Here is a 226,437-nt window from a genome sequence, read left to right as displayed (position 1 = left end):
TCGCCCCCGTCGCCTCCAGCACCTTGGAGACGGATTCCGTCGAAGGCCAGCGTTTGCGGCCATCCGGCCCGAAACGTTTCGATTTATTGAACGAGGTGGGATCGAGGCCGGCGCGCTTCGCCAATGCCGAAGGCGTTAGCTGGTGGCGTTCAGCAAGCGTATCGATGGCGCTCCAGATCGTCTCGTGTGACAGCATGATAGAAAGCCCGCAAGTGGAGCCGATAGCGGAAAAGCTCCTGTCGTTTACTGACCGGAATCTAGACCATATCCGGTCAGGAGTAAAGCAAGGAAAGGAATAAAATCCTTTTCTATGCCACCATGGCCGATGTATTTATCTTGGCGAGCTGGATCACCGCCTGGGTGCGGCTGTCGACCTTGAGCTTCAGCAGGATCGCGGAGACATGCGCCTTGATGGTGGCTTCGGAAACATTGAGCTCATAGGCGATCTGCTTGTTCAGCAGCCCTTCGGCCAGCATGCCCAGAACCCGGCTTTGCTGCGGCGTCAGCGTTCTGAGCCTGCCGATGAGATCGGCCACGTCAGGATCCTGTTCCTTGTCGCCCTGATGACCTGCGGGTATCCAGACATCGCCTTCCAGAACCGCGCGGATGCCGTCCCTGATATCGTCGATACCCGAGGATTTGGAAATGAAACCGGAAGCACCGAGTTCGATGGAGCGGCGCACGGTGGTCGCATCGTCCGTTGCCGAAACGATGACGATCGGCAGGCTGGAGAATTCCGCCCGGAGCGCCATCAGGCCTGAAAATCCGCTGACCCCCGGCATGGCGAGATCGAGAAGCATGAGATCGGCGTCGTTGCGCGCTGCGGCTGCACTTCGGGCGGCCTCGAAATCCCCGGCTTCAATAATGCTCTGTTGCCCGTCGAGGCCGGATACGGCCTGTTTCAGGGCGCCACGAAAAAGCGGGTGGTCGTCTGCTATGATAATGACAAGTTCCGACATTCTGGCCCCCTCCCAAGGGCGTTATGCGGCTCTTTTTCTGATACTGGCTCACTCCCATTTGCCGGTGGTCGAAACACGTCCGGCTCCTCCGCGAAAGGTTGCGCCAATCGGTCCCGCATTACAAGGAAAAGCTTGTGGACAGGCGGTCTTTCAGGCTCTCCGCAATAAAAATGCCGTGGAAACTGTGGACAATCTTCGAGCTTTGCGGCAAATCCCGCTGAGTGGAAAGCCTTGGAGAGCCCTATGCAGGAAACGCCCGCGATCATCTATAAAATCGTGCCGGAGACGTTATGGAGCGCGGCAAAGGCGAAGGGCGTCTTCGAAGGTGCGGCCATCGACCTGACCGACGGCTTCATTCATTTTTCAACGGCAAAACAGGCGGCAGAGACCGCCGCGCGGCATTTTTCCGGCCAGGTCGATCTGCTTCTGATCGCGGTCGACGGCGCGGCCCTCGGCGACAAGCTGGTTTATGAACCCTCCAGAGGCGGCGATCTTTTCCCGCATCTTTATGCGCCTCTTCCCTTGACCGCCGTGCTTTGGGAAACGCCGCTTTCGCTCGGTCACGACGGCCAGCACCAGTTCCCGGAGATTTTGTGATGAGCGGATTATTTTCCTCGATCGGCCGCAAGGGCCTGTTTCTGGTCGATCCGGAAAAGGCGCATGGCCTGTCCATTGCGGCGCTGAAAAGCGGCTTCCTGCCCACCTGCATGGTGCCTCACGATCTGCGTCTGCAGCAGACGGTGGCGGGGCTCGTCTTCCCCAATCCGCTCGGCATGGCGGCGGGTTACGACAAGAATGCGGAAGTGCCGGGGCCGCTTCTGAGGCTCGGTTTCGGCTTTACCGAAATCGGCACCGTCACGCCGAAAGCGCAATCCGGCAATCCCAAACCCCGTATCTTCCGTCTGGTTGAGGATGAAGGCGTCATCAATCGCCTCGGCTTCAACAATGAAGGCCATGCCGCCGCGCTGGAACGTCTGAAGCAGGCAAAGCTGCGCGGCATCGTCGGTGTCAATATCGGCGCCAACAAGGATAGCGAAGACCGCATCGCCGATTATGTCCAGGGCATCGAGGCGTTTTATTCGGTTGCATCCTATTTCACCGTCAATATTTCCTCGCCCAACACGCCCGGCCTGCGCGACCTGCAGGCGCGCGAAAGCCTTGCAGCACTTCTCGCCGCCGTGCTGGAGCGCCGCAAGGCGGAAGCCGAACGTTTCGGCAAACGCATCCCGATCTTCCTCAAGATCGCGCCCGATCTGACCGAAGAGGGGCTGGACGACGTTGCCGAGGAGGCGCTCGCCCATGATCTCGATGGCCTGATCGTTTCGAACACCACGCTTTCCCGCGAAGGCCTGAGGCCGGGCCTGCACAAGGGTGAGGCGGGCGGTCTCTCGGGCAAGCCGATCTTCGAGCTTTCCACCACGGTTCTCGCCAAGATGCGCCGCCGCGTCGGCGGCAACCTGCCGATCATCGGCGTCGGCGGTGTGTCATCCGCAGAGACGGCTTTGGAAAAGGTGAGGGCAGGGGCCGATCTCGTGCAGCTCTATTCCTGCATGGTCTATGAAGGCCCCGGCCTGCCCTCGGCCATCGTCAAGGGCTTGTCGAAGCTGGTCGCCCGCGAGGGCGTACAGTCCATTCGCGACCTGCGCGACAGCGCGGTGGACCGCTGGGCGGATCGCAATCTCGGCTGAGAGCGGGCCTGAACGGTTGACAACCCGTCCTCAGGGGCTCTCCTTCCTCATCCCTGTGCTTGTCACAGGGATCCAGCCAGCCCAAGTCCTTGGGCTGAAAGGACTCTCCCCGCCGCGCAGACGCGCGTCGGCTGGATTCCTGTGACAAGCACAGGAATGAGGGAAGAGGGTGGTTCCCGCGCTTAACCTCAGGCGCAGAGCACCATCGCCCAATAGGGCCGGTTGCGGCTGGCCGCGTCATAGGCGACCGCGACGCCGAGGCCGTTATAGGGCCCGAGCATGTTTTCGAGGTGATGTTGTGAGCCGATCCAGGCCTTGACCACCCGCTCGACGCTGTCTTGCCCGGCGGCCACGTTTTCCGCTGCCGGAAGCGGCACATTGCCGTCTTTCATGCGGATCAGGAAACTGTCGGTCAGGCCGATCAGATGCGCCATCTTCTGCGCCTTGACCATGCGGCCGGCCTGATAGGCAGCAGCACCGCTTGCCGCGCCATTGATGGCAAGCGGCGAAAGCCCCTTGGAGCGGCGCAGATCGTTGACCATGGGAAGGGCGGCCGCCGTCTCGTCGCGGGTGCCGGAGGGCATGCCCTTGTTGGTGGGCATGGAAACGCAGGCGGAAAGAACGGAGCCGGCGGAAAGCAGCACGAAGCCGCGCCGTGAAAGCGTTTGAAACGTGGAATGGGTCATGTCAGCGGCGGTAGCTCAGGAGGCGCAGGATGATGAAAACCGGAATGACGATCGTTGCCCCGAGGATCAGATAGTCGCCGATTGCGCCCAGCGCATGGAAACCGCTGCGCCACAGGTCGACCACGAAATCGCGCGCGCCGTAGATGATGTTCCATGGCGTCAATCCGAAGATCGCCATCAGAAAGCCGACGAGCAATGAAACCACCAGCAGCTTCACCACGGTACGGGCCACCGTGTCACCCAGCATTTTGTTGACCTCACCGGCCATCAGCACGTCTCCTGTTTTGTCCTGACATATGAAGCACGACGCTTCGATGCAAGTTTCGCCGCACTATATCGCGTCAAATTCGCCAATTCCACGAGGCCGCCATGAAATAGGACTTGAGTTTTTTTATGGCTTGATAAATGACAGCCGACATCTTCTCAGGAATCTTGAATGGCCCCAAACCAGTTTTCTTCCGGTGACGTCATTGCCGACCGCCGGGCGGACTATGCCCGCATGCTGGCGGAGAGCGGTGACTTTCCCGCTGCCGCCGAACTCATGGAACAGGCGCTGGAGCTTGCGCCGCGGTGGACAGCGGGCTGGTTTCGCTTCGGGGAATATCACGAAAAAGCGGGCGAAACGGAGAAAGCCGTGGCGGCTTACGGGAAAGTCGCCGAGCTGGACACCGAAGGGCTGTTTGCAGCCGAGCTGAAACTCGCGGTTCTCGGCGCCGCCGAAACGCCGGAGCAACCGCCGAGCCGCTATGTGGAAGGGCTCTTCGACGACTACGCTGACCGTTTCGAAACCTCGCTCGTGGAAAAGCTGGATTACAGCGTGCCGCAAAAGCTGGCGGAACTGATCGGCAAGGCGGCGAAAGGCGGCGTCTTCGACACCATTGTCGATATTGGCTGCGGCACCGGTCTCCTTGGCGTTGAAATTCGCGCCTTCGCAAAGCGGCTGGAAGGTTTCGATATTTCCCAGAACATGCTGGTCAAGGCGGAGGAAAAGGGGCTTTACGATCATCTCGACCAAGCCGATCTTTCGCTGGAGCCGGAGGCCTCGGGGCTTTTCACCCCCACGCTCGCGCAGCACCGCGCCGGCCTTGTGGCCGCCGCCGACGTGATGATGTATCTCGGCAGTCTCGAAACCGTCATGCCGCTCGTTTCCGCCCTGCTTGCGCCCTCCGGTTTCTTCGCCTTTTCGGTGGAGGATGCGGGGGAGGAAGACGGTTTCGTGCTTCGGGAATCCCTTCGTTACGCCCACTCGAAGAGCTATGTGAGCGAGCTTCTTGAGCGGACGGGCTTTTCCCTCATCGAAATCCGCAAAACGACCATTCGCAAGGATGCCGGAAAACCCCTTTCCGGCATTCTTTTTCTTGCCCGTGCCAAAGCCTGAACATTCCGTTTCTTGCCATTTTCGCGATAGGTCAGGCTTCCTTACGTATCCATCTTGCTCAGATGTTTTTTGCAGTGCAAAATATGCCTGAAGCTGAGGAAAAAAGCGTGAGCAGAACGAGAAGCGTTTACGGCATGTGGAGTTCCGATCCGGCCAAACATGCGCCGGTGGAAGACGTGCAGGGCATCGTCACCGGTGCCATCGTCTCGGCGCTCGGTTTTTATCTGCTGAACAAGGTCGGTCTTCTGACCGGCGGCACCGCCGGCGTCGCCTTCCTGCTTCATTATGCCTTCGGCATCAGCTTCGGCCTCCTGTTCTTCCTCGTCAATCTGCCGTTTTATTACCTGTCCTTCCGCCGCCTCGGTCTTGCCTTTTCCTTCAAGACCTTCATCGCCATCGGCCTTGTTTCGGTGCTGACGGAGGTGGAAGCGCGCTGGATGGTGATCGACAGCATCAATCCGCTCTGGGCGGCGCTGCTCGGCGGCCTGCTTCTTGGTTACGGCTTGCTGGCGCTCTATCGCCACCGCGCCAGCCTCGGTGGCATCGGCATTCTCGCCATCTATATTCAGGATCGCTTCGGCGTCCGCGCCGGCCTGATCCAGCTCGCCTTCGATGCCTTCGTCATGCTCTGCGCCTTCCTCGTCATCGATCCGGCCACGGTTGTCTATTCGATTGTCGGCGCTTTTGTCCTCAACATGTTTCTCGCCATCAATCACCGCTCGGACAGATATATCGTCGTGCGCTGAGCGACAGCGGTTGAAATCCGTCGCAGTTCAGCGCAATAGAGCATTTCCAGGAAAAGTGGACCCCGGTTTTCCGTCCGGAAATGCGAAAAAACAAAGAGTTAGAGTGTTTTCGCGATTCGAAGAAAGCGAAAAACTCTAACTCGGCAGGGGCCGAAAGACAGGGGAACGGGGCATGGACGATACGACTGCGCGCAGGCGCCTGAACCTTTGGGTCTCCGCGCCGGATCGTCATTCACTGCTGGAAGATGCGCAGGGCATTCTCGCGGGCAGCATGCTGGTCTCGCTCGGCGTCACGCTGTTTTCCGCTGCCGGCCTTTTGACGGGCGGCACGGTCGGTCTGGCATTTCTCGTGCATTACGGCACCGATCTAAGCTTCGGTACGGTCTTCTTTCTCGTCAATCTGCCGTTTTATTATCTCGCCTTCCGTCGCCTCGGCCTTGCCTTCACGGTCAAGACCTTCTGCGCCATCGCCATGACGGCGCTGCTGTCGGAATATATGCCCGGCTTTTTCGCCTTTCAGAGCATCAACCCGGTTGCCGCCGCACTTTTCGGCGGGCTGACGGTTGCGGCCGGCATGCTGGCGCTGTTTCGCCACCGCACCAGCCTCGGCGGTTTCGGCATTCTGGCGCTTTATCTTCAGGATCGTTTCGGCTGGCGCGCGGGCCTCGTGCAGCTCGCCTTTGATGGCATGGTGCTGGCCTGTTCGTTCTTCGTGGCCACACCTTTCGTCATCATCTGCTCCGTCCTCGGCGCGCTGGTCATGAACCTCACGCTTGCCATCAATCACAGGAACGACCGCTACATCGCCATGTAGCGGCCGCCCGTTTCGGGTTTAAGAGGTCACGCCGCCTTTGCAGCCGCATCGACCGGATGCTGCGAGCGGAAACCCACGGCGATGCGGTTCCAGGTGTTGATCGCGCCGATGGCGACGGTGATCTTCACGATATCCTCATCGGAAAAATGCGCCTTCAGCGTCTCGAAGGCGTCATCCGGGGCGCCGGTTTCGGCAATCTTCGTCACGGCGTCCACCCACCCGAGCAGTGCACGTTCCTGCTGGGTATAAACGGGGGATTCCCGCCACACGCTCATCAGGTTGATCCATTGTTCGGAAAGCCCGTCATGGCGGCTCTCCTTCACATGCATGTCCACACAGAAAGCGCAGCCGTTGATGATCGAGGCACGCAGCTTGATGAGGTGAACGAAACGGCGCTCAAGCCCGCTGCTCTGGACATAATTCTCCAGAGCCATGACCGCCTTGAAGGCTTCGGGGGATGCTTTGGCATAGTTGATACGGGTTTTCATGGGTCTCTCCATTGGTTGGGTCTGTTTGAAGTCATGCGTCATCGGTCCGGAAAGCTGTTGGGCTGACCGGCATTGGGTTGGTTAAGGTGTGGCTGTATCAGCGCGTCGCTGTTTTGCGCTCGTTCAGCTCCAGGAAGGCGCAGCCTCGCGCGGCAATCCCGCCATCGTCATTGGCGGCGAGATCGCCCAGAATGTCGGCGATCGTGGTTTTGGCGAGTTCGGCCCGATAGGCCTTCTCCGCTTTCAGCATTGCGGCATTGATACCGCAGGGCTTGGTGAAATAACGCCCCGGCAAGGGGTTCGGTCCGCGCTGGCGGATTTCCGCGCAGCGGAAGGCGGGTTGCGGCCCTTCGACAGCCAGCACGATATCGAGCAGGGTGATCCTGTCGGTCGTTCGGGCCAGACGGTAACCGCCCTTCGGCCCCGGTACGGTGGCGACAATCCCGGCATTAGACAGCGATTGAAGATGCTTGAGAAGATAGCTCGTGGAAACGCCGTGAAATTCCGCCAGCGCCGCCGCCGACAGCACGCCGCCTTCGGAAAGTCCCGCCAGCATGCCCACGCTGTGAATGGCCTGTTCCACGCCGTCGCCGAGTTTCATCCGACTTGTCCCTGTGCGGTTCGTTTCAGTATCGTGGATAAAATTTATCCGCGATTACGCTTTCTGTCAAGCGGTCCCGTTCCGCCCTTCTTTTTTGCAGGTTTTTCACTACCTTGAAGACGTGAAACACACCGAGTCTCCCATTTCCGGCACTCATGTCGGCGCTTTGCCCCTTCCATTCCAGAAATGGTTTGCCGAAAAGGGGTGGTCTCCGCGCGCCCATCAATTGGAGCTGATGGCACGGGCGCGCGGCGGCGAGAACATGCTGCTGATCGCGCCGACGGGGGCGGGCAAAACGCTGGGCGGCTTCATGGCCTCGCTCACCGATCTGGCGGAACGCGGCAAGGTGCCGCCGGGCTCCGGCTTCGTAGGCGTGCACACGCTCTATATCTCGCCGCTCAAGGCGCTGGCGGTGGATATCGAACGCAACCTCACCAGACCCGTCTCCGAAATGGGCCTGCCGATTTCCATCGAGACCCGTACGGGCGATACGCCGCAGGGCAAACGCCAGCGCCAGAAGGTGAAGCCACCGGATATTCTGCTGACGACGCCGGAGCAGGTCTCGCTGCTGCTCGCCAACAAGGAGGCCGAGCGCTTTTTCCGTGACCTGAAATATGTGGTGCTGGACGAGCTGCATTCGCTCGTCACCTCCAAACGCGGCCATCTGCTGGCGCTGGCGCTTGCGAGGGTGCGCCGGCACGCACCCGATGTGCGCTTCATCGGCCTCTCGGCCACGGTTGCGGAGCCGATGGATTTGCGCCGTTATCTCGCGCCGCAGGGGCAGGATGAGCCGCCCGCCGGCCTCATCACCGTCGAAGGTGGGGCAAAGCCGAATATCTCCATCCTGAGCACGGAAGAGCGCATCCCATGGTCCGGCCATTCGGCGCGTTACGCCATGAAGGATCTATATGCCGCGCTGAAAGACCACCAGACGACTCTGATCTTCGTCAACACCCGCTCGCAGGCGGAGCTGATCTTCCAGGAACTCTGGACCATTAATGACGACAATCTGCCGATTGCGCTGCATCACGGTTCGCTGGATGCCGGCCAGCGTCGCAGGGTGGAAGCGGCCATGGCGGAAAACAAATTGCGTGCCGTCGTCGCCACCTCCACGCTCGATCTCGGCATAGACTGGGGCGATGTCGACCTCGTCGTGCATGTCGGTGCGCCGAAGGGCGCAAGCCGCCTTGCCCAGCGCATCGGCCGCGCCAATCACCGCATGGATGAGCCGTCAAAGGCGATCCTCGTTCCCGCCAACCGTTTCGAGGTGATGGAGTGCCGGGCAGCCCTTGATGCCAATTATATCGGCGCGCAGGATACGCCGCCGATTGCCGAGGGCGCGCTCGATGTTCTCGCCCAGCATGTGCTCGGCATGGCCTGCGCCGAGCCCTTCGATGCGGACGATCTCTATCGCGAAGTAACCAGCGCCTCGCCCTATGCCGACCTGCCGCGCACCACCTTCGACCGGGTGGTGGATTTCACCGCCACCGGCGGTTATGCGCTGCGCACCTATGAGCGTTACGCCCGCATCCGCCAGATGAAGGACGGTCGCTGGCGCGTCTCCAATCCGGCGGTCGCACAGCAATATCGCCTCAACCTCGGCACCATCGTCGAGGCGGCGGAACTCAATGTCCGCATGGTCAAGCGCAATGCCAAGGGCACGGTCGGGCGCGGCGGCATGTCGCTCGGCAAGGTTGAGGAATATTTCCTCGAACAGCTGGTGCAGGGCGATACCTTCCTCTTCGCCGGCAAGGTGCTGCGTTTCGAGGGCATCAGGGAGAACGAATGCCTGGTCTCGCAGGCCTTTTCGATGGACCCGAAGATACCCTCCTATGCCGGTGGTAAGTTCCCACTCTCCACCTATCTCGCGGATCAGGTGCGCTCCATGCTGGCAGACCCGACGCGCTGGCATGCCCTGCCGGATCAGGTGCGCGACTGGCTGGCGATCCAGAAGGAAAAGTCGATCATTCCCAAGCGCGACGAGTTGCTGGTCGAGACCTTCCCCTTCCGCAAGCGCTTCTTCATGGTCATGTATCCCTTCGAGGGACGGCTGGCGCACCAGACGCTCGGCATGCTGCTGACGCGACGGCTGGAACGCGCGGGCGCCAAGCCCATGGGCTTTGTCGCCACCGATTATTCGCTCGCCATCTGGGCCATGGAAGATATCGGCAGGCGGCTGAAATCCCGCCGACTTTCGCTTGCAGACCTACTGGACGAGGACATGCTGGGCGACGATCTGGAGGCATGGCTGGATGAATCCTTCATGCTGAAGCGCACCTTCCGCAATTGTGCCGTCATTTCCGGTCTGATCGAACGCCGCCATCCCGGTAAGGAAAAGACCGGCCGGCAGGTCACGGTCTCCGCCGATCTTATTTATGACGTTCTTCGCAGCCATGAGCCGGATCATATCCTGCTGGAAGCGACGCGGCGGGATGCCGCGGCGGGACTTTTGGACATTGGCCGTCTTGGCGATATGCTGAAGCGAATCACGGGCCACACCACCCACCGCGCGCTGGAACATGTCTCGCCGCTTGCCGTTCCGGTTATGCTGGAAATCGGCCGTGAGACGGTGGCGGGTGAGGCGATGGACGATGTGCTGGCCGAGGCCGCCGACGAGCTGATCGCCGAGGCCATGTCCTGAAACTGAGCGGAATGAAGGAACAAAGGCAAAAGTGCTGAGCCGGCTGACATTGAGCGATAGGTTTTCCAATGGCTTCGAATGCCTTGGCAGCGAAACCGCCATCAATGGCGTCGCCGCCTGGTGCGATCCTTTGGGCGGGCTTTACCTGCCGGACCTGTCGCTGCTCGTCGTCTCCGATCTGCATCTGGAAAAGGGCGCGGCTTTTGCAAGGCGCGGACGCATGCTGCCGCCATACGACACCATCGCCACGCTTAAAATCCTCTCCTCCCTCGTCAGCCGTTACGATCCGAAGATCGTGGTCAGCCTTGGCGATAATTTCCACGACCGCGTCGGTTCCGAGCATCTGCCGCTGCCGTTGCGCGAGCTCATCCGCGACATGGCCCGTGGCCGCGAATGGATATGGATCAACGGCAATCACGATCCCGACGGCACGGTCGATCTGCCGGGTTCTTCGGTGGATGAGATGTTCTACGGCACTCTCGTCTTCCGCCACGAACCGAAGCCGGGCGATGCCGCCGGCGAAATCGCCGGGCACCTGCATCCCTCCGCCACGGTCCGCCGCCGCGAAAAGACGGTGAGGCGGCCCTGTTTCGCCACTGACGGTTCGCGTCTGTTGATGCCGGCTTTCGGGGTCATGAGCGGCGGGCTGGATTTGCGGCACAAGGCCATGCGCGGCCTGTTCGATCATGCCGCTCTCGTCGCGCATCTGATGGGGAGGGACCGCATCTATTCGGTGCGGTTTTCAAATCTTCTCGGCTGAGCGTATTTTCCGGACGTAAAGCCGCATACGCAGTTTTACTGGAAATGCTCTATTGCCGGTAGACCAGCACCGGTATCTTCGAATTCTTCAGCACCTTGGCCGTGACGCTGCCGAGCAGCATTTCGACGAAGCTCCGGCGCCGGTGCGAGGCCATGGCGATGAGATCGCAGCCGCTCCTGTTGGCGGCTTCGATGATCGCCTCGTCGGGCCTGCCCGCCCGCGCCAGCAGCGCTTCGCAATCCAGCCCCATGGAAGTGGCCTGCGCCTGCGTATCCCTCAGCAGATGTTCCGCTTCCTCGCAGCGGTGGAATTCTTCTTCGGCAATGGCGGCAATGTCTTCGACATCGCTGGCAATCACGTGAAAGGGTTCCGATACCGTCACGACGGTCACCTTTGCGCCTGCCTCCCTGGCGAGAGCGAACCCTTGCTCGATTGCGATCTGCGCCAGCGGCGAGCCATCGGTGGGAATGAGAATGTGCTTGAACATGACATTTCTCCTTTTCATCCCGGTCACAACCGCACATTCCGCCTTGAGCTGCATGTATGATTGTAACGCCTTGAATTTTACTGCAAACCGATGGCGGAAGCGAATGCTATCTTTGCCGACAGGGGCGGCAGACGCTCTCTTTTGCGGGATGAAAACCGATCAGTCCTTGCGGAAGATGATGCTGGCGCCCCAGCCGGTCACGACGGCAAGCAGAACGCAGAGCGCACCATAGGCAAGCGGCGTCTGATGCGCGGCGTCGGTGATCGCCTGCTCCATGCCGGTCTTGACGACGCGCAGTTTCAGTTCGCGCTGGGCGATGAATTTGCCGCTCTTGAAGAGATAGGCGCGGGCGGTGTGCACACCGTTCGGCACGTTGGCCGGCAGGCGCAGGGTCGCCCAGAACAGGCCGGTGCGCTCCAGCCGCACCCCGGTCGTATCATTGCGATAGATGCCGCTCGAAAGCTTCAGACGCCGATAGGCTTCCTGAAAATCGAAGACATTGTCGGGCACGCCGGAAAAGACCGCGCTTTTCAGTGACAGATGGTCGACGCCAAGCCCCATGGCGCGGAGCGTTCCGGGCGAGGCGACATCGCTGATATTGCGTGTGCTGGCCATGGAATAGGATTCCGGCAGCGGCGTGAAGGTGATGGCGCTGGTATTGATCCAGATGCCCGCCACGCGTTCCTTTTTGCGCACTGTCATGTAATCGCTCGGACCCTCAAGCGTCACGACGATGTCGTATTGCCCGATAGCGAGCAGCAACTGGTCGGTATTGTTCAGCGCGCCGAAAAGCGTGAAATCCGCGCCGCGAAAATCGGAAGCAATTGGAATTTCGGTCGTCGATGCGCCGATTTCGATATTTTCCAGCAGGGATCGCTGCTGCGGGCCGGGCGGCAGGGCAAGCGGCGGCGTCTGGGCCGAAGCGGTTTGCCCGAGGGTGAGGCATGAGGCCAGCGCAAGGGCGGCAAGCAGCAAATGGCGGGTCAATAACCTAACCCCCCGACGGCCACCGAAAACAGGTCTTCCGGGCGCACCACCAGCGATACGGCAAGGCGAAGCGCAACAGCGAGAACGAGAAGCGCAAGCAGGGCGCGCAGCTGTTCGCCGCGCAGTTTCTGGCCGACGCGCACGCCATATTGCGCGCCGATGACGCCCGCCACCATCAGGATGAAGGCCAGAACCACATCGACGGAATAGTTGGTCGCCGCCTGAACCACGGTCGTATAGGCGGTTACGAAAATGATCTGGAACAGCGAGGTGCCGACAACCACGCTGGTGGGGATGCGTAAGAGATAGATCATCGCCGGCACCATGATGAAGCCGCCGCCCACACCCATGATCGAGGTGAGGATGCCGATGCCGAAACCCAGCGTGACGATGGGAATGATGCTGAGATAGATCTTCGATTTCTTGAACCGCATTTTCAGCGGCAGGCGGTGCACCCAGTTGTGGTGGCCCGGCCGGCGCAGCGTCACGGTTTCGTTGCGGGCGGCGCGGCGAAGCGCCGAAATGCTTTCCTTCAGCATCAGGCCACCGACGGTGCCGAGCAGGATGACGTAAAGGAGCGAGACGATGAGATCGAGCTGGCCGATGCTGCGCAGGAAGGAGAATATCCATACGCCGACCGTCGCCCCCACCAGACCGCCCACAAGCAGCACGCTACCGAGCTTGACGTCAAGCGTTCCGCGCCGGAAATGCGTGATCGAGCCTGACACGGAGGAGGCGACCACCTGGTTTGCACCCGTCGCTACGGCCACCACAGGCGGAATATTGTAGAAAATCAGAAGCGGGGTAATCAGAAAACCGCCGCCCACGCCGAACATGCCGGAAAGAAAACCGACGGCCGCGCCCATGCCGAGAATGATGAAAATATTCACCGACAGTTCTGCGATCGGCAGATAGACAGTCACGGCTCGGACCTCGGGCAAATGGTTCCGGGCGGCAGGGCTTGTCCGGGTGAGGGGGCCGCGCCGCGATTTACACTTTCTGTCTGAAAAGACCGGGCATGCCCGGCCTTCATCCGTCATGCCCGCGAGGGCCTGACCTGTCAACATTCAACGGTAAATACGTTGATAATTTGGAAAGATAGCGGCCGTGTGTCGGCAGCCGGCCACATTCCTGCGCCGGGCTGAGCGAAAGCGGCCAGGGGGCCGCTTCGCCGGTTCTCGAATGTTTATTTGTTGCGGGCGAGAAGCGCGGTCACCAGCTCGTTGGTAATGCGGCCGTCCGGCGTCTGGCCCACGGACTTCTGAAAGTCCTTGATGGCCGTCACGGTGTTCTTGCCGAGCTTGCCGTCAGGCTGGCCGGCATCGAAACCGTTCTTGTTCAGGATCGCCTGAATGTTGCGGATCGCCTTTTCCATGTCCACGGAGGCGGTTTTCACGCCTTCCTTGCCGGCCCATTCTTCGGGCGGGTTGACGCTGTTGGCATCTTCCGAAAGCGGCTTGACCTTCCAGGCGTCCACCTTGGCCTTTGCGCTCTGAAGCTGCTGCGGGTTCAAGGCCCCTGCCACTTCGTCGCGTTTCTGGGCGGCATCGGCGTCACCATCCCTGGCTGCGATGGCGAACCACTTGTAGGATTCCTCGATGTCCTGCTTCACGCCGCTGCCGCGCGCATAGAGAATGGCGAGGTTGAACTGGCTGTCACGAACGCCGAGGTCGGAAGCCTTGATGAACCATTGCGCGGCGGCGGCGAAATCCGGCTGACCGGCCGCATCGGAAGCGAGCAGGACGGCCAGATTGTGCATGGCGCCCGCATTGCCCTGTTCCGCGGCCAGCGTGTAATAGCGCTTGGCTTCGGGAAGGTTGCGTTCGACGCCGTTCGCCTTCTCGTAGAGATTGGCGAGACGATATTGCGCGGGTGCAAGGCCACGATCAGCGGCGAGCTTGTACCACTTTGCCGCCTCGGTGCGGTCGGCGGCAACGCCGCGGCCATCGGTGTAGCGGGCTGCGATCTCGAACAGCGCCTGCGTGTCGCCCTTGGCGGCCGCTTCTGCAAGCGATGCCGGCGCGATGCCGGCGGGAACGGTGATGGCGTCCTGGGCGGGAGCAGCCGTGGCGGCGACCTGTGCCGGAGCCGAAGGTTCGTTCTGCGCGACGGTGCCGGAATTCGCCGCATCCACTGCGGGAACGTCGGCAACCGGCGGCTCGTCAGGCAGCGGTGCGCCGCCGACGGTGCGGGGATCGATGGTGTTTTGCGCCGGTGCGGTGTTTTCGATGCTGTCTGCGGATGCGGCCTGTTCCGGATCGATGGCGAGGTCGGACGGAATGGTCACGGTCTTGTCGCCCGCTTCGGGAAGCGCGGAGACCGGGCCATTGTCCTGCTTCTGCTCGATGACCGGCGCCGGGGCTTCCGCGCCGCCAATCAGCGTCTTGACGAGCGGCATGGCCATCATCGCCAGAAGAATGGCGCCGATGCCGAGCAGCAGCGGGCGGCGATAGCGCGAAAGCCCCGATGCCTCGGCCTTGCGGCCCTTCTTGCCGGTATCGGGCTTCTCCGGCGATGTTTCCATGGCGGCGGCCTGTGCCGCACGACGGGCGGCGGCAATGAAATCCGTCCGTCCTTCGGCATCTGCGGCCTTGCCGCTGGCGGCCACCTGGCTGGCGCGCACGCGCTCGAGGATTTTCTTGATATCGGGCGCACCCGAACCCGGCTCCAGAAGTTCGTTCTCCTGACCCGCCGGCAGAACGTCGATCGGATCGAGCGACGGGGCGGGCTCGACCTGCGTGCGGGCGGAGGAGGAGGCCGATACGGGTTCTTCTGCGGTTTTGACGGTCTTTGCAGTACCCGTCTTGAAACGCTTCGTCAGGCCGGCAAGCAGGCTCTTTTTTTCCGCCTTCGCGGGCTTTGCCGCAGCGGGAGGCACGATGGCATCTCCATCTTTCCCGTCGGCGTCGAGAATGGCCTGTTCTTCGGCAATATAACCCTCTTCCGGGAAGATGGCGGCCGGCATGGATATATCTTCCTGCGCAGGGGCCGACACAGGCTTCGCGACGCTGCGGGGCGCGGCCTCTTCGCGGTAGACGGGAGCATTGTCGAGGTTATCCAGCCGGCCGGCGATTTGCACCAACGTCTCATGCAGCGCTTCGAATGTGCGGTGCGTGCGCTCTTCGGTGTTGCGGCTCAAGGCTTCGAGATTGCGCAGATCGGTCGCAAGATCGGTCAACATGGTCATGTCGGCAAGGTTTGCGCCGGCCGAGAGATTGTTACGGGTATAGGCGTCCAGAACGGCCTCGGCCGCCTGCCGGGCTGCTTCGATGATATATTCGTCGTTGGACGCCATGTAGTCTTCGATGGCCGCCATGCGGGCATCGAGTTCAGGCGGCATGCCTGCGGCCTGCATCTGCATCGGCTGGCTGATCAGCGTCGAGAGATGGGCGATCTGGTTTTCGAGGCTTGCCAGCGCGTGGCTGTCGGCAGGCGCGGCATGGGCGGTCTCGTCGAGACGGGCGGCAATATTGCCGAGCCGCTCTTCCAGACGCGAGAAGGCGCTTTCGCTGAGGCCCGATGCCGGCTGCGGCTGGCTGTAACGATAGTCGAGGTCCTCGATCCGACGCGAGAGCAGGTCGAGCCGTTCGGCCAGACCGTCATTGACGGCGCCGTGATCCAGCGCGTCGATCTTGCGGGAAATGTCGCTGAGGAAAGACGTCAGTTCCGCCTGTTGCGAGGGGCGCTGCGAACGCTCCAGAAGCAGGGAAAGCTGGTCCAGCCGCTCATGCAACTGCGCGGCGTCGCGGGCGGTGCTGAGTTCGTCGATCTTGCCGGCCAGCGCTTCAAGGCGGGCGGTCAGGTCCAGCGCCGGTTCAGGTTTTGCGGCGGCAAGGCGATTGATGTCGCCGAGCTGTTCGGCAAGGCCGTTCAGCCGGTTTTCCAGACGCTGCGCCAGCGCATTGTCCGTTGCCTGCGCATTGGCGCGCGTGCCGGTTGCGGCAATGGCGCGGCTTATTTCGTCCAGCCGCTGGTCGAGACCGGAAAACTGTTCGGTAAAGGCCGCTTCGTTCGGCTGCATGTGCTTGCCGAGCTGCTCCACGGCGCTGGCAATGGCGATCAGCTTTTCTTCGAGCACGCGCACGGCCGGATTGTTGCTCATGCCGCCGAGCTGCGTCTTGATGTCGTCGAGACGATAGGCGAGCGAAACGATCTCATCCTGCAACGCGCCGGCGTCGAAACCGCGCAGCGTGTCTTCCACATTGTTCCAGCGGCTTTCGATCCGGTGCACGCTGTCTTCGCGCGCAAGCTGATCGATCGTCAGGCGCAGGTCCTCGAATTCGTTGCGCAGCCCGTACGCATCGGGAGATGCCAGATTGCCGAGCTGGTCGATGCTGCCGGCCAGACGTGCGATATCGTCGCGCAGATCGCCGATGAACTGCTGGTCTTCCGCCACCGCGCGAATATTGCGGATCTCGGCGCGCAGTCCCTGCGCTTCGCGGGCGACGCCCTCGGCAATGTCGTGCTTCAGCTCATGCCGCAGATTGACGAGCGCCTGGGCGATTTCCTGCAGCGCCGCGTCATTGCGCTGCGGTTCCTGATAGGGCGGGATGGAACGCGCGCGCGGTGCGGCGGCGGCCTGCTGTGCGTCCCTCGGCCGGTATTCCGGTGCAAGCGGTCTAGTAATCGTCCGTTCCGGCCGGGCGGCGGGTTCCTGCGGGCGCTGGAAGCTCGCTTCGAGGAGACGCTGGCGCTGGCGGATTTCGTTGACGGGATCGAGCTGCGGCGGCGTGACGGCGGCGCGCGCGGCATACGCCTCGCTTTTCGCTTCGGGCTGAGCGCTCGCGGCCCGGGGGTCGCGCGGGAACTTCTGGCTCATCAGCCCTTCGATACGGGCTTCAAGGCCTTCAATGGTGCGATTGAGCGCATCAAGAGACGATCTGTCGCTTGGCTGTTGGGTTTTCGATCGCAATCCGTTCATCTTTTCGCTCGCTTCGCTTCCGCCCGCCGTGCCCGGTTATCTGTCGCGACGTTGCCTGCCTGGACACGCCGTCGCCGCAACATGCAGCAATCCTAGAGCCGGTATTCGCCCCCGTTGAGGAAAATGCGCCGGAGTACGAAGCAGTTACCTCTGTCGGGAGAATTCACGAAACGTGGTAAAGAAGTGGTTAACTATGGTCGGAATTTTTTAACTTTTGCGGCAGGCGGCAGCCCTGCGCTGGGCAGGACGTCCATTCCGCGAAAAAGGAGAAGGGATATTCCGCTGAAATTTATTTGACGTTTACGCGCACGTCAAATATTGTCATCCCATATCGGCCGGATTATCGCCGGCGCCCACGATGCGGAGGAACATCGGTAATGCCTGTTTACAAGGCCCCAGTTAAAGACACGCTTTTTATCCTGAACGACGTTCTCGGCCTGGAGCGGTATAACAACCTGCCCGGCTTCGAGGATGCAACCCCCGACATGATCGAGGCCATTACCGGCGAAGCCGCAAAGCTTGCCGAAGAACGGCTTTTCCCGCTCAACCTTTCCGGCGATCAACAGGGCTGCAAGCGCGCCGATGACGGTTCGGTCTCCGTGCCGGATGGTTTCAAGGATGCTTATGACGCCTATTGTGAAGGCGGCTGGATTGGTCTTGCCGTTCCGCCGGAATTCGGCGGGCAGGGGCTGCCCTATACGCTTCATGCCGCCATCGGCGAATATATGTCGTCGGCCAACCTGTCGCTGATGATGTATCCCGGCCTGACGCAGGGTGCGATTGCCGCAGTCCTCGTGCATGGTACGCAGGAGCAGAAAGAAACCTATCTGCCGAAGATGGTGGAAGGCACATGGTCCGGCACCATGAACCTCACCGAACCCCATTGCGGCACCGATCTCGGCCTGCTGCGCACCAAGGCGGTGCCGCAGGGCGACGGCACTTACAAGATTTCCGGCCAGAAGATCTTCATCTCCGCCGGCGAACATTCCATGACGGGCAATATCGTCCATCTGGTGATCGCCCGCATCGAAGGTGCGCCTGAAGGCACGAAGGGCATTTCGCTCTTCATCGTGCCGAAATTCCTCGTCAAGGAAGACGGCACGCTTGGCGAGCGCAACGGCGTCACCTGCGGCGCCATCGAACACAAGATGGGCATTCACGGCAACGCCACCTGCGTCATGAACTATGATGATGCGACGGGTTATCTGCTGGGCGCTGAGAACAAGGGCCTTTCGGCCATGTTCGTGATGATGAACGAAGCCCGCCTCGGCGTCGGCCTGCAGGGGCTTTCCGTCGGCGAGATCGCCTATCAGAACGCAGTCGAATATGCCCGTGAGCGCATTCAGGGCCGCTCGCTTTCCGGTGCGAAATTCCCCGACAGGAAGGCCGATCCGATCATCGTGCATCCCGATATCCGCCGCACGCTGATGACCATCAAGGCCTATAACGAGGCCGGCCGCGCCTTCCTGCTCTGGACCGCGCTGCAATCCGACATCGCCCACCGCGCCGCCGACGAAAAGCAGCGGCAGGCGGCAGATGATCTGCTCGGTCTCGTCACCCCGATCCTCAAGGGCGTGTTGACCGACAAGGGCTTCGACCATGCCGTCATGGCGCAGCAGGTCTTCGGCGGTCACGGTTACATCGAGGAACATGGCATGAGCCAATATGTCCGCGATGCGCGCATCACCATGATCTACGAGGGCGCTAACGGCATTCAGGCGCTCGATCTGGTCGGCCGCAAGCTCGGCATGAATGGCGGCCGCGCCGTCATGGCGCTGTTCAAGGAAATCGGCGATTTCTGCGAGGAAAACCGCGCCGATGAAAAGCTCGCCCTTTACACCAAGGGCCTGAAGAAGGGCTTGAACGATCTGCAGGCCGCAACCATGTGGTTCATGCAGAACGCCATGGCCAAGCCCGACAATGCCGGTGCCGGTTCGACCGACTATATGCATCTCTTCGGCATCGTGGTGCTGGGCTACATGCAGGCGCGCATGGCGAAAGCGGCCAGCGAAGCGCTTGCGGCAGGCAGCGCTTCGGACGAGGATTACCTCAAGACCAAGCTTGTCACGGCGAAGTTTTATATGGAGCGCATCATGCCGGAAACGGCGCTGCGCAAGGCCCGCATCGAAACCGGCGCGGACACCATGATGGAACTGGCTGCGGAAGCATTCTGATGAGGCTGGCGTTTCTAACGCCGCAGGGAGAGAAACAATGACCGACGTTTTTATCTACGACCATGTCCGCACCCCGCGCGGACGCGGCAAGAAGGATGGCAGCCTGCATGAAGTGCCCTCCGTTCGCCTTGCCGCCAAGACACTGGAAGCCATCCGCGACCGCAACGGGCTGGACACTTCTGCCGTCGACGACATCATCATGGGCTGCGTCGATCCTGTCATGGATGCCGGTGCGGTGATCCCCAAGGCCGCGGCCTTCGAGGCCGGTTATTCCAACAAAGCCCCGGGTATGCAGATCTCGCGCTTCTGCGCCTCGGGTCTCGATGCCATCAATTTCGCGGCCGGCAAGGTCAAGGCGGGGTCTGACGATATCGTCATCGCCGGCGGCGTCGAAAGCATGTCGCGCGTCGGCATGGGCATGTCTGGCGGCGCCTGGTACATGGACCCGTCGGTCAACTTCCCGGCCTTCTTCATGCCGCAGGGCGTGTCGGCCGATCTCATCGCCACCAAATATGGTTTCTCCCGTGACGATGTCGACGCCTACGCCGTCGAAAGCCAGAAGCGTGCGGCACACGCCTGGGAAAAAGGCTATTTCAACAAGTCGGTCATTCCGGTGAAGGACTCAAACGGTCTGACGATCCTCGACCGCGATGAGCACATGCGCCCCGGCACGGACATGCAGGCGCTGGCTTCGCTCAACCCGTCCTTCCAGATGCCGGGTGAAATGGGCGGCTTCGAAGCCGTCGGCATCATGGCGCATCCGGAAGTGGAGCGCATCAACTACGTCCACCACGCCGGCAACTCGTCCGGCATCGTCGATGGCGCGGCCGCCGTGCTGGTTGGCTCCAAGGCGGGCGGCGAGGCAATGGGCGTGAAACCGCGTGCCCGCATCAAGGCCTTCGCCAATATCGGCTCCGACCCGGCGCTGATGCTGACCGGTCCGGTTGATGTGACCGAAAAGCTCCTGAAAAAGACCGGCATGTCGCTTGCCGATATCGATCTTTTCGAGCTCAACGAAGCCTTCGCCGCCGTGGTCCTGCGCTACATGCAGGCCTTCGACATCGATCATGACCGGATGAACGTCAATGGCGGCGCCATCGCCATGGGCCATCCGCTGGGCGCAACCGGCGCGATGATCCTCGGCACGGTACTGGATGAGCTGGAGCGGCGCGATCTGAACACCGCGCTCGTCACGCTCTGCATCGGCGCAGGCATGGGCACGGCGACGGTTATCGAGCGGGTTTGAGAGGCTGGTCATGAGGCGCGAGGTTTACGAGCGACCCAAGAACGAGATCGAACAGCAGCTGGCTCGGCACAATCTGGAAAAGGACATGGCACAGGATCATAAGGCGTCCATCCGCCCCGTTTCTCCTGTCTACGTCCAGCGGCTCCGGACAGAGCGTTGGGGTTTGGTTGTGTTTCTCGTTCTCGTGGTCGGTTGTATCAGCCTCGTGATCGGACTGTCGTAACCGCACGGAAATTTCAGGGAAGAGGAATCCCAAATGAGCACTTATACCAATTTCACCATCGAGACGGACGCAGACGGTATTGCCCTCGTCACCTGGGACATGCCGGAAAAATCCATGAACGTCTTCACCTCTGAGGTGATGGACGAGCTGAACGCCATTCTTGATGCGACTGTCGCAGATGGCGCCGTCAAGGGCGTCGTCTTCACGTCAGGCAAGAGCAGCTTTTCCGGCGGCGCCGATCTTTCGATGATCAAGTCGATGTTCTCCTTCTACAATGACGAGAAGGCGAAGAACCCGGATGAGGCGGCGGCAAAGCTGTTCGAACTCGTGGGCCGCATGACCGGCCTGTTCCGCAAGCTGGAAACCAACGGCAAGCCATGGGTCTCGGCCATCAACGGCACCTGCATGGGCGGCGCGTTCGAGCTGTCGCTCGCCTGCCACGGCCGTGTGGCATCGAATGCCAAGAGCCTCAAGATCGCCCTGCCGGAAGTCAAGGTCGGCATCTTCCCCGGTGCCGGCGGCACCCAGCGCGTGCCGCGCCTGACGGATGCGCAATCGGCGCTGCAGATGATGACGACGGGCCAGTCGCTGACCGGCGCGCGCGCCAAGGCCATGGGGCTGGTGCATCAGGTGGTCGAGCCGGATCAGCTGGTCGCAACCGCAAAGCAGATGATCAAGGGCGGCCTGAAGCCGGTCGCACCCTGGGATGAAAAGGGCTTCAAGGCCCCCGGCGGCGGCATCTGGACGCCGGCCGCTGCCCAGCTCTGGCCCGCCGCACCGGCCATCCTGCGCCGCGAAAGCGCGGGCAATTATCCGGCCGCCCTCGCCATCCTCAAATGCGTTTATGAGGGTCTGCAATTGCCCTTCGATACGGCGCTGAAGGTGGAGCAGCGTTATTTCACCGAAATCCTTCGCTCGAAGGAAGCCTTCGGTATGATCCGCTCGCTGTTCATTTCCATGCAGGAACTGGGCAAGGGCGCGCGCCGCCCGGCCGGCCAGCCGAAGACCGAGTTCAAGAAGGTTGGCGTCGTCGGCGCAGGTTTCATGGGCGCTGCCGTAGCTTATGTCACGGCTGCCGCCGGCATACCCGTTGTGATGGTGGATCGCGACCAGGAAGCGGCCGACAAGGGCAAGGGCCATTGCGAGGAAAGCGTCAAGGCTGCCATCGGCAAGGGCAGGCTGACGCAGGATGAGGGCAAGGCCCTGCTCGACCTCGTCACCCCGACGGCGGATTACAAGGCGCTCTCCGACGCCGATCTCGTCATCGAGGCCGTCTTCGAAGATCGCGACGTGAAGAAGGCCGTCATCGAGGCCGTGGAAGCCGTGTTGCCCGAAGGCGCAATCTTCGCCTCCAACACCTCCACCTTGCCGATCACGGGTCTTGCGAAGAACTCGAAGCGCCCGACCGATTTCATCGGCATCCACTTCTTCTCGCCGGTCGAGAAGATGATGCTGACGGAAGTCATCCTCGGCAAGGAAACCGGCGACAAGGCGCTCGCCGTCGCGCTGGATTACGTCGCGAAGATCAAGAAGACCCCGATTGTGGTCAACGATACGCGCGGCTTCTTCGTCAATCGCTGCGTGCTGCGTTACATGGCGGAAAGCTACGATATGCTGATCGAAGGCGTACCCGCCGCCATGATCGAGAATGCCGCGAAATTCGCCGGCATGCCTGTCGGCCCGCTGGCGCTGAACGATGAGGTGGCCATCGATCTTTCCTACAAGATCCTGAAAGCCACCGTCGCCGATCTCGGCGAAAAGGCCGTCGATCCGCGCCATATGGAGCTGGTGAAGACGCTGGTGGAAGGCGAAGGCCGTTTTGGCCGCAAGAACGCCAAGGGCTTTTACGATTATCCGGAAAAGCCCGCCAAGAAGTCCCTCTGGCCCGGCCTGAAGGACCTCTATCCGCAGCAGAAGCCTGAAGACGTGGACATGGAGGTGCTGAAACAGCGCTTCCTCGTCACCGTGGCGCTGGAAGCCGCCCGCACGGTGGAAGAAGGCATCGTCACCGATCCGCGTGAGGCGGATGTCGGCTCCATCCTCGGTTTCGGTTTCGCACCCTATACCGGCGGTGCGCTGTCCTATATCGACGGCATGGGCGTGAAGAACTTCGTGGCGCTCGCCGAAAAGCTCAGCGAAACCTATGGCCCGCGCTTCAAGCCGACGCCGCTGCTGAAGGACATGGCCGCGAAGGGCGAAACCTTCTACGGACGGTTCGATCCCTATGCCAGCGCCGCCAAGGCGGCCTGAGGCTTCAAGTGAGACATTGAACAGGCCCTTCGGGGCCTGTTTTATTATGCCTGTCTCCCCGCTTTCCGTGCATCCTTTGCCCGGCTGAGGCGTTGAAAAGGCTGACCGGGCAAAAGCGCCCGCCGCCGCAATTCAGCACGCCTCAGGAGACAGCGATGAAAGCACCACTGCGATCCCACGGTTTCGACAAGCCCTCGGACCTTGACGACCATCTGGCTGAACTGGACGAAGAGGCCGAGGCTGTGGCTGCCGAGGCAAGAGCGGAAAAAACCGCGGCCAAGAGAATGCGTGCCGCCAAAACCATCGATCCGTCGCTGCGAGCCGAATTGGACGAGCTTCGCAGACAGGTCGACAAGATCCGCCGCGATGTCAAACGGCTGGAGGCGGCCCAGCACTCCCGCCACAGGCTCGCACCGCCCCACCATGAGCGCGACCGCGAGAATTCCCGCCTGATGACGGTGGTGCGCTCCGTCGCCGTCACCTCACTCGCCAGCCGTATCTTCGCTTCCTCGCCCGTCATGGCGGCGCTGGTGGCCGTGGTGCCTTTCGTGCTTGGCCTTGCCGTACGGCGCAGCGAAGGGGCATAGCCGCTCTGCACTGCACCCCGCGCGCGGCTACGGCCCTTTCCGAACCCGCCGCCTGCCGCCTGCCGGATGCCGATCAGGCCCGGCGGATGGCGGAGAGCGGTTCTCCCAGCCGCAATCCGGCCTCCGCCGGGCGCTTATTCCAGCCATCCACAGGCGCCGTGAAAAAACTGTCAAAAAACTTCGCGATGGCGCTTGCCATGTCCGAACAAGATGTTATAACCCCGCTCACTTTCGGGGCACCAAGCAGCCCCGCCCGCCAAAAGCGGAGGTTCTTCAAGGACCTGAAGTGCCCGGATAGCTCAGTTGGTAGAGCAGCGGATTGAAAATCCGCGTGTCGGTGGTTCAAATCCGCCTCCGGGCACCATTTATCTCAATTGCATTTTTGATGAATTGCGTGCATGGCGACTTGCCCATTTGCAGGCAAATTTCGATGAGTAGCTACCGCCATCATATGCTTTTGACAGGCCCGGTGTAGCCATGGCCCAACCCTGTTTGTTGCAGGCAGTTGGAGAGCAGCCCGCAAATGGATCGTGTCACAAGCCCACCTCTTTTACCGCCCGGCATTGTCTATTTTGACGGTTTTCTCTCTCCAGAAGAGGAGGCCGCCGTCGCCCACAGGCTGGATGCGGGTGTGTGGAGCACGGAGTTGAAACGCCGCGTGCAGCATTTCGGTTATCGCTACGACTATAAAGCGCGCGCTGTTACCGCGGATGCGTATATCGGGCCGTTGCCGCCATGGCTTGGCGTGTTCGCGGAGCGGTTGGTTACCACAGGTTATTGTCGGGATTTGCCCGATCAGGTTATCGCTAACGAATATCTTCCGGGGCAGGGCATCAGTGCGCACATCGATTGTGTGCCCTGCTTTGACGATACGATCGTTTCGATAAGCCTTTTATCCACATGCGAGATGGTTTTCCGCGAATTGCGTGGACCAGCCGCATGCGGTGTTTTGCTTCAACCCCGGTCAGGCGTCTTGCTGAGAGATTCCGGTCGCTACGGCTGGACCCATGAAATTCCGGCTCGGAAATCGGATATAGCGAATGGGGTCAGGAACGCTCGAGGCAGACGAATTTCCCTCACTTTTCGCAAAGTCATCAAGCTAAAACGGTCTTGACCCGGGCGAACTACAGATGCTCCCGATTATCCGTATTCTGTTCCGCCCGGTCCCGATAGAGCGCAGCCCGTCCCAGCAACATCAGGGAAACCGGGGTCGTCACCGTCATGAAAATGCCGATGAAGATTTCGTGGAAGGCGAAGCGGTCGCCGGAGACGGAGAAATAGATGATCGAGGCCATGACGATGCCGCCGGTGCCCCAGCTGGTGCCGAGTGTGGGTGCGTGCAGGCGCTCATAGAAGCTGTTGAGCCTGGCAAAGCCGATGGTGCCGATCAGCGTCAGCGAGGCGCCGAGCAGCACGAAGAAGGCCACGGCGATGGCGGCCCAGAGGGGAAATTCGTGCGCCTCGCTCATTCGATCACCTCCCCGCGCATCAGGAATTTGGAAAGGGCGACGGTGGAGACGAAGCCGAGGATGGCGATCAGCAGCGATGCCTCGAAATAGATGTCGTTGCCGGTGCGCAGGCCGAAGGTCAGCAGAAGCAGCATGGCGTTGACATAGAGCGTATCCACGCCCAGCACGCGGTCCTGCGCGCGCGGGCCGATGGCGATGCGATAGACCGAGATCGCCATGGCGATGGCCAGCATGAACTGCGCCAGCGAAAAGGACCAGAAAAGGATAATCGAACTCATTCGAATATCTCCATCAGCAGTTTTTCATAACGGTTCTTGATGAGGCTTATCCAGGCCGCCTCATCCACATCGTCGAGAACGTGAAGCAGCAGCGTGCCCTGGCTGGAATTATATTCGAGCCATGCGCTTCCCGGCGTCGAGGTCAGGATCGTCGCCAGCACCGCAAGCGCCATCGGGTCGCGAATATCGAGCGGCACAGCCAGGAAGCCGGATTTGCGGTCCCTCTCGCGCTTAAACAGGATGATCTTCACGACCGAGAGATTGGACCTGATGATATCGTAAAGCACGATCAGGATCAGCTGCACCAGCCTGTGCCAGTTGCGGATGCGCGGCTTGGCGGGCCTGAGCGACGCCATCGCCCAGGAGGCGACAAGCGCAACACCGGTGCCGAGCAGCAGATGCCCCGGCGAAAAGCTGTTGATCGTCATCCAGAAAAAGATCAGCGAGATCGTCAGCAGCGGGTAGGGCAGAATGCGGCTTATCATGGCTCTGCCTCCGGGTTGCTTCCCGCCCTCGGTGCGGAAATGACGCCCTGAATATAGCTCGCCGGCAGGTCGAGAATACGCGCCGTTTCCTGCATGTATCGCATCACCGGCCCTGCCTGCACGGTCATGGCGAGCGTCAGGCCGAGCAGCAGCATGACGGGGGCGATTTCGATGACGAGCACGCGCGGCACGGTGCCTTCGATGGAAGCCCAGAAGGTGCGGATGCCGGCGCGCGTCATCGAGATCAGCGAGGCAAAACCGGCAAAGACGATCAGGAAAACCAGCCACCAGGACAGTGTGGACACGCTGTCATTGGCGCCGAGCCCGGAAGGATTGAGAATGGCGGTCAGCATCGAGAATTTGGCGATGAAGCCCGAAAGCGGCGGCAGGCCGGCCAGAAGAATGCCGCAGGCGGCAAAACAGGCGCCGAGCACCGCCATGGTGGCGGGCATGGTCACGCCGACTTCCTCTTCCTCCTCTTCCTCGTCGCCCTCGCCATAGGCCTCCATGGTCACGGCAAGAACGTTCGCGCCGGCATCCTGCCCGCGTTCGACGAGTTCGATCAGCATGAAGAAGGCGCTGATGGTGAGGGTGGAGCTGACCATGTAATAAAGCGCGCCGGCCGCAACAGTCGGGTTGCCGGTGCCCATGGCGGCAAGCAGCGTTCCCGATGAGACGAGAACTGAAAAGCCGGCAAGCCGTCCGAGCGCCTGCGACGCCAGAACGCCGATGGCCCCGAAGATGATGGTGGCGATGCCGCCGACCAGCAGCGCATCATGGCCGAAACCGGCCGATTCCCCGGCCGTCTGCCCAAAAAGCAGAAAGGACAGGCGGGCGATGACATAAATCCCGACCTTGCTCATGATCGCGAAGAGCCCGCCCACCGGGGCCGACGCCGCGCCATAGGCGGAGGGCAGCCAGAAATTGAGCGGCCACATGCCGGCCTTGACCAGAAAGGCGATGCCGAGGATGGCCGAGCCGGTTTCCAGCAGCATGCGCTGATCGGGGTTGAGCCCCTCGATGCGATGGGCGAGATCGCCCATGTTCAGCGTGCCGGTAACGCCATAGATGAGGCTGACGCCGATCAGGAAGAACAGGGCGGCGACGAGGTTGATGGCGATATAATGCAGTCCGGCCTTGACGCGCTGCTGGCCGGAACCGTGCAGCAACAGGCCGTAAGAAGCGGCCAGCATCACTTCGAAGAAGACGAAGAGGTTGAAGAGGTCGCCGGTCAGGAATGCACCGTTGACGCCCATCAGCATCATCTGGAACAGCGAATGGAAATGCGCGCCCGACCTGTGCCACTTCGCCATCGAATAGATCAAGGACGGAATGGCGAGCAGCGCCGTCAGCAGCACCATCAGGCCCGAAAGACGGTCGGCGACGAGCACGATGCCGAAGGGCGCCGGCCAGTTGCCGAGCAGATAGACACCGCTCGACACCACGGCGGCGATCTCGGTATTGACCGTCGAGTTCACTTCGCGGAACAGCAAGATGGCGACCACCAGCAACAGCACGGTCGAGGTGAGGCTGATGGCGGCTTTCGCCACACGCTGGCGCTCGTCGAAGAACAGCAGAAGGGCCGCGGTCATCAGCGGCAGCAGGATAGGCGCGATGACGATGTGGAAGGGGAACGACATCATTTCGTCTCCCTCCCGTCCACATGGTCGGTGCCGGTGAGGCCGCGGGCGGCGAGCAACACGACGAGGAACAATGCGGTGGTCGCAAAGCCGATGACGATGGCCGTCAGCACCAGCGCCTGCGGCACGGGGTCGGCGAGCGTGGAGCTGTCGACGCCGTTCACCAGCACCGGCGGCGCATTGGTCTTGATGCCGCCGACGCCGAAGATGAAGAGGTTGACGGCGTAAGACAGCAGCGAAAGTCCGACGATGACCTGATAGGTGCGCGGGCGCAGCACCAGCCATACGCCGGAGCCGGTCATGATGCCGATGCCGATTGCAAGAATAAGTTCCATTACACGTCCTCCGCTTTTGCGGCTTCAGGCGTGCGAACGCGGTAGTTACGCAACGATTGGTGTGCCAGTGCTATCAGGATAAGAACAACGGAGCCGACGACCAGCGAGAAGACGCCGAGGTCGAACAGCAAAGCGGATGCCGTCGGCATTTTGCCGATATAGGGTATCTCCGTATACTGGAAATAGGAGGTCAGGAACGGGTAGCCGAAATACCAGGAGCCGATACCCGTCGCCGCCGCCATCAAAAGGCCGAAACCCATCCAGCGCAGCGGCAGGATGCGGATGCGGTCCTCCGCCCAGCGCGCTCCGCCGGCGAGATATTGCAGCAGGAAGCCGATGGCCATGGTGATGCCGGCCGCAAAGCCGCCGCCCGGCAGGTCGTGGCCGCGCATGAACAGGAAGATCGAGAAGGTGATGATAACAGGGAACATCCACTGCATCACGATGGACGGCACATAGAGATAGTCGCGAACCGTATCGCCATTGCTGCGGTCCGGCCGTTCGGCATCGAAGGCGTTCTGCATCTGCTGCTGTTCCGGCACCCCGATGCTTTCATGGGCGGGGCGGAAACGGCGAAGCAGCGCAAAGACGGTTAGTGCCACGATGGCCAGCACCGCGATTTCGCCGAAGGTGTCGAAGCCGCGGAAATCGACCAGAATGACATTGACGACATTGGTGCCGCCACCTTCGGTATAGGCGCGCTCGAGGAAATAGGTCGCAATGGCGTTTGGCACCGGCAGCGTCATCACGGCATAGGCGATGACGGACATGCCGATACCGCTGCCTGCGGCGAGCAGGAAGTCGCGGGCGCGGCGAAGCTGCGCCGGCAGCTCATCGCTGCTATCGACCTTCTCGAAGCGTTTCGGCAACCATCTGAGGCCGAGCAGGATGAGAACCGTGGTGACGATTTCCACCAGCAATTGGGTGATCGCCAGATCCGGCGCGGAAAGCCAGACGAAGGTGAGGCAGGTGACGAGGCCCGAGACGCCCAGCATGACGAGCGCGGCGAGGCGGTGATATTTCGCCTGCCAGGCTGCACCCATGGCCGCGATCATGCCGATCAGCCAAAGGATGGCGAAGATGGGATCGAAGGTCGTGACGCGCGGCAGCGACAGGGAGAACTCCGAAAGGAAGAGAGGCGAGAACCCGGCAAGAAGCGCCACAAGGATAAGAAGCCTTAGCTGCGGCTGCAGACGCCGCGTGCCGAGCGTGCTTTCCAGCCACCGCGCCCATTTCCAGGACACGGTGACGAGAATGCGCTCGAAGATGCGCTGTCCCCGCAAATGCCGGAAGACCGGCGGGCCGTCGTCGCAGCGCGAGAAATAACCGCCGAGCAGGACATAGATCGTAACGCCACCGATCAGCGCCGCGATACTCATGATTAATGGCAGGTTGAAACCGTGCCAGATCGACAGGCTGTAGACCGGCGTTTGCGCACCGAGAACCGAAAGCACGGCCGAATGCAGGAACGGGCCGATGGAGAGGCTCGGAACGATGCCGACGATCAGGCAGGCGAAGACGAGGAATTCGATGGGGAAACGCATCCAGCGCGGCGGCTCGTGCGGATGCGGGTTCGGCAGATCGACGGGCTTGGGGCCGAAGAACACCGTGTGGATGAAGCGCAGCGAATAGGCGACGGCGAACGCGCCCGACAGCGTCGCGACATAGGGCAGCGCCCGGTCCAGCAGCGAGTCGGCATGGGTTTCGACGGCCTCGGCAAAGAACATTTCCTTGGAAAGGAAGCCGTTGAACAACGGTACGCCGGCCATGGCCGCACTCGCCGCCATGGCAAGCGTCGCGGTTGCCGGCATATAGGTATAAAGCCCGCTCAAGCGCCGCATGTCGCGGGTGCCCGTCTCATGGTCGATGATGCCGGCCGCCATGAAGAGCGAGGCCTTGAAGGTGGCGTGGTTGACCATGTGGAAGATGGCCGCCACTGCCGCAAGCGGGCTGCCGAGGCTGAGCAGCGTGGTGATGAGGCCGAGATGGCTTATGGTGGAATAGGCCAGCAACCCCTTCAGATCCTGCTGGAACATGGCGAAATAGGCGCCGAGCAGCAGGGTTATGATGCCGGCCGCGCCCACGAGCCAGAACCATTCCGGCGTGCCCGCCAGCACCGGCCAGAACCGCGCAAGCAGGAAAACCCCGGCCTTCACCATGGTGGCTGAATGCAAATAGGCGGAAACAGGTGTGGGCGCCGCCATGGCGTTGGGCAGCCAGAAATGGAACGGAAACTGCGCGCTCTTGGTCAGCGCGCCGCCCAGAATGAGGATGAGCGCCGGTACATAGAGGGAATGGGCGCGGATGGCTGCACCGGCCTCGATGATCCTGTCGAGGTCATAGCTTCCCGCCATATGGCCGAGGATCAGCAGGCCGGCCAGCAGGCTGAAACCGCCAATGCCGGTCACCGTCAGCGCCATGCGGGCGCCGTCGCGCGCACCGGCGTTCTGATGCCAGTAGCCGATCAGCAGGAACGAAAAGATGCTGGTCATTTCCCAGAAGATCGACAGCAGGATGACGTTGCCGGAGAGCACCACGCCGAGCATCGAGCCCATGAAGGCGAGCAGGAAGGCGAAGAAACGGGGGATCGGGTCTTCGGCCGACATATAATAACGCGCGTAGAGCACCACCAGCAGGCCGATGCCGGTAATGAGCATCGTGAAAATCCAGGCAAATCCGTCCAGCCGCAGCGTAAAGTTCAGGCCGAGCTGGGGCAGCCATTCCACATCATACTTGAGAACCGCGCCGCCGCTGACGCTCGTATAAAGAAAAATGCTGCTGACAAGGCCGAAAAGGGCGACTGCGCCCGCGACGGAGGCGGGACCGGCGGCCGCACCCTCGCGCGGCATGAAGGCCGTCAGAAGCGCGCCAACGAAGGGCAATGCGACAATGAATGGAAGAATGGTTGCAAGTGTCATATGCGGCGGCGGTTTTCTCTCTGGAATGGGAGCCTACGGCGGGTTTCCGACGACTCCGATCCCTCAAGGTTCGCAATGAACCGAATGATGAGGACCGCCGGAATGACTAATACATAATATGCGGAGGCGCGCGTGGAACCACGCTGGCAAAGTCTCGGAAAGCTTGTGGCACGATGGCAACAGCAACGAGCGAGACGTCGGCGCTATCCCTGAGGCTGGGGGCGGGTGAGGCAAACGCGTCCAGGCGAAAGCCCGAGCCCGCATCGCCGGCCCTGCAGCCGAAATCATTGCCGCTATCGCAGTCCTTTTCGCGAAGAGAAACGGAACGGCCCGGATCGACGCTCTGCAATCGTTCGAGACGGCTGGTTTTGGAAAGGGGCTTGACGCCGGCCGGTGCCTGAAAGCCGATCATGACGAGCAGGCTTGCGACCACGAGGCCGATCAACACTTGTGGATGGCGCCTTGAACTGCGGCCTTTCTCCATCCATGGCAAGTTGGCATCTCCTTGATCGTAAAGGTCTCTTTAAAGCATCACCGTTGAGCGAATATCCTGTTGATTTGTTTTAGGGGAAGCCGGACATGCTTGTCCAGCGCGCATGCGGGAAAAACCGCCCGCGGCGTCCGATTCCTTTTCGTTTTTGCCCGTTTGCGGCAAAGTGAGGGCGGCATTGGCTAAAAGCTTTTACAAATTTTACCGTTTGACGCCGACGCCTGTGTTTCTTAACTTTCAAGCAAGGAATTAACCATAAAGATTGATGGTATTTCCACGGCGGAATGGGGTTCTCTCCCCTTCCAGGCATGACGCCGCACTGCCGTACCGGGGCCGATCCGGTATTTTCGTTTCTTGGTTCAAGAAGGTCTGGCAAGCGTCGATGCCGCATCGTCCGCGATGGGTATGTTCGTTCAAAAATCCCCTTAGGGTGCTGGCGTTCTGAACCTTGGCCAATTTGGCCGGGTTTTACCGGCCGTCATGTTGTTGGGGACGTCGGTTGGGGCAGGATTTGCCATCAGATCAAGCGCGCAGATCGGCAGGCGGAAGCCTGGCGGGGCGGTTGCGTTTTGCCGGCCTCGACGAGACGCAATCCGATTTCCTGCGCAGCTATCGCAGCATGCTGGAGCCTTACGTCAAGGCCGGCCTGCGGGACGTGATGACCCGTTTCCAGTCCATGCCGGACTGTTCTCCGTCGTTCGAAAGCGAAAACCAGCTCGACCGCCTGCACGATCTGCAATCCTCGCACTGGAGCGTTCTGACCGACGCGCGTTTCGATGCGCTTTACGCCGAGCGGGTAAAGGTTCTTTCCGACAATGCCAGCCGCATGGGTCTCGATCCGCGCTGGCAGATCGCCAGCCATGCGGTGGTTCTGGAACATCTCGTCGGCGGGCTGGTGGCCGAGCATGCGCCGCGCTCCATCCTGCCCGGCAACCGCAAGAAAACCCGTGAACTGGCGGAAGCCGTCAAGAATGTCGTCCGTCTGGTGATGGTCGATACCGAGATCGCCGTCTCGCTGCGCTTCAACGAATTGCGCCTGCGCCATGGCCGCGAACTGGCGGAACAGCGCGACAGTGACCGCTCCGAAGCGGCGAAGTTGCTGGGCACGGCATTGACGGCTTTTGCCGCAGGCGATTTGCAGGCCCGCATCGGCGGCGAAGTGCCGGAAGCCTATCGCGATGTTGCGGCTTCCTTCAACACGGCTCTGGAAACGATTGGCGCATCGCTGATCGCGGCGCAAAACAGCATCGGCGAGGCCGAGGCGCTCGGCGCGCGCTTTGCCGATATGGGCCGCTCCATGGCCGAGCGCTCCCGCCAGCAGGCTGAAGCCCTTGCCGAAACCTCCCGCGCCATCCAGACGATGATCGGGAACGTTGCTGAAAACGCTGCCCGCATATCGGCTACGGAAACGGCTGTTTCCCGCGCCCGCGAGGCGGCGGTCGAAAGCGGCAAGGCGATCGGCGAGGCGATTGACGCCATGTCGGACATCGAACAATCCGCCGAACAGATCGGCAGGATCATCGGCACGATTGACGAGATTGCTTTTCAAACGAACCTTCTCGCCCTCAATGCCGGCATCGAGGCGGCGCGCGCGGGTGAAAGCGGACGTGGTTTCGCGGTCGTCGCGCAGGAAGTCCGGGCGCTCGCCCAGCGTTCCGCCGACGCTGCAAGGGAAATCAAGAGCCTTGTCGGCACCACCAAGACGCAGGTCGAGGGCGGTGTGCGGATGGTCAACCGCACGCAGGACGCAATCGGTGGCGTCGTCCGGCAGGTCTCGGGCATCAACGACATGATCGCGGAAGTCTCCCGGCATACGGCCGAGCAGGCCGGCGAACTGCAATCGGTTGCCGCCGATATCGGCGAGCAGCAAAGGCAGGCAGGCCGGAACGCCGTCGATATCAGCGCGAGCGCCTCCGAGGCCGACGCGCTTCAAACCGTCATCCTCGAACTCGGCCGCACCATCCGCGAATTCCGCATCGCCCGTCAGGGACAGGCGAGAGCGGCGTCCGGTGCGGACCGGCAGGACACTTCATTTATGGCCCGTGCGGATAATCGCACGGATTACGGCCAGGATTACCAACAATTCAGACGTCAGGGAGTCATGTAATGGCAGCCAGAAAAGCAGCTGAGGCGACGCTGAAACTGTCACCGGTGCTGGATCTCAACGAAGCATCGGCCCTGCACGGCAAGCTGATGACGCTGAGGGGAGCACCTTTGTCGGTAGACGCGTCCGAGGTGGAGCGCATCGGTGCGCTTTGCGCCCAGGTCCTCATGGCCGGCGCGAAATCCTGGGAAGAGGACGGCAAGCGCTTCGGTTTTGCCGGGGTGTCCGATGCATTCGACAAGACGATGAAACTGATAGGCGTCGATATTGACCATTTGCTCCCCAAGGAGATGCAAAAGTGAAGAAAAAAGTTCTTACCGTGGATGATTCCCGGACGATCAGGAACATGCTCCTGGTCACGCTCAACAATGCCGGTTTCGAAACCATTCAGGCTGAAGACGGCATTGAGGGCCTCGAAGTGCTCGAGCAGAGCAACCCCGATGTCATCGTGACGGACATCAACATGCCCCGTCTCGACGGTTTCGGCTTCATCGAGGGTGTACGGCGCAACGAGAAGTATCGGGCTATCCCGATCCTCGTCCTGACGACCGAAAGCGACGCAGAGAAGAAGAACCGCGCCCGTCAGGCCGGTGCGACGGGCTGGATCGTCAAGCCGTTCGACCCTGCGAAACTCATCGATGCCATTGAACGCGTAACCGCCTGATACGGGACATTTCACGATGGATATGAACGAAATCAAGGAAATCTTTTTCCAGGAATGCGAGGAGCAGCTCGCTGAACTGGAATCGGGGCTTCTTAAATTGAATGACGGCGACCGCGATCCGGAAACCGTCAACGCCGTTTTCCGTGCCGTTCATTCCATCAAGGGCGGGGCGGGTGCCTTCGGTCTTGATGATCTCGTGGCCTTCGCCCACGTTTTTGAAACGACCCTCGACTGCGTCCGCTCCAACAAGCTGGAGCCGACACAGGATGTTCTGAAAGTCATGCTGCGCTCCGCCGACGTGCTGGCGGACCTGACCAATGCGGCCAGAGACGGCGGCAGCGTCGATGAAAGCCGCACCCGCGGCCTCGTCAAGGAGCTGGAAGCGCTGGCAAACGGCGAAACCGTGCAGGTTTCCGCGCCGGTGGCAGCGCCGGCCCCCGTCAAGGCGCCGCAAGCCGTCGCGCCCAAGCCGACGGATGAGAGCGGCTTCGAGCCGATCCCGTTCTCCTTCACGGACTTTGCCGACGAAACCACGCCGCTGATGGAAGCGCCATCCTTCCAGATCACCTTCAAGCCGCATGCGTCGCTTTATTCGAAGGGCAACGAGGCAGCACTTCTCCTGCGCGATCTTTCGCGCATCGGCGAAATGAGCATCAATTGCGACATGTCGGAGCTGCCTTCTCTGGACAAGCTCGATCCTGAAGCATCCTATCTTTCCTGGACGGTTTCGATTGCGACCGACAAGGGCGAAGAGGGCATCCGCAGCGTCTTCGAATTTGCCGAATGGGATTGCGATCTCGAAATCGTGCCGGTTGTTTCGGATGCCGCAGACGACGCGGAAGAGCTTCCGATGATCCCGGTGCCGTTCGATCTTTCGGCCCTCGATAGCGGACCGGAAGAGCAGCCCGCTGTTGAAATCGCCCCGGCTGAAGCCTCCTACGTTGCCGCAGCGGTCGAAACGGCCGTTGCGACAACGCAGATCGCCCAGAGCGTCAATGCGGCAATCGAAAAGCGTGAAGCGGCGGCAGCGCCTGCCGCAGCCCAGGCGAATGCCAATGCAGCGGCCAATGCCAGCGCCGGCCAGACCATCCGCGTCGACCTCGACCGTGTCGACCGCCTGATCAACCTCGTCGGCGAACTCGTCATCAATCAGGCGATGCTGTCGCAGAGCGTCATCGAAAACGATGCGAGCGGCACCTCCGCCGTCAATATGGGTCTGGACGAACTACAGCAGCTGACGCGCGAAATTCAGGACAGCGTCATGGCGATCCGCGCCCAGCCGGTGAAGCCCGTCTTCCAGCGCATGTCGCGTATCGTCCGCGAAGTCGCCGACATGATCGGCAAGCAGATCCGCCTCGTCACCGAAGGTGAAAACACGGAAGTCGACAAGACGGTCATCGACAAGCTGGCCGAACCCCTGACGCATATGATCCGCAATGCCGTCGACCACGGCATCGAAACGCCGGAAAAGCGCGAAGCGGCGGGCAAGAACCCGGAAGGCACCATCAAGCTTTCGGCCAAGCACCGTTCGGGCCGCATCCTGATCGAGCTTCAGGACGACGGCGCGGGTATCAACCGCGAGCGCGTTCGCCAGAAGGCAATCGACAACGACCTCATCGCCGCCGACGCGAACCTGACGGATGAAGAGATCGACAATCTGATCTTCGCTCCGGGCTTCTCCACCGCCGACAAGATTTCCGACATTTCCGGCCGCGGCGTCGGCATGGATGTGGTCAAGCGCTCCATTCAGGCGCTTGGCGGTCGCATCAGCATCTCCTCGCGCCCCGGCCATGGCTCGACCTTCACCATGAGCCTGCCGCTGACGCTTGCCGTTCTCGACGGCATGGTGGTGACCGTTGCCGGCCAGACGCTGGTGGTGCCGCTGACGGCAATCGTGGAGACCCTGCAGCCGGAAGCGAAGAACATTCATTCCTTCGGCGCGAACCAGCGGCTGATCTCCATCCGCAACTCCTTCTGCCCGCTGGTCGATGTCGGCCGCGTGCTGAACTTCCGCCCGACCCAGGCCGATCCGGTCGAAGGTGTCGCCCTTCTGGTGGAATCGGAAGGCGGCGGCCAGCGTGCCCTGATGGTCGACGCGATCCAGGGCCAGCGTCAGGTTGTCATCAAGTCGTTGGAAGCCAACTATACCCATGTTCCGGGCATTGCCGCCGCCACTATCCTCGGTGACGGCCGTGTCGCGCTCATCCTGGATGTCGATGCCATCGTCAGCGCCTCGCGCGGACAGCCCCTGAAGCAGGAAATGTCGCTCGCGGCGACAGGTTGAAAGCGGATCATCCATGGCAGCACTTAATTTCAGCGACCAGCGCCAGTCTCCCGACGAGGTTCTTGCCAGCGGCGAATACCCGCTGACGAGACGCGACCTTTCGGAAATCGCGGCGATGATCTATGCCGATGCGGGCATCTATCTCAACGACACCAAGGCGTCGCTGGTCTATTCCCGACTGTCGAAGCATATCCGCAACCTCGGCCTGTCGGGTTTCCGCGAATATTGCGCATTGGTGTCCTCGCCGGATGGCGCGCAGGCGCGGCGCGAAATGCTGTCGCATCTGACGACGAATTTCACCCGTTTCTTCCGCGAGAACCACCATTTCGAACATCTGCGGGACGAGGTCCTGCCGGGCCTTATCGCCCGGGCGAAGAGCGGCGGTCGTGTCCGCATCTGGTCGGCCGCCTGTTCGGATGGGCAGGAGCCCTATTCCATCGCGCTCACCGTGCTCGCCATGTTCCCGAATGCGGCGGATTACGATTTCAAAATCCTGGCGACGGATATCGACCCCAAGATTCTGGCGCAGGCCCGGGCAGGGGTCTATGATGACAATGCGCTCGAAACCGTGTCTCCTGCCATGCGCAAGCAATGGTTCACGGAAGTCGATGCCGGCGGTCGCCGCAAGTTCCGCATCGACGACAAGGTCAAGCGCCTCATCACCTTCAACGAATTGAACCTGATGACGCAATGGCCCTTCAAGGGCAATTTCGACGTGATCTTCTGCCGCAACGTCGTCATCTATTTCGATGAGCCGACGCAGATGCGCATCTGGTCGCGTTTCGCCGGGCTGCTGCCGGAAGGCGGTCATCTTTATATCGGTCATTCCGAACGCGTCTCCGGTGACGCCAAGAACCTGTTCGACAATACGGGCATCACCACCTACCGCTTCACTGGCCACGCTTCGGGGAGGAAGGCATGAGCGCACTCGCACGGGTACTCGTCGTCGATGATTCGCCCACCATGCGCGGCCTGATTTCGGCTGTCCTCAAGGCCGATCCGGAAGTCGAGGTGGTCGGGCAGGCCGGCAACGCCATGGAAGCACGCGCGGCCATCAAGCAGCTCAATCCCGATGTCGTGACGCTCGACATCGAGATGCCGGAAATGAACGGGCTGGAATTTCTCGAAAAGATCATGCGCCTGCGGCCCATGCCGGTCATCATGGTCTCGTCGCTGACCCATCGCGGCGCGGATGCTTCGCTTGCCGCGCTTGAAATCGGCGCCTTCGACTGTGTCGGCAAGCCGGCTCCGGGCGATGCACGCCCCTTCGGCGATCTGGCCGACAAGGTGAAGGCCGCTGCCCGCTCGCAACACGCCGCCTACCGTGCGGCGCGCCCGGAAGCTGCAGCCGCGCCGCAGCCGGTGCCGGTCAGCGAATATCGGGCGGGTCGCAAGGTGGTGGCCATCGGTTCCTCCACCGGCGGTGTCGAAGCGCTGATCGCCGTGCTGCAGAAATTCCCGGCCAATTGCCCGCCGACCGTCATCACCCAGCACATGCCGCCGACCTTCACCAAGAGTTTTGCCGAACGGCTGAACCGCATCTGCGCCCCCGTGGTGGAAGAAGCGACAGACGGTGCGCGTCTGCAAACCGGCAAGATTTATCTCGCGCCGGGCGGCGAGCGCCATTTGCAGATCGCCAACCGGTCCGCGCCCTGCTGCCGGCTTGTCGAACGCGATCCCGTCAACGGCCACCGGCCCTCCGTCGATGTGCTGTTCGATTCGGTGGCCGAGCTTGCCGGCCGCAATGCCGTCGGCGTCATTTTGACCGGCATGGGCCGCGATGGCGCCGCCGGGCTGTTGAAAATGCGTCATGCCGGTGCGCGCACCGTCGGCCAGAACGAAAAAACATGTGTCGTCTACGGCATGCCCCGCGTGGCCTATGAACTTGGCGCCGTGGAACAGCAACTCCCGCTGGCCTCCATCGGCGAAGAAATCCTGAAACTAACCACTGCCCGCAAAGAAGGTGCTGACTAATGTCTCTCGCAGAAAAGATCAAAGTTCTGATCGTCGACGATCAGGTGACCAGCCGGCTGCTCCTCAGCGATGCGCTGACACAGCTCGGCTTCAAGCAGATCACCGCCGCCGGTGACGGCGAGCAGGGAATGAAGATCATGGAGCAGCAGCCCCATCATCTCGTCATTTCCGATTTCAACATGCCGAAGATGGACGGTCTCGGTTTCCTGCACGCCGTCAGGGCCAACCCGACCACCAAGAAGGCCGCCTTCATCATCCTCACCGCGCAGGGTGACCGCGCGCTGGTGCAGAAGGCAGCCCAGCTCGGCGCCAACAACGTGCTGGCCAAGCCCTTCACGATCGACAAAATGCGCGCTGCCATCGAGGCGGTTTTCGGATCGCTGAAATGATTGAAGCTGCGGCCAAGCGCGTACATATCATTCAGGGCGAGTACAAGGTCGTCAGCGATCCCGATGTGGTGCTGACGACGATACTCGGTTCGTGCGTGGCCGCCTGTCTGAGAGACCCCGTTGCCGGCTTAGGGGGCATGAATCACTTCCTGCTGCCGGGAACGGGCAATGTGACCGGCGGAGATGCCACGCGTTACGGCGTGCATCTCATGGAGCTCCTGATCAACGGGCTCCTGAAGCAGGGGGCGCGGCGCGACCGGCTGGAAGCGAAGGTTTTCGGCGGCGCAAAGACGATTGCCAGCTTCTCCAACGTCGGCGAGCAGAATGCCATCTTCGCCATGCAGTTTCTGAAGGATGAAGGTATTCCGGTCTTAAGCTCCTCCACAGGCGGGGACCACGGCCGAAAGATCGAATTCTGGCCGGTCTCCGGGCGCGCGCGTCAGCACCCGCTCAGCGGCGCGGAAACCCAGAAGACGGTTGCCATGGAAACGCGTCCGGTGCCGGCCCCCAAGCCAGTCGCCAACGACATCGAATTTTTCTAGTCACGGAGTTTCCAATGCAGCTTGCAGAGCACACCGCCGCCACTCCGTTCGAAGAAGCCCTGCCGGACGTTCTGATGCGCGTGGTATCGGAACTGCACGACGTCGCCTATCTCATCGAGCGCATCGAGCCGCAATTGCTTGAAGTGACCAGCGGTCAATTGTCCAGTGAAGGCGTCAAGCTGCTGCAGGGCATCGACCTTGCCGTCCAGAAAACCCGCGGCCTTGCGGAATTCATCGATACCATCACCGGTTCCATCCCCGGAGACTGGATCGTGGATGTCTCCACCGCGCTTAGCCTCGTCAAGCTGGCCGAAATGCAGAAGGCGCTGGGCGCTGCCTTCCGCCATGGCCATTCCCAGCCGCTGGACAAGGCTTCCGGCGACTTCGACCTGTTCTAGACCATATTCCCGCCGCGTTCCTTTCCTTGCTGAATGCGGAGAAAGGCAACGCTCGCGCAAGCTTCGCACCCTATTGTCACGACGGGGCCAAAAGGTCTCGGACTCTATGAATGACGGTGCGGAACAGAATGAATCTGTTAAATCAAATCCCTCAGGTCTTGAAGAATGTCGCGGCGCTGGGGCAGACGCGGCTGCTGATGCTGGGCGGCGTGGGCGTTGTGTCCATGGCCATCATCCTCGCTGCAGCTCTTTACGTGAACCGTCCCGCTTACGAGACCCTCTATGTGGGGCTTGAAAAAAGCGACCTTAACAAGATCAGCATTGCGCTTGCCGAATCGGGTCTGGACTTTCAGGTGGGGACCGATGGTTCCAGCCTTCAGGTTCCCGTTGGCCTCACCAGCAAGGCAAGATTGCTTCTGGCTGAGCGCGGCCTGCCCGACAGCGCCAATGCCGGTTATGAGCTTTTCGACAATGTCGGCTCTCTCGGCCTGACCTCCTTCATGCAGGAAGTGACGCGCGTTCGCGCCCTTGAAGGCGAGATCGGCCGCTCCATCCAGCAGATTGACGGCATTGCGGCCGCACGCGTCCATATCGTCATGCCTGACGTCGGCAATTTCCGCCGCGGCGAACAGAAGCCCACCGCATCGGTCATGATTCGCGCCAGTGCTTCGGCCGGCCGCAAGGCGTCCGCCTCCATCCGTCACCTCGTCGCCTCGGCGGTTCCCGGCCTTGAAGTCGACGATGTGACACTGCTTGATTCAACCGGCCAGCTTCTCGCTTCCGGCGACGATGTCACCAATGCAGCCATGAACCGCTCGCTGACGCTGGCGCAGAATGTGCAGCAGGAAATCGAAACCAATATCGACAAGGCGCTGGCGCCTTTCCTCGGCATGGACAATTTCCGCTCCAGCGTTACGGCGCAGCTCAATACCGACAGCCGTCAGATTCAGGAAACCGTCTACGATCCGGAATCGCGCGTCGAGCGCTCCGTGCGCACGGTAAAGGAAGACCAGAAGTCCCAGGAAACGCAGCCGGATACGGCCGCGACCGTGGAACAGAACGTACCGCAGGCCGCGCCCCAGGGCGGCGGCGGCGGTCCGCAGTCCTCCGACCAGTCGGCCAAGAAGGAAGAGCAGACCAATTACGAGATCAATTCCAAGACGGTAGCCACGGTCAAGAACGGCTACACCGTCGAGAAGATTTCGGTCGCGGTCGTCGTCAACAAGGGCCGGATCGCCAAAATGGTCGGCGAGCCCGCCGATCAGGCGAAGATCGACGCCTATCTTGCCGAAATGCAGAAGATCGTCACTTCGGCCGCGGGCATTTCCTCCGACCGTGGCGACATCGTCTCGCTGACGGCGATGGACTTCCTCGAAACGCAATTGCTGGATGAGGCCGCAACCGGACCCGGCATCATGGAAGTGCTGAGCCGCAATTCCGCCGGCATCATCAACTCGCTCGCCTTTGTCGCTGTCGCCTTCCTTGTCGTCTGGCTCGGTGTACGCCCTCTGGTCCGCACCGTGACCGGCAACGGTGCCGCCGCAGGCCAGCTCAGCCAGGAGGCCGCCGGTCTCGAACTGCCGGATTTCTCTCCCGGCATGGATGCGGGCGCAGGCGGTCTCATGGAAGGTTTCGGGGCGGATTTCGGCTTCGACAGCACCGACGACCTTCTGGCGGGCGGCGATGGCGAGGGCACATTCAACCGCCGGGTTCGTGAAGGACCCGAGCGCAGGCTCTCCCGCATGGTGGAAATCAGCGAGGAAAGAGCCGCCAAAATCCTGCGCAAATGGGCGGTGGAAAAAGCTGCATAATATGGAAAAAGGCCGGTTTTACCCGGCCTTTTTTCCGTTTTTGGGCTTTTTGCTATGCTTGGCGGGCGAGCCGTGGCAATCTCGTTTCAGGACAGTGTTTACAAAAAATTCAGCAACGATACAGTTTGCTGGGAATTGGCTGAGAATGCCGTTTATGGATTGAACAGCTTTTCAGTATGTTTTTTTAGCAATAGACGAACAGCGAAATACGTGGAAAGGCTGGTGTCAGGTAATGGCAAATCCCAGTCCGTTCCATAAAATGAAGTGATTCGGTCTCCGGGGGCTTGCCGTCCCATTTTGGTAAGCTTCTCGAATGGAATGATTCCATCCCGAGGTATAATCTCCCACTGGGAGCAAGAGGGCGTAGGCGATTGAAAGTCGATGTTGATATCCGCAGGCTGTCTGCCAAGCCTATGGAGGGCATGGGTAAGCCCTTGCCGCGCGATCAGCTTGCTAAAAACGTCGCAGCCACGGCTGCTGCCGGTAACGTTGCAGGCGCACTGGATCTGCTCGTAACCTACGCTGGCGCCTCGCATTATCTGCTGGCGCGGGATGATCTTCTCGAAGAAACCGGACTGAAATTCATCGTCACCTCCGACTGGCCTTTCGATCTGGTCCGCAGGCTCGGTATCGAGCTGGCCAACAGCCAGAACAGATCGAGCGAAATGGAGAAATGCCTTTCGCTTCTGCAGCCGCGGCTGCTCTTCCTTCCCGACGATGTTTCGGTTCCCTACGGCATAGACCGGCAATATTCGGCGCTGTCTTTCTGTGTGGGACGCATCCGGCTTTCGCTGCTGCTGCTGTTTCCCGAAGAAGCGGTGCCTTCGCCGGAACGGCTGCGCGAAATCGCCCTGCTGACGGGCTATTGCGTCAGCTTCGGCATTGCCAGCGAAGCAAAGACCGTGCGCGATATCGATCTCACGGAGCGCGAACTCGAATGCCTGTTCTGGATCGCGGAAGGCAAGACGAGCGATGAAATTGCGATGATCCTTGGCATTTCGCGCAATACGATCAATAATTACATTACAAGCGTGATGCGTAAAACCGCGACGAAAACCCGCTCGGAGGCAATTGCCTACGCCGTGCGCAACAACCTCGTATAATGGTCGGACGGATGGTACAGACGAAAGACAATGAGGGTTCAGGTCAGACGGGCATGTTTTACCGTAGCCCTGTCGTGACGAGCCGGTCGGATCTTTTTCCGAAGCTCGTCGCTATGCAGAAGCTGGTCGGCGCACGCAATTTCGTGGTGACGAAGGCTGCCGCTTCCGGTTTCCCCAACAAGAAGAAGCTGACCTGCGAGCTGGAAAACTGGGGCATGAATGCCGCAGAGCAGAGCGCGCAGTTCATCCGCGCCGTCGGCGACATTCTTCTCGATCATATCGAGACGTCGCTCCTGCCGGTCATCTGGCGCAACAAGAATGCCGGCGGCTTTGCCGATCTTCCCGATGTGCCCGCACTTCTGCGCCGCATCGAGAACGATACATTGCCCTATGCGGGGCTGGCGCTTCCGGTGCGGCTCGGCACCATCGGCAACGGTTACATCGTTTTCTGCGGCACCAACCTCGTTCTCGACAATGAGGTCGTGATCGAACAGCACATCAAATGCTGCGAGATCATGGTGGACATGCTGGCGCTGGACGAGCGCAAGGCGGCACCTTCCGAGGCGCTGAGCGAGAGGGAAATCGCCTGCCTGCAACTGGCGGGGGACGGCCGTATCAGCGAAGAAATCGCGGTCAAGCTCGGGCTTTCCGTGCACACCGTCAACGCCTATCTCGGTTCAGCGACGATCAAGCTCGATTCCGTCAACCGCATCCAGGCGATCGCCAAGGCCATCCGGCTCGGTTATATCCATTGATGGCGGGCGGGTTTTCCCGCCCCTCCCAAGCCGGCGGCCCGAACCGGCATTTGCGCCTCCCTAAAAGGCGCTATCGACACTTCGCGTTTTTTTAACAGTTGCCTACTAGAACTTTTATAAGTTTGGCTTTGGGGAACTGTTTCATGCACAACCGGCTCTTTAAGTCCGTTGCTGGCAAGGTCGTCGCGTTGACGATCGGCCTGATCACGCTCAGCGTGGCGGCAGTTGGTTTTTCGACCTACATTCGCTTGAAGGACAACATCATCACCACCGCGCTGCGTGATACGCACAGCGCAATGCGCGGCATGGCCATCCTCTATGAGATGAAGGTCGGCGGCGTTGCCCTCGAAATGGTGGATGGCGAGTTGAAGAGCGTCGGTCGCGCCAGCATCGGAACGATGCGTGACAATGATCTCGTCGATCGCACGGCAGCCGGCAACGGCGGTATCTCTACTGTTTTTGAAGCCAAGGCCGGCGAGTTCATTCGCCTGACCACCAATCTGAAGAACGAAAAGGGTGAGAGAGCGGCAGGCACCAAGCTTGCTACCGATCATCCCGCTTTCCCGAAAGTCTCCAAGGGAGAGGCTTATTTTGGCACGGCCACGCTGTTCGGCACCAGCTACATGACCGGTTATATGCCGGTTACGAACAAGACCGGCGCAACCGTCGGCATCCTGTTCGTGGGCGTTCCCATGGATGTCTACGATGCGCAGATATACAGCCTGCGCGATATGATGCTGATCTGCGGCGCGCTCGCCATGCTTGGCGTCGGATTGCTCGCCTATTTCGTCATCAAGCGCACGCTCCAGCCGCTTGGCAAGCTGACCGATGCGGTGAAGTCCCTTTCGGACGGCAATCTCGACACGCCGATCCCCTACGCCACCAATACCAATGAATTTGGCAACATCGCCCGTGCGCTGGTGATTTTCCGCGAGAATGCGATCGAGAAACTGGCGATCGAGGGCAAAAGCGCCGAGGAACGCTCCGCAGCCGAGTCCGAACGTCACCGCAACGACGCCGAGAAACAGGAGCTCGATGGGCAGATCGAATTTGCGGTCAGCGAGATTGCTTCCGGCCTCGGCAGGCTTTCGCGTGGCGATCTGAGCCGCACGATCGAGACGCCTTTCGCCGGTCGTCTCGACCGCCTGCGCACGGATTTCAACGAATCCCTTCTCAATCTGCGCGATGCGCTGGGGCAGATCCGCGAGCGCACGCTGATCATCCAGCATAGCGGTTTTGAAATCGAGCAATCGTCGGTCGATCTGTCGAAGCGCACCGAAAACCAGGCTGCCTCGCTGGAAGAGACCGCCGCCGCGGTGGACGAAATCACCGTCACGGTCAGATCGTCGGCTGAGCGGGCGCGGGAGGCCAATGAGGCCGTGCGCATCACCAAGCAGAGCGCCGACAGTTCCGGTTCGGTCGTCAGCAACGCCGTCGACGCCATGGGCCGCATCGAAGACGCCTCGCGCAAGATCGAGCAGATCATCGAGGTCATCGACGATATTGCCTTCCAGACCAACCTTCTTGCGCTCAATGCCGGCATCGAGGCAGCGCGTGCGGGCGAGGCGGGTAAGGGTTTTGCCGTGGTGGCGCAGGAAGTGCGCGAGCTTGCCCAGCGCTCCGCCGACGCGGCCCGCGAGATCAAGCAGCTCATCAACCAGTCGACGCATGAGGTCAGCTCCGGTTCGAAGCTGGTGCAGGAGGCGGGCACGGTTCTTTCCGCCATCAGCCAGCAGATCGTTACCGTCAGCCAGCATGTCGAAACCATCGCAACTGCGACGCAGGACCAGTCCTCCGCTCTTCACAACGTCAACAGCTCTGTCAACCAGATGGACCAGATGACGCAGCAGAATGCGGCGCTTGCCGAACAGTCGAGCGCGGCCAGCCGGGTGCTTTCCGGCGAGGTGGAAGCGCTGCTCGATCTGGTGCAGCGGTTCCAGATGGAACAGGGTTCGGCGACCGGCAGGGATCGCTACAATCAGGCGGCCTGATAGGTCTGTTTTTTTGAAGGTCAAAGAAGCTCCCGGATCGCAAGGTCCGGGAGTTTTTATTCGGCCGCTGCCCGCACCGTGCTGGATATCTGGTTGATATAGGCCCGCAGCGCCGCCGGTTTGACCGGTTTGTGCTGAACCGAAATCCCGTATTTTTCGGCGTCGCTGCGCACTTCCGGGCTGCGATCGGCCGTCACCAGCAGGGCAGGGATCGTCTTGCCGTAAAATGTCCTGATGAGGCGGATGGCGCTGATGCCGTCGCCATCGTCCAGATGGTAATCGGCGACGATGACGTCGGGGGCTGCGGCCAGAGTGAGGAAGGGTTCCTCCAGCGTCGCCACGGAACCTGCGGGTAAAACCTCACAACCCCATCCCGTCAGGAGCAGCGTCATGCCCTCGAGGATTTTTGGCTCGTTGTCGATGCAGAGCACCCGGACGCCCTGAAGGCGGTCGCTGGCTGCCGGACTGATTGTCCCGTCATCGGCTTTGGCCGGCACGAGGCGATCCGCCTCGCGCGGCAGGTGGATGCGGAAGGTCGTGCCTTTTCCGGGGGTGGAAATCAGCTGGACCGGATGGTGCAGCATGCGCGACAGCCGGTCGACGATGGAAAGACCGAGGCCGAGGCCGGATGCCGTTCTTGCACCCTCGTCCAATCGCGCGAATTCCTTGAAGACGGTGCGAAACTTGGATGAGGGAATGCCGATACCGGAATCCGTCACCTGAATGACCACTTCGCCGCCCCGGCGGCGCGCACCGACGATCACCTTGCCCTTCAGCGTGTATTTGATGGCGTTGGACACCAGATTCTGTATCAGGCGCCGCAGGAGATTGGGGTCGGAGCGGACCGTGAGCGAGGTCGGCATGACCACAAGGTCGAGGTTTTTCTCCTGCGCCATTGGTGCGAAATCGGTTTCGATGCGTTTCAGCAGCTCATTCAGCGGCACGGATGTCATGCGCGCCTTCATCGAGCCGGTGTCGAGACGGGAAATATCGAGAACCGCGCCGAGAATGGTTTCGACCGATTCCAGCGCCGAATCGATATTGTGGACGAGATCACTTTCTCCCGATGCGCCAAGCCGTTCGACCAGCGAGGAAGAATAGAGGCGGGCGGCATTCAGCGGCTGGAGAATATCGTGACCGGCGGCGGCGAAAAACCGTGTCTTGCCGATATTCGCCTCGTCGGCGGATGCTCGCGCTTCCGCCAGTTCCCGGTTGACGCGGGTAAGCTCCACGGTTCGCTCCGCCACGCGCTGCTCCAGCGTCTCGTTTGCTTGTTTCAGCGCCTGATCGCTCGCCACACGCTGGGTGATATCGGTGAAGGTGGCGACGATGCCCTTGTCCGGCATGGTGTTGGAGCGCACTTCGATGATGCGCTCGCCGCCCGCCAGCACCAGTGAGAAGGGCAGGTCCATGGTCAGGAAGCTGGTAATCAGCTCATTCGTGTCGCCATCAGGCATGTCGCCGCGTTCCTGCAGCATCGAAACGATATCCGTGAGCGGTACGCCGACCTGGCCGAATTGCTCGGGCAAATCCAGCAGCGTGCGGAAGCGCCGGTTCCAGATGGTGAGCTGCTGCGAACTGTCAAAAACCGCAATGCCCTGGTCCATCTGGGCGAGCGCGGTCTGCAGCATGTCCTGATTATATTGCAGGGCCTCGCTCGCCTGATCGAGCAGCCATGCCGTGTCCGCGCTGGTGTCTTCCGCCTTCTGAAGGATGATCGAAAGCACCAGACGGGCGGAGGAGGAGCCGATGGCGCTGCCCAGCAACTGTTCGGAGAAATGGATCAGCGCCATGTCCGCCGGCTGGTCGTCATTGAGCTTCCTGCCCGCCGTCTTTTCATAGGTTGCGAGTGACCGCAGCATGCGCTCCTCGCCGAGATAGCGGGCGACCGCGCTTTTGAGGTCGCCGACACTGACACGGGTTTTCCAGCCGCGTGTGGCGAATTGCGATTTCGAGTGGCGCTTGACGAAGATGCCGGACTGGATGCGCTCCACCGGCCTCGGATTGCGCGAAAGCGAGCCGAGCACGAAGGCAAGGCTGTTGACGAGCAGGCTGAGAATGACGGCATTCACGAACGGGTCGGCTTCAGGCCCATTGAACACCGTGCTGCCTGAGAACAGGAAGCCGAGAATGTTCGCCGCGACCTCGGAATTATCCGGCCCACCGAAGCTCGGCAGGAACAGCAGATAGGCCCAGACGAAAAAGCCGGAACTTAAGCCGGCGATTGCGCCTCGCGCATTGGCGCGCCGCCAGAACAGCCCGCCGAACAAGGCCGGCGCCATCTGCGCGATGGCGGCGAATGCCAGAAGGCCGATGGAGGCAAGGCCCGTGGCGCTGTCGGCGGCGCGATAATAGCCATAGCCCAGAAGCAGCACCGCAAAGATTGCCGTTCTGCGGATGTTGAGCAGCGTCTTGGCGAAGTCGTCCCGGTGCGGAGAACGGTTCAGCAGCTTCTGCCGCAGGAAGATCGGCATGACAATGTCGTTGGAAATCATGATCGACAGCGCCACCGAAGCGACGATCACCATCGCGGTCGCCGCCGAAAATCCGCCGATGAAGGTGATCAGCGACACGACCGGCATCTGATGATTGAGCGGCAATTGCAGCACGTAGAGATCGGCATCGCCATTGGCGCCGAGCGTCAGAATGCCGGCCAGCGCAATCGGCAGCACGAAGATGTTGATCGCGATAAGGTAGAGCGGCAGCAGGAACCCCGCCATGCGCAGCTCCTGCGGCGTGCGGTTTTCCACCACGGTGACGTGAAACTGGCGCGGCAGCAGGATGATGGCGAAGCCGGAAAGCAGCGTCATCACGATCCAGCGGCTGACGGGCGTGTGATAGGATATGGCCCGCATGGCCTGTTCGTTGTCGGAGGCGAGCTGCCATAGGTGCACGGGACCGTCGAAGAGCACGAAGAGCACATAAAAGCCGACGGTGCACATGGCGACCAGCTTGACCAGCGATTCCATCGAGATCGCCAGAATGAGCCCGTCCTGATGTTCGGTGGCATCGGTGTGGCGGGTGCCGAACATGACGGCAAACCCCGCCATGACGATGGTGACGACCAGCGGCAGATCGAGGAAGTAGAGATTGCCGCTGCCAATGCCGTAATCGCCGGGATCGACCATCGTCGCCACCGAGCTGGAAACGGCTTTCAGCTGCAGAGCGATATAGGGAATGGCGCCGACGAGCGCGATGATGGCGACGATCATCGCCACGGTGGAGTTCTTGCCGTAACGGGCGGCAATGAAATCCGCAACGGAAGTCAGCTTTTCCGTTTTCGCCAGTTCGACGATGCGGCGGATGATCGGCATGCCGATGGTGAAGGCAAGGATCGGGCCGGTATAGATGCCGAGAAATTCCAGCCCCCTGTCTGCCGCAAGCCCCACACCGCCGAAATAGGTCCAGGAGGTACAATAGATCGCCAGGCTGAGCGCATAGACGAACGGACGCCCCTTGTTCGGAGCGTTTCTTTTGCGGCTCTTCCTGTCCCCATAGCTTGCCACCGCAAACAGCAGCAGGACATAAGCGAAGGCCGAACCGAATATGATCCACCCAGGAAGCACGCATCCTCCCCATGCAAGAATTCCCGAATATCAGCATAGGCGAATTCTCTGCCGTTGAGAATGAGCGCGGTCTGAGCATAAAGTTCAAGGTGAGCGTGCAAAAAAGCTAATAAATGCAATCCCGCGGATTCCAAATGAAGCCCGGACCCTATATGGTTCGACCCGTAGGGACAGTCACATAGCTTCAGCTCGCGAAGCAGGAGAGAGGGACAATCTGAATGCTTAACGAATTTAAAACCTTCATTGCCCGCGGCAATGTCATGGATCTGGCCGTGGGTGTTATTATCGGTGCGGCTTTCAGCAAGATCGTCGACTCCGTCGTCAACGATCTCATCATGCCGATTGTCGGCGCCATCTTCGGCGGGTTCGACTTCTCGAACTACTTCCTGCCGTTGAGTTCCAACGTCAACGCCCCCTCGCTCGCCGCCGCCCGCGAGCAGGGCGCCGTCTTCGCCTACGGCAACTTTCTGACCGTTCTCATCAACTTCCTAATCCTGGCCTGGATCATTTTCCTGATGGTCAAGGGCGTCAACAAGCTTCGTGATTCCGTTGAGCGCAAGAAGGTCGAAGAAAAGCCGGAAGCAGCACCGCCGCCGGAAGACGTCAAGCTCCTCACCGAAATCCGCGATCTGCTGAAGACGCGTTGATTGTCGCCATCGTCCCCGGCCTGATGTGCCGGCCCATGCGGCCGTCGATCTCCTGCCGGGGATGACCCATAAAGAAAATCCATGATCGCCTCACGGAATATCATGCACATGGCTGGTTCGATGCGATAAGAAGGCGCCAAACGGAGTGTCTTTAATGTCCATTTTGAACAGTCTGAGTGCGCGCTCTCTGGCGGCTCCCGAGAGCGGCATTGTTGAAGTCGTGAATTATGCCCGGGGGCGGGACAATCTCCTGCCGCTCTGGGTCGGCGAAGGCGATCTGCCGAGCCCGGACTTCATCAATCAGGCCGCCATCGATGGGCTGAACAACGGCGAAACCTTCTATACCTGGCAGCGCGGCATTCCCGAATTGCGCCAGGCGCTGAGCCGCTATTATCAACGTCATTTCGCGACGTCGCTGCCGCCGGAACATTTTTATGCGACCGGTTCCGGCATGCAGGCCATCGTGCTTGCCGTGCAGGCGCTGACCTCGCCCGGCGACGAAATGGTCTATCTGTCTCCGACATGGCCGAATATCGTCGCCGCCATCGGCGTGGCGGGTGCGAAGGCGGTTCCGGTCGGTATCGATTTCCGCGATGGCCGCTGGAATCTCGACATCAACAGGCTGGAAAGCGCGATCACGGATAAGACGAAGGCGCTTTTCATCAATACGCCCTCCAACCCGACCGGGTGGACGGCGACGCTCGACAATCTCCGCGACGTTCTGATGCTCGCCCGCAAACACGATCTGTGGATCGTCGCCGACGAGATTTATGCGCTTTATCACTATTCCGGCAGCCGTGCGCCGTCCTTCCTCGACGTCATGGAGCCGGACGACAAGATCGTCTTCGCCAACTCCTTCTCGAAGAACTGGTCCATGACCGGCTGGCGCGTCGGCTGGCTTGTCGCCCCGCCGGCCATCGGTCAGGTGATCGAGAATCTCATTCAATATTCCACCTCAGGCGTGGCGCAGTTCATGCAGCGCGGCGCTGTCGCCGCCCTCGATCACGGCGATGGATTCGTCCGCGAGAATTACGAACGCGCTCTGACATCCCGCGACATTCTCTGCGATGCGCTCATCGCGACGAACCGTGTGGAAACCCTGAAGCCGGACGGCGCCCTTTACGCCTTCCTCAAGATTGACGGCGTGACGGACAGCCGGGCGACGGCGCTTGATATCGTCGACAAGACCGGGGTCGGTCTTGCGCCCGGCACGGCCTTCGGCCCGGGAGGGGAACTGTTTCTCCGCGCCTGCTTCCTGCGCAACCCCAGGCAGATAGAAGACGCGGCCGATCGGCTGGCATCCTATATCCTCGGCAGGTAAGCGTCGGCTTTCCGTTCAATGGTTTCCCCTGCGGTGCCGGGATCGCGCTGGGGTAGGGAAATCGACAACAAAATCACAGCGAAGACCTAAAACTGCAACCCCACGGCGCAACCATCGACGTGGGGCATTTTCTGTGATATGCGCTCCTTGTTCCATTTATGAGAACATTTTCACTAATAAATAAAAAGCACTTCATTGCGCTAACCAATCGTAAGCCACCTTTTTAATGGGGCGGTGGATTGGTCGCGTATTCGCTGTGCAAGTAATCAATGATGAAGAATTATTGGCTTTGATGAGCTCAAGAAAAGCAAACAGGGAAGTAGTATCATGGCTGTTCTGGTCACGGGTGGGGCCGGTTATATAGGAAGCCACATGGTGTGGGCTTTGCTCGATGCCGGGGAAGAGGTCGTTGTTGTCGACCGGCTTTCGACGGGGTCGCGCTGGGCTGTTGCGCCGGCGGCGCGTTTTTATCTGGGCGATGCGGCGGACCGCGCCCTGCTGGACCAGATTTTCGAAGAAAACCAGATCGAGACCATCTTCCACTTCGCGGGCTCCGTCAGCGTTCCTGAATCGATCAGCCAGCCGCTCGAATATTACGAAAACAATACGGGCACGACCCGCGCCCTCGTCGCTGCGGCAGTCGCCCATGGCATCCGCAATTTCATCTTCTCCTCGACAGCCGCCGTCTATGGAAACCAGCCCTTTGATGGCCCGGTTCCTGAAACCGCGATCCTCAGCCCGGAAAACCCCTACGGCCTGTCGAAACTCGCCTCCGAAATCATGCTGCGCGATGTCGTGCAGGCGCATGATTTCAACTATGTGGCGCTGCGTTATTTCAACGTCGCTGGAGCCGACCCGCAGGGCCGCGCCGGGCCTTCCCCCACGGGCGTTGCGAACCTCATCAAAGTGGCCTGCGAAGCCGCAACCGGTCGCCGCGATCGGGTGGAAGTTTACGGGACGGATTACCCGACCGCCGATGGCACCGGCGTCCGCGACTATATTCATGTCAGCGATCTGATCGACGCACATATGCTGGCCATGGCGCATCTGCGCGCCGGTGGCGGCACCCGCACGCTCAATTGCGGTTATGGCGTCGGTTATTCGGTTCTGGACGTCCTGCAGGCCGTGCAGCGGGAATCGGGACGCGATTTCCCGATCATCCATTGTCCGCGCCGCGCGGGCGATATTGCCGCCATGGTGGCGGATTCGTCGCGTATCCAGTCGGAACTGGGCTGGCGTCCCCGCTTCAACGATCTGGCGACGATTGTTCGCACCGCGCTTCAGTGGGAGGCCAAACGTCAGGCCCAGCAAAGCGACCGGATTCCGCCCGTGCGGCGCAAGCTGGCTGCAATAGGCTGAACGGCCTTCGCCTCACCGGACACGGTCTTTCTTGACGGAAGCATAGAGCGCCGGCCGATCCGGTGGAGCGGCTGGGCTAAGCCAGCGATCCCGGTCAAAGAAGCTGCGTGTCAGCTTCAACCCCGGCGATTGTTCGTTTGCGAACAAAATCACGTTCAGGCGATGCGGCGCCGTCGGTTCCGGTTTTATGGAAACCGAAATACCGAAATGTTGTGCCTGATAGGGCTGCATCCGGCGTGCCGGCTCCAGCATTTCCGCCAGATCGGCCCAGCGCGTCTGTCCGATGATCATGGCGAGCGCTTCATCGAGCTTCGCCAGAACGGCCGCCCCGTCCGGCGTTTCCGGCGCAACGGCCTTCATCCTGATGGAGCGAATTTCTCCGGAGGCTTCCCCCCTTATTTCAAGAAAGAGCGATGCCCGCTCGGCCGGGTCTGATGCGTTTCCTGCCGCAAGATCGGCCATGCATTCGAAGCTGCGGATGTTGACCGGGCTCGCGTGCCAGCCCTGCGGGTTGGAGAAACCTGCGGCGGTAAAGCGCTCGCAAAGCTCCTTGCCGGAAACAACGAAATCGCGGGCGAAAGATGCTCTGTCGCCCATTTGCTCGAACTTCAGCAGATGCGGCGGCAGAGAGACTTTTTGGGTGGCGAGTTTCTGCCGTTTGACGGGCTTCATCTTCGGTGGCGTGGCGGACTGGATGGCGGGCGCCAGATTGAGATAGGTCAGCAGGCTTTTAAGGTGCTTCTTGTCATTGGCCAGCAGCACCGTCGCGCCTATGGCAAGGCAAACGGCCAGCACCGCAAACAGCAGCGCGCCATGGCTCACTCTCTTCTGCAAGCCTGCGTCCATCGCAAGACCTTAAGGGGCTGGCGGAAAAAGGCGTCAGCCGGTTTTGATATGGTTTTTCGGGCTGTCGGCAACCCGGTGAATATGTGGTGCGAGCGGTTGCTCTGAAAATCTTATGCAATTCACCGCCGAAGTTTCCGGCAGTGCAGGTTCTCATTCGGCGTTATTCTTGCCGCCGTCCTGTCCGCCGGCGCTGCTTTCATCGTCCGCGACCGGAATGGCGTAGGAGCCGTTCAGCCAGCGAGCGAGATCGAGCGAGCGGCAGCGATCCGAACAGAAAGGGTAGTCTTCGCGCGTCGATGGCCGCCCGCATTCCGGGCATGGCTGGGATTTGCGAAGCGGGGTGACGTTTCCAGCGCCTTCAGTGGGGGACTTTGCCATGGCCTATCCTTCGAGCCAGCCCGAAGTCACCTCAAATCCTTCTCCGGAAAGAAGCGACATGGTTTCATAAAGCGGCAGGCCGACGACATTGGTATAGGAGCCGGTCAGTTTCTGCACGAAGGCGCCGGCAATGCCCTGGATGCCATAGGCTCCCGCCTTGCCGCGCCACTGGCCCGACGCGATGTAAGCCTCGATCTCCCGCGTGGAGAGGCGCTTGAAGCGCACCTTGGTCTCCGCCACCTTCTGCCGGATCTTGCCGCCGGGGGTCACGAGGCAGATGCCGGTATAGACCCAATGGCTGCGTCCCGAAAGAAGATGCAGTGCCGCCGAGGCCTCTTCCGTATATTCGGCCTTGCCAACGATGCGGCGACCGACGGCGACCACCGTATCGGATCCCAGGACATAGGCGTCTTTCCACGCCTGCTCGTTCTTCAGCGCCGCCTGCGCGGCTTCCGCCTTCTGCAAGGACAGACGGCGGCAGAGCGTGCGCGGATGCTCGAGCTTGGCCGGCGTCTCGTCTATATCCATCGGCATCAGACGTGCCGGTTCGATACCGATCTGATGCAGCAGCTCCAGACGCCGCGGCGAGCCGGATGCCAGAACGAGCTTTTGTTTTGAATTGGTCATTGCGCTGCCCGGGCGTCCGATGCGGAAGGTGGATTACTTGAAGCGATAGGTGATGCGGCCCTTGGTGAGGTCGTACGGCGTCATTTCGACCAGCACCTTGTCGCCGGCCAGAACGCGGATACGGTTCTTGCGCATGCGGCCCGCCGTGTGGGCGATGATTTCGTGGTCGTTCTCAAGCTTCACGCGGAATGTTGCGTTTGGCAGCAATTCGGTTACGATGCCCGGGAATTCAAGGACTTCTTCTTTTGTCATGTAAGGGTTTTCTTCCTGTTGATAGTGCCGGACATATCGAGTCCGGGAAAATTGCGCGGAAACTACACAATCCCGGCACATTTGTGAACCTCTAAAGCATCGGCTTGAAAATCGCGATTGATTTTAACAGGCCGAGGCAATTTTCAGTCTTTTGAAAGCGTATCCGCCACCGGCTGCTGCCGCCCCGGCAGTCGTTCCGAGATCAGCTTTGCCAGATGGTCCCGCACCTCGCGATAGGCGTCGAGGATTTGCTCGCGCGTGCCCGTGATCACCGTTGGGTCCATGGTCGGCCAGTAGACCACGTCCAGTGAATTCGAGCGCGTCAGTTCCAGTGCGGCGTGATGGGCTTCGGGCGTCAATGTAATGATCAGATCGAAAAAATCATCCTCGATCTCGTCCAGAGTGCGTGGTTTGTGCTTGCCGAGCGAAAAACCCTGTTCTTCCAGCACCGCATCCACGAAGGGATCGCGCTCGCCGGCCCGCACGCCTGCCGACTGGATGTAGATGCCGGGCGCCACCAGCCGTTTGGCGATGACCTCGGCCATGGGGGAACGGATGGAGTTCATGCCGCACATGAAGAGGACCGATTTGGGCGCTCGTCCCTCGTTTGGCGCTGCGGCAGGATCGATCATCTCTAACCCCGCCAATAAAGCACGCAGACAAGGGTGAAGAGACGGCGCGCCGTGTCGAAATCCACCTTTATCTTGCCGGAAAGCCTATCCATCAGCGTCTGCGAGCCGTCATTGTGAATGCCGCGCCGGCCCATGTCGATTGCCTCGATCTGGCTCGGCGTAGAGGAGCGGATCGCCTCGTAATAGCTTTCGCAGATCAGGAAATAATCCTTGATGATGCGGCGGAACGGCGTCAGCGACAGAATATGGGTCGCGACATCCTTCTCGTCTTCGGTGCGGATTGAAAAAACCAGCTTGGCATCGACCAGCGATATATGCAGCCGATAGGGGCCGCCATCGTGGCCAAAGGGTTCGAAGCTGTTTTCTTCGATGAGGTCGAAAATGGCGACGGCGCGTTCATGCTCCACATCGGGCGTGGACCGGCCGATGCTGTCGTCCAGTACCACGTCGCAAAGCCGGAAATCGCCTGAAGCCATCGCTTAACTTTCCGGATTGAGGCGAATGGAGACGGAACGCGCATGCGCGTCCAGTCCCTCGGACCGGGCAAGGGTGATGGCCGCGGGCGCAAGCTGTCGCAACTGCTCCGGTCCAAGCCGCAGGATCGAGGTGCGCTTGACGAAATCCAGCACCGAGAGGCCAGAGGAGAAGCGCGCCGACCGCGCTGTCGGGAGCACGTGGTTGGAGCCGCCGACATAATCGCCGATCACTTCCGGCGTATGGCGTCCGACGAAGATCGCGCCGGCATTGCGGATATGCGCCATCAGGGCATCCGGGTCATCGACGGCAAGTTCCAGATGCTCGGCGGCGATACGGTTGGCGAGCGGAATGGCGTCGGTGAGCTTTTCGACCAGAATGACTGCGCCGAAATCGGCCCAGCTTGCCGCCGCCGTCTCGGAGCGTGACAGGCGCTTCAACTGCCGCTCGATAGCGGCTTCAACGGCCTTGCCGAGCTCGGCATTGTCGGTGATGAGGATGGATTGCGCGCCGCGATCATGCTCCGCCTGCGCCAGAAGATCGGCGGCAAGCCAGTCCGGATCATTGTCGCTGTCGGCAATAACCAGCACTTCGGAGGGACCGGCGATCATGTCGATGCCGACGGTGCCGAAGACCTGACGCTTGGCGGCCGCCACATAGGCATTGCCGGGGCCGACGATCTTGGCGACCGGCGCGATGGTTTGCGTGCCATAGGCAAGTGCGGCGACGGCCTGTGCGCCGCCGATGCGATAGATTTCCTCGACGCCCGCAATACGCGCTGCAGCCAGCACCGCCGGATTGACCGCGCCGCCATTGGCCGGCACGACCATGACTATGCGCTCCACACCGGCGACCCTGGCAGGAACGGCGTTCATCAGCACCGAGCTTGGATAGCTCGCCGTGCCGCCGGGCACATAAAGGCCCACGGCCTCGATGGCGGTCCAGCGCGAGCCGAGGCCCACGCCGATATCGTCCTCGTAAATATCGTCCTTCGGCATCTGCCGCGCATGGTGTTTTTCGATACGCCGGGCGGCGAGTTCTAGCGCCTCGATGACGCTGCTGTCGACGACGGCAAAGGCCGCGTCGATCTCGTCCGCCGTGACACGCATCGAAACCTTGGTGAAATCGATACCGTCGAATTTCTGGGAATAATGGGCAAGGGCCGCATCGCCGCGATGTCGGACATCGTTGATGATGTCGCGAACGGTTGCGTTGACGTCTTCGGAAACTTCTCTCTTGGTTGTCAGGAAGGCCGCGAATTTCTGTTCGAAATCCGCCGACGCCTGCTCCAGCCAGATTGCCACGCCATTACCCTTTCATTGTCCCCGCGGGCGATCCCGCGAGGTGCACGAACTTACCGCAGAAAAATTGCGGTTCTGGTATGTGGCATAAATCGAAACGGTGACGAAAGGCAACCGTTGCAATGGCGCGGTGTGCTTATTCGCTGTCTGGATGATGTGGTTTGGCAGCCGTTTCCCAGGCGCCGCTCACATCGGTCAATTGCGCCTCGATGCATTCGACATCGAGCGCGATGGCGCCGCCGCCCGAAAGCGTCAATTCCACGGCTCCATCAGGTCCTTCGCCGTTCTGCACGAAGCGGATGGCAAGAAGCGACAGCACCTGTTCCCTGTCGGCGCGGTTGATGCCGTGCGAGCGGACGGCGGAGACGCGTTTCAGGAAAACGACGCTGCGGCAGCGTTCCGGCGGCAGGTTCTTTTTGTCGGTGCTTTCCCAGACGAAACGGTTGGCGGAAAGCGTGAACTGGCCGTGCTTCGGCTCGAAGGCAACATCCTTCAGCTTGAAGACACTGTCCTGCATATGCGTCGAGATGACGGAGAGATCTTCAGTATCCAGCGCGAGCAATTTCAGGCCGCTCATCTTTTTCTTCCTTTTTCTGCGGTGCGGACCGCTATTTCCATGACTTACATTGGAAATAGGCAGTCCGGGCCCACTCTGCAACGGGTAGAAAACGGATGAGCGGCGAAGACAGGATCAATCGCTGACGCGTTCGACCAGTGCACCGCAGCGGGTGAGCTTTTCCTCGAGGCGTTCGAAGCCGCGATCGAGGTGGTAGACGCGCGAAACCATGGTCTCGCCTTCCGCCACCAGGCCGGCAATAACCAGCGACACGGAAGCGCGCAGATCGGTGGCCATGACAGGCGCCCCCTTCAGGCGGGAGACGCCCTCGATGCGGGCCATCTGGCCGGAAAGCGAAATCTTCGCACCGAGACGGGCGAGTTCCTGCACATGCATGAAGCGGTTTTCAAAGATGGTTTCGGTGATATGCGACACACCCTGCGAACGGGTCATCAGCGCCATGAACTGCGCCTGCAGATCGGTGGGGAAGCCAGGGAAGGGCTCGGTGACGATATCGACCGGCTGGATGCCGTTGCCGTTGCGCACGACGCGAAGGCCGGTTTCCGTCTCACTGATCGTGGCGCCTGCAAGCCTGAGCGTGTCGAGCGCGTTGTCGAGCAGCGCTGCGCGCGTGCCTTCCAGCACCACATCACCGCCGGTCATTGCCACTGCCATGGCATAGGTGCCGGTTTCGATACGATCCGGCAGAACGCGGTGGCGCGCGCCGGAAAGCGAGGAAACACCTTCGATGGTGATGGTGGAGGTGCCGGCGCCTTGGATCTTCGCACCCATGGCGATCAGGCATTGCGCCAGGTCCACCACTTCCGGCTCGCGGGCGGCGTTGTGGATGACGGTGGTGCCGCGGGCAAGGCTTGCGGCCATCAGCATCACATGCGTCGCGCCGACGGAGACTTTCGGGAAGGTGTAAACCGCACCGATCAGGCCGCCCTTGGGTGCCGTGGCGTTGATGTAGCCGCCGTCGATCTCCATCGTTGCGCCTAGCGCCTCAAGGCCCTCGATGAACAGGTCGACCGGGCGCGTGCCGATGGCGCAGCCGCCGGGCAGGGAAACGCGGGCGCGGCCCTCGCGCGCCAGAAGCGGGCCGATGACCCAGAAGCTTGCGCGCATTTTGGACACCAGCTCGTAAGGTGCGGTGGTATCGACAATGGTGCGGCAGGTGAAGTGCACGGTGCGGGAATAGGCCTCGCCCTGGCTTTCGCGGCGACCGTTGACGGAAATATCGACGCCGTGATTGCCGAGAATGCGGATGAGTTGCTCAACGTCCGCCAGATGCGGCACGTTTTCGAGCGTCAGCGTGTCGCTGGTCAGAAGCGATGCGATCATCAACGGCAGGGCGGCGTTTTTGGCGCCGGAGATGGGAATGATGCCGTTTAGCTTGTTGCCACCCGTAATTCTGATGCGATCCATGCGTCCCTACGGGCCTGTGCCCGCCTTTCTTTATCGTGCCTTGCGGAAAGGCGCGTCCTTAGACGAATTTCCGCAGCGTTTCAATTTATGCTTGGTGAATTCTCTATGAGGATGATTCGTCCGTTTTTGCGGCAGGCAGGCCAATCGTCTCGTCTTCTTCGCCGGCACGGCGCGCACGAACCTGCTGTTTGCGCTTCAAAAGATTTTCACGGAGCTTCTTGGCCGCCCGCGCCTTGCGCTCCGCCTCGCGCTGCCGCGCCTTTTCGCCGGGACCCGCCTGCGGCTTGCCATCGGCCACCGGGGCGGATGCTTCCGCGGAAGCGCCGGCGGAAACCGCTGCCTTTGCCTGTTTGTCATGATGTTCGTTCATAGATTCAGCAATATCTGAAAAATGTATTTTTCAACAGGGGGCACGCTTTTTTGCCCCGCTTGATGAAGAATATCGTTTTGCGACTTGCGCTCGTCAAAAACCTATGGCAATAGGCCGCCACGCTTGATGCTGAAGCAAACGCTTCGGCACCGGATGCTGCTATAGCTCAGGGGTAGAGCACTCCCTTGGTAAGGGAGAGGCCGAGAGTTCAAATCTCTCTAGCAGCACCATTTCTCTCTAAAATTTCAAATGTTTACGTGGTTTTTGAACAGATCGCCTGCGGCGGTTGATGCATGCGCGCGCCGCGCAGTTCGGGGCAAATGGAAAACCGCGCCCCTTGCGAAGCGCGGTTTCCATATCCGAATATTCTGTTGCTGCCAGAGCGGGACGAAACCGCCCGTAGCCATCGGGCGCCGCTTACTGACGGAATAGCGACAGGATATTTTCGGAGCTGGTATTGGCGATGGAAAGCGACTGGATGCCCAGCTGCTGCTGTGTTTGCAATGCCTTGAGGCGTGTTGATTCTTCGTTCATATCCGCATCCACCAGGCGGCCGATGCCACTGTCGATGGAGTCGGTGAGCTTGGAGATGAAATCTTCCTGCAGGCCGATGCGCATCTTGATGGAGCCGAGAGCGGAGGAGGCGCTGCTAAGCGACTGAAACGCGGTTTCGACATCGGTGAGAAGATTGCCGATCGTGTAGGTTGGGGGCGTTGCGCTATCGAAAAGCTTGAGATCGATGTCCCACACGGAAATGCCCGAGGCCGTCCCGACCTGTCCGATGATGCCCTTCGTCGTATCGACCGTTGCAGGTGTGCCGGTCAGGCCGAAAATCACGTTGGCTGTTTCCGTCGCGGTCGTCGTGTCAACAAGGGTATAGTCGGTTTTCGTCACGCTGACCGAACCGCTGCCGTCACGGACAAAGCCGGAAACCACGGTCTTGTCGCCGGTGCCCAGCAACCAGTTTTCGCCGCTGAAAGACGCGCCCTGCGCAATCGATTCCAGCTGCTTTTTCAGCTGGTCGATTTCTTCCTGAATCTTCGTCTTGTCGACACCCTCTTCGGTTGCCGCAACGATTTTCGATTTGATTTCTTTCACCACTTCGACGGCGCTTTCCATTGCGGAATAAGCGACATCGATCTTCGCCGCACCCAGTCCCAGTGCATCCTGAACCGCGGAAAGGGCCATGTTGTCCGAACGCATGGTGGTCGCGATCGACCAGTAAGCGGCGTTGTCGGAAGCCGTTTTAACGCGCAGCCCGGAAGAAACTCTGGATTGTGTGTCTTCGAGCTGGCCGCTGATTGCACGCAGTGTCTGAAGCGCCGACATGGCGGCGGTGTTTGTCAGAATACTTGTCATAATTGCCCCTCTGAGCTGGCTAAATGGGAAGGGACATTCCGGGATCGCCGGAAACGACAACGCGGCGTGATGCCTGTTAACCTCTTTTTCGTCTTGGTTAACGAGTCGTTTCGATGGCTTGATTTAGCGGTGATTTGGTTAATGAAGTCTTAATCGGGAAATTTATGAATTTTGCAGTCAAACGCACAAACAAAAACCGCGCCTTTCGGCGCGGTTGATTTTTTCGCTTTCGGTCTTCGATTAACGGAAGAGCGACAGGATGCTTTCGGAGTTGCTGTTGGCGATCGAGAGAGCCTGAACGCCGAGCTGCTGCTGGGTCTGCAGGGCCTTGAGGCGGGTGGACTCTTCGTTCATGTCGGCGTCCACGAGGCGGCCGATGCCCTGTTCGACGGAGTCGGACAGCTTGGAAGCGAAGTCTTCCTGCAGGCCGATGCGCATGGAGAGCGAGCCGAGCTTGGCTGCGGCGCTCGTCATCGCCTTCAGGGAGTTTTCAACCAGCGTCAGGGCTTCGGCCATGTTGGTGGCGCGGTCTGCGGCTGCATACTGGGTGATGTCCAGCGTAAAGACGGACTGGGCGGCGACGGTCGTGAACGTTCCGGTCGTGCCGAGGATGCCGGAGGTGTCGGGAACGCCTGCAGCGTCGACGGAGCCGAAAAGAACGTTGCCGGTCGCCGTGTTGTCGAGGGCGTATTTCGTGGTCGTGACGCTAACGGCACCGCCGGTGGAGCGAACGAAGCCAGCGACGACCGACTTGTCCGGGTCCGTGCCGGGCGTTGTTGCGCCGAGGGTCGAAGGTCCTACGAGCCAGTTTTCGCCGTAGAAGGATGCGCCCTGTGCGATCGATACGAGCTGGTTCTGCAGCTGATCGATTTCTTCCTGAACCTTGGTGCGGTCGACGCCTTCTTCAGTTGCCGTGACCAGCTTTGCCTTGATTTCCTTAACGACTTCGATTGCCGATTCCATGCCGGCAGAAGCGGTGTCTACCTTGGCGGCGCCGAGGCCGAGAGCGTCGGAAACCGAAGAAAGCGCCATGTTGTCGGAGCGCATGGTGGTCGCGATCGACCAGTAGGCAGCATTGTCAGCAGCTTCGCCAACGCGGAGGCCGGAGGAAACGCGTGCCTGGGTGGATTCCATGTTCTGGCCGATGGTGCGCAGAGTCTGGAGTGCAGACATTGCTGCGACATTGGTAATAATGCTCGTCATAGTAGTGTGCCCCTTGAATGGCTGATTAAAGAAGGGACATTCCGGTTTCACCGGGAACGGCGCACAGCATCATGCCTGCTAACTGGCTGATTTTTAACGTTAGCTCGCCGTTTCGATGAGCTTAGGTAACGCCAGTTTGGTTAATGAATTGATAAGCGTGAAAAGAAAATCAACATTATGAAAATTCAAAATTACAACTCTCGCGCGTGCGCGCGCGTATCCCGAAATATTTAAAAAAAAGATAAGGCCGCATCCTTATTCGGGATGCGGCCTGTCTGGTGCATTCGGTTCGATTCAGCCTATCGAACCTTTATGCTTTCTACCCGGATATGCATTTGGTCAGCCCCCGAATGCATGTGGGAAGAAAATGGGTCCCCCAGCCCCGAAGGGCTATGAGAAGTTCAGCTCTTAGCGGAAGAGCGACAGGATGTTCTGCGAGTCGCTGTTGGCGATCGACAGAGCCTGGATTGCCAGCTGCTGCTGCGTCTGCAGAGCCTTCAGCTTGGTGGACTCTTCGTTCATGTCGGCGTCGACGAGGCGGCCAACACCCTTTTCGATGGAGTCGGACAGCTTGTCAGCGAAGTCGGTCTGCAGGTCGATGCGTGCAGACAGCGAACCGAGCTTGGCGCCGGCGCTGGTCATCTTCGTCAGGGCCGTTTCAACGGAGTAAAGAGCGTTGTCCAGGTCATCGGTGCCGACGTTGAGGTCGAGAACGGAAATCTGGGTGTAGGTCTTGGCGCCGACGGTGGTGGTTGCACCGGTAGCGTTCAGGATACCGGAGTTGGCATCGATCGTGCCCGGCGTCGCTTCGGTGTAGAGCATGGACGATGCATCCAGCGCGTAGTCCGTCGTCTTGACGCTGACATTGCCGTTGTCGTCACGAACGAAGCCGGATACGACCGTCTTGGTGGCGTTGGCGGTGGAAACGAGCCAGTTTTCACCGTTGAACGAAGCGCCCGTGCCGATCGACTTCAGCTGATCGAGAAGCTGGGTAACTTCTTCCTGAATCTTGGTCTTGTCGACGCCTTCTTCCTTTGCGGCAACGACCTTGGCCTTGATCTGGGTGACAACATCGATAGCGGCTTCCATACCGGCAGATGCGGTGTCAACCTTGGCGGCGCCCATGCCCAGTGCGTCAGATACTGCACCGAGAGCCTTGTTGTCGGAACGCATGGTGGTCGCGATCGACCAGTAAGCAGCGTTGTCCGAAGCCGAACCAACCTTCAGGCCGGAAGAAATGCGGTCCTGCGTGGTCGACAGGTCGGAAGCGATGGAACGCAGGGTCGAGAGAGCGGCCATTGCGTTGGTGTTGGTGAGAATGCTTGCCATAATAAATGTGTCCCTTGTTTTTACGAGATACTGGAGTGGGGACATACCGGGTTTGGTATTACCGGTCGCAACGTTTCGGCTTCATGCCACTCGGTTCGGAAATGCTTAGTTTCAGAAACCAAACCCGCTGCGTGTAGAAAGAAACTCGCAGCGAAAAATTGCCCAATTATTAATTTGAGGGCCAAGAAATATTGGAAAATACTTATGGTTACTTTTTGATTTAGTTAAATGGTAATTTTTTTATTTAAAAAGATAGTTACCAAGTCGCCAGAAAAACTGGTAACCAAAGCGTAAAAACGCACAAAACCCGCGTAGCTGGGCACGCGGGGTTAAAAAACAGGGTTAACGGGTGTCAATCAGGCACAAAGGCCGTCAGTTGAACGATCTGACGAGACTGCCGACCAGCAGGTTCCAGCCGTCGATCAGCACGAAGAACAGGATCTTGAACGGCAGGGAAATCGAGGTGGGCGGCAGCATCATCATGCCCATCGCCATGGTGATGGTGGCGACAATCAGATCGATGACCAGAAACGGCAGGATGATGAGAAAACCGATCTCGAAACCGCGCCGGATTTCCGACAGCATGAAGGCCGGAACGAGCACGCGGTAATCGACGACATTGTCGGTCATCACTTCCTGTCCACGCTCGCGGGCGATATCCACGAAGAGCTTCAGATCCTTGTCACGCGTATTGGCGTTCATGAAGGTGCGGAAGGGTTCCGCGATGCGCTGCACGGCCTGCTGTTCGTTGATCTGGTTCTGCAGAAGCGGCTGCACGCCGTCGGTCCAGGCTTTGTCGAAGGTGGGCGACATGACATAGAAGGTCATGAACATCGCCATCGACAGCAGGATCATGTTGGACGGTGTCGAAGCCAGTCCCATGCCGGAGCGCAGGATCGAAAAGGCGATCACGAAGCGCGGAAAGCTCGTGACCATGATCAGGATGCCCGGCGCGACCGACAGAACCGTCAGCAGGCCGAAGGTGCGGATGATCCATGCCGCGACGGAGCCGTCTATCTGCGTGTTGAACAGATCGGACGGGAATTGCTGGGCACTGGCAAGACCCGGCAAGGCAAGGAGGACGGCGATGGTTACAAGAAATCGAATCATTCGATGACAAAGGTCCGGAACATGACCTTGGATACGCGCCCTTGAGAGCGCAGGTCAACTCGTTCCTGAATGTCATCCTTAAGATATTGAAAGCCGCGCGGCCCTTCGAGCTGCTGAAGGGAAACGGTGCGGACATAGGCCATGATGTCCTGGTGGATATCTTCCGCCAGACCCACCTCGACCGGCCCCTTGAACATCAGCGCCACTTCCAGCCGCACCCAGTTCGTCGAGGGGTAGGCGAGGTTGGTGGTGATGGGATCGAGCTGGACGATGCCGTTCGCCTCGGCCGAGATTTTCTCGATACCCTCTTCCTTTTTCTCGCCGTGTCCGCCGGCGGCAGCCGGGGCATGCGCCTCCGCGCCGGCGATCTTCGGCGCGATCATGCCGCCGACCAGCCAGCCGCCGCCCGCGCCGAGCAGCGTGAGGATCGCAACGCCTGCGATGGTCATGACCAGAGGGGAGGATTTTTTCTTGCCCTCAGCCTGTTCGTTTTCCATGGGTCAGTCCCGTTCCCGTATGCCGAGGTCAGAGCGGCGAGAACAGGTCGACGACCTGCTGCCCGACCGGGGGCTGCTGCACTTCCGTCAGACGTCCGCGACCGCCATAGGAGATGCGCGCTTCGGCGATGCGCTCGTACGAGATCATGTTCTGTGCATCCACATCCTGCGGCCTGACGATACCGCCGACATTGAGGATGCGGATTTCGTGGTTCACGCGCACTTCCTGCGAACCGCTGATGATGAGGTTGCCGTTTTCCAGAATGCCGGTCACCACGGCGGCCACCAGCAGCGTCAGCTTTTCAGAACGCTTGGTCTTGCCTTTTGCCTGGGTATCGGTGTCGGAACCGTAATTGATGCTGGAATCCGCATCCGGCGTCCATCCCAGAATCTGAGCTTTGGCCTTCCAGTTCAGCCCGCTGGAATTGGTGCGGTTGCGCTCGGTCTCGTTGTCGAAGTCGGCCTTGTCGTTGATCTGGATGTTGACGGTCAGGATGTCGCCGATGTTGAGCGCGCGCAAATCCTTGAACAGGGCGCCCTGGCTGTCGCTCCACAGCGAATAGCCGCTCGCCATGTGCTTCGGCTGCTTTGGATACATGCCCATTTGCGGCGTCTGGCTGAATTGCAGGCCGCTGCCGATCGGGCTCATCGCGGGTGCGTTGCCGATTTCCTTCAGGGTCTGGTTGTTCTGGCAGCCGGCAAGCAAGGCGAGCGGCAGGAGGAGGGCCGGAAGACGACGCGTGCTCATGAAGGATCCTTCGAAGTGTTTTTATCGGTTGCCTGCGACATGATGCCGGCGACGACAGCGGCTTTCTGCGCATCCATCTCGCTGAGGATGAGGCCCGACTGGCGGGGCGGCAGCTGCATGATGATGGCGGCCGCTATTTCCACATGCATCTTTTCGAGCTGGGGCGCGGCGGCATCGGCCTTCATCGTCTTGTAGATATCGACGAGATTGCTTTTCGCCTGATTGAGGAAGTGTTCGCGGCGGGCCAGCCAGTCCTCATATTCCGCCTTGCGGTCTTCCAGCACGGCAATGCGTTCATTGACGTCGGACTGCAGCTTTTCCAGCTCCTGCTTTTGCAGCAGATAGCGCTGGTCGCGGGCCGCATCGGCGATGTTAGTGCAGAATTTCTGGATTTCATCCTGCGTGCTGAGTTCCGAAACCACATTCTGCTGGCTTTCGGCGCCAGCAGCGGGAAGCAGGAAAAGCAGCGAGGCGACGGCCGCGAAGCGGACAAGGCCATTCGGGAAAGCGTTGTTCTTCCGAGTTTCCATCATTGCAGCACAAGCTCCGCCTGAAGGGCGCCGGCGGATTTGATGCCTTGCAGAATGGCGATGATGCCGTCCGCCTTGAGCCCGATGCTGTTGAGACCGGCAACCAGCGTGCGAAGGTCAGGCCCTTCGACGATGGCGACCTTGCTACCTTCCTGCAATGCCATGATATCCGTCTGCGGCTGCACGGCCGTCTGGCCGCGCGAGAATGGCGCCGGCTGGATGACCTGCGGCGTTTCCGTTACCTGCACGGTCAGCGTTCCGTAGCTGACGGCGACGCGGGAGATGCGCACATCCGCGCCGATGACGATCGTGCCGGTGCGCTCGTTGATGACGACCTTGGCCGGCGTATCCGTTTCCACGGTCAGGTTTTCGATTTCCGCCATCAGCCGGGTGAGATCCGCGACACGGGGCTTCTGCACCGCGATTTCCTGCGAATCGCGCGGTTCGGCGATGGGATCGCCATAACGGGCGCGGGCAAAGGCGTTGACGACATCGGCGACGCGCACCGCCGTCGAAAAATCGGGATTGCGCAGCTGAAGGACCAGATTGACCGAATCCTTGAATTTGGACGGCAGCTCCCGCTCGATGATCGCGCCGTTCGGCACGCGGGCGGAGGTGGTGACGCCCTGCGTCAGCGTCGCGGCATCGCCCTGCGCCGAAAAGCCGTTGACGATCAGCGCGCCCTGGGCGACCGCGTAAATCTGGCCGTCCGCGCCGGAAAGCGAGGTCATGATGAGCGTGCCGCCGCGCAGCGACGAGGCGTCGCCCAGCGAGCTGACCGTCACGTCGACACGGCTGCCGGGGCTGGCGAAGGGCGGCAGATTGGTCGTCACCATTACGGCGGCGATGTTCTTGGCATTCGACTGGCCGCCCTGCGTGGTGATGCCGAGATTTTGCAGCATCGCGCGCATGGATTGCTCAGTAAACGGCGAGGAGCGCAGGCTGTCGCCCGTGCCCTGCAGGCCGACCACGAGACCGTAACCGATCAGCTGGTTGTCACGCCCCGCCTGCAGCGATGCGATATCCTTGATGCGGGATGTATCCGCATGCGCTGCCGGAACGGAAAGAAAAGGCTGGGCCGAAAACAGAATGGCCGCGGCCAGGATACGAAGCACTCTCATTTCGCCATCACCTGAATGGTTCCGTCCTTCATGACCGTGCCGTTGACGATGACGCCGGAATCGATGTTGCGCACCCGCACGATTTCGCCGAGCGAGCCGTCGGTCATCGGCGTTCCCGAAGCCATCAGCGTCATGTTGCCGATGGTGAAGACGAGTTTGACGCTGGTGCCGCGCACCACCAGCGAGGGTTCGCGCAGGGCCGCAACGGGGATCGTGCGTCCGGGAAGCAGGGTCTGCTTGGAGATCATGCCTTCCACTTCGCTGATGTCGCTCGCATAACCCGAGGAAATATTGGGATTGGTTACTTCCACCGGCTTCACCTGTTCGGGCGTGATCGTCTCGCCCGGATAGATCGTGCGGGTGGGAACCAGCGCCATCGGCGCCTGGGCAAGAGCGGGTGCCAGGGCGCCCAGTGAAAAGGCAGACGCAAGGCATATACGGACGAGCGCCGTTCTGCTGCTGCTATGTTTCCGGCCAAACCTCATGTTCGCCTGCCTTTCCGTTCTTACTTCAGGTTCTTGCTGACAATCGAAGCCATTTCGTCAGCGGTGGTGATGACCTTGGAATTCATCTCGTAGGCGCGCTGCGCCGTGATCAGGTCGGTGATCTCCTTGACGGCGTCGACGTTCGAGCCTTCGAGATAGGACTGCTTGATGTAGCCGTAGCTCGGATCGTCAGGCACGCCGATCACCGCGTCGCCGGAAGCCGGCGTCTGGGCGAAGAGGTTGTCGCCGAGCGGCTTCAGGCCGGCTTCGTTCGCAAAGTTGGCGATGGTCAGCTGGCCAAGTTCGGTGAAGTCAGCGGCATTGCCGATACGGGCCGTCACCTGTCCCGTGCGGGTAACGGTGATGTCCTGCGCGTCGGTCGGGATATTGATATTCGGAATGACGTTATAGCCATCGATCGTCACCAGATTGCCATCGGCATTCTTGTTGAAGGCGCCGGCGCGGCTGTAGAGCGTCGAACCGTCCGCCGCCTCGATCTGGAACCAGCCCTGGCCGATGATCGCGACGTCCAGCTTGTTGCCGGTCTCGATCAGGTTGCCCTGGGTGTGGATGTTGCGCACGGCCGAGGTCTGCACGCCGAGGCCGATATTGGCGCCTTCGGGCACGATCGCCTGGTTGGCCCGGTTCGGCACGCCCTGCATGCGCTCGGTCTGGTAAAGAAGATCGGTGAACTCCGCACGCGCGCGCTTGTAGCCGGTGGTGTTGATGTTGGCGATGTTGTTGGCGATGACTTCCAGATTGGTCTGCTGGGCGTCCATACCGGTGGCAGCGATGGCAAGAGCTCTCATGTCAATATTCCTGCTGGGCTAGATCTGCATCTTGGTAATGTCGAGATAGGCCGACACGATCTTGTCTCGGAGCGCGATGGCGGTTTGCAGCGACTGTTCGGCCGAAAGCATGGCATCGACCACTTCACGCGTATTCGCCTTGCCCTGAATGCCTTCGAAGGAAGCAACTTCCGCCTTCTTCAGATTGTTCATCGCATCCACCGACACGTTGCCGAGAACGCTGGCGAAGCTGGCGCCCGTCTGCTGGGCGGGCGTCGTCTGCTCGCTGCCGAAAACGTTTTCCGTCAGCGAGGAAATGCCGCTTGCGCCGCGGGTGAGCGAAAGGGAACTGACTTGCTTGATACCGTCGATCATTGCGATGCCTTCAGAAGGTCGATTGTGGAGGCGACGAGGTCGCGTGTCTGGCGGATGACCTGAAGATTGGCGTCGTAGCTGCGGTTTGCTTCGCGCATGTCCGCCATTTCGATCAGGATGTTGACGTTCGGCATCTTCACCATGCCGTTGCTGTCGGCGGCCGGATTGCCGGGATCGTACTCGTTGACGAAATCGCCACGGTCGACGCCGAGCTTCTTCACCGTCACGCGCTCCACGCCGCTGACGCGGTCGAGCTCGGAACCGAAAGTGATGGTCTTGCGGCGATAGGGGTCGGCGCCGGGGGTGTCGCCGGTCGATCTGGCGTTGGCGATGTTTTCGGAGACGATGCGCAGTCGCGTGGACTGCACTTCCAGGCCGCTGCCGGCAATCTTGCTCGCCGCACTCAAGGGATCCATGGCTTACCTCTTAACCGTCATCAGCATCATGCGATGGAAGGATTTGACGAGATTGGCGTTCAGCTCGTACTGCCGCTTGATCTCGCCGGTCTTGGTCATTTCTTCCGCAAGCGCGACCGAATTGCCCGATTCCTGCATGCCGATCTCGTTATTGACCGGGTTGTCGCGCACCGCGATATTGTCGCTGAGGGTGCTCTCGCCGAAGTGGGCAGGGTTGGTCCTCGCCATGCCGACCTGCTGGCTGGTGGCCTGCATGACCGCTTCGAAAGGGCTGACATCCTTGGCGCGGAACTTGGGGGTGTTGGCGTTGGCGATGTTGGTCGCCACGACTTCCTGCCGCACGCTCAGCCATTCCGCTTGGCGGGATGCCAGATCGAACAGTTGAATCGGTTGCATAGACTTCTCCATCTCGTATGACCCGAACCTACGGGGCTAATCTTGCGTCAGACTTGCGGAGAGGGGAGAAGGCGATGGCAAGGGCAGGAAGGGGAGGAAAAATGGCCTGCCGGAAACCCAGAAAGGGAAGCCTCAATCGACACCGCACCCGAAGCCCCTGCGGTGAACGCTTAAATTCCGAGATCACGCCGGCCCAGGGTGGAAACTCAAAGGCATGGGGCGAGGTGCTTGCTGAAGCAGCTTTATATCTCGCCTTGGAGACAGTCCGGTGCTATCGCTACGGTAGAGGGAAATGGAGGAGAGCAATCATGGATTTGGTAATTCCCAGCGCAGCCAATCTCGGCCTGTTCGTCAGCGCCACGCTGGTGCTGCTTCTTGTGCCGGGCCCGGCAGTCCTTTACATCTTTGCGCGTTCGGTCGAGCAGGGCCGTTCTGCCGGCCTCGTTTCAATCCTTGGCATTCATACCGCCACACTTGTTCACGTCGTCGCCGCCGCTGTTGGGCTCTCGGCGCTTTTGGCATCCTCCGCGCTTGCCTTCAGCGTGGTGAAATATGCGGGCGCGGCCTACCTGATCTGGCTTGGCCTCAAGAAGCTCCTCGGGTCGTCGGACATTCCCGACGTAGAGGGCGGTTTGCCGAAGCGAAGCAGCATGCGCATCTTTCGTGAGGGCTTCATCGTCAATCTCCTCAATCCGAAGACCGCATTGTTCTTTCTGGCTTTCCTGCCGCAGTTCGTTGAGGTCGATCGTGGCCATATGGCAATGCAGATCGCCTTTCTCGGAATTCTCTACACGGTGATTGGTGTTCTGACGGATTGCACCTACGCACTTGCTGCCGGCACGGCCGGCAACTGGCTGAAGCGCAGTCCCGCCTATCTGAAGGCCGAACGCTGGGTTAGCGGCTTCGTTTACATCGGCCTTGGTCTGACGGCCGCTTTTGCGGGCAATCAGAAGAAGTAGATCGCCTGACGTCGTTTGAGACGTTTGCGGCCCCCCGGATCCGGCCCTTGGGGGGCACTTTCGTATGCCGAGTTTTCAGCGAAATTCGATGATGACCTCAGGCCCGAGGTCGATCTGACTACTTTTCCGGATAGTAGGTCTTGCCGGAAGAGGTCTCGATCAGCCATTCGCCATTGCGCTGTTCGATCTTCGTCAGCAACGCATTGTCCGGCAGGGTCGAACCGACCCTCACCATATACATGCCCGAACCGTCCTCGATCAGGGCGCGGCCGTTGGAAACATGCAGCAGACGGAAGGAGGTCTGGCCGGGGAAGGGCTGATCCTCGATCCCGGCTGCCAGATTGTTCTGTTTTTCCTTGCCGCCAGCGTTCACGGTCGCCGTCGTCAGCATGTCGGGCAGATCCGCCGGCGGCGGGGTGTCTTCCTTGTTGCGGTTGGTCATGGCCATCGGCGAGACGCTGAAGACTTCCCGCGGGCCGGTATGGGGCAGATCGCGGGTGCGGTCGCCGCCCGCCACCTTCATGCCGAATTTTTCCTCGTTGAAGAACACGTACCACGGAAAAAATGCTGCTGCAGCGGCAAGCGTGATGCCTGTCCATGCCAGAATACGGTCGGGCGTGAAGAAAATCGGCCTGGGCAGCACGTCTTCATCGTGGCTATCGTTGTTCCGCTTTTTCTTCACGGGTCAGCCTCTCGCTCTTGGGGTTACCTGCGGCTGACCGTTCTGCGCTCCGTTCCGTAAGGCGGTCGCAAGATCAGCATAGGCATCCTGTGCCGCCGGTTCGTCCGGCAGCTGCTTCAATGTCTCGTAGATGATTGGAACCTGCTTCACCGCCATGTCGAGATCGGGGTCGGTGCCGGGCCGATAACCGCCGATGAGGCGAAGATCGCGCGTTTCCTCGAAGCGATGCACCAGCGCCTTGAGGCGCGACACCAGCTTTTCCTGATCCGGCGTCCAGGCCTTCTTGGCTAGACGCGAGATCGAGGCGAGCGGGTTGATCGGCGGGTAACGGCCTTCTTCGGCAAGGCTGCGGTCGAGCACGATATGGCCATCGAGAATACCGCGGGTCGAATCCGCAATCGGGTCGTTGTGATTGTCGCCATCCACCAGAATGGAGACGATGGCGGTGATGGTACCGGTGCCTTCCGCGCCCGGTCCCGCCCGCTCCAGAAGGCGCGGCAGTTCGGTGAAGACCGAGGCCGGATAGCCGCGCGCCACCGGCGGCTCTCCCGAAGCGACCGCCACTTCGCGGATGGCATGGGCAAAGCGCGTCACGCTGTCGATGATAAGAAGGACATTGTCGCCCTGATCGCGAAAATGTTCGGCGATGGTGACGGCGGAAAGCGGCGCCATCTTGCGCAGCATCGGGCTCTCATCGCTTGTCGCAACGACGGCGATGGACTTGCTCATATTCTCGCCCATCGTGTCTTCGATGAATTCGCGCACTTCACGGCCGCGTTCGCCGACAAGCGCAATCACCACCTTGTCGAAGGCGTCTGCCTTGGCGAGCATCGACAGCAGCGTGGATTTGCCCACACCGGAACCGGCGAAAATGCCGAGGCGCTGGCCGAGGCAAAGCGGCGAGAAGATATCGATTGCCCGCACACCCGTCTTGAAAGGCGTTTCCACCCTTTTGCGCGTCATCGAGGGCGGCGCATTGTTGGAAATCGAACGGCGCTCGATGCCGGAGGCCAGCGGACCCTGGCCGTCGATAGGTTCGCCGAGCGCATTGATGGTGCGCCCGCACCAGCTGTCGTCGGGCGAAACGCGGAAGGCGCCCTTGCGGATGACGGTGTCGTGAATGCCGATCGGCTCGCCGGGCTCGATGGGGCAGACATAACAGATATCCGGTTCCACACGCACCACTTCACCGAGATGAATGCCGGTCGCGCTGCGATGGGCGACGAATTCTCCGAGCCGCACATGCCGTGACAGGCCGGACACCGTATAGTGACCGGCGGCGATGGTGCGGACATGGCCTCCATGCGCCACCGAAAATTCCGGATCGGCATAATGCCCGGCAAGGCTGGCGAGCTGTGCAAGCTTCGGTGAAATGGCGTCAGCCGAGAGCATGGATTCCGGCATTGTCATTACTCAGGTCCTCAACGCGCGCCGCCAAGCGTCTTGATGCCTTCGCCGAAGGTCGATTCGGTATCGCGCATCAGCGAGGAGATGCTTTCAAAGGCGCGGTTGACCTGGATGAGCTGCGTCATCTGGGAAATGCCGTTGACGTTGGACTGTTCGAGATAACCCTGAACGACGCCGACTTCATGATTGTTGACCACCGGAACCGGCTGGGCCACCGGCTTCACGCCGCTATTGGGATGACGCAGGAACCCTTGCGAGAAATCCGCCTGGAAGATGCCGAGGGTAGCGACGATGTTTTCGTTCTGCCGGATGGCTCCGTCGAGACCGACGGTGATCGGGCCGCCATTCGGATTGAGCTGGATCGGACCGCCGCCGGCATCGAGAACGGGATAACCGTTCGAGGAGATGAGCGCGCCGTCCGGGCGCATGGTGAAACGGCCGTCGCGGGTCAGAATCTGGCCGTCCGGCGTATCCAGCGAGAACCAGGCGTCGCCCTTGATGGCGAAATCGAAGGAATTGCCGGTTTGTTCGAAAGCGCCCTGACGGGTGGAAAGATAGTCGTTGCCCTGCGAAACGAAGGCCACCCGGGCATTCATGTCATTGTGGTTCTTGGCGACCATTTCGTCGAATTTCACTTCGGAACCGCGGAAGCCGACCGTGTTCACATTCGCCATATTGTCGGAAATGGTGGTGAGACGGCGCTCCAGCGCGATCTGCGAGGACAGGGCGACGTATAGTCCGGATTGCATATCATTTGCCTCCGAGTTTCAGGGAGTTGATGGAAATCAGCAGGTCGGGGGAAATGCCGTAGCCGCTGGAGGAGCCGAAAACGGCGAGAGGGTCATAGGTCGTCGAGGGGTTTTGCATTTCCCACATGATGGTGAAACGCTCGAGCAGCTTGCCGACCTTTTCGGGATCCTGCAGATCCTTGATATCGATGGTTTTTTCGATGAGCGCCGCCTGTTTGTCGACATCGGCGGCGGCAAACTCGTCGGGAAGGTTGTAGGCCGTGCGAAACACCTGCGCGAGCGCATCGTCCGCCAGAAAGTCGAGGCCGGATGTGATGGTTGACGCCTTGCGTTCGAAATAAAGGGCGAGCCGGACGCCGTTATTGTCGTCGCCCGCTTCCTGTTCCAGCGTCTGGCGGGTGTATTTGCCGATGACACCCGATTTGGCGGCGTCGGTGGAGGTTGCCGCAGCCCCCAGGCCGGCAAAATCCAGCGACTTCGCAAAATCCGCATAGCGGCTGTCGGAAAGCTTGTTGGCGAAGGCGTCCTTGTCCGAGGTGCCTTCCGTCAGCACCTTGCGGATGAAAGCCTTCGCATAGGCCATGTCCTCGAGCCCGTGGGCTTTCAGCGCGTAATTATAAAGGCGTGTATCGGCCATGAAGTCGTCGATGGATTTCACATCGCCGATCTTCGCGCGATAATATTCGGTCTCGCGCGCCACGTCGGGCTGCTCCGACACCCGCTCGAGCGATTTGCCGATATCCTGACTGATCAGTCTGTAGCTGGTGTAGGTGGAAGTCACTGAACCGCCGCTCTCGTTTGATCCCGATCTCAAGGCGCACGTCCGCCTTTGCCGGCATAGTGCCGTGGCTTGCTTGTGCGAAACTGGCTGGAGGCGGGAGCGCGGGAGAGGCTTTGCGGACAGGTTCACGCAAGCCACATTTTTTAGACATGGCGGCATGGAACACTGTTCGGGCGTGGTCGATCAATGAATATTGTAATTGGACTTATAATCACCTTCGGCTGCATCATCGGCGGCTATATGGCGATGGGCGGTCATCTGGACGTGCTGATTCAGCCGTTCGAATTGATGATCATCGGCGGCGCCGGTCTCGGCGGCTTCATCATGGCGAACCCCATGAAGGTCGTGAAGGATTCGGGCAAGGCGCTCGGCGAGGCCTTCAAGCATTCGGTCCCGAAGGAGCGAAACTATCTCGACGTGCTCGGCGTGCTTTATTCGCTGATGCGCGATCTGCGCACGAAATCGCGCAACGAGATCGAGGCCCATATCGACAATCCGGAAGAATCCTCGATCTTCCAGAGCGCGCCCTCGGTTCTGAAAAACAAGGAACTGACCTCGTTCATCTGTGACTATGTCCGCCTCATCATCATCGGCAACGCCCGCAGCCACGAAATCGAGGCGCTGATGGATGAGGAAATCGAGACCATCCTGAACGACAAGCTGAAACCTTACCACGCGATCACCACCATGGGCGATTCCTTCCCCGCCATCGGTATCGTCGCGGCGGTTCTCGGCGTCATCAAGGCCATGGGCAAGATCAACGAATCGCCGGAAGTGCTGGGCGGCCTGATCGGCGCCGCACTTGTCGGCACCATGCTCGGCATCATCCTGTCCTATTCGATCTGCAATCCGCTCGCCTCGCAGGTCAAGATCGTCCGCACCAAGCAGCACCGCCTCTACATCATCGTCAAGCAGACGCTGATCGCCTACATGAACGGCTCGGTGCCGCAGGTCGCGCTCGAATACGGCCGCAAGACCATCTCCAACTACGAGCGGCCGTCGATTGACGCCGTCGAACAGGAGATGATGAACCCCGGCGGCGAAAACAAGGCGGCATGACGATGGCAAAAGCTGCAGCGCAACAAGCACCCGCCATCGACACCGCCCTGCTCGCAAAATTGACGGGAGGGTTGTCCGACCGCAAGACGATCGCCAGGATCGGCTCCGATATCGGCCATCTCTACAGCGAATTCCTGCCTGATATCTTCCACAGCGAGACCGGCATCGCGATCGACGTCGAATATGTCGGTTCCGAATCGGGACTGATGACCGATCTCATCGCCAATGTCGGGAAGAATGTCGCGGTTGCCGATTGTTCCCTGCGCAACTGGTGCCCCAATTTCATGATGACGGTCGGCAACGGCTTTGTCATCGCGCTCATGGAGCGCATGCTGGGCGCGTCGCCGGACATGATCGGCGAACCGGACGAACGCAGCCTGTCCCATATCGAGCTCGACCTCGCGGCCATGGTTCTTGGCCGCATCGCCGGGGTTTTACGCTCCGGTGTCAACGCGCCGGGCGGTTTTGAGGCGGCCATCGATCCGCCCTTCAATTCCAACGGTAAAAGCGCCTTCGACGAGATGATCGCCGGCCTTTACGGCGTGACCATCCGCCTGAAGATCGATATCGGCAAGGTGTCGTCGGAATTCTCGCTGATCGTGCCGCAGCGACCCCTGCTCAAGACCTCCATCGTTGCCCCCAAGGCTTCAGCCCAGGCGCTGAAGAAGCAGGAGGAATGGATGGAGATGATTTCGGAGCAGGTGAAGCGATCGCAGGTCACGCTCGAGGCGCGCATCAAGCTCGAAACGCTGACGCTCAGGACAATTTCCAAGCTGGTGGCCGGCGACGTCATTCCGTTCCAGGCTCTGAAGCAGGACGACATCGGCGTCGAGGTCAGCGCCAACGGTTCCAAGCTTTATAATTGCGAATTCGGCAAGTCCGGCGACCGCTACATGGTTCGGGTGAAGAACAATGTCAGCACGGACGACGAGATCTTACGACATTTGATGGGTTAAAATCCTGCCCGGCCTTCGGGGATTTGGGCAGGCTGACGCAAGTTTCAAAGGGAATAATCAGCGCATGGCTACGAAGAAAACACCTGTGACCGATGATGCGGCGCTGCCGTCGTTTGAAGACGGCGGCGACCTCGACCAGGCTATCGGCGATCTGCGTGGCGTCCTCAAGACGGATGCGGAAGGTTCGCTCTCCGATTTCGGCGACTTCGGCGATTTCGGAAGCACGGACGAGGTTTCGACGGATACCGACCTTTCCGCTTTCGGTGGCGGAACGGCCGATTTTGGGATGGATGATTTTGCCGCCGCCCCGCAGGTTGCGGGCGTGAAGGCGCCGCTTGGCAGCGGATTGTCCGAAAACATGGAAATGATCATGGACATCCCGATTGATGTCCAGATCGTTCTCGGCACCAGCAGAATGCTCGTTTCGGGGCTGATGAGCCTTGAAGAAGGAGCGACGATCGCACTCGACCGCAAGATCGGCGAGCCGGTCGAAATCATGGTGAATGGCCGCCGTATTGCGCGCGGTGAAATAACGGTTCTGGAAGACGACGATACGCGCTTCGGCGTAAAATTGATTGAAGTACTGAGTACGCGAAAAGCCTGATCCCTGTGGGGACGGAGAGGAAAGACCATGATGGACTTCGAGGATTTCGGTAACCCCCTGGCAGGGAAACCGTTGTCTCAGGCCGACAAGGCGGCCGCGGTGCTTCTTGCCATGGGCAAGGGCGTCGCCGGCAAGCTGCTGAAGTTTTTCACGCAGCACGAATTGCAGATGATCATTTCCTCGGCCCAGACCCTGCGCGTCATTCCTCCCGATGAGCTTGCCCAGATCGTAGCCGAGTTCGAAGACCTGTTCACCGAAGGAACGGGTCTGATGGACAATGCCAAGGCAATCGAAAGCATTCTCGAAGAGGGCCTGACCCCTGAAGAGGTGGACAGCCTTCTCGGGCGCCGCGCGGCCTTCCAGGCCTATGAAGCATCCATCTGGGACCGCCTGCAGGAAGCCGAGCCGGAATTCGTCGGCAAGTTCCTGCTGCGCGAACATCCGCAGACCATCGCTTATATTCTTTCCATGCTGCCCTCGTCCTTCGGTGCCAAGGTTCTCCTGACCATTCCGGAAGAGCAGCGCGCCGATATCATGAACCGCACTGTCAACATGAAGGAAGTCAGCCCCACGGCTGCCCAGATCATCGAGAAGCGTGTGGTCAACCTCATCAACGAAATCGAAGCCGAGCGTAATGCCGGCGGTTCCACGAAGGTTGCCGATCTGATGAACGAACTGGACAAGCCGCAGGTCGATACGCTGCTCAGCTCGCTCGAGACGCTCAGCAAGGAAGCCGCAAACAAGGTCAAGCCGAAGATCTTCCTCTTCGACGACCTCATGTTCATGCCGCAGCGCAGCCGCGTCCTGCTGCTCAACGATGTTTCGGCGGATGTTCTGACGATGGCGCTGCGCGGCGCCACGATGGAAATCAAGGAATGCGTGCTCTCCAGCATCAGCCCGCGCCAGCGCCGCATGATCGAATCGGACCTTGCGGTGCCGCAGGCCTCGATCAACACCCGCGAAGTGGCGATCGCACGCCGCGCCGTCGCGCAGGAAGCGATCCGGCTCGCCAATTCCGGCCAGATCCAGCTGAAGGAAGCCTCCGCGGAGGACCAACCGGCCGCCGCTTGAGCGGAAGCCGGTTGATAACCCGCCCTTGCGGCGGAAGCGACCATTGCGATGGCCGGTCACGGACGCTAGTTTCGGGAATGACGGCCTGCCGGGATCGGCGGGCCTTTTTTTGATCCCGGGGACGTGCCTTGGCAGACGATCAGGACAAGGACAGTAAAACAGAAGCCCCGACGGAGAAAAAACTCCGCGATGCGGCGGAAAAGGGCAATCTTCCCTTTTCCCGCGAAGTGCCGATCTTTGCCTCGTCGCTTGCCTTTTATTGTTACCTGGTCTTCTTCCTGCCCGATGGCGCCGGTCGTCTTGGCGTCACATTGAAGGACCTGTTCGGCCAGCCCGAACAGTGGGACCTCAGCACCCGGCCGGATGCCCTGTCGCTGTTGTATTTTCTCGGCACCTCGATGGCCTATCTGCTCATGCCGGCGATGATCATGTTCATCGTCTTCGGGCTTGCCTCGTCGTTTTTCCAGAACCTGCCGTCGCCGGTGCTTGAGCGCGTGCGTCCGCAATGGTCGCGCGTCTCGCCGGCGAAGGGCTTCACGCGCATCTACAGCAAGCAGGGTTTCGTGGAATTCGGCAAATCCGTATTCAAGATCATGATCGTTTCGGTCATCATGTTCTTTGCCCTGCGTGGCGATTTTTACGGTCTCATCGATCTGATGTTCTCCGATCCGCAGGTGATTTTCGTCCGGGTGGTCGAGATCGTCAAAAAGATGATGGTCGTGATTCTGCTTTCGACCGCGCTGCTTGCCGCCGTCGACGTTTTGTGGACGCGCCACCACTGGTTCAGCCAGCTGAAAATGACGAAGCATGAGGTGAAGGAAGAATACAAGCAGTCGCAGGGCGACCCCGTGGTCAAATCCCGGCAGCGCTCCATCGCCCGCGACCGTGCCCGCCGCCGCATGATCAACAATGTACCGCGCGCCACACTTGTCATCGCCAATCCGACACACTTTGCGGTGGCGCTGCGTTATGTTCGCGAAGAAGGCGACGCACCTGTTGTCGTCGCCAAGGGTCAGGACCTTATCGCATTGAAAATCCGCGAGATTGCGGAAGAAAACAATATCCCCGTTTTTGAAGACCCGCCGCTTGCACGCTCCATGTTTGCGCAAGTCTCGGTAGATAGTGTGATTCCACCAGTCTTTTACAAGGCTGTGGCTGAGCTCGTTCACCGGGTTTACGCCATGAAGTCATCGAAAATACGGGTTCAATAAAACCAATGAAAAAATCCGCCTATTCCGAACAGCGGGAAATGATCGTCGCAGAGGCGATCAACCCGATCGCCACCGAACTTCGATTGTTAGACCCGGCCGACCTGATTTCGCTGCTCCGATTCGAGTGCTACGGCAGTATCGCCGATCTCGTTTCCTCGGCTGCGGAGCTTTATTATCATCCCGGTACGATCAATTTCGGCGCCGGCGGCGAATACAAGCTCGAATGGGAAGGCGCGCCGGAGATCGTCCTCGATCTCGAACTGAAGCCGAAGGGCGCCACGGTCTATGCGCGATTGACGCTCGCCAACGAACATGCGGCGATCGAGATCAATCACGTCTCGTTTCAGAACCCTTCCGAAAATCCGGACGAAAACACCGAGTTTCTTCGGAAAAGCCTGTCGGCTGCCCGATTCGTGCCCACCCGTCAGGGCGAAGCGGCTTAACCGGATCACCCGCTCCCTATTCCGTCATGTCCGTTGCGCGCGCCGAAATCGCGGGCGCAACGGCCTCGTTCCGGTGCGTTTTAACCCGAGCTTGCCTGAAGCCTGCCGGTTTATGCGAAACCCGGCTGCGAAAGCGAGGAACGCCTTGCAAATCAGTCCCGTTGTTTGTTACCTATCGCATTAACGATTTGTTAACGAACGGCAGGTCGCGGTGGTCGGTTCAGGCCATTGCCGATGCGCATGATGCCCCTGCTCGTTGTCGGCACAGCGCCGGATTTTTTCTTAAATTTTGAGTTGGGTGGACCCCATGACCAGCATTTTGACCAATGCGGCGGCGATGGCCGCGCTGCAAACCCTGCGGATGATCGACAAGAATCTGGAAACGACGCAGGCGCGCGTGTCCTCCGGCTATCGTGTCGAGACTGCGGCGGACAATGCGGCCTACTGGTCCATTGCGACGACGATGCGCTCCGACAATAATGCGCTTTCGGCCGTGCAGGATGCTTTGGGTCTGGGCGCCGCCAAAGTCGATACCGCCTATGACGCGCTTGAAAGCACGATCGAGGTCGTCAAACAGATCAAGGCCAAGCTCGTCGCCGCCTATGGCGTGGGCGCTGACCGCAGCAAGATTCAGGATGAAATCAAGCAGCTTCAGGAACAGCTGAAGAGCATCTCCGAATCGGCCTCCTTCTCGGGTGAAAACTGGCTGCAGGCCAGTATCAGCAACGGTGGCACGCCGCCGGTTGAAGAATCGATCACCAAAAAGGTCGTTGCATCCTTCACCCGCACAGGCTCGGGCAATGTCGGGGTCACGACCGTTGACTACACGCTCGACAGCAGCACCGTCCTTTTCGACCTCAGTGGCGGAAAGCTCGGTATTCTTGACAAAAACGCCGTTTTCGTCAGCAAGACGGAATATGAAGTCACCCAGACCTCGACGACCGCCGGCACGGCGACGGAGACGGGTTACGTCGTACCGAAGCTCACCGACGCAGAAATCGGCGCGCTGAATGCCGCGACGACGGATACGAATACGGATCCGAATGTCTATAGCGACGGCACCGCCAATTATCTCCGCCTTGCCGAAAATGTGTGGGTCAAGGTGACGGGGACGAATCCGTCGAGCGGCGGCACCACCGTTTCTCCCGCCTATCGCGACACCAGCAGCAACGACTGGTTTTACGATACCGGCAGCGGAACGGCTTCCGCCGATCGTTCCCTCGGTTTTTCCGTATCCACCCTCGATCTCGGCAATCTCGATGTCGTTGCCGCGGCCATGGGCGGTTTTGCCGGCGGCGGCACCACCTATACCGATGCAGACGCCATCGACATGATGATGTCCTTCGTCGACGGGCAGCTTGAGGCGATGACCAGCACGGCTTCCAGCCTGGGTTCGCTGCAGAGCCGCATCAGCATGCAGGACAACTTCGTTTCCAGCCTGATGGATGTGATCGACAAGGGCATCGGCCGTCTCGTCGATGCCGACATGAACGAGGAATCGACCAGGCTGAAAGCGTTGCAGACGCAGCAGCAGCTCGGCATCCAGGCGCTCTCCATCGCCAACGCCAATGCGGAAAATATCCTCCAGCTCTTCAAGTAACGGGTCTGGCCGGCGTGGGCGCGCGGGGATGAAAGGGCGCAGGCTTCCTGATCGAGCCCGCCTTCATCCTCGCACAAGTTTGAACACCTAACGTCGGGTCAATATGGGGCGGATCGCATGGCGTGATCCGGCCGGAAACGTGGAAGAGACGGGCAGGGTAGCAAGGATGACGGTGGTGCCGCCAAACGGCTTAGAGCATTTCCAGGAAAAGTGGACCCCGGTTTTCCGTCCGGAAATGCGGCGAGGCTTTTGCGATTCGCGCGGGCAACGAAACATGTCTGGCTCCTTTCTCCTGTTTTGCCGGGGGCAGGCATGAGCGCGTCCATTGCACGGTTTCTCAAGGACTTCGGTGAAGCGCAACCGCAACCGGCGGCGCAGGCCTTCGGCGACCCGTTGGCCGATACGGATTTCCTGTCCGGTTTTGCCGATGGCGCTTCCGGTTTCGACGAATTTGCTCCCGTCGATGTGGAGAGCGAGAAACAGGCGGCCTATGACCGTGGCCGCGAAGATGCTACCCGCGAGATCACCGAGAAGATGCAGGCGGAGCGGGAGGAGCTGATCGCTGCCCATGCGGCCGAGCTGGAGGCCCTGCGTTCGGGGCACCTCGAAGAAATCGCGGCTACCCTGTCCCATGGTCTGCGCGAGGGTATCGACGCGATTGCGGCCAATCTCAGCGAACAGACCGCCAATATCCTTGCTCCGGTCCTGACGGAAAAGCTGTCGCTCAAGGCGGTCTCGGCGCTGGCGGATGTGGTGCGTAGCGCCATGCCGGACGGAGAAGGGGTCACGCTTGTCGTGAAAGGCCCGAAAGATTTGTTCGAGCGGCTGAAGATACAGCCGGGCTTTGAAGAAGAAACGATGAAATTTACCGAGACCACCGATATCGATCTTTCCGTCGAGTTGGGTGAAAGCGTGTTCGTGACGCGCATGTCCGCCTGGGCGTCCAGTCTTCGCAAGGTGATGAAATGAGTGAAGGCGAAAATCACCACCACGGTAAAAACGAGATCATCATCGTCAAGCGCCACAAGGGCGGGCATGACGGCGCCCATGGCGGCGCGTGGAAAATCGCCTATGCCGACTTCATGACGGCGATGATGGCGTTCTTCCTCGTCATGTGGCTGGTCAATGCCGCCAACGAGGAAACCAAGGCCTCGGTCGCCAGCTACTTCAACCCGATCAAGCTGTCCGATGAGAAACCCTCGTCCAAGGGGCTGGAAAAGCCGGTGGACAAGGAAGAGGGCGTCCAGAAGAAGGACCAGTCCAACATCCAGGCGGAAAAGGTCACCAAAGGCTCGGCCGCGGCGACGGGCGAAGACCTGACCTCGCAGACCGGTGAACAGTCGAACTTCTCCGAAGCGGACTTTTTCGAAAATCCCTATTCCGTGCTGGCGGAAATCGCCCAGCAGGTGGGTCAGCAGGCCAATGTCAGCGCCAAGGGCGAGGGCGGCGCCGCCGATTCCGGCCCGGCGACGGGCGCTAGCGGCGGTGAAGCCTATCGCGATCCGTTCGATCCAGATTTCTGGACCCAGCAGGTGAAAATCACCCGCGCCGATCAGCCGCAGAAACCGGTTGAACAGCAGCAAGTTGCCGAGAACAAGCAGGAGGATGCGGCCGAAAACGCTCAGGCGGTCGCACTAAAGGCGTCCGAGACACCGGCCGACAAGGCGGAAGACGGCAAGCCGATGGAAGTCGCCGCCGTTGTGCCGCAGCAGCGTCCGGATGCCGCCGAGCAGGCAGCGCTTGCGCAGCCAAAGCCGGATGAGCCGCGCCAGGCGAGCGATGCAGAGCAAAAGGCCAGCGATGCCGAGTGGGAAAAGGCCGACACGCTGCGCGAGGAGATCGAGAAGCAGATATCCGGCATTACCGGCAAGCTTTCCGAAGGTCTGGTGGTGACGCCGGCCGAAGGCGGATTGCTGCTCACCATTTCCGACCAGACGGAAACGCCGATGTTCAATATCGGATCGGCCGTTCCCCGGCGTGAAATGGTTCTGGTCATGGAAAAAATCGGCAAACTGCTTCAGGAGCGCGGTGGTAGCGTGGTGATACGCGGCCATACCGACGGACGGCAGTTCAAGGGCGAGGCCAACGACAACTGGCGGCTTTCCATGGATCGCGCTCACAGCGCCTATTACATGCTGGTGCGCGGCGGCCTGTCGGAAGAGCGGGTAAAGCAGGTCTCGGGTTTTGCGGATCGCAGATTGCAGGTGCCAGCGGACCCTCTGGCGGACGCCAACCGCCGCATCGAAATTTTGCTTGAGGCCGATCGGGGGTGAGTGTGACGAAAACCTCGAAACGCTGGCTTCTTCTTGCGGCGACGCTTTGCGGCCTCGGCTCCGAGCCCGGCAGGGCGTTTTCGCAGTCGCAAGACAATCTCATGCCCTATGCCATGCTGCGCTCCCTGCAATTCGTGCAGGATTCGGTCGCCATGGGCGATCATTCCGCTTCGGAAATGCAGCGATTTCTACTCCAGACCATCGACGAGCGGCTGAAGAGCGCGCCTTCGGCGATCTTCAAGGATCCGCGCAATGTCGATGCGGCGCTCATCTATGCGATGAGCGGCGGCAATCCGGCCACGCTGGAACTGCTGGTCGCGCGCGATGTGGATGGCAATTTCGACAGCCGCGTCGCCGATATCCTGCGCAAATACCTCTCCGGCAAGGGAACGCTCGTCGCGCAGAGCATTGCGGCCATGGTGCCGGAATATCGCGGCAAGCGGATCGGCGCCTATCTGGCGCTGATCGGCGGCAATGTGACGATCCCGCGCGATCCGCTGGCGGCACTCGGTTTTTACGATATCGCCCGGCTCGAAGCGCCGGGCACCATCGTCGAGGAGGCTGCATTGCGCCGTTCGCTCGCCATCGCGGTTGAAGACGGCGATGCGGCACGCGGCGTCGATTATGCGCAGCGTTATGCGCGACGGTTCCTGCATTCGCCCTATGCCAGCCAGTTCGCGGACCTTCTGGTCTCGCTGGTGGTCAAGCGCGCCGATTCCATCGGCGAGGAGGCGATACAGGAAACCTTCGCTATGATGGATACCGAGAGGCAAAAGGAAGCCTATCTGCGGCTTTCCCGCCTCGCGGCGATCAGCGGCAAGGATTCGCTGGCGCGCATGGCGGCGTTGAAGGCGAAGGCACTGTCTCCTGCGCTGCCGGGTGAGCCGGAAGTACAGGCAAATCTCTATGAAAGCCTTTCCAACATCGGCACGCCCGATGTGGTGAGCGCAATCGAAACAATAGGGCAGATTCCCGAAGCGCAGCTTTCGGATCGGGACAGGGCCTTGCGGGAGGCGGCAAGGGCGATTGCCGAGCAGGTGGTTCGTCCTCCTTCCCCGCAGTCCGGTGTCGAGGCCGACACTGCGGCCACGAAGGACACCGGGCGGAATGCGCCCGAAAACGAAGCGAACGCTGCCGATGCAAGGAGCATATGGCGGGTCGAAACCCAGAAGGCTGACGACGAGGGCGACAACGTGCGGCAACTCGTGACGAGCGGTCGCAGCAAGCTCGATGAAATCGACAGCCTGTTGAAGAAAGGCGAGGGGGCACCATGATCGACGCAACCATCAACGCGATAATGAATGCGCCGCCATCCGATCCGCGCGCCGGCAGCGCCAATGCCAGGGACGACGCCAAGGGCGGCAGTTTCGGCGATGCCCTTTCCACGGTTCGGGACGAGCGCCCGCCGCAGGCGCTGCATTCGCGGCGTCAACAGGACGAGAACCCGGCTGAAGAACAGCAGGCGCAGCCCGATGGCGAGGCGGAAAAGATGGATGTCCCGGTCAAGCGGCCTGCAACATTTCTCAATGTGATCGTCAACGAGCATGCCGGCGAAGGTCGTGCCCAGGAGACGGTGGCCGAGTTTCAGAGCGCGGTGAAAACGGCCCGCACCACGCCGGAAAATGGCAAGACCGGCAAGAAGCTCAGGGACGACGCCGACAAGGACGCCAAGGTGACGGACGATACGATCGATCCGAAGCTGGCGGAACTGCAGCTGGTGACGGCCAATGCCGCCGATATGGCGACGGCCAAGACACCGCTTGAGGAAATTGCACAGGCGATTGCCGGCAAGGCCGACACGGTGAAATCGGACCGTGCTGAACCTGTCCGGGGCAAGGTCGAGCATTCGGTCAAGGACATGCCGACAGGGATCGCACCAGCCGGTAACGAGGCGGGCTCGGCCTCGGAAAATGAGGGCGATGCCTCGGCATTCCGTTTTTCGTCTCCGCGCTCAGGCGCGGCCCGGGCTCTGGACATGAGCACCGTTCAGCGTGAAGGCCGTGTCGAGTTCGATGCACGCGAAAGCACCGGCAAGGCGGCTGACACCATAACGGTTCTCGATTCGCGGCGCTTCATCGGCCTGGCGCCCTCGACCAACGCTTCGGCCCTGACCGGCCTGATCGTCAATGATCCGGAATGGGTGAGCGCCATGCAGCCGGGTTCTTCGCTCTCCAATGCGGCGGCCCAGAGCAGCACCGGCAAGGTCGTCCATACGCTGAAGCTGCATATGACGCCGATCGAGCTTGGATCGGTGACAATGTCGCTGCGTCTTGCCGGTGACGAGCTTGCCGTTCACATGACGGTGGAGAGTGTTGCGGCCTATAAAAAGCTCCAGGAAGACAGCAAGAGCATCCTCGATGGCCTCAAGGCGCAGGGTCTGACGGTCGATAACATCACCATCAGCATCGCTTCTTCCGACAAGAGTGACCAAACGGGCACACAGGGCAACAATCAGCAAAATCAGCAGGCGCAGCAGCAGGGTCAGCAGGCCGCCGCCGGGCGCAACCGTGACGAGTCCGGAGCACGGGGCGACCGGCAAGGCAATGGCGATAATTTGGGGGTGCATAATGAAGGCATGGATGGCGCTCCTGGCTCTGCCCGCTCTTCTGCTGACAATGGCGTCTACCTCTGAGAACGCGTCCGCTTCGGCAACGTCAGGTGTCTGTGAAAGAGAGATCCAGTCGGCGGCACGCAAATATGGCGTGCCGGAGGGAATTCTCTATTCGGTGGGGCTGACCGAAACGGGCCGCAAGGGGCGGCTCGACCCTAATGCCATGAATATCGAGGGAAAACCGGTATTTGCCTCCTCCACCGAGGAGGCTTTGACCACTTTTGAGGCGGCGAAGCGCAACGGCGCAAAGCTGATCGACCTCGGATGCATGCAGATAAATCATTATTTCCATGGCGAAAACTTCGCATCCGCGCGGGAAATGTTCGATCCGCGCCGCAATGTGGAATATGCCGCCATGTTTCTGCGCAACCTTCACAACAGACATGAAACCTGGACCATGGCAGTCGCCCGTTATCATGCCGGCCCCAACAATGACCCGGCGCAGAAGAAATATGTCTGCCGTGTCATCGCCAATCTGGTAGCGACGGGCTACGGGAAATGGACCGCCAACGCGAAAAATTTCTGCGACGGATGACAACCTGAAATTGCTTTCAGGCATCCCAGGACTCGTATTTTGAAATGTGGCGATAGATTGATCGAAAAAAGGCATTTCAAGCGGTTTTTTCGGAATTTTGAAATTTCTACACAAAAATTTTGTGCCATATATGGTTAACACCCACTATATGTAGATCAAATCGGCACAAAATGGTTAATCAATTATTAATATCTATCGATGATTTCCTACAGTTGTCCGTGAATCGCCCGATTCGTACCAATGCCACATTGGAAAACACCACACTGATTCGGAGGCGGACGAATGATCGTAGTGGTTGATGAGCGCGAGCTCGTTAAAGACGGCTATACATCTCTATTTGGGCGTGAGGGCATTCCCTCGACCGGGTTCGATCCGGTCGAATTCGGGGAGTGGGTCTCGACGGCGGCGGAAAGCGATCTTGCGGCTGTGGAAGCCTTCCTGATCGGCCAGGGCGACCGGAGCTTTTCTTTGCCGAAGGCGATCAGGGATCGCACGACGGCCCCGGTGATCGCGGTTAGCGACCAGCCCTCGCTGGAATCGACGCTGGCGCTTTTCGACAGCGGCGTCGACGATGTTGTGCGCAAGCCGGTGCACCCCCGTGAAATCCTTGCACGTGCGGCGGCGATCCGTCGCCGATTGCAGGTCATCTCGAACTTCACCGATGCCGGGCCGATCCGGGTTTTCTCCGACGGCCGCGACCCGGAAGTGGGTGGTGAAGTGTTCCCCCTGCCGCGCCGCGAGCGCCGCATCCTCGAATATTTGATCGCCAATCGCGGACGCCGCGTTTCCAAGGCGCAGATTTTCAATGCCATCTACGGCATCTTCGATGACGACGTCGAAGAAAACGTTGTCGAAAGCCACATCAGCAAGCTGCGCAAGAAGCTGCGCAAGAAGCTTGGCTACGATCCGGTCGATTCCAAACGTTTCCTCGGCTACAGCATTGATTGGCAATGATTTTCATTGACCCGCGTGGTCTTTTTCAAACGCGGTATTTCCGACAGCTTCACGCAAGCCAAACGCTTTACCTTCTCCCTGAAAGATGACCACGAGGGTTTTTGAATGAGTATTTTCGGCACTATGCGAACCGGTGTGTCCGGCATGAATGCGCAGGCGAACAAGCTGGGCACCGTGGGCGACAACATCGCCAACGCAAGCACCACCGGCTACAAGCGCGCATCGACGTCGTTCTCCTCGCTCGTTCTGCCCTCCTCGTCGGGCAGCTACGCGTCCGGCGGCGTGCAGTCCAACGTTCGCTACAGCATTTCGGAGCAGGGCAACCTCTCCTACACCACCTCGAGCACCGACCTTGCCATTCAGGGCAACGGCTTCTTCGTGGTTCAGGATGGTGCAGGCACGCCTTACCTCACCCGCGCCGGTTCCTTTGTGAAGAACGCGGAAGGATATCTGGAGAATGCGGCGGGCTTCCAGCTGATGGGTTACCCCTATGGTTCCAACCCGCCGGCGGCTGTCGTCAATGGCTTCACGGGTCTTGAAGCCATCAACGTCAATAATTTCGGCCTGACGGCATCGCCCTCCACGCAGGGCAGCTTCCCGGCCAACCTTAATCGTGGCGATACGGCTGTAGCGGCGGCATCGCTTCCAGGCACCAACTCCGCAACTGCGACGTTCGGTAACAAGACCTCGCTTACGGCATTCGATAGCGGTGGCGCTAAGGTGCTTTACGATTTCTACTATACCAAGACCGGCGACAATACCTGGGAAGTAGCGGTTTATCGTCAGGATCAGTCGACGAATGGCGGTTTCCCCTATACGGCGACGCCAATAACTGACCTTGTTCAGGAAAGTGTCACACTGACATTCGATCCTGCGACCAACAAGCTCACCCCCACCTCGGATAAATCGATTACGATCAATGACCAGGTCAGCGGCGTGGCACAGGCGATCAACATCGACCTGTCTGAAATGACGCAGTTCTCGACCAAGTTTACGCCTGGCACTGCAGTTCTGGACGGCAATGGCCCGAGCCAGATCAAGGATGTGGAAATCGGCAAGGATGGCGTGGTAACGGCGGTCTATCAGGATGGCGGTCGCCGCAACATTTACCAGCTGGCGCTGGCCACGGTGCCGAGCGTCGACAATCTCAGCCCGCAGAACGGTAACGTCTATCTGCCGAGCAACGAGTCGGGTGTCGTCACCATCGGCTTCGCGCAGACGGGTAGCTTCGGTTACATCCAGAAGGGCGCGCTGGAAGGCTCGAACGTCGATATCGCCAGCGAACTCACCGACATGATTGAATCCCAGCGTATCTACACAGCGAATTCGAAAGTCTTCCAGACTGGATCGGATTTGATGGACGTCCTGATCAATCTGAAGAGATAATACTTCTCACGAGGACAGATGAATGTCGCTCACGTCAGCAATGAATACTGCGCAGTCGATTTTCAATAATACAGGTAAGCAGACGGACGTTACCTCCAAGAACATTGCCAATGTCGGCAATGCTAACTACGTCAAGCGAACCGCCATTCTCGGCACGACCATGGCTGGAGCGAGTATCGTCTCCAACGGCCGTGCCCAGAATGAAAGTCTTCTCAGGCAGACGATTTCCAGCTCTTCTCTCGCTTCCGGCCAGAGCACGGTTCTGACCGGTCTTGAGGAAATGAAGAGCATTTTCGGCGGCAACGATTATGAGAGTTCGCCGGCCACCTACATGAAGGAACTGCTGAAGAGCCTGGACGCTTACGCCGCCAAGCCGAGCGATGCCGCTCTGGCCGCAACGGCCGTTACCTCGGCTACCGATGTCGCCAGTTCCCTGAACAAGGCCTCGAACGAATTGCAGGCGATGCGTCTGCGCGCCGACAAGGAAATCGCCCTTCAGGTCGACAAGCTGAACGGGCTGCTTGCGAAGTTCGAGGAAGCCAATAACGAGGTCAAGGCGCAGACGGCGATCGGCGGCGATCCAAGCGACGCTCTCGATCAGCGCGAGACGCTTCTGAAGGATATTTCCTCCATCATCGGCATCAATGTCGTCAATCGTCCCAACAACGATGTGGCGCTTTATACGACGGATGGTGCGACGCTGTTCGAAATCGTACCGCGCAGCGTCACCTTCAAGACGCAGCCGGGCTTTGATGCGACGACCACGGGCAACGCAATCTATGTCGATGGCGTAGCACTGAAGGCAGGAAGCGGCAGCAACACGACGTCTGAGGGGTCGCTTCAGGGCCTGATGCAGGTTCGCGACGATCTGGCGCCGACAATGCAGAGCCAGCTCGACGAAATCGCCCGCGGCCTCATCACCATGTTTGCGGAAAAGCCGGCCGACGCGACCAGCGGCCTGCCGGATATGCCGGGTCTCTTCACCTACGGCTCGCCGGCGGCGACGACCATTCCGGCAGACGGGATTGTCTCTCCCGGGCTCGCGGCCAGCATTACCGTCAACCCGGCGTTAATTATTTCCAAAGGTGGCAATCCGGAATTGTTGCGCGACGGCGGTATCAACGGTACCGATTACGTGATCAATACCGCAGCGTCGGGGGGAACCGGTTTCTCCGAACTGATCCGCAGCTATGTTACTGCTTTCGACGCGCCCATGAATTTTGCCGCGTCGACACGTATCGATACGAATACCAGCATCCTGAAATACGGCACCAACTCGATGGGCTGGCTCGAACAGGAACGTTCCGGCGCGACTTCTGCGAACGAAGCGAAAAGCGCGCTTTATGAGCGCTCCGCCACGTCCTATTCGAACAATACGGCGGTCAGCCTGGATGAGGAACTGTCGCTGCTCATGGATATCGAGCAATCCTACAAGGCCGCGACCAAACTGGTAACGACCGTCGATGAAATGCTCAAGTCCCTGATGGACATGGTGAGGTAAACGATGAAAACGTCATTCATTTCATCGCTGGCGATGCAGAACAGCATGCGCAGCACCATCCTCAAGGCTCAGCTCGAGATGACCAATCTCAATACCGAGCTGACGACGGGCAAGCATGCCGATCTCGGCGTGACGCTGGGCGCCAACACCGCCCGCAGCCTCGATCTCAATCGCGATATCGACCGCATTTCTTCGCTCGTCAGCGTCAATTCGATTGCAACGCAACGCCTCAAATCCTCGCAGACGGCGCTGGACGGCATGGCGCAGGCCGCGCAGGAAATTCAGAAGGTTCTTGTCCCCAACACCAGCAGCGAAGCGCCGACGCTGACGACGGTTGCCAAAACCATTTCGAATGCCTTCAACAATTTCACCAGCTTCGCCAACACGGCGGTCAATGGCGAGTTTCTGTTTTCCGGCATCAATACGGATGTGAAGCCCGTCGATGACTATTTCGCTGAAGGGTCTCCCCTGAAGGAAGCCTATGAGACCGAGCTGAACGCATTCATGGCGGCGCAGACGCCGGCGGTTGGGGACATCACCGGCCTGTCGAAAACCCAGGCCGAAGCCTTCATGACCCATATCGAAGGTGTGTTCAACGGCACCACGACGGTAACGAACCCGCCCCACAGCAGCCTGACGGCCGGCCAGAACTACGATTTCTGGACGACTTTCGGCTCCAAGGCGAGCGACACCAACATGACGAGCCGCATCAGCCAGAACGAGGTCGTGGAAACCTCCAGCAACAGCAATTCGCAGGGCATGCGTTATTTTGCACTGACGGCGATGACGTCGATGACCTTCCTCGATGAAAAGGTGGATAGCGGCGTTCGCGAAATGGTGGCGACCAAATCGGTGACCAATATCGGAACCGCCATCAGTGGCCTGAACCAGCAGCAAAGCCAGCTCGGCCTTTCCGAAAGCCGCGTTTCGAAGGCCAATGATTCGCTGGCAGCCCAGAAGAAGATCATCGAAACGCATCTGCTGGATATTGAGGGGATCGATACCTACGAGGCGAAGACCCGCCTCGATCTGCTGCAGCAGCAGATTGAAATCGCATACAGCCTCACGTCGCGTCTGCAAAAAATGAGTCTGGTGAACTACCTCTGATGAACAGGGGTGGCGGCAGATAAAGGATACATGAATGTACCAGTTTTCCTACGCCGAAATCATGGAGGATGGTGTCGCCAACGCGAAGGATCGCGAGCGGCAGGCGTTGACAAAATCGATCGACCTTCTGGTGGAGGCAAGGGATTCCTCTTCGCAGCGCCACACGATCGAAGCGCTTTTTTACACTCGAAGGGTCTGGATCCGCTTCATTGAGGATCTCAAGCAACCCGACAACCAGCTTGCCATGGAGCTCAGGGCCAATCTGATTTCCATCGCGATCTGGATATTGAAAGAGTGCGAACTGATCCGGAAACGTCAGTCGACGAATTTCCAGGGCATAATTGACGTGACAACCATCATCAGGGATGGACTGAAATGAAAAGTACACTTCGGATTTCGCTGAAATCGGGCGAAAAGATTTTTATCAACGGCGCGGTTCTGCGTGTGGATCGCAAGGTGGCGCTCGAATTCCTGAACGATGTCACGTTCCTGCTTGAAAACCACGTTCTGCAGCCCGATCAGGCGACGACGCCTCTCAGGCAGCTTTATTTCATCGCGCAGATGATCCTTATCAACCCGGAAGGGCGCGAACAGTCCACCAACATGTTCCGCAAGTCGGTCAGCATGCTGCTGAACTGCTTCCAGCATGACGAGGTTCTGGCGGAACTCAAGCGGATCGACGGGCTGGTTGCCTCGGGCAAGGCTTTCGAAGCGCTGAAGGCCATTCGCGGTCTCTACCCGATCGAGGAAAAAATCCTCAACAATCAGGAAATGACCCCCGCAACGATCGAACAGATTCGCAAGGAGATCGCACCATGGCGGTAGATGCAGTCACTTCGGCAGCGTCAAATCCCTGGGCCAATGCCGGGGCAAGCAGCTCCGACAGCAGCGCGGCGTCGCTGAACTACGACAGCTTCCTGAAGCTCCTCATCGCCCAGATGAAGAACCAGGATCCGACCAGCCCGATGGATGCCGGCGAGCAGATGTCGCAGCTCGCAAGCTTCTCGCAGGTCGAGCAGACCATCAAGACCAACACCCATCTGAAAAGCATGTTGCAGGCGGAAGCCCTGACGCGTGCCTCCGATCTGGTCGGCAAGACGGTCAAGAGCGCCGACGACACCGTCACCGGCGTGGTGAAGGAAGTCGAGGTCTATTCGGACGGCGTTGTCGCCATCACCGAAGCTGGTGACAAGGTGCTGCTGCAGGCCGGCGTGACCTTCTCCAACGGCCCGATTACGAGTACATCTGATAGCGGAACCGATTCGGATAGCGCGACCGGTTCCTGACATTGAAGAGGCGGCATGACGCCGCCTTTCCGGATTGAGGATGCGACGATGAACGAGGCCGATGCGCTTGACATCATGCAGGCGGCTGTCTGGACGGTTCTCGTCGCGGCTGGTCCCGCGGTTCTCGCCGCCATGATCGTCGGTGTCGTCATCGCCTTCATTCAGGCCCTGACCCAGGTTCAGGAAATGACGCTGACCTTCGTTCCCAAGATCGTCACGATCATGCTCGTGCTCGGCGTTGCCGCCCCCTTCGTGGGCGCGCAGATATCGCTCTTTTCCAATCTCGTCTTTTCCCGCATCCAGTCCGGCTTCTGACGCGTCCGCTGTAGATGCCATTTTCGCGCAAGCTTCAGCCGCTAGGGATAGGCTGAAGCATCGGGCCGAATTGCGTGCGCTTTTCGAAAACCGTTGCTACGGAACCGTGCGACGGCTTTTCCGTCGCCCTTCTCATGAAGAGACAGGACGAATTCATGGCGCAACCACCAGTCATCTCCCTGCCCAAGGTCAGTCCGAGCACGCGTGACATCGGTTTCGCACTGGGCATCGTGGCGATCCTCTGCGTTCTCTTCCTGCCCATTCCGGTCATGCTGGTGGATATCGGTCTGGCCTTTTCGATCGCGCTTTCGGTCCTCATCCTCATGGTGGCGCTCTGGATTCAGCGGCCGCTGGATTTCTCGTCCTTCCCGACCGTGCTGCTGATCGCGACGATGATCCGCCTGTCGCTGAACATTGCGACGACGCGCGTTATCCTTTCCCACGGCAATGAAGGGCCGACGGCGGCGGGTGGCGTGATTGCGGGCTTCTCCAGCCTCGTCATGTCCGGCGATTTCGTGATCGGTCTGATCGTCTTCCTGATCCTGATCACCGTCAACTTTATCGTCATCACCAAGGGTGCGACGCGTATCGCCGAAGTCGGCGCCCGTTTCACCCTGGATGCCATTCCCGGCAAGCAGATGTCGATCGATGCGGATCTGTCCGCCGGCATCATCGACGAGAAGGAAGCGCAGCGCCGCCGCCGCGAGCTGGAAGAGGAAAGCTCCTTCTTCGGTTCGATGGACGGCGCCTCGAAATTCGTGCGTGGCGACGCCATTGCCGGCCTCATCATCACCGCGATCAATATTTTCGGCGGCATCATCATCGGTTATTTCCGCCATGGCATGCCCATTGGCGAAGCGGCCGACGTTTTCGTCAAGCTTTCGGTCGGTGACGGCATCGTCTCGCAGATTCCGGCCCTGATCGTATCGCTGGCCGCCGGCCTCCTGGTCTCGCGCGGCGGTACTGCCGGCTCGACGGACCAGGCGGTCGTCAACCAGCTCAGCGGTTACCCGCGCGCGCTGATGGTTTCGGCCATGCTGATGGGACTGCTCGCCATCATTCCGGGCCTTCCCTTCCTGCCCTTCATCTTCCTCGGTGGCATCATGGCCTTCGGCAGCTGGTATATTCCGCGCCAGGCGGAGGCAGAAAGCGCGCTGCGGCGTCAGGAAGAGGAAAACAAGGTTCTCCAGACCACCGAGGCGGAAAAGGATTCGGTCAAGCAGGTGCTGAAGACGGCCGAGATCGAACTGGCGCTCGGCAAGCAGGTTTCCACCCGCCTTCTCGGGGCGCATCAGGAACTGGCCTTCCGCGTCGGCAAGATGCGCAAGAAATTCGCGACCCAATACGGTTTCGTCGTGCCGGAGATCAAGGTCTCCGACGACATCATGATCCCCGAAAAAGCCTATCAGATCCGCGTTCACGGCACGACCATCGCGTCCAGCAACCTGCGCGTTGGCGACGTTCTTGTCGTGACCGGGGCAGGGCGCAAGCCGAGCATTCCCGGCGACGAAATTCGCGAACCCGCTTTCGGCATGCCCGCCGTATCGATTCTCGAAACCTTCACCGAGGATTTGAAGCGCGAAGGCTTCCATCCGATCGACAACGTCTCCGTGGTGCTGACGCATCTGAGCGAAGTCATCCGCAACAACCTGCCGCAGCTCCTGTCCTACAAGGACGTGAAAATTCTCATCGACAGGCTAGATCCCGAATACAAGAAGCTGGCCGACGAGATTTGCTCGTCGCACATGTCCTATTCCGGCTTGCAGGCGGTGCTGAAACTGTTGCTTGCCGAACGCGTATCGATCCGCAACCTGCATCTCATTCTCGAAGCCGTCGCCGAACTTGCGCCGCATGTGCGCAAGACCGAGCAGATCGTCGAGCATGTCCGCGTTCGCATGTCGCAGCAGCTCTGCGGCGATCTGGCTGACAATGGCGTGTTGCGTGTCCTGCGTCTCGGCAACAAGTGGGACATGGTCTTCCATCAGGCGCTGAAGCGCGACCAGAAGGGCGAAATCGTCGAATTCGACATCGATCCGCGCCATCTCGAGGAGTTTTCCGAGCAGGCATCCAAAGTTATCCGTGAATTCATGGATCGCGGCCTGCCCTTTGTCCTTGTAACCTCGCCGGAAACGCGGTCCTATGTGCGCATGATTATCGAGCGACTCTTTGCGACCCTGCCGGTTCTTTCGCATGTGGAACTGGCCAAGGGTCTCGAGATCAAGATTCTGGGCGCCATTTCATGATAACCGACCCGCAGGGGACAATCATTGCATTGTTCCTTGCCATTTGCCGTATCGGCGCATGCTTCATGACCATGCCGGGCTTTTCAAGCTCGCGCATTTCGCCGCAGATTCGCATGCTTCTGTGCGTCGCGGTGTCCATGGCGCTTCTGCCCGTGCTGTGGGACACGATTTATCCGAAAGTTTCCGGCGCGAGCCAGGGCACGGTCGTCGGCCTCATCTTTACCGAGGTCGTCATCGGTTCGATGTATGGCCTGATCGCGCGGTTCTACACCCTCGGTTTCCAGTTCACCGGTGCGCTCATCGGCGCTTCCATCGGTCTCAGTGCGCCGGGCGGTGCCGATGTCATCGAAGACGTGCAGGAAAACCAGATATCCAACTTCATCACCTTCGGCGGCCTGCTGGTGCTGTTCATATTCGATTTCCACCACATCGTCCTCAAGGCGCTGGTGGATTCCTACACCGCCACGCCGGTCGGCGCGCTGATCAGCGGCCAGAAGATGCTGATTACGCTGACCGACACGCTCAGGGCCTCCTTTTCGATCATGCTTCGGCTTGCCAGCCCCTTCGTGATTTACGGCTTGATGTTCAACGTCGCGGTCGGTCTCATCAACAAGCTCGCGCCGCAGATTCCGGTCTTCTTTATCTCGACACCCTTCGTTCTCGCGGGTGGTCTTTTCATGCTCTATTTGTCGATTGCGGCCCTCATCCGGCAATTCGTGGATGGTTTCGGCCCGGTCTTCATCGGCTTTTGATCGGGGGAAATGCGGTGGCTTCGGACAAGCGCTCGGCCAAACTCAAGCGTCTGGTAACCGTCCAGCGGCACATGGAAAAAATGGCCGAGGTGGAACTGGCCGATACCACCCGCACACGGGCGGAAGTTGCGCAATCCATGGAGAACGTGCTGGAAGCCATGAGTTCCATGGAACCGGTGCACCAGACATTCTCCCGGCACTATTCGGACCGCTACGGCCGTCTCGTCGTCCAGGACCGCCAGCTTGAAGGCGTGCAGCAATTTCAGGAAAACAAGGTCCTGAAGGAAAAGACCAAGGCTGACCGGCTGGAGGACAGGATGCATCTTGCGCGCGATCTTGAGGACCGCGAGGCCGACGATAATGCAATCTATGATTTGTTAGAAATTACGAATGTTTCCCACACACCAGCCTCCAGCAAGGTTGGCGATCCATAGTCTGTCCCATTGTTGCATCGCGGGCGTTTTTGAGGACGTCTCCGGCGATGTTTCTTGATTGAGCGGATGCGTCGGCTTTCTGTGCCGTCCATTCGTCAGCTCGGGAGATCTGGACGTGGCGATATCGGTGATAAGTGATCTGGTGATGGATGTGGTTCGCGCTGCGGACCCCCAGGAAGTTCAGGTCGCCCAGGAAAAACTCAAGGCGAACAAGGCGGCTTTTGCCGCAACCAGTCTTGCCGATGCCGGCAAGGGCTTTGGCGCCGCGGTCGACATGCTCGATGGCGCCTCCTCGAAGGCTGGTCTCGGCGACACCAATATTCGTGCGGCCCGCACCGAAATCCCGGAAACATACCGTAAATATGAAGCCTCGGTGCTCCAGACCTTCGTGGCCAACATGCTGCCGAAAGACAGCGAGGAAGTTTACGGCAAGGGCAATGCCGGCGAGATCTGGAAGAGCATGATGGCCGAACAGTTTGCCGACACGATTTCCAGAAATGGCGGCGTCGGCATCGCGGAACAGGCTTACAAGGATGCGCTTCGGAAAGCTGAAAGCAAAGGCATTACCGACGTATCGATGAATGAAAAAGACAATAATGCTGCAATTCGGATGGTGGCGGAGTTCGAGCGGCAGGTCCTCGGCGTTTCCAATGAGAAAACGGACGAGGCTTGAGAATGAAAAACCTTAACGAGGAGACAAGCATGGACCTTATGTCGAACGACCACCGTATCCAATCCGTTCTCGGCCGCCTTGAAGTCATCATCGACAATGAGAACGAGAATATCGGTAAGGACCCCAAGTTCGACTTCAAGGTCTCCAACGCCCATAAGAGCCGTTGCCTTTATGAGCTGACGATGCTGTTCCGCGATACCCCGCGCGAGGAAATCGCCGCCGGTTACATGGAGCAGGTCAAGGGCATCAAGTCCAAGCTCGCCACCAATGCCAGCCGCGTCGAGGCGCATCTGAATGCGGTTCGCGCGGTCGCGGACCTCTTGAAGAACGCCATCCAGGAAGCCGATACGGACGGCACCTATTCGCAGGAACAGTTCATGTACGGCGCAGCCTCCTGATGTTGAAGCTTCTTCTCACCGGCGTCTGGGTTTGCGCCGTCACGCTCGGCGCGGTGTATTTCTCCGTCCAGTTGGCGACGGCGCCCGCGCCGGATGAGGCGGGGGCAAAAAAGGCCAATCTGCAACTGGTCAAGGGCGAAAGCATCACTATCCCCGTCATCAATGATGGCGGGGTGAACGGCTATTTCCTCAGCCGTATTTCGCTGCGCGTCGACAAAACAAAGATGGCGAAGATCGAGCTGCCGGCAACGCAACTGATGACCGATGAACTGTTCACGCTGCTTGCGGGTTCTTCCATGGTCAATATCGCCAATATTTCCACCTTCGATCCCGAAGCCTTCAAGCAGCGCATCCGCGAGGGGCTGAACAAGAGGCTAGATGACGAAGTGGTCGAGGATGTGCTGATCGAACAGCTCGATTACCTTTCGAAAGCCGACATCCGCGAGCAGAACGGCAATGGCACGCCCCGTTCGGTCAAGCTCGTCGAGGGCGAGAAGGCCGAAGCCGGGAAAGAAGCGGCGCCAAGCCACTGACGACCAGGAGGCGAGGGGCGTCGGCAGGACAAGGGATGCGGAGCATCCTTCTGGTTAATTGTCTCTTGCCGCATCCCCAGGCATTCTAGAGATTGCTTTCAAGCTAAATTCAACCTGCACCTGTATAACGAACCCATGAACCACCATCCCGCAGGCCATGTGTCGGATCGGTGGCGATGGGTTTGGCATTTGGGGGTTGGCAATGAGTTTCGCGTCAGGTTTCGCGCGGCCGGAATCGCAACGGAATATCCACGGACTGCGCGTCTGTGATCTCGACTGGAATGGGGCGCTGGAATTGGTCAGCGGCAGGGCGTCTGCCTGTGAAGGGCACACGATGCTGTCCTTTCTCACCATCGAGAAGGCGAAGCTTTCGCTCAAGGACAACGCCTACCGACAGATTCTGGAAAGCTGCCTGCTTCTGCCGCAGGGCAAGGCAATGAGGGCCGCCGCGCGCAACGAGAAGGGTGAGCCTCTGCCTGCGCCCATCGATGGCGTCGCCTTCACCATGGCGCTTCTGACCTATATGGCCGTGCCGAAGCGTATCGGTGTGGCGGGAGATGATGCGGCGCAGATCGGCGAGGTTCTCGCCAGGTTGCGGGCGCACGCGCCGTGGCACGATTTCGTCATGCTGAACCGGGATGCATCGGGCGTTAAGGTGGATGTTCTGCTGGCGGGAATGTTGAAGGAAAACCAGGAGACATGGCTGCACCGCACCGTCAGCCGGGAGAATGCGCGGGTCACCATCGCGGTTGGCCCGCTGTTCAAGGTCCTGTCGTCGGAAGTGGCCGGCATGCCGGAAATTTTTCGCAAGCTTCACATGAGCTGGCTTTACAGCCTCTGCGCCGAACCCTGGCACATCGCGCTCGGCAAGAGCTGAGGGCCGTTCTCGCAGGCGTTGCGTTAACCATTTGTTTGCCACGATCCTTTAACCTCTCGTAAGGTTTTGACAGTCGCCCGTTGCGGGCGGCACCGAGGGCGGCAGACGGCTTCAGATGGTTGATGACAATCCGGACATGATGGCGATCCGCCCTGACGAGGATGATGTCGCTGCGCCCGTATCGCAATGGCGCAGACATTGCCGGCGGCTGCTGACGTCCGGCTGCATCGCCGCCGCCACCGTTGCCGGGGCTGCCCTTCCGCTTCTGCTCGTCGATTCTGGCTTTCGCGGTTATGTTTCGCAGGCCCGGATCGAGGTCTCCCAGACCGCTTACGACGCCCCCGATGCCGCCCGCTTTCTGGCGATGGCGCGTCGTACCCTGCTTTCACCCTCCGGGCTCGACCGGATAACCGCCGATCTCAAGCTGAAGTCCGCCGATATGGTCGGCGTTCGCAATCAGGGCGAACTTGGCCTGCTTTTCGACCTTCTGACCGGTGCGGATGCGCGTCCGCTATCCGAGCGGGAGGCGCTGAACGGTGCGGTGGGCGAAGCGATCCGGCTGGAACTGACCCCGGATGAAAATACGCTGATCGTGACCGGCAAGGCCGCGACGCCGGAAACCGCCATGCGGCTGACCGATTATCTTTCGATGCGCGTCATCGCGGATGGCAAGGCCGGCACCATGACGCCCGCCATGCGCGAGACGGAGAGGGCGCGGACAAGGCTCGATGAAGCGGAAGCCGCGCTGAACGGTTTCCAGATGCGCCACGGTGACACCGTGATGGCCGAGGCGCAGCAACTCGAACAGCAGCTGCGCGACGTAAACGACAATCTGGCGCGAACCACCCGGCAGCAATTGTCCATTCAGGCCGATCTGACGGCGGCTTCGGCGCTGAAGCCGAATGATGTCTTTGCGAAGCCTCTGCCGGCCGGCGTGGGTTTTTCGGCGCTTGAGGATATCAGGCAGAAGCATGCGACCGCCAGCATGGCGCTTGCTGCGGTTTCGGTCGATTACGGCCCGAAACACCCCCGCCGCATCGCCGCCCAGAATGCGGTGGATGCCGCACAGGCGCTTGCCGCCCCCGCATTGCGGCAATTGCTGGAAGGCCTGCGGGCGGATGAAAAGCGCATCTCTCAGGAGATCGCGACCGCCAATGGCGAGCAAAAGAAATACCTCGACCGCCTGAACGAACTCGGTGTCGCTCCCGGCGAATTCTCCAGATTGCAGGGTGAACTGGAAACGGCGCGAAATGCCTATCTCGAGGCAAGCGAACGCCGCGACCTGTCCGCCTCCGCCACGCCCGCGGTCGAAACCCGTTTGGCGAAGAAGGCAAGCCCCGGAGAATTGACCCGCGATCTGACGCAGGCCGCCCTGCTGGCGGGCGGCGGTGCATTGATCGGCCTGCTGGGCAGTCTTTATCTCCTGAGCTATCGCCGCCATGACGAGGAAGAGGAAGGTGCATTGCTCATCGAAGAGGGCGCGCAACCTCCATCTTCCGTCGAGCCGTCGGTTGAGTCTCTGCATATTTCCGAATTCGAACCGATCGAGCCGGCTGTGTTCGACGATCTGCAGGATCTTGCCGCAGAGGGCAACATCGAGCCGGAGGAAGACGGCTTTGCCGACTACTACGGCGAGGCCGTCAATGACGACGACGGCATGCCGCTGGACGAGCGCGTGCGGCAGGTCCTGATGGGCAACCGCACGGTCAGGGCGGCTGATCCAGCCTCTTCCGGACTTCCGCCGCTTCTGGCCGAAGCCCTTGCCGGGGACTTCGACCATGCCCAGGCCGAAGCCGAGGAGCTGATGGAATTGCGACGCGAACTGGCGTTCCTGAGAGAGTGTCTTACCGATTACGCCGATCGCCGTGACGGCTACCGCAAAACAGCCTGAAAACGCCGCATTTTCGCTTGCATTCCTGCGAAGGGGGCACCATACGGAGCCTACGTAACCCAGCAGGAGCAGGACGCATGGCAGTTGTGATTGACGGGAAGGCGAAGGCGGCTTCGGTAACGGAGGCGGTCCGCAAATCGGCAGAAGCGCTTGAGGCGGAAAAGGGCGTAAAGCCCGGTCTCGCGGTTGTCATCGTCGGAAACGATCCGGCCAGCCACGCTTACGTGAACTCCAAGAGCAAGATGGCCAAGCAATGCGGTTTCAACTCCGTCCAGCACACGCTGCCGGAGGAAACCACGCAGGCCGCACTCCTCAAGCTGGTCGGCGAACTGAACGCCGACGCTTCCATTCATGGCATTCTGGTGCAGCTGCCGCTTCCGAAGCACTTCAATTCCGATGAGATCATCCAGTCGATCCTGCCTGAAAAGGATGTGGATGGCTTGAGCGTGCTGAATGCCGGTAAGCTCGCGACCGGCGATCTCGCCACCGGTCTCATTTCCTGCACGCCCGCCGGCGCCATGCTTCTGGTGCGCGGCATTCACGGCGAAGACCTTTCCGGCCTCAACGCCGTGGTCATCGGCCGCTCGAACCTGTTCGGCAAGCCGATGGGCCAGCTTCTCCTGAACGCCAATGCCACGGTGACCATGGCGCATTCCCGCACCAAGGATCTGGCCGGCATCTGCAAGACGGCGGATATTCTGGTCGCGGCGGTCGGCCGCGCGGCGATGGTGAAGGGCGACTGGGTGAAATCCGGCGCGACCGTCATCGATGTCGGCATCAACCGCATCCCCGCGCCGGAAAAGGGCGAAGGCAAGTCGAAGCTGGTGGGCGATGTCGCCTATGACGAGGCAAGCGCCGTTGCCGCAGCCATCACGCCTGTTCCCGGCGGTGTCGGTCCGATGACCATCGCCATGCTGATGGCCAACACCGTCATCGCCGCCCATCGCGCGCTGGGTCTGACCGCGCCGAAGTTTTAAGCCTGTCGCGTTCAATCGAACTACACGGCACAGCAATTTTTGTGCGCTGCCCCTCACTGCCGTCATTCCGGCCTTGAGCCGGAATCCAGCCGACGCGCGTCTGCGCGGCGAGACGACTCTTTTCAGCCCAAGGACTTGGGCTGGCTGGATACCGGCTCAAGGCCGGTATGACGACCGGGGGATGGAGGCCAGCCTCTACGCTTTCGGAGCCGGCCCCGTCGAAGCGCGCACCACCAGTTCCGCCTTCCAGAGTTCCTGATGCGGTTCCGTCTGGTTCAGCTTGATGCGGTTGATCAGGCGCTGGCCCACGCGCACGCCCGCCGCCCTGAGCGACGAACGGGTGGTGGTGAGCGGCACGGAGAAATTATCCGGCTTCAAAAGCGGCAGCACGTCGTCATGGGCGATCAGCGAAATATCCTTGCCGGGTTTCAAGCCGCGCTGGTTGAGCGAACGGATCGCGCCGAGCGCAAGCGCGGTACTGGCGCAAAGGATGGCGGTCGGCTTTTCCGGGCGTGACAGCAACGCTTCCATGCCGAGATAACCTTCCTCGTCGGTCATGCTGCTGTGTCTCTTGTTGTTCGCATGCAATGTCAGGCCATTTGCCGAAAGCGCCTTTTCCACCCCGAGACAGCGCCGATAGGTGAAATCATAACCCTCCGGGCCGTTCAGTAGGCCGATCCGCGTGTGGCCTAGCTGGAGGAGAAGCTGGGTCGCATCACGGAAGGCGCCCTCATTATCCACGTCGAGATAGGGATAATCCTCCTCCACGCCAACAGAGCGGCCATGCACGAGGAAGGGCAGGGAGAGCGACTGCATCATGGCGATGCGCGGGTCGTTCTTCTTCATATAAGCGAGATAGATGCCATCGACGCTGCCGCTCGCGGCGAGCCCCCGCAGGGCTTCGCGTTCCTTTTCCGGCTCCGTCGGCATGATGACGAGATGAAAGCCGCTGCGCGATGCCTCTTCACCGAGGCCGCTCAGGAATTCGCCGAAATGTACGTCGGAACGGTGATGCTCGCCAATCGGCATGACAAGCCCGATGGAACCGACCTTGCCTGTCGCCAGCCGTTGCGCGGCCGCATTCGGGCGATAGCCCGTCTTTTCGGCAGCCTCCATGACGCGGCGGCGCGTTTCGGCGCTGACTTCCGGATAGCCGTTGAGCGCCCTGCTGATGGTCGTCTGCGAAATGCCCAGCAGTTGCGACAACTGTTTCAGGTTCATGTCTCTTATTTCCTCCACGCGCGCGCCCGAGAATACGGCAAAGCCTCTCCTCAATTCCCAAAGCGCTTTAGATTTTTACCAGCCTCCGCCGTATTTCTCAATCGAAAAGGATAGCCGCCTTCCGAATTAAATATGATTATTCATAAGGCGCTGCAACGTTTCCGAACAAAGAGCCTCTTGACTCTGTCTCGATGACAATGAGATGAATAGGCAGCCAAAGCGCTTTGATTGGAGAGGACGCTTTGAGCCTTTTATGTGATGGGAGGTAAATCACATGCAGAAGACTCTTTTGGCGACGGCTGCCGTCATGGCTTTGCTGTCCGGTGCGGCCTTTGCCGCCGACCTGAAGTTTGCACCCGGCGGCGACGCCAAGTTCAACTGGAAAAGCTACGAGGACTTCAAGGCGGCCCATGCCGACCTGAAAGGTCAGGCGCTGACGATTTTCGGGCCCTGGCGCGGTGAAGACGAGGCGCTGTTTCAGTCGGTGCTTGCCTATTTCGCCGATGCGACCGGCGTGAACGTCCGTTATTCCTCGTCGGAAAATTACGAGCAGCAGATCGTCATCGATACGCAGGCGGGTTCGCCGCCCAATATCGCCATCCTGCCGCAGCCCGGCCTTCTGGCCGATCTCGCGGCCAAGGGTTTTCTGGTGCCGCTCGGTGACGAGACCGCCAATTGGGTCAAGGAAAATTACGGCGCAGGCCAGTCCTGGGTCGATCTCGGCAGCTACAAGGGCAAGGACGGGAACAAGGCTTACTTTGCATTCCCCTTCAAGGCCGATGTGAAGTCGCTCGTCTGGTATGTGCCTGAGAACTTCGAGGAAGCGGGCTATGAAGTGCCCGAGAGCATGGAAGACCTGTTCAAGCTGACCGACCAGATCGTAGCCGATGGCGGCACGCCCTGGTGCATCGGCCTCGGCTCTGGCGGTGCGACCGGCTGGCCGGCAACCGACTGGGTGGAAGACCTGATGCTGCGCACGCAGCCGCTCGACGTTTACCAGAAGTGGACGACCAACGAGGTGAAGTTCACCGATCCGGCCGTGGTCGAGGCGATCAACGAGTTCGGCAAATTCGCCAAGAATGAAAAATACGTGAGCGGCGGCGTTGCAGCCGTGGCCTCCACCGACTTCCGCGACAGTCCCAAGGGTCTCTTCGACATTCCGCCGAAATGCTACCTGCACCATCAGGCATCGTTCATTCCGTCCTTCTTCCCTGAAGGCACCAAGGTCGGAACGGATGCGGATTTCTTCTACATGCCGACTTACGCGTCCAAACCTGACCTCGGCAAGCCGGTTCTCGGCGCCGGCACGCTCGTCACGGTCACCAAGGAAGCACCGGCGGCCAAGGCATTCGTCGAATTCCTGAAGACCCCGATCGCCCACGAAGTGTGGATGGCGCAGTCCAGCTTCCTGACGCCCTATAAGGGTGTGAATGTCGAGACCTATGCCAACGAGCAGATGAAGCGACAGGGTGAAATCCTCACGACCGCGACAAGCTTCGGCTTCGATGGTTCCGACCTGATGCCCGGCAAGATCGGTGCCGGCGCGTTCTGGACCGGCATGATCGATTTCGTCGGTGGCAAGTCCGCCGATCAGGTCGCCGCCGATATCCAGAAGGCCTGGGACGGCCTGAAGTAACAATCGGATCAGGCCCGGCGGCACGCTGCCGGGCCTTTACCAAATGGAACGGATCCGATGACCGCATAAATCAGCGCGGCGCGGAGAGGATCAGGGAGGGAACATGGCTCAACAACTCGTGTCTGCCATCGGCGTCATGGTAGCGGGCGTTTTTGCCTGCGCTGCCTATTACTGGCTATCCGACAAGGCGCTGCAGGTGATCTTTCCCGTCCGCTCGGGAGATGTCATTCACGCATCCCGCAATCTAAACCGCCGCGCCGCCGTCCGGCCTTGGCTGTTCATCGGCCCGGCGCTGATCCTGCTGCTCGTCTACCTGGTCTATCCCGTCATCGCCACGCTGATCCTTTCCTTTTATGATCGCACAGGCAGCGAATTCGTCGGCCTCGCCAATTATCGCTGGGCGTTTTTCGACGCGGGTTTTCGCCAGTCGATCTTCAACAATATCCTCTGGCTTGCCGTCGTGCCGGCCGCCTGCACCTTCTTCGGCCTCGTCATTGCCGTCATGACCGACCGCATCTGGTGGGGCAACATCGCCAAATCCATCGTCTTCATGCCGATGGCGATTTCTTTCGTTGGCGCATCGGTCATCTGGAAGTTCATCTATGAGTATCGCGCCGAAGGTCAGGTGCAGATCGGCCTCTTGAACGCCATCGTCGAGTTTTTCGGCGGCAGCCCGGAGGTGTGGATTTCCATGCCCTTCTGGAACAATTTCTTCCTGATGGTCATCCTCATCTGGATCCAGACCGGTTTCGCCATGGTCATCCTGTCGGCGGCTTTGCGCGGCATTCCGGAAGAAACCATCGAGGCGGCTGTCATCGATGGCGCCAATGGCTGGCAGATCTTCTGGAAGATCATGGTGCCGCAGATCTGGGGCACCATCGCCGTCGTCTGGACGACGATCACCATTCTTGTGCTCAAGGTCTTCGATATCGTGCTGACCATGACCAACGGACAGTGGAACACCATGGTTCTCGCCAATCTCATGTTCGACTGGATGTTCCGCGGTGGCGGCGACAGCGGCCGAAGTGCGGTTATCGCGCTCATCATCATGGCGGCCGTCACCCCCATCATGGTCTGGAACATCCGCCAGGCGAACCGCGAGATGGAGGGCCGCTGAGATGAATATCGTCAAACGCCTGCGCCGCGTCGGCCTGCCGCGCCTCATCGTCCATGCCAGCGTCCTGGTGGTCGTGCTTCTCTGGCTCCTGCCGACGCTCGGCATTCTCGTCAGCTCGCTGCGCGACAAGGACCAGATTACCGTCTCCGGCTGGTGGACGGCCTTCTCCAGCTCCGAACAGACCTCGGCAGTGCGCCTCGCCGATGCTTCCGTGCAGAAGCAGGACGGCAGCCGCTATGTGATATCAGGCAATGTCTTCGAAAACGGCGCGGGCGGAAAGGTTTCCGCCTTCGGCGTGCGCGTTCAGGAGCCGAGAGCATTCAACGCCGGCGAACCGGCCGATATCGGCGATGGCGAAACCCTGCTCGTCAATACGGACGGCACTTACGAATATAGCAGGGCTTCGAGCTTCGAGGGCGCGCGCGGCAAGCGCGTCTATATTTCCGTCGCGACGCCGCCCGTCTTCACGCTCGACAATTACCGCACGGTTCTGACCTCGGAAGGCATCGGCCAGTCCTTCGTCAACTCACTCACCGTGGCCGTGCCGGCAACCGTCATCCCCATCCTCATCGCCGCCTTTGCCGCCTATGCGCTGTCATGGATGAGCTTTTCCGGCCGCAATCTGCTGATTGCCATGGTGGTGGGCCTGATCGTCGTGCCGTTGCAGATGTCGCTGATCCCGCTGCTGCGGCTCTATAATGAAATCGGCACCATCTTCGGCGTGCCGTCCAAGACCTATGCCGGCATCTGGCTGGCGCATACCGCCTTCGGCCTGCCGCTCGCCATCTATCTGCTGCGCAACTATATTTCCGGCCTGCCGAAGGAGATCATCGAAAGCGCCCGCGTGGATGGTGCCAGCGATTTTGAAATCTTCGTCAAGATCATCCTGCCGCTCTCCTTCCCGGCGCTTGCCTCCTTCGCCATCTTCCAGTTCCTGTGGACCTGGAACGACCTGCTCGTCGCCATGGTGTTCCTCGGCACGCAGAAGGACGAACTGGTATTGACCGGTGCGCTCAACGCGTTGCTCGGCTCGCGCGGCGGCAACTGGGAAATCCTCACGGCTTCGGCCTTTGTCACAATCATCGTGCCGCTTTGCGTCTTCTTTGCTCTTCAACGTTATCTCGTGCGTGGCCTGCTCGCAGGCTCCGTCAAGGGAGGCTGATCATTCCATGAACGCCCATACCAGACAGGACACTTCCATGACCGCTTCGGTGACTTCCGCTTTGACGCCCAACAAGGACTGGTGGCGCGGCGCTGTTATCTATCAGATCTATCCGCGCTCCTATCAGGACTCCAATGGCGACGGCATCGGCGATCTCAAGGGCATCACCGACCGGCTGGCGCATATTGCCGGCCTCGGTGCAGATGCGATCTGGATTTCGCCCTTCTTCACCTCGCCGATGAAGGATTTCGGTTACGACGTCTCGAATTATGTCGATGTCGATCCGATGTTCGGCACGCTTGCCGATTTCGACGGGCTGATTGCCGAAGCCCACCGGCTCGGCATCCGCGTCATGATCGATCTCGTCATGTCGCACACCTCGGACCAGCACCCATGGTTCGTGGAAAGCCGCGCCAGCCGCAACAATGCGAAATCGGACTGGTATGTCTGGTCGGATGGCAAGCCGGATGGCACGCCGCCCAACAACTGGCTGTCGATCTTCGGCGGTCCGGGCTGGCAGTGGGACCCGACGCGCATGCAATATTACATGCACAATTTCCTCACCTCGCAGCCGGACCTCAACCTGCATAACCCTGAAGTGCAGGAAGAGCTGCTAAACATCACCCGTTTCTGGCTGAAGCGCGGTGTTGACGGTTTTCGCCTCGACACCATCAACTTCTATTTCCACGACCTTGAGCTGCGCGATAACCCGGCGCTGGCGCCGGAGCGCCGCAACGCCTCCACGGCACCTGCGGTAAATCCCTATAACTTCCAGGAACATCTCTACGACAAGAACCGCCCGGAAAACATCGCCTTCCTGAAGCGCTTCCGCGCGGTGCTGGACGAGTTTCCAGACATCGCCGCTGTCGGCGAAGTCGGCGATAGCCAGCGCGGCCTCGAAATCGTCGGTGAATATACATCCGGCGATGACAAGATGCAGATGTGTTACGCCTTCGAATTCCTGGCACCTGATGCGCTGACCCCGCAGCGCGTCGCCGATGTGCAGGCGGATTTTGCGAAAGCCGCCCCGGAAGGCTGGGCCTGCTGGGCTTTCTCCAACCATGATGTCGTGCGCCATGTCAGCCGCTGGGGCGAGCATGTCGAGGATAAGGACGCTTTCGCCAAGGTTCTTTCGGCGCTGCTGATGACGCAGCGCGGCTCCGTCTGCATCTATGAGGGCGAAGAACTCGGCCTCACCGAGGCCGATATCGCCTTTGAGGATTTGCAGGATCCATACGGCATCCAGTTCTGGCCGGAATTCAAGGGCCGCGACGGTTGCCGCACGCCGATGGTGTGGGATGCCGGCCACGCACAGGCCGGTTTCTCGACAGCCGACAAGACATGGCTGCCCATTCCGGCCGAACACAAGCAGCGCGCCGTCAGCGCCCAGCAGGGCAATGAAGCTTCGGTGCTGGAACATTACCGCCGCTTCCTCGCTTTCCGCAGGCAGCACCCGGCCTTCGCAAAGGGTGGTATCGAATTCCAGCCGGTGCAGGGTGAGGTGCTGAGCTATACCCGCAAGCTGGGCAACGAAACCGTGCTTTGCCTCTTCAACTTGTCCGCAACGCCGGCAAAAGCCACGCTGCCGGAAGGGAACTGGGAGGTTCTCGAAGGTCATGGCTTTGCAAGCGGCCTTGAAGGCAGAAGCGTAGAACTTCCGGCATGGGGCGCATTCTTCGCCCGTTACGCCTGACAGAACAGGGAGGACCACCCATGACAAGTCTCGTTCTCAAGGATATCCGCAAATCATACGGGCAGGTGAAGGTCCTGCACGGCATCGATCTTTCGATCGAGCAGGGCGAATTCATCGTTTTCGTCGGCCCGTCCGGCTGCGGAAAATCGACACTTCTGCGGATGATCGCCGGTCTGGAGGAGATCACCGGCGGCGAGATGTTCATTGATGGCCAGCTCGTCAATGAAATCCCGCCCTCGCGTCGGGGCATCGCCATGGTGTTCCAGTCCTATGCGCTTTATCCGCATATGACCGTCTATGACAACATGGCCTTTGGCATGAAGATCGCCAAGGAAAACAAGCAGGAAATCGACCGCCGCGTGCGTGCCGCTGCCGAAATCCTGCAGCTGACGCAATATCTGGAGCGTCTGCCCAAGGCGCTCTCCGGCGGCCAGCGCCAGCGTGTCGCCATTGGCCGCGCCATTTGCCGCAATCCGAAAGTCTTCCTGTTCGATGAGCCCTTGTCGAACCTCGATGCAGCGCTGCGTGTCGCCACCCGCATCGAGATTGCCAAGCTCAACGAGCAGATGGCCGATACCACGATGATCTACGTCACCCACGACCAGGTGGAGGCGATGACGCTGGCAGACCGCATCGTGGTTTTGAATGCGGGCCGTGTGGAGCAGGTGGGTGCGCCGCTCGAACTTTACGAAAGGCCGGCCAATCTCTTCGTGGCGCGCTTCATCGGCTCTCCCGCCATGAACATTATCGCTGCAAAGATCACCGAAACCGGTGAGAGGACCTCCATCGAACTTGCCGGCGGTAAAACGCTCGCCGTTTATGTTCCCACGCCCGCAACCGAAAAGGGGAAGGCGGCAAGCTTTGGCGTCCGGCCGGAAGATCTGAGCATCGTCACCGGGGACGATTATCTTTTCGAGGGAAAAGTCGCGATCGTCGAAGCGCTCGGCGAAGTGACGCTGCTTTATCTCGAAGCGCCCAAGGGGCAGGAGCCGATCATCGTCAAGGTGCCGGGCATCGTTTCCGTCGGCAAGGGCGAAACCCTGCGTTTTGCGGCACCGCAGGAAAAGCTCCATCTCTTCGACGCCGAGGGCAAGACCTATCGCCAGTAATTGCCGCCGATGCCGAAACCGTGCCCCGGAACCTCCTCGTTCCGGGGTTTTTGCTGACCTTTTGCCGCTGTGGAAAAATGTCGGAAATGTCCCGCTTCCGGTCTGTTTAAGCCTGCGCTGATATGAATTGTTAAAGACTATGACCTAGTCTCAATCCATTGATCGAGCATGGGAGTCTGGGCGTGCAGAGCGGTACGGGTGTCATCAGGAACCATTACCTGAGCAAGGAAGAATCCTTCATGTATGACCGCGAAAGCCGGTTCCGCATGGAAGATACCATGAACGCCGCACGCATCGAATATACCGAAAAGGCCGTCATGCACATGGCGGCGCGGCGCTGCGACGTCATCCGCATCTCCCAGACTGAAGCGGTGCTGGCGCTGCTGACGAAATATAACCTGCCGAACCAGTTCTATCTCGATATTCCCGACGCCCGGATCACCAAGATCGGCTGCGTGATGTTGCGCGTCAACGCCAACAATACCATCCACGTCCGCTTCCTGCGCATGCTGACGCAGAAGGAACTGGACCGCATTTTCGTGTTCAGCACGCATCCGGCGCATAGGGACCGGAAGCTCGATATCCGGTCGTTCTGAAAATCGGATGATCGGCGAGGGACTTAAGAAAGCCCACCCAAAACCGTCTGCTTCAGCTTCACATCCGGCACCTCGGTGAACGCAAGGTCGCTGCGGCCGAAATAGGATTTCTGGTTGGTGGCTGACCAGTCGTTGCAGACCAGCTTGTAGCGCTCTTTGTTTTCCGGCTTTTCCGGCATGGCGTAAAGATAGTCGCCGGTGCGCGCGGTGAGCGGGATGTCGCCATCCTGATTGCAGCGCTTGAGGATTTGGGCGAGCGCCTCGCCATCCACTTCCGCCACCATCAGCTTGCCGTCGAAACGCAGCGAGGCGTTGAAATCGTAGCGGCGAATATCGCCCTGCGGCAGGCCCGCGCCGAAGGAGGTGTGGCCGATGAAGCCGACATCCGCACCGGTTTTTGCGGCGATGAGCTGCGCCACGCGGCGGCCCGCCTCATCGACGGTCATCGCGTTGGCGGATTTGCCGACGATGGCCCGTTCTTCGGCCGTGAGGTGCTTTTCGAGCGTCTGCTCGATCAGGGTCTTGAGAGCCGGTGAGCTGGGAGCGCTGCGATCGATTGTGACGGTCTCGATGGCAGCAGCCTTGCCGGGAGCCGTAATCGTCGCCACCGTCATGGAGGTGCACCACGAACCGGTATGGACATAGCGGGTAGCGCCCTGTTCATGCACGAAGTTCAGATGGTCATGGCCACCGACCAAGAGGGTGCCATCCGGCAGGAGCGGCAGTATATCGCGGTCGGCGACGACGCCGGCATGGCTGAGAACGATGTTAATCGCATCCGCTTTGACAATCTCGGGCAGATTGGCTTTCGCCCATTCGACCGGCTGCGGAATATCGAGCATCTCGCGCGTGGCCTTGGGATAGGTGTTGATCGCATTGGTGGCGAGACCTGCCAGAACGACCTTCCGCCCGCCGACGCTTACTTCGGCGCTGGCGGCGGCATAGGGCTTGCCGCTGCGCTTGTCGATGATATTGGAAAGCACCGTGATGCCGAGCGCCTGCGCGTGACTGACGAAATTGGCGAGATCGTTATCGATATCAGGCTCATGATTGCCGATATTGATGACGGTGGGGGCGAGCTTTGCGAGCGTCGCCAGGAAGGTCCATTCGATCTCGCCGGCTGAACGTGCGGCCACCGCATTGCCGATCTCGAACAGATCGCCGTTCAGCAGGATGATATGGGGCGCCCTGTCGGCGGCGATGCGCGTTTCGATGGACGCTAGAAGCTGGCCGATGCGCTCATAGGCTGAATGCAGGTCGGAGATGACGATTGCACGCAGCGCCACGTCCTGCGCCATAGCCGGCGTTGCCGCTGCCATCAGCGGCAGCAGGGCGGTGCCGGCCATGAGCTTCAGCACATCGCGGCGTTTACTTGAGAATATCGTCATGTCAGGCCCCATCATCCGAAACTGCACCGCCGTCCCGCGGCCGGCTGAGAAGGCCCTAACGGGCGATCATCACAGCCGCATGACAAGTCTGACGTTTAAGACATGGGAAATAAAGCGGTTTCTGCGCCAGCTCTCGGCGATGAGGGGTGCACTCAGGCGATGCCGCAAAGTGGGGTTGAAAGGCGAAGCCGAATCCGGCCTTCGCCTTTCAAAAATCAATGGAACAGGACGCTGGCGCCCTGATCGGCCGGACCGGCATTGCGGCGGAAGGGGGCGAACAATTCGCGGCCCATGCCCCATTCATTGCCGGAAAGATCGGCGCGCGCCGGTTCGCGTTTCGCCAGTTCGGCGGCGGAAACCAGCACTTCCAGCGTTCCCGAAATGGCGTCGAGACGGATGATGTCGCCATCGCGGATGAGCGAGATCGGGCCGCAGTCGGAGGCTTCCGGCGTGACATGGATGGCGGCCGGCACCTTGCCGGAAGCGCCGGACATGCGCCCGTCGGTCACCAGCGCCACCTTGAAACCGCGGTCCTGCAGCACACCGAGCGGCGGTGTCAGGCGGTGCAGTTCCGGCATGCCATTGGCCTTCGGTCCCTGGAAGCGGACGACGGCGATGAAGTCACGGTTGAGCTTGCCGTCCTTGAACGCGTCCTGAAGCTCCTGCTGGTCGTGGAACACGATTGCCGGTGCTTCGATGATGTGACGTTCCGGCTTGACGGCGGAAATCTTGATGACCGATTTGCCGAGATTGCCGGTCAGCATCTTCAGACCACCGGTCGGCTGGAACGGGGTCTCGATGCTGGAAAGCACCTTCGGGTCGTGGCTCTGCTCGGGGGAGGGCTGGCGTACAACCGCGCCCTTCTCGTCAAGCTTGGCATCCACGGTATAAGCCTCAAGACCCTGTCCGAAGACGGTACGCACATCGTCATGCACAAAGCCCTGTTTCAAAAGCTGCTTGATGAGGAAGCCCATGCCGCCGGCGGCGTGGAAATGGTTCACATCGGCAAGACCGTTGGGATAAACGCGGGCGAGCAGCGGCACGATGTCGGAGAGATCGGAAATATCCTGCCAGGTGAGGATGATGCCGGCGGCGCGCGCCATGGCGATCAGATGCATGGTGTGGTTGGTGGAGCCACCCGTCGCATGCAGGCCGACGACGCCGTTGACGACGGATCTTTCATCGATCATCTCGCCCGCCGGGGTGAACTCGTTGCCCTGTGCGGTAATCGCCAGCGCGCGCTTGGCAGCTTCACGCGTCAGCGCATCGCGCAGCGGCGTGCCGGGATTGATGAAGGAGGAACCGGGCATATGGAAGCCCATGATCTCCATCAGCATCTGGTTGGAGTTCGCCGTGCCGTAGAAGGTGCAGGTGCCGGGACCGTGATAGGATTTCGATTCCGCCTCCAGAAGCTCGGCGCGGCCGACCTTGCCTTCGGCATAAAGCTGGCGGATGCGGGATTTCTCGTCATTCGGCAGGCCGGATGTCATCGGGCCGGCGGGAACGAAGACGGCGGGCAGATGGCCGAAGGCGAGGGCCGCAATGACGAGGCCGGGCACGATCTTATCGCAGACACCGAGATAGACGGCGGCGTCGAACATGTTGTGCGACAGGCCGATGCCGGCAGCCATGGCGATGGCGTCGCGGGAAAACAGCGAAAGCTCCATGCCTGGCTGCCCTTGCGTCACGCCATCGCACATGGCGGGAACCGCGCCCGCCACCTGCGCTATGCCGCCCGCTTCCTTGGCCGCATCGCGGATGATCGCGGGAAAGGTTTCATAGGGCTGGTGCGCCGAGAGCATGTCGTTATAGGCGGTGATGATGCCGAGATTGGGAACCCGGTCGCCGGCAAGGATGTCCTTGTCGGCGGGGGAACAGACGGCAAATCCATGCGCAAGATTGCCGCAGGAAAGCACGGAACGGTGAACGCCCTTCGAGACCTGCAGCCGCAGCCGCTCGAGATAGGTCTCGCGGTAGGGCTTGGAACGTTCGACGATGCGGGCGGTGATGGCCTGAATGCGGGAATCGGCGGACATGGGCGTTCATCCTGTTCGTTGGTCGGCAACCGGCGTTCCGGGAGGTGAGCGGCCGGTTGTCGTGTTTCTGTCTTCATGTCGTCGGGCGTTTGCGCGGGCCGTTTGTGCGGCAGCCGCGTTGGCTTATGGCGCCCAGTATATATCCACGGGCGTTTCTGCCCGGTTCAGCACGGCGCGGATCGGCATTTCATCCTCATCCTCGCCCGATTGCGCCTTCTCCAGCGTCGCCTTCTTGGCCGCGCCTTCGATATGCAGCACCAGAAACTCGGCATCGTGCAGGCTGGAGAAGTTGAAGGTCAACCGCTCCTCTCCCGCATTCTCCGCCGCCATGGTCAAAACGCCGCGCGGTTCATCGAGATCCAGCGCTTCGTAGAGATTGTCTCCACCGGGGAAGAACGATGCCGTGTGGCCATCCGTTCCCATGCCGAGAATGACGACATCGAAGGGATCGCAGATCGCTTCGGTCTTGACGGTCGCAAGCGTCGCCGCATCCTCCGGCGAGGCCGCCGGCTGGAAAAGCGGCACGAAATAAGCCGACTTCGCCTTGTCCTGCAAAAGGTTCTCGGCAACGAGGCGGTGGTTCGAACGGTCGCTTTCCGGCGGCACGAAACGCTCGTCCACCAGCGTCACGCTGATATTGGGCCAGTCGAGATCATGTTTCGAAAGCGCCTGAAAGAACAGCTTGGGCGTCGAACCGCCGGAGACGGCAATGCTTGCCGCACCGCGATCCTTCGTTGCCGCATCAAGGCGTTTGGCAACCTCCGCCGAAAGAGCGGTTGCCAGTTCGGCGGCGGTGTCGAAGACGTGGATCGTTTCGCTCATCGCCGGGCCCTCAATCGGCATCGTGCCAGGTGCGGCCATCGCGCTCGATCAGCGCGATGGAACCGCTCGGACCCCAAGTGCCGGCGGTATAACCCTGCACGCCCTGTCCCAGGTCTTCCCAGCTCTTGAGAATGGGGTCGATCCAGTCCCATGCGGCCTCGACCTCGTCGCGGCGCATGAACAGCGTCTGGTTGGAGCGGATCGTATCCATCAACAGCCGCTCATAAGCATCGGGGCTGCGCACGTTGAAGGCTTCGGCAAAGCTCATGTCCAGCGAGACCTGACGCAGGCGCATGCCGCCCGGGCCGGGGTCCTTGATGAGCAGAGACTGCTTGACGCCTTCATCCGGCTGCAGGCGAATGACCAGCTTGTTGGCTTCGATCTTGCCGGCCGCATCGCCGAAGATCGAATGCGGGATCTGCTTGAAGGTGACAACGATTTCCGAAACGCGGGTCGCGAGGCGTTTTCCCGTGCGGATGTAGAAGGGAACGCCGGCCCAGCGCCAGTTGGCGATTTCAGCCTTGATGGCGACGAAGGTTTCGGTGTTGGAAACGCCGCCTTCCAGTTCTTCCAGATAGCCCTTGACCGGGCCACCGGCGGAAGCGCCGGCGCGATACTGGCCGCGAACCGTCTGCTTTTCCACATTGCTGGTGTCGATCGGCTTCAGCGAGCGCAGAACCTTGAGCTTTTCGTCACGCACGGCTTCCGCATTCATGGATGCCGGCGGCTCCATGGCGACAAGGCAAAGCAGCTGCAGGATGTGGTTCTGAACCATGTCGCGCAGCGCACCGGCCTTGTCGTAATAACCTGCGCGGCCCTCGAGACCGACCGCTTCGGCAACGGTGATCTGCACATGGTCGATATGGGCGGAATTCCACAGCGGCTCATAAAGCGCGTTGGCGAAACGCAGCGCCATCAGGTTCTGCACCGTCTCTTTGCCGAGATAGTGGTCGATGCGGAAGATCTGCTCTTCCTTGAAGACGTGGCCGATGGTGTCGTTCAGTTCCTGTGCGGAAGCGAGATCGCGGCCAATCGGCTTTTCAACGACGATGCGGGTCGAGCGGGTGATGAGCTTGTGCTCGCGGATCTTGTCGGCGATATCGCCGAAAATGCCGGGCGCGACGGCCAGATAGAAGGCGCGGACGCGCTCCTTGCCCTCGTCCAGCAGCTTCTTCAGCACGTCCCAGCCATTATTGCCCTTGGCATCGACTGGCACGTAGAAAAGCCTGTTCAGGAAGATGGCGACCTGCGCGTCGTCATATTCGCCGGCCTTCAGGTGCTCCTTCAGCGCGTCCTGCGCGAATTTGCGATATTCCTCGTGGGTCATGACCGAGCGCGACGCACCGATGATGCGGGTCGGCTCCGTGAACTGGCCTTCGACCTGCCGGTGATAAAGGGCCGGCAGAAGCTTGCGCTCGGCAAGATCGCCCGTGCCGCCGAAAACGACACAATCAAAAGGTTCAACAGGAATGATCTGACTGCTCATATCGATTCTCTCGATCTTCAAAGGTTGGGGCATCAATAATCTAATCGATTTAAAAATGCCAGACTCAGTTATGTGAAATTATGAATTTTGCTTCCGGCAACTCGTCCGCCGCCGGCAACAGTCTGTAAACATTGGCCTAAAACCTGTCTCGCAACGCGTACCAGGAGAGCGCGAGGAAAAGCAGCGGTGCGCGCAGCGACGCCCCGCCGGGGAAAGAGGGCACCTTCAGCTGGGCGAAGGGCGCCAGCATGTCCTTTTTGCCGAGAACGAGATCGGTATAGAGCTTGCCGCAGTAGTTCGACAGCATCACCCCATGGCCGGAATAACCGCCGATGGAGGTGACGCCCGGCATGACCTCGCGCACGAAGACTTTGCGCGGCAGGGTAATGCCGACGGAGCCGCCCCAGGAATGGGTAATCTCTATATCTTTCAGCGCAGGATAGATTTCCGCGATCTGCCGGCGGATGTGGCTGGAAATATCGCGCGGCGCATCGGCCGTATAGGCTTCGCGCCCGCCGAACAGCAGCCGGTTATCGGCCGTCTTGCGGAAATAGCGCACCACGAACCGCGAATCCGCCACGGCCTCCCGGTCGGGAATGATGTCGGGAAACGCATCCAGCGGCACGGTTGCGCCGATGAAGGAACGGATCGGCATGATATGGGCGGCCGTCACCGGTTCCAGATTGCCGATATAGGCATTGGTCGCGATCAGAACCCGCGGCGCGGTGATCGTACCGAAAGGCGTTTCGATGATGGTCTTGCCGCCCGTCTGGCGGATGGATTTCGCCGGCGTCATTTCATAAATGCCGGCGCCCGCCGCTTTCGCCGCCTTCGCCAGCCCGACCAGCAGTTTCAGCGGATGGATATGGCCGGTGCCGGTATCGCGCGTGCCGCCGAAATAATGGCTGGAGCCGACGCGTTTGCGTGCTTCTGCGCGTTCCATGTAGGAAATATGCGGATAGCCATAACGGTTGTTCATCGCATCGACACTGCGGCGATAATCGTCCTCGTAAGCGGCCTTGTGCGCCACATAGAGCTGCCCGGGCAGATATTCCATGTCGATGCCGCGGCTGACGGCGAAGCCGCGCAGGTAGTTTTTGGCGTCCTCGGCAATGTCGAACAGCAGCTTCGATTGCTCGAAACCGATCTCTTCTTCCATCTCGTCGGGGAAGGAGCGCTGGCCGGTGCCAAATTGCCCGCCATTGCGGCCGGAAGCGCCATCGCCGAAGCGATGCGCTTCGATGAGGGCGACGGAGACGCCGTTTTCGGCGAGGTTACAGGCGGCCTGCAGGCCGGTATAACCGCCGCCGATAATCGCGACGTCCACCTCTTTCGAGCCGTCGAGAGCGGGATAGTCCGGCCGCTCGCCGACTGTTGCCTGATACCAGGAAATTCCCGGCGCAATCGGGCTTTGCCATGTCATGCTCGCGGATCCTCACACGTTGAGAAGCAGGAATTCCCGCTCCCAGGGGCTGATGACCTGCATGAAGGTCTCGAACTCCCCGCGTTTCAGGCCGGCATAGAGGCCCACGAATTCATGGCCGAACACCCGGTCGAACTGCTCTTCGCCTTCCAGCAGCGCCACGGCTTCCAGAAGACCACGCGGCAGTTCGATGGAGCCTTCATTGGCCGTATCGGCGGTGGGTTCGGTCGGCTCGATATTGTTGACGATGCCGAGCCAGCCGCAGCCGAGCGAGGCGGCAAGCGCGAGATAGGGATTGGCGTCCGAACTCGGCAGGCGGTTTTCGACACGCCGCGCCTGCGGGCCGGAAATCGGCACACGGAAGGCAGTCGTGCGGTTGTCGTAACCCCAGGCATTGTTGACCGGGCAGGCCATGTCGGGCGTCAGGCGGCGATAGGAGTTCACATAGGGCGCCAGCATGACAAGCGCGTTCGGAACATAACGTTGCATGCCGCCCACGAAGGAGAAGAATTCCTTCGAAGGGCTGCCATCGGCATTGGAGAAGATATTGCGGCCGCTGTCGATCTCCACCACCGACTGGTGGATGTGCATGGCCGAACCCGGCTGGCCCTGCATGGGCTTGGCCATGAAGGTGGCGTAGATGCCGTGCTTCAGCGCCGCTTCGCGGATGGTGCGCTTGAACAGGAACACCTGGTCAGCAAGCTCGATCGGATCGCCATGGCGCAGGTTGATCTCAAGCTGCGCCGGGCCTTCCTCGTGGATCAGCGTATCGATCTCGAGGCCCTGTTTTTCCGAGAAGTGATAGATGTCGTCGATCAGCTCGTCGAATTCGTTGATGCCGGCGATGGAATAGCTCTGCCCGCCGACAATCGACCGACCGGACCGGCCCTTCGGCGGATGCAGCGGATAATCCGGGTCATCATTCATGGCGACGAGGTAGAATTCGATCTCAGGTGCGACGACCGGCTTCCAGCCCTTTTCGGTATAGAGCGAAAGCACATTCTTCAGCACGTTGCGCGGCGTGTAGGGCACGAAATTGCCTTCCGCATCCACCACGTCGCAGATCACCTGCGCGGTCGGGTCCGTTTCCCACGGCACGACGGAGAGGGTGGAAAGATCGGGCACCAGCTTCAGGTCGCTGTCGCGCGGCTCGTAACGGAAATTGGCGGTCTCGTCGGGATATTCGCCGGAGATCGTATGGCGGTAGAGCGCGGATGGCAGGGCCAGCGAGGTGTCGCCCGTGAACTTCGCCGTCGGCATCATCTTGCCGCGCGGAACCCCGGCAAGGTCGGGCGTGATGCATTCTATGTCTTCGATCCCGCGCGCCCTCAGCCATTGCGCGGCTTCGCGCCAGGAGGAAACGCCACGGGTGGAGGAAAGGTCGAGGGGAGGGGTCTTCTTTGCCATGGTTGCCTGTTTCTTCGGGCGGAGCATGGTTTTCTTGGCGGGCATGTATCACCGGGTCTGTGTTTCGACTGGCGCCATCATAACCGTAGTTTGGCAATTGGCGAGGGGGAAAGCGCCATTGACAAGCGGCGGCACTTCGAAAAGAGGAAAGGAAACGGATCGGATGGAATGATGACAGAGAAATGTGACGTGCTGATTTTGGGGGCGGGCGCCGCCGGCATGATGTGCGCCATCCGCGCCGGCGAGCGCGGCCGCTCCGTCGTCATTCTCGACCATGCGAAAGCGCCGGGCGAAAAGATCCGCATCTCCGGCGGCGGCCGCTGCAACTTCACCAATATCCACGCCGGGCCAAAGAATTATCTCTCCGCCAATCCGCATTTCGCCAAATCCGCGCTCGCCCGTTATACGCCGCGCGATTTCATCGCCCTTGTCGAAAAACACCGCATCGCCTGGCACGAAAAGACGCTCGGCCAGCTCTTTTGCGATGACAGCGCCAAGGACATCATCCGCATGCTGCTTGGCGAAATGCAGGCGGTGAATGCGAAGCTGCGGCTGGAAACGTCCGTCTCGGCCGTCACCCATGATGGCGCCCGTTTCCGCGTCACGACATCCGGCGGCGTCATCGAGGCGGAAAGCCTCATCGTGGCGACGGGCGGCAAGTCGATCCCGAAAATGGGCGCGACCGGTTTCGCCTACCAGATCGCCGAACAATTCGGCCTCAAGCTCATCGAGACTCGTCCGGGCCTCGTGCCGCTGACGCTCGATCCCGCCTTGCTGGAAAAGCTGAGCCCGCTTGCCGGCGTCGCGGTTCCGGCCGAGGTTTTCCATGACAAGACCTCGTTTGAGGAAGCGCTGCTCTTCACGCATCGCGGTTTAAGCGGCCCTTCCATCCTGCAAATCTCATCCTACTGGCGCGAGGGGGACGTGGTTCGCCTGAAGCTCGAGCCGCATCGCGATATAGCCGCGTTGCTGAAGCAGGCGAAGCAGAAGAACGGCCGCCAGTCGCCCCAGACCGCCTTGTCGGAAATCCTGCCAAAACGGCTGGCCCAGCACGTCGTCGAACAATCCGGCCTCACCGGCCATCTGGCGGATATGTCCGACAAGGCGCTGGCGAAGCTGGCGGGGGAGGTGCAGGACTGGCAGATCAAGCCCGCCGGGTCCGAAGGCTATCGCACGGCGGAAGTCACGCTCGGCGGCGTGGACACGACCGGTCTCGATTCCCGCAGCATGGCGGCGAAATCCGTACCCGGCCTCTATTTCATCGGCGAATGTGTCGATGTGACCGGCTGGCTCGGCGGTTATAATTTCCAGTGGGCATGGGCGTCCGGGCAGGCGGCTGGCGAATTCGCGTGATCGTCTCTGGCCGTGGGAAAGTTCGGACCTCTCTCCTTCGTCATGCCGGACCTGATCCGGCATCCAGCCACGGCGCGTCTGCGCCGTGAAGAGTCTTTCGCGATCAAGGACTTGATCGCGCTGGACCCCGGAACCAGGGTGACGGAGTGCGGATGTGACCTGTTCGCCAACTCAATTTCAGTTGGTAAAGTTGTGGCCCTTCCTCGCTCTTTTAATAATCTGTTAACGGGCGTGGAGTCATCCTGACCAAATGCCAGCAAGGCCGGATCGCTCAATGATCCTGCTGCACATGATGTCCTGCTGGAGGCCCTCAACAGGGCATGGGTCGGTTGAGTTTTTCGTCAGGAACCCGCGCATGAACAGATCTGCACATCGCCGCCCTCGCGCCATTGCCATCGCCCGCACCGACAACGAGAGCCGTCAGCTGGCATTTCGCCTGAGCCTCATCGCAGCCGGTGCGCTGGCAGCCCTGATCGCTCTCTTTCACTGATCTGCGGCTCTTCCCCCTCATCCGGCTTATAAGCGCGCTGAAAAGCCGCCACGGCCGAGATGCCTCGGCCATATCGGCATAAAATTTCTCTTCCTGCAAAATGGCTTCGCGCCGTGTGCGCGGCTGCTGGTTTTCGATGATAATGCGGGCTGCAAAAATCGCGTGCATGTCGCTCTCCTTCTCATGCGGAGGGCCATGATGCACGCCGTTTTTTGATTTATCTGCGCAAGAAAATGCGCTACATTTTTCATCCATGAAAAACGTCACCTGGGATTCCTACCAACTTTTCCTCGATGTGTCACGCAGCGGCGGCCTGACAGGTGCTGCGGCGCTGACGGGCCTGAGCCCCGCGACGGTGGGGCGGCGCATGGTCGAGCTGGAGGAGCGTATCGGCAAGGCGCTGTTCCAGCGCCGCCAGACGGGATACACCCTGACCGCAGACGGCCGTACGCTGTTCGACCGGCTTCAGGCGATGGAGAATGCGGCAAGGGACATCGAGGGATGGCAGAAGGCGTCGTCGGCGTCTTCCGTCGTGCGCATTGCCGTCGGCACCTGGAACGCCTGGCTGCTGACCGGAAATTTCTCCGCCATCTGCACCGACCGCGACGATTTCCGCGTCGACCTTTTCATTGCCGAACAGAGGGCGTCTCTGGCCCATCGCGAAAACGATATCGGCATTCGCGCTTTCGAGCCGCAGGAAAAGAACCTTGCCGCCATCAAGACAGGGGAGGTGGCCTATGCGCCCTACAGGCTGCGCAACGCCGCTACTTCCGTTGCTGATCGGTGGCTGGCGGTGGCGGAGGAAAACGCCATTTCAACCTATCTGCGCTGGCCGCACGAAAATCGTAACAACGGGATCGTGGTAACGGTGAACCGGCCGACGGCGCTTCTCGATCTGGTGCTGGCCGGGGCGGGGGTGGCGGTGCTTCCCTGTTTCGTGGGCGATGCGGATGCGCGGCTCACTCGGGAAGGCGAAGAACTGGAGAGCCTTCGCCACAATCAATGGATCGTCATGAACAATGACGATCGCCACCGCCGTGATATCAGGACGGTGGCGGATCGGATGACCCGTCTGATCAAGAGCCATTCCGATCTATATGCCGGGCGCAAAAGCCGCCCGGCATAGAAAGAGGCCATTTCAGGCGGCGTCACGTCCCTGCGCGACGATGACGGGGATAAGCAGATCCCCCCAGTTGCCGCCGCCGCCATGGTGGCGGGCCGAGCGGACCAGCTCGACGGAAACGCCGGCCTCAACGGCTTTCATGACGGCCTGGTTGAGGCGGTGCAGATCATTGGCCAGCATGCGGATGGCGGCCTGCTGATCCTGCGTCATGGCGGAGGATTGTTCCTCGGCGCGTTCCTTGACGTGGGTCTTGATGGGGTTATGGGCATTCATGGCATTTCTCCTCTCATTATTGGTTGGGGTTCTTGATCCGGTTTGCAAGCCCTTCCCGTCACCGGGAAGGGCAGTTTTTCGATTTTATTCGGCCGCCGGGCGGAACTGGTCGTGCTCGGTGGATTCCTTCATGGCTGTCGTGGACGATGTGCCGCCCGAGATCGCCAGAGACACTGCGTCGAAATAGCCGGTGCCGACTTCGCGCTGGTGCTTGGTGGCGGTGTAGCCATTGGCCTCGGCTGCGAACTCCGCTTCCTGAAGCTCGGAATAGGCTGCCATCTGCCGGTCCTTGTAACCGCGCGCCAGTTCGAACATGCCGAAATTCAGCTGGTGGAAACCGGCGAGCGTAATGAACTGGAATTTGTAGCCCATCGCGCCCAGCTCGCGCTGGAACTTGGCAATCGTCGCGTCGTCGAGGTTCTTTTTCCAGTTGAATGACGGCGAGCAATTGTAAGCGAGCTTCTTGCCCGGATGCACCTTGTGCACGCCTTCCGCAAACCTGCGCGCCTGCTCGAGATCCGGCTTGGATGTTTCGCACCAGATCAGGTCGCAATAGGGCGCATAGGCAACGGCGCGGGCGATGCAGGGTTCAAGACCGTTCTTGACCTGATAGAAGCCCTCAACGGTGCGGCCGGCATCGTAATCCACGAAGGGCTGGTCGCGCTCGTCGATGTCGGAGGTCAGGAGCTTCGCGGCCTCCGCATCCGTGCGGGCGATAACCAGCGTCGGTACGCCCATGACGTCAGCTGCAAGTCTTGCTGCCGTCAGGTTGCGGATATGCGCCGCCGTCGGGATCAAAACCTTGCCGCCGAGATGGCCGCATTTCTTTTCCGATGCCAGCTGGTCCTCATAATGAACGCCCGCTGCACCTGCCTCGATAAAGGCCTTCATGATTTCGAAGGCGTTGAGCGGCCCGCCGAAACCGGCCTCCGCATCAGCGACGATCGGTGCGAACCAGGTGTCGACCGAAAGGCCCTTGCCTTCCGCCGTCTCGATCTGGTCGGCGCGCTGCAGGGTGCGGTTGATGCGCTTTGCGAGTTCCGGTGCGGCATTGGCCGGATAAAGCGACTGGTCCGGATACATGGCCGACGCCGTGTTGGCATCCGCCGCAACCTGCCAGCCGGACAGATAGATCGCCTTCAGCCCGGCGCGAACCATCTGCATGGCCTGGTTGCCGGAAAGCGCGCCGAGCGCGTTGACGAAATTTTCCTCGTTGATCAGCTTCCACAGCCGGTTCGCACCCATCTCGGCCAGCGAATGGCGGATTTCGACGGAGCCGCGCAGCCGCTCCACGTCGGCGGCGGTGTAGGTGCGCTCGAGGCCATCGAAACGTCCCTGCGCAGCACCCGGAACAAGTTTGTAAAAATCCGTCATACTTCTCTCTCCGATGATAAAATGCGGTTTCCGTAACGGGCCGTCTTCAACATCATATGGCGCCGTTTGATGTGACTACATTTACATTTTTCGAGATTTGAGCGCCAGAACAAACATAAAAACAGTGACTTGAAAGAGGTTATCCTGTAGGGTGCATGACAGGGTGGAGCTGTAAAATTGTAAATTTTGTAAAAGTCTTTTGCCTGCAAAGTTTGTAACAGGTTTGTATGAGTCGCAGGCACGGGGAGGTGAAGCGGTGTCGGAAAACAAGATTTTTGCAGGCCCGCGCGTGCGCCGCATTCGCAACGGTCTCGCGCTGACGCAGACGGCCATGGCCGAGGCGCTGGCGATTTCGCCGTCCTATCTCAATCTCATCGAGCGCAACCAGCGGCCGCTGACGGTGCAGCTGCTTTTGAAGCTTGCCTCCGTCTACAAGGTCGATCTGGACGATCTGCAGGGCGAAAGCGCCGGTTCCGCCGGGCAGCTGCGCGAGGTCTTCGCCGATCCGCTGCTTTCGGGGGAGGTGCCGTCACCGCAGGAACTGATCGAGGTTGCCGATGCCGCGCCCAATGCGGCAAGCGGTGTCCTCAAGCTTTACCGGGCCTATAGGGAACAGGCGCAGCGCCTTTCCGATCTCTCCGATCTTCTGGCGCGGGAAGGGCACGAGACGGCGCTCTCCTCCACCCGCCTGCCGATTGACGAGGTGCGCCATGTCTTTGAAAACCGGCCGGCCTATTTCCATGCCATCGACGCGGCGGCGGAAGAACTTCACAAACACCTGTCGGCGGGCGACGATCTCGCCTCCGGCCTTCGTGCATGGCTTCAGAAAAACCACGGCATCGTGGTTCGCACCCTGCCGGTTCATGCCATGCCGAACCTCAGGCGGCGTTATGACCGCCATTCGATGCGGCTGTTTTTATCCGAACGCCTGTCGCAGCCGGACCAATTGCGGGAAATGGCGATGGAGACCTGTCTTCTGGCGCTTCGCGAAGAAATCGGCACGGAGCTTGAAGGGCTCGGTCTGAAAGGGGAGGAGGCAAGGCGCATCGCCCGCTTCGAACTGGCGCGTTACGCCGCCCATGCGTTGATGATGCCCTATGGCGCATTCTTAAGCGCTGCCCAGCGGGCGAAATACGACCTCGAGGTTTTGCGGTCGCGTTTCAACGTCTCTTTCGAACAGGCAGCCAACCGTCTTGTCAGCCTGCAACGGCCGTCAGCCGCCGCGATCCCGTTTTTCCTGATGGAAATCGACAATGCCGGCAACCGTTTCCGCCTTGCAGGCGCCAGCGGTTTTCCAAGGGCGCGTTTTGGCGGCCTCTGTCCGCGCCTCAACATCCATGCCGCTTTCGCCCAGCCGGGACAGGTGCTGGTCGAAGTGGTGGAGATGCCGGATGGCGACGCTTTCCTCACAGTGTCGCGCACGCTGGAAGGTCCGCAGGCGGGTTTCGGGGAAAGAGTGAGGCGCACGGCGGTGCTTCTCGGCTGCGATCTCGCCCAGGCCGGAGACACCGTCTATGGCCCTGCCGCTTCTGGTGCTGCGCCCGTCGCCGTCGGCCCTTCGTGCCGGCTGTGCGAAAGGCAGGGCTGTCTGTCGCGGGCGGAAGCGCCGCTGACGCGGCCGCTCGGGCTCGATGAAATGGTCACCGGCCTCAGTGTTTTCGACTTCCAGTAGGTGTTTCCATTCGCTTTTTCCCGGCCGGAACACATTTGGTTGAAAATGCTGTGCTGCACATTTCCCGCTTGCTCCCTTCTGTTTTCCTTTCTAGTCTCTCCCAAAAAAGGGGATCACGCTCCCGTCGTGAGGATGCGTTAACAGGAGACATCATGAAAAACCGTTCTCTCCGCCTGACCTTGGCTCTCACCACCGCGCTCGTTGCAGCAGGCTCGGCAATGGCCCAGGAGAAGGTCGTCCACGTCTATAACTGGTCGGATTATATCGACGAATCGATCCTTGCCGATTTCACCAAGGAAACCGGCATCAAGGTCGTCTATGACGTTTTCGACAGCAACGAGCTTGTGGAAACCAAGCTTCTGGCCGGCAGCTCCGGTTATGATGTCGTGGTGCCGACGGGCCCCTTCCTCGCCCGCCAGATCAATGCCGGCGTGTTCCAGAAACTCGACAAGTCCAAGTTGCCGAATCTGAAGAACATGTGGCCCGAGGTTTCCGAGCGTCTGGCGAAATACGACCCCGGCAACGAATATGCCGTGAACTACATGTGGGGCACCACCGGCATCGGTTACAACGTTGCCAAGGTGAAGGCGGCGCTCGGCGATGTGCCGGTCGATAGCTGGGATATTCTCTTCAAGCCGGAAAATGCCGAAAAGCTGAAATCCTGCGGCATCAATATTCTCGATGCGTCGGACGAGACCTTCGCCATCGCCATGAACTATCTCGGCAAGAATCCGGATAGCAAGGAAACCGCCGATCTCGAGGCGGGCGGCGACGTCTACATGAAGATCCGCCCCTATGTGAAGACCTTCAATTCCTCCGCCTATATCGATGAACTGGCGAATGGCGACAGCTGCATCACCATCGGCTGGTCGGGCGATATCCTGCAGGCGAAGAGCCGCGCCGAGGAAGCCAAGAACGGCGTCGAGGTGAACTACGTCATCCCGAAGGAAGGCACCTATATGTGGTTCGACAACCTTGCCATCCCGGCGGATGCCAAGAATGTCGAGGAAGCCCACGCCTTCATCAACTATCTGATGCGGCCGGAAGTCATCGCCAAGGCCTCCAACTATGTTCAGTATGCGAATGGAAACCTCGCTTCGCAGGCGCTGATGGATGAGGCCGTCGCCAAGAACCCGGCGGTCTATCCCGATGCCGAGACACTGAAGAAGCTCTTCACCATCTCGCCCTACGGACCGAAGGAACAGCGCGTCCTGAACCGCGTCTGGACGCAGATAAAGACCGGCAGCTGACACTTCCGCCCGCTGGTTGAGGAACGGCCGGCGGGCCTGTTCCTCTGATCCTTTGCCGGCAGGTCCCGTTACCTGCCGGTGTCGCCCGCCCCGAAGCATCGATCGAAAGACCAACGGGATTTGAGGGTAGGGTGAATGGCGAAAACTCTGGGGCCGGTCAAACGCAAATTCAGTCCGTGGGACAACCCCGATGCGGTTCCCTTCATCCGCTTTGAAAACGTCACCAAACGTTTTGGCGATTTCGTCGCCGTCAACAACCTGACGCTCGATATCTATGAACGCGAATTCTTCTCGCTGCTCGGTCCCTCCGGCTGCGGCAAGACCACGCTGATGCGCATGCTGGCCGGTTTCGAGGAACCGACCGAGGGCCGCATCCTGCTGCAGGGCAAGGATATTTCCGGCGTGCCGCCCTATAAGCGCCCCACCAACATGATGTTCCAGTCCTACGCGCTTTTCCCGCATATGTCGGTGGAAAAGAACATCGCCTTCGGGCTCGAACAGGACGGCCTGCCAAAAGCGGAAATCGCCTCGCGCGTCGAGGAAATGCTGCGGCTCGTCAAGCTCAGTGAATTCGCCAAACGCAAGCCCAGCCAGCTTTCCGGCGGCCAGCGGCAGCGCGTGGCGCTCGCCCGCTCGCTTGCCAAGCGGCCCAAGGTGCTTCTGCTGGATGAACCGCTCGGCGCGCTCGACAAGAAGCTGCGCGAGGAAACGCAATTCGAACTGATGGACATCCAGACCAATCTCGGGCTCACCTTCCTCATCGTCACCCACGATCAGGAAGAAGCGATGACGGTCTCGGACCGCATCGCTGTCATGGACAAGGGCAATGTCGTGCAGGTGGCGACGCCGGCCGAGATCTATGAAGCGCCGAACAGCCGCTACGTGGCGGACTTCATCGGCGATATCAATATTTTCGACGCCAAGGTCGTCGCCAATGCCTCCGATATCGGCAAGCCCGGTCTGGTGACGCTGGATTGCGAAGGGCTGAAGGTGGCGGTGGAGCAGGAATGCGCCGCTGCGACCGGCAGCCAGGTGGCTTTCGCCATCCGCCCGGAAAAGGTCCGCATCTCGCTCGACCAGCCCGCCGACAGCAGCGTCAATTCCGCCTATGGCGAAGTCTGGGATATCGGCTATCTCGGCGACTTCTCGGTCTTCATCGTCAAGCTTGCCGACGGCCGCGTCATTCGCGCCGCGCAGGCGAATGTTTCGCGTCTCGTCGATCGCCCGATCACCTTCGGCGATATGGTGTGGCTGAACTGGAAGCCGGATTCCGGCCTCGTCCTGACGCGCTGAGGGAGGCTTCGATGGCGATCACCACTCCCGAAAACCGGCAAAGCCCCTGGCGCTGGCTGGTCGTCGCGGTTCCCTATTTCTGGCTGCTGCTATTCTTCGCAGCACCGTTTTTCATCATCTTTAAAATCTCGCTGTCGGATACGGCGATCTCCATGCCGCCCTATACGCCGGTCTTCGAGGGATTTTCGAAGCTCGGCGCGTTCTTCTCCGAACTGGATTTCGAGAACTACCTCTTCCTGACGGAAGACCCGCTCTACATCGACGCCTATCTGTCATCGCTGCGCATCGCCTTCATCTCCACCTTCCTGCTGCTCCTGATCGGCTATCCCATGGCGCTGGCCATGGCGCGCGCGCCGTCTTCCATTCGCCCGACGCTGGTGATGCTGGTGATCCTGCCGTTCTGGACCTCGTTTCTGATCCGCGTTTATGCCTGGATCGGTATTCTGAAGCCGGAAGGCCTGCTGACGGTGCTGTTCCAATGGCTCGGACTTCTCGGGCCGGACCAGCAGGTCAATATCTTCCGCACCGAGACGGCGATCTTCATCGGCATCGTTTATTCCTATCTGCCCTTCATGGTGCTGCCGCTCTATTCGGCGCTGGAAAAACTGGACAATACGTTGCTGGAAGCGGCGGCCGATCTCGGCTGCCCGCCATGGAAGGCCTTCTGGAAGATCACCTTCCCGCTGTCGCTGCCGGGCGTCGTCGCCGGCTCGATGATCTGCTTCATTCCGATAACAGGAGAATTCGTCATCCCCGATCTCTTGGGCGGCGCTCAGACGCTGATGATCGGCAAGACGCTGTGGACGGAATTCTTCGGCAACCGCGACTGGCCCCTGGCATCCGCCGTGGCGGTACTGCTTCTGCTGTTGCTGGTGGTGCCCATCGCCATCTTCCAGAACCAGCAGAAGAAGGTGGGGTGAGGCCATGAAGCGCGGAAAATTCGACATCACCGTCCTCACCCTCGGTTTTGCCTTTCTTTATATCCCGATCATCATCCTGATCGTTTATTCCTTCAACGCCTCGAAGCTCGTTACCGTCTGGGGCGGCTTTTCGCTGCAATGGTACCGTTCCATGTGGTCGAATGTGGGGCTGATGGATGCAGCCTGGGTGACGCTGCGTGTCGGCATCCTCAGCGCCACCATCGGCACCATTCTCGGAACGCTGGCGGCGCTGTCGCTGACGCGGTTCGCGCGGTTTCCGGGCCGGGTGCTGTTTTCCGGCATGATCTACGCGCCGCTCGTCATGCCGGAGGTCATCACCGGCCTGTCGCTGCTGCTGCTCTTCGTGGCCGTCGGCTTGGATCGCGGTTTCTGGACGGTGGTTATCGCCCATACGACTTTCACCATGTGTTACGTGGCGATCGTCGTGCAGTCGCGGCTCCTGACCTTCGATCGCAGTCTCGAGGAAGCCGCGCTCGATCTCGGCTGCCCGCCGGTCAAGACCTTCTTCCGCATTACCCTGCCACTCATCTTCCCCGCCGTCATTGCCGGCTGGATGCTGGCATTCACCCTGTCGCTGGACGATCTGGTGATCGCCAGCTTCGCCACCGGCCCCGGCGCAACCACGCTGCCGATCAAGATTTATTCGCAGGTTCGCCTCGGCGTGACGCCGGAAATCAACGCCATCTGCACGATCCTCATCGGGCTTGTCACCATCGGTGTGATTGTCGCCTCCATCGCTTCCAAACGGACCGAATTGCAGCGCATGCGGGACGAACATGCGGCGGCACGGAACTGATCGAATATCCTGCGTCGATTTTTACGCGTTACTGTTGAAATCGCGAGAAAAGTAGAAACTGTTAATTTAGTTTCGGCGCTTTACGGTCTCAGAATAGGAATTTTCGTCGGTAATTGATCGATTTTGGTTTTAACCGCTTGTTAATAGGAGTTGGCGGAAAGTAAACCCAACGCAGGGCCGTCAAATTTTTGATAGCCGGGACTGATAATTTCCATCTGGCGAGATTGTCCCCCTTTCTCTCGTTGAAAAGCACAACTCATCCAGGCGGCCGCAAGGCCGCCTTTCTTTTTGCCGCAAAGGCCCGTGCCATTCAGCGGTTTTCCGGATGATCCATCGATTTCGAGACGAGAAGCACGGGAATAAGCCCGGCAATGATGATGATGATCGCCGGCACGGCCGCATCCTGCACCCTTGAGCGGGACGCATCCTCATAAACCAGCGTTGCCAGCGTGTTGAAACCGAAAGGCCGGAGCAGGATCGTGGCCGGCAATTCCTTCATGGATTCGATCAGGACGAGAAGAAAGGCGGTCAGCGCCGCAGGCCGCATGTTCGGCAACAGCACCTTGAACAGCGTCTGCGCCCGGTTGCGCCCAAGCGTCCGCGAGGCCATGTCGATATGCGGCGAAAGCTTCTGGAAACCGGCATCGAGCGTGCCTTCCGCCATGGTCATGAAGCGCACGGCGTGGGCGTAAATAATGGCGAAGGCGGTGCCGGAGAGTAGCAGCCCGGTGGAAAAGCCGAAATGTGCGCGGATGAAGCCATCGACGCCATTGTCGAGGCTGGCCAGCGGAATGAGCACCCCGATGGCGAGCACGGTTCCCGGCACGCCATATCCCATGGAACCGAAGCGGGCGGCCACCTTCGAGCTGCGCGAGCGCTCGGTGCGGATGGCATAGGAAAACACGAAAGCGGCTATCAGCGTCACGAAGGCGGCGGAAAGCGAGACTTCGAGACTGTGCCCGAGTGCTTTGAGAAGCTTCGGCGCAAACAGCGCATCGAGCCTCCTGGCGGCGTAACCGCCCAGCACGATGACGGGAATGAAAAAACCGCTCGCCACGGGAACGAAGCAGAAGAGGCTCGCGCCCCAGCGCCGCCAGCCGTTGAGCGCCTTCAGCCGGTGGCGCTGCGCCATGCTTGTCGCCTTCGGCGCGCCGAAGCGCTGTTTTTCCCGCGCATTGCGTTCGATGACGATCAGCACACCGACGATGATGAGGATGACAGCGGCGATCTGCGTCGCATTGGCGAGATTGCCGCGATTGAGCCAGGTTTCGTAAATGGTGAAGGTCAGCGTCTGGACACCGAGATATTCAACCGCGCCGATATCGTTCAGCGTTTCCATCAGGACCAGAGAAAGCCCGATGGCGATGGCAGGCCGGGCCATCGGCAATTGCACGGAGAAGAACACATTCAGCGGTTTTGCGCCAAGCGTGCGGGCCGCTTCGGCCGCAAACCGCCCCTGCATGGAGAAGGCGGCACGGGCCGAGAGATAAACGTAAGGATAGAGGACCGAACTCAGAACGATCACCGCACCGCCGAGCGAGCGTATGTCCGGAAACCAGTAATCGCGGATGCTGTGATAACCGAAAGCGGTGCGCAACGCGCTCTGTATCGGGCCGGTGAAATCGAGGAACTCACCGAAGGCATAGGCGGCGAGATAGGAGGGGATGGCGAGCGGCAGGACGAGTGCCGCGGACAATAACCGCCGCAGCGGAAATTCGAATGTGGTGACAAGCCAGGCGCAGACGATGCCGAAGAAAGCCGTCGTCGCGGCCGTCATCCCCAAGAGCAGGAAGGTGCGAAACCCGGCGCGCGGCAGGACATTGGCGAGAAGATGTTGCCATCCCTCCGTGCTGCCCGTCAGCGCCAGCCAGAAAATTGCCAGAATGGGCATGGCGGCAATGGCCGCGACGATGACCGCCGTGATGGGCAACACCGAGAAGCGTCTTGTTGCCGGAAGGGAAACCGTCATGGACATGCCAGTCTACTGTCGTGCAAAGGCCTCAACCGGCGACCATGGTGCCGGCGGCTTCCGCATTGCTACGCCCGCATGGCCTCAGTTGGCAAGAACCCGCTGCGACGGAAAGGTGATTTCCACCAGGGTGCCTTCATTCGGCGTGGAGGTGATGGAGAAATTCGCCCGGTTGGCGTCCACCATCGCCTTGGTCAGCGGCAGGCCGAGCCCGGTGCCGTCGCCACGCACACGCTTGCCGGAGGAGGCCACCTGCCGGAACGGCTTCATGGCCTGTTCCAGTTCCGCCCGGGTCATGCCGATGCCGGTGTCGCGAATGCGCAGCGACACGCTGCCATTGGCCTCATAGGCGGTGGACACCACGATCTGGCCGCCCGAGGGGGTGAAGCGGATGGCGTTCGACAGGATGTTCAGCACGATCTGCTTGATCGAGCGCAGGTCGGCGACGATCTGCGGCACGGATTGCGCAAGAGCGGTGCGGATGATGACGCGCTGGTTGTTGGCCTGCGGCTGTACCAGTGAGACCGCCTCGGCCACCGTTTCGTTGAGCGGCACGGCGACGAAATCCACATCCATCTGCCCGGCCTCGATCTTGGAAATATCGAGCAGATCGTTGACGATGTCGAGCACATGCCGGCCGGAGCGGCCGATATCATTGGCATATTCCACATAACGCGGATGGCCTATCGGCCCGAAACGTTCGGTCGCCATCATGTCGGCAAAGCCGATGATGGCATTGAGCGGCGTGCGGATTTCATGGCTGACGCGCGCCAGGAAGTCGGTCTTGTGGGCATTGGCGGTTTCCGCCGCACGCTTGGCGTTGCGCAGTTCTTCTTCCGTGCGCTTCCACTGGGTGATGTCGCGGATCACCGCGCAATAGCCATGCGAGGATTTCAGCCGGCCGATGGTCATGAACAGCGGCAGGAAGCCGCCGGACGCTTCTCGGCCGATCACTTCGCGGCCGTCGTTCAGCACGCTGGCGACACCGTTATTGGCAAGGCCGGAGAGATAATCCAGCACGGCGCGCTGGCTCTCATGGGCAAAGAGGGTGACGAAAGGCTTGCCGGCGATTTCACCATTGTCATAGTTGAACAGCGCGCTGGCGGAACGGTTGAGCGAGCGGATTTCGCCTTCGTCTCCCAGAAGCACCACGCCGTCGGTGGCCGTTTCCAGAATGGAATGCAGCTCCTCCACTTCGCCCTGCAGCAGGGAGAGGCTGCCTGCTTCCGCATTTTCGGCATCGCCGGCAGCAATATTTTCGTTGGCGGCCGCAACCGGCGCCTGCTTTTCCTCAAGCGGCACCAGCGACAGCATCAGCGCCTTGTTTTCTTCCCAGCGAATGGACTGCAACCGCGCCTTGACGGGAATGATGTCGTTTTCGGCGCTGACGACCACCATGCCGCCTTCGTTGTCCGGCATGTCCTCCAGCTCCTGCCGCTGCAGCAGCGCTTCCAGACCGCCCACTTCCTCGAGTTCGGCGAGAGAGCCATAGCCCGTCAATCGCAGGAAATCCGGATTGGCGTGGATCAGCCTGTCGCCGGCATGCACCAGAAGCGCCACGGGCATCTGGTCCAGCGTCTCGGCCGTCAAGGCATTCGCGGGGCGAACGGACGGGCTGACCATGGCAGCGGCTATATCGGCAGCCGGCCGCTCGTCAGCCGCAGGCTCCTGCTTTTCGTCGGAACCGCTTTCATCCGCCGGCGCGCGAATGGCCGCAGGCTGCTCGCCACGAACATAATCGGCGAAAAGATCGTCTTCCTCCGCCGGTTCGGTTTTCTCGTCGTCATTTTCCGTATCGGGGGGCGCGCTGTCCGAAGCATCCGCATCGATGTCCTGCTGAATGTCCTGCATGGTCGGCTCAGCGGAAATGGCCTCCGCATCCGTTTCCCGGTCTTCTTCGGAAGCAGCATCCGCCGGCGCCAGGGCCCGGCCGATTTCGCGGAAGGCAGCCTGCTCACCTGCGGTCAGCCCCTCGCGGGAGCGCGAGCGGCGCTCCTCCAGATGGACGACCTTGTCGGAATAGGCCGGCTCCAGCGCGGGCGTTGCAACCGGCGCTTCGAATTCCGGCGGAGTATAATCATGGTGCTGTTCTTCGGCCGAAACCACGTCCGATGCATCATCCGCCGCATCGGCCTCCGTTACCGGGACCGCATCTTCAGCGATGGAATCGGAATCTTCGCCTGCCTCGTCATCTTCATCGATAAAGGCCAGCAATTCGTGGCTTTCATCCTCGATGGCGGGCTGCGGCAGGGCTTCCGCCGGATCGGCCTCTTCGCCGTTGAGGAAGGTCAGGCCGGTGGCATGCGGATCTTCGGCGGCATCGGCAAGCCGCACGATGCCGAAACCGCGGAAACCGTCGAATTCGCGTGAGCGCGTATAGGTGGGCAGGGCGGCGAGATCGATCGGCACCATCAGCGATGTGCCTTCCACCGGCCAGTAGATCGTCTTGCCCGACCATGTGTCGCGCCGGCCGAGAAGCTCGCGGATCTTGCCGTCGGGATCGAGATTGAACAGGGCCGCGACATCGGCAAAGCCCATGCCTTCCACGGCAGCCGCCTTGGCGCCCACAGCCTCTGCAAATTCATGCGAGATCGAACTGAAGCGGCCTTCCGCATCGATTTTCCAGACGAAACGGGAAGCGCGCGCACCGGCATTGAAAACAAAAGGCTGCGCTTCGGCGCCAGCGCCGATGTCCGTTTCCTCGGTCTCCGTCTCCGCCGTTATCTCCTCATCCGCCGCAGGAGCAGCGTCTGACGGCGTGGTTTCAACGATTTCATCGTCAGCGACTGCGTTTTCTTCGGCTTGAGCCTCTTCCGCAGGGGCATCGGCGACTGCGCGCTCGGTTAAGGGAGCCTCTGCTTCATCCTCATCGAGTTCGAAAAGATCGGCGATGTCGTCGGTCATCGCCACATGCGCCGCGGCGTCGGCGTCCTGCACGGAAAGCGCCGCCGGGGTCTCCGCTGCGTTTTCCGGCAATGAGAGAAGGCTGTTCTCATCCTGCTGCGCTGCCACTTCCTCTTCGGGATCGACCGGCAGTTCCTGCACCTCTTCCACATCCTCGATGCCAGCGACGGCATCCAGCACGGAATCGAAAGACGAGGTTGTCGAGGCAACAGGAGCGACCTCCGCAACCGGCAGGGCGGGCTCGGCGGCGGCCGGCGTTTCCTGCGGCCTGTCTTCTGCGAAACCATTGACGGGATCGAGTGTGCCCAGAGCGGTTTCGACCACGAACATCAGGTTCAGTTCGGGCGATGCCGCAATCTGGCCGGTGGCGGCGGGCAGATAGCCCTTGCCGGTCGGCACCGGCCGCTTGACGAGATGGCCGGACTGCCCGGCTGCCATTTTCACCAGTGTCCGTGCGGTATGCGGCGTGATGCCGAGCGACGAAAAGCCGGGCGAAGCGGCGACAATCTCGTTCTCGCCGTTCAAAACCGCCATATGGATATCGGGGTCATCGAAACCTTCGATCATGCGCCGGGCGCATTCCGCCGTGTCGGGTGCCGCCTGATCGGTAAGGGCGGAAAACAGGATGGCGGGCTGGCCGGGTTCCGCCTCGATGATTTCCGCGCGCGCCGTAACGGCAAGGCTGCGGAAACCAGAGGTGATGCGAATGGTAAACGGCAGGCTGTCGCCCGCTTTGGAAAGCCGCGCCGCCGTGGCCGCCAGTTGCCGGAAGGTCACGTCCTGCGGTTTCGGGCCCTGTTCCAGAAAATCATAGACCATCGGCGTGCCGAACAGCGCCGCACCCCGGCCATTGGCCCAAAGGGCGTTTTTAAGGTCGAGCGAGAACAACGCCATGGCCGCGCCGCGCCCGAAACCTTCACGCACCCGTTCATGCACTGCGATATCGATAAAGGGATACTGGACGGCGGGCATGTCGAAACCTATTCTGGCACTACCGGACCTTGCGGGCTTTTCGGCTTCCTCATGAAGCCCTAAACGTAAACCCGCCGAGGCATCACGTTAACAGAATTTTAAATAACTTCACAGCGCGGTCCGGTCCACCATCCGCCGGATGAATCGCCAAATAGAGTTAACATCAACAGGCCGCAGCGGCCTCTTTATGTCAGCCCGACCCATTGAAAAGCACTTGCCTTTCTCAGCCTTTTTTCGCAAAATTCGAAGAGGCACTTGCAAATGGGGAAAACACCTTTTATGTCACCCCCCGTGACGCCGCTTCGGCGTTTCATGTGCGGTTGTAGCTCAGTTGGTTAGAGCGCAGGTTTGTGGCACCTGAGGTCGGTGGTTCGACCCCACTCAACCGTACCATTCCCCTCTCCCGGTAAGTTATGCGTCACAAGGACTTTCCGGGAGAGGGGAATACTTTATCCAGCCCGATCCGCGCAGGCCGCTGCCGATTTCCGAAAATCCTCAAAATTATTGCCATGTCCATGGTGGTCCCCACGCAAGCTTGGTGATGTGTGGGCCTTTGCCACACGCCGCCCGGCAAAAACCATTTGGCTAAAATCGCTTGCGCTGGTATTGTCCGCCCAACGAAACCTTATGAAAGCCAGCAGCATAGCGTCTACGCTTGTGCGCGGCGAAATGGACAAGACAGTGATCGACCCCGGAAACGGCCCAAAGCCGTCGGAACAAGGGGCGTCGGTGGCGAACAAAGGGAAAGCGAAGCGATCCCGTCGTGGCAAGAAACACAAGCGTGACGGTCAGCCCCGTGACGCTGTTGTGCTGTCGCATGATGTTGCCGCGGATGTTCCGGCCGGTTCCTCCTATGTATCGGCTCTTGAGCCGGATGCCGAGCCGCGCAAGAGAAAGCGCCGCAGGCGCTCTCGCGGCAAAGGCGCGTCTCAGCAGGTTGCGGCAGCTTCAGGCGCGCAGACGCAGGCTCCAGCCGCAACAGATGTTGCCACTCCATCCTCCGTGCCACCGGGCGCAGGGCGAAAGTCGCGCCACCGCAAGCGTGGTCACCGCGATCCGCGCGGCCGCGATCCACAGGGTCGTCCGCTGGTTCCCACCCATGCGCCGAAACATGTCGGCAAGCAGAATGGCCGCGCCAATGGGGCCGGGCAGGAACCGCACCGGCAATCCGAACTATCCGCCCGCCATGCCGGCCGCCAGCATGAGCATGGCCAGGAGCCGCCGGCGGATATGTATGCGGCGCTCGATCTCGGCACCAATAATTGCCGGCTTCTGATCGCGCAGCCGACGCGGCCCGGCCAGTTTCGGGTCGTCGATGCCTTTTCGCGCATCGTTCGGCTGGGCGAGGGGCTGGTGTCGAGCGGCCGGCTGTCCGACGACGCCATGGATCGAGCTGTCGAGGCGCTGAAAGTCTGCTCCGCGAAACTCTCCGGTCGCCCGATCAGGCGCATGCGGCTCATCGCCACCGAGGCCTGCCGCGCTGCGTCGAATGGCGAGGAATTTCTGGCGCGTGTGACGCGGGAAACGGGCTTGAAGCTCGAAATCATCAGCCGCGAGACGGAAGCCCGCCTTGCGGTGTCCGGCTGCGCCTCCCTCGTCGGGCGCGAGGCGCGTTCGGTCGTGCTGTTCGATATCGGCGGCGGATCGTCGGAAATCGCCGTCATCAAGGTCGGGGAAAACCGCTCGAACCGGCTCGCCAACCATATCACCCACTGGACCTCGTTGCCGGTCGGCGTCGTCACGCTTTCGGAACGTCATGGCGGGCGCGATGTGACGCCGGATGTGTTTGCCGCCATGGTGCGGGAAGTCGAAGGGCTGCTCGATGCTTTCCATTGCCCGCCTCTCGCGCCGCAAACCCATCACGAGGATTTTCATCTGATCGGGACCTCGGGCACGGTGACGACGCTTGCCGGCGTCCATCTCGACCTGCCACGATACGATCGCCGCAAGGTGGATGGCCTGTGGCTGTCGGACGCCGAGGTGACGGCGATGCAGGACAAGCTTCTGGCCTGGGATTTCGCGGGTCGCGCTGCCAATGCCTGCATCGGGCCTGACAGGGCCGATCTGGTTCTGGCCGGCTGCGCCATTCTCGAGGCCATTCGCCGCCGCTGGCCGGCACGCCGCATGCGCGTGGCGGATCGCGGCCTGCGCGAAGGCCTTTTGACGGATATGATGGCGGATGACGGCGCATGGCGGCGCAACCGCATTCGGCGCATGCAGATGATACGGCAGGACAGGACGGAAGGTTTGACATGAGCAAGGCGCCGACAAGCAATAACCGTACCGGCCGCAAGATCGGCCAGAAGGTCAAGAAGACCAAGCTCAAGGCCTCGTCGCGCCGCTGGCTGGAACGTCATATCAACGACCCCTATGTGCAGCGCGCCAGACTTGAGGGCTATCGCGCCCGCGCCGCCTTCAAGCTCCTGGAAATCAACGACAAGCACCAGATTCTGAAGGGCGCGCGCCGCATCATCGACCTTGGCGCCGCACCCGGCAGCTGGTCGCAGATCGCCTCCAAGGTGACGGATTCGACCGAGGACGATATCCGCGTCGCGGCCATCGATTTCCTTGAGATCGATCCCATTCCCGGTGTGAAAATCCTGCAGCTCGACTTCCTCGACCCGAGCGCGCCGGAAAAGCTGATGGAGGCCGTTGGCGGCACGCCCGATCTGGTGCTGTCCGATATGGCCGCGCCAACCACCGGCCACCAGAAGACCGACCATATCCGCACCATGCATCTGTGCGAAGTCGCAGCCGATTTCGCCGTTCAGGTGCTGGCGGAAGGCGGCCATTTCCTTGCCAAGACCTTCCAGGGCGGCACGGAAAAGGCATTGCTCGACATGCTGAAGAAGAACTTCAAGCAGGTTCTGCACATCAAGCCGGCGTCGTCCCGCTCGGAATCGGTGGAAATGTTCCTGCTTGCCAAGCACTTCAAGGGCCGCAAGAACGAGCCGGCCGACGCGTCCGAAGCCGAAGAGGCTTCCGAAGACTGATCACTCCGCCGGTTGCGAGACCTTGCCGCGGTGGCCGGAGACGGCCGCCCCCGCATTGCCGTCCATGCGGATGATCGGCACGATGGCGAACAGCGATACCAGCGCTACGATGGTGAAGGCGATGTGGAAATCGGCGAGCTGCAGATGCGTACCCGACATCATGCTGCTGACTTCCAGAATGGAAGCGGCGAAAGCCACGCCCAGCGCCAGGCTGATCTGCTGCAGCACCGACGCCATCGACGTCGCCTGGCTGGCCTGACTGTCCTCGATATCGGAATAGCTGAGCGCGTTCGATCCGGTGAAGAAGAAGGACCGGGCAAATCCCGCTGTCACAAGGAAGATCATGATCAGCGGATAGGGCGTTTCCGGGGTGAAGAAGCTGTTGGCGAGCGTCGTGAAGGCGCCGACGATGCCGGCTCCGATCAGCGTTGAGCGGAATCCCGTTGCCGCAAACACCCGCTTGGCCATGAATTTCGTGGTGATTGCGCCGATTGCGCCGGCAAAGGTGATCATGCCCGACTGGAACGGGTTAAGCCCGAAACCGATCTGCAGCATCAGCGGCATCAGAAAGGGTATGGCGCCCGTGGAAATGCGGAAAACGGTGCCGCCGACGGACGCCGCCCGGAAGGTCGCGTTCTGGAATATGCGAAAATCCAGAATGGGGGCGGGGTGTCGCGCGGCGTGGCGCAGATAAAGAAAACCGCAGATAAAACCGATGATGGTCGAGGCGATGCCGATGGCCGGCGGCAGCGCCGGCAGGCTGACGACGGAGAGGCCGAACACCACGCCGGAGGCGGCGATGCCTGAAAGCACGAAGCCCTTGCCGTCCATGGGCGGCGGGTTGGTGGTTTCGATTTCGGGCAAGAAGATCGTCGCGAGCCAGATGCCGAGGACGCCGATGGGCACATTGATCAGGAAAATCCAGTGCCATGAAAAATAGGTGGTGATGAAGCCGCCGATGGGCGGGCCGGTCAGTGGCCCCACCAGCCCCGGGATTGTCAGCAGCGCCATGGCGGAGACGAGTTCGCTGCGCTTGGTCGTGCGCAAAAGCACGAGGCGGCCAACGGGCGTCATCATCGCCCCGCCCATGCCCTGCAGGAAACGCGAAAGCACGAATTCGAACACCGAGGACGACACCGCGCAGCAGATCGACCCCACCACGAAGACGCCGATGGCGAACCGGAAGATTTTCTTCGCGCCATATTTGTCGGCCATCCAGCCGCTGATGGGAATGAAAATCGCCAGCGCCACCATATAGGCCGTCAATGCGAGCTTGAGCGTGATCGGCCCGACATGAAGGTCGGCGGCAATTGCCGGAAGCGAGGTGGCGATGACGGTGGAGTCCATCTGCTCCATGAAGAGAGCGACTGCCAGGATGAGGGGAATGATGCGGTTCATGAGGCTGCCTGCGGCTTTCCGCTGCGACAAAGGATATCGCCGTTCCTCCTACGCCTGATAAGCGGGCTTGCCAACACGTTAATTATCAATTTCTCAAGTTCCGATCAAACCTGCGTGAGGCCGGTTTTCTTGCAACTTTCTCGCTCTATTGTCCGTTGGCACGGTTCAGTTGGCGATCACGGCCAGTTGGCGATATCGGGAGAAAGATAATGACCCAATCCTTGAGCATGAGCAGACGCGGCCTCATCGGTGCAGCGGGCGCAAGCGTTCTCGGTGCGCCGCTGTTGATGGCGCGCACGGCAACGGCCCAGACCAACCAGCCGCAAACCTCCATGGAGATAGAACACGCGATGCCGCCTGAAACCAATCGCTTCAAGCTCGGCAATTTCGAAGTGCTGGTGGTGAAGGATGGCGCACGCGCGGCCCCCAATCCCGGCGAGACCTTCGGAACCGACCAGTCGGCGGAGACGGTCGGAAAATTGCTGGAAGACAATTTTCTGCCGAAGGAGCAATTCGTCAATTCCTTCTCGCCGGTCCTCGTCAATACCGGCACGGATCTCGTGCTGTTCGATACCGGTTTCGGTGAGGCCGGGCGCGGTGCGGGCAATGGCCGGTTGATCGAAGGCATGGCGGCCGCCGGTTATACGCCGGAAGATGTGACCGTGGTGGTGCTGACCCATATGCATGGCGACCATATCGGTGGGCTGATGGAAAAGGGCGCTCCGGCTTTTTCCAAGGCGCGTTATGTGTTCGGCCAGGCGGAATATGATTTCTGGACGGATGAGAAACGCGTCGGCACGCCTGCCGAAGGCGGCCACAAGGGCGTTCTCACGAACGTCAAGCCGCTGGCGGAAAAGGCGACCTTCATTGGCGACGGCGCCAGTGTCGTATCCGGGATCACCGGCGTGGCGGCCTTCGGTCATTCACCAGGGCACATGATCTTCCATGTCGAATCGGAAGGCAAACAACTCATCCTGACGGCGGATACGGCCAACCATTTCGTCCTTTCCCTGCAGAAACCAGACTGGGAGGTGAAATTCGACATGGACAAGGCGGCAGCCGCTGCGACCCGCAAGAAGGTCTATGACATGATCGCCACCGACCGTTTGCCTTTCCTCGGGTATCACATGCCGTTCCCGGCTGTCGGTTACGCGGAAAAGCTGGATACGGGCTATCGTTTCGTGCCGAAATCCTATCAGTTCGACATCTGATGCATGTCGCGCAAAAGTGTTAAGCGGTTTTGCGATAACGACATGCATAAAAACAAGCAGTTAGAGCGCGTCGTGTGGAACAGGAATCCACACGACGCGCTCTAACGTCTGCTGCAACGCAGCAACAGAAAAAGCCCGGAAGCCGATTCCGGGTTTTTTCTATTCCCTTCCTGTCATGAACGTGTTACCAGCCCTCGCCAACTTCCAAGCAATCCTTGCAGGGCGCCGGGGTGAACTTTTCGTTCCGGAACGGCCACGCATTTTCAGTATGAAGGAATTTGGTCATGGCACGCATCATTCAAACACCCACTGGTTTGGACGCTCTCACATTTGACGATGTGTTGCTGCAACCCGGACATTCCGAAGTCATGCCGGGACAGACGAATATCGCCACCCGCATCGCCCGCGATATCGATCTCAACCTTCCTATCCTCTCTTCCGCCATGGATACGGTCACCGAAGGCCGCCTCGCCATCGCCATGGCCCAGGCCGGCGGCATCGGCGTCATCCACCGTAACCTGACCCCCATCGAACAGGCCGAAGAAGTGCGGCAGGTGAAGAAGTTCGAAAGCGGCATGGTCGTCAACCCGGTCACCATCGGCCCGGACGCGACGCTCGCTGAAGCACAGGCGCTGATGAAGGCCCATGGCATTTCCGGCATTCCGGTCGTTGAAAACGGCGGTTCCGGCGGCCACAAGAACGGCCGTCTCGTCGGTATTCTGACCAACCGCGACGTGCGCTTCGCCTCCGATCCGCAGCAGAAAATCTACGAACTGATGACCCGCGAAAATCTGGTCACGGTCAAGGAAAGCAGCGTCGATCAGCAGGAAGCGCGCCGCCTGCTGCACAAGCATCGCATCGAAAAGCTGCTGGTTGTGGATGCCAAGGGCAATTGCGTCGGCCTCATCACCGTCAAGGACATCGAGAAGTCGCAGCTGAACCCCAACGCCACCAAGGATGCACAGGGCCGTCTTCGCGCCGCTGCCGCCATCAGCGTCGGTGCTGACGCCATCGAGCGCGCCGAGCGCCTCATCGATGCCGGCGTCGACCTTCTGGTTGTCGATACCGCGCACGGCCATTCGCAGCGCGTGCTGGATGCCGTGTCGCAGGTCAAGAAGATGTCGAACTCTGTTCGCATCATCGCCGGCAATGTCGCCACCGCCGACGGCACCAAGGCGTTGATCGATGCCGGCGCCGATGGCGTCAAGGTCGGTATCGGCCCCGGCTCCATCTGCACCACCCGCATCGTCGCCGGCGTCGGCGTTCCGCAGCTTGCGGCCATCATGTCGTCGGTTGAAGTCGCCAATGCGGCTGACATCCCCGTTATCGCCGATGGCGGCATCAAGTTCTCGGGCGATCTGGCCAAGGCAATCGCCGCCGGCGCTTCCGCCGTCATGATCGGCTCGCTGCTGGCCGGCACGGATGAAAGCCCGGGTGAAGTGTTCCTTTATCAGGGCCGTTCCTTCAAGGCCTATCGCGGCATGGGCTCCGTTGGCGCCATGGCGCGCGGTTCGGCAGACCGTTATTTCCAGGCGGAAGTGCGCGACACGCTGAAGCTCGTTCCGGAAGGCATCGAAGGTCAGGTTCCCTACAAGGGTCCGGTTTCCGGCGTCCTGCACCAGCTGGCCGGTGGCCTGAAAGCCGCCATGGGTTATGTCGGCGGCAGCAACATCAAGGAATTCCAGGAGCGCGCCACCTTCGTTCGCATCTCCAGCGCGGGCCTGCGCGAAAGCCACGCCCATGATGTGACGATCACCCGCGAAAGCCCGAACTACCCCGGCGCGGTTTGATCTTTCGAGGCGAATCCGTAAAAGGATACTGAGTATTTGGCGCTCCCCGATTCATGCCGGATCGGGGAGCGTTTTCATGATTGGAGAAGAAAGCATGTCACCCACGACCGCAATGTTCTGGCCGATGATCGCCCATGTCTTTCTGGTCTTCTGGCTTTACGGGCTTCTGATCGTCCGGCGCAACAAATACACCTTCAAGGATCGCGAATCGGCGATCAAGCTGCGCGACCGGGGCGAAGAGGCGCGCGAAAGCCATCTGGTGAACCGAAACATCGCCAATCAGTTCGAACTGCCGGTGTTGTTCCACATCGCCTGCCTGCTGCTCTACATCACGGATGCGGACAATATCGTCACTGTCGTTCTGGCGTGGCTGTTCGTGCTCTCGCGTTATGCCCATTCCTATGTCCACGTCACCAGCAACCGCCTGCGTCAGCGTGGCGCATTGTTCGGCATCGGCTTTGCGCTGGTCGTCTGCCTGTGGGCATGGCTCGCCATATGGTTGGCGCTGGAGTAAATCGGCACCGTGAGGTTGCCTCATAAGTGAGACAATCCCGCCTTGCAAAATGCTCCGATTTGCGATGGGTCAATTCCATGACGCCCCATCCCCGCTAATCTCTGCCTCGCCGTCAAGGATTTCAGGCGAGCAGAGATTAGGGAGTATGTCATGGCTAAGACAATGAAGGCAGCCGTCGTCCGCGCGTTTGGAAAACCGCTGACCATCGAGGAAGTGGCGATACCGGATCCCGGCCCCGGTGAAATTCTCATCAACTACAAGGCGACGGGCATTTGCCACACCGACCTGCACGCCGCAACCGGCGACTGGCCGGTCAAACCCAATCCGCCCTTCATCCCCGGCCACGAAGGCGTCGGTTACGTTGCCAAGATCGGCGCTGGCGTCACCGGCATCAAGGAAGGCGACCGCGCCGGCACGCCCTGGCTCTACACCGCCTGCGGATGCTGCATTCCCTGCCGCACGGGCTGGGAAACGCTTTGCCCGAGCCAGAAGAATTCCGGCTATTCCGTCAATGGCAGCTTTGCCGAATACGGCCTCGCCGACCCGAAATTCGTCGGCCGCCTGCCGGATAATCTCGATTTCGGCCCGGCCGCACCGGTGCTCTGCGCCGGCGTCACCGTCTATAAAGGTTTGAAAGAAACCGAAGTCAGGCCCGGTGAGTGGGTGGTCATTTCAGGCATTGGCGGGCTTGGCCACATGGCCGTGCAATATGCAAAGGCCATGGGCATGCATGTCGTTGCCGCCGATATTTTCGACGACAAGCTGGCGCTTGCGAAAAAACTCGGAGCCGATGTCGTCGTCAATGGTCGCGCGCCTGACGCGGTGGAGCAGGTGCAGAAAGCGACGGGCGGTGTCCATGGCGCGCTTGTGACGGCGGTGTCGCCCAAGGCCATGGAGCAGGCTTACGGCTTCCTGCGCTCCAAGGGCACCATGGCGCTTGTCGGCCTGCCGCCGGGCTTCATCTCCATTCCGGTGTTCGACACGGTGCTGAAGCGTATCACGGTGCGCGGCTCCATCGTCGGCACGCGGCAGGATCTGGAGGAGGCGCTGACCTTCGCCGGTGAAGGCAAGGTTGCCGCCCACTTCTCCTGGGACAAGCTCGAAAACATCAACGATATCTTCCACCGCATGGAAGAGGGCAAGATCGACGGCCGTATCGTCGTGGACCTGGCCGCCTGATGTGAAGAACCGGTGGCGGCGCTCACGCAAATGTGTGACGCCGCTTGCCCCCGCCTCGTTCCCCGCGGGGCGATCTGCGCTATCCTTCCGCATCCGTGCGTTCAAGGAGGATAGAGCGATGGACGAGCCCAGGATCACGCAGGCCATGATCGACGCTTACGATGAATATACCCATCTCAGCCTCGATCGCCGCAAATTCATGGAAAAGCTCACCGTACTGGCCGGGTCTGGTGCAGCGGCGGCGGCCATCGCCCCGCTTCTTTCGGCCAACAGCGCCCGTGCGGCTGTCATCGCGGCCGATGACGACAGGATCGTCGCCGAGGAGGTGACCTATCCCGCCCCCGGTGGCGAGATGAAGGGTTACCTCGTTACACCGAAATCCGCTTCCGGCCCCATCGGCTCGGTCATCGTCATCCACGAGAACCGTGGTCTGAACGACCATATCCGCGACGTGGCAAGGCGTGTGGCGCTCGCCGGTTTCAGGGCGCTTGCGGTCGATTTCCTATCACCGCAGGGCGGCACGCCCGCCGATGAGGAGAAGGCGCGGCAGATGTTCAGCGGTCTCGACATGGACGCGACCGTCGCCAATGCCGAAGCGGGCCGGGTATGGCTTGCGGCAAGGCAGGGGGCGAATGGCAAGGTCGGTGCTGTCGGTTTCTGCTGGGGCGGCGGGCTGGTCAACCGTTTCGCCACCAAGTCAGAAGGTTTGAATGCCGGCGTCGCCTATTACGGCCAGCAGGCCCCGGCGGCCGATGTACCGGCCATCAAGGCGCCGCTGCTTTTGCACTATGCGGGTCTCGACGAGCGCATCAATGCCGGCATCGACGCCTATAAGAAGGCGCTGGAGGAAAACGGCAAGACCTTTGAAATCTTCGTCTATGACGGCGTCAACCACGCCTTCAACAATGACACGTCCTCGGCGCGCTACGACAAGGCGGCCGCCGATCTTGCCTGGGGCAGAACGACGGAGTTCTTCAAGAAATATCTGGCGTGATGGGGTTTTTGGGCGGGTATTGTCTGCGAACCGGAGGTGCGTGAAGCTTTACCCCCCTCTGCCCTGCCGGGCATCTCCCCCTCAAGGGGGGAGATCGATCTGCGGCGATGTCTCGTCCATCTTGAAGCTTGAGAGTGAAGCGACAAGAGGGCCTCTTGCCGATCTCCCCCTTGAGGGGGAGATGCCCGGCAGGGCAGAGGGGGGTGAAGCCGCGCGCACCTTCGGTTCGCCGTGAATGGCCACCCTAAAATCCCTCTGTCATCTTTCTTTAAACGCCCCCAGCCCCACGCTTCAAATGCTCGTCGAGCCTCGGCATGATCTCCACGAAATTACAGGGCATGTGGCGATAATCGAGCTGGGCCTTGAGAATCCCGTCCCACGCATCCTTGCACGCACCCGGCGAGCCCGGCAGCACGAAAATGAAGGTCGCGTTCGCCACGCCGCCGGTCGCGCGTGACTGGATGGTGGCGGTGCCGATCTTGTCATAGGAGATGCGATGGAAGAGGGCGGAAAATCCGTCCATGCGCTTTTCGAACAGCGGCTCCAGCGCTTCGGGTGTCACATCGCGGCCGGTAAAACCGGTGCCACCGGTGGTGATCACCACATCCACGCCCTCAGAGAGCGTCCAGTCGCGCACGGTGCCGGCAATCGCTGCCTTGTCATCAGGTACGATGGCGCGAGCCGCGAGCCTGTGGCCCGCTTCCTCCAGCCTTGCGACGAGCGTATCGCCGGATTTGTCGTTCTCCAGCGTGCGGCTGTCCGAAACGGTCAAAACCGCAATGCCAAGGGGAATGAAGGGTCTTTCGCCTGCCATGGCCTTATCCTCGAATGCCGGGAGCATCGGACCGAAAAGTATATTGCGGTTTTCGGGAAATCCGATGCTCAAACAAAACTGGGAGCGGCGGGCCCGCCGCTCTAATCCTCAAATGGTCCGCGTCGCCTGAAAATACCAGCCGGGGCGTTTCTTTCGAAGCGATGTTTCCGCTTTCCTGGCCGCTTCAAGGGAATGAAAAATCCCGAAACAGGTTGCTCCCGAACCGGACATGCGCACGAGCGCGGCACCTTCCTGCGACAGCAACCCAATGATTTCCCCGATTTCCGGCAGAAGCGCCTGGGCCGGCGGTTGCAGATCGTTACGGCTTTGGGCGAGAAAATCCATCCAGCCGATTGTCGCAGAGGCGGGCAGGGGCGGATTGGTCTTGTTCTGCAATCGCCGGAAAATCTCCGGCGTCGAGACCGCCTTCAGCGGATTGGCCAGAACCATCGACAGCTCCGGCAGATCGGTCACCGGTTCGATGTCCTCGCCGATGCCGCGCGCGATCAGGGATCGGCTCTCAAGGCACATCGGCACATCCGCCCCGAGCGTCAACGCCATGGATGCAAGCGTATCCGGTGCGATCCCGGCACGCCAGTGCCGCAAAAGCCCGCGCAGCGTCGCGGCCGCATCCGCCGAGCCGCCGCCGATACCGGAAGCCACCGGCAGGTTCTTTTCAAGATGAATGGCGACCGGGGGTGCCGGTTGACCCGTCGATGCAAGCGCATCGCGCAACAGGTCCTTAGCGCGGGTGACGAGGTTATCGCCGCCATCGCCCGCGCGCAAAAGATCGCCGAAAGGGCCTGAGATGGAGAAACTGTCGGCATCGGCGTCGCGAATACGGATCGTGTCGCCGGCTTCAGTAAAGGTCACCAGCGTTTCGAGCAGGTGATACCCATCCGCTCGCTGGCCGGTCACATGCAGCGCCAGATTGATCTTGGCCGGGGCCGCCTCGATGGTCTCGGTGGCCCCGGAAACCTCATGTCCGCGCATGCGGCGTCAGGATTTCTTGTCCGGAGTGGCAGCGGGTGCCGGTGCCGGAGGAGCCGGCGGCACCGGCGCGACGTCCTTCTTGGCGGTATTTTCGGCATCTTTTTCCACCGGCGGCAGGCCGTTGGCGATCTTTTCCTTCACCTTGGCCTTGTCCACGTCGTCGCTGTCGCCGATCAATGCGCGGTTCCACTGATAGACCGCCTCGATCTTGCGGCCGACCCGCCAGTAGGCATCGCCCAGATGGTCGTTGATGGTCGGATCACCGGCTTTCAGTTCGATCGCCCGCTCCAGCTCGGTCACGGCTTCATCGAAAGCGCCGAGGCGATAATGCGCCCAGCCGAGCGAATCGACGATATAACCGTCATTCGGCCGAAGCTCGACGGCGCGGCTGATCATCTTCATGCCTTCATCGAGGTTGATGCCCTTGTCCACCCAGGAGTAACCCAGATAGTTCAGAACCTGCGGCTGTTCCGGGTTCAGCTCCAGCGCCCGCTTGAAATTCGGTTCGGCCTTGTCCCATTCCTTCAGCCGCTCATAGGCGATGCCGCGCTGGAAGAAGACCGACCAGTCGGATTTCTGCGGCACGGAGCCGATGACCTCGATGGCCTTGTCGTAGTTCTCGGCCATCGCCTTGTAGTCCTTGGCGTCCGAAAGCACGCTGCCATAGGCGAGATAGGAACGGATATCCTTCGGATCGGATTCGAGCAGGGATTTGAGATGCTTGCGCGCTTCATCCACCTTGCCGGTCTGTGCAAGCGTCAGTCCGAGCTGCAGCTCGGAGATGCGATACATCGGCGAATCCTTCGGCACCTCGCGGTAGAAGGCAATAGCGCGGTCAGGCTGTTTCAGCGCTTCGGAAAGGCCGCCGAGAAGGATGAGCGTATCTGGGCTCTTCGGATCGAGCGCGCGCGACGTCTGCAGATAAAGCGTCACGATCTCTTCGGCGCCCTCGCGGTTCAGCGCGCCGGCGATGGAGAACATGACGCTGGCGGCGCCCTCCACGGCATTGGTGATCTGCTGTTCCGGCTTTTCACCATTTTCGATGGACTGGCGAAGCGCCTTCAGCGGCGCGTAATTCGGCGCGAAAGTGTCGCCGACCGCAATCGCATCCAGCGCCTTCTGCTTGTTGCCGGCGGAAGCCTCCAGCCGGGCAAGCGCCATCACCGCGCGCATATAGGTATCGGAGGCGGTTGCCCCGCCTTCGCGGTCCGTCACCGCTTCGTTCAGGCTCTTGCGGGCGGCTTCATTGTTGCCGGAAACAAGGGCGATGGCCGCCGCATTGTATTTCTGGAAGATCGAAATCCAGCCCGGGCCCTTCATATTGTTGACCAGCGCCAGCGCTTCCTTCGGCTTGCCGGAACCGGCGCGCGCCCAGGCGGTCAAAAGCGTGTTGACCATGCGGTCGAGATCGTTCGGGCCGGTATATTTCAGGATCTTCTCGGCCTTGGCGAATTCCTTGTCCTTGATGGCGTCGAGGCCGCGTACGATGGTCGTCACGCGCTCCACCGAGGTATCGTCCTTCATCGAATCGGCGATCTTGGCGCCGGCCTCGAAATTGCCGCTCAGAAGTTCGGCGATCATCAGCCGCTGGCGGATTTCCGTATTGGCCGGATCGAATTCCAGCGCCTTCTTGTAAAGCGAAATCGCGGTGGGATAATCCTGATCGACATCGGCATTGCGCCCGGCGAGGAAGGCGCCGGAGAAGGTGTTCACCTTGCCGGGATCGAACGTAACGGCCTTGTCTTCCGGTGTCGCCTTCGTCTCCGCAAAGCCGGGGCTTGCACCCGCGCCGATTGCGAGAGCAGCGGCAAGAGCCGCGCTGCAGAGAAGACGGAGTGCTGGTTTACGCCGCATGAGGGAACCCTTGCCTTTGTGCAGAAGCACGGAAAAATCAGTTTCCATTGTTGGTCACGATAGAATGGCTTTTTTGAAGCAGCCCCGCAAGAAATTATGGCCCCGGCCACAATCACGCCTTGCGGAGAAGCTGGCCCGGAACATTGGGCGGATGGTCTTTTCCATCCGCCTTTCGCCCGGCCTGCGGCGTCAGTTCAGACGCTCGATGCAGAAGTCGATCACTTCCAGAAGCGCATCTTTCCAGGGGCTCTGCGGCAGCGGTGCGAGCGCATCGCGGGCGATGGTGCCGTAGTGCGTGGCGCGGCCGATCGTATCGCCAAGACCGTTGTACTTGGTGATCAGGCCCAGCGCCTTTTCGAGGTTCTCATCGCTGCTTTCACCCTTTTCGATGGCGTTGCGCCAGAAAGCGCGCTCATCCTGCGTGCCGCGACGATAGGAGAGGATGACCGGCAGCGTGATCTTGCCTTCGCGGAAATCGTCGCCGGTGTTCTTGCCGAGATCGGCGGACTTGCCGCCGTAGTCCAGCACGTCGTCGACGAGCTGGAAGGCGAGGCCGAGATTCATGCCGTAGGATTTCAGCGCGCTGCGGGTCGCCTTGTCGGTCTTGGCGACGATGGGGCCGACTTCCGCCGCCGCCGCAAAAAGGGCGGCCGTCTTGGCGCGAATCACCTGAAGATAATCGTCTTCCGTCGTTTCCATGTTCTTGGCGACCGAAAGCTGCAGCACCTCGCCCTCGGCGATTACCGAGGCGGCGGTGGACAGCACGTCGAGCGCATCGAGAGAGCCGACATCCACCATCATGCGGAAGGCCTGGCCGAGCAGGAAGTCGCCGACGAGAACGCTCGCCTGGTTGCCCCAGATGGTGCGGGCGGTGGATTTGCCGCGGCGCAGATCGCTTTCATCCACCACATCATCATGCAGAAGCGTTGCCGTGTGCATGAATTCCACACTGGTGGCGAGCTTGATGTGGTTGTCGCCCTCGTAACCGAACATCGAGGCGGAGGCGAGCGTCAGCATCGGCCGCAGGCGCTTGCCGCCGGAAGAGATGAGGTGGTTGGCCACCTCGGGTATCATCTGGACATCGGAACCGGCCTTGGAAAGGATAAGCTGGTTCACCCGTTCCATATCGGGGCGGGTCAGGTCGACAAGCGGCTTGACGGATGCGAGTTTGTTTTTGCTTTCTTCAAGCGGTATGACGACGCCCAAGGGACAGGACTCCAGTTCGAATTTGAATTCGACAATAAAAACTGACGCCTTGCGCGGCAAGGGGCGAATTGCCGCTAGCCATTCAAAAAGATGGGAATTTAAGGTCTATCCATGCGTGAACTGATCCGTACCAACGATGCCGTGCTGCTCTCCTTCGCCGAAAGCCTGATGAAGGATGCCGGCATCCATTGCCTCATCGCCGACCAGGCGATGAGCATTCTGGAAGGATCGCTCGGTCTTTTGCCGCGAAGGTTTCTGGTGGAGGAAGATCGGGCCGATCAGGCCCGCCGCATTCTCATCGATGCCGGGCTCGGTGACGAGTTGCGCAACGAAGAGGCTTGAGCGGCGGTGGGCGACGGCATTTCCGAAACGATCGACGCCTTTCACCGGGGCCGGTTTCACATCATCCAGCCAAAGGGCAGGGGGCATCGGGCCGGCATGGACGCCATGCTTCTGGCATCATTGGTGGCGGATGAGCGTGCCTGCCGGATCGCCGATCTCGGCGCGGGCGCGGGTGCCGCCGGCATGGCGGTTGCGGCGCGGCTCGAAAAGGCTGAGGTGACGCTGTACGAACGCTCGCCGGAAATGGCGCAATTTGCCCGCCGCAGCCTCGAACTACCTGAGAATGCTGCTTTTTCCGCTCGCGTGAATGTACGCGAAGCCGATGTGACGCTGCGGGCGAAAGCACGCGCCGAAGCGGGCTTGCCCGACGATCATTTCCATCACGTCATCATGAACCCGCCCTATAACGATGCGGGCGACCGCCGCACGCCGGATGCCCTGAAGGCCGAGGCCCACGCCATGACGGAGGGCCTGTTCGAAGACTGGATCAGGACCGCGGGCGCGATCATGGTGCCGGGCGGGCAGCTTTCCCTGATTTCAAGGCCGCAATCGGTGGCGGAGATCATCGCCGCCTGTGGCAGCCGTTTCGGCGGCATCGAAATCACCCTCATTCATCCGCGCCCTGGCGAGGACGCGGTGCGCATGCTCGTCACCGCCATCAAGGGTTCGCGGGCGCGGCTGTCGTTCCGCGCGCCGCTCATCATGCATGAGACCGGCAGCCATGCCTTCACCCCCTTCGTGGATGACCTGAACAATGGCCGCGCCGCCTATTCGCGTAATGTAAGGGCAATCCGGACCGCATCATAAATATCGCCGTTCCGCCGGCCGCAAACCATTGTGTTTTCCGGGGCGATACATACATCCGTGACGAACGGATAAATGCTGCGAGGATTGAGTAGTGGGTTTTCTGAAGTATCTGGTGCCGAAACGCTTTCGTAAAAAAGAGCTCGTCATCCCGGTGGTGCGCATGCACGGTGCGATCATGGCCGGCGGCAACCAGTTCCGCCCCGCCCTCAATCTCGCCTCCTATGCGCCGCTTCTGGAAAAGGCCTTCGCCGTCAAGGATGCCCCGGCCGTCGCCATTTCGCTCAACTCGCCCGGCGGTTCGCCGGTGCAGGCGCGGATGATCTATAATCGCATCCGCCAGCTCGCCGAGGAAAAGGAAAAGAAAGTCCTGATCTTCGTCGAGGACGTTGCAGCTTCCGGCGGCTACATGATCGCGCTTGCCGGTGATGAGATCATTGCCGACCCCACCTCCATCGTCGGTTCGATCGGCGTCGTTTCCGGCGGTTTCGGTTTTCCGGAAATGCTGAAGAAGATCGGCGTGGAGCGCCGTGTCTATACGGCCGGCGAGAACAAGGTCATCCTCGATCCCTTCCAGCCGGAAAAGGAAGGCGATATCGATTACCTGAAGTCGCTTCAGGTCGAAATCCACAATGTTTTCATCGATATGGTCAAGATGCGTCGCGGCTCGAAACTGAAGGGCGACGAGGCGATCTTCTCCGGCCTGTTCTGGACCGGCATGCGCGGCCTCGACCTCGGCCTGATCGACGGGCTGGGCGACATGCGCGAGATTCTGCGCCGCCGTTACGGTGAGAAGGTCAAGCTCCAGCTCGTCAGCGGCGGGCGCACTCTATTCGGCAAAAAGGTGCCGGGCGTGAATGCGGCGCTGGAGGTGAATGCCGAAAGGCTGGCCGCAGGCGCCGTCTCGGGGCTTGCGGAGGTCGCCGAAGAAAAGGCATTGTGGTCGCGTTTCGGTCTATGATGTCTCGGGAATGAAGCCTTATGGCGCAGCTCATTACAATTCTTCTTCTGGTGGTGGGATCCGTCATCCTTTACCGCCGCTTCGTCCGAGACGCGGAAAAGCTCTCGGCGAAATCGAAACAGCGCGAGAAGGAACGCGAGACCGGCGCCATCGGCACGCTGATCAAGGACCCGGAAACCGGCGAATACCGCGTGAAGCGCGAGGATGAGACGTAATTTTCCTGTAACGCAGAATTTGCTATAGTCGCTTTCGAGTAAGGAGGCTGTCATGCGTGTCACGAAATGGGGCGATAGTCTTGCGGTCCGCATCCCGGCGGATGTCGCGGAAGCCTTGCATATCAAGGAAGGCGACGAGGTGGATGTTTCTGTACCCGTACAGGGACCGTCTGCTTCCATTTCGCAGGAGGAGCGCGAAAAGATACTATCGTATATTCGCGCTCAGCGATGGCAGCTGCCGCCGGGCTGGAAATTCGACCGCGAAGAGGCAAATGAGCGTTGAGCCATTTGCCCTTTCTCGATACGAATATCTTCATCTACGCCTTTCTGGACGACGAACGGTCATCCAAGGCCCAAGAGATCGTTTCGAAACCTTATGTGACGAGCGTTCAGGCATTTAATGAATTTGCGAGTGTTGTTCGGAGGAAGTGGCCACAAAAATGGGGCGAAATCCACAGATCGCTGGATGGTCTCCGCCGAATGGCCGTGACGGTCGTCGAACTCGATGTGCAGTTAAATGCGAGCGCTATTGATCTTGTCGATAAATATAACTTCGCCTTCTATGACGCATTGATGGTAGCAGCAGCTCTGGAGGCTGAAAGCACCGTCTTCCTCTCGGAAGACATGCATGACGGTCTTGCCGTTGACGGACGGATGAAGATCGTCAACCCGTTCACTGCCCGTCTCCACGCATAAAACCTTGACCCTCAGGCCATGCCGTGGCACGTGTCCGCATCCGAAGTAAGTCAATGCTTACTTATCCTCCTAACGCCGCGATGACTGCAATGACCGATGTTCCCGACCATATGAACCCGAAGCGTTCCTTTCAGGCGCTGATCCTGACGCTGCATAATTACTGGGCCGACAAGGGCTGCGCGGTGCTGCAGCCCTACGATATGGAAGTGGGCGCTGGTACGTTTCATCCGGCGACGACGCTGCGCGCGCTTGGTCCCAAGCCGTGGAAGGCCGCTTATGTGCAGCCCTCGCGCCGCCCGTCGGACGGCCGTTACGGTGAAAACCCCAACCGCTTGCAGCATTATTACCAGTATCAGGTCATCCTGAAGCCCAACCCTTCGAACCTGCAGGAACTCTATCTCGGTTCGCTGAAGGCGATCGGCCTCGATCCGCTGCTGCACGATGTGCGCTTCGTCGAAGATGACTGGGAAAGCCCGACGCTCGGCGCCTGGGGTCTCGGCTGGGAATGCTGGTGCGACGGCATGGAAGTCTCGCAGTTCACCTACTTCCAGCAGGTCTGCGGCATCGAATGCTCGCCGGTCGCGGGCGAACTGACCTATGGTCTGGAGCGTCTCGCCATGTATGTTCAGGGCGTCGACAATGTCTATGACCTGAACTTCAACGGCCGCGAGGGCGAAGAGAAGATTTCCTATGGCGACGTCTTCCTGCAGGCCGAGCAGGAATATTCCCGGCATAATTTCGAATTTGCCGATACGGCCATGCTGCATCGCCATTTCATCGACGCCGAAAAGGAATGCCAGGCGCTTCTCGCCGCCGGTGCGCCCGGTGATAACGACAATCAGCGCCTGCACAAATGCGTGTTCCCGGCCTATGACCAGTGCATCAAGGCCAGTCACGTCTTCAACCTTCTGGATGCACGCGGCGTAATTTCGGTCACGGAACGCCAGAGCTATATCCTGCGCGTGCGCACGCTGGCGAAAGCCTGCGGCGAAGCCTTCCTGCTGACGGATGCGGGCGGGCTGAACTGGAACAGGGCCGCCTGAACGTCTATGTAAGGCGGGGCAACAGTCTAACGTGCGGACGCCGTTCTGGTGTCCGCGCCTCTTGAGGAGGGGTCGGGAATGTTCATCACGCTGGCAATCATCGCGGCAATCGCGCTTTATGTCGTCTTCGTCTATAACGGGCTGGTCAAGGCGCGGCAGATGAAGGAAGAGGCGTGGTCGGGCATCGACGTGCAGCTGAAGCGCCGCGCCGATCTCATTCCCAATCTCATCGAGACAGTGAAGGGTTACGCGGCGCATGAAAAGAGCACCTTCGAGGAGGTGATCGCCATGCGCAACCGGGCGCAGGCCGTGCCGGCAGGCGATGTCGAGGGTCGCGCCCAGGCGGAAGGCCTGCTGTCGCAGGCGCTCGGTAAACTCTTTGCGCTTGCCGAAGCCTATCCCGATCTCAAGGCCAATACGAATTTTCTGGAATTGCAGCGTTCGCTGGAAACCATCGAAAGCGAAATCCAGATGTCGCGCCGTTATTACAATGGCGCTGCCCGCGATCTCAACGTCAAGGTGGAAAGCTTTCCATCCAATCTGGTCGCAGGCCAGTTCGGCTTCGCCAAGGCGCCCTATTTCGAGATCGAGAACCCGGCCGACCGCGCCGTGCCGACAGTGAAATTCTAAGGGCACTGTTCCCCGGCGGCTTAAGACCTCCCGTTCAAATTCCGATAATCCGGCTCTTCGCCGCATTCTTTGACAAGACGACAATCATGATCGAACTGACCATCACCCCGCCCGACCATCCGCTTTCCGGCAAGGTCGAGCCGCCCGGCTCCAAATCCATCACCAACCGCGCGCTTCTGCTCGCCGGCCTCGCCAGGGGCAAAAGCCGTCTGACCGGCGCGCTGAAGAGCGACGACACGCTTTATATGGCCGAAGCCCTGCGCGAGATGGGCGTGAAGGTAACCGAGCCTGATGCGACGACCTTCGTGGTGGAAGGCACGGGCGTTTTGCAACAGCCGGAAAAGCCGCTTTTCCTCGGCAATGCCGGTACCGCCACGCGCTTCCTCACCGCCGCTGCAGCACTTGTCGATGGTGCGGTCATCATCGATGGTGACGAGCACATGCGCAAACGCCCGATCATGCCGCTGGTGGAAGCCCTGCGCTCCCTCGGTGTCGAGGCGGAAGCGCCGACCGGCTGCCCGCCCGTCACCGTCTGCGGCAAGGGCACGGGTTTCCCGAAAGGCAGCGTCACCATCGACGCCAACCTTTCCAGCCAATATGTGTCCGCACTTCTGATGGCGGCCGCCTGCGGCGACAAGCCGGTCGATATCATCCTCAAGGGCGAGGAAATCGGCGCGAAGGGCTATATCGACCTCACCACATCGGCCATGGAAGCCTTCGGCGCGAAGATTGAGCGGGTCAGCAACGCCATCTGGCGCGTGCATCCGACGGGCTATACGGCCACCGATTTCCACATCGAGCCGGATGCCTCCGCCGCCACCTATCTCTGGGGTGCCGAGCTTCTGAGTGGCGGCGCCATCGATATCGGCACGCCCGCCGACAAGTTCACCCAGCCGGATGCCAAGGCCTATGAGGTCATGGCCAAGTTTCCGCACCTGCCCGCCGAAATCGACGGTTCGCAGATGCAGGACGCCATTCCGACCATCGCGGTTCTGGCTGCCTTCAACGAGACGCCGGTGCGTTTCGTCGGCATCGCCAATCTGCGCGTCAAGGAATGCGACCGTATCCGCGCCGTCTCGCTCGGCCTTAACGAAATCCGTAACGGTCTGGCGCATGAAGAGGGCGACGACCTGATCGTGCATTCCGATCCGGCTCTTGCGGGCCAGACGGTCAAGGCCTCAATCGATACTTTTGCCGACCACCGCATCGCCATGAGCTTTGCGCTGGCGGCGCTGAAGATCGGCGGCATTGCCATCCAGAATCCGGCCTGCGTCGGCAAGACCTATCCCGGTTACTGGAAGGCGCTCGCCTCGCTGGGCGTCGACTATACCGAAAAGGAAAGCGCTGCCGAGCCGCAGCACTGAGCCATTGAGGAGGGACCGCCCGTGAAGACCATCGCCGCAAGACTTCTCGCGCTGTTCGTCTTCCTGGGCGCGGCCTTCCCGGCCTTCGCGGAGGAATTCATCCGCTCCTACCATTCCGTCGTCGAGGTGGCGGCGGATAGCAAGCTGACGGTGACCGAAACCATCACCGCCCGCGCCGAAGGACAGAACATCAAACGCGGCATCTTCCGTGATTTCCCGCTTTATGCGCTGGATGCGAATAACCGCCGTACCAAGGTGGATTTCAACGTCGTTTCGGTGGAGCGCGATGGCGCGCCGGAAAACTGGCGCACCGAGAATATCGATGGCGGCATCCGCATCTATACCGGCAGCGCCGACCGGTTTCTGCCGACCGGCGAGCATATCTTCCAGATCACCTACACCACCGCCCGGCAGATCCGCTATTTCAGCGACTATGACGAGCTGACCTGGAATGTCACCGGCAATGGCTGGCAATTCCCGATGGGCGAGATTTCCGCGACCATCACTTTGCCGCAGGGTGTCAGGGCCACCGACACCGCCGTCTTCACCGGTCCTCTGGGTGCGAAGGGCAAGGATGCGCGCATTCTGAACGAAGGCAACGAGGTGTTCTTCGCCTCCACCCGCCCGTTTATGGTTGGCGAGGGCATGACGGTCGCCGTCAAGCTGCCCAAGGGCGCGATTGCCGCACCTGACACCTCGCAGGAGGCGGGCTGGTGGCTGCGGGATAATCTCGCCATCCTGCTTTCGGGCGGCGGGCTTTTCGCCGTGCTGCTTTATTACCTGCGCGCCTGGTTCGCCGTCGGCCGCGATCCGGCGAAGGGCGTGGTCGTGCCGCGCTGGGATGCGCCGGAGGGGCTTTCTCCGGCTCTGGTCAATTACGTCGATAATCGCGGTTTTTCGGGCGCCGGCTGGACGGCGCTCTCTGCCTCGGCCCTTGATCTTGCGGTGAAGGGTTATGTCGTTCTGGAGGATTTGAAGAACGCCATCGTCATCCGCCGTACCGAAAAGGCAACCGCCACCGATCTGCCGACCGGCCAGAAAACGTTGCTGGCGTCCATCGGCGGTCCGGGCGAGACTTTGACCATCGACAAGGCCCATGGGGCGGAGGTGGAAAAGGTCGGAAAACAGTTCCGCGCGGCGATAGAGAAAGAACATCGCGGCAAATATTACCGCAGCAATGCCGGTTACACCGTCTTCGGCATCTTCCTCAGCATCGCCCTCATCGTCGCGACGTTGATCTTCGGCGATCTGGATGAAAGCGCCATTGCCGCCGTGCTGGTCTTCGGCTTTTTCGCCTTCTTCTTCAGCATCCTGTCGATCGGCATCGGCCGCCAGTTTTCGCGCGGCGCACCGCTGCGCAAGCGGATCGGCGGCATCGTCATGCTGGCCTTTGCCGGTTTCGTGGCCTTTTCCACCATCGGCGGCATCGCCACGCAAATCCTGCTGGATGTGACGCATGACACCAAGTCGCTGGCGCTGGCGGCGATTGGCGGCATCGTGCTCACCAATGCGCTTTTCCTGTTCCTGATGGGCGCGCCCACACCGCTCGGCCGCAAGCTGATGGATGGCATTGAAGGCCTCCGAACCTATCTGACGCTGGCGGAAAAAGACCGGATGAACATGGCTGGTGCGCCCGCCATGTCGCCGCAGCATTTCGAGACATTGCTGCCCTATGCCGTGGCGCTCGGCGTCGAAAAACCGTGGAGCCGCACGTTCGAGGCCTGGCTTGCAACGGCCGCTGCCGGTGCCGCTGCTGCAAGTTATGCGCCCGGCTGGTATGCGGGCAGCAATTACGGAACCTTTGGCGACAGGATCGGCGGCTTTTCCACCTCCATGGCCAATACCATTGCCTCCACCATTCCCCAGCCCGTCAGTTCTTCCGGCTCCAGCTTTTCGGGCGGTGGCGGCGGCGGTTTTTCCGGCTCCGGTGGCGGCGGCGGTGGCGGCGGCGGCTGGTAACGCCCGCCGGCGGTAATTTAACCGATAGCTGGTGACTTTTGCCGCTGGTCTTGCTAAGTCCGCGACACTCTTTTGCAACAGATTAAAGTCCTTATCCCATGCCCGATCTTCTGCTTGAACTTCGCTCCGAGGAAATCCCTGCCCGCATGCAGCGCAAGGCGGCGGGCGATCTGAAGAAACTCGTCACCGATGCCTTGGTGGAGAGAGGGCTGACCTATGAGGGTGCGCGCGAATATTGGACGCCGCGCCGCCTGACGCTGGATATTCGCGGCCTCAACGCCCGCTCCGCTGATGTGCGCGAGGAAAAGAAGGGCCCGCGCACCGACGCCAATGAAAAGGCCATCGAGGGCTTTCTGCGCGGCGCCGGCCTCAACGACATTTCGGAAGCGCAGGTCGTTTCCGATCCGAAGAAGGGCGATTTCTACATCGCCATCATCAACAAGCCCGGCCGCCCGGCGGAAGAGATCATCGCCGAGGTGATGCCTGGCATCATCCGCTCCTTCCCCTGGCCGAAATCCATGCGCTCCGGCCCGGCCTCCATGCCGAAGGGTTCCAGCTATGCCGGTATCGAAGGCAAGGGCTCGGAAAGCCTGCGCTGGGTGCGGCCGCTGCAATCCATCGTCTGCCTGTTCGGCCCCGAACATGACGAAACCCAGGTCATTCCTTTCGTGATTGACGGCATCGTCGCCGGCAACGTCACCTATGGCCATCGTTTCCATGCACCCGGCCCGATTACCGTGCGCCGTTTCGAGGACTATGTCTCGAGCCTCGAAAAGGCGAAGGTCATTCTCGATGCCGAGCGCCGCAAGGATATCATCCTGCACGACGCCAAGGACCTGGCCTTCGCCAATGGTCTCGATCTGGTCGAAGACGAAGGCCTGCTGGAAGAAGTCTCCGGCCTCGTCGAATGGCCGCAGGTGCTGATGGGCACCTTCGAGGAAGATTACCTGCAAATCCCGGCGGAAATCATTCGCCTCACCATCAAGACCAACCAGAAATGTTTCGTCACCCGCAATCAGGGTGCGGAAGAGGGCCTTTCCAACCGCTTCATCCTGATCTCGAACATCGAGGCAAGCGATGGCGGCAAGGAAATCATCCATGGCAATGGCAAGGTCGTGCGCGCCCGCCTGTCGGATGCCCGCCATTTCTGGAACCGCGACCAGGGTGATCTGCCCGATCTGGAAACGCTGAAAGATTCGGCTGCGAAATTCGACCTCGATCTCAAGAAGCCGCTCGACCAGCGCATGGCCAAGCTCGATGCGCTGAACGTGACGTTCCATGCCAAGCTCGGGACGCAGGGTGAGCGCGTGGCCCGTATTCGCGAACTGGCGAAGGCGCTGGCCCCGGTTGTCGGTGCCGATGCCGATCTGGTGGACCGTGCCGTGGTGCTGGCCAAGGCCGACCTGCGCACCGAAGCCGTCGGTGAATTCCCAGAGCTTCAGGGCCTGATGGGCCGTAAATATGCGACGCTGCAGGGCGAAAACGAAAGTGTGGCCGCCGCCATCGAAGATCATTACAAGCCGCAGGGCCCCTCTGATCGTCTGCCGGCCGACAAGGTGGCGATCACGGTCGCTCTGGCCGACAAGCTCGATACACTCGTCGGTTTCTGGGCCATCGATGAGAAGCCGACCGGTTCGAAGGATCCCTTCGCGCTGCGCCGTGCGGCGCTGGGCGTGGTGCGCATTCTGCTTGAGAAGAACGTGCGGCTTCCGTTGCTGAGCGTTGCGAAGGACCCGGACCTTCTCTCCTTCTTCCATGATCGCCTGAAGGTCTATCTGCGCGATCTCGGCGCGCGTTATGATCTGATCGACGCCGTTTTGACGCCGGAATCCGACGATCTCCTGATGATCGCCCGCCGTGTCGAGGCGCTCACCGCCTTCATCACCGGCGAGGATGGCCGTAACCTTCTGGCAGGCGCCAAGCGCGCCACCCAGCTTCTGGCTGCCGAGGAAAAGAAGGGTACCGTGGTCGCCGATGGCGTTTCGGAAGAGTTGCTGAAGCTCGATGCCGAAAAGGCGCTTTACGCGGCGATCAAGTCTGCCTCCGCCGACGCTGCGAAGGCCGTTGCGGGCGAGGATTTCCGCTCCGCCATGCAGGCGCTGTCGACGCTGCGCGCGCCTGTCGACAAGTTTTTCGAGGATGTGCTGGTCAATGATGAGGATGCAGCCATCCGTGCCAACCGTCTGGCGCTGCTGAAGGCCATCCGCGAAGCGACTGGAACGGTTGCGGATTTCTCGAAGATCACGGGGTGAGGGGCGTTGGGGTAGCCGTACATGTCAGTGTGCGCGGTTCACCCCCCCCTCTGTCCTGCCGGACATCTCCCCTCAAGGGGGGAGATCGAATTGTGGCAGCCTCTCGATCACCTCTAGTGTCGCGAATTTTTGCGGGGAGCCTTCCTCTTGCCGATCTCCCCCCTTGAGGGGGAGATGCCCGGCAGGGCAGAGGGGGGTATTTTCGGCTTCCACGCTTGCCGGGATCGTTTTAGATTGACCCACACCACCCCCAAAATCCTCATCAGCGCCTGCCTCCTCGGCCAGCCGGTCCGTTACGACGGCAGAGGCAAACCCTTCTCCCACCCGGCGATAGACCGCTGGCGGCAGGAGGGCAGGCTGGTGACGATCTGTCCGGAGATGGCGGGAGGCATGCCCGTGCCGCGCCCGCCGGCGGAAATCGAAAATCGCGCCTCCGGTCTCGATGTGCTGGAGGGCCGCGCCCGCGTGCTGGAAGTGACCGGCGGCGACGTCACGGCGCAATTTATCGCCGGCGCGGAAAGGGCGCTGGCCTTCGCCAGGGCCAATGGCTGCACATACGCGCTTCTGATCGACGGTAGCCCGTCCTGTGGGTCGGTTGCGATCTATGACGGTTCGTTTTCTGGCGTCAAACACGCGGGCAACGGGGTTACGGCGGCGCTGCTTGAAAAAGCCGGTATTGCCGTATTTTCACCTGCCGATATCGACCGGCTGGATGCGCTGACCCGTTAGAGTTTTTTCGCTTTTCTTCGAATCGCGAAAACACTCTAACTCTTTGTTTTGGCGCATTTCCGGACGGAAAACCGGGGTCCACTTTTCCTGAAATGCTCTAAAAGAAAAGCGCCGGAGTTTCCCCCAGCGCCTGTATTCATCGATAGCTCTCGGGCGCATCACCCCGCCATGCGCATCTCATGCGCCATCGCATGCAGCTGGTGGCCGGAAGAGACACGGAAACCGCGGATGAGGTTCAGCAGTTCCTCGGTGTCCACGGCCAGCGCTTCCGCCGAAGCTGTGGTTTCTTCCGCCATCGCCGCATTGTGCTGGGTGGCGACATCGAGTTGGTTGAGCGACGAGGAGATCGAGCGCAATGTCGTATCCTGTTCGGCGGCCGAATGGGCGATCTTGCTGACGATTTCGTTTGCGGATTTGATCTGATCCGAAATCCGTTTCAGCGCATCGCCGGCCTCGCCGACAAGGCGCACGCCGTTTTCCACCTGGGCGGAAGAGCGGGCGATCTGGTCCTTGATCTCCTTGGCGGCGGCCGCGGATTTCTGCGCCAGTTCGCGCACTTCCTGCGCCACCACGGCAAAGCCCTTGCCGGCCTCACCCGCACGCGCCGCTTCCACACCGGCATTCAGCGCCAGAAGGTTGGTCTGGAAGGCGATGTCGTCGATCACGCCGATGATGTTGGAAATCTGGTCGGATGACTGTTCGATACCACTCATCGCCGTAATCGCTTCTTCCACCACCCGGTCGCTGCGGATGGCTTCGGAGCTGACGGTGGTGACGCGCTTGGCGGCGTCGGCCGCCCCTTCCGCCGTCTGGCGCACCGCAACCGTCAATTCATCGAGAGCGGCCGAGGTTTCTTCCAGATTGGCAGCCTGCCGTTCGGTGCGCTGCGAAAGCTCGTTGGAGGCCTTGCGGATTTCTTCCTTGGAGCCACCGATGTCGATGCTCTTGGAATTCACCTTGGCCATGGCGGCGTCGAGATGGATCAGGGCCTCGTTGAAATTGTCGCGCAGCGCCGCGTACCGGTTGCCGAGATCGCCGCAACGCACGGTCAGATCGCCGCCCGCCAGCTTTTCCAGCGCCTCGCCGATGGTGGTGACGACACGCGCCTGCAACTCCGCCTCGTCGCGCTGCATGTCGAGATTGTTCTGGCGTTCCGCATTGAGCTGCCGCTGCTGTTCTTCCTCACGGCGCTGCATGGCATGGCGCTCGCGCACCTTGTCCTGAAGCGAGGCGGTGGCCTTCGCCATCATGCCCACCTCGTTGGTCAGGCCGGTATGGGGAATGGCGAGCGAGACGTTTTCATTGGCCACTTCACCGAGCGCACGGTGAATGTCGCCAAGCGGCTTCGAGATGCCACGGATGACGTAAAAGGCGGCGGCAAGCGCCAGTACGAAGATGGCGGCGCCGATGGACAGCGCCTTCATCACCTCGCCGCGCACCTGCGCGTTCAGATCGTCGATATAAACGCCGGTCACGACCACCACCTGCCACGGCTCGAAGGCAAGCGCATAGGAGCTCTTGGCGTAGTCATTGCCTTCCATGCCGGGCTTCGGACCGTAAAAATCCGTCTGGCCGCCGCCATTGCGGCCAAGCCGCACCAGCTCGTCGCGATAGGCGAAACCCTTGCTGTCCGGCTTGCCCTTGAAGCTTTCGCCGACGCGCTTGGCATCGGGATGGAACTTCATCGTCACATCGTAGTCGTAACCGAACAGATAGCCGTCCGGCGTGAAGCGCATGGCGCTGACAGTCGCGTAAGCCTGCTTCATGGCCTCGTCGCGCGAAAGCGTTCCGGCCTTTTCCTTGTCGTGGAAGGATTGCAGGATGGAGATCGCCGATTGCACCTGCGTCCGCAGCATGCCGTAGCGTTCCTCATAGATGGCATCGGTGGCGGATTTCAGCTGGTAAAACGTCGCCACGGCGAAGGCGGCCATCAGGGCCACCACGAGAACGATCAACTGACGGGAAATGGAAAGGTTCTTCATGGGCGCTCACAAGCGTTTGGGATCGCGCGCCTGAAAACGCCGCGCGGTACCGATGTTTCGGAGAAGGGAGAGGCGCATGATGCGCGATAAAAGGGCCCAAAAGCGCGTGTCCGCGCCGCGGCCTCATCCTGTGCTGCATCGCACTATAGACGCACTTAGCGGCTAAAAATTTGAATAAATATTTAATTAGCGAAAGCTTTATCAGGCCCGACAGGCAGAATAGGCGGCGGAGAAAGCAATATTCCCCGCATGGTTGCGGCCCCATTTCGGGAATGCAGCGAGGACGCGATTATTTGACCTTCGTCATGAATGCGTCATCGGCCGGTCAATTGCCGCGCAATTTGAAATCCGGGAACTGGGGGGCACCGATCACCGAGGCGCTGGCCGGTTCGGCTGCGTTTTCGGTGGAGATTTCCTTGACGGCTGCCGTGGTCGTCGTCACGTCGATGCCGGCCGGTGTCGAAACCGTCTCAGCGGGATGTGCCACGGGTTCTGCGTCGTCATAGGTCGCGATGGCGGTGCTGGAGGTTTCCGCCATCCATGCGGGATTGGTGCTGACGAAGGTGACGGGCGCGCCGCCAAGCCAGGCTTCGGTGCGCAGCAGGGTGCGCTTGCCGTCGACTTCGCGCATTTCCGTGTGCTGCGTGCCCGGCTCAATGGAGGGAACGGCATAACCCTGCGCCACGGCTTTTCCCTTGATGGGCTTGCAGCCCGCGCAGTCGCGACGAATGAAGCTGCCATTGGCCACATGCACGCCGTTTATATATTCGATGGAAGACGCCATCGCCGACCCGCCGGTCAGCGCGACAATCGCTGTCAGAAAAAGACGACGCATCGAAAAACCCCCGAAACGACGGCGCGGCCTCGTGTTCGAGACACAATGCGCCATTCAATGTTCCGGCAAGTATTACCGATGTTTCGTTTCCATCGGGTCAGCAAACTTGGTAAAAATTGAACGAAATATTCGCGTCCAATCCCGTTTGCCTTAAGGATCAGGCCTTTTCGCGCGCGACGGCCTGCCAGCCGATATCGCGGCGGCAGAAGCCGTTTTCCCACTCCACCTTGTCGGCCAGCGCATAAGCGCGGGACTGCGCTTCCGTCACGGTCTTTCCAAGGGCGGTGACGTTCAGCACGCGTCCACCCGTCGCCACCAGCCTGCCGTCCTTCAGCGCGGTTCCGGCATGGAACACCTTCGCCTCTTCGCTCGCCTCGGGAATATGGGCGATCGGCGTATTCTTGTCGTAAGTGCCGGGATAACCCTTCGAGGCGAGAACGACGGTCAGCGCCGCATCGTCGCGCCATTCCGCCTCAACCTTGTCCAGCGTGCCGGTGGCGGTGGCGTAGAGGATCGGCAGCAGATCGCTTTTCAGGCGCATCATCAGCACCTGGCATTCGGGATCGCCGAAACGGACATTGTATTCGATGAGTTCAGGGCCCTTGGCGGTAATCATCAGGCCTGCGAAGAACACGCCGGAGAAGGGATTGCCATCCTTGGCCATGCCCGAGATCGTCGGCTCGATGATCTCCTTCATGGTGCGCTCCACCATGGCCGATGTCATGACAGGGGCGGGGGAATAGGCACCCATGCCGCCGGTATTCGGGCCGGTATCGCCATCGCCGACGCGCTTGTGATCCTGCGCGGTGGCGAGCGCCAGCGCCGTCTTGCCATCAGAAAGGCAGAAGAAGCTCGCTTCCTCGCCATCGAGAAAGGCCTCCACCACCACTTCGGCGCCGGCCGCGCCAAAAGCGCCGTCGAAACAGTCGTCAATCGCGGCAAGCGCTTCCGCTTCCGTCATGGCCACGGTCACGCCCTTGCCGGCGGCAAGCCCGTCCGCCTTGATGACGATGGGTGCGCCCTGCGCACGAACATAGTCCTTGGCCGGCTCTGCGGATTTGAAACGCTGGTAAGCACCGGTCGGAATATCGTAGCGCGCGCAAAGATCCTTGGTGAAGCCCTTGGAACCCTCAAGCTGGGCGGCGGCTTTCGAGGGGCCGAAAGTGGCGATGCCGGCGGCACGCAGGTCATCCGCAAGACCGGCAACCAGCGGCGCTTCCGGGCCGACCACGACGAAGTCGATTGCCTTTTCTTTCGCAAAGGCGATGACGGCCGCATGGTCTTCCACCTTCAGCGCCACCAGCGTCGCATGGTCGGCAATGCCGGGATTGCCGGGGGCGGCATAAAGCTCATCGAGCAGGGGAGACTGGGCAATTTTCCACGCCAGCGCATGTTCGCGTCCGCCGGAACCGATCAACAGAACTTTCATGGTCAATACCCCTGCAAATTCGCCAGTAACCTTGTGTCAGGGGCGTTAAGGGCAGGGGGGCGAAAGGTCAAGGAGAAAGCGCCGCAAATGCCCGTCTTTCCCTTGAACGCCGCCTTTCCTGTGGAATCGTTGCCGCCTCTTGTTGTCACGCCACAATCAGACATTATGTTCGCCGCTCCAGACGTGAAAGCAGAGAACCCCCAAGAGTCCCCTATGACCGCAGACAATGCCCGCCTCGCCTCGCTCATCGCCACCGAAATCAACGCCCGCGCCGATCAGGTAAAGGCGGCGGTGGCCCTGCTGGACGAGGGTGCGACCGTTCCCTTCATCGCCCGTTACCGCAAGGAAGTGACGGGAGGGCTGGACGACACCCAGCTTCGCACGCTTTCGGAACGTCTTGTCTATCTGCGCGAACTCAATGCGCGGCGCGCCTCCATTGTCGATTCCATCACCGGTCAGGGCAAGATGACCGATGAATTGATGGTCAAGATCATGCAGGCAGGCACCAAGGCGGAGCTGGAAGATCTCTATCTGCCCTATAAGCCGAAACGCCGCACCCGTGCGGAAATCGCCCGCGAACGCGGTCTCGGCCCGCTCGCAGAAGCCATCTGGGAAAACCGCGCCGCCGATCCGGCGAAGCTGGCGGAAGCTTATGTTCAGGGCGAGGTGGCCGATGTGAAGGCTGCACTCGAGGGCACACGCGACATCGTGGCGGAAACCATGACGGAAAATGCCGATCTTCTCGGCCGCCTGCGCGATTACATGCGCCAGAACGCCACCTTCCGGGCCAAGGTGGTGGACGGCAAGCAGGCGTCGGGTGAGAAGTTCTCTGACTATTTCGATCATTTCGAGCGCTGGGCGACGGTGCCGGGCCACCGGGCGCTGGCCATGCTGCGCGGCTGGAACGAGGAAGTGCTGACGCTGACAATCGATGTCGATGCGGACGATCCTTCGCCGGTCAAGCCCGCACAGCGCACCATCGCCGCCGCCTTCGATATCCGCAATGCCGGTCCCGCCGATCAATGGCTGATGGAAGTGGCTGGCTGGACGTGGCGGGTGAAGCTTTCCATGTCGCTCTCGCTCGATCTGATGCGGGAATTGCGCGAGCGCGCGGAAGAAGAGGCGATCCATGTTTTCGCCCGCAATCTCAAGGATCTGCTGCTGGCAGCCCCTGCCGGCTCCCGCGCCACCATGGGGCTCGATCCGGGCATCCGCACCGGCGTCAAGGTGGCGGTGGTGGATGGCACCGGCAAATTGCTTGATACCACGACGGTCTACCCCTTCCCGCCAAAGAACGACGTGCGCGGCACGCAGGCGGAACTTGCTGTCCTCATCCGCAAGCACAATGTCGAACTGATCGCCATCGGCAATGGCACCGGCAGCCGCGAGACGGAAAAGCTGGTCGCCGATCTTCTGGCGCAGATGCCGGCTTCGGGGGCAAAGCCCACCAAGGTCATCGTCTCGGAGGCGGGCGCTTCGGTCTATTCCGCTTCGGAACGGGCAGCCGCCGAATTCCCCAATCTCGATGTCTCGCTGCGCGGCGCCGTCTCCATCGCCCGCCGCCTTCAGGATCCGCTGGCGGAACTGGTGAAGATCGAGCCGAAATCCATCGGTGTCGGTCAGTACCAGCATGACGTCGATCAGGGCCGTCTCAGCCGCTCGCTCGATGCTGTGGTGGAAGATGCGGTGAACGCCGTCGGCGTCGATCTCAATACCGCCTCTTCGCCGCTTCTGGCGCGGGTGTCCGGTCTTGGCAGCTCTATTGCCGATGCCATCGTCGCCCATCGCGACCAGACCGGCCCCTTCGCCAGTCGTAAGGAACTGCTGAAGGTGCCGCGCCTCGGCCAGCGCACCTTCGAACAATGCGCCGGCTTCCTGCGCATCCCGAACGGCATGGAGCCGCTGGATGCTTCCTCGGTTCACCCGGAAGCCTATGGCGTGGCGAAAAAGATCGTTGCCGCCTGCGGCCGCGATCTGCGCTCGCTGATGGGCGACAGCGCCGCGTTGAAGGCGCTCGATCCGAAGAAGTTCATCGACGAGCAATTCGGCCTGCCGACCGTAAAAGACATCATCGCCGAACTGGAAAAGCCCGGCCGCGACCCGCGCCCGAGCTTCAAGACCGCGACCTTCGCCGAGGGTGTGGACGAGATCACCGATCTGAAACCGGGCATGCTGCTGGAAGGCACCGTCACCAATGTCGCCGCCTTCGGCGCTTTCGTGGATATCGGCGTGCATCAGGACGGGCTGGTGCATGTCTCGCAGCTCGCCGACCGTTTCGTGAAAGACCCGCATGAGGTCGTCAAGGCGGGCGATGTGGTCAAGGTGCGGGTCGTGGAAGTGGATGTGAAGCGCAAGCGCATCGGTCTCACCATGCGCAAGGATGGCGGCGAGGCAGCGCCGCAGCCGATGCGCGAGAAGGGCAATGCCAGCGCCATGCGGCACGCGACAGCCAAGCCGAAAGAGCGCAACGAGGGGTCGCAAACCGGTGGTGCGCTGGCCGCCGCTCTGGCTGAAGCCATGAAGCGACGCTGACCTGCGGTTGAAATGATTTTTTACCAAAAAGCCCCGCCATATACCCCGGCGGGGCTTTTTGCTTGATGAAATCGTTCAATTTTTTTGAAATAAGACTATCTTGAAACTTGTGCCGAAAGGAATACGGTCAGGGAAATTGATAAGTGAGACTTAGCAATTGGGGGTGCCATGGCGTCGTCTCTGCATGTTCTTCTCGAAAAGATAATCAAGACCGGTGATCTCACCGTCAACAGCCCGGGCGGCAGCCGCACATTCGGCAACGGCGCGGGAAAAAAGGTGGTTCTGAACTTCACCGACGAAGCCGCCATGCAGGAGATCGCCGCCGATCCGGCGCTGAAGCTGGCTGAAATGTATATGGAAGGCCGGGCGAAGGTCGCGGAAGGCGACATCTACGATTTTCTGGCGCTGGTCAAAGGCAATACGCTAAGCGAGGCCCTGTCCTTCGGCATGATCTGGCGTGGCATGGCGCGCATCATCGCCGCCCGCATCAAGATGCATCTGCCGGTCAACCACAACAAGAGCAACGTTGCCCATCATTACGATCTGAGCGCCAAGCTGTTCGATCTCTTCCTCGATGAGGACTGGCAATATTCCTGCGCCTATTTCAATCCGCCCGGCATCAGCCTCTATGAAGCGCAGGTTGCCAAAAAACGGCACATTGCCGCCAAGCTGATGACCGAGCCGGGTCAGAGCGTGCTGGAAATCGGCTCCGGCTGGGGCGGCATGGCGATGTATATTGCCGAAAGCGCCGGTGCGGATGTGACCGGCATCACGCTCAGCGAAGAACAGCTGCGCGTTTCCCGCGACCGCGCCGCCAAACGGGGCCTTGCGGCCAATGTCCGTTTCGAATTGCAGGACTACCGCTACCTGCCGGCTTCGAAAAAATACGATCGCATCGTCTCCGTCGGCATGTTCGAACATGTCGGGCCGACCCATTATCGGGATTATTTCGACAAGGTGGCGGAGGTGCTGGACGACAGGGGTGTGATGGTGCTGCATTCCATCGGCCAGCCCTATCCGGCGCTCGCGACCAATCCCTTCATCGAAAAATATATTTTCCCCGGCGGTTATATTCCCTCGCTTGCCGAGGTGCTGCCGGCCATCGAAAAATCGCGGCTGCTGGTGAAGGATATCGAAATCCTGCCCATGCATTACGCCCATACGCTTCGCCACTGGCGCGAACGTTTCGTGGCGCGCAGGGCCGAAGCGGTGGCGCTTTATGACGAACGCTTCTTCCGCATGTGGGAGTTTTATCTGGCGGGTTCGGAAATGGCCTTTACCCATGAAAATTTCCACATTTTCCAGATCCAGATCGCCAAGGATCGCGATGCCGTCCCGCATAGTCGCGACTACATTGCGCAGAACGAGGCGAAGCTGCTGGAATTCGAAAAGACGCGCGCGCCGCTGGAGAAGGTGACATTCTGACCACGGCCGAATGACGAACGTTTCCGCACACGCGGCGTCATCCTCGGGCTTGTCCCGAGGATCTATCCACGTTGCGTAAAGTCCTTCGGTCGCAGATGCTCTGGACAGGCCCGAGCATGACGGAGGTGAGGTTTTGAGGCCTTATCGCCACCCTCCGCAGGAGGCGAATTTCAACCCGCGCTGGTTAATGAAATGGAAAGACAATCCCTCTAATTCTACGGACACCTGTCTGTATTGCGTTTCTGGGGTCTTTCATGTTCAAGCCATCAGCGGCAGCCGCCGCCTGTGTCCTGTCGCTTTTTGCCGTGGGCAATGCCCATGCGGAAGGCTGGTTTTCCGGCGACTGGTATCTGAAGCTCGGCGGCGCGGGTTTCACCGCACCGAAATATCAGGGCGACAACAAGAATGAATTCGGCTTCTCGCCCATCATTTCGCTCGGCCGCCAGGGCCAGGGCGCGCGTTTCACCTCGCGCAATGACAGCGCCTCTATCTCGCTTCTGGATAACGGTCCGATCAGCATGGGTCTTGCCGGAAAGCTGGTGTCCCCGCGCGACGAGGGCGACTCGTCCGATCTGAAGGGCATGACCCGCATCAAGCGCGGCGGCGAGCTCGGCGGTTTCGCCGAGGCCTATCCGACCGATTGGCTGCGCGTTCGCGGCGAAGTCCGTCAGGGCATTCGCAGCCATAGCGGCGTGGTCGGCGATGTTGCCGTCGATGCCTTCACCGATATCGCCCCCGGCATCCAGATTTCCGCCGGTCCGCGCGCGACATGGGTAAGCAGCAAATACAACGAGCGTTATTACGGCGTAAGTGCCGCGCAGACGGCTGCCGGCGCGCCATCGCCCTATAGCCCCGGCGGCGGCCTGCATTCCGCTGGCATCGGCGCCGCCATCACCTGGAAAGTCACCGAAAACGCCGAAGTCGGCTCGTTTGCGGAATATCGCCGCCTGACCGGTGACGCCGCCGACAGTTCGCTGGTGCGCGAGCGCGGTTCGAAGAACCAGTTCATCATCGGCGTTCAGGCGAGCTACAAGTTCAATTTCTCGCTGCCCTGATAAATAGCGGCGATACGGTCCTGAAAAGCCCCGTGGCGAAACCGCTGCGGGGCTTTTCCGCGTGTGCGGCCGGGTGCTGAAATCCATTCCGATTTTCCCGCCGATGCTGTAGAACCATCCCATGGTTAACCACAGCGATTTGTCAGATCGCGTCTCCGACGCGCCATCCAATAACTGGGTCTATCGGATTTTGCCGAGGCCCCTCTGGCCCTATGCGCAGCTGGCCCGGTGGGATCGCCCCATCGGCTGGCAATTGCTGATGTGGCCATGTTTCTGGTCCGCAGCCCTTGCGGCAAATGTCGCGATGACGAGCGGCGGCTTTTCCTGGGCGACGCTGATCTGGCATCTGGTGCTGTTCTTCATCGGATCGGTGGCGATGCGCGGCGCGGGTTGCACCTATAATGATCTGGCCGACCACAAGATCGACATGGCCGTGGCGCGCACCCGTTCGCGGCCGCTGCCTTCCGGCCGCGTGAGCCGGTCGCAGGCCAAGCTCTTCATCGTCCTGCAGGCGCTAGCGGGGCTTGTCGTGCTCCTGCAGTTCAACAGTTTCGCAATCGCCACCGGCATATTCTCGCTGATCTTCGTGGCAATCTATCCCTTCGCCAAGCGCTTCACCAACTGGCCGCAATTTTTCCTCGGCCTTGCCTTTTCCTGGGGTGCGCCGATGGGCTGGGCGGGACAGTTCGGATCGATCGCCTGGCCGGCTGTCCTGCTTTATGTCGGCTCCATCGCCTGGACGATCGGTTATGATACAATCTACGCCCATCAGGACAAGGAAGACGACACCGCCGTGGGCATCGGTTCAACCGCCCTGCTGTTTGGAGAGAACACACATCGCTGGCTGGTTTTCCTTTATGGCACAGCCCTTGTCATGATGTTCCTGTCGTTCTGGGTCGCGGGTGTTAACGTCATTGCCTATAGCGGCCTTGCCGCTGCGGCGATCATGCTGTTCCGGCAGGTCTGGGTGCTCGATATCGACGATGTCGATCAGTGCCTCGTGCTGTTCAAATCCAACAACCGCGTCGGCGTGCTGATTTTCGCGGGCCTCATCCTGCCGCTCCTGCTGGCGTAAGCCTGTGAAAACACGAAATGAAAAAGCCCGGCCGCGTCATCCGCGCCGGACTTTTTGATTTGTCTGGCTGAAGATTATCAGCTGCGGGCGATGATTTCCTTGCCCTCGATCTTCATGCTCATGCCCAGCGAACCGGTGGAGCGGCGAACGAGGAAGCGCGGGCGACGCTCCGCGAAATAGGAATGGCGGCGGCGCGGGCGGGTATTCTGGGTGCGCACCTTGCCGAGATGTTCTTCCAGCGGACGGGCGACGCCATCGGCTTCCACCATCAGCATGGGAATACGGTAGGCCTCGGACCAGCTGCGCCAGTCGGCGGCGATATCGCAGAGATCGTGGGCGACAAGAAGCGGAACGCAGAGGTCCGGATCGTCGTGGTGCAGCTCCAGCGTCACCGTTACCTGTCCATCGCCATGGTCGATGGCGCGGGCGGCGACGCCCTTGAAGGCGCGGGCTGGCAAAGCGAAGGACAAAGGCAGGCCGGAAGAGGACAGAACCTTTCTCAGAACGGCGCCCCGTTCATCGAGAGTGACGGCGACATCGGTCGCGCCATTGCCTTTTCCATAGGTGACCTGTTGCGGAAAACGTGCCGGGTCGAGTCTGAGAGTGGCGACGGCCCAGTCGGGCTTCAGAACGGTCTTGGTCATGTTTATTCTACCCTTGTTTTACCTGAGAGCCGGTTTCCGGTCTTCTCATCGGGACTTTTCGTCCTCTGATGTCGGGAGAATATCCGCCGCATGTTCGAGACTGCTTAAAAATCGCGGTTAAGAAAACTTTGCATTCCCAAATGGTTAGCAAAACACACTGTGGCATGGTTTCGCTTAGGTAAAAGAGATCGGGACAATGCGGTTTTTATCCCGGCCGAAATTGTGCTCTTTCAAGCTCCGGGCAAGGCGTCTCCCGCATAGTCAGGCAAAGGCTTGCCGTGCGTCCCGATGGAGGCGCGATGGGTGGATTGAAAACCGGAGCATTCGGCGTCTGAAGCGACGCGCGGGTCTCCAGGGGGCATTCGGATGGTATCGACTTATCTCAGCTACGACCTCATCAACCGCGATATGAAGGCAAGCCTGTCGCGCGTGTCGCAGCAGGGGCTCATCGAGCGGCAGACGACATATTACAAGGAAAACATCGGCAATGTGAAAAGCGTCGATGAGTTCCTCGATGATTACCAGCTCTATTCCTATGCCATGGATGCCTTCGGTCTCGGTGAAATGACCTATGCCAAGGCCTTCATGAAAAAGGTGCTGGAAAGCGATCTGAACGACCAGAACAGCTTCGCCAACAAGCTCACCGATGAGCGGTATCGGGAATTCGCCGCAGCCTTCAACTTCACCACATCGACGAAGACCGTTCAGACGGAAGCGCAGCTCGACAAGATGATCGGGCTTTACGATACGTCGATAACCGATCTCGATGACAGCCTCGCGGAAGAGACCCGTTATTACAAGGCGATTGTCGGCACGGTGACCAATGTCGACCAGCTGCTGCGCAACGACCGCACCCGCGCCTATATCTTTCAGGTCTTCGGCATCGATGAGAAGACCTATTCCTATGCCCATATCAAGGGATTGATGACGAGCGACATCAACGATCCCGACAGCTACATCAACCAGAAATACGGCACGGCCTATAATGACGCGGTCGAAAAACTGACGATGAAGGGCAATATCGAACTGCACGCGCAGGTCACCGCCCGGATTACCGCAATCGACACCGAACTCGCCGGCACCGGTTTGACGGCGGAGGAGCGCACGCAACTGGAGGCGGAAAAAGTGACGCGCCAGGACCAGCTGACCCAGCTTGAGGCGGTGTTGCCGCCGCAGGATGAGTGGGAAGCGAAGCTCGCCGCCATCAAGGCCGAGCAGACGACGCTCACCAGCACCGTCACGCAATATAACAAGATGGCGCAGCTCGCCACCGCCTTCGAGTTCAAGAACGACGGCACGGTGACCGCCGGGCAGGCGCAGACGGCGGATAATCTAAAGGCCCTGACGGATGCCTATATCGGCAGCGCCCCGCGCGTGACGCCAACCGTCGCCACGCTGAATCGCGATTATTTCGAATCGAAGATCGGTTCGATCAAGACCGTAACGGAACTGACCTCGGATACCCGGCTTCTCAACTATATCAGGACCGCCTTCGACCTTAACGACCTCACAGTCGTCACGGCAACGATCCAGAATATCCTGACCAGCGATCTGAGCGATCCGAACAACTACATCGCGACCGTCGGCAAGAACGACAAGCGTTATATCGCCTTGAGAAATGCCTTCAATTTCCAGACCGACGGAACGCTGGCAGACGGCACGACACCCCAGACGACGGCACAGACCGCGACCACCACCAGCGGTTATATGACCTATTATAACGACAAAGATGACGCCGCCGACGAGAAGGCGCTGAAGCTGTTCAAGAGCGATATAGCCAGCGTCACATCCGTCAAGGATTTCATCGACAGCAGCGCGGTCTATACCTATGCGCTGAAAGCCGTCGGTCTCGATCCGACCAAGGTGAATTCCGCCGATATTCGCAAGGTCCTCACCAGCGATCTGCAGGATAAAAAGAGCTTCGTCTACACGCTCAAAGACGAGCGTTATGTCAAGCTGGCGGAGCTGTTCAACTTCGCCTCCGATGGTAGCGTCGGTACACCGGTTCTGGCGCAGTCGGAAATCGAGATGCAGACCATGTCGGCCGACTACATCAAGAAAAAATCGGCGTTCGGCACGGAAAAGGACAAGGAAACGGCGACGAAGGAATCGGAATATTTCACGGCCGAGATGCAGAAGATCAAAACGCTCAAGGAATTCCTGAGCAATGATCGCCTGACGAAGTTCGCGATGGAGTCGCTCGGCATCGATCCCGAAAGCGTGACCAAGGAACAGCTCGAAAAGGCCTTCACCTCGAAGCTCGATGACAAGGACAGCTACGTCAACAAGGAGATGGATCCGGTCTTCCGCCGCCTCGTCACCGCCTTCAACTTCAATACCGACGGCACGCTTCTTCACGAGGACCGCAGCCTGATCCAGACGCGGCGCGGCCTTTACGAGACGCTGGACAATTATCTCACCCAGACGCTGGAAACGCAGGCGGGCGAAGAAAATGCCGGTGTGCGTCTGGCGCTCTATTTCCAGCGCATGGCGGCCGGAACGACGTCCTATTATTCGATCCTCGCCGACACGGCGCTCCAGAGTTTCATCAACACCACTTTCGGAATCCCGGACGAACTCGCCAATGCCGAGGTCGATACGCAGGTGACGATGATGAAGAAATATTTCGACATCGAGGACTTTCAGGATCCGGAAAAGGTCAAGAAGCTGGTCGCCCGTTTCACCATCATGTACGACAATCAGCAGAACACCACCGATCCGATCATGACGCTCTTCAACGGCAGCGGTTCGGTGGGCATAAGCGCCGATACGCTGCTGGCGGTTGCCACGCTGCGCGCGCGGTAGACAGAAAGCGCGGAGGAGCGACGGGAGGATCTGGGTTAGCCGGCTTGAGGCCGATGACAAAGCCTCCCGCATAGGCGACGCCATCCTTGGGACTTTATCCTCTTACCACCCCGGCAGCATGTGCCCGGCGCGCAGGCGCGGCATCTTGGGGTAGGTCTTCACATCGCTGTCCATTTCGTCGGCAACGCTCATCGGCGAGATATTGTCGAGGCAGGCGGTGATGTGGTCGGTGATGGCGTTCACCAGCGAGGGGGAGAGGCCCGGCCGTTTCATCAGGCCGATCTGCACCGGCGGCAGGGGCGGGAAGCCGTCGGCGGCGGTCAGAACCTTCATGCCGGTGCGCAGCGCCGATTCCGGCAGCACCGAGACGGCCATGCCCGCCAGCACGGCAGCGGCGACGACGGTGGAAGACCAGCTCGTGAACAGGACCTGATAATCCCGCCCATCGGCATCGAGCGCCGAACAGGCAAGCTGGCGCCAGTGGCAATCGCGCCGCCCGACGGCGAGCGGCACGGGTGCATCGTCCTTCAGCGGATGGTTGGCGGAAGCGACCCAGCAGAGCGGTTCGGTGCGCACCACATCCGAGGAGCGCGCGCGCGGATTATGGGTGACGAGCGCGATATCCAGTTCGCCGCGCGCCATTTTTTCGGCAAGGCTGACCGAAGGTTCGCAGACGATATAAAGCTCGACATTGGGATGGGTCTTGGCGAAGCGCCCGATGATCTCCGGCATGTAGCGGTCGGCATAGTCATCGGGCGTGCCGATGCGCAGCGTGCCTTCCAGCCGGTTGTCGTCGAAGGCGGCAATCGCCTCATTGTTGAGGCGGATAATGCGGCGGGCGTAATTCATCAGTTTTTCGCCCTCCGCTGTCAGGCGGTTGCCACGCCCGTCCTTGGCGAAAAGCTGCTTGCCGATCCGCTCTTCCAGCCGTCGCATCTGCATGGAAACGGCGGATTGCGTCTTGAAAACGCGGTCTGCGGCCTTGGTGAAGCTGCCCGTATCGACGATGGCGATGAAGGTATGCAACTGGTCTATGTCGAGAGGTGCGGACATGGATGGCCATCCATCAGAATGATTGATGTCTCACATTAGAAACATTCGTTGGACTGATCAATAGTCTTGCGACATTTTGACACCCAGCAAATCAATATCAACCCCGGGCCGGCGAAACGTCAGGCCCCCAACCCGAGGCAGCTTCTCGCGCGTGGTGCGCCGGGGGCGGTGCCGCATCGTGCCGTTACGAAAGGATAAGTGTCATGCGCACGGCAGAACGGAGAATGGAACTGGAACTCGCAACCTCGCGGCAGAACGATACGCTTCGTCGTGTCGCTGTCCTCTTTGCTTTCCGCGTCAAAACGTTCTTGCAGCGCATCTACAACCGTATCGTGGCCAATGGCCTCACGGAACTCGATGACCGCCTTCTGGCCGATATCGGTCTGGCGCGCTCGGATGTGAGGGATGCGCTCAATACCGGCCTGCTCGAGGATCCGACCGCCCATCTGACCCGCGCTGCACGCAACCGCGCGGTGACCCGGTTCAAGACCGTTTAGAGCATTTCCAGGAAAAGTGGACCCCGGTTTTCCGTCCGGAAATGCGGCAAAACGTTCCAGAATGTTCGGGCAATTCCGGCAGACCCCCAGCCGCCGGAATTGCCTTCGAACGGAAAAGTTTTCCCCGCAGGGTGATTTGCCAATAGCCCTGCCTTTGCCCGGTGTCAGGCCCCTCGGCCGCGCCGGGCTTTTTTAATGGCGTCGCAATTTTCTCAATACTGATATTCTTCGAATACCGGCAGCACGGAGCCGCCCCAGCGACCGTTGTAAAGCGCAAGCAGGTCTTCGGCGAGCGTGGTCTTCTTGGCCAGAACCTCGTCCAGCGACGACAGGAACACGGTTTCGTCCTGCCCTTCGCCGTTCAGGCGCTTGCGGTTTTTGAGGCCGGTGCGGGAAATGTCGAGCACCTCGCGGGCGAGACCGAGAAGCGGCTTGCCGGCGATCTCGGCGGAAAGACCCTTGGCCGGAACGGAATCGCGAAGGGCGATGACCTCATCGAAGCTCCAGCCGGCGGTCAGCGCATCGGCAGCGGTCAGCGCCTCGTCATCGTAAAGAAGGCCGACCCAGAAAGCGGGAAGGGCGCAGATGCGTCTCCACGGGCCGCCATCCGCACCGCGCATTTCCAGAAAGCGCTTCAGGCGCACATCCGGGAACAGGGTGGAAAGATGGTTCGTCCAGTCGCCCATGGTCGGCTGCCAGTCGGCGATTTCACCCTTCAGCGCACCGTTCATGAACTGGCGGAAAGTGACATGGGTGCAATCATGATATTTGCCGTCGCGCACGATGAAATACATCGGCACGTCGAGCGCCCATTCCACATAGTCCTTGAAGCCGAAATCATCGCTGAAGGTGAAGGGCAGCACGCCCGAGCGGCGGTTGTCGGTGTCGCGCCAGATATCGCCGCGCCAGGAAAGAAGACCGTTCGGCTTGCCTTCGGTGAAGGGCGAGGAGGCGAAGAGCGCTGTCGCCAGCGATTGCAGCTTCATGGAAACGCGCATCTTCCGGCGCATGTCCGCTTCGGAGGAGAAATCGAGATTAACCTGAATCGTGCAGGTGCGGTACATCATGTCGAGACCCTTGGTCCCGACCTTCGGCATATAACGCGTCATGATCGCGTAACGCGATTTCGGCATGCGCGGCGTTTCGTCGTAGCTCCACAGCGGGCTGCCGCCAATGCCGAGGAAACGGATGCCCATCGGCTCGGCCACTTCGCGCAGCGTCGCCAGATGCTGGTTGGATTCCTTGCAGGTCTGGTGCAGGTTTTCGAGCGGCGCGCCCGACAGCTCGAACTGGCCGCCCGGCTCGATGGAGATGGCGCCCATGCCGTGCTGCTCGCCAAGGCCGATGATGTTTCCGCCGTCCATGATCGGCTCCCAGCCGAGCTTTTCCTGCATGCCCTTCAAAAGTGCTGAAATGCTGGCTTCGCCGAAATAGGGAACGGGACTGTTATCCTCGCGGAAAAACGCGAATTTTTCGTGTTCGGTGCCGATGCGGAAGTCGGCTTCAGCTTTGCAACCGCCCGCCAGATAATCTGTAAGCTCCGTGACGGAGGAGAGGGGGGTCTGGTCGGTCGTGTCGCGTGCCATGGCTTACCTTGTTATGACGTCTCTGTTGCGGCGAGGCATATGATTGGCAGATAGGGCCGGATCGTATCCGGAGGCAAATGAATTTCTTTTAAAGATGCATGAAGCGCAATGGGGCCATTCAATTCCAGTCGCCGATCGCCGCCTGAATGACCGCGAGCGCGGCGACGGCGGCCGTATCGGCCCTCAGGATACGCGGCCCCAACGGAATGGGGGTAACGAAGGCAAGGCCGCGCAGAAGCTCCCTTTCTTCCTCGGAAAACCCGCCTTCCGGGCCGACCAGCAGGGCAAGTTTGCGCTCCGTGACGGCTTGCAGGATCGGCAGCGGATTTTGCCCCGCATCGCCTTCGTCGCAATAGATGATGCGCCGGTCGTGGGGCCAGCTCTCGAGCATGTCCTTGAGTTTCACCGGCTCGGCCACCTCGGGCAGGGACAGTATGCCGCACTGCTCGGCGGCTTCGATGGCGTTGGCGCGCAGTTTTTCGGTATTGTGGATCTTGCCCTGAACATGCTGCGTCATCACCGGCTGCAACAGGCCGGCGCCCATCTCCACCGCCTTCTGCACCAGATAATCCATGCGCCCGACTTTCAGGGGCGCGAAAAGATAATGCAGGTCCGGGGCGTTCGGCTGGGGCCGTGTCTGCTCGAGGGGGACGAGCACGATCTTCTTGCGGCTCGGAAAGGCAAGTTTCGCTTTCCATTCGCCGTCGCGACCGTTGAACAGCAGGATTTCCGAACCGTCGGTCATGCGCAGCACGTTGGCGAGATAGTTGAACTGCTCGGCTGTCGCCTCCTGCGCGACGCCTTCGGCAAGGCTGGCTTCGATATACAGGCGTTGCATCCGGAAATTGGCGCGCATGGGATTCTGTTTCAGGTTCAGAGAAAGAGGGAGGACATGAGCCAGTAGAGCAGCGCCGCAAGCGTTGCACTGGAAGGAACGGTGACCAGCCAGGCGGCGATGATCGTCATGAAGTGAGAGCGGCGGACGAGATAGCGGCGGCGTATCTCGGAAGGATTGTCGGCGTATCTTTCGGACCGACGGGGCCTGCCGTCACCAGCCTGAACGAGCTCCTGCCGCCGCCGCGACGATTGGGTGTACCATTCGCGGAAGAAACCGACGCCGAACACTGCACCGATTGCCGTGTGGGTGGTGCTGACCGGCAGGCCGAAGCGTGAGGCAACGAGCACGGTAAGCGCCGTGGCCACGGAAACGCAGAAGGCGCGCATCGGATTGAGTTTGGTGATCTGCTCCCCGACGAGGCGGATGAGGCGCGGGCCATAAAGAAGAATACCGCAGGAAAGCCCGAAGGCGCCGACCAGCATTACCCACATCGGTGCGCGGGCGGAGGTGCTCACCGCCTCGTCATGCAGGGCTCGCACGATGGCCACGACCGGCCCGATGGCGTTCGAAACGTCATTCGCCCCATGAGCGAAGGACATCAGGCCGGCGGCGAGAACCAGCGGCCACTGGAACAGGATTCGAAGCGACTGGTTGCGGTTTTCCAATCCTTCCGATTGTTTGCGGATGATCGGCACGCAGAGCCGCCAGACCACGAGCCCGGTCACCAGCCCGGTGAGGCTGGCATGGCCAAGCGACACATGCATCAGCTGCCGCAATCCGACCCAGATGAGATAGGCCATGAAGACGCCCGCCATCAAACCGATGAGAACCGGAACCCACAGCCGGGCGGAGGTGAGCTTGTCCTCGCGGTAAATGATGAATTCCTTGATGAAAGCAAGGATGGCGACGGCGATGATGGCGCTGATGAAGGGCGCCAGTACCCATGCGAAGGCAATGCTGCCGAGCGAAAACCAGTCGACCGCCTTCGCCCCATAGGCGGCCATTCCCGCGCCCGCAACCCCGCCCACCACCGTATGGGTGGTGGAAATCGGCGCTCTCGTCCAGGTCGAGATATTGACGAGAAGGCCGGCGGCGAGAAGCGCCGAGAGCATCGCCCATGAAAAGGCGGTCCTGTCGGGAATGGTCTCGATGTTGATGATGCCGCTGGAAATGGTCTCGACGACGTTGCCGCCGGTGATCAGCGCGCCGGCAATCTCGCAGATGGCGGCGATGATGAGGGCGGCGGCAAGCGGCATGGCCTTGGCCCCAACCGCCGGGCCGACATTGTTCGTGACGTCGTTTGCGCCGATATTGATCGCCATATAGGCGCCGATGGCGACGGCGGCGATGATGATGACCGAACCCGCGGTGCCGGTGACGAAGACGCCGGCGAAGATGGCCGCCAGGACAACGAACATGAACCCCGCGCCAAGGCCGGCAAGCTGCTGCGTGACATGCAGCGTCGCCTCTTCGACACGGGTAATCTTGTCGAGATCCTTGTCGAGCGTCGGTTTCATATTCGATGGCGGCTTGATTGCCATTCAGACCTCGTTTGCCAGCATTCCCTTTCGTCCGGCAGTGTCGCAGGTTGAAGGCAATTTTACAGAAAGACTGTTACATCTCGCACATCTTTCCAAAAGGAAAGACGATAAAAGCCATGTTGGAAAAACAAACTGCACATTGTCACGTTCGGGGCGGGCGCGCTATTTCGAATGCGTCATCCGCTTGTCGAAAGCGAGCATCAGCGCTTTCAGTTCCGGCTCGTTGACCCGCGTGGTCGCCTCCTGGGGGCTGACCCATTCCAGCCGTCTCGAGTCCCTTTCGGGAAAGCTTTCCTGCATTTCGGAAACTTCGAGCAGATGCACCTGAACCCGGCACGGCACATTGATGCCGCTGTTCAGTTTTTTTTCATATTCATAATAACCGAAGGGAGCCTTCTCCACCGTGCCTTTGACGCCGGCTTCCTCATAAGCTTCCTGTTCGGCCACCGCATGGGCCTTCTTGTTGGCCATCGGCCAGCCCTTGGGAATGACCCACCGTCCCGTATCCCTGCTGGTCAGCAGCAGGACTTCCGGCTCCGGATGCTTTTTGGACAATCGATAGCACAGCGCCGCATATTGCTGTCGCGGCGGTCTGCGCAACATCAAGCCAACGTCTGTCGCCAATCGATTCAAAATCTTCAATCCGGATTGATCCTTCTTTGCCGGGTAGTGATAATTGCTAATATAGAGATGCCGTAAGTTCCGCCAATCCCCCTTCACCCATAACCCACTACTGTCTTCACGCTGATGAAGCCTGCGGGCAAAGATGGACATGGTGGATATGCGAACAAAGCTTCGACCGGGTGGTTCCCCGGCCGGACAGCCGATGCGGTAATACTCTCTCCGCCCGCCTTCAAGCATACTGAATGCAAAGCCGCTATGAATTGTAGCCGGGGCTATTTTAGTCCGGGGTTAATCCCCAGTGCCGGAGACCTTCGACCACACCGTCCGCTTCCTTCGCAGCCGAGTGAAAGAAGCGCATATCATGATATGCCAGCGAGACGAGCTCCGGCAGGGCATTGCCCACGATCACGCCGCGAATATTCTTTAGCTCAAACATCGCCCGATCGTTGCCAGTATCGCCCGCAACCACTGATTCGTCGAGGCCGATGCGTAGTTGTCCACATAGCCATGTCAGCGCTGCGCCCTTGTCGGCGGCTTTGGGCAAGATGTCGAGGTCGCGGTCGCTGGAATAGACGATACGGGCATCGATATCGGCCGCCACAAGCGCGGCCTCAATCTCTTCGAGCGCGGCGTCATCGGCGTCATGCAGGAACCAGCTCGATTTCAAGCCGTGCTGGTAACGCTCTTCCTGCATCGTCACACCGGGAATTCCGGCCATGACCTCGGCAATCTTCTGGGGGTCGAAACCGGTGCCGAGGGACTGTGTATAGGCGCTTGCCAGCTCGCTTCGCTTTTTGGCATGCAGCATGGTGCCGACTCCGCCGATGATGTAGTCGGGCTGCGGCAGCGGCACCTCTTCGAGAAGCGCAAGCTGGTCGTCGATCAGCCGGCCGCTGTTGAAAACGAGAAGAGGACGTTGACCGTCCGGCAACGAATGCCAGAAATCGCGGAACCGGCGCGTGGCGTCGTTATCGCCGACGACGGTTCCGTCGAGATCGGTGGAAAAAAGGCGAAGCGGTCTCAATCGCCGTCGTTCCATGGTTCGGCCCAATCGGCTTCTTCCAGAACCGGCATCATGGTCCTGCCCTCCACAAGGGCGAGAAGCTGCTGGGCAATGCCGGTCCATGTGAACAGGCTGCGCGCCTTGTGCGCCCCCATGCGGGAAAGCCGCCCGTAAAGCCGCTCATGCTTGAACGGCTTCATCATGGTGATGCCGAGGTCTTCCTTGTCGAAAGGATCGGCAAACAGCGCATGGCGGCCATAGCTGACGGCCCGGAACAACCCGCCATGGATGGTGACGACGGTGGGCGTGCCGCTCGCCATCGCCTCGATTGCGGTCATGCCGAAGGGCTCGTAACGGCTGGAAAGCACGAAAAGATCGGCGGCGCGATAGATGTCCGGCAGGTCTTCATCCGCGACATAACCGGAAAACGCCACCCTGTCTTCGAGACCGAGCGTTTTCACCCGCTCCTTCAACTGGTTGAGGATCGTGGTTTCCTGCTCGTCCATATTCTCGCCGCCGACGGCCAGATGCAGCCGGGCTTCCGGTTCGCGCTCGGCAAGCACGGAGAAACCGTCGATCAGCAGGTCGTACCCCTTGTTGGTGGCGAGCCGTCCGAGCGCCAGCACGGTCTTGCCCTCGAAGCCGAAACGCTGCCGGATCATCTGCCGCGTCGCATCGGAAACCGGGAAGAAACGGTTGTCGTCATAACCCGGCGGGATCATGTGGATGTGCTTGCGCTTCAGACCGTAATCCTCGATCAGCACGTCCAGCTGCACCGGTGTTGTGGCGATCACCATGTCGCAGCTGCGGTAGATGATCAGCTCATGCTGGATACGTTCCCGGAAGTTGAATTCCAGTTCGAACGTATCGGCCTTTTCCGGATAGTCGGTTTCCATCTGGCGCTTTTTCCAGATGCCGAGCGAATGCGGCGTGTGCAGATGCGGGATTTTCAGCGCTTCGGACAGCCGCTGCCCGGCGACGCCGGCATCCCAGTAATGGCTGTTGATGAAAGAATAATTCAGGTCGTTTTTCTTGATGAAACGCAGCGCATTTTCGCACCATTCCATCAGGTGCCGGTGCAGATATTCCTTGGGAATGAAATCCCGCCCGCCGCAGGGAATGCGCACCACGCGGACGCGCTCATCGACCTCATCGAATTCCGGCTGGTCTTCGAAGCGGCGGGTATAAAGATCGACGGTGTAACCGAGCTGGCCGAGTTTGCGTGCAAGCTCAAGCACATAAACCACCTGTCCCCCGGTATCGGCCGCGCCCAGTGGCGGGTGCGCGGCGACATAGCCATGCGTCGATATGAGAGCTATCCGCGGATAGCGTTCAGTTTCGCTCGTGGTCGTCATGGGTCCCATCTTGGTAAATTTTTCCAATTAACCCGATAAAAAGACCAAAGAGCACAAAAGGTTCCATCAAAACCTGAATAAATGAGATGCCGTATTGCGCCGGATGCCGTTTTCAGGGGCCGCGCTGCTGCTGCCTCAGGCGCGAAATCCGGTCCCATTCCCGCGCCTGGTGCGCCTTGGATGTCGTCTCCACGATGAAGTCGATATGGGCCTCCGCCGCCGCCCTTGCCGCGGCCGCATCGCCGGCGACAATCGCATCGTGGATGGCGATATGTTGCCTCAGCACCTCGTCATGGGCGCCCGCGACAGTGAAGATGAGATGGCGATTGTAAAAGATGTCGTCGCTCAGAAGCCGGTAGCAGGACCGCAACGTGTGCATCAGCACGATATTATGCGCCGCCTCGCCAATGGCGTTGTGAAATTCCACATCGCCCGCAAGCTCCTCTTCGAAACGGCCCGCCTCATGCGCTTCCCGCATTCTGTCCACGATGGCGGCGAGGTTGCGCCTGTCCGGCTCCGTCGCTCGCTGCGCGGCAAGTTCGGCGGTCATGCCTTCGATATAGCGGCGATATTCGAGGAAATCCCGCGTCGCCCGGCTGTGGCGGGTAATCAGCGCGCTCAAGGGATCGGAAAAGACCGGGCCGACAATATCGGCGACATAGGTGCCGCCGCCATGCCGGCTGGTAAGAAGGCCACGGGTCTCAAGTTCCTTCAGCGCTTCCCGCAGGATCGGCCGCGAGACATCGAGGCGTTGCGCCAGTTCGCGCTCGCCGGGCAGCCTGTCGCCATCGCGCAATATGCCGTCGAGGATCAGTTCCTCGAAACGTAAGATCACCTCCTGCGATGTGCGGCTGTGCTCGATGCGCGCAAAAAGCGTTTCGTCCATCGCAGAAGTCTCCGGCGAAATCCGCCCCGTATTTCGATCGGGGGCAAATTATCAGCGAAGCATCGCACTGGTCAAATATTCTATCCAGTTCCGCGCGAGTGGCGTCTTGTGTAGCTGCGGCAACTCGGCATCTGCCTTTCCAAACTGGCTTTTGTTAAAGCAGGCTTGGGACAGGGTGACGATGGCGGATTTTTGTCGTCAGATGGATCAAAACAATTACATCGGCTTCGATTGCGATGTTTTCATTGTGATCGATGTTTTAGAAATCCGGGATAGGAAGCGGGGACGAAATCGCAATGGCCAAGGGTAGATTTGCTTTCGCAAGCGCGCCGGAAAGATCGCTGGCGCTCGGGGAGGTTCATGCGCGGCCGACGGTGCTTCTCGCACCCTCGCGCATCATCGTCCAGCTCGCCTTCATGATGGATGGCGGTTCGGCCGTGCATCACTCGGTCATCGCGGAAATGTCGCGCAGCCGCGGTGTTGCGCCGCCGGAACGCGATGCCCGCCACCATGCCATGCCCTGGGGGCAGGGGACCTTGCGCTGGGAGCGGCATACCGAATTTTCGACCTGGTTCTGGGATGGCCCTGCGCCGGAAAAATTCGGCGGCGAGATTGCCGGCGATCCCTTCGGCGACGGCTTTTCGCCGCCCGGCTCGCTGATCTCGGGCGTGCGGCTGGAAATCCGCCCGGAAAATGGCGTGGTGTCCCAGGCGGAGACGATCTTCGAGCCGACCAGCCTCTGTCACAGCGACGTGCGCGACGGTCAGGCGGCGATCCTCACCGATTTCCGGCAGGATCGCGACGGGCTGACGCAGATATTGGTGATCGACCGGGGCCTCACCGATTACAGCCGTGGCGCGCTGGTGCAGCGGCTTCTCGATATCGAGACCTATCGCACCCTTGCCATGCTCGGCCTGCCGATGGCGCAGACGCTTTCGCCCGAAATCCGCCGCATCGAGGATGGCCTGACCGGTATCACCCAGCGCATGAAAAACGGTGCGCGCGACGAGGCCGATGCGCTGCTGGCGGAAATGACCCGGCTTGCGGCCGAACTGGAGGCCAATGCCGCGCTCAGCCTCTATCGTTTCGGCGCCAGCCGCGCCTATGACGGCATCGTCCGCGAACGCATCCGGGCGCTTGCGGAAACCCCGGTGCAGGGCCACGAAACCATGGGCAGCTTTCTGGAACGGCGCATGGCGCCGGCCATGCGCACCTGTCAGTCGGTGGAGGAGCGGCAGGCCAACCTGTCGCGCAAGCTCTATCGCGCCACGGCGCTCGTCCGAAGCTGGATCGATGTGGAACTGGAGCGGCAGAATACGGTGTTGCTGAACACCATGAACAAACGCGCCGCCATGCAGCTCCGCCTGCAGCAGACGGTCGAAGGCCTCTCGGTCGCCGCCATTTCCTATTATGTCGTCGGCCTCATCGGTTATCTCACCAAGGCGATCAGCCATGATGTGCTGCCGCTCGACCCCGCCGTGGTCACCGGCATCTCCGTTCCCTTCGCGGTCCTCGGCGTCTGGTGGGTGGTGCGCCGCATCCGCCGCTCCCATGCCGAGGGCGGGCACTGAGGGCCAAGTTTCCCTCATTCCTGAGGATGTCACAGGAATCCAGCCGACGCGCGTCCGCGTGGCGGGAAGGACTCCTTTCAGCCCAAGGACTTGGGCTGGCTGGATCCCTGTGACAGGCACAGGGATGAGGGAGGATAGGTGGTGCCGACGCGACGCCTGCCTCAACCCTGCTCCCAATAGGGTGAAGGCCCATAGAGCCCGGCCAGATAATCGATGAACAGTCGAACCTTCGCAGGCAGGAACTGTCGGCTCGGATAAACCGCCGAGAGCGTGACGTTTCGCGATCCCTCATAACCCGGCAGAACCTGCACCAGCTTGCCGCCGCGCAATTCATGGCCGATATCCCAGGTGGAGCGCAGCGCAATGCCGAGCCCCGATATCACCGCCTCGCGGATCACCTCGCTGGAATTGGTGATAAGCATCCCTTCCGGGCGAATGCTCATCGCGCCGCCCGGTCCTTCCAGCCGCCAGACATCGTTATTATGGGCCGGCAGGCAGCGGTGCTTTTTCAGATCCTCGATTGTCGCGGGCATACCATGGGCCGCAACATATTCCGCCGAAGCGCAGAGCACGCGGCGCACTGGCGCCAGCCTGCGGGCCACGAGGCTGGAGGAATTCAGATCGGCGATACGGATGGCCAGATCGTAACCACCCTCGATGATGTCGATGAATTCGTCGCTCAGCACCAGATTGACCGAAAGATCAGGATGCCGCTCCATGAAACCCTTCAGATGCGGTGCGATATGCATGCGCCCGAAGGAGGTCGGCGCGGAAACCTTCAGTGTGCCGTTGACCGTATTGGCGCGGCCGGACACGAAATCCTCGGCCTCCTCCAGCCCTTCCAGCACGGCAAGCACCCGCTCGTAAAAGCCCTGTCCCGCTTCGGTCAGCGAGATTTGCCGTGTGGTGCGCTGGAAAAGCCGCGCGCCGAGCTTTTCTTCCAGCCGCTTGATGCGCTTGGAAATGACGGCGGGCGAATAACCGAGTTCCCTTGCCGCCAGCGACATGCTGCCGGAAGCGGCAACGCTTGCGAAGACTTCCAGATCGCCCAGATTCGTCATAGTTGCCCTCGATTGTTTCCAGAATGGAAAAAATCCATAACATTTGATTGCGCCGTTTCAAAGTGGTAAAGAAAGAATACCAGTTGGGAAAATGGCAGGGAGGAGGCGCGGTGACGCAGCCGATCAAGTTTCTGGAGCCGCGCGAGAAAGTCGTCGCCGGCCGCGCCCGCATCATAGCGGACCTCAAGGATATTCTGCCGGCGGACTGTCTTGTGCACGAACCGCGCGAACTCGTGCCTTTCGAAACCGACGCCTTCGTTTCCTATCGCCGCCTGCCGCTGGCCGTGGCGTTGCCGAAAACGACGGAAGAGGTGGCGGCGGTGATGAAGTATTGTCACCGCTACGGCATTCCGGTCGTGCCGCGCGGGGCTGGCACCTCGCTCTCCGGCGGCGCGATCCCGCAGGAGGATGCGGTGGTGATCGGCCTTTCGAAGATGGCCTCGATCCTCGAACTGGATTTTTATAACCGTACGGCGCGGGTGCAGGCGGGCGTCACCAATCTTTCCATTTCCGATGCGGCCGGCGCGGAAGGTTTCTTTTATGCGCCGGACCCCAGCTCGCAGCTTGCCTGCACCATCGGCGGCAATATCGGCATGAATTCCGGCGGCGCGCATTGCCTGAAATACGGTGTCACCACCAATAATCTGCTCGGCGTGAAAATGGTGCTCGTGGATGGCACGGTGCTGGAACTGGGAGGCAAGCACCTCGATGCTGCCGGCTACGATCTGCTCGCCCTCGTCTGCGGCTCGGAAGGCCAGCTCGGTATCGTGACGGAAGCGACAGTGCGGCTGATCGCCAGGCCGGAAGGCGCGCGACCGGTGCTGTTCGGCTTCGATACGTCGGAGGAGGCCGGCTCCTGCGTGGCCGATATTATCGGCGCGGGCATCATCCCGGTCGCAATCGAATTCATGGACAAGCCGGCCATCGAAATTTGCGAGGCCTTCGCCAAAGCGGGTTATCCGCTGGATGTCGGCGCGCTGCTGATCGTCGAGGTCGAAGGCTCCGAGGCGGAAATGGACGCCATGCTGGCGGACATCGTGGCGATTGCCCGAAAACATGGCGTGAAGACGGTGAAGGAATGTCAGTCAGCCATGGAAGCGGCGGCGATCTGGAAAGGCCGCAAATCCGCCTTCGGCGCAACCGGCCGCATCGCGGATTATATCTGCATGGATGGCACCGTGCCGCTCTCCCAGCTTTCTTATGTGCTGAAGAAGACGAGCGAAATCACCGACCGCCTCGGCCTGCGCGTCGCCAATGTCTTCCATGCCGGCGATGGCAACATGCACCCGCTCATCCTGTTCAACGCCAACGATCCGGAGGATGCGGCCCGCGCGGAAGAGGCAGGCAATGAAATATTGAAGCTCTGCGTCGATGCCGGCGGCTGTTTGACCGGCGAACATGGTGTGGGCATCGAAAAACGCGATCTGATGCGCCACCAGTATGGTGAGGCCGATCTTGCCCAGCAGATGGCGGTGCGGGCGGCTTTCGATGAGGGCTGGCTGATGAACCCTTCGAAGGTGTTTCCGCTGGAGGGGAGGGGATGATGGGTGTGAATTTTGTGACGATGGTGGGTGTGGCTTACCCCCCTCTGCCCTGCCGGGCATCTCCCCCTCAAGGGGGGAGATTGGCGAGACGCACCGGCGTCGCTCCATCTCGACCGAAGAAAAACGCGGGACCTTGCTGCGAGTCGATCTCCCCCCTTGAGGGGGAGATGCCCGGCAGGGCAGAGGGGGGTATCCCTCGCGCAAACGTCGCTATCCCATGCCCGGAGCCCGCCACCCCATGCTGACCCCCTACGCAGAAACCCAGGTCGCCGACATCATCCGCGACCACGCCGTGCGTAAAAGTCCACTGAAAATCATCGGCGGCAACACCCGCTCCGGTTTCGGCAATGCTGTCGCAGCAGATGAAGCACTCTCTTCCCGCGCGATGAACGGCATCGTCTCCTACCTGCGCGCCGAAATGGTCATGACCGTCAAGGCCGGAACCCCGCTCGCCACCGTCGAAGCAGCTCTCGCGGAAAACCGCCAGATGATGGCCTTCGAGCCGATGGATCACCGCCCGATCATGGGCACCGAAGGTGAACCGACCATCGGCGGCGTCTTCGCCGCCAATGTTTCCGGCCCCCGCCGTTATGTGGCCGGTGCGGCCCGCGACAGCCTGCTCGGTATCCGTTTCGTCAACGGCAGCGGGGATGTGATCAAGGCCGGCGGCCGGGTGATGAAGAATGTCACCGGGCTCGATCTGTCAAAGTTCCTGGCCGGATCGTTCGGTACACTCGGTTTCCTCACCGAAGTCACCTTCCGTGTCCTGCCGAAACCGCCTGCGGAAAAAACCGTGGTCGTTTCCGGTCTCGACGATGAAGCGGCGACGCGCATCATGGCGGCGGCAATGGCGATGAGCGTGGAGGTTTCCGGCGCGGCGCATCTGCCGGAAAGCGTTCGTTCCCGTTTCATCGATGGCGGATTGCCGGATGGCCCGGCGACCATCCTGCGGCTGGAAGGGCTTTCCGCCTCGGTGGAGGCGCGCACGGCCAAACTCCTTTCCGTCATGGATCGGGTCGGGCCGTGGGCGCTGCTGGAGGGCGAGGAGAGCGGGCTTTTGTGGCGTCAGGTGCGGGATGTCGCGCCCTATGCCGGACAGGCGGCGAAGCCCTTGTGGAAAGTATCGGTCGCGCCTTCGGTGGGTCATCAGCTTGTCGCGGCGCTGCGCATGGAAGCGGGCATCGACGCCTTTTACGACTGGCAGGGCGGCCTTGTCTGGATGCAGATGGAGGCGGACCCCGAGGCGGATTTGCTGCGCGGCGCGATCCGGGCGCTCGGCGGCGGCCACGCAACTTTGGTGAGGGCGAGCAATGCGGTGCGCGCCACGGTCGCTGCCGTCGAACCGCGTCCGGCGGCGGAAGCGCTGCTTTCTGCGCGTATCAGGGAGAAGCTCGATCCGGCAGGCATCTTCAATCCCGGCAAGATGGCCGTGACGATGGAAAGGGCCGTCTGAACCATGCAAACATCCTTCACGCCCGAACAGCTGGCCGATCCGCATGTGGCGGAATCCGAAAAAATCCTGCGCAAATGTGTGCATTGCGGTTTCTGCACGGCCACCTGTCCCACCTATGTCACGCTCGGCAACGAGCTGGACAGCCCGCGCGGCCGCATCTACCTCATCAAGGACATGCTGGAAAACAGCCGCCCGGCCGACCGCGAAGTCGTCACCCATATCGACCGCTGTCTTTCCTGCCTTGCCTGCACCACCACCTGTCCCTCCGGCGTGGATTACATGCATCTGGTCGATCATGCCCGCGCCCATATCGAACAGACATACAAGCGCCCCTTCATGGATAGGCTGATCCGCAATCTTCTGGTTGCCGTCCTGCCTCATCCAGCCCGTTTCCGGCTGGCCCTGCATCTGGCCCGGCTGGCGCGGCCTTTCTCCGGCCTGCTTGCCAAAGTTCCGGCGCTGAAGCCGCTGCAATCCATGCTCGCTCTCGCTCCCGCCGCCGTGCCCGCGGCCTCCGCGTCAACCCGTCCGGGAGAGCGGCCGGCCGAAGGCGAGAAGCGTGGGCGCGTCGCCATCCTCACCGGCTGCGCCCAGCCGGTGCTCGATCCCGGCATCAACGAGGCGACGTTGCGCCTGCTGGCACGGCTCGGCATCGAGGTCGTGGTGCCGAAAGGGGAGGGCTGTTGCGGTTCGCTGGTGCATCATATGGGCCGGGAGGAAGAGGCGCTCGCCTCGGCAAGGCGCAATGTCGATGTCTGGACGCGTGAGATGGAGAGCGGCGGTCTCGACGCCATCATTATCACCGCTTCCGGCTGCGGCACCACCATCAAGGATTACGGCCACATGCTGCGGCTCGATCCGGCCTATGCCGAAAAAGCCGCGCGGGTCTCGGCCTTGGCGAAGGACATCACCGAATATCTCGCCACCCTCGATCTGCCGCAAGGGCAAAGCCAGGGTCTGACGGTCGCCTATCATTCGGCCTGCTCCATGCAGCATGGCCAAAAGATCACGCTTGCGCCGAAACAACTCCTGAAGGCGGCGGGTTTTACCGTTCGCGATCCGGCGGAAGGGCATCTCTGCTGCGGCTCGGCCGGAACCTACAACATCCTGCAGCCGGAGATTTCCGCCATGCTCAAGGCGCGCAAGGTGAAGAATATCGAGGCTACCCGGGCGGATGTCATCGCCACCGGCAATATCGGCTGCATCACGCAGATTGGAACCGGCACGGATATGCCGATCCTGCACACGGTGGAGCTGCTGGACTGGGCCTATGGCGGGCCGAAACCGGCGAGGCTTTCGGTTTAGAAACGTCCCGTGGTACTTTCGACTGCGCAGTACCTGAGGCAGCTTTCGCGCACGCACTTTCGGCATCCGTCATGCCGGGCGTGACCCGGCATCCAGCCGGCGCGCGTCGGCGCGACGAGAAGAGTCTTTCCAGCCCAATGACTTGGGCTGACTGGATTCCGGCTCATGGCCGGAATGACGAAGAAAGAGAGCGTCGTCCACGCGGCACGCTCTGGGCCATATCTTCTAGAACTTATACGCCACGCCGAAATTCACCGCATTGGTGATGATATCGGTCTTCAACGAGCCGCCATTGTCGATATCGACGTCGACGAAGGAATAGGTGCCCTTATATTCCACGAAGGTCGACCAATTGTCGGTGATGCGGTAGCTGAGGCCGGCCTGCGCCTGCAGGGTTGCACCGCCGAACTGGTATTCGAAGGTCTTGCCTGACGGGCGATATACTTCCACATGCGGCACGTTGATGCCGACGCCGGCGCCCACGTAAGGGGTGATCGGCAGCGATTCCAGCGGAAAACGGTAGAGCGCGTTGAGCGTCAGCAGGTTCAGGCCGTCGGTGAATTCGAAATGCGACCAGCCGGAACGGGCAAGCGTCTGGTCGTCGGCATAGACCTTGTCATGGGTAAAATCGAGCGAAATACCGAAATTCCGCAGCTGGCCCTCATCGAACCAATAGGTGCCGCGCACGCCCCAATAGGGCGGATTGGAAAACGACTTGCCTTCCCATCCGGCCCGGAAATCCGGACCGTCGGAAACCTTCACATCGCTGTGCGGCGCGCTTTGCCAGCCGCCATAACCGGAAATTTCAAATTCGCCAGCGATTGCGGCAGAGAAGGAAACGCCGCTGAACAGCAGGGCGCAAACAAATAAAGTATGGCGCGGCATGAAGTGAATCCAGATTGATATCAGTAATTCACCAAAGCGTTTTTTGATAACATTTGAATGACAGAAACGAAAAACGGGCGGCCGATTGACCACCCGTTTTAAGGCCGTTCCATCATCCCCCTGAGAGAGGTTCGGCTCCTGGCGTCCCCCGCCAAGTTTCAGTCCATTGAATTGAGCCGGATTGTACCGCCGCAAGGCGGCAATTCAAGCGGATACGCCGCCACACCGGCCCTGAAGCGGCCGGAAAGGCTGAACCGTTGCCGTCATATCACAATGACCTTGGTTCCGACGTTGACGCGCTCGTAAAGATCGGTGACATCCTCGTTGCGCATGCGGATGCAGCCGGAGGAATTGTTGCTGCCGATCGTCCACGGCTGGTTGGTGCCGTGGATGCGATAAAGCGTGGAGCCGAGATACATGGCGCGCGCGCCCATCGGGTTCGCCGGGCCGCCTTCCATGAAGGCCGGCAGGTAGTGTCCCTTCCTCGCCTCGCGGCTGATCATTTCCTTCGGCGGCGTCCAGCTCGGCCATTCCGCCTTGCGGGTCACCTTGTGGGTGCCGGCCCATTCGAAACCGGGCTTGCCGACGCCGACGCCATACCGCCGGGCCTTGCCATCCGCGAGAACGAGATAAAGGAAACGGTTCGGCGTATCGATGACGATGGTGCCGGGTTTTTCATTGGTCGGGTAGGTGACGATCTGCGGCAGGAATTGCGGCGCGATCTGGGTGCGTACCGGCGCATTGGGGCGGACGGCGGCGTTCTGCACCCGGGCCGGGCGCTGCGATGTGACGCCGGAGCTGGGGCGCTGCGGCATGGCGGCCTGGCGCTGCTGGAAGAACGGCTGGCGTGCGGCAGGCGCGCGCGGATAAACCACGGGCCGCACATTGCCGCGACCGCCGAGCTGGGTGACCCAGGGGGCCGAAAGATCCGGGCTGACGACGACGGGCGGGCGCTCGCGATAACGCTCATTAGCCATGGCGGCCGGGGCGGCAAAGGTGGAAACGAGGCTCAGCGCCAGAAAAACGGACTTCATCGTCATCGGGTGGACTCTCTCTGCGGGATGTCGCAACTATGGATTTGCGGGACTCTTCGCCCGCTTTGCCGGACACGTTCGCACCTCGACGCCAGCGAATCGTAAATGGCTGTTCATTAAAAAGCGCTTGATTAGGGAAAGCTGGATTTAAGGTTAGCACCCGGTTTTGAAACGTGGTGAATGAGTGGTAAGCGAGCGGTCTGAACCGGTCGCGGGCGGGAGCGGAAAAGGGTGTTTGCGGAATGAATGAAGCGGGACTTGAAACGGGCGCGGATGGCCTTGTGCGGTGTTTCTGGCAGCAGGGGCTTGCGGATTACAGCCGTTATCACGACGAGGAATGGGGTTATCCCGTCACCGACGATCGCCGCCTTTTCGAGAAGATCTGTCTGGAAGGTTTCCAGTCCGGCCTTTCCTGGCTGACGGTTCTGCGCAAGCGCGAGGCGTTCCGTCTCGCCTTCGCCAATTTCGAATTCGAAAAAGTGGCGGAATTCGGTGAGGCCGATATTGAGCGTTGCCTTGCCGACAAGGGCATCATCCGCCATCGCGGCAAAATCGTCTCGACCATCAACAATGCCCGCCGCGCCATGGAGCTGCGCGATGAATTCGGTTCGCTCGCCCGTTATTTCTGGGGTTTCGAACCGGCCGCCGCAGAAAGGCCGCAAAGGCTGGACTATGCGACGTTAAGGGCCAACCCCACCAGCGCCGCCTCCATTCGTCTTTCCAAGGACCTGAAGAAGCGGGGCTGGAGTTTCGTCGGCCCGACGACCGTCTATGCATTCATGCAGGCCATGGGTATGGTCAACGACCATATCGAAGGCTGTCATTGCCGCCAGCCGATAGAGGCCATGCGGCGGGAGTTTGTACGTCCATGAAGATAACCTCCCTTCTTCTGGCTCTCACCATGACTGTCACCGCCGTGCCGCATGCCTCCTTCGCGGAAGGCCGCAATGTCGACGGTATCTGGCTCGATGACGGCGAAAGGCTGAAGGAAGTGGCGCTGCCGCCGGCGGGGCCGCTGAAGCTTGACGGCTGGACGCGGCGCGGGCGCGGCGATGTCTATCGCCTGAAGGTAAAGGCCGGGCAGACGGTGAAGATCGAGCTTGCCGCCTCCAGCGAATTCGTGCTGATGGCGGTCTTCGATTTTTCAACGCCGGATGAGGACGCGATCTTCTTCAGCGATTCCGAAGGCAAGGTCGCAACCCTGACGCCGAAGGCGGATACGGAGTGGCTGATCCGCCCGACGCTCATCCTGGGATCGCCACGCCGCGGTCTCGGCGCGCATTACACGCTGACGGTCAGCACCGGGACATAACAGCCCACCCTTTGCTTAGGCCGCCTGGGTCAGCACAATCAGGCCGAAACTCAGAACACCAAGCAGCACGAGCGAAAGGCTGGCGGCGACGATGACCTTGCCGCCGGCATGGCGAAGGCTGCGAATATCGACCGAAAGGCCCAGCGCCGCCATCGACATGATGGTGAGAATGTTGGAGAGCGTCGCGACAGGGCCGATCAGAGCCTCGGGAATGAGGCCGAAGGACCGGGCCATGATCATCAGCACGAAGGCGATGATGAACCACGGAACCATCTGCTGCAATCTCAGGCGTTCCGTGCCGGACTGGCCATGGATGACGGAGAGGGCGGCGATGACCGGCCCCAGCATCAGCACGCGGATGAGCTTGACGATGGTGCCGGTCTGCACGGCAATCGCACCGAGCGGGGCGGTTGCGGCCAGAACCTGCGGCACGGCATAAACCGTCAGGCCGGCGAAAATACCATATTGGGTGGCGTCGAGACCCAGAAGCTGCGGCAGGAACGGCATCAGCAGCACGGCCGCGACACCGAGAACGGCTGTGAAGGCAATCGAGGCGGCGACATCTTCCGGCTTCGCGCCAATGGCGGGCGCGGCGGCGGCGATGGCGGAGTTGCCGCAGATGGAATTGCCGCAGGCGATCAGCGTCGCAAGCTTGGGCGGCAGACCGAGCATCCGCCCGGCGGCATAGCTGACGACCAGCGACAGCGCGACGATCAGCGCAATGCCGCCGATCAGCAAACCGCCGGCGCCCTTGAGGATGGAAAGGCTAAGAGATGCACCAAGAAGCGCCACCGCGATTTCGAGCAGGGTCTTGGCGCTGAATTTGATGCCGGCCGAAGCGACGGCGGGCAGCGATACCAGCGAACGCAGCAGCGTACCGATCAGAATGGCGAGCACGAGATCGCCGAGCCATGCGTGGCCTGCAAGCCGCACCTGAAAGCGCTCCGCCAGAATGGCGGCGCAGCTGACGGCCGCGCAGATGAGAATGCCCGGCAGAAGCGGGGTAAGCCAGCGGAGCGAAAACTGAAAGGGATGGGTAAGGGTGCGATGGTGTGCCATGGCCAGACAATGCCGTAGCCGCCTGTTTTATTCTATCAAATAATATGGCATATATTATTCGATAAAATCGAATGAAAAGCCATGACCTTCGAACAGCTTCGCATCTTCATCGCCGTAGCCGAACGCGAGCACCTCACGAGGGCCGCCGAAGCCATCGGCCTGACCGCCTCCGCCGTCAGTTCCGCCATCAAGAATCTCGAGGCCTTTTATAATGTCGAGCTGTTCCATCGCGTCGGCCGCAACATTGAACTTACCGAAAGCGGCCGGGTATTTCTGGGCGAAGCGAAGGCGACGCTGGCGCGTGTGCGTAATGCGGAATTGATTCTCTCCGAAATGGGCGGGCTGACGCGCGGCGAAATCACCGTTTGCGCCAGCCAGACGATTGCAAGCTACTGGCTGCCGCCGATCCTGATGCAGTTCAAAAAACTTTATCCGGGCGTGACCGTGCGGCTCGATATCGGCAATACGAAAACGGTGACCCAGGCCGTGCTCGACGGTCTGGCGGAGGTCGGTTTCATCGAAGGCAGGATCGACGAGCCGGCCTTGATGGTGCAGCCCGTCGTCTCCGACAAGCTGCTGGTCGTCACCGGTTCGGCCCATCCTTTCGCCGATGGCCGTTATCTCACTGCGCTCGATATGCTCTACGGCACTTCATGGGTTCTGCGTGAACAGGGTTCCGGCACCCGCTCCGCCTTCGAGGCGGCGGTGCGGCAGATGGGGGTGGACCCGGGCGAGCTTTCCGTCATGCTCGAACTGCCCTCCAACGAGGCGGTGGTGATGGCGGCGCGCTCCGGCGGCGCGGCCACGGCGGTTTCCGCCTCCGTCGCCTCGCTGTTTCTGCGGCAGGGATTGCTTGTCCGAGCCGGCATCGATCTGCCTGCCCGAAACTTCGCTTTGCTGCGCCACAAGGAACGCCATACCAGCCGGGCGGCCATGGAACTGGAGCGCCTTAGCCGTGCGGCTTCGGAGGACTATAAGGCCGGTCTCGCGGGGTTGTAACCTTGTGGGAGCGCCAGCCGGCGCTCCCCGTTTGACAATTGCATCAATCACTTGCCCTTGGACTTCAGCCAGGCCTTCATCATGGCGATCTCGCCTTCCTGCGCCTTGATGACCTCTTCGGCCAGCTTGCGGATTTCCGGGTCCTTGCCGTATTCGAGCTGGACCCTGGCCATATCGATTGCGCCCTGATGGTGCGGGATCATGCCACGCACGAAATCGACATCGGCATCGCCGCTATAATCGATGGCCATATCGCCATGCATTTTCTTGCTGGCTTCCATGAACGCCTTGGTGGAAGCGCTGTCGCTCATGGTGCCTTTTGACATATCGTGTCCGGCATGGCCGCCCGCTTCCTGTGCGAAAAGCGGCACGGCGAAGACGGTTGCGAAAGCAGCGGCGAGAGTGATGGTCTTGATAGACATGGATTATCCTTCCTGTGTCTGGCGGATTTTTCGAAGATGGGTCTGAAAAAATCTGGGTCAGGCGCGGGGAGGCGGCAGCGGCGGCGCGAAGGCCTTGCCGTCAAAGACGATGCCGCGTTGCGGCTTGGGATAGGCGAATGCCACCCGGCCGCTATCGGCGAAGATCGTTCGGGGAACCACGATCAGGCAGGCAGCGCAGGAGCCGGGATGTGCGGCATCGCCACCATGCGGGCAGCAACCGCCCGTGCCGGCTCCATGAGCCCCATTCTCCGCATGCGCTTTAGACCCGTCATCGCGATCAGCGGCTCTATGCGAATGGGCATCGTCATGTTTCATCGGCGACTGTGAGGAAGCTGCCATGCCCGTAGCCGTCGGCATGCTCATCGCCATCTGCGCCGGCATTGCGCCGTATAACAGGCAGGCAAGGAACATCAATGTGCGGACCACCTGGGACATGGTGTGAATTTACCGCCGCAATTATGGAATAAGCATGACGATCAGGTCAGTTCACGCGCGATGACGTGATGCACGATGCGGTAATCCCTGCTTTCCTCGCCAAACGGGGCAAGCGGCCATTCCCATGCGGCGGCGGGGGCAGGAAGCTCGATGCCATGCAGCAGGTCTTCGTGCTGGTGCAGGTTGCCGTCCTTGCCGATGATGTCGAAGGAGGTGTCCGTTATCAGGCAGGCCTTGCAGGGCAGGCCAGCCAGCGCTTCCAGATGGGTGTGAATGAGCTTCGGCAGAAGGTCGTCCGGGGTATCTGCGATCTTTTCCCGCTCCAGCCGGTAGCGTGCGCCGGTGCCGATCTGTGACAGGAGATTGGCCGATACCACGAGATCGAGATAGGGCACCCGCCGCAGGAAATCGAGCGGTTCCGCCGGCCGGCCGGCGAGAACATCGTCAAAGCCGGAAAGATCGCGGTTGGCGATGCGGACATTCTTTTTGGCATTGAGGCGCAGCTTCACCTGCACGCTGGCAAGATGCACCAGATCGACCAGCACGACGGTATCGAACATCGCCACCAGCGCATCATAGGGCACATCGCGCAACAGGCCAGACCCCAGTACGACGGCCGTTCGCCGCTGCTTCAGCTTTCTCGCCGATTGCAGAACGAATTGCCGGCTGTTGTTTTCATGCTCCGCCCAGGCTTTGGCGCAGCGGTTGGCGCGCGCCCACAGGTTGACGGAATAGCGGATATGCGGCCGGAATTCTTTCGGCGTGACCGCGCGCGTGGCGGCATATTGCAGGGCTTCGAGGATCATGAATGCCTATCGGTAGATTTCACGGCGATGGCCGATTTCGACCACCAGCACGACGAGCTTGTGATCCTGTATATCGCAGATGATGCGGTAATCGCCCACCCGGTAGCGCCAGAAATTTCCGAGCTCGGAGCCTTGCAGGGCGGCGCCGGTCTGCCGTGGATCATCCAGTGCCGCCAGTCGTTCATGGAGAAAGCTACGGATACGCCGGCGCGTTTCCGGATTTATCTTGCGCATCTCTTTCTGGACAAGCGTGTGATATTCAATTGTCCAGATCACGCCAGAACTCCTCGGCGCTTACAACCTTCGATTCTCCACGCTGAATGCGCCGCGTTGCCTCTTCAGCAAGATAGAGATCCTCCATATCCTCGATATGTTTCTCGATCGCCTCGCGGATGTAATAAGCGGATGTGCGGCCGGTGCGCTCGGACAGCGCTTTCAGCCGCTCATAGGTTTCATCAGGCAGGCGTATGGCCGTCTGTTTGCTCATGGGTCGCGTCCTTCCCGATCCGAATTGGGATACATGTATCCCATATAGCACCGCTTGGCCGCAGCGGCCAGTAAAACCGGAGCCTTTGCGGCTTGCCGCACCGGGCTTCATCCTCTAATACACCGGCTTGATTTCAGGAAAATATCGGATCGGCCCCATGAGCGAAAAAGCAAAAAAGCCTCAGAAACTGAAAGCCCGCCTGCCGCGCGGCTTCGTGGATCGCTCGGTTGCCGATATTCATGCCACCAATGAGATGATCGAGAAGATCCGCAGGGTCTATGAGCTTTATGGCTTCGATCCGGTGGAAACCCCGCTGTTCGAATATACCGATGCGCTCGGCAAGTTTCTGCCGGATAGCGACCGGCCGAACGAAGGCGTGTTTTCGCTGCAGGACGATGACGACCAGTGGGTGAGCCTGCGCTACGATCTGACCGCGCCGCTCGCCCGTCATGTCGCGGAAAATTTCAACGAAATCCAGCTGCCCTACCGTACCTATCGCGCCGGTTACGTGTTCCGCAATGAAAAGCCCGGCCCCGGCCGCTTCCGGCAGTTCATGCAGTTCGATGCCGATACCGTGGGCGCCGCCGGCGTGCAGGCCGATGCCGAAATGTGCATGATGATGGCCGATACGCTGGAAGCGCTCGGAATTCAGCGCGGCGACTATGTCATTCGCGTCAACAACCGCAAGGTGCTCGACGGCGTCATGGAAGCCATCGGTCTCGGCGGCGAGGACAATGCCGGCCGTCGTCTCAACGTGCTGCGCGCCATCGACAAGCTCGACAAGTTCGGTCCTGAAGGCGTGAAGCTGCTGCTCGGCCCCGGCCGCAAGGATGAATCCGGCGATTTCACCAAGGGTGCTGGTCTTGGCGAGGAGCAGATCGAAAAGGTGCTGTTTTTCGTCGGCATCAAGGATTATGCGGCAAGCGCCGACGATCTGGCCAAACTGGTCGCGGGCACCTCGAAAGGCGAGGAAGGCGTTGAGGAACTGAACATCATCGGCGCTCTGGTCACCAGTGCCGGTTACGATGCGACGCGCATCAAGATCGACCCCTCGGTCGTTCGCGGCCTCGAATATTACACCGGCCCGGTCTATGAAGCCGAGCTGAGCTTCGACGTCACCAATGAAAAGGGCGAAAAAGTCGTATTCGGCTCTGTCGGCGGCGGCGGCCGTTATGACGGCCTCGTTTCGCGCTTCATGGGCCAGCCGGTTCCGGCCACGGGCTTCTCCATCGGCGTTTCGCGCCTGATGACGGCTTTGAAGAACCTCGGCAAGCTCGGTCAGGTCAAGCCGCTTGCACCGGTTCTGATCACCGTCATGGATGGCGATGTGGAAAGCATGGGCCGTTACCAGCGCTTCACGCAGGCGCTGCGCGCCGAGGGCATCCGCGCTGAGATGTACCAGGGCAACTGGAAGAAATTCGGCAACCAGCTGAAATATGCCGACCGTCTCGGTTCCCCCATCGCCATCATCCAGGGCGGTGATGAGCGTGCCGAAGGTGTGGTGCAGATCAAGGATCTGATCGAAGGCAAGCGCCTTTCCGGCGAGATCGAGGACAATGCCAGCTGGCGCGAGGCGCGTGTGGCGCAGGTCAGTGTGCCGGAGGCCGATCTGGTGGCGAAGGTTCGCGAGATTCTGGAGCATCAGGCAGAGGACGTTCGCCGCGCCGCCGAAGGGCGCTGAAGCCATGGCGATCCTTGCGCTCGACCATGTTCAACTGGCGATGCCGGCTGGCCGCGAAGATGAGGCGCGCGCTTTCTATGGCGGCCTGCTCGGCTTTGCGGAGCAGATCAAGCCCGCCAATCTGGCCGCGCGCGGCGGGTGCTGGTTCAGCCGGGGTTCGATAAAACTGCATCTCGGCGTCGAGCAGGATTTTCGCCCGGCGATGAAAGCCCATCCGGCCTTTCTGGTCGATGATATGGCAACCTTGCGAAAAACACTTGAAACAGCAGGCTGCCATGTGGTTGAGGATGAGCCGCTTGAAGGGTATCACCGGTTTTATGTCCATGATCCCTTCGGAAACCGCATCGAAATGATGCAGCCGCTCGAACCGTGACGAAAAGTACCGTTCCATGCCCCTGATCGACATGCCGGAATTTTCCGGAGAGCTACTGGAAGAATTCGCCGCGCGCCGCACGAGCCGTGTGAACACGCCGGTCATCCAGCCCGCCGAACCGTTTCTGGATATGGCCGGCGAGGATCTGCGCCGCCGTATCTTCATGACGGAGAGCGAAACGGGTGAGAGCCTGTGCCTGCGCCCCGAATTCACCATCCCGGTCTGCCTGCGCCATATCGAGACGGCGACCGGCACGCCGAAGCGTTATTCTTATCTCGGCGAAGTCTTTCGCCAGCGTCGCGAAGGTGCCAACGAGTTTTATCAGGCCGGTATCGAGGATCTCGGCGATACCGATATCGCCGCCGCCGATGCCCGTGCCGTCATTGACGCCACCGGCATTCTGCAGCGCCTGCTGCCGGGCCGGGCGCTTGCCGTCACGCTGGGCGACCAGCAGGTGTTCGAAGCGGTGGTTGCCGCCCTCGGCCTGCCGCTTGGCTGGCAGAAGCGGCTGGTGCAGGCCTTCGGCGATATGGCGCAGCTCGACGCGCTTCTGGAAAGCCTCGTGCATCCCAAGCCGATGACCGGGCTGGATGCAAGGGTTGCCGGCCTTCTGGCGACGGGCGACGAGACGGTGCTGGTCGATTATCTCGATACGGTGATGCAGGAAACCGGCTATTCCACCAATGCCAGCCGTTCACCGCAGGAAATCGCCCGCCGCCTCCGCGAAAAACTGGCGCTTGCCGCCACACGCCTACCGGATGAAAGCTTCGCGCTGCTCAAGCAGTTCCTGGCCCTGAAGGCGCCCCTGCCGCAGGCCTCGCAGGTTCTTGCCGATTTTGCCGCAAAGGCGAAGCTGAAACTGGACGGCGCACTTTCGGCTTTCGACAAACGCGTCGCAGCGCTTGCCAATGCCGGTGTCGATCTTGAAACCGTCACCTATGGCGCGGCCTTCGGTCGTCCGCTCGATTATTATACCGGCCTTGTCTTCGAGGTGGTGGAAGCGGGTGGAGACAGCGTTCTGGCCGGTGGCGGCCGTTTCGACCGGCTGCTGACCCTGCTCGGCGCACAGGAAAAAATCCCGGCCGTGGGCTTTTCGCTCTGGCTGGATCGCATCGAAGCGGTGCGCGGGAGCAACAGGCCATGATCACCATCGCATTGCCCTCCAAGGGCCGGATGAAGGAAGATGCCTCCGCCGTTCTCGAGCGCGCCGGGCTGAAAGTCGCGGCTGTCGGCAATGACCGCTCCTATCGCGGCCGCATCGAAGGACGCGACAATATCGAAATCGCCTATCTGTCGGCTTCCGAGATCGCCCGCGAGATCGGCGCCGGCACAGTGGATTTCGGCGTGACGGGTGAGGATCTTGTGCGCGAGGGACTGACCAATGCCGATGCGCAGGTGGAATTCTGCGCCCGCCTCGGTTTCGGCCATGCCGACGTCGTGGTCGCGGTGCCGGAAATCTGGCTGGATGTGGACAGCATGGCCGATCTTGGCGATGTCGCTTCGGAATTCCGCGCCCGTCATGGCCGCAGGCTCGCCATCGCCACCAAATATTGGCGGCTGACGCAGCAGTTCTTTTCGCGCCAGCACGGCATTCAGCTTTATCGTATCGTCGAAAGCCTTGGCGCGACCGAGGGTGCGCCGGCCGCAGGGCAGGCGGATATCATCGTCGATATCACCTCGACCGGCTCGACGCTGAAGGCCAACCACCTGAAAATCCTCTCCGATGGCATCATTGTCCGTTCGGAAGCCTGCTTTGTGCGCGCTCGCAAGCCGGAGCATGACGGCGACGCGGCGGTTCAGGAAATCGCCTCGCGCATCAGGGCTGCGGTCTGACGACGTAAACAAAAAGCCGCCGGAGCGATCCGGCGGCTTTTTATTGGTCGATCTGTCTGGCTCAGGCGTGGGCCACAGCCGTGCCGCGCTTAGCGTCGACGGAATAGGCGCCGGGGCCGAAGGCGGCAAGCAGGATGTAAGCGCCGGCAAGGGTGATGTTCTTCACCATCATGATGCCGTTCAGCGTGTTGATCCAGCCAAGAGCCGGCTCAGGCCAGCCGGGAACGGCAACGGTGCCGCTGTGGAAAACCAGACCGGTGAAGACGCAGAAGACGGCAAGCGCCCAGGCAGCGATTTTGGTCTGGAAACCAGCGAGAATGGCAAGACCGGCAACGAGTTCGAACAGGCCTGCGATATAGGCAAGCGCGGTTGCGGCGGGCAGGCCGGCGCCCGTGATCATGCCGGCCGTACCGGCCGGATCGACGAGCTTGCTGAAGCCCGACGTGATGAAGATGAAAGAAAGCAGAATACGGGCGATGAGAACGAGAACGTTCTGGCTGCTGGACATGGATATCTCCGGTAAATAATCGGCGTGTCGCCGGTTGAACTGCAATGTCTGAAGATATCAATGACCGAAAATCATTCGCGCCGAAAGATGAACAATAGGAGACGAATTGTCTTCATATGGTGAACGAACATCCTGGGTCCGTTGGCTATGTTCAGGCGGCGAAGCGAATATCCTCAAGGCGCGGAAACAGGAAAAGCCCTGATATGCGCCCTTGCTGCCCGTCTTCGAAGCCGGAAGATTCACCCATGCAGATGACCGGCTGGCGCATCGCCGGCAAGATGGAGAGGCCGGTTGAAAAACAGAAACGTGAGGGTGCAGTGGAGACCTGCTCGAAAAGTTCCAGAACGCGGGCGTGGTCAGCGCGGTCGTAACAGCGGACAAGGCTGAGCAACCCGCACTCGCCCGGCGGCAGGCCATGCATGAACGACGCGTGTTCGCCGAGCCGGATGACGCCACTGGAAAGATCGCTGCTCCACTCCTCCGACATGAAGAAATGCGACAGGGTCCGGGGATCGGGCGTGGTCGTCAGCGCCGCAGGCAGAGCATCGTTGCGTCTTGATATTTCAAACAAATCGCGCCCCCGCATGAACACGTGCCAGCGCCGCCACTTCAAGCGCCACTGCCAGGTTGAACCTTTACCGCCACCCGCAGTCGAACGTGTTTGCCAGGCATCGAAACCCCTTCGATGCTGGCCGCCCCGTCGCGGAACCCTTACGGGGGGTGACTTATAGTTTATTTTCCCCTACCTACAACAACCAGCCAGTGAGAAAATCAAAAATATTATGTATTTCTTCTTCAAAATCGCGAGACTTGCGAAAAAGCACAACTAAATAGCGCACTTATAAGCCGGTCCGAGTGGAAACCGGCCCGTATTGGGTGGTGATTCGCTCTTGAATGTGCCCCATTATTGCATAGGGCTGCAAAAAATAGCCGGATAAAATCATGCCTGTTCCAAAACGGGACAATACACGAACCCTTCCGCTTTCGGCCTTCAGAATTGTGCAACCTGTTGATTTTCATGAAGCATCTCTCGTGAGAGCGCTGACGTCATCCTCGGGCCTGTCCCCACTGCCGTCCGATTTAAATTCCGGACGGGCGGCAGCCTTTTAGTAAGGGAGGGTCAACATTCCCTCGACGTCATCCTCGGGACAGGCCCGAGGATGACGTCGGCGTGATTGGCTAGCCTGTCTTCCCATCTGACAACGCTAGTCTTCTTTGGTGTCCGGTTTGGCACGGCATGCCCGAAAATAATAGAACCAATGACACCTGATTTCTTCGAGAAATTTAAACCGGACGGCAGTGGCCTATCCCAAGGATGAGGCCGATAAGATGCGCCGCCCTCCATCAATCACGCATGGGCGGCAAAGAAAAAGGGCGGTCCGAAGACCGCCCTTTCCTTATTCCGGTGACAGGACTGATTAGAAGTCCATGCCGCCCATGCCGCCGCCCGGCATTGCCGGCATCGGAGCGTCCTTCTTCGGAAGCTCGGCGATCATGGCTTCGGTGGTGATCAGCAGCGAAGCAACCGAAGCTGCGTTCTGCAGAGCCGTACGAACAACCTTGACCGGGTCGACGATGCCGAGCTGGATCAGGTCGCCATATTCGCCGGTCTGGGCGTTGTAGCCGTAGTTGTCTTCGTTCTTCTCGAGGATCTTGCCGACAACGATGGAAGCTTCGTCACCTGCGTTGTCTGCGATCTGGCGAACCAGAGCCTGCAGGGCGCGGCGGATGATGTTGATACCGGCTTCCTGGTCGTCGTTTTCACCCTTTGCGGTGATCTTCGTGGACGAACGCAGCAGGGCAACGCCGCCGCCCGGTACGATGCCTTCCTGAACGGCAGCGCGCGTCGCGTTGAGAGCGTCGTCGATGCGGTCCTTCTTTTCCTTCACTTCGACTTCCGTCGAACCGCCGACGCGGATAACGGCAACGCCGCCAGCGAGCTTGGCAAGACGTTCCTGCAGCTTTTCGCGGTCGTAGTCGGAGGTGGTTTCTTCGATCTGGGCCTTGATCTGGGCAACACGGCCTTCGATGTCGGACTTCTGGCCGGCGCCGTCAACGATCGTGGTGTTTTCCTTGGAGATCGAAACCTTCTTCGACTTGCCGAGCATGTCGAGGGTAACGTTTTCGAGCTTGATGCCGAGGTCTTCGGAAATGACGGTACCACCGGTCAGGATGGCGATGTCTTCCAGCATGGCCTTGCGGCGGTCGCCGAAGCCCGGAGCCTTGACGGCAGCGATCTTGAGGCCGCCACGCAGCTTGTTGACAACGAGCGTTGCAAGAGCTTCGCCTTCGACGTCTTCAGCGATGATGACGAGCGGCTTGCCGGTCTGAACGACAGCTTCGAGAACCGGCAGCATGGCCTGGAGGTTCGAGAGCTTCTTTTCGTGCAGGAGGATGTATGCGTCTTCGAGGTCCGCAACCATCTTTTCCGGGTTGGTCACGAAGTAGGGCGACAGGTAGCCGCGGTCGAACTGCATGCCTTCGACGACTTCGAGTTCGGTTTCAGCGGTCTTGGCTTCTTCAACGGTGATGACGCCTTCGTTGCCGACCTTCTGCATTGCTTCAGCAATGTCGAGACCGATCTGACGCTCGCCGTTTGCAGAGATCGTGCCGACCTGCGCAACTTCTTCAGACGTGTTGATCTTCTTGGCCTTGGCCTGAAGGTCCTTGACGACTTCAGCAACGGCCAGATCGATACCGCGCTTCAGGTCCATCGGGTTCATGCCGGCAGCAACCGCCTTGGAACCTTCGCGAACGATGGCCTGGGCCAGAACGGTCGCGGTGGTGGTGCCGTCACCGGCGATGTCGTTGGTCTTGGAGGCAACTTCGCGAACGAGCTGCGCGCCCATGTTCTCGAACTTGTCTTCCAGTTCGATTTCCTTGGCGACGGAAACGCCGTCCTTGGTGATGCGCGGAGCGCCGAAGGACTTGTCGATAACGACGTTACGACCCTTCGGGCCGAGGGTTACCTTCACTGCATCAGCAAGAACGTCGACGCCCTTGAGCATCTTTTCGCGTGCTGTGCGGCCGAATTTTACTTCTTTGGCTGCCATGTTCAAAACTCCTGGTTTCGAATGGCCGGAACGGGTCCGGCTTGAAATTTAAGGAAGGATGGGTCGGCCGAAATCAGCCGATGATGCCCATGATGTCGGCTTCCTTCATGATCAGAAGGTCTTCGCCGTTGAGCTTGACTTCGGTGCCCGACCACTTGCCGAACAGAACGCGGTCACCAGCCTTGACGTCGAGAGCGACGACCTTGCCGGACTCATCGCGTGCGCCGGAACCGACGGCGACGATTTCGCCTTCCTGCGGCTTTTCCTTGGCGGTATCGGGAATGATGATGCCGCCCTTGGTCTTGGCTTCGGATTCAACGCGACGAACGACGACGCGATCGTGAAGCGGGCGGAAATTGGTGCTTGTCATTGCCTAATCCCTCGATCAAATGACTTCATGAACCTTCGCAGGCTCGCGTGATGGGTGTTAGCACTCTTCTTGTTTGAGTGCCAGCGGAACCGAGATAAGGAGGGCTTCTTCCGGAGTCAAGAACGCCCTGTCTGAAAAATTTCATGGCTTATGGTTATCAGCGTTCCATGACAGAAATTTCCCATGCGCGGACGGGCGCGGCGACGTCGTTCTTTTCGCGCGTTGCGGCCGCATCGCATCTAAGGGGCATTTGTGTTCATGCTGCGTCAGGCGGACCAAAGACCGGTCTGGCGGCGCTTTTTTCCTTGCCATCGGCGTCCCGCTTTGCGATGTGACGCTCACCCTCTTCTCGCATCCGGAAAGCATCTCATGGCCCATCGCATTCTCACTCTCGGCGAAATTACGGCTGGGTTCGACGTTATTCTTTCGGATGTCTGGGGCGTGCTGCACAATGGCGTCAGCGCCTTTCCGGATGCGGCGGTTGCCCTGCGGGAAGCGCGCAACGCCGGCAAGACGGTGGTGCTCATCACCAATTCGCCGCGCCCCGCTCCCGGCGTCATCGCCCAGCTTCGCGTTCTCGGCGTGCCGGATGAGGCCTATGACCGTATCATCACGTCCGGCGACGTCACCCGCGGCCTGATCGCGGAAGGCCCAAAAAAGGTCTTCCTGCTCGGCCCGGAGCGGGACATGCCGTTGCTGGAAGGTCTCGATGTCGAATGTGTCGGCGAGGCGGAAGCGCAGTCCGTAGTCTGCACCGGCTTTTTCGATGACGAGACGGAAACGCCAGAGGATTATACCGAAATGCTCAAGGGCTTCATTGCCCGCAACGTGCCGATGATCTGCGCCAATCCCGATCTGGTGGTGGAGCGCGGCGAGCGCATCATTCCCTGCGCCGGCGCCATGGCCGCTTACTACGAACAGCTCGGCGGCGAGGTCCGTATTGCCGGCAAGCCGCATGCGCCGATCTATGAAGCCTGCCTTGCGGCGGCCAAGGAGGTGCGCGGCGCCTTCGCCAAGGATCGCGTGCTCGCCATCGGCGACGGCATGCCGACGGATGTGAAGGGCGCGATTGCGAGCGGCCTCAACCTTCTTTATATCAGCGGCGGAATTCACGCCGCCGAATATACGCTGAACGGCCAGACGGACGAGGCGCTTCTCAACGCCTATCTCAAGGGGCAGGGCGCGGCTCCCGGCTGGTGGATGCCCCGTCTCGCCTGAGGACGTCTTGCCTGAGGAATAGCTGGCGCAGGAATGGATCGATTGCCATGACCGTTTTTCACCGCAATGAAAAAAAGGAGCCGCTGCCGGAAGCTCTTCGCGGCGGCGTCATCGCCATCGGCAATTTCGACGGTGTGCATCGCGGCCACCGGGCTGTGCTGGATCGTGCTCTGGAGCTGGCGGAAGCCCGTGGCGTTCCCGCGCTGGTGCTGACCTTCGAGCCGCATCCCCGTTCCGTCTTCCGTCCCGATACGCCGGTCTTTCGCCTCACGCCCGCGCCGCTGAAGGCGCGCATCCTTGAGGCCATCGGTTTCCGCTCCGTCATCGAATATCCCTTCGACCGGGAATTTTCGCAGCGCTCGGCGGAGGAATTCGTCCAGTCCATTCTGGTCGACTGGCTTCACGCCAGCGCTGTCGTCACCGGCTTCGATTTCCATTTCGGCAAGGGCCGCGAAGGCGGCCCGGCATTTCTGATGGAGGCCGGCAAACGCCATGGCTTCGACGTGACGCTGGTGGATGCCTTCCGCGACGAGGGCGCGGATGTCGTTTCTTCCAGCCGTATCCGCTCGCTTCTGTGCGAAGGCGATGTGGCGGGCGCCGCAGGCCTGCTCGGTTATCGCTTCACGGTGGAAAGCGAAGTCATCGGCGGCCAGAAACTGGGGCGGACGCTGGGTTACCCCACCGCCAACATGGCGCTGGCGCCGGAAACGGAACTGAAGGCCGGCATCTATGCCGTGCGGTTCCGCCGCCCGGACGGTTCGATCCGCGATGGCGTGGCAAGCTTCGGTTACCGCCCGACCGTCACCGAAAACGGTGCGGCGCTGCTTGAAACATTCGTCTTCGATTTTTCAGGCGATCTTTACGGCGAAGTCTGTTCGGTCTCCTTCTTCGGGCATCTGCGCGACGAGCTGAAATTTGACGGTCTCGAACCGCTGGTTGCGCAGATCAGGCGCGACGAGGAAGAGGCAAGGGCAATGCTGTCAGGCGTGCGGGCGCTGAGCGAACTGGACGCCAAGATCGCCTTTTGAGCTGAAAGGGCCGACAGACCCTTAATTCCGGCCCGGATTGCTGTCGCTTTTCTCTTCCTTTTTACTGGAAAACCGCATAAACAATCCACCATGTCCCAATACCGGTTGATGTTTAAAACTCAGATTGGCCGAATTATTGGCCCGGCTTTCCGCCCGCTCTGACGAGCCGGAAGGTCCGGGATTTTGGCGCTTGTCATGACATTTGTCATGGCGCTTTCCGTATTTGCCCTGTTTTGAATTGAGACGGCGCGACCGCTACGGCGCGCAACAACGGTACGATTATGAGCGACACCGCAGAAAAACTCGACTATTCCGCCACCCTGTATCTGCCGCAGACGGATTTTCCGATGCGCGCCGGCCTGCCGCAAAAAGAACCGGAAACGGTGAAGCGCTGGCAGGAGATGGGCCTTTACAAGCGCCTGCGTGCGTCCGCCGCCGGCCGCGAAAAATTCGTGCTGCATGACGGCCCGCCCTATGCCAACGGCAACATCCACATCGGCCACGCGCTGAACAAGATCCTGAAAGACGTCATCACCCGCTCGTTCCAGATGCGCGGTTACGACGCTAATTACGTGCCCGGCTGGGATTGCCACGGCCTGCCGATCGAATGGAAGATCGAGGAAGCCTACCGCGCCAGGGGCAAGAACAAGGACGAGGTTCCGGTCAACGAATTCCGCAAGGAATGCCGTGACTTCGCGGCCGGCTGGATCAAGGTTCAGTCGGAGGAGTTCAAACGCCTCGGCATCGAGGGCGACTTTGAAAACCCCTACACCACGATGAACTTCCACGCCGAAGCCCGCATCGCCGGCGAGTTGCTGAAAATCGCCCGGACCGGCCAGCTCTATCGCGGCTCGAAGCCCATCATGTGGTCGGTGGTCGAGCGCACCGCGCTGGCGGAAGCCGAAGTCGAATATGCCGATGTCGAGAGCGACATGATCTGGGTGAAGTTCCCGGTTGTGCAGGCGGCTCCTGTTCTTTCCGGCGCTTCCGTCGTCATCTGGACGACCACGCCGTGGACGATCCCCGGCAACCGCGCCATCGCGTTTTCGTCGCGGGTCGAATATGGCCTCTACGAAGTCGAAAGCACCCAGAACGATTTCGGCCCGCAGCCGGGCGAAAAGCTGATCTTCGCCAAGAAGCTTGCCGATGAGGCAGCGGCCAAGGCGAAGCTGACCTTCAAGCTTGTTCGCGATGTCAAAACCGAAGAACTGGCCGCTATCACCTGCGCCCATCCTCTGGCGTCGCTCGGCTACGATTTCCCGGTCCCGCTTCTCGAAGGCGATCACGTCACCGACGATGCCGGTACGGGCTTCGTGCACACCGCGCCGAGCCACGGCCGTGAGGACTTTGACGTCTGGACCGCGCATCAGCGTGAGCTGGAAGCGCGCGGCGTTTCGTCGGCCATCCCGTTCCCGGTTGGCGATGACGGTTTCTACACCGAAGACGCCCCCGGTTTCGGCCCGTCCGCCGAAGGCGGCGCTGCCCGCGTCATGGACGACAACGGCAAGAAGGGCGATGCCAATGACCGCGTCATCAAGGCGCTGATCGCGGAAAACAATTTGTTTGCCCGTGGCCGTCTGAAGCACAGCTATCCGCATAGCTGGCGCTCCAAGAAGCCGGTCATCTTCCGCAACACGCCGCAATGGTTCGTCTATATGGACAAGGAACTGGGCGACGGCACGACGCTGCGTTCGCGTTCGCTGAACGCCATCGATGAGACGCGTTTCGTTCCGGCCTCCGGCCAGAACCGCCTGCGCGCCATGATCGAAGGCCGGCCCGACTGGGTTCTGTCGCGCCAGCGCAGCTGGGGCGTGCCGATCGCCGTCTTCGCCGATGAGAAGGGTGAAGTCCTGATCGATGAGGCCGTCAACGCCCGCATCATCGAGGCCTTCGAGGCCGAAGGTGCGGATGCCTGGTTCGCCGAAGGCGCCAAGGAACGTTTCCTCGGCAATGACCACGACCATGCCCGTTGGCAGCAGGTCATGGACATTCTCGACGTCTGGTTCGACAGCGGCTGTACCCACACCTTCACGCTGGAAGACCGCCCGGACATGAAATGGCCGGCGGATGTCTATCTGGAAGGTTCCGACCAGCATCGCGGCTGGTTCCACTCGTCGCTGCTCGAAAGCTGCGCGACGCGCGGCCGTGCGCCCTATAACGCCGTTGTCACCCATGGTTTCACCATGGATGAGAAGGGCGAGAAGATGTCGAAGTCCAAGGGCAACGTGGTTTCTCCGCAGGAAGTCATGAAGGACGCCGGCGCGGATATCCTGCGCCTGTGGGTCATGACCACGGATTATTGGGATGACCAGCGCCTCGGCAAGGCCATCATCCAGACCAATGTCGATGCCTATCGCAAGCTGCGCAACACCATCCGCTGGATGCTCGGCACGCTCGCCCATTATGAGGGCGAGGAGATCGCCTATGCCGATCTGCCGGAGCTGGAAAAGCTGGTGCTGCACCGCCTGTCCGAACTGGATGGCGTCGTGCGTGAAGGTTATGACGGTTTCGAGTTCAAGAAGATCGCCCGCGCGCTGGTGGATTTCGCCAATGTCGAGCTCTCTGCCTTCTATTTCGATATCCGCAAGGACACGCTTTATTGCGACGCGCCGTCGTCGCTGAAGCGCCGCGCTGCCCTCTCGGTCATCGCAAAGCTGTTCGATTGCCTCGTCTCGTGGTTGGCGCCCATGCTGCCCTTCACGACTGAAGAGGCTTGGCTGTCGCGTTATCCGGATGCGGAGTCGGTGCATCTCGTCCAGTTCCCGGAAATCCCGGCGGAATGGAAAAACGATGCGCTGGAAGCGAAGTGGGAAAAAATCCGCAAAGTCCGCACGGTCGTCACCGGCGCGCTGGAAGTGGAACGCCGTGAAAAGCGTATCGGCTCCTCGCTGGAAGCTGCCCCTGTTGTCCACATTGCCGACGCCGATCTTCTGGCGGCGCTGAAGGGGCAGGATTTCGCCGAAATCTGCATCACCTCCGCCATCTCGGTGGTGGGCGATGAAGGCCCGGCCGATGGCTTCCGCCTGCCGGAAGTGGCAAAGGTCGTGGTCGAGCAGAAGCTGGCGGAAGGCGCAAAATGCGCCCGTTCCTGGCGCATCACCACCGATGTCGGTTCCGATCCGGAGTATCCTGACGTCTCGGCCCGCGATGCGGCCGCGCTGCGCGAGCTTGCAGCCCTCGGATGATCCGAAGCTGCGCATCGTTCCTGTCGAAACCCGTTTCCGGGTTTCGGGCCGATGCGCGATGAAAATGACCGGATGAATTGCGCTTTGCCTCTTCATCCGGTACACCTGCCTGAAAATGGCCGGATTTGCACGGCAATGCGGGCTGCCGCCTGCCGAAAGACGATGTCTGGCGAAGTGGGACGGACGGCTGGAAGGGTTTCAATGAAGACGATGCAGGGTAATGCGCAGGGTTTGGGCATGTTTCGCACGGTTGTTGGCGTCACGACGATAGGCGTGCTGCTGGGCGCCTGCACGAGCCCGACCTACGGTACGGGCAAGACGGCGGCGGAACAGCTTGTCGACGATCTCGGCAACGCGACCTCGATCACCGGCAACGATCAGGAAAAGCGCAACCTGAAATACAGCCCGCGCCCCGGCCTCGTCGTTCCCGCCCAGGCCCGTGCCGAACAGCTGGCAGAGCCGCAGCAGAACATGGCAAGCCGCGAAAACAATCCGCAATGGGTCGAATCGCCGGAAGAAACCCGCGAACGCCTGCGCGAAGAGGCGGATGCCAACAAGAACAACCCGCATTATCGTTCGCCGCTGCTCGCCGGCAACGGCACGGCCGGCCAGATGACCGAGACCCAGAAATGGGAAGCCTTCCGCAAGGCCAAGGCCGATGCCCAGGGCGGCTCCGTCGTCAACGCCCAGCGCAAGTTCCTCACCGATCCGCCGGCTGAATATCGCAGCGTCCCGCAGGATCAGCTGACCGATCTCGGCGAACCGGAACAGAAGAAGGAAAAGCGCCGCAAGAAAGAAGCGGCCGTGGCAAACACCGGCAAGAGCTGGTGGAACCCCTTCCAGTAATAATGAATGGCTGACGGCCTGCGGGAAAGCTTGCGCCTCCCGCCGGTCACTCAATCGTCTAGACGTTTCTCGCGGAAAAATTGCCGCAGGATTTCCGCACTTTCGCTTTCCGCCAGTCCCGAATAGACATCCGGCGCATGGTGGCATGTCGGCTGGCTGAAGAAACGCACGCCACTCTCCACTGCGCCGCCCTTCGGGTCTCGCGCGCCGTAATAGAGCCGGCGGATACGGGCGAATGAAATCGCCGCCGCGCACATGGTGCAGGGCTCCAGTGTCACATAGAGATCGGCGCCGGGCAGGCGTTCCTGCTCCAGCGCTTCGCAGGCCATGCGGATCACGGTGATTTCGGCGTGAGCCGTCACATCGTTCAATTCACGGGTGCGGTTGCCGGAACGGGCGATGACGCGGCCGTCCATAACCAGTACCGCGCCGATCGGAACCTCCTGCCGCTCAGCCGCGGCACGGGCTTCCGAAAGCGCCAGCTCCATGAAATGCGTCCTTTCGGCCATTGCGTTTCAATTTCCTCTTAACCCTTGTGCTTGGACCTGATAGGACAGCCCAAACAACAGGCAAACAGCAAATGACTTTTAAAGACAAGCCGAAGCGTGACGGCGGCAAGACATTTAGCCGCGACAGGAAGCCGAAAGGCCCCGGCAAGCCCGCCGCAGAGCGCGAAAAGAAACCGACCGAGGCAAAGGCGGCCCCGGTGCCGGAAACCGTTGGCGCTTCCAAGCCCGAGCGCATTTCCAAGATCATGGCGCGCGCCGGTGTGGCCTCGCGCCGCGATGTCGAGCGCATGATCATGGAAGGCCGCGTGTCGCTGAACGGCGTCAAGCTGGATACGCCGGTGGTGAACGCCACGCTGTCCGACAAGATCGAAGTCGACGGCATGCCGATTCGCGGCGCCGAGCGCACGCGCCTGTGGCTCTACCACAAGCCCGCCGGTCTGGTGACGACCAATTCCGACCCGGAAGGCCGCCCGACCGTTTTCGACAATCTGCCGGGTGAACTGCCGCGCGTTCTGTCCATCGGCCGTCTCGATATCAATACCGAAGGCCTGCTGCTGCTCACCAACGATGGCGGACTTTCCCGCGTGCTGGAACTGCCGACCACCGGCTGGCTGCGCCGTTACCGCGTGCGCGCCCATGGCGAGGTCGATCAGGCCGCGCTCGACAAGCTGAAGGAAGGCATTGCCGTCGACGGCGTGCTCTACGGCGCAATCGATGCCACGCTCGACCGCACCCAGGGCCACAATGTCTGGATCAGCATGGGCCTGCGTGAAGGCAAGAACCGCGAAATCAAGAACGTGCTCGGCGCGCTCGGTCTCGAGGTCAATCGCCTGATCCGCGTTTCCTACGGTCCGTTCCAGCTCGGCGATCTCGCTGAAGGCAAGGTGCTGGAAGTGCGCGGCCGCATGCTGCGCGACCAGCTCGGCCCGCGTCTGATCGAACAGGCCGGCGCCAATTTCGACGCGCCGATCTACAATGCGCCCGTTGAGGATGAAGAAGACGACACGCCGAAGCGGCCCGTGAAATCCGAATGGGCGAAGAGCGATACGCCGGAAGGCAAGCCACGCTTCGAAAAGAGCGGCAAGTCCGAGGATCGTCGGGAAAAGGCGCTCGGCCGTCTCGACACCAAGCGCGGCGACAAGCCGGCTGGCAAGTTCGGCTCCAAGCCCGCCGGGAAATTTGGCGCCAAGGGCCGCAGCGAGGATGAGGGCGACGACCGCCGCCCCCGCCAGCCCGCCGGCACCAGCCGCACGGCCAATGTCTGGATGGCGCCCGGTGCAAGGCCGACCCGTGACGGCAAGGAACGCAAGTCTTCCGCCCGCGCGGAAGCCGAAAACCTCTTCAAGAAGCCTTCCGCCCAGGATGAAGCGCGACGCAACGTCGTGCGGCATGCCGATGCAGAGGGCGAGTGGATCCGCTCAGATTCCCCCCGCGAAGAAGAAGGTGGTCGCGGACGCGGCGACCGTCCGCGTGGCGAAAAGAGCTTTGGTGATCGTGGTGGACGCGGCGGAAAGCCGTTCGGCGACCGGCCATTCCGCGACAAGCCGCGTGAAGAAGGTGATCGCCCGCGTGGCGATCGTCCGCGCGGTGAAAAGAGCTTCGGCGACCGCCCGGCACGCGGCGGCAAACCTTTCGGCGACCGGCCGTTCCGTGACAAGCCGCGCGAAGAGGGTGATCGCCCGCGCAGCGACCGTCCGTTCCGCGACAGGCCCCGTGAAGACGGTGACCGCCCACGCGGTGAGCGCCCGGCGGGAGACAAGCCCCGTGGCGGCAAGCCGGCCGGTAAATCCGGATTCGGCAAGCCATCTTTCGGAAAATCGGGCGAACGTGGCGAACGTTCGGGTTTCTCAGGCAAGAGCAAAGGCCCCGGTGGTCCCGGCGGCGGCAAGCCGGGCGGCAAAGGCCCGGGTGGCAAACCTTCTGGAGGCAGGGGAATGACACGTAATGCGGATCGTAGGCGGTGAGTTCCGCGGCCGGAGTTTGGCCGCGCCGAAATCGAATTCCATTCGTCCGACCATCGACAGGACGCGGGAAAGCCTCTTCAATATTCTGAGCCATGCCTATCCGGAAAGTCTGGATGGCACGCGCGTTCTGGACGTTTTCGCCGGAACCGGTGCGGTCGGTCTGGAGGCGCTTTCGCGCGGCTGTCGCGTGGCGCTCTTCGTCGAAAACGGCGTGGAGGGCAGGGGGCTGCTCTGGGAAAATATCGATGCGCTGGGTCTGCATGGTCGCGCCCGCATTTTGCGGCGTGACGCTACCAAGCTCGGCGGCGTCAACAATATCGAGCCCTTCGATCTTCTTTTCGCCGATCCGCCCTATGGCTATGGCCATGGCGAGAAGGCTTTCGCGGCCGCCCATGGCGGCGGCTGGCTGAACCCCGGCGCGCTCGCCATTCTCGAAGAGCGCGGCGATGTGACGGTCAAGGTCGATCCGGTTTTCAAACCGCTCGAAAGCCGCATCTTCGGCGATACGAAAATGCATTTCTACCGTTACGAGCCTTAAAGCATTTCCAGCAAAAGTGGAGCCCGGTTTTCCCTCCGGAAATGCGACAGAACAAAGAGTTAGAGTGTTTTCGCGATTCGAAGAAAAGCGAAAATGCTCTAACAGGAGCGTTTCCCGCCACGCCACGGTCTTGTCTTGTTTGCGCAATAGGCAGAGTCTTTGCCGTGGAAAGAATTTGGGTATTCGCATGGAGCAGGGTGTAAACGAGAGCATAACGATTGTCCGCGCCGGGGAAGAGGTTCTCGAAGGCGACGGCTCGAGTGGCCAAGAGCCGACTTTCGGACTGGCGCTCGGCGGCGGCGGCGCACGCGGCATCTGCCACATCAACGTCATCGAGGCGCTGGACGAACTCGGTATCCGGCCTGTAGCGATTTCCGGTTCGTCCATCGGCTCCATCATCGGCGCGGGCATGGCGGCCGGCATGACCGGCCGGGAAATCCGTGAATACACGCTTGAACTGATGGGACGAAAAGGCTCGGTCGCCAACCGGCTCTGGAGCCTCGGCCCGGCATCGATGCGCCATGCGGTGGACGGTTTTCGCCTCGGGCAGTTCAACCTCGAACTCATCCTGCACGCCCTGATGCCGCAGGCTCTGCCGAAGGATTTTTCCGAGCTTGCCATTCCGCTCAAAGTGATAGCGACGGATTATTACGCCCAGACCGAAGTGGTGGTGGAACGCGGCGAGATCATCCAGGCGCTGGCCGCATCTGCCGCCATTCCCGCATTGTTCATGCCGGTGCGTATCGATGGCCGCATCATGATCGACGGCGGCATTTTTAATCCGGTGCCCTATGAGCATCTGCTCGATCACGCCGATATCGTCATCGGCGTCGATGTCGTCGGCGGCCCGGAAGGTGACGGAACCACCATGCCGAACCGGCTGGACAGCCTGTTCGGCGCCAGCCAGCTGATGATGCAGGCGGCGATTGCCCTGAAACTGAGGTTACGCCCGCCACATATTTTCCTGCGCCCGCCCGTGCACCGTTTCGGTGTGCTGGATTTCCTGAAGTCCGAAGAGGTGCTGAACGCATCGGCCGGCATCAAGGACGATCTGAAGCGGCAGATCGACATGCAGGTGGAGCTGTTTCACCGCGGGCAGGGCGTGGAGGCGTGACGAATGAGGCGAGTTTTCTTCTCCCCGAGGGGGAGAAGGTGGCCCGAAGAGCCGGATGAGGGGGACCCTCTCCGAATATCGCTACCCTTGCCCCCTCATCCCGCTGCCGCGGACTTCTCCCCGGCGGGGAGAAGAAACAAGTGGCGCTCTCCCAGTCACTAAGTTGAACTCAACTCACAGCGAAACTTCTGTCTCGCTGTCCTCCGCATCCTCTTCTTCCCACTTTTCCGCCTTGGTCTTCGGCTTCATCAGCGGTTCGGGCTTCACCTCGCGCACCGGCTTGTTGTGCAGCATCTGCCGGCCGGCGGCGAGGCCTTCAACGGCCTGTAGTTGCAACCGCTCCTCATCGCGTTCGCGAATATCGTCGGCAATCGCCAGCGCCCTCTCGCCGTCCATATCCAGCCCCTCCAGAATGCGCCTGCCGAACAGGAGGCCCGATTCCAGCGTCTCGCGGATTTCATATTCCACGCCCTTTTTTCTGAGGTCGAGGGAATGCACGCGGTCATAGGAGCGGGCATAGATGCGTACGCTTGGAAATTCCGACTGGATCATGTCGATGATACGGTCGGTCACCTCCTTCTTGTGGGTGCAGACCGCAACGAGATCGGCCCGCTCGATACCGGCGGCGATCAGCACGTCCTTGCGGGTGCCATCGCCGAAAAAGATGCGGAAGCCGAAACGGGCGGCCTGCCGCACGCGGTCGGCCGAGCTGTCGATGACGGTCACATCGCGCCCGCCGGCGAGAAGGATCTGCGAGGCGATCTGGCCGAAGCGGGAAAAGCCGATCATCAGCACATCCGCGCCTGCCCCGTCGAAATCCTCTTCCAGCTTGTCCTCTTCCGCATCCTCCGCCGTCAGCCGGCGCGAAATCACCGCCAGAAGCGGCGTCAGCGCCATGGAAAGCGTAACGACGGCAACGAGGATCGAGGCCGTCGCCTGCGGAAACAGACCGGAGGCGGCAGCCGTGGTGAAGAGCACGAAGCCGAATTCGCCGCCCTGCGCCAGAAGCAGCGCTATGCGGCTCGATGCATAACGCGACGAGCCGGCTATGCGGCAAAGGCCATAGATCAGCGCCGCCTTCACCGCCATCATCGCCGGCACGGCGATCAGGATGAGCAGAATATGCTCATAGACGATATGGATATGCAGCGACATGCCGACCGCCATGAAGAACAGCGCCAGAAACAGGCCGCGAAACGGCTCGATATCGGCTTCCAGCTCGTGCCGGTAGGAGGATTCCGACAGCATCAGCCCCGCCAGCAGCGCGCCCATGCCCATCGACAAGCCCACCGCCTCCATGATGGCGGCGGCGCCGATGACGACGAAGAGGGCGGCGGCGATCATCACTTCCCTCGCACCGGTGCGGGCGATGATCTGGAACATCGGCGTCAGAAGATACCGCCCGGCGAGCACCATGCCGGCCACGGCAACGACGGAGGCGATGAGATCGGACACCATCGAATCCGTCGGCACATCCGGCCGGTTGGAAAGAATGGTGACGAGGGCGAGAAGCGGCACAATGGCGAGGTCCTGAAACAGCAGGATCGAGAAGGACCGGTTGCCGTGCCGTGTATTCATGTCGCCGTCATCGGCAAGGATTTGCAGCGCAAAGGCGGTGGAGGAAAGCGCAAGGCCGAAACCGGCGACAAGGCTGCCGCGCCAGTCGATCAGCCCCGCCCACCAGGCAATCGCCGCCAGAACGCTGCCTGTCACCAGCACCTGCGCCATCCCGAGCCCTAAAATATCGCGTCGCATCTGCCAGATGCGCGACGGCTTCAGTTCCAGCCCGATGATGAAGAGCAGGAAAACGACGCCGAGTTCCGAGACGTTGAAGATGTCCTTCGCATCCGTAACCAGATGCAGGAACGGCCCGATGATGATGCCCGCCACAAGATAACCGAGCACGGTGCCGAGCCCCAGCTTGCGGAAAACCGAGGCCGCGATGACCGCGCCGGCCAGAAGCAGCAGGGGTTCGGAAAAGAGAGCGTCGTGCTCGGTCATGCGGGCGGACTTTCGAATAGGGTGGCGACAATACCGTCCGAATGGAGAAAGCGGCGTTTCGCCCTTGATGCGGGGTTCTTGGCACAATAAATGGAACAGGAATGAAAGGCCAACTCATGTCCTCAGAAATAGATTCTTCCAAACTTCTCGATCGCGCCAGCCAGCTTGTCGATCTTGCCCGCGCCGCCGGTGCGGATGAAGCGGATGCCGTTGTCGTCCGCTCCCGCTCGCAATCGGTCGGCGTGCGGCTCGGCAAGGTGGAAAGCACCGAATCCTCCGAAAGCGACGATTTTTCCCTGCGCGTCTTCGTTGGCCGCCGGGTGGCGAGCGTTTCGGCCAATCCGGGCTTCGACCTGAAGACCTTGGCGGAGCGGGCCGTGGCCATGGCGAAGGTCTCGCCGGAAGACCCCTTCGCCTGCCTTGCGGACAAGGAACGGCTGGCCACTTCCTATGACGATCTGGAGCTTTTCGATGCGACGGAAGTGTCGGCCGATCAGCTGCGGGAGGCGGCCCTTGCCTCGGAAGAGGCAGCACTCGGCGTCAAGGGCGTCAGCAATTCCTCAGGCGCCGGCGCATCGAGCGGCATGGGGGGCCTTGTCCTTGCCACCTCGCACGGTTTTTCCGGCAGCTATATGGGCAGCCGCTTCAGCCGTTCCGTCAGCGTCATTGCCGGCGAAGGCACGAAGATGGAGCGCGACTACGATTTCGACAGCCGCCTTTATTATGCCGATCTCGATGCCGCCGAAGAAATCGGCCGGCGCGCCGGTGAAAAAGTCGTGCGCCGCGTCGGCCCGCGTCAGGTCGATACCGGCAGCAACATCACCGTGGTTTTCGATCCACGCATCGCCCGCGGCTTTGTCGGTGCGATTGCCGGCGCCATCAACGGCGCGTCGGTTGCCCGCAAGACCAGCTTCCTGCGCGATAAAATGGGCCAGCAGGTTCTGAAAAAGGGCCTTTATCTCACCGACGATCCGCAGATCGTGCGCGGCCCGTCCTCCCGTCCCTTCGATGGCGAGGGCGTGCGCGGCGAGAAGATGACGATGATCGAGGACGGAGTTCTCAAGCACTGGTTCCTGTCCACCTCGGCGGCGCGGGAACTCGGCCTTGAAACCAACGGTCGCGGCGTGCGCGGCGGCACGGCGGTTTCACCGGCCTCCACCAATCTGGCGCTCGAGCCGGGCGACCTCTCGCCGGATGACCTGCTGCGACAGGTCGCAACCGGCTTTTACGTCACCGAGCTGATCGGCCACGGCGCCAATATGATCACGGGTGAATATAGCTGCGGGGCGAGCGGTTTCTGGATCGAGAACGGCGAAAAGACCTTCGCGGTTTCCGAGGTCACCATCGCTTCGAACCTGAAGGACATGTTCATGCGGGTTACGCCGGCCAATGATATCGATCGTAAATACGGCGTCGCCGCCCCGACGCTCGCCATTGAAGGCATGACGATCGCGGGCAGGTGAGACGGCCCGCGGGTTGTTTTCGCCAGCACTTTGTGTGCAAGTGCGAAAAGAAAAACGGGCGCGCCGTGTGAGGCGCGCGGAAAAGACGGCAAAATGAACGATATGGCTGAGGCCCGCTGGGCCTCCGATCTGAGGCTGGTGCTTGAAGCCGCCCGCAAGGCGGGCGAGACGGCCCTCGGTTTCTTCCGCAAGGATCCCGAGGTCTGGTGGAAGAATGGCGGACTTTCGCCGGTCAGTGCGGCCGACTACGCCGCCAATGAAATTCTCGAAACCATCCTGCGCTCCGCCCGGCCGGATTACGGCTGGCTTTCCGAAGAGACGGATGACGATACGGACAGGCTTTCCCGCTCCACCGTCTTCGTCGTCGACCCCATCGATGGCACCCGCGCCTTCATCGGCGGCCGGGATACCTGGTGCGTCAGCGTCGCGGTGGTGCATGAGGGGCGGCCGGTGGTCGCGGCCCTTGTCGCCCCGGCGCTTGCCGAGGAGTTCACCGCATTTGAAGGCGGCGAAGCGCTGAAAAACGGGGCGCCCGTTTTTGCCGCGCGCGAAAACGCCGGCATCTTCCATCTGGCGGCGCCCGAAGACGTGATCACGCATCTGCCGGAAGAGGTGCGGGGCGGCGTCAAGCGCATTCCGCACGTGCCCTCGCTCGCCTACCGGCTGGCCATGGTGGCGGATGGCCGCATCGACGGAACGCTGGTCAAGGCCAACTCGCACGAGTGGGATCTCGCCGCCGCCGACCTCATTCTGGAGAAGGCCGGCGGCCGACTGGTCGGGCTCGATGGAAAACCTCTGATGTATAATCGCCGGCAGGTGAACCACCCCGCATTGTGCGCCGCAGCAGATTATGCGCTGCCCGCACTTTTGAAAGCGTTTTCACATCTGTCTGACAGTTGACGTTTGCCGGGAAATCCCGCAGATGAATGCCTCTCTCAGAGTTTAAGAAAGAGACAAAGACATGACGGAATCTGGCAAACAGAAACAGCTGCTGCACCTCGTATTCGGCGGCGAACTGGAAAACCTTCAGGATGTTCAGTTCCGGGATTTGAAGGCGCTCGATATCGTCGGTATCTATCCGGACTATGCTTCCGCGCTCACCGCATGGAAGTCCAAGGCGCAGATGACTGTCGATAACGCCCATATGCGTTATTTTATCGTGCATATGCACCGTCTTCTCAATCCGGACGACAAAATTTGAGTCCTTTTGCCCTTGCGTTGTAATACTATTGGGTGAAAGCGAGTTTTCCCGTGATTCCTGCGCGAGCGGCGCAGGCCGGGAATACCGGGGCGAGAAAATGTGATCGCGCTTTCGTTTCCGATGACAAAAAATGACGCAATTTGAGAAGAAGTAGGCGGCGATAACAACCAAAAACAGGGGAAGGGCATTGCGCGGAATGATCAAGGGCAGAATGTCATGAGCAGCCGTATCGCACGTTTCGCTCTTTCCGGTTACCGCATTGCCGGTATCGCCGCTTACCCGTTCGCGAAGCCCTATCTTTCCTATCGGGCGGCGAAGGGCAAGGAAGACAAGCGCCGTCGGCTCGAACGTTTCGGTTATGCCAGCGCCGAGCGTCCGCGCGGGCCGCTGGTCTGGTTCCATGCTGCAAGCGTGGGCGAAACGCTGGCGCTTATTCCGCTGATCCGCGAAATCCGCAAGCGCGATATCTTCGTGCTTTTGACCACCGGCACCGTCACGTCGGCCGAACTGACCCGCACGCGACTGGGCGACGATGTGATCCACCAATATGTGCCGCTCGATATCAAGATCGCGGTCAACCGTTTCCTGACCTACTGGGCGCCGGATGCCGCCATCACCGCTGAATCGGAAATCTGGCCGGTGACGATGATGGAGCTGGAACGCCGGCACATTCCGCAGATCCGGGTCAATGCACGTCTCTCCGACCGTTCCTTCGACCGCTGGAAAGCCCGGCATGACATTGCTGAATCGCTGTTTTCCAAGCTGGCGCTGGTGGTTGCGCAATCCGATCTCGATGCCGAACGTTTCCGCGATCTCGGCTCCTGGCCGGTGGTGATTTCCGGCAACCTCAAGGGCGACACCGACCCACCGCCCTGCGACGAGGCGCTGCTGGAGAGCTATCGCAAGCAGGTCGGCAATCGCAAGACATGGGCCGCCATCTCCACTTTCGACGGCGAAGAGAAGGCTGCCGCCACCGTGCATGCGGCGATCAAGTCGCGCAATGGGCAACTGACCATCATCGTACCGCGCCATCCCGAGCGCGGCGACGATGTCGAGGCGATGCTGAAGGGCATGAATCTTTCGGTCGCCCGCCGCAGCAGGAATGACGTGATCACCCCGGAAACCGATATTTTCCTCGGCGATTCCATCGGCGAAATGGGGCTTTACCTGCGGCTGACCGAGCTTGCCTTCGTTGGCCGCTCCCTGACTGCCGAAGGTGGGCAGAACCCGCTGGAACCGGCGATGCTCGGCTGCGCCGTCCTGTCTGGCGCGCATGTGCAGAATTTCCGCGAGGCCTATCAGAAACTGATCCGTGCCGGCGGCGGTCGCATCATCCGCGATGTGGAGATGCTGGCCAAGGCGGTGCATTATCTGCTGGTCAACGACAATGAGCGTTACAAGATGATCGATGCGGGCAACCGGGTCATTCAGGATATGCGCGGCGCGCTGTCCTCCACCGTCAAGGCGCTGGAACCCTATATCAATCCGCTTACCGTTTCCGCCAAGCTGCAACCGCGGAGCGCCATCGGTTCATGGTAGCGGATATCGAACTCAACGCGGCGCAATCGATCGCCGCAGTCCTTTTCGACAAGGACGGCACGCTTCTGGGCTATGACGCCAGCTGGGGTCCGGTGAACCGCGAGCTTGCGGCGATTGCCGCCAAGGGAGATCCCGTTCTTGCCGACCGGCTTCTTTCCGCCTGCGGCATGGACCCCGTTACCGGTCATGTGGTGCCGGACAGCCTTCTGGCCGCCGGCAATACGGCGGAAATCGCCACGGGTCTCGTCGCCGCCGGCTCGCCCTGCGATGTCGGGGAACTGACGGCGCGCCTCGACCGGTTATTCACCGAGGCGGCGGATAAATCCGTACCCGTCACCGATCTCAAGGCGTTTTTCGCAAGATTGAAGGCGCGCGGCTACAAGCTCGGCATCGCCTCCAGCGACAATGAAAACTCCATCCGCCAGACGGCCATCCGCTTCGGTTTCGAAAAGGACGTCGATTTTGTCGCGGGATATGACAGCGGTTACGGCACCAAGCCGCAGCCCGGCATGGTTCTCGGTTTCTGCGAGGCGATAGGCTTCCCGCCAGAGCGTGTGGCTGTGGTCGGCGACAATAATCACGATCTGCACATGGCGAAGAATGCCGGAGCCGGTCTGCGCATCGCCGTTCTGACGGGAACCGGCTCGCGCGAAAGCCTCGGCGCGGATGCCGATTTTTGTTTCGACGACATTACCGCGCTTGAAGCGCTGCTGCCGGAGCGGGCTCTCTGAACCCGGTGGAATTTCCGCCGGGCCGGGTGCGGCTCCATCAAACCCGTTTATTCCATTTTTGCAATTTACGGTTTTTTCTGGCAAACAACCTCCTGACATGTGACGGGCGAACGGAATGCCGTGGGCGACGCGGCCGGGAGCGGGAATAGATGGTTTCTGAAGCGCCGCCGTTCTGGTGGCAGAAAGCGGGATGGCAGGCGTGGCTCCTGTCTCCTTTCTCGCTTCTTTACGGCAAGATCGCCGGCCGGCGGATGCGAACGGCGAAGAGGGCGAGCGTTGCCGTTCCGGTCATCTGCATCGGCAACTTCACCGTGGGCGGCGCCGGCAAGACACCGACGGCGATGGCAATTGCGAGAGCCGCCGCTGCAAAGGGCCTGAAACCCGGATTTCTCAGCCGCGGTTACGGCGGCACGCTCGACGTCACCACCCTTGTCGATCCCGGACAGCACCGCTCGGCCGATGTCGGCGACGAGCCGTTGCTCCTGGCGCGGGAGGCGGTCACGGTCATTTCCCGCAAGCGCGTGGAAGGCGCACACCGGCTGGTGAAGGAAGGCGTCGATCTCATCATCATGGATGACGGTTTCCAGAGCGCACGCCTGACGCTGGATTATGCGCTTGTCGTCATCGATACGATGCGCGGCATCGGCAATGGCCATCTCGTGCCGGGTGGCCCGGTGAGGGCGCCGCTTGCCGAGCAGATGCGGCATATGACCGGGCTCCTGAAGGTCGGCAATGGCCATGCGGCCGATGCCCTGGTCCGGCAGGCGGCAAAGGCCGCCAAACCCGTTTTCGTGGCGGCGATTACGCCGCAGGAGCCACAGGATTTCAGGGGAAGGCGCGTGCTGGCCTATGCGGGCATCGCCGACCCGGCCAAGTTCTATCGAACCGTCGAGGCGCTCGGCGGCGATATCGTGCTGCAGCGCTCTTTCCCGGATCATCACCATTTCAGCGACGACGAGATCGCCGATCTTCTGCAGGACGCCGGCAAGGAGAACCTGCAACTGGTGACGACGGCCAAGGACGCCGTGCGGCTCAACGGGCACCACGGCCGGGCGGAAGAATTGCTGTGGAACAGCCTGGTGATCGAAATCGACATGGTGTTCGACGACCCCAACGCGGCCGCGACGATCATCGATACGGCGGTGAGGAACTGCCGCACGCGCCTGCTGCGGGACAATGCGCGGACGTTGCTTTAGAGGTTGTCGGCAAGGTCCGGAAACCTCTCCTCCGTCATGCTCGGGCCTGTCCCGAGCATCTGCAACCTATCGATTTATGAGACATCAGCAGATCCTCGGCACAAGGCCGAGGATGACGTCGAGTGAGGGTGTCAGCCACCTCTGCAACTGCTCCTGAGAAAGCCGCTTAAGATGGAAACGCGTCAGGACGCCCCTTCCCAACTCACGCCGGCAAATTGCCAGCCTTCTTTTCGGCCTCCAGCGAAGCCGCCGCATCCACATAGGCCTCCTGCCGCGCCACGCTCCAGTAGCGCAGTTCATCGAGCGGAATGCTTTTGCCGGTGATGGCGCAGATGACGTGCGAGCCGGTCTGGACGATGCGGAAGTCACCGTCCAGATATTCGATGACGGCGAGGCGGTTGCCGCCTCCTTCAAATCTGTTCATCCGTTTTCGTCTCCTGCTCTGTCCCGTCAGGGCACCCAGTCCGAAACGGCGCAGCGTTTTCCTGAACAATTGGGTGCTCCAATATCTCAAATTTATATAGCCCGGCGCGGCGCAAGGCCAGCCCCACCGTTCGTGCGTGTATGAAAGCGTCAGCTACGGCCGAAGAGCCGTTCTATATCGGAAAGTTTCAGTTCGATATAGGTCGGACGGCCGTGATTGCACTGGCCGGAACCCGGCGTGTTTTCCATCTGCCGCAGAAGCGCGTTCATCTCCTCCGGCCGCATGCGCCGGCCGGAACGCACGGAGCCGTGGCAGGCCATGGTGGCCGCGACATATTCCAGCTTGTTGGCAAGCGTGGAGGCCGCGTCCCATTCGGCGATCTCGTCCGCAAGCTGGCGCACCAGCCCCTGCACGTTGACTTCGCCCAGCATGGCGGGCGTTTCCCGGACGGCGACCGCGCCCGGCCCGAAACGCTCAATGACGAGCCCCAGCGCATCGAAACCGGCGGCATGATCCATCAGCCGGTCGCAATCCTCTTCCGGCAGGTCGATGATTTCAGGGATGAGCAGCACCTGCGAAGGCGGCCGCCTGGAATGCAGCGCATTGCGCATCTGTTCGAACACCAGCCGCTCATGCGCGGCATGCTGATCGACGATGACGAGGCCGTTTTCCGTCTGCGCGATGATGTAGTTCTCGTGGAGCTGCGCCCGCGCGGCTCCGAGCGGATAAAGCACAGGTTCCGGCGGGGGGCTTGCGGCGGTCTCGTAAGTGTCCCGAGGCTCGGCCCGCGCCGTCGGCATGGTGATGTCGGAAAAGCGTGACTGCACGGCCTCCGCAAATTGCATGTCCCCTGAAACCGCAAGCGGCCGGGAGGGCGAGGTGGCGGCGGACCATGGCGCGGCGGCTGCTATGAAAGTCGAGGGCCGGAGGCCGGACGGGCTGTAGCCGGGGCGGAAGGCGTTCATCATCTGGCTCGCACCCGTCGTTGCCGCCCTGTCGCCGTCGCGC

At 60.6% G+C, this 226,437-nt stretch carries 210 protein-coding genes, 3 tRNA genes and 1 pseudogene (2 of these 214 cut by a window edge); 123 read left to right on the top strand and 91 right to left on the bottom strand.

Annotation, left to right across the window (positions count from 1 at the left end; translation table 11 throughout):
- Positions 1–196, bottom strand: the 5' portion of a protein-coding gene (locus tag ACIK7D_RS05500) for a helix-turn-helix transcriptional regulator (RefSeq protein WP_080817957.1). 455 nt of this gene lie to the left of the window's left edge; only the first 196 of its 651 coding nucleotides appear in the window; its start codon is at positions 194–196; its stop codon lies beyond the left edge, outside the window.
- 112 nt (positions 197–308) lie between these two features.
- Positions 309–959 (bottom strand): response regulator transcription factor, encoded by a 651-nt coding sequence (locus ACIK7D_RS05495; RefSeq protein ID WP_035265127.1) that lies wholly within the window; start codon positions 957–959, stop codon positions 309–311.
- Positions 960–1,202: 243 nt separating this feature from the next.
- On the opposite strand from ACIK7D_RS05495, the gene ACIK7D_RS05490 reads away from it, so the two are divergent.
- A complete protein-coding gene (locus ACIK7D_RS05490; protein ID WP_059759483.1) occupies positions 1,203–1,556 on the top strand; it encodes a DUF952 domain-containing protein in 354 nt (117 codons plus the stop codon).
- A complete protein-coding gene (locus tag ACIK7D_RS05485) occupies positions 1,556–2,647 on the top strand; it encodes a quinone-dependent dihydroorotate dehydrogenase (protein WP_400155769.1) in 1,092 nt (363 codons plus the stop codon). The genes ACIK7D_RS05490 and ACIK7D_RS05485 overlap by 1 nt, the downstream gene beginning before the upstream one ends.
- A 188-nt stretch (positions 2,648–2,835) precedes the next feature.
- Here the strand turns inward: ACIK7D_RS05485 and ACIK7D_RS05480 are convergent, their stop codons facing one another.
- Both ACIK7D_RS05480 and ACIK7D_RS05475 read right to left on the bottom strand, forming a co-directional pair.
- Positions 2,836–3,333 carry a CAP domain-containing protein gene (locus ACIK7D_RS05480; RefSeq protein WP_003519931.1) on the bottom strand — a complete coding sequence of 166 codons (498 nt, stop codon included), beginning with the start codon at positions 3,331–3,333 and terminating at the stop codon, positions 2,836–2,838.
- Position 3,334: 1 nt separating this feature from the next.
- Positions 3,335–3,601, bottom strand: coding sequence for a DUF6460 domain-containing protein (locus ACIK7D_RS05475; protein WP_003493739.1), 267 nt, complete (start codon positions 3,599–3,601; stop codon positions 3,335–3,337).
- A gap of 168 nt (positions 3,602–3,769) precedes the next feature.
- Between ACIK7D_RS05475 and ACIK7D_RS05470 the strand changes: the two genes are divergently transcribed.
- The 3 genes from ACIK7D_RS05470 (at position 3,770) to ACIK7D_RS05460 (ending at position 6,271) form a co-directional block, all read left to right on the top strand.
- Positions 3,770–4,711 (top strand): methyltransferase domain-containing protein, encoded by a 942-nt coding sequence (locus ACIK7D_RS05470; RefSeq protein ID WP_400155768.1) that lies wholly within the window; start codon positions 3,770–3,772, stop codon positions 4,709–4,711.
- A 134-nt stretch (positions 4,712–4,845) separates the two neighbouring features.
- Complete coding sequence (locus ACIK7D_RS05465; RefSeq protein WP_065654497.1) at positions 4,846–5,457, top strand: YitT family protein; 612 nt, start codon at positions 4,846–4,848, stop codon at positions 5,455–5,457.
- Between the two features lie 172 nt (positions 5,458–5,629).
- On the top strand, positions 5,630–6,271 hold the full coding sequence (locus ACIK7D_RS05460) for a YitT family protein (RefSeq protein WP_137002853.1): 642 nt from the start codon (positions 5,630–5,632) through the stop codon (positions 6,269–6,271).
- A gap of 26 nt (positions 6,272–6,297) precedes the next feature.
- Here ACIK7D_RS05460 and ACIK7D_RS05455 read toward each other — a convergent pair whose 3' ends face one another.
- Positions 6,298–6,759, bottom strand: coding sequence for a carboxymuconolactone decarboxylase family protein (locus ACIK7D_RS05455; RefSeq protein ID WP_078051285.1), 462 nt, complete (start codon positions 6,757–6,759; stop codon positions 6,298–6,300).
- 97 nt (positions 6,760–6,856) lie between these two features.
- Positions 6,857–7,360: an Rrf2 family transcriptional regulator gene (locus tag ACIK7D_RS05450; RefSeq protein ID WP_127756396.1), complete on the bottom strand. Its 504-nt coding sequence runs from the start codon at positions 7,358–7,360 to the stop codon at positions 6,857–6,859.
- A gap of 121 nt (positions 7,361–7,481) precedes the next feature.
- Between ACIK7D_RS05450 and ACIK7D_RS05445 the strand changes: the two genes are divergently transcribed.
- Both ACIK7D_RS05445 and pdeM read left to right on the top strand, forming a co-directional pair.
- Positions 7,482–10,001 (top strand): ligase-associated DNA damage response DEXH box helicase, encoded by a 2,520-nt coding sequence (locus tag ACIK7D_RS05445; protein WP_400155767.1) that lies wholly within the window; start codon positions 7,482–7,484, stop codon positions 9,999–10,001.
- A 31-nt stretch (positions 10,002–10,032) separates the two neighbouring features.
- A complete protein-coding gene (pdeM, locus tag ACIK7D_RS05440; RefSeq protein WP_065654494.1) occupies positions 10,033–10,761 on the top strand; it encodes a ligase-associated DNA damage response endonuclease PdeM in 729 nt (242 codons plus the stop codon).
- A 49-nt stretch (positions 10,762–10,810) separates the two neighbouring features.
- Here pdeM and ACIK7D_RS05435 read toward each other — a convergent pair whose 3' ends face one another.
- From ACIK7D_RS05435 to podJ, 4 genes are all read right to left on the bottom strand, one after another.
- Complete coding sequence (locus ACIK7D_RS05435) at positions 10,811–11,248, bottom strand: universal stress protein (RefSeq protein ID WP_127756393.1); 438 nt, start codon at positions 11,246–11,248, stop codon at positions 10,811–10,813.
- A gap of 159 nt (positions 11,249–11,407) precedes the next feature.
- A complete protein-coding gene (locus ACIK7D_RS05430; RefSeq protein WP_080817933.1) occupies positions 11,408–12,235 on the bottom strand; it encodes a TIGR02186 family protein in 828 nt (275 codons plus the stop codon).
- A complete protein-coding gene (locus ACIK7D_RS05425; RefSeq protein ID WP_003522786.1) occupies positions 12,232–13,158 on the bottom strand; it encodes a sulfite exporter TauE/SafE family protein in 927 nt (308 codons plus the stop codon). The genes ACIK7D_RS05430 and ACIK7D_RS05425 overlap by 4 nt, the downstream gene beginning before the upstream one ends.
- 263 nt (positions 13,159–13,421) lie before the next feature.
- Positions 13,422–17,156 carry a cell division protein PodJ gene (gene podJ, locus ACIK7D_RS05420; RefSeq protein WP_400155766.1) on the bottom strand — a complete coding sequence of 1,245 codons (3,735 nt, stop codon included), beginning with the start codon at positions 17,154–17,156 and terminating at the stop codon, positions 13,422–13,424.
- 377 nt (positions 17,157–17,533) lie between these two features.
- On the opposite strand from podJ, the gene ACIK7D_RS05415 reads away from it, so the two are divergent.
- The 6 genes from ACIK7D_RS05415 to ACIK7D_RS05390 all read left to right on the top strand — a co-directional run bounded on the left by ACIK7D_RS05415 (position 17,534) and on the right by ACIK7D_RS05390 (position 24,750).
- Positions 17,534–19,330, top strand: coding sequence for an acyl-CoA dehydrogenase C-terminal domain-containing protein (locus tag ACIK7D_RS05415; RefSeq protein WP_400155765.1), 1,797 nt, complete (start codon positions 17,534–17,536; stop codon positions 19,328–19,330).
- 37 nt (positions 19,331–19,367) lie between these two features.
- A complete protein-coding gene (locus tag ACIK7D_RS05410; protein WP_400155764.1) occupies positions 19,368–20,576 on the top strand; it encodes an acetyl-CoA C-acetyltransferase in 1,209 nt (402 codons plus the stop codon).
- A 256-nt stretch (positions 20,577–20,832) separates the two neighbouring features.
- Positions 20,833–23,049, top strand: coding sequence for a 3-hydroxyacyl-CoA dehydrogenase NAD-binding domain-containing protein (locus tag ACIK7D_RS05405; RefSeq protein WP_400155763.1), 2,217 nt, complete (start codon positions 20,833–20,835; stop codon positions 23,047–23,049).
- A gap of 155 nt (positions 23,050–23,204) precedes the next feature.
- Positions 23,205–23,636 carry a hypothetical protein gene (locus tag ACIK7D_RS05400; protein WP_400155762.1) on the top strand — a complete coding sequence of 144 codons (432 nt, stop codon included), beginning with the start codon at positions 23,205–23,207 and terminating at the stop codon, positions 23,634–23,636.
- A gap of 288 nt (positions 23,637–23,924) precedes the next feature.
- Positions 23,925–24,000 (top strand) — tRNA-Phe (locus ACIK7D_RS05395).
- 159 nt (positions 24,001–24,159) lie between these two features.
- A complete protein-coding gene (locus tag ACIK7D_RS05390) occupies positions 24,160–24,750 on the top strand; it encodes an alpha-ketoglutarate-dependent dioxygenase AlkB (protein WP_174022734.1) in 591 nt (196 codons plus the stop codon).
- Between the two features lie 10 nt (positions 24,751–24,760).
- Here ACIK7D_RS05390 and mnhG read toward each other — a convergent pair whose 3' ends face one another.
- From mnhG to ACIK7D_RS05355, 7 genes are all read right to left on the bottom strand, one after another.
- On the bottom strand, positions 24,761–25,105 hold the full coding sequence (gene mnhG / locus ACIK7D_RS05385) for a monovalent cation/H(+) antiporter subunit G (protein WP_003522773.1): 345 nt from the start codon (positions 25,103–25,105) through the stop codon (positions 24,761–24,763).
- Positions 25,102–25,383: a K+/H+ antiporter subunit F gene (locus tag ACIK7D_RS05380; protein ID WP_003522772.1), complete on the bottom strand. Its 282-nt coding sequence runs from the start codon at positions 25,381–25,383 to the stop codon at positions 25,102–25,104. The genes mnhG and ACIK7D_RS05380 overlap by 4 nt, the downstream gene beginning before the upstream one ends.
- Entirely contained in the window at positions 25,380–25,868 is a 489-nt protein-coding gene (locus tag ACIK7D_RS05375) for a Na+/H+ antiporter subunit E (protein WP_174022733.1), read from the bottom strand. Before ACIK7D_RS05375 ends, ACIK7D_RS05380 begins: the two co-directional genes overlap by 4 nt.
- Positions 25,865–27,511 carry a monovalent cation/H+ antiporter subunit D gene (locus ACIK7D_RS05370; protein ID WP_162936730.1) on the bottom strand — a complete coding sequence of 549 codons (1,647 nt, stop codon included), beginning with the start codon at positions 27,509–27,511 and terminating at the stop codon, positions 25,865–25,867. Before ACIK7D_RS05370 ends, ACIK7D_RS05375 begins: the two co-directional genes overlap by 4 nt.
- A complete protein-coding gene (locus tag ACIK7D_RS05365) occupies positions 27,508–27,843 on the bottom strand; it encodes a Na+/H+ antiporter subunit C (protein ID WP_020810384.1) in 336 nt (111 codons plus the stop codon). The genes ACIK7D_RS05370 and ACIK7D_RS05365 overlap by 4 nt, the downstream gene beginning before the upstream one ends.
- Complete coding sequence (locus ACIK7D_RS05360) at positions 27,843–30,761, bottom strand: monovalent cation/H+ antiporter subunit A (protein WP_400155761.1); 2,919 nt, start codon at positions 30,759–30,761, stop codon at positions 27,843–27,845. Before ACIK7D_RS05360 ends, ACIK7D_RS05365 begins: the two co-directional genes overlap by 1 nt.
- A 106-nt stretch (positions 30,762–30,867) precedes the next feature.
- The gene (locus tag ACIK7D_RS05355; protein WP_400156018.1) at positions 30,868–31,245 is read right to left on the bottom strand and encodes a hypothetical protein; all 378 of its coding nucleotides are present in this window, start codon (positions 31,243–31,245) and stop codon (positions 30,868–30,870) included.
- Positions 31,246–31,762: 517 nt separating this feature from the next.
- Between ACIK7D_RS05355 and ACIK7D_RS05350 the strand changes: the two genes are divergently transcribed.
- The 13 genes from ACIK7D_RS05350 (at position 31,763) to ACIK7D_RS05290 (ending at position 45,266) form a co-directional block, all read left to right on the top strand.
- The gene (locus ACIK7D_RS05350; RefSeq protein ID WP_400155760.1) at positions 31,763–33,358 is read left to right on the top strand and encodes a globin-coupled sensor protein; all 1,596 of its coding nucleotides are present in this window, start codon (positions 31,763–31,765) and stop codon (positions 33,356–33,358) included.
- Positions 33,358–33,657, top strand: a complete 300-nt coding sequence (locus ACIK7D_RS05345; RefSeq protein WP_137002883.1) for an STAS domain-containing protein — start codon at positions 33,358–33,360, stop codon at positions 33,655–33,657. The genes ACIK7D_RS05350 and ACIK7D_RS05345 overlap by 1 nt, the downstream gene beginning before the upstream one ends.
- Positions 33,654–34,019 carry a chemotaxis response regulator CheY1 gene (gene cheY1 / locus ACIK7D_RS05340; protein WP_003493773.1) on the top strand — a complete coding sequence of 122 codons (366 nt, stop codon included), beginning with the start codon at positions 33,654–33,656 and terminating at the stop codon, positions 34,017–34,019. The genes ACIK7D_RS05345 and cheY1 overlap by 4 nt, the downstream gene beginning before the upstream one ends.
- Before the next feature lie 16 nt (positions 34,020–34,035).
- The gene (locus ACIK7D_RS05335) at positions 34,036–36,303 is read left to right on the top strand and encodes a chemotaxis protein CheA (protein WP_080817900.1); all 2,268 of its coding nucleotides are present in this window, start codon (positions 34,036–34,038) and stop codon (positions 36,301–36,303) included.
- A 13-nt stretch (positions 36,304–36,316) separates the two neighbouring features.
- The gene (cheR, locus tag ACIK7D_RS05330; RefSeq protein WP_003522764.1) at positions 36,317–37,225 is read left to right on the top strand and encodes a protein-glutamate O-methyltransferase CheR; all 909 of its coding nucleotides are present in this window, start codon (positions 36,317–36,319) and stop codon (positions 37,223–37,225) included.
- On the top strand, positions 37,222–38,277 hold the full coding sequence (cheB, locus tag ACIK7D_RS05325; RefSeq protein WP_003522763.1) for a protein-glutamate O-methylesterase CheB: 1,056 nt from the start codon (positions 37,222–37,224) through the stop codon (positions 38,275–38,277). Before cheR ends, cheB begins: the two co-directional genes overlap by 4 nt.
- The gene (cheY2, locus tag ACIK7D_RS05320; RefSeq protein WP_003503467.1) at positions 38,277–38,666 is read left to right on the top strand and encodes a chemotaxis response regulator CheY2; all 390 of its coding nucleotides are present in this window, start codon (positions 38,277–38,279) and stop codon (positions 38,664–38,666) included. Before cheB ends, cheY2 begins: the two co-directional genes overlap by 1 nt.
- Complete coding sequence (cheD, locus tag ACIK7D_RS05315) at positions 38,663–39,208, top strand: chemoreceptor glutamine deamidase CheD (RefSeq protein WP_003522762.1); 546 nt, start codon at positions 38,663–38,665, stop codon at positions 39,206–39,208. Before cheY2 ends, cheD begins: the two co-directional genes overlap by 4 nt.
- 14 nt (positions 39,209–39,222) lie before the next feature.
- On the top strand, positions 39,223–39,606 hold the full coding sequence (locus ACIK7D_RS05310; RefSeq protein WP_035262798.1) for a hypothetical protein: 384 nt from the start codon (positions 39,223–39,225) through the stop codon (positions 39,604–39,606).
- Between the two features lie 128 nt (positions 39,607–39,734).
- The gene (fliF, locus tag ACIK7D_RS05305) at positions 39,735–41,417 is read left to right on the top strand and encodes a flagellar basal-body MS-ring/collar protein FliF (protein ID WP_035262795.1); all 1,683 of its coding nucleotides are present in this window, start codon (positions 39,735–39,737) and stop codon (positions 41,415–41,417) included.
- Between the two features lie 371 nt (positions 41,418–41,788).
- Positions 41,789–42,520 (top strand): transcriptional regulator VisN, encoded by a 732-nt coding sequence (gene visN, locus ACIK7D_RS05300; RefSeq protein WP_035262791.1) that lies wholly within the window; start codon positions 41,789–41,791, stop codon positions 42,518–42,520.
- Positions 42,521–42,573: 53 nt separating this feature from the next.
- The gene (gene visR, locus ACIK7D_RS05295; protein ID WP_003522758.1) at positions 42,574–43,275 is read left to right on the top strand and encodes a transcriptional regulator VisR; all 702 of its coding nucleotides are present in this window, start codon (positions 42,574–42,576) and stop codon (positions 43,273–43,275) included.
- 143 nt (positions 43,276–43,418) lie between these two features.
- Entirely contained in the window at positions 43,419–45,266 is a 1,848-nt protein-coding gene (locus ACIK7D_RS05290; RefSeq protein WP_080817891.1) for a methyl-accepting chemotaxis protein, read from the top strand.
- 56 nt (positions 45,267–45,322) lie between these two features.
- Here the strand turns inward: ACIK7D_RS05290 and ACIK7D_RS05285 are convergent, their stop codons facing one another.
- Positions 45,323–48,832: a PAS-domain containing protein gene (locus ACIK7D_RS05285; protein WP_400155759.1), complete on the bottom strand. Its 3,510-nt coding sequence runs from the start codon at positions 48,830–48,832 to the stop codon at positions 45,323–45,325.
- 218 nt (positions 48,833–49,050) lie between these two features.
- On the opposite strand from ACIK7D_RS05285, the gene mscL reads away from it, so the two are divergent.
- From mscL to galE, 3 genes are all read left to right on the top strand, one after another.
- Positions 49,051–49,479 carry a large conductance mechanosensitive channel protein MscL gene (mscL, locus tag ACIK7D_RS05280; RefSeq protein ID WP_080817885.1) on the top strand — a complete coding sequence of 143 codons (429 nt, stop codon included), beginning with the start codon at positions 49,051–49,053 and terminating at the stop codon, positions 49,477–49,479.
- A 154-nt stretch (positions 49,480–49,633) separates the two neighbouring features.
- Entirely contained in the window at positions 49,634–50,800 is a 1,167-nt protein-coding gene (locus ACIK7D_RS05275) for a pyridoxal phosphate-dependent aminotransferase (RefSeq protein ID WP_400155758.1), read from the top strand.
- A gap of 327 nt (positions 50,801–51,127) precedes the next feature.
- On the top strand, positions 51,128–52,159 hold the full coding sequence (gene galE / locus ACIK7D_RS05270; protein WP_080817881.1) for a UDP-glucose 4-epimerase GalE: 1,032 nt from the start codon (positions 51,128–51,130) through the stop codon (positions 52,157–52,159).
- Positions 52,160–52,171: 12 nt separating this feature from the next.
- Here galE and ACIK7D_RS05265 read toward each other — a convergent pair whose 3' ends face one another.
- The 10 genes from ACIK7D_RS05265 to ACIK7D_RS05220 all read right to left on the bottom strand — a co-directional run bounded on the left by ACIK7D_RS05265 (position 52,172) and on the right by ACIK7D_RS05220 (position 59,023).
- Entirely contained in the window at positions 52,172–53,005 is an 834-nt protein-coding gene (locus tag ACIK7D_RS05265) for a DUF6030 family protein (protein ID WP_400155757.1), read from the bottom strand.
- Between the two features lie 150 nt (positions 53,006–53,155).
- Positions 53,156–53,383: a DNA gyrase inhibitor YacG gene (gene yacG / locus ACIK7D_RS05260; protein ID WP_065654468.1), complete on the bottom strand. Its 228-nt coding sequence runs from the start codon at positions 53,381–53,383 to the stop codon at positions 53,156–53,158.
- A 3-nt stretch (positions 53,384–53,386) separates the two neighbouring features.
- Positions 53,387–54,010 (bottom strand): Maf-like protein, encoded by a 624-nt coding sequence (locus ACIK7D_RS05255; RefSeq protein WP_020010410.1) that lies wholly within the window; start codon positions 54,008–54,010, stop codon positions 53,387–53,389.
- A 33-nt stretch (positions 54,011–54,043) separates the two neighbouring features.
- Positions 54,044–54,262 carry a translation initiation factor IF-1 gene (gene infA, locus ACIK7D_RS05250; protein ID WP_003503453.1) on the bottom strand — a complete coding sequence of 73 codons (219 nt, stop codon included), beginning with the start codon at positions 54,260–54,262 and terminating at the stop codon, positions 54,044–54,046.
- Positions 54,263–54,405: 143 nt separating this feature from the next.
- Positions 54,406–54,894 carry a low molecular weight phosphatase family protein gene (locus ACIK7D_RS05245; protein ID WP_003503450.1) on the bottom strand — a complete coding sequence of 163 codons (489 nt, stop codon included), beginning with the start codon at positions 54,892–54,894 and terminating at the stop codon, positions 54,406–54,408.
- Positions 54,895–54,896: 2 nt separating this feature from the next.
- Complete coding sequence (locus ACIK7D_RS05240; RefSeq protein ID WP_080817879.1) at positions 54,897–55,370, bottom strand: UPF0262 family protein; 474 nt, start codon at positions 55,368–55,370, stop codon at positions 54,897–54,899.
- Between the two features lie 3 nt (positions 55,371–55,373).
- The gene (gene hisD / locus ACIK7D_RS05235) at positions 55,374–56,672 is read right to left on the bottom strand and encodes a histidinol dehydrogenase (RefSeq protein WP_400155756.1); all 1,299 of its coding nucleotides are present in this window, start codon (positions 56,670–56,672) and stop codon (positions 55,374–55,376) included.
- A gap of 133 nt (positions 56,673–56,805) precedes the next feature.
- Complete coding sequence (locus ACIK7D_RS05230) at positions 56,806–57,246, bottom strand: DUF2948 family protein (RefSeq protein WP_004432481.1); 441 nt, start codon at positions 57,244–57,246, stop codon at positions 56,806–56,808.
- Between the two features lie 114 nt (positions 57,247–57,360).
- The gene (gene murA / locus ACIK7D_RS05225) at positions 57,361–58,653 is read right to left on the bottom strand and encodes a UDP-N-acetylglucosamine 1-carboxyvinyltransferase (RefSeq protein ID WP_262534792.1); all 1,293 of its coding nucleotides are present in this window, start codon (positions 58,651–58,653) and stop codon (positions 57,361–57,363) included.
- A gap of 103 nt (positions 58,654–58,756) precedes the next feature.
- Positions 58,757–59,023, bottom strand: a complete 267-nt coding sequence (locus ACIK7D_RS05220) for a hypothetical protein (RefSeq protein WP_004432485.1) — start codon at positions 59,021–59,023, stop codon at positions 58,757–58,759.
- A gap of 155 nt (positions 59,024–59,178) precedes the next feature.
- Here ACIK7D_RS05220 and ACIK7D_RS05215 point away from each other — a divergent pair.
- Positions 59,179–59,253: transfer RNA gene (locus tag ACIK7D_RS05215), tRNA-Thr, on the top strand.
- Positions 59,254–59,440: 187 nt separating this feature from the next.
- Here ACIK7D_RS05215 and ACIK7D_RS05210 read toward each other — a convergent pair.
- From ACIK7D_RS05210 to flgB, 13 genes are all read right to left on the bottom strand, one after another.
- Positions 59,441–60,382, bottom strand: a complete 942-nt coding sequence (locus ACIK7D_RS05210; protein ID WP_080817870.1) for a flagellin — start codon at positions 60,380–60,382, stop codon at positions 59,441–59,443.
- A 240-nt stretch (positions 60,383–60,622) separates the two neighbouring features.
- Positions 60,623–61,585: a flagellin gene (locus tag ACIK7D_RS05205; protein ID WP_080817867.1), complete on the bottom strand. Its 963-nt coding sequence runs from the start codon at positions 61,583–61,585 to the stop codon at positions 60,623–60,625.
- Positions 61,586–61,993: 408 nt separating this feature from the next.
- Complete coding sequence (locus ACIK7D_RS05200; protein ID WP_020810649.1) at positions 61,994–62,914, bottom strand: flagellin; 921 nt, start codon at positions 62,912–62,914, stop codon at positions 61,994–61,996.
- 372 nt (positions 62,915–63,286) lie between these two features.
- On the bottom strand, positions 63,287–64,024 hold the full coding sequence (fliP, locus tag ACIK7D_RS05195) for a flagellar type III secretion system pore protein FliP (RefSeq protein ID WP_059760555.1): 738 nt from the start codon (positions 64,022–64,024) through the stop codon (positions 63,287–63,289).
- Positions 64,021–64,521 carry a flagellar basal body-associated FliL family protein gene (locus ACIK7D_RS05190; RefSeq protein ID WP_035259607.1) on the bottom strand — a complete coding sequence of 167 codons (501 nt, stop codon included), beginning with the start codon at positions 64,519–64,521 and terminating at the stop codon, positions 64,021–64,023. Before ACIK7D_RS05190 ends, fliP begins: the two co-directional genes overlap by 4 nt.
- A 28-nt stretch (positions 64,522–64,549) precedes the next feature.
- Positions 64,550–65,269: a flagellar basal body L-ring protein FlgH gene (gene flgH / locus ACIK7D_RS05185; RefSeq protein ID WP_078051262.1), complete on the bottom strand. Its 720-nt coding sequence runs from the start codon at positions 65,267–65,269 to the stop codon at positions 64,550–64,552.
- The gene (locus tag ACIK7D_RS05180) at positions 65,266–65,802 is read right to left on the bottom strand and encodes a MotE family protein (protein WP_004432496.1); all 537 of its coding nucleotides are present in this window, start codon (positions 65,800–65,802) and stop codon (positions 65,266–65,268) included. The genes flgH and ACIK7D_RS05180 overlap by 4 nt, the downstream gene beginning before the upstream one ends.
- A complete protein-coding gene (locus ACIK7D_RS05175) occupies positions 65,799–66,920 on the bottom strand; it encodes a flagellar basal body P-ring protein FlgI (RefSeq protein ID WP_078051260.1) in 1,122 nt (373 codons plus the stop codon). The genes ACIK7D_RS05180 and ACIK7D_RS05175 overlap by 4 nt, the downstream gene beginning before the upstream one ends.
- Positions 66,917–67,405, bottom strand: a complete 489-nt coding sequence (gene flgA / locus ACIK7D_RS05170) for a flagellar basal body P-ring formation chaperone FlgA (protein ID WP_080817854.1) — start codon at positions 67,403–67,405, stop codon at positions 66,917–66,919. The genes ACIK7D_RS05175 and flgA overlap by 4 nt, the downstream gene beginning before the upstream one ends.
- Before the next feature lie 20 nt (positions 67,406–67,425).
- Positions 67,426–68,214 (bottom strand): flagellar basal-body rod protein FlgG, encoded by a 789-nt coding sequence (gene flgG, locus ACIK7D_RS05165; RefSeq protein ID WP_080817852.1) that lies wholly within the window; start codon positions 68,212–68,214, stop codon positions 67,426–67,428.
- A gap of 18 nt (positions 68,215–68,232) precedes the next feature.
- Positions 68,233–68,568, bottom strand: a complete 336-nt coding sequence (locus tag ACIK7D_RS05160; RefSeq protein WP_137002891.1) for a flagellar hook-basal body complex protein FliE — start codon at positions 68,566–68,568, stop codon at positions 68,233–68,235.
- Positions 68,565–68,984 (bottom strand): flagellar basal body rod protein FlgC, encoded by a 420-nt coding sequence (gene flgC, locus ACIK7D_RS05155; RefSeq protein WP_004432501.1) that lies wholly within the window; start codon positions 68,982–68,984, stop codon positions 68,565–68,567. Before flgC ends, ACIK7D_RS05160 begins: the two co-directional genes overlap by 4 nt.
- Positions 68,985–68,987: 3 nt before the next feature.
- Complete coding sequence (gene flgB / locus ACIK7D_RS05150; protein ID WP_004432502.1) at positions 68,988–69,380, bottom strand: flagellar basal body rod protein FlgB; 393 nt, start codon at positions 69,378–69,380, stop codon at positions 68,988–68,990.
- A 308-nt stretch (positions 69,381–69,688) separates the two neighbouring features.
- Between flgB and ACIK7D_RS05145 the strand changes: the two genes are divergently transcribed.
- Positions 69,689–70,339, top strand: coding sequence for a LysE family translocator (locus ACIK7D_RS05145; protein WP_127756371.1), 651 nt, complete (start codon positions 69,689–69,691; stop codon positions 70,337–70,339).
- 118 nt (positions 70,340–70,457) lie between these two features.
- Here ACIK7D_RS05145 and ACIK7D_RS05140 read toward each other — a convergent pair whose 3' ends face one another.
- From ACIK7D_RS05140 to ACIK7D_RS05125, 4 genes are read right to left on the bottom strand one after another with little or no spacing between them, the layout of a single operon-like run.
- Positions 70,458–70,982: a hypothetical protein gene (locus ACIK7D_RS05140; RefSeq protein ID WP_400156017.1), complete on the bottom strand. Its 525-nt coding sequence runs from the start codon at positions 70,980–70,982 to the stop codon at positions 70,458–70,460.
- 42 nt (positions 70,983–71,024) lie between these two features.
- A complete protein-coding gene (gene fliI, locus ACIK7D_RS05135) occupies positions 71,025–72,431 on the bottom strand; it encodes a flagellar protein export ATPase FliI (RefSeq protein WP_080817846.1) in 1,407 nt (468 codons plus the stop codon).
- A gap of 11 nt (positions 72,432–72,442) precedes the next feature.
- Positions 72,443–73,177 carry a flagellar basal-body rod protein FlgF gene (gene flgF, locus ACIK7D_RS05130; RefSeq protein ID WP_004432506.1) on the bottom strand — a complete coding sequence of 245 codons (735 nt, stop codon included), beginning with the start codon at positions 73,175–73,177 and terminating at the stop codon, positions 72,443–72,445.
- A gap of 1 nt (position 73,178) precedes the next feature.
- Complete coding sequence (locus ACIK7D_RS05125) at positions 73,179–73,958, bottom strand: DUF1217 domain-containing protein (protein WP_004432508.1); 780 nt, start codon at positions 73,956–73,958, stop codon at positions 73,179–73,181.
- 186 nt (positions 73,959–74,144) lie between these two features.
- Here ACIK7D_RS05125 and motA point away from each other — a divergent pair, with 186 nt between their 5' ends.
- From motA to ACIK7D_RS04980, 29 genes are all read left to right on the top strand, one after another.
- A complete protein-coding gene (motA, locus tag ACIK7D_RS05120; RefSeq protein WP_004432509.1) occupies positions 74,145–75,017 on the top strand; it encodes a flagellar motor stator protein MotA in 873 nt (290 codons plus the stop codon).
- On the top strand, positions 75,014–75,973 hold the full coding sequence (locus ACIK7D_RS05115) for a FliM/FliN family flagellar motor switch protein (RefSeq protein ID WP_174022728.1): 960 nt from the start codon (positions 75,014–75,016) through the stop codon (positions 75,971–75,973). The genes motA and ACIK7D_RS05115 overlap by 4 nt, the downstream gene beginning before the upstream one ends.
- Positions 75,974–76,037: 64 nt before the next feature.
- A complete protein-coding gene (gene fliN / locus ACIK7D_RS05110; protein ID WP_035263929.1) occupies positions 76,038–76,577 on the top strand; it encodes a flagellar motor switch protein FliN in 540 nt (179 codons plus the stop codon).
- Between the two features lie 27 nt (positions 76,578–76,604).
- The gene (gene fliG, locus ACIK7D_RS05105) at positions 76,605–77,648 is read left to right on the top strand and encodes a flagellar motor switch protein FliG (RefSeq protein WP_004432516.1); all 1,044 of its coding nucleotides are present in this window, start codon (positions 76,605–76,607) and stop codon (positions 77,646–77,648) included.
- 128 nt (positions 77,649–77,776) lie between these two features.
- Positions 77,777–78,859 carry a flagellar biosynthesis protein FlhB gene (flhB, locus tag ACIK7D_RS05100; RefSeq protein WP_080817840.1) on the top strand — a complete coding sequence of 361 codons (1,083 nt, stop codon included), beginning with the start codon at positions 77,777–77,779 and terminating at the stop codon, positions 78,857–78,859.
- 5 nt (positions 78,860–78,864) lie between these two features.
- A complete protein-coding gene (locus ACIK7D_RS05095; protein ID WP_080817838.1) occupies positions 78,865–79,302 on the top strand; it encodes a hypothetical protein in 438 nt (145 codons plus the stop codon).
- A gap of 307 nt (positions 79,303–79,609) precedes the next feature.
- A complete protein-coding gene (locus ACIK7D_RS05090; protein WP_080817835.1) occupies positions 79,610–80,902 on the top strand; it encodes a flagellin in 1,293 nt (430 codons plus the stop codon).
- 312 nt (positions 80,903–81,214) lie between these two features.
- Positions 81,215–81,871 carry a hypothetical protein gene (locus tag ACIK7D_RS05085; protein ID WP_080817833.1) on the top strand — a complete coding sequence of 219 codons (657 nt, stop codon included), beginning with the start codon at positions 81,215–81,217 and terminating at the stop codon, positions 81,869–81,871.
- A complete protein-coding gene (locus tag ACIK7D_RS05080; protein ID WP_400155755.1) occupies positions 81,868–83,175 on the top strand; it encodes a MotB family protein in 1,308 nt (435 codons plus the stop codon). The genes ACIK7D_RS05085 and ACIK7D_RS05080 overlap by 4 nt, the downstream gene beginning before the upstream one ends.
- On the top strand, positions 83,172–84,449 hold the full coding sequence (gene motC, locus ACIK7D_RS05075) for a chemotaxis protein MotC (RefSeq protein ID WP_262534799.1): 1,278 nt from the start codon (positions 83,172–83,174) through the stop codon (positions 84,447–84,449). Before ACIK7D_RS05080 ends, motC begins: the two co-directional genes overlap by 4 nt.
- Positions 84,446–85,807 carry a flagellar hook-length control protein FliK gene (locus ACIK7D_RS05070; protein WP_400155754.1) on the top strand — a complete coding sequence of 454 codons (1,362 nt, stop codon included), beginning with the start codon at positions 84,446–84,448 and terminating at the stop codon, positions 85,805–85,807. Before motC ends, ACIK7D_RS05070 begins: the two co-directional genes overlap by 4 nt.
- Positions 85,755–86,321 (top strand): lytic transglycosylase domain-containing protein, encoded by a 567-nt coding sequence (locus ACIK7D_RS05065; protein WP_035236040.1) that lies wholly within the window; start codon positions 85,755–85,757, stop codon positions 86,319–86,321. The genes ACIK7D_RS05070 and ACIK7D_RS05065 overlap by 53 nt, the downstream gene beginning before the upstream one ends.
- A gap of 282 nt (positions 86,322–86,603) precedes the next feature.
- On the top strand, positions 86,604–87,275 hold the full coding sequence (locus ACIK7D_RS05060) for a response regulator transcription factor (protein WP_004432529.1): 672 nt from the start codon (positions 86,604–86,606) through the stop codon (positions 87,273–87,275).
- Positions 87,276–87,380: 105 nt separating this feature from the next.
- On the top strand, positions 87,381–88,661 hold the full coding sequence (locus tag ACIK7D_RS05055; RefSeq protein ID WP_400155753.1) for a flagellar hook protein FlgE: 1,281 nt from the start codon (positions 87,381–87,383) through the stop codon (positions 88,659–88,661).
- A gap of 22 nt (positions 88,662–88,683) precedes the next feature.
- Positions 88,684–90,162, top strand: coding sequence for a flagellar hook-associated protein FlgK (flgK, locus tag ACIK7D_RS05050; protein ID WP_142778679.1), 1,479 nt, complete (start codon positions 88,684–88,686; stop codon positions 90,160–90,162).
- Positions 90,163–90,165: 3 nt separating this feature from the next.
- A complete protein-coding gene (locus tag ACIK7D_RS05045) occupies positions 90,166–91,269 on the top strand; it encodes a flagellar hook-associated family protein (protein ID WP_127756361.1) in 1,104 nt (367 codons plus the stop codon).
- Between the two features lie 34 nt (positions 91,270–91,303).
- On the top strand, positions 91,304–91,648 hold the full coding sequence (flaF, locus tag ACIK7D_RS05040; RefSeq protein ID WP_004432537.1) for a flagellar biosynthesis regulator FlaF: 345 nt from the start codon (positions 91,304–91,306) through the stop codon (positions 91,646–91,648).
- Positions 91,645–92,094 carry a flagellar biosynthesis repressor FlbT gene (gene flbT / locus ACIK7D_RS05035; protein WP_004432543.1) on the top strand — a complete coding sequence of 150 codons (450 nt, stop codon included), beginning with the start codon at positions 91,645–91,647 and terminating at the stop codon, positions 92,092–92,094. Before flaF ends, flbT begins: the two co-directional genes overlap by 4 nt.
- The gene (gene flgD / locus ACIK7D_RS05030; protein WP_020812913.1) at positions 92,085–92,555 is read left to right on the top strand and encodes a flagellar hook assembly protein FlgD; all 471 of its coding nucleotides are present in this window, start codon (positions 92,085–92,087) and stop codon (positions 92,553–92,555) included. Before flbT ends, flgD begins: the two co-directional genes overlap by 10 nt.
- Before the next feature lie 48 nt (positions 92,556–92,603).
- On the top strand, positions 92,604–92,870 hold the full coding sequence (gene fliQ / locus ACIK7D_RS05025; RefSeq protein WP_003503352.1) for a flagellar biosynthesis protein FliQ: 267 nt from the start codon (positions 92,604–92,606) through the stop codon (positions 92,868–92,870).
- Between the two features lie 155 nt (positions 92,871–93,025).
- The gene (gene flhA, locus ACIK7D_RS05020) at positions 93,026–95,113 is read left to right on the top strand and encodes a flagellar biosynthesis protein FlhA (protein ID WP_004432552.1); all 2,088 of its coding nucleotides are present in this window, start codon (positions 93,026–93,028) and stop codon (positions 95,111–95,113) included.
- On the top strand, positions 95,110–95,865 hold the full coding sequence (gene fliR / locus ACIK7D_RS05015; protein ID WP_004432553.1) for a flagellar biosynthetic protein FliR: 756 nt from the start codon (positions 95,110–95,112) through the stop codon (positions 95,863–95,865). Before flhA ends, fliR begins: the two co-directional genes overlap by 4 nt.
- A gap of 14 nt (positions 95,866–95,879) precedes the next feature.
- Positions 95,880–96,299 (top strand): hypothetical protein, encoded by a 420-nt coding sequence (locus ACIK7D_RS05010; protein WP_004432556.1) that lies wholly within the window; start codon positions 95,880–95,882, stop codon positions 96,297–96,299.
- A gap of 115 nt (positions 96,300–96,414) precedes the next feature.
- The gene (locus ACIK7D_RS05005) at positions 96,415–96,972 is read left to right on the top strand and encodes a rod-binding protein (protein ID WP_065654443.1); all 558 of its coding nucleotides are present in this window, start codon (positions 96,415–96,417) and stop codon (positions 96,970–96,972) included.
- A gap of 29 nt (positions 96,973–97,001) precedes the next feature.
- The gene (locus ACIK7D_RS05000) at positions 97,002–97,370 is read left to right on the top strand and encodes a hypothetical protein (RefSeq protein ID WP_080818818.1); all 369 of its coding nucleotides are present in this window, start codon (positions 97,002–97,004) and stop codon (positions 97,368–97,370) included.
- The gene (locus ACIK7D_RS04995; RefSeq protein ID WP_004432561.1) at positions 97,370–97,903 is read left to right on the top strand and encodes a flagellar basal body-associated FliL family protein; all 534 of its coding nucleotides are present in this window, start codon (positions 97,370–97,372) and stop codon (positions 97,901–97,903) included. Before ACIK7D_RS05000 ends, ACIK7D_RS04995 begins: the two co-directional genes overlap by 1 nt.
- A 202-nt stretch (positions 97,904–98,105) precedes the next feature.
- A complete protein-coding gene (locus ACIK7D_RS04990) occupies positions 98,106–98,780 on the top strand; it encodes a WecB/TagA/CpsF family glycosyltransferase (RefSeq protein WP_080817823.1) in 675 nt (224 codons plus the stop codon).
- 115 nt (positions 98,781–98,895) lie between these two features.
- Positions 98,896–100,671, top strand: coding sequence for a hypothetical protein (locus ACIK7D_RS04985; protein WP_400155752.1), 1,776 nt, complete (start codon positions 98,896–98,898; stop codon positions 100,669–100,671).
- 77 nt (positions 100,672–100,748) lie between these two features.
- Entirely contained in the window at positions 100,749–101,648 is a 900-nt protein-coding gene (locus ACIK7D_RS04980) for a bifunctional methylenetetrahydrofolate dehydrogenase/methenyltetrahydrofolate cyclohydrolase (protein ID WP_137002905.1), read from the top strand.
- Between the two features lie 195 nt (positions 101,649–101,843).
- On the opposite strand, the gene ACIK7D_RS04975 is transcribed toward ACIK7D_RS04980, so the two are convergent.
- A complete protein-coding gene (locus tag ACIK7D_RS04975; protein ID WP_065654439.1) occupies positions 101,844–102,869 on the bottom strand; it encodes a LacI family DNA-binding transcriptional regulator in 1,026 nt (341 codons plus the stop codon).
- A 274-nt stretch (positions 102,870–103,143) separates the two neighbouring features.
- On the opposite strand from ACIK7D_RS04975, the gene ACIK7D_RS04970 reads away from it, so the two are divergent.
- From ACIK7D_RS04970 to ACIK7D_RS04945, 6 genes are all read left to right on the top strand, one after another.
- On the top strand, positions 103,144–104,505 hold the full coding sequence (locus ACIK7D_RS04970) for an ABC transporter substrate-binding protein (protein WP_400155751.1): 1,362 nt from the start codon (positions 103,144–103,146) through the stop codon (positions 104,503–104,505).
- Positions 104,506–104,608: 103 nt separating this feature from the next.
- Positions 104,609–105,622 (top strand): carbohydrate ABC transporter permease, encoded by a 1,014-nt coding sequence (locus ACIK7D_RS04965; RefSeq protein WP_046800613.1) that lies wholly within the window; start codon positions 104,609–104,611, stop codon positions 105,620–105,622.
- A gap of 1 nt (position 105,623) precedes the next feature.
- Positions 105,624–106,784 carry a carbohydrate ABC transporter permease gene (locus ACIK7D_RS04960; protein ID WP_269698632.1) on the top strand — a complete coding sequence of 387 codons (1,161 nt, stop codon included), beginning with the start codon at positions 105,624–105,626 and terminating at the stop codon, positions 106,782–106,784.
- A 37-nt stretch (positions 106,785–106,821) separates the two neighbouring features.
- Entirely contained in the window at positions 106,822–108,477 is a 1,656-nt protein-coding gene (locus tag ACIK7D_RS04955) for an alpha-glucosidase family protein (protein WP_080818816.1), read from the top strand.
- A 20-nt stretch (positions 108,478–108,497) separates the two neighbouring features.
- Positions 108,498–109,586, top strand: a complete 1,089-nt coding sequence (locus tag ACIK7D_RS04950; protein ID WP_400155750.1) for an ABC transporter ATP-binding protein — start codon at positions 108,498–108,500, stop codon at positions 109,584–109,586.
- Positions 109,587–109,825: 239 nt separating this feature from the next.
- Positions 109,826–110,182, top strand: a complete 357-nt coding sequence (locus ACIK7D_RS04945; protein WP_035236048.1) for a hypothetical protein — start codon at positions 109,826–109,828, stop codon at positions 110,180–110,182.
- 23 nt (positions 110,183–110,205) lie between these two features.
- On the opposite strand, the gene ACIK7D_RS04940 is transcribed toward ACIK7D_RS04945, so the two are convergent.
- From ACIK7D_RS04940 to ACIK7D_RS04915, 6 genes are all read right to left on the bottom strand, one after another.
- Complete coding sequence (locus tag ACIK7D_RS04940) at positions 110,206–111,570, bottom strand: metallophosphoesterase (RefSeq protein ID WP_400155749.1); 1,365 nt, start codon at positions 111,568–111,570, stop codon at positions 110,206–110,208.
- A 215-nt stretch (positions 111,571–111,785) separates the two neighbouring features.
- A complete protein-coding gene (gene edd, locus ACIK7D_RS04935; RefSeq protein WP_080817812.1) occupies positions 111,786–113,606 on the bottom strand; it encodes a phosphogluconate dehydratase in 1,821 nt (606 codons plus the stop codon).
- Between the two features lie 123 nt (positions 113,607–113,729).
- Positions 113,730–114,428: a 6-phosphogluconolactonase gene (gene pgl / locus ACIK7D_RS04930; RefSeq protein WP_020812896.1), complete on the bottom strand. Its 699-nt coding sequence runs from the start codon at positions 114,426–114,428 to the stop codon at positions 113,730–113,732.
- A 10-nt stretch (positions 114,429–114,438) separates the two neighbouring features.
- Positions 114,439–115,914, bottom strand: coding sequence for a glucose-6-phosphate dehydrogenase (gene zwf / locus ACIK7D_RS04925; protein WP_400155748.1), 1,476 nt, complete (start codon positions 115,912–115,914; stop codon positions 114,439–114,441).
- A 136-nt stretch (positions 115,915–116,050) separates the two neighbouring features.
- Positions 116,051–117,337, bottom strand: a complete 1,287-nt coding sequence (locus tag ACIK7D_RS04920; protein WP_400155747.1) for an NAD(P)/FAD-dependent oxidoreductase — start codon at positions 117,335–117,337, stop codon at positions 116,051–116,053.
- A 12-nt stretch (positions 117,338–117,349) separates the two neighbouring features.
- A complete protein-coding gene (locus tag ACIK7D_RS04915) occupies positions 117,350–118,789 on the bottom strand; it encodes a glutamine synthetase family protein (RefSeq protein WP_080817810.1) in 1,440 nt (479 codons plus the stop codon).
- A 123-nt stretch (positions 118,790–118,912) separates the two neighbouring features.
- Between ACIK7D_RS04915 and ACIK7D_RS04910 the strand changes: the two genes are divergently transcribed.
- Positions 118,913–120,097, top strand: a complete 1,185-nt coding sequence (locus tag ACIK7D_RS04910; RefSeq protein WP_400155746.1) for an NAD(P)/FAD-dependent oxidoreductase — start codon at positions 118,913–118,915, stop codon at positions 120,095–120,097.
- Positions 120,098–120,407: 310 nt separating this feature from the next.
- On the opposite strand, the gene ACIK7D_RS04905 is transcribed toward ACIK7D_RS04910, so the two are convergent.
- A complete protein-coding gene (locus ACIK7D_RS04905; protein ID WP_400155745.1) occupies positions 120,408–120,854 on the bottom strand; it encodes a hypothetical protein in 447 nt (148 codons plus the stop codon).
- Between ACIK7D_RS04905 and ACIK7D_RS04900 the strand changes: the two genes are divergently transcribed.
- Positions 120,841–121,713: a LysR family transcriptional regulator gene (locus tag ACIK7D_RS04900; RefSeq protein WP_400155744.1), complete on the top strand. Its 873-nt coding sequence runs from the start codon at positions 120,841–120,843 to the stop codon at positions 121,711–121,713. The genes ACIK7D_RS04905 and ACIK7D_RS04900 overlap by 14 nt on opposite strands.
- A 12-nt stretch (positions 121,714–121,725) precedes the next feature.
- Here ACIK7D_RS04900 and ACIK7D_RS04895 read toward each other — a convergent pair whose 3' ends face one another.
- The gene (locus tag ACIK7D_RS04895) at positions 121,726–121,983 is read right to left on the bottom strand and encodes a hypothetical protein (RefSeq protein ID WP_004432604.1); all 258 of its coding nucleotides are present in this window, start codon (positions 121,981–121,983) and stop codon (positions 121,726–121,728) included.
- A gap of 84 nt (positions 121,984–122,067) precedes the next feature.
- Positions 122,068–123,357 (bottom strand): isocitrate lyase, encoded by a 1,290-nt coding sequence (aceA, locus tag ACIK7D_RS04890; protein ID WP_400155743.1) that lies wholly within the window; start codon positions 123,355–123,357, stop codon positions 122,068–122,070.
- Between the two features lie 256 nt (positions 123,358–123,613).
- Between aceA and ACIK7D_RS04885 the strand changes: the two genes are divergently transcribed.
- The 5 genes from ACIK7D_RS04885 (at position 123,614) to ACIK7D_RS04865 (ending at position 129,309) form a co-directional block, all read left to right on the top strand.
- The gene (locus ACIK7D_RS04885; RefSeq protein WP_400155742.1) at positions 123,614–125,029 is read left to right on the top strand and encodes a short-chain fatty acyl-CoA regulator family protein; all 1,416 of its coding nucleotides are present in this window, start codon (positions 123,614–123,616) and stop codon (positions 125,027–125,029) included.
- A 152-nt stretch (positions 125,030–125,181) separates the two neighbouring features.
- Complete coding sequence (locus ACIK7D_RS04880; RefSeq protein WP_078051237.1) at positions 125,182–126,279, top strand: polyamine ABC transporter substrate-binding protein; 1,098 nt, start codon at positions 125,182–125,184, stop codon at positions 126,277–126,279.
- Between the two features lie 135 nt (positions 126,280–126,414).
- Complete coding sequence (locus ACIK7D_RS04875; RefSeq protein ID WP_400155741.1) at positions 126,415–127,572, top strand: ABC transporter ATP-binding protein; 1,158 nt, start codon at positions 126,415–126,417, stop codon at positions 127,570–127,572.
- An 11-nt stretch (positions 127,573–127,583) separates the two neighbouring features.
- Positions 127,584–128,492: an ABC transporter permease subunit gene (locus ACIK7D_RS04870; RefSeq protein WP_080817796.1), complete on the top strand. Its 909-nt coding sequence runs from the start codon at positions 127,584–127,586 to the stop codon at positions 128,490–128,492.
- Between the two features lie 4 nt (positions 128,493–128,496).
- On the top strand, positions 128,497–129,309 hold the full coding sequence (locus ACIK7D_RS04865) for an ABC transporter permease (protein WP_400155740.1): 813 nt from the start codon (positions 128,497–128,499) through the stop codon (positions 129,307–129,309).
- Between the two features lie 310 nt (positions 129,310–129,619).
- On the opposite strand, the gene ACIK7D_RS04860 is transcribed toward ACIK7D_RS04865, so the two are convergent.
- The gene (locus ACIK7D_RS04860; RefSeq protein WP_400155739.1) at positions 129,620–131,284 is read right to left on the bottom strand and encodes an ABC transporter permease; all 1,665 of its coding nucleotides are present in this window, start codon (positions 131,282–131,284) and stop codon (positions 129,620–129,622) included.
- 78 nt (positions 131,285–131,362) lie between these two features.
- Positions 131,363–135,154, bottom strand: coding sequence for an ATP-binding protein (locus ACIK7D_RS04855; RefSeq protein ID WP_400155738.1), 3,792 nt, complete (start codon positions 135,152–135,154; stop codon positions 131,363–131,365).
- A 316-nt stretch (positions 135,155–135,470) separates the two neighbouring features.
- Between ACIK7D_RS04855 and ACIK7D_RS04850 the strand changes: the two genes are divergently transcribed.
- The 3 genes from ACIK7D_RS04850 to ACIK7D_RS04840 all read left to right on the top strand — a co-directional run bounded on the left by ACIK7D_RS04850 (position 135,471) and on the right by ACIK7D_RS04840 (position 138,147).
- A tRNA-His gene (locus tag ACIK7D_RS04850) sits at positions 135,471–135,547 on the top strand.
- A gap of 234 nt (positions 135,548–135,781) precedes the next feature.
- Positions 135,782–137,410: a Ppx/GppA phosphatase family protein gene (locus ACIK7D_RS04845; protein WP_400155737.1), complete on the top strand. Its 1,629-nt coding sequence runs from the start codon at positions 135,782–135,784 to the stop codon at positions 137,408–137,410.
- A complete protein-coding gene (locus ACIK7D_RS04840) occupies positions 137,407–138,147 on the top strand; it encodes an RlmE family RNA methyltransferase (RefSeq protein WP_065654416.1) in 741 nt (246 codons plus the stop codon). Before ACIK7D_RS04845 ends, ACIK7D_RS04840 begins: the two co-directional genes overlap by 4 nt.
- Here the strand turns inward: ACIK7D_RS04840 and ACIK7D_RS04835 are convergent, their stop codons facing one another.
- The gene (locus tag ACIK7D_RS04835) at positions 138,148–139,545 is read right to left on the bottom strand and encodes an MDR family MFS transporter (protein ID WP_174022692.1); all 1,398 of its coding nucleotides are present in this window, start codon (positions 139,543–139,545) and stop codon (positions 138,148–138,150) included.
- Positions 139,546–139,754: 209 nt separating this feature from the next.
- Between ACIK7D_RS04835 and ACIK7D_RS04830 the strand changes: the two genes are divergently transcribed.
- The 5 genes from ACIK7D_RS04830 to ACIK7D_RS04810 all read left to right on the top strand — a co-directional run bounded on the left by ACIK7D_RS04830 (position 139,755) and on the right by ACIK7D_RS04810 (position 145,233).
- Positions 139,755–140,756, top strand: a complete 1,002-nt coding sequence (locus tag ACIK7D_RS04830) for an MBL fold metallo-hydrolase (RefSeq protein ID WP_400155736.1) — start codon at positions 139,755–139,757, stop codon at positions 140,754–140,756.
- A 284-nt stretch (positions 140,757–141,040) separates the two neighbouring features.
- Positions 141,041–142,546, top strand: a complete 1,506-nt coding sequence (guaB, locus tag ACIK7D_RS04825) for an IMP dehydrogenase (RefSeq protein ID WP_065654415.1) — start codon at positions 141,041–141,043, stop codon at positions 142,544–142,546.
- Between the two features lie 112 nt (positions 142,547–142,658).
- Positions 142,659–143,060, top strand: a complete 402-nt coding sequence (locus tag ACIK7D_RS04820) for an MAPEG family protein (protein WP_035263190.1) — start codon at positions 142,659–142,661, stop codon at positions 143,058–143,060.
- Between the two features lie 150 nt (positions 143,061–143,210).
- Positions 143,211–144,239, top strand: coding sequence for an alcohol dehydrogenase AdhP (gene adhP, locus ACIK7D_RS04815; RefSeq protein WP_004440101.1), 1,029 nt, complete (start codon positions 143,211–143,213; stop codon positions 144,237–144,239).
- Between the two features lie 118 nt (positions 144,240–144,357).
- On the top strand, positions 144,358–145,233 hold the full coding sequence (locus ACIK7D_RS04810; RefSeq protein ID WP_262534819.1) for a dienelactone hydrolase family protein: 876 nt from the start codon (positions 144,358–144,360) through the stop codon (positions 145,231–145,233).
- 268 nt (positions 145,234–145,501) lie between these two features.
- On the opposite strand, the gene moaB is transcribed toward ACIK7D_RS04810, so the two are convergent.
- The 4 genes from moaB to ACIK7D_RS04790 form a co-directional block, all read right to left on the bottom strand.
- Complete coding sequence (gene moaB, locus ACIK7D_RS04805) at positions 145,502–146,047, bottom strand: molybdenum cofactor biosynthesis protein B (RefSeq protein ID WP_400155735.1); 546 nt, start codon at positions 146,045–146,047, stop codon at positions 145,502–145,504.
- Positions 146,048–146,155: 108 nt separating this feature from the next.
- On the bottom strand, positions 146,156–147,040 hold the full coding sequence (locus tag ACIK7D_RS04800; RefSeq protein ID WP_400155734.1) for a 4-(cytidine 5'-diphospho)-2-C-methyl-D-erythritol kinase: 885 nt from the start codon (positions 147,038–147,040) through the stop codon (positions 146,156–146,158).
- Between the two features lie 6 nt (positions 147,041–147,046).
- Entirely contained in the window at positions 147,047–148,894 is a 1,848-nt protein-coding gene (locus ACIK7D_RS04795) for a tetratricopeptide repeat protein (protein ID WP_137002924.1), read from the bottom strand.
- Between the two features lie 189 nt (positions 148,895–149,083).
- Positions 149,084–150,100, bottom strand: coding sequence for a polyprenyl synthetase family protein (locus ACIK7D_RS04790; protein WP_035261923.1), 1,017 nt, complete (start codon positions 150,098–150,100; stop codon positions 149,084–149,086).
- Between the two features lie 111 nt (positions 150,101–150,211).
- On the opposite strand from ACIK7D_RS04790, the gene ACIK7D_RS04785 reads away from it, so the two are divergent.
- The 12 genes from ACIK7D_RS04785 to ACIK7D_RS04730 all read left to right on the top strand — a co-directional run bounded on the left by ACIK7D_RS04785 (position 150,212) and on the right by ACIK7D_RS04730 (position 161,095).
- Positions 150,212–150,442: a DUF2007 domain-containing protein gene (locus ACIK7D_RS04785; RefSeq protein WP_003503261.1), complete on the top strand. Its 231-nt coding sequence runs from the start codon at positions 150,212–150,214 to the stop codon at positions 150,440–150,442.
- A gap of 6 nt (positions 150,443–150,448) precedes the next feature.
- Positions 150,449–151,249 (top strand): tRNA1(Val) (adenine(37)-N6)-methyltransferase, encoded by an 801-nt coding sequence (locus ACIK7D_RS04780; RefSeq protein ID WP_137002925.1) that lies wholly within the window; start codon positions 150,449–150,451, stop codon positions 151,247–151,249.
- A 91-nt stretch (positions 151,250–151,340) separates the two neighbouring features.
- On the top strand, positions 151,341–152,207 hold the full coding sequence (locus tag ACIK7D_RS04775) for a S49 family peptidase (protein WP_400155733.1): 867 nt from the start codon (positions 151,341–151,343) through the stop codon (positions 152,205–152,207).
- Positions 152,208–152,227: 20 nt separating this feature from the next.
- Positions 152,228–152,422 (top strand): NfeD family protein, encoded by a 195-nt coding sequence (locus ACIK7D_RS04770; protein WP_020813606.1) that lies wholly within the window; start codon positions 152,228–152,230, stop codon positions 152,420–152,422.
- A gap of 52 nt (positions 152,423–152,474) precedes the next feature.
- On the top strand, positions 152,475–152,705 hold the full coding sequence (locus ACIK7D_RS04765; protein WP_262534823.1) for an AbrB/MazE/SpoVT family DNA-binding domain-containing protein: 231 nt from the start codon (positions 152,475–152,477) through the stop codon (positions 152,703–152,705).
- Entirely contained in the window at positions 152,702–153,118 is a 417-nt protein-coding gene (locus ACIK7D_RS04760) for a PIN domain-containing protein (protein ID WP_400155732.1), read from the top strand. The genes ACIK7D_RS04765 and ACIK7D_RS04760 overlap by 4 nt, the downstream gene beginning before the upstream one ends.
- A gap of 80 nt (positions 153,119–153,198) precedes the next feature.
- Positions 153,199–154,161, top strand: a complete 963-nt coding sequence (locus ACIK7D_RS04755; protein WP_020813609.1) for a glycine--tRNA ligase subunit alpha — start codon at positions 153,199–153,201, stop codon at positions 154,159–154,161.
- 78 nt (positions 154,162–154,239) lie between these two features.
- Positions 154,240–154,791: a LemA family protein gene (locus tag ACIK7D_RS04750; RefSeq protein ID WP_400155731.1), complete on the top strand. Its 552-nt coding sequence runs from the start codon at positions 154,240–154,242 to the stop codon at positions 154,789–154,791.
- 86 nt (positions 154,792–154,877) lie between these two features.
- A complete protein-coding gene (locus ACIK7D_RS04745; RefSeq protein ID WP_400155730.1) occupies positions 154,878–156,155 on the top strand; it encodes a 3-phosphoshikimate 1-carboxyvinyltransferase in 1,278 nt (425 codons plus the stop codon).
- Between the two features lie 21 nt (positions 156,156–156,176).
- Positions 156,177–158,114 (top strand): DUF2207 domain-containing protein, encoded by a 1,938-nt coding sequence (locus ACIK7D_RS04740; protein ID WP_400155729.1) that lies wholly within the window; start codon positions 156,177–156,179, stop codon positions 158,112–158,114.
- Between the two features lie 98 nt (positions 158,115–158,212).
- Positions 158,213–160,366 carry a glycine--tRNA ligase subunit beta gene (glyS, locus tag ACIK7D_RS04735; RefSeq protein WP_400155728.1) on the top strand — a complete coding sequence of 718 codons (2,154 nt, stop codon included), beginning with the start codon at positions 158,213–158,215 and terminating at the stop codon, positions 160,364–160,366.
- Positions 160,367–160,600: 234 nt separating this feature from the next.
- The gene (locus ACIK7D_RS04730) at positions 160,601–161,095 is read left to right on the top strand and encodes a DUF523 domain-containing protein (protein ID WP_400155727.1); all 495 of its coding nucleotides are present in this window, start codon (positions 160,601–160,603) and stop codon (positions 161,093–161,095) included.
- A gap of 158 nt (positions 161,096–161,253) precedes the next feature.
- On the opposite strand, the gene ACIK7D_RS04725 is transcribed toward ACIK7D_RS04730, so the two are convergent.
- The 3 genes from ACIK7D_RS04725 to purD all read right to left on the bottom strand — a co-directional run bounded on the left by ACIK7D_RS04725 (position 161,254) and on the right by purD (position 165,341).
- A complete protein-coding gene (locus ACIK7D_RS04725; RefSeq protein WP_137002931.1) occupies positions 161,254–163,077 on the bottom strand; it encodes a methyl-accepting chemotaxis protein in 1,824 nt (607 codons plus the stop codon).
- A 325-nt stretch (positions 163,078–163,402) separates the two neighbouring features.
- A complete protein-coding gene (locus tag ACIK7D_RS04720; protein ID WP_174022394.1) occupies positions 163,403–163,912 on the bottom strand; it encodes a plant virulence effector HPE1-like domain-containing protein in 510 nt (169 codons plus the stop codon).
- Between the two features lie 157 nt (positions 163,913–164,069).
- Positions 164,070–165,341 carry a phosphoribosylamine--glycine ligase gene (purD, locus tag ACIK7D_RS04715; RefSeq protein WP_400155726.1) on the bottom strand — a complete coding sequence of 424 codons (1,272 nt, stop codon included), beginning with the start codon at positions 165,339–165,341 and terminating at the stop codon, positions 164,070–164,072.
- A gap of 213 nt (positions 165,342–165,554) precedes the next feature.
- Between purD and ACIK7D_RS04710 the strand changes: the two are divergent.
- From ACIK7D_RS04710 to ubiA, 4 genes and pseudogenes are all read left to right on the top strand, one after another.
- Positions 165,555–167,748 (top strand): annotated as a pseudogene (locus tag ACIK7D_RS04710) (Tex family protein); the annotation flags it as partial.
- A 293-nt stretch (positions 167,749–168,041) separates the two neighbouring features.
- Complete coding sequence (locus tag ACIK7D_RS04705) at positions 168,042–169,298, top strand: cyclopropane-fatty-acyl-phospholipid synthase family protein (RefSeq protein ID WP_174022391.1); 1,257 nt, start codon at positions 168,042–168,044, stop codon at positions 169,296–169,298.
- A 254-nt stretch (positions 169,299–169,552) separates the two neighbouring features.
- Positions 169,553–170,353, top strand: a complete 801-nt coding sequence (locus ACIK7D_RS04700) for a MipA/OmpV family protein (RefSeq protein WP_031234593.1) — start codon at positions 169,553–169,555, stop codon at positions 170,351–170,353.
- 121 nt (positions 170,354–170,474) lie between these two features.
- Positions 170,475–171,428, top strand: coding sequence for a 4-hydroxybenzoate octaprenyltransferase (gene ubiA / locus ACIK7D_RS04695; RefSeq protein WP_400155725.1), 954 nt, complete (start codon positions 170,475–170,477; stop codon positions 171,426–171,428).
- A gap of 77 nt (positions 171,429–171,505) precedes the next feature.
- On the opposite strand, the gene ACIK7D_RS04690 is transcribed toward ubiA, so the two are convergent.
- Complete coding sequence (locus ACIK7D_RS04690) at positions 171,506–172,072, bottom strand: DUF6101 family protein (protein WP_003503226.1); 567 nt, start codon at positions 172,070–172,072, stop codon at positions 171,506–171,508.
- Between the two features lie 366 nt (positions 172,073–172,438).
- Here ACIK7D_RS04690 and ACIK7D_RS04685 point away from each other — a divergent pair, with 366 nt between their 5' ends.
- Complete coding sequence (locus ACIK7D_RS04685; protein WP_080817742.1) at positions 172,439–174,877, top strand: DUF1217 domain-containing protein; 2,439 nt, start codon at positions 172,439–172,441, stop codon at positions 174,875–174,877.
- Between the two features lie 102 nt (positions 174,878–174,979).
- Here the strand turns inward: ACIK7D_RS04685 and ACIK7D_RS04680 are convergent, their stop codons facing one another.
- Complete coding sequence (locus ACIK7D_RS04680; RefSeq protein WP_080817741.1) at positions 174,980–175,930, bottom strand: LysR substrate-binding domain-containing protein; 951 nt, start codon at positions 175,928–175,930, stop codon at positions 174,980–174,982.
- 203 nt (positions 175,931–176,133) lie between these two features.
- On the opposite strand from ACIK7D_RS04680, the gene ACIK7D_RS04675 reads away from it, so the two are divergent.
- Complete coding sequence (locus tag ACIK7D_RS04675) at positions 176,134–176,427, top strand: DUF1127 domain-containing protein (protein WP_127756322.1); 294 nt, start codon at positions 176,134–176,136, stop codon at positions 176,425–176,427.
- A gap of 212 nt (positions 176,428–176,639) precedes the next feature.
- Here the strand turns inward: ACIK7D_RS04675 and ACIK7D_RS04670 are convergent, their stop codons facing one another.
- The 7 genes from ACIK7D_RS04670 to ACIK7D_RS04640 form a co-directional block, all read right to left on the bottom strand.
- A complete protein-coding gene (locus ACIK7D_RS04670; protein ID WP_400155724.1) occupies positions 176,640–178,013 on the bottom strand; it encodes a glutamate--cysteine ligase in 1,374 nt (457 codons plus the stop codon).
- A gap of 118 nt (positions 178,014–178,131) precedes the next feature.
- Positions 178,132–178,869, bottom strand: a complete 738-nt coding sequence (locus ACIK7D_RS04665; RefSeq protein ID WP_400155723.1) for a 16S rRNA (uracil(1498)-N(3))-methyltransferase — start codon at positions 178,867–178,869, stop codon at positions 178,132–178,134.
- A 17-nt stretch (positions 178,870–178,886) separates the two neighbouring features.
- Positions 178,887–180,392 carry an inorganic phosphate transporter gene (locus ACIK7D_RS04660; RefSeq protein ID WP_080817734.1) on the bottom strand — a complete coding sequence of 502 codons (1,506 nt, stop codon included), beginning with the start codon at positions 180,390–180,392 and terminating at the stop codon, positions 178,887–178,889.
- 162 nt (positions 180,393–180,554) lie between these two features.
- Complete coding sequence (locus ACIK7D_RS04655; protein WP_175422068.1) at positions 180,555–180,995, bottom strand: NUDIX hydrolase; 441 nt, start codon at positions 180,993–180,995, stop codon at positions 180,555–180,557.
- 298 nt (positions 180,996–181,293) lie between these two features.
- Positions 181,294–182,040 carry an HAD family hydrolase gene (locus ACIK7D_RS04650; protein ID WP_400155722.1) on the bottom strand — a complete coding sequence of 249 codons (747 nt, stop codon included), beginning with the start codon at positions 182,038–182,040 and terminating at the stop codon, positions 181,294–181,296.
- Complete coding sequence (locus ACIK7D_RS04645) at positions 182,037–183,383, bottom strand: glycosyltransferase family 1 protein (protein ID WP_004432812.1); 1,347 nt, start codon at positions 183,381–183,383, stop codon at positions 182,037–182,039. Before ACIK7D_RS04645 ends, ACIK7D_RS04650 begins: the two co-directional genes overlap by 4 nt.
- A 103-nt stretch (positions 183,384–183,486) precedes the next feature.
- Entirely contained in the window at positions 183,487–184,260 is a 774-nt protein-coding gene (locus tag ACIK7D_RS04640; RefSeq protein ID WP_137002942.1) for a FadR/GntR family transcriptional regulator, read from the bottom strand.
- 296 nt (positions 184,261–184,556) lie between these two features.
- Here ACIK7D_RS04640 and ACIK7D_RS04635 point away from each other — a divergent pair, with 296 nt between their 5' ends.
- Positions 184,557–185,831 carry a DUF3422 family protein gene (locus ACIK7D_RS04635; protein WP_400155721.1) on the top strand — a complete coding sequence of 425 codons (1,275 nt, stop codon included), beginning with the start codon at positions 184,557–184,559 and terminating at the stop codon, positions 185,829–185,831.
- 161 nt (positions 185,832–185,992) lie between these two features.
- Here ACIK7D_RS04635 and ACIK7D_RS04630 read toward each other — a convergent pair whose 3' ends face one another.
- Entirely contained in the window at positions 185,993–186,892 is a 900-nt protein-coding gene (locus tag ACIK7D_RS04630; protein ID WP_262534843.1) for a LysR family transcriptional regulator, read from the bottom strand.
- Positions 186,893–187,002: 110 nt separating this feature from the next.
- Here ACIK7D_RS04630 and ACIK7D_RS04625 point away from each other — a divergent pair, with 110 nt between their 5' ends.
- The 3 genes from ACIK7D_RS04625 (at position 187,003) to glcF (ending at position 191,194) form a co-directional block, all read left to right on the top strand.
- On the top strand, positions 187,003–188,436 hold the full coding sequence (locus ACIK7D_RS04625) for an FAD-linked oxidase C-terminal domain-containing protein (protein ID WP_262534844.1): 1,434 nt from the start codon (positions 187,003–187,005) through the stop codon (positions 188,434–188,436).
- 238 nt (positions 188,437–188,674) lie between these two features.
- Positions 188,675–189,889: an FAD-binding protein gene (locus tag ACIK7D_RS04620; protein WP_400155720.1), complete on the top strand. Its 1,215-nt coding sequence runs from the start codon at positions 188,675–188,677 to the stop codon at positions 189,887–189,889.
- A gap of 3 nt (positions 189,890–189,892) precedes the next feature.
- On the top strand, positions 189,893–191,194 hold the full coding sequence (glcF, locus tag ACIK7D_RS04615) for a glycolate oxidase subunit GlcF (RefSeq protein ID WP_400155719.1): 1,302 nt from the start codon (positions 189,893–189,895) through the stop codon (positions 191,192–191,194).
- A 225-nt stretch (positions 191,195–191,419) separates the two neighbouring features.
- Here glcF and ACIK7D_RS04610 read toward each other — a convergent pair whose 3' ends face one another.
- Positions 191,420–192,079, bottom strand: coding sequence for an outer membrane beta-barrel protein (locus ACIK7D_RS04610; RefSeq protein ID WP_080817713.1), 660 nt, complete (start codon positions 192,077–192,079; stop codon positions 191,420–191,422).
- A gap of 263 nt (positions 192,080–192,342) precedes the next feature.
- Entirely contained in the window at positions 192,343–193,119 is a 777-nt protein-coding gene (locus tag ACIK7D_RS04605; protein WP_127756312.1) for a L,D-transpeptidase, read from the bottom strand.
- Between the two features lie 236 nt (positions 193,120–193,355).
- Between ACIK7D_RS04605 and ACIK7D_RS04600 the strand changes: the two genes are divergently transcribed.
- Together ACIK7D_RS04600 and ACIK7D_RS04595 are read left to right on the top strand one after the other, a co-directional pair.
- A complete protein-coding gene (locus ACIK7D_RS04600; protein WP_174035670.1) occupies positions 193,356–193,985 on the top strand; it encodes a DNA-3-methyladenine glycosylase I in 630 nt (209 codons plus the stop codon).
- Entirely contained in the window at positions 193,982–194,425 is a 444-nt protein-coding gene (locus ACIK7D_RS04595) for a hypothetical protein (protein WP_137452319.1), read from the top strand. Before ACIK7D_RS04600 ends, ACIK7D_RS04595 begins: the two co-directional genes overlap by 4 nt.
- Positions 194,426–194,440: 15 nt before the next feature.
- Here the strand turns inward: ACIK7D_RS04595 and ACIK7D_RS04590 are convergent, their stop codons facing one another.
- The gene (locus ACIK7D_RS04590) at positions 194,441–195,484 is read right to left on the bottom strand and encodes a YeiH family protein (protein WP_400155718.1); all 1,044 of its coding nucleotides are present in this window, start codon (positions 195,482–195,484) and stop codon (positions 194,441–194,443) included.
- An 81-nt stretch (positions 195,485–195,565) separates the two neighbouring features.
- Here ACIK7D_RS04590 and ACIK7D_RS04585 point away from each other — a divergent pair, with 81 nt between their 5' ends.
- Positions 195,566–196,483, top strand: a complete 918-nt coding sequence (locus ACIK7D_RS04585) for a LysR substrate-binding domain-containing protein (protein ID WP_020812649.1) — start codon at positions 195,566–195,568, stop codon at positions 196,481–196,483.
- 47 nt (positions 196,484–196,530) lie between these two features.
- On the opposite strand, the gene ACIK7D_RS04580 is transcribed toward ACIK7D_RS04585, so the two are convergent.
- The 5 genes from ACIK7D_RS04580 to ACIK7D_RS04560 all read right to left on the bottom strand — a co-directional run bounded on the left by ACIK7D_RS04580 (position 196,531) and on the right by ACIK7D_RS04560 (position 198,654).
- Positions 196,531–196,905 (bottom strand): DUF305 domain-containing protein, encoded by a 375-nt coding sequence (locus ACIK7D_RS04580; RefSeq protein WP_127756309.1) that lies wholly within the window; start codon positions 196,903–196,905, stop codon positions 196,531–196,533.
- A 57-nt stretch (positions 196,906–196,962) separates the two neighbouring features.
- Positions 196,963–197,265 carry a hypothetical protein gene (locus ACIK7D_RS04575; protein WP_233284723.1) on the bottom strand — a complete coding sequence of 101 codons (303 nt, stop codon included), beginning with the start codon at positions 197,263–197,265 and terminating at the stop codon, positions 196,963–196,965.
- A gap of 137 nt (positions 197,266–197,402) precedes the next feature.
- A complete protein-coding gene (locus ACIK7D_RS04570) occupies positions 197,403–198,167 on the bottom strand; it encodes a hypothetical protein (RefSeq protein ID WP_127756307.1) in 765 nt (254 codons plus the stop codon).
- A gap of 6 nt (positions 198,168–198,173) precedes the next feature.
- The gene (locus ACIK7D_RS04565; protein ID WP_111781272.1) at positions 198,174–198,443 is read right to left on the bottom strand and encodes a type II toxin-antitoxin system RelE/ParE family toxin; all 270 of its coding nucleotides are present in this window, start codon (positions 198,441–198,443) and stop codon (positions 198,174–198,176) included.
- Positions 198,427–198,654 (bottom strand): DUF6290 family protein, encoded by a 228-nt coding sequence (locus ACIK7D_RS04560; protein ID WP_013635548.1) that lies wholly within the window; start codon positions 198,652–198,654, stop codon positions 198,427–198,429. Before ACIK7D_RS04560 ends, ACIK7D_RS04565 begins: the two co-directional genes overlap by 17 nt.
- Positions 198,655–198,811: 157 nt before the next feature.
- Between ACIK7D_RS04560 and hisS the strand changes: the two genes are divergently transcribed.
- Genes hisS through hisG form a run of 4 tightly spaced genes read left to right on the top strand, consistent with a single transcriptional unit; the run spans position 198,812 to position 202,541 of the window.
- Positions 198,812–200,335, top strand: a complete 1,524-nt coding sequence (gene hisS / locus ACIK7D_RS04555) for a histidine--tRNA ligase (RefSeq protein WP_269314392.1) — start codon at positions 198,812–198,814, stop codon at positions 200,333–200,335.
- A gap of 4 nt (positions 200,336–200,339) precedes the next feature.
- Positions 200,340–200,708, top strand: a complete 369-nt coding sequence (locus tag ACIK7D_RS04550; RefSeq protein ID WP_400155717.1) for a VOC family protein — start codon at positions 200,340–200,342, stop codon at positions 200,706–200,708.
- A 16-nt stretch (positions 200,709–200,724) separates the two neighbouring features.
- Positions 200,725–201,852, top strand: coding sequence for an ATP phosphoribosyltransferase regulatory subunit (locus tag ACIK7D_RS04545; protein ID WP_137452312.1), 1,128 nt, complete (start codon positions 200,725–200,727; stop codon positions 201,850–201,852).
- The gene (gene hisG, locus ACIK7D_RS04540; protein ID WP_400155716.1) at positions 201,849–202,541 is read left to right on the top strand and encodes an ATP phosphoribosyltransferase; all 693 of its coding nucleotides are present in this window, start codon (positions 201,849–201,851) and stop codon (positions 202,539–202,541) included. Before ACIK7D_RS04545 ends, hisG begins: the two co-directional genes overlap by 4 nt.
- Positions 202,542–202,602: 61 nt before the next feature.
- Here hisG and ACIK7D_RS04535 read toward each other — a convergent pair whose 3' ends face one another.
- The 4 genes from ACIK7D_RS04535 to groES all read right to left on the bottom strand — a co-directional run bounded on the left by ACIK7D_RS04535 (position 202,603) and on the right by groES (position 206,472).
- Positions 202,603–203,049, bottom strand: coding sequence for a DoxX family protein (locus ACIK7D_RS04535; RefSeq protein WP_127756301.1), 447 nt, complete (start codon positions 203,047–203,049; stop codon positions 202,603–202,605).
- A 151-nt stretch (positions 203,050–203,200) separates the two neighbouring features.
- Positions 203,201–203,635 carry a hypothetical protein gene (locus ACIK7D_RS04530; protein WP_080817653.1) on the bottom strand — a complete coding sequence of 145 codons (435 nt, stop codon included), beginning with the start codon at positions 203,633–203,635 and terminating at the stop codon, positions 203,201–203,203.
- 832 nt (positions 203,636–204,467) lie between these two features.
- Positions 204,468–206,102 (bottom strand): chaperonin GroEL, encoded by a 1,635-nt coding sequence (gene groL, locus ACIK7D_RS04525; protein WP_063947704.1) that lies wholly within the window; start codon positions 206,100–206,102, stop codon positions 204,468–204,470.
- A gap of 73 nt (positions 206,103–206,175) precedes the next feature.
- The gene (gene groES, locus ACIK7D_RS04520; protein ID WP_003522946.1) at positions 206,176–206,472 is read right to left on the bottom strand and encodes a co-chaperone GroES; all 297 of its coding nucleotides are present in this window, start codon (positions 206,470–206,472) and stop codon (positions 206,176–206,178) included.
- Between the two features lie 369 nt (positions 206,473–206,841).
- Here groES and ACIK7D_RS04515 point away from each other — a divergent pair, with 369 nt between their 5' ends.
- The 4 genes from ACIK7D_RS04515 to ACIK7D_RS04500 all read left to right on the top strand — a co-directional run bounded on the left by ACIK7D_RS04515 (position 206,842) and on the right by ACIK7D_RS04500 (position 212,749).
- Positions 206,842–207,690: a TIGR01459 family HAD-type hydrolase gene (locus ACIK7D_RS04515; RefSeq protein ID WP_262534855.1), complete on the top strand. Its 849-nt coding sequence runs from the start codon at positions 206,842–206,844 to the stop codon at positions 207,688–207,690.
- A 47-nt stretch (positions 207,691–207,737) separates the two neighbouring features.
- A complete protein-coding gene (locus tag ACIK7D_RS04510; RefSeq protein WP_400155715.1) occupies positions 207,738–208,718 on the top strand; it encodes a bifunctional riboflavin kinase/FAD synthetase in 981 nt (326 codons plus the stop codon).
- 281 nt (positions 208,719–208,999) lie between these two features.
- A complete protein-coding gene (gene ileS, locus ACIK7D_RS04505; protein ID WP_400155714.1) occupies positions 209,000–211,903 on the top strand; it encodes an isoleucine--tRNA ligase in 2,904 nt (967 codons plus the stop codon).
- A gap of 201 nt (positions 211,904–212,104) precedes the next feature.
- Positions 212,105–212,749: a hypothetical protein gene (locus tag ACIK7D_RS04500; RefSeq protein WP_035261000.1), complete on the top strand. Its 645-nt coding sequence runs from the start codon at positions 212,105–212,107 to the stop codon at positions 212,747–212,749.
- Positions 212,750–212,799: 50 nt separating this feature from the next.
- Here the strand turns inward: ACIK7D_RS04500 and ACIK7D_RS04495 are convergent, their stop codons facing one another.
- Positions 212,800–213,258 (bottom strand): nucleoside deaminase, encoded by a 459-nt coding sequence (locus tag ACIK7D_RS04495; RefSeq protein WP_400155713.1) that lies wholly within the window; start codon positions 213,256–213,258, stop codon positions 212,800–212,802.
- Positions 213,259–213,329: 71 nt separating this feature from the next.
- Here ACIK7D_RS04495 and ACIK7D_RS04490 point away from each other — a divergent pair, with 71 nt between their 5' ends.
- The 3 genes from ACIK7D_RS04490 (at position 213,330) to ACIK7D_RS04480 (ending at position 216,874) form a co-directional block, all read left to right on the top strand.
- A complete protein-coding gene (locus ACIK7D_RS04490; protein ID WP_400155712.1) occupies positions 213,330–215,222 on the top strand; it encodes a pseudouridine synthase in 1,893 nt (630 codons plus the stop codon).
- Positions 215,203–215,760: a 16S rRNA (guanine(966)-N(2))-methyltransferase RsmD gene (gene rsmD / locus ACIK7D_RS04485; RefSeq protein ID WP_035259743.1), complete on the top strand. Its 558-nt coding sequence runs from the start codon at positions 215,203–215,205 to the stop codon at positions 215,758–215,760. The genes ACIK7D_RS04490 and rsmD overlap by 20 nt, the downstream gene beginning before the upstream one ends.
- A 187-nt stretch (positions 215,761–215,947) precedes the next feature.
- The gene (locus ACIK7D_RS04480; RefSeq protein ID WP_080817629.1) at positions 215,948–216,874 is read left to right on the top strand and encodes a patatin-like phospholipase family protein; all 927 of its coding nucleotides are present in this window, start codon (positions 215,948–215,950) and stop codon (positions 216,872–216,874) included.
- Positions 216,875–217,048: 174 nt separating this feature from the next.
- Here ACIK7D_RS04480 and ACIK7D_RS04475 read toward each other — a convergent pair whose 3' ends face one another.
- A complete protein-coding gene (locus ACIK7D_RS04475; protein ID WP_400155711.1) occupies positions 217,049–218,875 on the bottom strand; it encodes a monovalent cation:proton antiporter-2 (CPA2) family protein in 1,827 nt (608 codons plus the stop codon).
- Between the two features lie 116 nt (positions 218,876–218,991).
- On the opposite strand from ACIK7D_RS04475, the gene ACIK7D_RS04470 reads away from it, so the two are divergent.
- The 6 genes from ACIK7D_RS04470 (at position 218,992) to lpxK (ending at position 225,005) form a co-directional block, all read left to right on the top strand.
- Positions 218,992–220,338 (top strand): TldD/PmbA family protein, encoded by a 1,347-nt coding sequence (locus tag ACIK7D_RS04470; RefSeq protein WP_400155710.1) that lies wholly within the window; start codon positions 218,992–218,994, stop codon positions 220,336–220,338.
- A gap of 93 nt (positions 220,339–220,431) precedes the next feature.
- Positions 220,432–221,238, top strand: a complete 807-nt coding sequence (locus tag ACIK7D_RS04465; RefSeq protein ID WP_269828074.1) for a 3'(2'),5'-bisphosphate nucleotidase CysQ — start codon at positions 220,432–220,434, stop codon at positions 221,236–221,238.
- Positions 221,239–221,299: 61 nt separating this feature from the next.
- Positions 221,300–221,539, top strand: coding sequence for a DUF4170 domain-containing protein (locus ACIK7D_RS04460; RefSeq protein WP_003521023.1), 240 nt, complete (start codon positions 221,300–221,302; stop codon positions 221,537–221,539).
- Between the two features lie 216 nt (positions 221,540–221,755).
- A complete protein-coding gene (gene waaA, locus ACIK7D_RS04455; RefSeq protein WP_003521024.1) occupies positions 221,756–223,078 on the top strand; it encodes a lipid IV(A) 3-deoxy-D-manno-octulosonic acid transferase in 1,323 nt (440 codons plus the stop codon).
- Positions 223,072–223,809 (top strand): HAD family hydrolase, encoded by a 738-nt coding sequence (locus ACIK7D_RS04450; RefSeq protein WP_127756292.1) that lies wholly within the window; start codon positions 223,072–223,074, stop codon positions 223,807–223,809. The genes waaA and ACIK7D_RS04450 overlap by 7 nt, the downstream gene beginning before the upstream one ends.
- A gap of 149 nt (positions 223,810–223,958) precedes the next feature.
- Positions 223,959–225,005 (top strand): tetraacyldisaccharide 4'-kinase, encoded by a 1,047-nt coding sequence (lpxK, locus tag ACIK7D_RS04445; protein ID WP_137452300.1) that lies wholly within the window; start codon positions 223,959–223,961, stop codon positions 225,003–225,005.
- Positions 225,006–225,207: 202 nt separating this feature from the next.
- Here the strand turns inward: lpxK and ACIK7D_RS04440 are convergent, their stop codons facing one another.
- Positions 225,208–225,429 (bottom strand): DUF2093 domain-containing protein, encoded by a 222-nt coding sequence (locus ACIK7D_RS04440; protein ID WP_020809536.1) that lies wholly within the window; start codon positions 225,427–225,429, stop codon positions 225,208–225,210.
- A gap of 149 nt (positions 225,430–225,578) precedes the next feature.
- On the bottom strand, positions 225,579–226,437 hold the 3' portion of the coding sequence (mutL, locus tag ACIK7D_RS04435) for a DNA mismatch repair endonuclease MutL (RefSeq protein WP_137004294.1). Its footprint extends 974 nt past the window's final position; 859 of the gene's 1,833 nt are visible here — the last part of the coding sequence; the start codon falls outside the window, past its right edge — the gene reads right to left on this strand; the stop codon is at positions 225,579–225,581.

The organism is Agrobacterium sp. P15N1-A, from assembly GCF_044626815.1.
Classification (GTDB): Bacteria; Pseudomonadota; Alphaproteobacteria; order Rhizobiales; family Rhizobiaceae; genus Agrobacterium; species Agrobacterium leguminum.
This window is presented reverse-complemented; position numbering and strand designations above follow the sequence as displayed.

What these genes read in the sequence shown, in the direction of transcription:
- guaB (WP_065654415.1), top strand. Translation starts at nt 141,041, where the DNA reads ATGGCACGCATCATTCAAACACCCACTGGTTTGGACGCTCTCACATTT.
- visR (WP_003522758.1), top strand. Translation starts at nt 42,574, where the DNA reads ATGTTTTACCGTAGCCCTGTCGTGACGAGCCGGTCGGATCTTTTTCCG.
- ACIK7D_RS05045 (WP_127756361.1), top strand. Translation starts at nt 90,166, where the DNA reads ATGAAAACGTCATTCATTTCATCGCTGGCGATGCAGAACAGCATGCGC.
- ACIK7D_RS04945 (WP_035236048.1), top strand. Translation starts at nt 109,826, where the DNA reads ATGTATGACCGCGAAAGCCGGTTCCGCATGGAAGATACCATGAACGCC.
- ACIK7D_RS04755 (WP_020813609.1), top strand. Translation starts at nt 153,199, where the DNA reads ATGACTGCAATGACCGATGTTCCCGACCATATGAACCCGAAGCGTTCC.
- ACIK7D_RS05455 (WP_078051285.1), bottom strand. Translation starts at nt 6,759, where the DNA reads ATGAAAACCCGTATCAACTATGCCAAAGCATCCCCCGAAGCCTTCAAG.
- ACIK7D_RS05475 (WP_003493739.1), bottom strand. Translation starts at nt 3,601, where the DNA reads ATGGCCGGTGAGGTCAACAAAATGCTGGGTGACACGGTGGCCCGTACC.
- ACIK7D_RS04675 (WP_127756322.1), top strand. Translation starts at nt 176,134, where the DNA reads ATGCGCACGGCAGAACGGAGAATGGAACTGGAACTCGCAACCTCGCGG.
- ACIK7D_RS04570 (WP_127756307.1), bottom strand. Translation starts at nt 198,167, where the DNA reads ATGATCCTCGAAGCCCTGCAATATGCCGCCACGCGCGCGGTCACGCCG.
- murA (WP_262534792.1), bottom strand. Translation starts at nt 58,653, where the DNA reads ATGGATCGCATCAGAATTACGGGTGGCAACAAGCTAAACGGCATCATT.
- ACIK7D_RS04795 (WP_137002924.1), bottom strand. Translation starts at nt 148,894, where the DNA reads ATGCGGCGTAAACCAGCACTCCGTCTTCTCTGCAGCGCGGCTCTTGCC.
- ACIK7D_RS05060 (WP_004432529.1), top strand. Translation starts at nt 86,604, where the DNA reads ATGATCGTAGTGGTTGATGAGCGCGAGCTCGTTAAAGACGGCTATACA.
- ACIK7D_RS04870 (WP_080817796.1), top strand. Translation starts at nt 127,584, where the DNA reads ATGGCGATCACCACTCCCGAAAACCGGCAAAGCCCCTGGCGCTGGCTG.
- ACIK7D_RS04770 (WP_020813606.1), top strand. Translation starts at nt 152,228, where the DNA reads ATGGCGCAGCTCATTACAATTCTTCTTCTGGTGGTGGGATCCGTCATC.
- ACIK7D_RS04745 (WP_400155730.1), top strand. Translation starts at nt 154,878, where the DNA reads ATGATCGAACTGACCATCACCCCGCCCGACCATCCGCTTTCCGGCAAG.
- flgH (WP_078051262.1), bottom strand. Translation starts at nt 65,269, where the DNA reads ATGAGCACGCGTCGTCTTCCGGCCCTCCTCCTGCCGCTCGCCTTGCTT.
- ACIK7D_RS04880 (WP_078051237.1), top strand. Translation starts at nt 125,182, where the DNA reads ATGAAAAACCGTTCTCTCCGCCTGACCTTGGCTCTCACCACCGCGCTC.
- ACIK7D_RS04725 (WP_137002931.1), bottom strand. Translation starts at nt 163,077, where the DNA reads ATGAAGAACCTTTCCATTTCCCGTCAGTTGATCGTTCTCGTGGTGGCC.
- ACIK7D_RS04660 (WP_080817734.1), bottom strand. Translation starts at nt 180,392, where the DNA reads ATGGCAATCAAGCCGCCATCGAATATGAAACCGACGCTCGACAAGGAT.
- ACIK7D_RS04465 (WP_269828074.1), top strand. Translation starts at nt 220,432, where the DNA reads ATGAACGATATGGCTGAGGCCCGCTGGGCCTCCGATCTGAGGCTGGTG.
- ACIK7D_RS04495 (WP_400155713.1), bottom strand. Translation starts at nt 213,258, where the DNA reads ATGGCCGAAAGGACGCATTTCATGGAGCTGGCGCTTTCGGAAGCCCGT.
- ACIK7D_RS05255 (WP_020010410.1), bottom strand. Translation starts at nt 54,010, where the DNA reads ATGACCAATTCAAAACAAAAGCTCGTTCTGGCATCCGGCTCGCCGCGG.
- ACIK7D_RS05460 (WP_137002853.1), top strand. Translation starts at nt 5,630, where the DNA reads ATGGACGATACGACTGCGCGCAGGCGCCTGAACCTTTGGGTCTCCGCG.
- ACIK7D_RS04515 (WP_262534855.1), top strand. Translation starts at nt 206,842, where the DNA reads ATGGCCCATCGCATTCTCACTCTCGGCGAAATTACGGCTGGGTTCGAC.
- cheY2 (WP_003503467.1), top strand. Translation starts at nt 38,277, where the DNA reads ATGTCTCTCGCAGAAAAGATCAAAGTTCTGATCGTCGACGATCAGGTG.
- ACIK7D_RS04860 (WP_400155739.1), bottom strand. Translation starts at nt 131,284, where the DNA reads ATGTCCATGACGGTTTCCCTTCCGGCAACAAGACGCTTCTCGGTGTTG.
- ACIK7D_RS04610 (WP_080817713.1), bottom strand. Translation starts at nt 192,079, where the DNA reads ATGCCGCGCCATACTTTATTTGTTTGCGCCCTGCTGTTCAGCGGCGTT.
- fliN (WP_035263929.1), top strand. Translation starts at nt 76,038, where the DNA reads ATGGCTACGAAGAAAACACCTGTGACCGATGATGCGGCGCTGCCGTCG.
- ACIK7D_RS04490 (WP_400155712.1), top strand. Translation starts at nt 213,330, where the DNA reads ATGACTTTTAAAGACAAGCCGAAGCGTGACGGCGGCAAGACATTTAGC.
- flgB (WP_004432502.1), bottom strand. Translation starts at nt 69,380, where the DNA reads ATGCAACCGATTCAACTGTTCGATCTGGCATCCCGCCAAGCGGAATGG.
- ACIK7D_RS05335 (WP_080817900.1), top strand. Translation starts at nt 34,036, where the DNA reads ATGGATATGAACGAAATCAAGGAAATCTTTTTCCAGGAATGCGAGGAG.
- ACIK7D_RS05090 (WP_080817835.1), top strand. Translation starts at nt 79,610, where the DNA reads ATGACCAGCATTTTGACCAATGCGGCGGCGATGGCCGCGCTGCAAACC.
- ACIK7D_RS04535 (WP_127756301.1), bottom strand. Translation starts at nt 203,049, where the DNA reads ATGTCCAGCAGCCAGAACGTTCTCGTTCTCATCGCCCGTATTCTGCTT.
- lpxK (WP_137452300.1), top strand. Translation starts at nt 223,959, where the DNA reads ATGGTTTCTGAAGCGCCGCCGTTCTGGTGGCAGAAAGCGGGATGGCAG.
- ACIK7D_RS04670 (WP_400155724.1), bottom strand. Translation starts at nt 178,013, where the DNA reads ATGGCACGCGACACGACCGACCAGACCCCCCTCTCCTCCGTCACGGAG.
- ACIK7D_RS04440 (WP_020809536.1), bottom strand. Translation starts at nt 225,429, where the DNA reads ATGAACAGATTTGAAGGAGGCGGCAACCGCCTCGCCGTCATCGAATAT.
- aceA (WP_400155743.1), bottom strand. Translation starts at nt 123,357, where the DNA reads ATGACGGATTTTTACAAACTTGTTCCGGGTGCTGCGCAGGGACGTTTC.
- fliQ (WP_003503352.1), top strand. Translation starts at nt 92,604, where the DNA reads ATGAACGAGGCCGATGCGCTTGACATCATGCAGGCGGCTGTCTGGACG.
- flaF (WP_004432537.1), top strand. Translation starts at nt 91,304, where the DNA reads ATGTACCAGTTTTCCTACGCCGAAATCATGGAGGATGGTGTCGCCAAC.
- ACIK7D_RS05390 (WP_174022734.1), top strand. Translation starts at nt 24,160, where the DNA reads ATGGATCGTGTCACAAGCCCACCTCTTTTACCGCCCGGCATTGTCTAT.
- ACIK7D_RS04475 (WP_400155711.1), bottom strand. Translation starts at nt 218,875, where the DNA reads ATGACCGAGCACGACGCTCTCTTTTCCGAACCCCTGCTGCTTCTGGCC.
- ACIK7D_RS05240 (WP_080817879.1), bottom strand. Translation starts at nt 55,370, where the DNA reads ATGGCTTCAGGCGATTTCCGGCTTTGCGACGTGGTACTGGACGACAGC.
- ACIK7D_RS04585 (WP_020812649.1), top strand. Translation starts at nt 195,566, where the DNA reads ATGACCTTCGAACAGCTTCGCATCTTCATCGCCGTAGCCGAACGCGAG.
- cheB (WP_003522763.1), top strand. Translation starts at nt 37,222, where the DNA reads ATGAGCGCACTCGCACGGGTACTCGTCGTCGATGATTCGCCCACCATG.
- ACIK7D_RS05480 (WP_003519931.1), bottom strand. Translation starts at nt 3,333, where the DNA reads ATGACCCATTCCACGTTTCAAACGCTTTCACGGCGCGGCTTCGTGCTG.
- zwf (WP_400155748.1), bottom strand. Translation starts at nt 115,914, where the DNA reads ATGAGCAGTCAGATCATTCCTGTTGAACCTTTTGATTGTGTCGTTTTC.
- ACIK7D_RS05470 (WP_400155768.1), top strand. Translation starts at nt 3,770, where the DNA reads ATGGCCCCAAACCAGTTTTCTTCCGGTGACGTCATTGCCGACCGCCGG.
- yacG (WP_065654468.1), bottom strand. Translation starts at nt 53,383, where the DNA reads ATGGCAAAGTCCCCCACTGAAGGCGCTGGAAACGTCACCCCGCTTCGC.
- groL (WP_063947704.1), bottom strand. Translation starts at nt 206,102, where the DNA reads ATGGCAGCCAAAGAAGTAAAATTCGGCCGCACAGCACGCGAAAAGATG.
- infA (WP_003503453.1), bottom strand. Translation starts at nt 54,262, where the DNA reads ATGACAAAAGAAGAAGTCCTTGAATTCCCGGGCATCGTAACCGAATTG.
- ACIK7D_RS05245 (WP_003503450.1), bottom strand. Translation starts at nt 54,894, where the DNA reads ATGATCGATCCTGCCGCAGCGCCAAACGAGGGACGAGCGCCCAAATCG.
- ACIK7D_RS05220 (WP_004432485.1), bottom strand. Translation starts at nt 59,023, where the DNA reads ATGAACGAACATCATGACAAACAGGCAAAGGCAGCGGTTTCCGCCGGC.
- mscL (WP_080817885.1), top strand. Translation starts at nt 49,051, where the DNA reads ATGCTTAACGAATTTAAAACCTTCATTGCCCGCGGCAATGTCATGGAT.
- cheR (WP_003522764.1), top strand. Translation starts at nt 36,317, where the DNA reads ATGGCAGCACTTAATTTCAGCGACCAGCGCCAGTCTCCCGACGAGGTT.
- motA (WP_004432509.1), top strand. Translation starts at nt 74,145, where the DNA reads ATGAATATTGTAATTGGACTTATAATCACCTTCGGCTGCATCATCGGC.
- podJ (WP_400155766.1), bottom strand. Translation starts at nt 17,156, where the DNA reads ATGAACGGATTGCGATCGAAAACCCAACAGCCAAGCGACAGATCGTCT.
- ACIK7D_RS04595 (WP_137452319.1), top strand. Translation starts at nt 193,982, where the DNA reads ATGAAGATAACCTCCCTTCTTCTGGCTCTCACCATGACTGTCACCGCC.
- fliR (WP_004432553.1), top strand. Translation starts at nt 95,110, where the DNA reads ATGATAACCGACCCGCAGGGGACAATCATTGCATTGTTCCTTGCCATT.
- mnhG (WP_003522773.1), bottom strand. Translation starts at nt 25,105, where the DNA reads ATGAGCGAGGCGCACGAATTTCCCCTCTGGGCCGCCATCGCCGTGGCC.
- ACIK7D_RS05160 (WP_137002891.1), bottom strand. Translation starts at nt 68,568, where the DNA reads ATGATCGACGGTATCAAGCAAGTCAGTTCCCTTTCGCTCACCCGCGGC.
- flgK (WP_142778679.1), top strand. Translation starts at nt 88,684, where the DNA reads ATGTCGCTCACGTCAGCAATGAATACTGCGCAGTCGATTTTCAATAAT.
- ACIK7D_RS05400 (WP_400155762.1), top strand. Translation starts at nt 23,205, where the DNA reads ATGAAAGCACCACTGCGATCCCACGGTTTCGACAAGCCCTCGGACCTT.
- ACIK7D_RS04630 (WP_262534843.1), bottom strand. Translation starts at nt 186,892, where the DNA reads ATGACGAATCTGGGCGATCTGGAAGTCTTCGCAAGCGTTGCCGCTTCC.
- ACIK7D_RS05450 (WP_127756396.1), bottom strand. Translation starts at nt 7,360, where the DNA reads ATGAAACTCGGCGACGGCGTGGAACAGGCCATTCACAGCGTGGGCATG.
- groES (WP_003522946.1), bottom strand. Translation starts at nt 206,472, where the DNA reads ATGACAAGCACCAATTTCCGCCCGCTTCACGATCGCGTCGTCGTTCGT.
- ACIK7D_RS04965 (WP_046800613.1), top strand. Translation starts at nt 104,609, where the DNA reads ATGGCTCAACAACTCGTGTCTGCCATCGGCGTCATGGTAGCGGGCGTT.
- ACIK7D_RS05415 (WP_400155765.1), top strand. Translation starts at nt 17,534, where the DNA reads ATGCCTGTTTACAAGGCCCCAGTTAAAGACACGCTTTTTATCCTGAAC.
- ACIK7D_RS04640 (WP_137002942.1), bottom strand. Translation starts at nt 184,260, where the DNA reads ATGGACGAAACGCTTTTTGCGCGCATCGAGCACAGCCGCACATCGCAG.
- ACIK7D_RS04750 (WP_400155731.1), top strand. Translation starts at nt 154,240, where the DNA reads ATGTTCATCACGCTGGCAATCATCGCGGCAATCGCGCTTTATGTCGTC.
- ACIK7D_RS05210 (WP_080817870.1), bottom strand. Translation starts at nt 60,382, where the DNA reads ATGACAAGTATTCTGACAAACACCGCCGCCATGTCGGCGCTTCAGACA.
- ACIK7D_RS04605 (WP_127756312.1), bottom strand. Translation starts at nt 193,119, where the DNA reads ATGACGATGAAGTCCGTTTTTCTGGCGCTGAGCCTCGTTTCCACCTTT.
- ACIK7D_RS04975 (WP_065654439.1), bottom strand. Translation starts at nt 102,869, where the DNA reads ATGAACCTGAAACAGTTGTCGCAACTGCTGGGCATTTCGCAGACGACC.
- rsmD (WP_035259743.1), top strand. Translation starts at nt 215,203, where the DNA reads ATGCGGATCGTAGGCGGTGAGTTCCGCGGCCGGAGTTTGGCCGCGCCG.
- ubiA (WP_400155725.1), top strand. Translation starts at nt 170,475, where the DNA reads ATGGTTAACCACAGCGATTTGTCAGATCGCGTCTCCGACGCGCCATCC.
- ACIK7D_RS04995 (WP_004432561.1), top strand. Translation starts at nt 97,370, where the DNA reads ATGTTGAAGCTTCTTCTCACCGGCGTCTGGGTTTGCGCCGTCACGCTC.
- ACIK7D_RS04955 (WP_080818816.1), top strand. Translation starts at nt 106,822, where the DNA reads ATGACCGCTTCGGTGACTTCCGCTTTGACGCCCAACAAGGACTGGTGG.
- ACIK7D_RS04500 (WP_035261000.1), top strand. Translation starts at nt 212,105, where the DNA reads ATGAAGACGATGCAGGGTAATGCGCAGGGTTTGGGCATGTTTCGCACG.
- ACIK7D_RS04895 (WP_004432604.1), bottom strand. Translation starts at nt 121,983, where the DNA reads ATGAATGCCCATAACCCCATCAAGACCCACGTCAAGGAACGCGCCGAG.
- ACIK7D_RS04560 (WP_013635548.1), bottom strand. Translation starts at nt 198,654, where the DNA reads ATGAGCAAACAGACGGCCATACGCCTGCCTGATGAAACCTATGAGCGG.
- ACIK7D_RS04785 (WP_003503261.1), top strand. Translation starts at nt 150,212, where the DNA reads ATGCGTGAACTGATCCGTACCAACGATGCCGTGCTGCTCTCCTTCGCC.
- ACIK7D_RS05435 (WP_127756393.1), bottom strand. Translation starts at nt 11,248, where the DNA reads ATGTTCAAGCACATTCTCATTCCCACCGATGGCTCGCCGCTGGCGCAG.
- ACIK7D_RS05115 (WP_174022728.1), top strand. Translation starts at nt 75,014, where the DNA reads ATGACGATGGCAAAAGCTGCAGCGCAACAAGCACCCGCCATCGACACC.
- ACIK7D_RS04600 (WP_174035670.1), top strand. Translation starts at nt 193,356, where the DNA reads ATGAATGAAGCGGGACTTGAAACGGGCGCGGATGGCCTTGTGCGGTGT.
- ACIK7D_RS04765 (WP_262534823.1), top strand. Translation starts at nt 152,475, where the DNA reads ATGCGTGTCACGAAATGGGGCGATAGTCTTGCGGTCCGCATCCCGGCG.
- ACIK7D_RS05265 (WP_400155757.1), bottom strand. Translation starts at nt 53,005, where the DNA reads ATGGACGCAGGCTTGCAGAAGAGAGTGAGCCATGGCGCGCTGCTGTTT.
- ACIK7D_RS05485 (WP_400155769.1), top strand. Translation starts at nt 1,556, where the DNA reads ATGAGCGGATTATTTTCCTCGATCGGCCGCAAGGGCCTGTTTCTGGTC.
- flgG (WP_080817852.1), bottom strand. Translation starts at nt 68,214, where the DNA reads ATGAGAGCTCTTGCCATCGCTGCCACCGGTATGGACGCCCAGCAGACC.
- ACIK7D_RS05070 (WP_400155754.1), top strand. Translation starts at nt 84,446, where the DNA reads ATGATCGACGCAACCATCAACGCGATAATGAATGCGCCGCCATCCGAT.
- ACIK7D_RS04530 (WP_080817653.1), bottom strand. Translation starts at nt 203,635, where the DNA reads ATGCGGGGGCGCGATTTGTTTGAAATATCAAGACGCAACGATGCTCTG.
- ACIK7D_RS04875 (WP_400155741.1), top strand. Translation starts at nt 126,415, where the DNA reads ATGGCGAAAACTCTGGGGCCGGTCAAACGCAAATTCAGTCCGTGGGAC.
- ACIK7D_RS04575 (WP_233284723.1), bottom strand. Translation starts at nt 197,265, where the DNA reads ATGGCAGCTTCCTCACAGTCGCCGATGAAACATGACGATGCCCATTCG.
- ileS (WP_400155714.1), top strand. Translation starts at nt 209,000, where the DNA reads ATGAGCGACACCGCAGAAAAACTCGACTATTCCGCCACCCTGTATCTG.
- glyS (WP_400155728.1), top strand. Translation starts at nt 158,213, where the DNA reads ATGCCCGATCTTCTGCTTGAACTTCGCTCCGAGGAAATCCCTGCCCGC.
- ACIK7D_RS04980 (WP_137002905.1), top strand. Translation starts at nt 100,749, where the DNA reads ATGGCAGTTGTGATTGACGGGAAGGCGAAGGCGGCTTCGGTAACGGAG.
- ACIK7D_RS04680 (WP_080817741.1), bottom strand. Translation starts at nt 175,930, where the DNA reads ATGTCCGCACCTCTCGACATAGACCAGTTGCATACCTTCATCGCCATC.
- ACIK7D_RS05490 (WP_059759483.1), top strand. Translation starts at nt 1,203, where the DNA reads ATGCAGGAAACGCCCGCGATCATCTATAAAATCGTGCCGGAGACGTTA.
- fliP (WP_059760555.1), bottom strand. Translation starts at nt 64,024, where the DNA reads ATGATTCGATTTCTTGTAACCATCGCCGTCCTCCTTGCCTTGCCGGGT.
- flgA (WP_080817854.1), bottom strand. Translation starts at nt 67,405, where the DNA reads ATGAGGTTTGGCCGGAAACATAGCAGCAGCAGAACGGCGCTCGTCCGT.
- ACIK7D_RS04550 (WP_400155717.1), top strand. Translation starts at nt 200,340, where the DNA reads ATGGCGATCCTTGCGCTCGACCATGTTCAACTGGCGATGCCGGCTGGC.
- ACIK7D_RS04685 (WP_080817742.1), top strand. Translation starts at nt 172,439, where the DNA reads ATGGTATCGACTTATCTCAGCTACGACCTCATCAACCGCGATATGAAG.
- ACIK7D_RS05085 (WP_080817833.1), top strand. Translation starts at nt 81,215, where the DNA reads ATGAGCGCGTCCATTGCACGGTTTCTCAAGGACTTCGGTGAAGCGCAA.
- ACIK7D_RS04470 (WP_400155710.1), top strand. Translation starts at nt 218,992, where the DNA reads ATGTCCTCAGAAATAGATTCTTCCAAACTTCTCGATCGCGCCAGCCAG.
- ACIK7D_RS04665 (WP_400155723.1), bottom strand. Translation starts at nt 178,869, where the DNA reads ATGCGCGCCAATTTCCGGATGCAACGCCTGTATATCGAAGCCAGCCTT.
- ACIK7D_RS04830 (WP_400155736.1), top strand. Translation starts at nt 139,755, where the DNA reads ATGACCCAATCCTTGAGCATGAGCAGACGCGGCCTCATCGGTGCAGCG.
- fliG (WP_004432516.1), top strand. Translation starts at nt 76,605, where the DNA reads ATGATGGACTTCGAGGATTTCGGTAACCCCCTGGCAGGGAAACCGTTG.
- ACIK7D_RS04835 (WP_174022692.1), bottom strand. Translation starts at nt 139,545, where the DNA reads ATGAACCGCATCATTCCCCTCATCCTGGCAGTCGCTCTCTTCATGGAG.
- ACIK7D_RS05230 (WP_004432481.1), bottom strand. Translation starts at nt 57,246, where the DNA reads ATGAGCGGCCTGAAATTGCTCGCGCTGGATACTGAAGATCTCTCCGTC.
- ACIK7D_RS04820 (WP_035263190.1), top strand. Translation starts at nt 142,659, where the DNA reads ATGTTCTGGCCGATGATCGCCCATGTCTTTCTGGTCTTCTGGCTTTAC.
- flbT (WP_004432543.1), top strand. Translation starts at nt 91,645, where the DNA reads ATGAAAAGTACACTTCGGATTTCGCTGAAATCGGGCGAAAAGATTTTT.
- ACIK7D_RS04920 (WP_400155747.1), bottom strand. Translation starts at nt 117,337, where the DNA reads ATGACATGGCAAAGCCCGATTGCGCCGGGAATTTCCTGGTATCAGGCA.
- ACIK7D_RS04800 (WP_400155734.1), bottom strand. Translation starts at nt 147,040, where the DNA reads ATGCGCGGACATGAGGTTTCCGGGGCCACCGAGACCATCGAGGCGGCC.
- ACIK7D_RS04450 (WP_127756292.1), top strand. Translation starts at nt 223,072, where the DNA reads ATGGTAGCGGATATCGAACTCAACGCGGCGCAATCGATCGCCGCAGTC.
- ACIK7D_RS04950 (WP_400155750.1), top strand. Translation starts at nt 108,498, where the DNA reads ATGACAAGTCTCGTTCTCAAGGATATCCGCAAATCATACGGGCAGGTG.
- ACIK7D_RS04480 (WP_080817629.1), top strand. Translation starts at nt 215,948, where the DNA reads ATGGAGCAGGGTGTAAACGAGAGCATAACGATTGTCCGCGCCGGGGAA.
- ACIK7D_RS04960 (WP_269698632.1), top strand. Translation starts at nt 105,624, where the DNA reads ATGAATATCGTCAAACGCCTGCGCCGCGTCGGCCTGCCGCGCCTCATC.
- ACIK7D_RS05000 (WP_080818818.1), top strand. Translation starts at nt 97,002, where the DNA reads ATGGACCTTATGTCGAACGACCACCGTATCCAATCCGTTCTCGGCCGC.
- ACIK7D_RS05375 (WP_174022733.1), bottom strand. Translation starts at nt 25,868, where the DNA reads ATGATAAGCCGCATTCTGCCCTACCCGCTGCTGACGATCTCGCTGATC.
- ACIK7D_RS05205 (WP_080817867.1), bottom strand. Translation starts at nt 61,585, where the DNA reads ATGACGAGCATTATTACCAATGTCGCAGCAATGTCTGCACTCCAGACT.
- ACIK7D_RS04940 (WP_400155749.1), bottom strand. Translation starts at nt 111,570, where the DNA reads ATGACGATATTCTCAAGTAAACGCCGCGATGTGCTGAAGCTCATGGCC.
- ACIK7D_RS04645 (WP_004432812.1), bottom strand. Translation starts at nt 183,383, where the DNA reads ATGGGACCCATGACGACCACGAGCGAAACTGAACGCTATCCGCGGATA.
- purD (WP_400155726.1), bottom strand. Translation starts at nt 165,341, where the DNA reads ATGAAAGTTCTGTTGATCGGTTCCGGCGGACGCGAACATGCGCTGGCG.
- ACIK7D_RS05175 (WP_078051260.1), bottom strand. Translation starts at nt 66,920, where the DNA reads ATGAGAGTGCTTCGTATCCTGGCCGCGGCCATTCTGTTTTCGGCCCAG.
- ACIK7D_RS05410 (WP_400155764.1), top strand. Translation starts at nt 19,368, where the DNA reads ATGACCGACGTTTTTATCTACGACCATGTCCGCACCCCGCGCGGACGC.
- ACIK7D_RS05200 (WP_020810649.1), bottom strand. Translation starts at nt 62,914, where the DNA reads ATGGCAAGCATTCTCACCAACACCAACGCAATGGCCGCTCTCTCGACC.
- ACIK7D_RS05405 (WP_400155763.1), top strand. Translation starts at nt 20,833, where the DNA reads ATGAGCACTTATACCAATTTCACCATCGAGACGGACGCAGACGGTATT.
- ACIK7D_RS04580 (WP_127756309.1), bottom strand. Translation starts at nt 196,905, where the DNA reads ATGTCTATCAAGACCATCACTCTCGCCGCTGCTTTCGCAACCGTCTTC.
- flhA (WP_004432552.1), top strand. Translation starts at nt 93,026, where the DNA reads ATGGCGCAACCACCAGTCATCTCCCTGCCCAAGGTCAGTCCGAGCACG.
- fliF (WP_035262795.1), top strand. Translation starts at nt 39,735, where the DNA reads ATGAATCTGTTAAATCAAATCCCTCAGGTCTTGAAGAATGTCGCGGCG.
- edd (WP_080817812.1), bottom strand. Translation starts at nt 113,606, where the DNA reads ATGTCCGCCGATTCCCGCATTCAGGCCATCACCGCCCGCATCGTCGAA.
- ACIK7D_RS04990 (WP_080817823.1), top strand. Translation starts at nt 98,106, where the DNA reads ATGAGTTTCGCGTCAGGTTTCGCGCGGCCGGAATCGCAACGGAATATC.
- ACIK7D_RS05310 (WP_035262798.1), top strand. Translation starts at nt 39,223, where the DNA reads ATGCAGCTTGCAGAGCACACCGCCGCCACTCCGTTCGAAGAAGCCCTG.
- ACIK7D_RS04900 (WP_400155744.1), top strand. Translation starts at nt 120,841, where the DNA reads ATGAAAAACGTCACCTGGGATTCCTACCAACTTTTCCTCGATGTGTCA.
- ACIK7D_RS05355 (WP_400156018.1), bottom strand. Translation starts at nt 31,245, where the DNA reads ATGGAGAAAGGCCGCAGTTCAAGGCGCCATCCACAAGTGTTGATCGGC.
- ACIK7D_RS05380 (WP_003522772.1), bottom strand. Translation starts at nt 25,383, where the DNA reads ATGAGTTCGATTATCCTTTTCTGGTCCTTTTCGCTGGCGCAGTTCATG.
- cheD (WP_003522762.1), top strand. Translation starts at nt 38,663, where the DNA reads ATGATTGAAGCTGCGGCCAAGCGCGTACATATCATTCAGGGCGAGTAC.
- ACIK7D_RS04855 (WP_400155738.1), bottom strand. Translation starts at nt 135,154, where the DNA reads ATGCCCGCCGTCCAGTATCCCTTTATCGATATCGCAGTGCATGAACGG.
- ACIK7D_RS04810 (WP_262534819.1), top strand. Translation starts at nt 144,358, where the DNA reads ATGGACGAGCCCAGGATCACGCAGGCCATGATCGACGCTTACGATGAA.
- flgD (WP_020812913.1), top strand. Translation starts at nt 92,085, where the DNA reads ATGGCGGTAGATGCAGTCACTTCGGCAGCGTCAAATCCCTGGGCCAAT.
- ACIK7D_RS04985 (WP_400155752.1), top strand. Translation starts at nt 98,896, where the DNA reads ATGGTTGATGACAATCCGGACATGATGGCGATCCGCCCTGACGAGGAT.
- galE (WP_080817881.1), top strand. Translation starts at nt 51,128, where the DNA reads ATGGCTGTTCTGGTCACGGGTGGGGCCGGTTATATAGGAAGCCACATG.
- ACIK7D_RS04655 (WP_175422068.1), bottom strand. Translation starts at nt 180,995, where the DNA reads ATGTTGCGCAGACCGCCGCGACAGCAATATGCGGCGCTGTGCTATCGA.
- flgF (WP_004432506.1), bottom strand. Translation starts at nt 73,177, where the DNA reads ATGCAATCCGGACTATACGTCGCCCTGTCCTCGCAGATCGCGCTGGAG.
- ACIK7D_RS04970 (WP_400155751.1), top strand. Translation starts at nt 103,144, where the DNA reads ATGCAGAAGACTCTTTTGGCGACGGCTGCCGTCATGGCTTTGCTGTCC.
- ACIK7D_RS04590 (WP_400155718.1), bottom strand. Translation starts at nt 195,484, where the DNA reads ATGGCACACCATCGCACCCTTACCCATCCCTTTCAGTTTTCGCTCCGC.
- ACIK7D_RS05465 (WP_065654497.1), top strand. Translation starts at nt 4,846, where the DNA reads ATGTGGAGTTCCGATCCGGCCAAACATGCGCCGGTGGAAGACGTGCAG.
- moaB (WP_400155735.1), bottom strand. Translation starts at nt 146,047, where the DNA reads ATGGCAGGCGAAAGACCCTTCATTCCCCTTGGCATTGCGGTTTTGACC.
- fliI (WP_080817846.1), bottom strand. Translation starts at nt 72,431, where the DNA reads ATGACAATGCCGGAATCCATGCTCTCGGCTGACGCCATTTCACCGAAG.
- ACIK7D_RS04720 (WP_174022394.1), bottom strand. Translation starts at nt 163,912, where the DNA reads ATGCGTCGTCTTTTTCTGACAGCGATTGTCGCGCTGACCGGCGGGTCG.
- ACIK7D_RS04705 (WP_174022391.1), top strand. Translation starts at nt 168,042, where the DNA reads ATGGCGTCGTCTCTGCATGTTCTTCTCGAAAAGATAATCAAGACCGGT.
- ACIK7D_RS04460 (WP_003521023.1), top strand. Translation starts at nt 221,300, where the DNA reads ATGACGGAATCTGGCAAACAGAAACAGCTGCTGCACCTCGTATTCGGC.
- ACIK7D_RS05370 (WP_162936730.1), bottom strand. Translation starts at nt 27,511, where the DNA reads ATGATGTCGTTCCCCTTCCACATCGTCATCGCGCCTATCCTGCTGCCG.
- ACIK7D_RS05095 (WP_080817838.1), top strand. Translation starts at nt 78,865, where the DNA reads ATGAAAAAATCCGCCTATTCCGAACAGCGGGAAATGATCGTCGCAGAG.
- ACIK7D_RS04545 (WP_137452312.1), top strand. Translation starts at nt 200,725, where the DNA reads ATGCCCCTGATCGACATGCCGGAATTTTCCGGAGAGCTACTGGAAGAA.
- glcF (WP_400155719.1), top strand. Translation starts at nt 189,893, where the DNA reads ATGCAAACATCCTTCACGCCCGAACAGCTGGCCGATCCGCATGTGGCG.
- ACIK7D_RS05275 (WP_400155758.1), top strand. Translation starts at nt 49,634, where the DNA reads ATGTCCATTTTGAACAGTCTGAGTGCGCGCTCTCTGGCGGCTCCCGAG.
- ACIK7D_RS04620 (WP_400155720.1), top strand. Translation starts at nt 188,675, where the DNA reads ATGCTGACCCCCTACGCAGAAACCCAGGTCGCCGACATCATCCGCGAC.
- ACIK7D_RS05065 (WP_035236040.1), top strand. Translation starts at nt 85,755, where the DNA reads ATGGCGCTCCTGGCTCTGCCCGCTCTTCTGCTGACAATGGCGTCTACC.
- ACIK7D_RS04845 (WP_400155737.1), top strand. Translation starts at nt 135,782, where the DNA reads ATGAAAGCCAGCAGCATAGCGTCTACGCTTGTGCGCGGCGAAATGGAC.
- waaA (WP_003521024.1), top strand. Translation starts at nt 221,756, where the DNA reads ATGAGCAGCCGTATCGCACGTTTCGCTCTTTCCGGTTACCGCATTGCC.
- ACIK7D_RS05360 (WP_400155761.1), bottom strand. Translation starts at nt 30,761, where the DNA reads ATGACACTTGCAACCATTCTTCCATTCATTGTCGCATTGCCCTTCGTT.
- hisG (WP_400155716.1), top strand. Translation starts at nt 201,849, where the DNA reads ATGATCACCATCGCATTGCCCTCCAAGGGCCGGATGAAGGAAGATGCC.
- pgl (WP_020812896.1), bottom strand. Translation starts at nt 114,428, where the DNA reads ATGAGCGAAACGATCCACGTCTTCGACACCGCCGCCGAACTGGCAACC.
- ACIK7D_RS05345 (WP_137002883.1), top strand. Translation starts at nt 33,358, where the DNA reads ATGGCAGCCAGAAAAGCAGCTGAGGCGACGCTGAAACTGTCACCGGTG.
- ACIK7D_RS05080 (WP_400155755.1), top strand. Translation starts at nt 81,868, where the DNA reads ATGAGTGAAGGCGAAAATCACCACCACGGTAAAAACGAGATCATCATC.
- ACIK7D_RS04510 (WP_400155715.1), top strand. Translation starts at nt 207,738, where the DNA reads ATGACCGTTTTTCACCGCAATGAAAAAAAGGAGCCGCTGCCGGAAGCT.
- ACIK7D_RS04840 (WP_065654416.1), top strand. Translation starts at nt 137,407, where the DNA reads ATGAGCAAGGCGCCGACAAGCAATAACCGTACCGGCCGCAAGATCGGC.
- adhP (WP_004440101.1), top strand. Translation starts at nt 143,211, where the DNA reads ATGGCTAAGACAATGAAGGCAGCCGTCGTCCGCGCGTTTGGAAAACCG.
- ACIK7D_RS04910 (WP_400155746.1), top strand. Translation starts at nt 118,913, where the DNA reads ATGATGACAGAGAAATGTGACGTGCTGATTTTGGGGGCGGGCGCCGCC.
- ACIK7D_RS04915 (WP_080817810.1), bottom strand. Translation starts at nt 118,789, where the DNA reads ATGCCCGCCAAGAAAACCATGCTCCGCCCGAAGAAACAGGCAACCATG.
- ACIK7D_RS04690 (WP_003503226.1), bottom strand. Translation starts at nt 172,072, where the DNA reads ATGACCAAGACCGTTCTGAAGCCCGACTGGGCCGTCGCCACTCTCAGA.
- ACIK7D_RS05365 (WP_020810384.1), bottom strand. Translation starts at nt 27,843, where the DNA reads ATGGAACTTATTCTTGCAATCGGCATCGGCATCATGACCGGCTCCGGC.
- ACIK7D_RS05055 (WP_400155753.1), top strand. Translation starts at nt 87,381, where the DNA reads ATGAGTATTTTCGGCACTATGCGAACCGGTGTGTCCGGCATGAATGCG.
- hisS (WP_269314392.1), top strand. Translation starts at nt 198,812, where the DNA reads ATGAGCGAAAAAGCAAAAAAGCCTCAGAAACTGAAAGCCCGCCTGCCG.
- flgC (WP_004432501.1), bottom strand. Translation starts at nt 68,984, where the DNA reads ATGGATCCCTTGAGTGCGGCGAGCAAGATTGCCGGCAGCGGCCTGGAA.
- ACIK7D_RS04635 (WP_400155721.1), top strand. Translation starts at nt 184,557, where the DNA reads ATGGCCAAGGGTAGATTTGCTTTCGCAAGCGCGCCGGAAAGATCGCTG.
- ACIK7D_RS05290 (WP_080817891.1), top strand. Translation starts at nt 43,419, where the DNA reads ATGCACAACCGGCTCTTTAAGTCCGTTGCTGGCAAGGTCGTCGCGTTG.
- ACIK7D_RS05190 (WP_035259607.1), bottom strand. Translation starts at nt 64,521, where the DNA reads ATGGAAAACGAACAGGCTGAGGGCAAGAAAAAATCCTCCCCTCTGGTC.
- ACIK7D_RS05145 (WP_127756371.1), top strand. Translation starts at nt 69,689, where the DNA reads ATGGATTTGGTAATTCCCAGCGCAGCCAATCTCGGCCTGTTCGTCAGC.
- ACIK7D_RS04700 (WP_031234593.1), top strand. Translation starts at nt 169,553, where the DNA reads ATGTTCAAGCCATCAGCGGCAGCCGCCGCCTGTGTCCTGTCGCTTTTT.
- ACIK7D_RS05495 (WP_035265127.1), bottom strand. Translation starts at nt 959, where the DNA reads ATGTCGGAACTTGTCATTATCATAGCAGACGACCACCCGCTTTTTCGT.
- ACIK7D_RS05180 (WP_004432496.1), bottom strand. Translation starts at nt 65,802, where the DNA reads ATGATGGAAACTCGGAAGAACAACGCTTTCCCGAATGGCCTTGTCCGC.
- ACIK7D_RS04865 (WP_400155740.1), top strand. Translation starts at nt 128,497, where the DNA reads ATGAAGCGCGGAAAATTCGACATCACCGTCCTCACCCTCGGTTTTGCC.